At 51.5% G+C, this 230,686-nt stretch carries 207 protein-coding genes, 1 rRNA gene and 3 pseudogenes (1 of these 211 cut by a window edge); 108 read left to right on the top strand and 103 right to left on the bottom strand.

The features are described 5' to 3' along the window. The 3 genes in view from ctaD to J6J28_RS08420 are tightly spaced (at most 32 nt apart) and all read right to left on the bottom strand, a layout consistent with a single transcriptional unit that may run on beyond the window. A protein-coding gene (gene ctaD / locus J6J28_RS08430; protein WP_301721068.1) for a cytochrome c oxidase subunit I crosses the window boundary here: on the bottom strand, positions 1 to 696 show its start. Its footprint begins 1,806 nt before the window's first position; the window shows 696 of its 2,502 coding nt (coding positions 1-696); it begins with the start codon at positions 694 to 696; its stop codon lies off the left edge, out of view. After that, positions 689 to 1,363: a cytochrome c oxidase subunit II gene (gene coxB, locus J6J28_RS08425; RefSeq protein WP_301721067.1), complete on the bottom strand. Its 675-nt coding sequence runs from the start codon at positions 1,361 to 1,363 to the stop codon at positions 689 to 691. The genes ctaD and coxB overlap by 8 nt, the downstream gene beginning before the upstream one ends. Positions 1,364 to 1,395: 32 nt before the next feature. Beyond that, positions 1,396 to 1,839: a CopD family protein gene (locus J6J28_RS08420; protein WP_301721066.1), complete on the bottom strand. Its 444-nt coding sequence runs from the start codon at positions 1,837 to 1,839 to the stop codon at positions 1,396 to 1,398. A gap of 257 nt (positions 1,840 to 2,096) precedes the next feature. Here J6J28_RS08420 and J6J28_RS08415 point away from each other — a divergent pair, with 257 nt between their 5' ends. The 4 genes from J6J28_RS08415 (at position 2,097) to egtD (ending at position 8,014) form a co-directional block, all read left to right on the top strand. Further along, positions 2,097 to 3,371: a sensor domain-containing diguanylate cyclase gene (locus J6J28_RS08415; protein ID WP_301721065.1), complete on the top strand. Its 1,275-nt coding sequence runs from the start codon at positions 2,097 to 2,099 to the stop codon at positions 3,369 to 3,371. 200 nt (positions 3,372 to 3,571) lie between these two features. Next, a complete protein-coding gene (katG, locus tag J6J28_RS08410; RefSeq protein ID WP_418055176.1) occupies positions 3,572 to 5,716 on the top strand; it encodes a catalase/peroxidase HPI in 2,145 nt (714 codons plus the stop codon). A 62-nt stretch (positions 5,717 to 5,778) separates the two neighbouring features. Beyond that, positions 5,779 to 7,050, top strand: coding sequence for an ergothioneine biosynthesis protein EgtB (gene egtB / locus J6J28_RS08405; RefSeq protein ID WP_301721062.1), 1,272 nt, complete (start codon positions 5,779 to 5,781; stop codon positions 7,048 to 7,050). A gap of 22 nt (positions 7,051 to 7,072) precedes the next feature. Next, entirely contained in the window at positions 7,073 to 8,014 is a 942-nt protein-coding gene (egtD, locus tag J6J28_RS08400) for an L-histidine N(alpha)-methyltransferase (RefSeq protein ID WP_301721061.1), read from the top strand. Between the two features lies 1 nt (position 8,015). Here the strand turns inward: egtD and J6J28_RS08395 are convergent, their stop codons facing one another. The 8 genes from J6J28_RS08395 to J6J28_RS08360 form a co-directional block, all read right to left on the bottom strand. Then, the gene (locus J6J28_RS08395; RefSeq protein WP_301721059.1) at positions 8,016 to 9,770 is read right to left on the bottom strand and encodes a sensor domain-containing phosphodiesterase; all 1,755 of its coding nucleotides are present in this window, start codon (positions 9,768 to 9,770) and stop codon (positions 8,016 to 8,018) included. 156 nt (positions 9,771 to 9,926) lie between these two features. Next, positions 9,927 to 12,932 (bottom strand): ligand-binding sensor domain-containing diguanylate cyclase, encoded by a 3,006-nt coding sequence (locus tag J6J28_RS08390; protein WP_301721057.1) that lies wholly within the window; start codon positions 12,930 to 12,932, stop codon positions 9,927 to 9,929. 87 nt (positions 12,933 to 13,019) lie between these two features. After that, positions 13,020 to 14,120 carry a DUF2891 domain-containing protein gene (locus J6J28_RS08385; protein WP_301721056.1) on the bottom strand — a complete coding sequence of 367 codons (1,101 nt, stop codon included), beginning with the start codon at positions 14,118 to 14,120 and terminating at the stop codon, positions 13,020 to 13,022. A 12-nt stretch (positions 14,121 to 14,132) separates the two neighbouring features. Then, a complete protein-coding gene (locus J6J28_RS08380) occupies positions 14,133 to 14,453 on the bottom strand; it encodes an antibiotic biosynthesis monooxygenase family protein (RefSeq protein ID WP_301721055.1) in 321 nt (106 codons plus the stop codon). A gap of 37 nt (positions 14,454 to 14,490) precedes the next feature. Continuing rightward, positions 14,491 to 16,044: a phospholipase D family protein gene (locus J6J28_RS08375; protein WP_301721053.1), complete on the bottom strand. Its 1,554-nt coding sequence runs from the start codon at positions 16,042 to 16,044 to the stop codon at positions 14,491 to 14,493. A 155-nt stretch (positions 16,045 to 16,199) separates the two neighbouring features. Further along, a complete protein-coding gene (locus J6J28_RS08370; protein ID WP_301721052.1) occupies positions 16,200 to 17,792 on the bottom strand; it encodes an ABC-F family ATPase in 1,593 nt (530 codons plus the stop codon). A 115-nt stretch (positions 17,793 to 17,907) separates the two neighbouring features. Beyond that, the gene (locus J6J28_RS08365; protein WP_301721051.1) at positions 17,908 to 18,105 is read right to left on the bottom strand and encodes a hypothetical protein; all 198 of its coding nucleotides are present in this window, start codon (positions 18,103 to 18,105) and stop codon (positions 17,908 to 17,910) included. Positions 18,106 to 18,199: 94 nt separating this feature from the next. Continuing rightward, positions 18,200 to 18,790 carry a hypothetical protein gene (locus J6J28_RS08360; RefSeq protein ID WP_301721050.1) on the bottom strand — a complete coding sequence of 197 codons (591 nt, stop codon included), beginning with the start codon at positions 18,788 to 18,790 and terminating at the stop codon, positions 18,200 to 18,202. Between the two features lie 174 nt (positions 18,791 to 18,964). Here J6J28_RS08360 and J6J28_RS08355 point away from each other — a divergent pair, with 174 nt between their 5' ends. From J6J28_RS08355 to J6J28_RS08325, 7 genes are all read left to right on the top strand, one after another. Then, positions 18,965 to 19,309 carry a zinc ribbon domain-containing protein gene (locus tag J6J28_RS08355; RefSeq protein ID WP_301721048.1) on the top strand — a complete coding sequence of 115 codons (345 nt, stop codon included), beginning with the start codon at positions 18,965 to 18,967 and terminating at the stop codon, positions 19,307 to 19,309. A 149-nt stretch (positions 19,310 to 19,458) separates the two neighbouring features. Continuing rightward, positions 19,459 to 19,881 carry a CBS domain-containing protein gene (locus J6J28_RS08350; protein WP_301721047.1) on the top strand — a complete coding sequence of 141 codons (423 nt, stop codon included), beginning with the start codon at positions 19,459 to 19,461 and terminating at the stop codon, positions 19,879 to 19,881. A 93-nt stretch (positions 19,882 to 19,974) separates the two neighbouring features. Then, positions 19,975 to 20,592, top strand: a complete 618-nt coding sequence (locus J6J28_RS08345) for a DNA polymerase ligase N-terminal domain-containing protein (RefSeq protein WP_301721046.1) — start codon at positions 19,975 to 19,977, stop codon at positions 20,590 to 20,592. Beyond that, a complete protein-coding gene (ligD, locus tag J6J28_RS08340; RefSeq protein ID WP_301721045.1) occupies positions 20,585 to 21,610 on the top strand; it encodes a non-homologous end-joining DNA ligase in 1,026 nt (341 codons plus the stop codon). The genes J6J28_RS08345 and ligD (J6J28_RS08340) overlap by 8 nt, the downstream gene beginning before the upstream one ends. Positions 21,611 to 21,625: 15 nt before the next feature. Continuing rightward, entirely contained in the window at positions 21,626 to 22,549 is a 924-nt protein-coding gene (gene ligD / locus J6J28_RS08335; protein ID WP_301721044.1) for a non-homologous end-joining DNA ligase, read from the top strand. Between the two features lie 14 nt (positions 22,550 to 22,563). Further along, entirely contained in the window at positions 22,564 to 24,558 is a 1,995-nt protein-coding gene (locus J6J28_RS08330) for an acetyl-CoA hydrolase/transferase C-terminal domain-containing protein (protein WP_301721043.1), read from the top strand. A gap of 75 nt (positions 24,559 to 24,633) precedes the next feature. Further along, the gene (locus J6J28_RS08325) at positions 24,634 to 24,921 is read left to right on the top strand and encodes a sll1863 family stress response protein (protein WP_301721041.1); all 288 of its coding nucleotides are present in this window, start codon (positions 24,634 to 24,636) and stop codon (positions 24,919 to 24,921) included. Between the two features lie 8 nt (positions 24,922 to 24,929). On the opposite strand, the gene J6J28_RS08320 is transcribed toward J6J28_RS08325, so the two are convergent. Continuing rightward, on the bottom strand, positions 24,930 to 25,673 hold the full coding sequence (locus J6J28_RS08320) for a hypothetical protein (RefSeq protein ID WP_301721039.1): 744 nt from the start codon (positions 25,671 to 25,673) through the stop codon (positions 24,930 to 24,932). A 149-nt stretch (positions 25,674 to 25,822) separates the two neighbouring features. Here J6J28_RS08320 and J6J28_RS08315 point away from each other — a divergent pair, with 149 nt between their 5' ends. Together J6J28_RS08315 and J6J28_RS08310 are read left to right on the top strand one after the other, a co-directional pair. Then, entirely contained in the window at positions 25,823 to 26,965 is a 1,143-nt protein-coding gene (locus J6J28_RS08315; RefSeq protein ID WP_301721038.1) for a sensor histidine kinase, read from the top strand. Then, complete coding sequence (locus J6J28_RS08310) at positions 26,962 to 27,615, top strand: response regulator (RefSeq protein WP_301721037.1); 654 nt, start codon at positions 26,962 to 26,964, stop codon at positions 27,613 to 27,615. The genes J6J28_RS08315 and J6J28_RS08310 overlap by 4 nt, the downstream gene beginning before the upstream one ends. On the opposite strand, the gene J6J28_RS08305 is transcribed toward J6J28_RS08310, so the two are convergent. From J6J28_RS08305 to J6J28_RS08295, 3 genes are all read right to left on the bottom strand, one after another. After that, positions 27,616 to 29,862, bottom strand: a complete 2,247-nt coding sequence (locus tag J6J28_RS08305; protein ID WP_301721036.1) for a glycosyltransferase — start codon at positions 29,860 to 29,862, stop codon at positions 27,616 to 27,618. Continuing rightward, positions 29,859 to 30,944: a lysylphosphatidylglycerol synthase transmembrane domain-containing protein gene (locus tag J6J28_RS08300; RefSeq protein ID WP_301721035.1), complete on the bottom strand. Its 1,086-nt coding sequence runs from the start codon at positions 30,942 to 30,944 to the stop codon at positions 29,859 to 29,861. Before J6J28_RS08300 ends, J6J28_RS08305 begins: the two co-directional genes overlap by 4 nt. A gap of 94 nt (positions 30,945 to 31,038) precedes the next feature. Then, on the bottom strand, positions 31,039 to 32,094 hold the full coding sequence (locus J6J28_RS08295; RefSeq protein ID WP_301721034.1) for a threonine aldolase family protein: 1,056 nt from the start codon (positions 32,092 to 32,094) through the stop codon (positions 31,039 to 31,041). Between the two features lie 116 nt (positions 32,095 to 32,210). Here J6J28_RS08295 and J6J28_RS08290 point away from each other — a divergent pair, with 116 nt between their 5' ends. Continuing rightward, complete coding sequence (locus tag J6J28_RS08290; protein ID WP_301721032.1) at positions 32,211 to 33,296, top strand: mechanosensitive ion channel family protein; 1,086 nt, start codon at positions 32,211 to 32,213, stop codon at positions 33,294 to 33,296. Positions 33,297 to 33,310: 14 nt separating this feature from the next. On the opposite strand, the gene J6J28_RS08285 is transcribed toward J6J28_RS08290, so the two are convergent. After that, a complete protein-coding gene (locus tag J6J28_RS08285) occupies positions 33,311 to 35,116 on the bottom strand; it encodes a diguanylate cyclase (protein ID WP_301721031.1) in 1,806 nt (601 codons plus the stop codon). A 200-nt stretch (positions 35,117 to 35,316) separates the two neighbouring features. On the opposite strand from J6J28_RS08285, the gene J6J28_RS08280 reads away from it, so the two are divergent. Next, positions 35,317 to 36,315, top strand: a complete 999-nt coding sequence (locus J6J28_RS08280; protein WP_301721030.1) for a branched-chain amino acid aminotransferase — start codon at positions 35,317 to 35,319, stop codon at positions 36,313 to 36,315. A 2-nt stretch (positions 36,316 to 36,317) separates the two neighbouring features. On the opposite strand, the gene J6J28_RS08275 is transcribed toward J6J28_RS08280, so the two are convergent. The 9 genes from J6J28_RS08275 to J6J28_RS08235 form a co-directional block, all read right to left on the bottom strand. Beyond that, positions 36,318 to 37,121, bottom strand: a complete 804-nt coding sequence (locus J6J28_RS08275; RefSeq protein WP_301721028.1) for an SDR family oxidoreductase — start codon at positions 37,119 to 37,121, stop codon at positions 36,318 to 36,320. A gap of 101 nt (positions 37,122 to 37,222) precedes the next feature. Then, a complete protein-coding gene (locus J6J28_RS08270; protein WP_301721027.1) occupies positions 37,223 to 38,152 on the bottom strand; it encodes a sodium-dependent bicarbonate transport family permease in 930 nt (309 codons plus the stop codon). Positions 38,153 to 38,333: 181 nt separating this feature from the next. Then, the gene (locus J6J28_RS08265) at positions 38,334 to 39,530 is read right to left on the bottom strand and encodes an alginate export family protein (RefSeq protein ID WP_301721026.1); all 1,197 of its coding nucleotides are present in this window, start codon (positions 39,528 to 39,530) and stop codon (positions 38,334 to 38,336) included. Positions 39,531 to 39,654: 124 nt separating this feature from the next. Beyond that, the gene (locus J6J28_RS08260) at positions 39,655 to 41,019 is read right to left on the bottom strand and encodes a permease prefix domain 1-containing protein (protein ID WP_301721025.1); all 1,365 of its coding nucleotides are present in this window, start codon (positions 41,017 to 41,019) and stop codon (positions 39,655 to 39,657) included. After that, positions 41,000 to 41,377 (bottom strand): PadR family transcriptional regulator, encoded by a 378-nt coding sequence (locus tag J6J28_RS08255; protein ID WP_301721024.1) that lies wholly within the window; start codon positions 41,375 to 41,377, stop codon positions 41,000 to 41,002. The genes J6J28_RS08260 and J6J28_RS08255 overlap by 20 nt, the downstream gene beginning before the upstream one ends. A 102-nt stretch (positions 41,378 to 41,479) precedes the next feature. After that, positions 41,480 to 42,088, bottom strand: a complete 609-nt coding sequence (locus tag J6J28_RS08250) for a 4'-phosphopantetheinyl transferase family protein (protein WP_301721022.1) — start codon at positions 42,086 to 42,088, stop codon at positions 41,480 to 41,482. After that, the gene (locus J6J28_RS08245) at positions 42,085 to 43,458 is read right to left on the bottom strand and encodes a M23 family metallopeptidase (RefSeq protein ID WP_301721021.1); all 1,374 of its coding nucleotides are present in this window, start codon (positions 43,456 to 43,458) and stop codon (positions 42,085 to 42,087) included. The genes J6J28_RS08250 and J6J28_RS08245 overlap by 4 nt, the downstream gene beginning before the upstream one ends. A 67-nt stretch (positions 43,459 to 43,525) precedes the next feature. After that, positions 43,526 to 44,011 (bottom strand): protein disulfide oxidoreductase, encoded by a 486-nt coding sequence (locus J6J28_RS08240; RefSeq protein WP_301721019.1) that lies wholly within the window; start codon positions 44,009 to 44,011, stop codon positions 43,526 to 43,528. Further along, positions 44,012 to 44,746, bottom strand: a complete 735-nt coding sequence (locus J6J28_RS08235) for an SGNH/GDSL hydrolase family protein (RefSeq protein ID WP_301721018.1) — start codon at positions 44,744 to 44,746, stop codon at positions 44,012 to 44,014. A 70-nt stretch (positions 44,747 to 44,816) separates the two neighbouring features. Here J6J28_RS08235 and J6J28_RS08230 point away from each other — a divergent pair, with 70 nt between their 5' ends. Together J6J28_RS08230 and J6J28_RS08225 are read left to right on the top strand one after the other, a co-directional pair. Continuing rightward, entirely contained in the window at positions 44,817 to 45,260 is a 444-nt protein-coding gene (locus tag J6J28_RS08230) for a YaiI/YqxD family protein (RefSeq protein WP_301721017.1), read from the top strand. Positions 45,261 to 45,296: 36 nt separating this feature from the next. Next, positions 45,297 to 45,929: a DUF3047 domain-containing protein gene (locus tag J6J28_RS08225; RefSeq protein ID WP_301721015.1), complete on the top strand. Its 633-nt coding sequence runs from the start codon at positions 45,297 to 45,299 to the stop codon at positions 45,927 to 45,929. Between the two features lie 58 nt (positions 45,930 to 45,987). On the opposite strand, the gene J6J28_RS08220 is transcribed toward J6J28_RS08225, so the two are convergent. Then, positions 45,988 to 48,417 (bottom strand): S9 family peptidase, encoded by a 2,430-nt coding sequence (locus J6J28_RS08220; RefSeq protein WP_301721014.1) that lies wholly within the window; start codon positions 48,415 to 48,417, stop codon positions 45,988 to 45,990. A gap of 176 nt (positions 48,418 to 48,593) precedes the next feature. Between J6J28_RS08220 and J6J28_RS08215 the strand changes: the two genes are divergently transcribed. After that, positions 48,594 to 50,054, top strand: coding sequence for an amidase (locus J6J28_RS08215; protein WP_301721013.1), 1,461 nt, complete (start codon positions 48,594 to 48,596; stop codon positions 50,052 to 50,054). Between the two features lie 119 nt (positions 50,055 to 50,173). Beyond that, positions 50,174 to 50,854 carry an SDR family oxidoreductase gene (locus J6J28_RS08210; RefSeq protein ID WP_301721011.1) on the top strand — a complete coding sequence of 227 codons (681 nt, stop codon included), beginning with the start codon at positions 50,174 to 50,176 and terminating at the stop codon, positions 50,852 to 50,854. Here the strand turns inward: J6J28_RS08210 and J6J28_RS08205 are convergent. The 4 genes from J6J28_RS08205 to J6J28_RS08190 form a co-directional block, all read right to left on the bottom strand. Then, entirely contained in the window at positions 50,851 to 51,537 is a 687-nt protein-coding gene (locus tag J6J28_RS08205) for a dUTPase (RefSeq protein ID WP_301721009.1), read from the bottom strand. The two genes, J6J28_RS08210 and J6J28_RS08205, sit on opposite strands and share 4 nt — an antisense overlap. A gap of 52 nt (positions 51,538 to 51,589) precedes the next feature. Then, complete coding sequence (locus J6J28_RS08200; RefSeq protein ID WP_301721008.1) at positions 51,590 to 52,252, bottom strand: cupin domain-containing protein; 663 nt, start codon at positions 52,250 to 52,252, stop codon at positions 51,590 to 51,592. 23 nt (positions 52,253 to 52,275) lie between these two features. Further along, the gene (locus tag J6J28_RS08195; protein ID WP_301721007.1) at positions 52,276 to 52,467 is read right to left on the bottom strand and encodes a YgaP family membrane protein; all 192 of its coding nucleotides are present in this window, start codon (positions 52,465 to 52,467) and stop codon (positions 52,276 to 52,278) included. A gap of 109 nt (positions 52,468 to 52,576) precedes the next feature. Continuing rightward, positions 52,577 to 53,290 (bottom strand): thioredoxin domain-containing protein, encoded by a 714-nt coding sequence (locus tag J6J28_RS08190; RefSeq protein WP_301721004.1) that lies wholly within the window; start codon positions 53,288 to 53,290, stop codon positions 52,577 to 52,579. A gap of 135 nt (positions 53,291 to 53,425) precedes the next feature. Between J6J28_RS08190 and J6J28_RS08185 the strand changes: the two genes are divergently transcribed. Together J6J28_RS08185 and J6J28_RS08180 are read left to right on the top strand one after the other, a co-directional pair. Continuing rightward, complete coding sequence (locus J6J28_RS08185; RefSeq protein ID WP_301721002.1) at positions 53,426 to 54,379, top strand: META domain-containing protein; 954 nt, start codon at positions 53,426 to 53,428, stop codon at positions 54,377 to 54,379. 9 nt (positions 54,380 to 54,388) lie between these two features. Continuing rightward, on the top strand, positions 54,389 to 55,006 hold the full coding sequence (locus tag J6J28_RS08180; protein ID WP_301721000.1) for a glutathione S-transferase family protein: 618 nt from the start codon (positions 54,389 to 54,391) through the stop codon (positions 55,004 to 55,006). Here the strand turns inward: J6J28_RS08180 and J6J28_RS08175 are convergent. From J6J28_RS08175 to J6J28_RS08150, 6 genes are all read right to left on the bottom strand, one after another. Beyond that, on the bottom strand, positions 55,003 to 55,872 hold the full coding sequence (locus J6J28_RS08175) for a DUF4434 domain-containing protein (protein ID WP_301720999.1): 870 nt from the start codon (positions 55,870 to 55,872) through the stop codon (positions 55,003 to 55,005). The two genes, J6J28_RS08180 and J6J28_RS08175, sit on opposite strands and share 4 nt — an antisense overlap. A gap of 29 nt (positions 55,873 to 55,901) precedes the next feature. Continuing rightward, positions 55,902 to 58,922 carry an NfrA family protein gene (locus J6J28_RS08170; protein WP_301720998.1) on the bottom strand — a complete coding sequence of 1,007 codons (3,021 nt, stop codon included), beginning with the start codon at positions 58,920 to 58,922 and terminating at the stop codon, positions 55,902 to 55,904. After that, positions 58,910 to 61,123 carry a glycosyl transferase family protein gene (locus J6J28_RS08165; protein ID WP_301720997.1) on the bottom strand — a complete coding sequence of 738 codons (2,214 nt, stop codon included), beginning with the start codon at positions 61,121 to 61,123 and terminating at the stop codon, positions 58,910 to 58,912. Before J6J28_RS08165 ends, J6J28_RS08170 begins: the two co-directional genes overlap by 13 nt. Positions 61,124 to 61,353: 230 nt before the next feature. Next, positions 61,354 to 62,121 carry an EAL domain-containing protein gene (locus tag J6J28_RS08160; RefSeq protein ID WP_301720996.1) on the bottom strand — a complete coding sequence of 256 codons (768 nt, stop codon included), beginning with the start codon at positions 62,119 to 62,121 and terminating at the stop codon, positions 61,354 to 61,356. Between the two features lie 19 nt (positions 62,122 to 62,140). Continuing rightward, entirely contained in the window at positions 62,141 to 63,082 is a 942-nt protein-coding gene (locus J6J28_RS08155) for a YeiH family protein (protein ID WP_301720995.1), read from the bottom strand. Beyond that, positions 63,082 to 63,957, bottom strand: a complete 876-nt coding sequence (locus tag J6J28_RS08150) for an MBL fold metallo-hydrolase (RefSeq protein ID WP_301720994.1) — start codon at positions 63,955 to 63,957, stop codon at positions 63,082 to 63,084. The genes J6J28_RS08155 and J6J28_RS08150 overlap by 1 nt, the downstream gene beginning before the upstream one ends. Before the next feature lie 126 nt (positions 63,958 to 64,083). Between J6J28_RS08150 and J6J28_RS08145 the strand changes: the two genes are divergently transcribed. Continuing rightward, positions 64,084 to 64,803, top strand: coding sequence for a YebC/PmpR family DNA-binding transcriptional regulator (locus J6J28_RS08145; RefSeq protein ID WP_301720992.1), 720 nt, complete (start codon positions 64,084 to 64,086; stop codon positions 64,801 to 64,803). Between the two features lie 16 nt (positions 64,804 to 64,819). Here the strand turns inward: J6J28_RS08145 and J6J28_RS08140 are convergent, their stop codons facing one another. After that, positions 64,820 to 66,979 carry a S9 family peptidase gene (locus J6J28_RS08140; protein WP_301720990.1) on the bottom strand — a complete coding sequence of 720 codons (2,160 nt, stop codon included), beginning with the start codon at positions 66,977 to 66,979 and terminating at the stop codon, positions 64,820 to 64,822. A gap of 207 nt (positions 66,980 to 67,186) precedes the next feature. Here J6J28_RS08140 and J6J28_RS08135 point away from each other — a divergent pair, with 207 nt between their 5' ends. Further along, entirely contained in the window at positions 67,187 to 69,277 is a 2,091-nt protein-coding gene (locus J6J28_RS08135) for a tetratricopeptide repeat-containing diguanylate cyclase (protein ID WP_301720989.1), read from the top strand. 76 nt (positions 69,278 to 69,353) lie between these two features. Beyond that, positions 69,354 to 70,853 (top strand): winged helix-turn-helix domain-containing protein, encoded by a 1,500-nt coding sequence (locus J6J28_RS08130; RefSeq protein ID WP_301720987.1) that lies wholly within the window; start codon positions 69,354 to 69,356, stop codon positions 70,851 to 70,853. Here the strand turns inward: J6J28_RS08130 and J6J28_RS08125 are convergent. The 5 genes from J6J28_RS08125 to J6J28_RS08105 form a co-directional block, all read right to left on the bottom strand. After that, positions 70,850 to 72,106 (bottom strand): amidohydrolase family protein, encoded by a 1,257-nt coding sequence (locus J6J28_RS08125; protein ID WP_301720986.1) that lies wholly within the window; start codon positions 72,104 to 72,106, stop codon positions 70,850 to 70,852. The genes J6J28_RS08130 and J6J28_RS08125 overlap by 4 nt on opposite strands. A gap of 10 nt (positions 72,107 to 72,116) precedes the next feature. Next, the gene (locus J6J28_RS08120) at positions 72,117 to 73,199 is read right to left on the bottom strand and encodes an efflux RND transporter periplasmic adaptor subunit (RefSeq protein WP_301720985.1); all 1,083 of its coding nucleotides are present in this window, start codon (positions 73,197 to 73,199) and stop codon (positions 72,117 to 72,119) included. Further along, positions 73,186 to 76,251 carry an efflux RND transporter permease subunit gene (locus J6J28_RS08115; RefSeq protein WP_301720983.1) on the bottom strand — a complete coding sequence of 1,022 codons (3,066 nt, stop codon included), beginning with the start codon at positions 76,249 to 76,251 and terminating at the stop codon, positions 73,186 to 73,188. Before J6J28_RS08115 ends, J6J28_RS08120 begins: the two co-directional genes overlap by 14 nt. A gap of 177 nt (positions 76,252 to 76,428) precedes the next feature. After that, a complete protein-coding gene (locus tag J6J28_RS08110; RefSeq protein ID WP_301720982.1) occupies positions 76,429 to 78,594 on the bottom strand; it encodes a prolyl oligopeptidase family serine peptidase in 2,166 nt (721 codons plus the stop codon). Positions 78,595 to 78,618: 24 nt separating this feature from the next. Further along, on the bottom strand, positions 78,619 to 79,179 hold the full coding sequence (locus tag J6J28_RS08105; RefSeq protein WP_301720981.1) for a glutathione S-transferase: 561 nt from the start codon (positions 79,177 to 79,179) through the stop codon (positions 78,619 to 78,621). 51 nt (positions 79,180 to 79,230) lie between these two features. Between J6J28_RS08105 and J6J28_RS08100 the strand changes: the two genes are divergently transcribed. Both J6J28_RS08100 and J6J28_RS08095 read left to right on the top strand, forming a co-directional pair. Further along, the gene (locus tag J6J28_RS08100; protein WP_301720979.1) at positions 79,231 to 79,836 is read left to right on the top strand and encodes a DUF502 domain-containing protein; all 606 of its coding nucleotides are present in this window, start codon (positions 79,231 to 79,233) and stop codon (positions 79,834 to 79,836) included. Between the two features lie 3 nt (positions 79,837 to 79,839). Continuing rightward, positions 79,840 to 80,499 (top strand): alpha/beta hydrolase, encoded by a 660-nt coding sequence (locus tag J6J28_RS08095; RefSeq protein ID WP_301720978.1) that lies wholly within the window; start codon positions 79,840 to 79,842, stop codon positions 80,497 to 80,499. Between the two features lie 3 nt (positions 80,500 to 80,502). Here the strand turns inward: J6J28_RS08095 and J6J28_RS08090 are convergent, their stop codons facing one another. Genes J6J28_RS08090 through J6J28_RS08075 form a run of 4 tightly spaced genes read right to left on the bottom strand, consistent with a single transcriptional unit; the run spans position 80,503 to position 84,255 of the window. Next, on the bottom strand, positions 80,503 to 81,588 hold the full coding sequence (locus J6J28_RS08090; RefSeq protein ID WP_301720977.1) for an ATP-grasp domain-containing protein: 1,086 nt from the start codon (positions 81,586 to 81,588) through the stop codon (positions 80,503 to 80,505). Continuing rightward, positions 81,585 to 82,079 (bottom strand): 5-(carboxyamino)imidazole ribonucleotide mutase, encoded by a 495-nt coding sequence (gene purE, locus J6J28_RS08085; protein ID WP_301720975.1) that lies wholly within the window; start codon positions 82,077 to 82,079, stop codon positions 81,585 to 81,587. Before purE ends, J6J28_RS08090 begins: the two co-directional genes overlap by 4 nt. A gap of 57 nt (positions 82,080 to 82,136) precedes the next feature. Beyond that, a complete protein-coding gene (locus tag J6J28_RS08080; protein ID WP_301720974.1) occupies positions 82,137 to 83,150 on the bottom strand; it encodes a GGDEF domain-containing protein in 1,014 nt (337 codons plus the stop codon). A gap of 58 nt (positions 83,151 to 83,208) precedes the next feature. Beyond that, a complete protein-coding gene (locus J6J28_RS08075; protein WP_301720973.1) occupies positions 83,209 to 84,255 on the bottom strand; it encodes a GGDEF domain-containing protein in 1,047 nt (348 codons plus the stop codon). A gap of 108 nt (positions 84,256 to 84,363) precedes the next feature. On the opposite strand from J6J28_RS08075, the gene J6J28_RS08070 reads away from it, so the two are divergent. Continuing rightward, positions 84,364 to 84,912 (top strand): hydrolase, encoded by a 549-nt coding sequence (locus J6J28_RS08070; RefSeq protein ID WP_301720972.1) that lies wholly within the window; start codon positions 84,364 to 84,366, stop codon positions 84,910 to 84,912. A gap of 198 nt (positions 84,913 to 85,110) precedes the next feature. Beyond that, a complete protein-coding gene (locus J6J28_RS08065; protein WP_034733468.1) occupies positions 85,111 to 85,317 on the top strand; it encodes a cold-shock protein in 207 nt (68 codons plus the stop codon). 106 nt (positions 85,318 to 85,423) lie between these two features. On the opposite strand, the gene J6J28_RS08060 is transcribed toward J6J28_RS08065, so the two are convergent. Continuing rightward, complete coding sequence (locus J6J28_RS08060) at positions 85,424 to 86,614, bottom strand: tetratricopeptide repeat protein (RefSeq protein ID WP_301720971.1); 1,191 nt, start codon at positions 86,612 to 86,614, stop codon at positions 85,424 to 85,426. Between the two features lie 34 nt (positions 86,615 to 86,648). Beyond that, entirely contained in the window at positions 86,649 to 87,473 is an 825-nt protein-coding gene (gene cysE, locus J6J28_RS08055) for a serine O-acetyltransferase (protein WP_301720969.1), read from the bottom strand. A gap of 176 nt (positions 87,474 to 87,649) precedes the next feature. Between cysE and J6J28_RS08050 the strand changes: the two genes are divergently transcribed. Then, positions 87,650 to 88,948: a metal-dependent hydrolase family protein gene (locus tag J6J28_RS08050; protein ID WP_301721094.1), complete on the top strand. Its 1,299-nt coding sequence runs from the start codon at positions 87,650 to 87,652 to the stop codon at positions 88,946 to 88,948. On the opposite strand, the gene J6J28_RS08045 is transcribed toward J6J28_RS08050, so the two are convergent. The 3 genes from J6J28_RS08045 to J6J28_RS08035 form a co-directional block, all read right to left on the bottom strand. After that, positions 88,941 to 89,399 carry a DUF2489 domain-containing protein gene (locus J6J28_RS08045; protein ID WP_301720968.1) on the bottom strand — a complete coding sequence of 153 codons (459 nt, stop codon included), beginning with the start codon at positions 89,397 to 89,399 and terminating at the stop codon, positions 88,941 to 88,943. The two genes, J6J28_RS08050 and J6J28_RS08045, sit on opposite strands and share 8 nt — an antisense overlap. Next, the gene (gene yihI, locus J6J28_RS08040; RefSeq protein WP_301720967.1) at positions 89,392 to 89,862 is read right to left on the bottom strand and encodes a Der GTPase-activating protein YihI; all 471 of its coding nucleotides are present in this window, start codon (positions 89,860 to 89,862) and stop codon (positions 89,392 to 89,394) included. The genes J6J28_RS08045 and yihI overlap by 8 nt, the downstream gene beginning before the upstream one ends. A gap of 532 nt (positions 89,863 to 90,394) precedes the next feature. Beyond that, positions 90,395 to 91,021, bottom strand: coding sequence for a c-type cytochrome (locus tag J6J28_RS08035; protein WP_301720966.1), 627 nt, complete (start codon positions 91,019 to 91,021; stop codon positions 90,395 to 90,397). Between the two features lie 113 nt (positions 91,022 to 91,134). Here J6J28_RS08035 and yihA point away from each other — a divergent pair, with 113 nt between their 5' ends. Both yihA and J6J28_RS08025 read left to right on the top strand, forming a co-directional pair. Then, on the top strand, positions 91,135 to 91,785 hold the full coding sequence (gene yihA, locus J6J28_RS08030; protein WP_301720965.1) for a ribosome biogenesis GTP-binding protein YihA/YsxC: 651 nt from the start codon (positions 91,135 to 91,137) through the stop codon (positions 91,783 to 91,785). Then, positions 91,775 to 92,677, top strand: coding sequence for a DMT family transporter (locus J6J28_RS08025; protein ID WP_301720964.1), 903 nt, complete (start codon positions 91,775 to 91,777; stop codon positions 92,675 to 92,677). The genes yihA and J6J28_RS08025 overlap by 11 nt, the downstream gene beginning before the upstream one ends. Before the next feature lie 193 nt (positions 92,678 to 92,870). Here J6J28_RS08025 and polA read toward each other — a convergent pair whose 3' ends face one another. Then, the gene (gene polA / locus J6J28_RS08020) at positions 92,871 to 95,648 is read right to left on the bottom strand and encodes a DNA polymerase I (RefSeq protein WP_301720962.1); all 2,778 of its coding nucleotides are present in this window, start codon (positions 95,646 to 95,648) and stop codon (positions 92,871 to 92,873) included. 570 nt (positions 95,649 to 96,218) lie between these two features. On the opposite strand from polA, the gene J6J28_RS08015 reads away from it, so the two are divergent. Continuing rightward, complete coding sequence (locus J6J28_RS08015) at positions 96,219 to 96,470, top strand: hypothetical protein (RefSeq protein ID WP_301720961.1); 252 nt, start codon at positions 96,219 to 96,221, stop codon at positions 96,468 to 96,470. A 17-nt stretch (positions 96,471 to 96,487) separates the two neighbouring features. Here J6J28_RS08015 and aroE read toward each other — a convergent pair whose 3' ends face one another. After that, positions 96,488 to 97,321 carry a shikimate dehydrogenase gene (aroE, locus tag J6J28_RS08010; RefSeq protein WP_301720960.1) on the bottom strand — a complete coding sequence of 278 codons (834 nt, stop codon included), beginning with the start codon at positions 97,319 to 97,321 and terminating at the stop codon, positions 96,488 to 96,490. Between aroE and J6J28_RS08005 the strand changes: the two genes are divergently transcribed. Beyond that, a complete protein-coding gene (locus J6J28_RS08005) occupies positions 97,320 to 97,736 on the top strand; it encodes a group II truncated hemoglobin (protein ID WP_301720959.1) in 417 nt (138 codons plus the stop codon). The two genes, aroE and J6J28_RS08005, sit on opposite strands and share 2 nt — an antisense overlap. Here J6J28_RS08005 and hemF read toward each other — a convergent pair. The 6 genes from hemF to J6J28_RS07975 are packed head-to-tail and all read right to left on the bottom strand — an operon-like array spanning position 97,733 to position 102,266. After that, positions 97,733 to 98,650, bottom strand: coding sequence for an oxygen-dependent coproporphyrinogen oxidase (gene hemF, locus J6J28_RS08000; protein WP_301720957.1), 918 nt, complete (start codon positions 98,648 to 98,650; stop codon positions 97,733 to 97,735). The genes J6J28_RS08005 and hemF overlap by 4 nt on opposite strands. A 1-nt stretch (position 98,651) precedes the next feature. Continuing rightward, positions 98,652 to 99,203 carry an L-threonylcarbamoyladenylate synthase type 1 TsaC gene (gene tsaC, locus J6J28_RS07995; protein ID WP_301720956.1) on the bottom strand — a complete coding sequence of 184 codons (552 nt, stop codon included), beginning with the start codon at positions 99,201 to 99,203 and terminating at the stop codon, positions 98,652 to 98,654. Positions 99,204 to 99,221: 18 nt separating this feature from the next. Then, complete coding sequence (locus J6J28_RS07990; RefSeq protein ID WP_301720955.1) at positions 99,222 to 99,617, bottom strand: DNA topoisomerase family protein; 396 nt, start codon at positions 99,615 to 99,617, stop codon at positions 99,222 to 99,224. Further along, the gene (locus J6J28_RS07985; RefSeq protein ID WP_301720953.1) at positions 99,618 to 100,091 is read right to left on the bottom strand and encodes a DUF494 family protein; all 474 of its coding nucleotides are present in this window, start codon (positions 100,089 to 100,091) and stop codon (positions 99,618 to 99,620) included. 2 nt (positions 100,092 to 100,093) lie between these two features. Then, entirely contained in the window at positions 100,094 to 101,122 is a 1,029-nt protein-coding gene (gene dprA / locus J6J28_RS07980) for a DNA-processing protein DprA (protein ID WP_301720952.1), read from the bottom strand. 31 nt (positions 101,123 to 101,153) lie between these two features. Next, positions 101,154 to 102,266 carry a LysM peptidoglycan-binding domain-containing protein gene (locus tag J6J28_RS07975; protein WP_301720951.1) on the bottom strand — a complete coding sequence of 371 codons (1,113 nt, stop codon included), beginning with the start codon at positions 102,264 to 102,266 and terminating at the stop codon, positions 101,154 to 101,156. 81 nt (positions 102,267 to 102,347) lie between these two features. Between J6J28_RS07975 and def the strand changes: the two genes are divergently transcribed. The 4 genes from def to trkA are packed head-to-tail and all read left to right on the top strand — an operon-like array spanning position 102,348 to position 106,477. Then, positions 102,348 to 102,854: a peptide deformylase gene (def, locus tag J6J28_RS07970; protein ID WP_301720950.1), complete on the top strand. Its 507-nt coding sequence runs from the start codon at positions 102,348 to 102,350 to the stop codon at positions 102,852 to 102,854. Continuing rightward, positions 102,854 to 103,807: a methionyl-tRNA formyltransferase gene (gene fmt / locus J6J28_RS07965; protein WP_301720949.1), complete on the top strand. Its 954-nt coding sequence runs from the start codon at positions 102,854 to 102,856 to the stop codon at positions 103,805 to 103,807. The genes def and fmt overlap by 1 nt, the downstream gene beginning before the upstream one ends. Beyond that, positions 103,800 to 105,104 carry a 16S rRNA (cytosine(967)-C(5))-methyltransferase RsmB gene (gene rsmB, locus J6J28_RS07960; protein WP_301720948.1) on the top strand — a complete coding sequence of 435 codons (1,305 nt, stop codon included), beginning with the start codon at positions 103,800 to 103,802 and terminating at the stop codon, positions 105,102 to 105,104. The genes fmt and rsmB overlap by 8 nt, the downstream gene beginning before the upstream one ends. Then, a complete protein-coding gene (trkA, locus tag J6J28_RS07955; protein ID WP_301720947.1) occupies positions 105,101 to 106,477 on the top strand; it encodes a Trk system potassium transporter TrkA in 1,377 nt (458 codons plus the stop codon). The genes rsmB and trkA overlap by 4 nt, the downstream gene beginning before the upstream one ends. Here the strand turns inward: trkA and J6J28_RS07950 are convergent. The 3 genes from J6J28_RS07950 to J6J28_RS07940 are packed head-to-tail and all read right to left on the bottom strand — an operon-like array spanning position 106,474 to position 110,539. Then, positions 106,474 to 107,925: a TrkH family potassium uptake protein gene (locus J6J28_RS07950; protein WP_301720946.1), complete on the bottom strand. Its 1,452-nt coding sequence runs from the start codon at positions 107,923 to 107,925 to the stop codon at positions 106,474 to 106,476. The two genes, trkA and J6J28_RS07950, sit on opposite strands and share 4 nt — an antisense overlap. Further along, positions 107,916 to 108,548, bottom strand: a complete 633-nt coding sequence (locus J6J28_RS07945) for a YigZ family protein (RefSeq protein WP_301720945.1) — start codon at positions 108,546 to 108,548, stop codon at positions 107,916 to 107,918. Before J6J28_RS07945 ends, J6J28_RS07950 begins: the two co-directional genes overlap by 10 nt. Positions 108,549 to 108,553: 5 nt before the next feature. Further along, positions 108,554 to 110,539, bottom strand: a complete 1,986-nt coding sequence (locus J6J28_RS07940; protein ID WP_301720944.1) for a transglycosylase SLT domain-containing protein — start codon at positions 110,537 to 110,539, stop codon at positions 108,554 to 108,556. Positions 110,540 to 110,706: 167 nt separating this feature from the next. On the opposite strand from J6J28_RS07940, the gene fadB reads away from it, so the two are divergent. The 3 genes from fadB to tusA all read left to right on the top strand — a co-directional run bounded on the left by fadB (position 110,707) and on the right by tusA (position 114,368). Continuing rightward, positions 110,707 to 112,848: a fatty acid oxidation complex subunit alpha FadB gene (gene fadB / locus J6J28_RS07935; RefSeq protein WP_301720943.1), complete on the top strand. Its 2,142-nt coding sequence runs from the start codon at positions 110,707 to 110,709 to the stop codon at positions 112,846 to 112,848. A gap of 11 nt (positions 112,849 to 112,859) precedes the next feature. After that, entirely contained in the window at positions 112,860 to 114,026 is a 1,167-nt protein-coding gene (fadA, locus tag J6J28_RS07930) for an acetyl-CoA C-acyltransferase FadA (protein ID WP_301720942.1), read from the top strand. 105 nt (positions 114,027 to 114,131) lie between these two features. After that, positions 114,132 to 114,368, top strand: a complete 237-nt coding sequence (tusA, locus tag J6J28_RS07925; RefSeq protein ID WP_301720940.1) for a sulfurtransferase TusA — start codon at positions 114,132 to 114,134, stop codon at positions 114,366 to 114,368. Between the two features lie 251 nt (positions 114,369 to 114,619). On the opposite strand, the gene J6J28_RS07920 is transcribed toward tusA, so the two are convergent. Further along, positions 114,620 to 115,099, bottom strand: a complete 480-nt coding sequence (locus tag J6J28_RS07920; RefSeq protein WP_301720939.1) for a GNAT family N-acetyltransferase — start codon at positions 115,097 to 115,099, stop codon at positions 114,620 to 114,622. After that, positions 115,092 to 115,706, bottom strand: a complete 615-nt coding sequence (locus tag J6J28_RS07915) for a DNA-3-methyladenine glycosylase I (RefSeq protein WP_301720938.1) — start codon at positions 115,704 to 115,706, stop codon at positions 115,092 to 115,094. The genes J6J28_RS07920 and J6J28_RS07915 overlap by 8 nt, the downstream gene beginning before the upstream one ends. Before the next feature lie 84 nt (positions 115,707 to 115,790). Here J6J28_RS07915 and glyQ point away from each other — a divergent pair, with 84 nt between their 5' ends. Then, positions 115,791 to 116,696, top strand: coding sequence for a glycine--tRNA ligase subunit alpha (gene glyQ, locus J6J28_RS07910; protein WP_301720937.1), 906 nt, complete (start codon positions 115,791 to 115,793; stop codon positions 116,694 to 116,696). Between the two features lie 3 nt (positions 116,697 to 116,699). Further along, positions 116,700 to 118,766 (top strand): glycine--tRNA ligase subunit beta, encoded by a 2,067-nt coding sequence (glyS, locus tag J6J28_RS07905; protein ID WP_301720936.1) that lies wholly within the window; start codon positions 116,700 to 116,702, stop codon positions 118,764 to 118,766. A 92-nt stretch (positions 118,767 to 118,858) separates the two neighbouring features. Here the strand turns inward: glyS and gyrB are convergent, their stop codons facing one another. From gyrB to dnaA, 4 genes are read right to left on the bottom strand one after another with little or no spacing between them, the layout of a single operon-like run. Beyond that, complete coding sequence (gyrB, locus tag J6J28_RS07900; protein WP_301720935.1) at positions 118,859 to 121,279, bottom strand: DNA topoisomerase (ATP-hydrolyzing) subunit B; 2,421 nt, start codon at positions 121,277 to 121,279, stop codon at positions 118,859 to 118,861. Between the two features lie 10 nt (positions 121,280 to 121,289). After that, positions 121,290 to 122,372 (bottom strand): DNA replication/repair protein RecF, encoded by a 1,083-nt coding sequence (gene recF, locus J6J28_RS07895; protein WP_301720934.1) that lies wholly within the window; start codon positions 122,370 to 122,372, stop codon positions 121,290 to 121,292. Between the two features lie 22 nt (positions 122,373 to 122,394). Beyond that, the gene (dnaN, locus tag J6J28_RS07890) at positions 122,395 to 123,495 is read right to left on the bottom strand and encodes a DNA polymerase III subunit beta (protein ID WP_301720933.1); all 1,101 of its coding nucleotides are present in this window, start codon (positions 123,493 to 123,495) and stop codon (positions 122,395 to 122,397) included. Positions 123,496 to 123,551: 56 nt separating this feature from the next. Then, the gene (gene dnaA / locus J6J28_RS07885; RefSeq protein ID WP_301720932.1) at positions 123,552 to 124,943 is read right to left on the bottom strand and encodes a chromosomal replication initiator protein DnaA; all 1,392 of its coding nucleotides are present in this window, start codon (positions 124,941 to 124,943) and stop codon (positions 123,552 to 123,554) included. 311 nt (positions 124,944 to 125,254) lie between these two features. On the opposite strand from dnaA, the gene rpmH reads away from it, so the two are divergent. The 5 genes from rpmH to mnmE are packed head-to-tail and all read left to right on the top strand — an operon-like array spanning position 125,255 to position 129,043. After that, positions 125,255 to 125,389 (top strand): 50S ribosomal protein L34, encoded by a 135-nt coding sequence (rpmH, locus tag J6J28_RS07880; RefSeq protein ID WP_082863315.1) that lies wholly within the window; start codon positions 125,255 to 125,257, stop codon positions 125,387 to 125,389. Beyond that, positions 125,390 to 125,785, top strand: coding sequence for a ribonuclease P protein component (gene rnpA, locus J6J28_RS07875; RefSeq protein ID WP_301720931.1), 396 nt, complete (start codon positions 125,390 to 125,392; stop codon positions 125,783 to 125,785). After that, positions 125,716 to 126,000, top strand: coding sequence for a membrane protein insertion efficiency factor YidD (gene yidD / locus J6J28_RS07870; RefSeq protein WP_301720930.1), 285 nt, complete (start codon positions 125,716 to 125,718; stop codon positions 125,998 to 126,000). Before rnpA ends, yidD begins: the two co-directional genes overlap by 70 nt. Further along, positions 125,997 to 127,673 (top strand): membrane protein insertase YidC, encoded by a 1,677-nt coding sequence (yidC, locus tag J6J28_RS07865; RefSeq protein WP_301720928.1) that lies wholly within the window; start codon positions 125,997 to 125,999, stop codon positions 127,671 to 127,673. The genes yidD and yidC overlap by 4 nt, the downstream gene beginning before the upstream one ends. Then, on the top strand, positions 127,670 to 129,043 hold the full coding sequence (gene mnmE / locus J6J28_RS07860) for a tRNA uridine-5-carboxymethylaminomethyl(34) synthesis GTPase MnmE (protein WP_301720927.1): 1,374 nt from the start codon (positions 127,670 to 127,672) through the stop codon (positions 129,041 to 129,043). Before yidC ends, mnmE begins: the two co-directional genes overlap by 4 nt. Before the next feature lie 147 nt (positions 129,044 to 129,190). On the opposite strand, the gene J6J28_RS07855 is transcribed toward mnmE, so the two are convergent. From J6J28_RS07855 to J6J28_RS07845, 3 genes are all read right to left on the bottom strand, one after another. Continuing rightward, positions 129,191 to 129,535, bottom strand: a complete 345-nt coding sequence (locus J6J28_RS07855; RefSeq protein ID WP_301720926.1) for a HigA family addiction module antitoxin — start codon at positions 129,533 to 129,535, stop codon at positions 129,191 to 129,193. Between the two features lie 14 nt (positions 129,536 to 129,549). Next, positions 129,550 to 129,843 (bottom strand): type II toxin-antitoxin system RelE/ParE family toxin, encoded by a 294-nt coding sequence (locus tag J6J28_RS07850; protein ID WP_301720924.1) that lies wholly within the window; start codon positions 129,841 to 129,843, stop codon positions 129,550 to 129,552. A gap of 376 nt (positions 129,844 to 130,219) precedes the next feature. Further along, positions 130,220 to 131,395 (bottom strand): hypothetical protein, encoded by a 1,176-nt coding sequence (locus J6J28_RS07845; protein WP_301720923.1) that lies wholly within the window; start codon positions 131,393 to 131,395, stop codon positions 130,220 to 130,222. 451 nt (positions 131,396 to 131,846) lie between these two features. Between J6J28_RS07845 and J6J28_RS07840 the strand changes: the two genes are divergently transcribed. The 9 genes and pseudogenes from J6J28_RS07840 to J6J28_RS07800 all read left to right on the top strand — a co-directional run bounded on the left by J6J28_RS07840 (position 131,847) and on the right by J6J28_RS07800 (position 143,044). Further along, a complete protein-coding gene (locus J6J28_RS07840) occupies positions 131,847 to 132,332 on the top strand; it encodes an RHS repeat domain-containing protein (protein WP_301720921.1) in 486 nt (161 codons plus the stop codon). Positions 132,333 to 132,386: 54 nt separating this feature from the next. Beyond that, positions 132,387 to 136,373 (top strand): RHS repeat domain-containing protein, encoded by a 3,987-nt coding sequence (locus tag J6J28_RS07835; RefSeq protein WP_301720919.1) that lies wholly within the window; start codon positions 132,387 to 132,389, stop codon positions 136,371 to 136,373. Positions 136,374 to 136,834: 461 nt separating this feature from the next. Continuing rightward, positions 136,835 to 137,722, top strand: a pseudogene (locus J6J28_RS07830) (RHS repeat-associated core domain-containing protein); the annotation flags it as partial. Positions 137,723 to 137,748: 26 nt separating this feature from the next. Next, a complete protein-coding gene (locus J6J28_RS07825) occupies positions 137,749 to 138,117 on the top strand; it encodes a hypothetical protein (protein ID WP_301720915.1) in 369 nt (122 codons plus the stop codon). A gap of 35 nt (positions 138,118 to 138,152) precedes the next feature. Next, positions 138,153 to 138,287, top strand: coding sequence for a hypothetical protein (locus J6J28_RS07820; RefSeq protein WP_301720914.1), 135 nt, complete (start codon positions 138,153 to 138,155; stop codon positions 138,285 to 138,287). A gap of 56 nt (positions 138,288 to 138,343) precedes the next feature. Next, complete coding sequence (locus J6J28_RS07815; protein ID WP_470383462.1) at positions 138,344 to 139,171, top strand: RHS repeat-associated core domain-containing protein; 828 nt, start codon at positions 138,344 to 138,346, stop codon at positions 139,169 to 139,171. 243 nt (positions 139,172 to 139,414) lie between these two features. Further along, positions 139,415 to 140,029, top strand: coding sequence for a hypothetical protein (locus J6J28_RS07810; protein WP_301720912.1), 615 nt, complete (start codon positions 139,415 to 139,417; stop codon positions 140,027 to 140,029). Positions 140,030 to 140,214: 185 nt separating this feature from the next. Continuing rightward, complete coding sequence (locus J6J28_RS07805; RefSeq protein ID WP_301720910.1) at positions 140,215 to 141,357, top strand: dicarboxylate/amino acid:cation symporter; 1,143 nt, start codon at positions 140,215 to 140,217, stop codon at positions 141,355 to 141,357. Next, positions 141,338 to 143,044: an FUSC family protein gene (locus J6J28_RS07800; protein WP_301720909.1), complete on the top strand. Its 1,707-nt coding sequence runs from the start codon at positions 141,338 to 141,340 to the stop codon at positions 143,042 to 143,044. Before J6J28_RS07805 ends, J6J28_RS07800 begins: the two co-directional genes overlap by 20 nt. A gap of 59 nt (positions 143,045 to 143,103) precedes the next feature. On the opposite strand, the gene J6J28_RS07795 is transcribed toward J6J28_RS07800, so the two are convergent. From J6J28_RS07795 to J6J28_RS07775, 5 genes are all read right to left on the bottom strand, one after another. Further along, complete coding sequence (locus J6J28_RS07795) at positions 143,104 to 143,736, bottom strand: YiaD family glycine zipper/OmpA-like lipoprotein (protein WP_301720908.1); 633 nt, start codon at positions 143,734 to 143,736, stop codon at positions 143,104 to 143,106. Between the two features lie 136 nt (positions 143,737 to 143,872). Continuing rightward, complete coding sequence (locus J6J28_RS07790) at positions 143,873 to 145,093, bottom strand: PQQ-dependent sugar dehydrogenase (RefSeq protein WP_301720907.1); 1,221 nt, start codon at positions 145,091 to 145,093, stop codon at positions 143,873 to 143,875. Then, positions 145,090 to 145,548 carry a hypothetical protein gene (locus J6J28_RS07785; RefSeq protein ID WP_301720906.1) on the bottom strand — a complete coding sequence of 153 codons (459 nt, stop codon included), beginning with the start codon at positions 145,546 to 145,548 and terminating at the stop codon, positions 145,090 to 145,092. Before J6J28_RS07785 ends, J6J28_RS07790 begins: the two co-directional genes overlap by 4 nt. 20 nt (positions 145,549 to 145,568) lie before the next feature. After that, on the bottom strand, positions 145,569 to 146,069 hold the full coding sequence (locus J6J28_RS07780; RefSeq protein WP_301720905.1) for a DUF6702 family protein: 501 nt from the start codon (positions 146,067 to 146,069) through the stop codon (positions 145,569 to 145,571). Next, positions 146,059 to 148,512: a M1 family metallopeptidase gene (locus J6J28_RS07775; RefSeq protein ID WP_301720903.1), complete on the bottom strand. Its 2,454-nt coding sequence runs from the start codon at positions 148,510 to 148,512 to the stop codon at positions 146,059 to 146,061. Before J6J28_RS07775 ends, J6J28_RS07780 begins: the two co-directional genes overlap by 11 nt. Before the next feature lie 138 nt (positions 148,513 to 148,650). Here J6J28_RS07775 and J6J28_RS07770 point away from each other — a divergent pair, with 138 nt between their 5' ends. The 16 genes from J6J28_RS07770 (at position 148,651) to J6J28_RS07695 (ending at position 164,593) form a co-directional block, all read left to right on the top strand. After that, positions 148,651 to 150,093: a GGDEF domain-containing protein gene (locus tag J6J28_RS07770; protein WP_301720902.1), complete on the top strand. Its 1,443-nt coding sequence runs from the start codon at positions 148,651 to 148,653 to the stop codon at positions 150,091 to 150,093. 35 nt (positions 150,094 to 150,128) lie between these two features. Further along, complete coding sequence (locus J6J28_RS07765) at positions 150,129 to 150,590, top strand: flavodoxin domain-containing protein (protein WP_301720901.1); 462 nt, start codon at positions 150,129 to 150,131, stop codon at positions 150,588 to 150,590. Positions 150,591 to 150,933: 343 nt separating this feature from the next. Beyond that, positions 150,934 to 152,835 (top strand): tRNA uridine-5-carboxymethylaminomethyl(34) synthesis enzyme MnmG, encoded by a 1,902-nt coding sequence (gene mnmG, locus J6J28_RS07760; protein WP_301720899.1) that lies wholly within the window; start codon positions 150,934 to 150,936, stop codon positions 152,833 to 152,835. 5 nt (positions 152,836 to 152,840) lie between these two features. Next, positions 152,841 to 153,461: a 16S rRNA (guanine(527)-N(7))-methyltransferase RsmG gene (gene rsmG, locus J6J28_RS07755; RefSeq protein ID WP_301720898.1), complete on the top strand. Its 621-nt coding sequence runs from the start codon at positions 152,841 to 152,843 to the stop codon at positions 153,459 to 153,461. Positions 153,462 to 153,467: 6 nt separating this feature from the next. Next, positions 153,468 to 154,265, top strand: a complete 798-nt coding sequence (locus tag J6J28_RS07750) for a ParA family protein (protein ID WP_301720897.1) — start codon at positions 153,468 to 153,470, stop codon at positions 154,263 to 154,265. A gap of 14 nt (positions 154,266 to 154,279) precedes the next feature. Beyond that, positions 154,280 to 155,179, top strand: a complete 900-nt coding sequence (locus J6J28_RS07745) for a ParB/RepB/Spo0J family partition protein (RefSeq protein ID WP_301720896.1) — start codon at positions 154,280 to 154,282, stop codon at positions 155,177 to 155,179. Between the two features lie 85 nt (positions 155,180 to 155,264). Then, positions 155,265 to 155,651 (top strand): ATP synthase subunit I, encoded by a 387-nt coding sequence (locus J6J28_RS07740; protein ID WP_301720895.1) that lies wholly within the window; start codon positions 155,265 to 155,267, stop codon positions 155,649 to 155,651. 16 nt (positions 155,652 to 155,667) lie between these two features. Continuing rightward, positions 155,668 to 156,525, top strand: coding sequence for a F0F1 ATP synthase subunit A (atpB, locus tag J6J28_RS07735; protein ID WP_301720894.1), 858 nt, complete (start codon positions 155,668 to 155,670; stop codon positions 156,523 to 156,525). 61 nt (positions 156,526 to 156,586) lie between these two features. After that, positions 156,587 to 156,820, top strand: a complete 234-nt coding sequence (gene atpE, locus J6J28_RS07730; protein ID WP_034733567.1) for a F0F1 ATP synthase subunit C — start codon at positions 156,587 to 156,589, stop codon at positions 156,818 to 156,820. Between the two features lie 48 nt (positions 156,821 to 156,868). Then, positions 156,869 to 157,339 carry a F0F1 ATP synthase subunit B gene (atpF, locus tag J6J28_RS07725; RefSeq protein ID WP_301720891.1) on the top strand — a complete coding sequence of 157 codons (471 nt, stop codon included), beginning with the start codon at positions 156,869 to 156,871 and terminating at the stop codon, positions 157,337 to 157,339. A gap of 18 nt (positions 157,340 to 157,357) precedes the next feature. Beyond that, positions 157,358 to 157,891, top strand: coding sequence for a F0F1 ATP synthase subunit delta (gene atpH, locus J6J28_RS07720; RefSeq protein ID WP_301720890.1), 534 nt, complete (start codon positions 157,358 to 157,360; stop codon positions 157,889 to 157,891). Between the two features lie 14 nt (positions 157,892 to 157,905). Then, on the top strand, positions 157,906 to 159,447 hold the full coding sequence (gene atpA, locus J6J28_RS07715; protein ID WP_301720889.1) for a F0F1 ATP synthase subunit alpha: 1,542 nt from the start codon (positions 157,906 to 157,908) through the stop codon (positions 159,445 to 159,447). 57 nt (positions 159,448 to 159,504) lie between these two features. Next, positions 159,505 to 160,377 carry a F0F1 ATP synthase subunit gamma gene (atpG, locus tag J6J28_RS07710; RefSeq protein ID WP_301720888.1) on the top strand — a complete coding sequence of 291 codons (873 nt, stop codon included), beginning with the start codon at positions 159,505 to 159,507 and terminating at the stop codon, positions 160,375 to 160,377. A gap of 39 nt (positions 160,378 to 160,416) precedes the next feature. Continuing rightward, positions 160,417 to 161,802 carry a F0F1 ATP synthase subunit beta gene (atpD, locus tag J6J28_RS07705; RefSeq protein WP_301720887.1) on the top strand — a complete coding sequence of 462 codons (1,386 nt, stop codon included), beginning with the start codon at positions 160,417 to 160,419 and terminating at the stop codon, positions 161,800 to 161,802. Positions 161,803 to 161,818: 16 nt separating this feature from the next. Next, entirely contained in the window at positions 161,819 to 162,235 is a 417-nt protein-coding gene (locus J6J28_RS07700) for a F0F1 ATP synthase subunit epsilon (protein WP_126772413.1), read from the top strand. Between the two features lie 288 nt (positions 162,236 to 162,523). Continuing rightward, positions 162,524 to 164,593 carry an RHS repeat-associated core domain-containing protein gene (locus J6J28_RS07695; RefSeq protein WP_301720886.1) on the top strand — a complete coding sequence of 690 codons (2,070 nt, stop codon included), beginning with the start codon at positions 162,524 to 162,526 and terminating at the stop codon, positions 164,591 to 164,593. A 322-nt stretch (positions 164,594 to 164,915) separates the two neighbouring features. Here the strand turns inward: J6J28_RS07695 and J6J28_RS07690 are convergent, their stop codons facing one another. After that, complete coding sequence (locus tag J6J28_RS07690; protein WP_301720885.1) at positions 164,916 to 165,131, bottom strand: hypothetical protein; 216 nt, start codon at positions 165,129 to 165,131, stop codon at positions 164,916 to 164,918. Further along, positions 165,128 to 165,445, bottom strand: coding sequence for a hypothetical protein (locus J6J28_RS07685; RefSeq protein WP_301720884.1), 318 nt, complete (start codon positions 165,443 to 165,445; stop codon positions 165,128 to 165,130). Before J6J28_RS07685 ends, J6J28_RS07690 begins: the two co-directional genes overlap by 4 nt. Before the next feature lie 119 nt (positions 165,446 to 165,564). Between J6J28_RS07685 and J6J28_RS07680 the strand changes: the two are divergent. The 13 genes and pseudogenes from J6J28_RS07680 to J6J28_RS07620 form a co-directional block, all read left to right on the top strand. Continuing rightward, positions 165,565 to 165,672 (top strand): annotated as a pseudogene (locus J6J28_RS07680) (transposase); the annotation flags it as partial. 133 nt (positions 165,673 to 165,805) lie between these two features. Continuing rightward, positions 165,806 to 167,170, top strand: coding sequence for a bifunctional UDP-N-acetylglucosamine diphosphorylase/glucosamine-1-phosphate N-acetyltransferase GlmU (glmU, locus tag J6J28_RS07675; protein ID WP_301720883.1), 1,365 nt, complete (start codon positions 165,806 to 165,808; stop codon positions 167,168 to 167,170). Between the two features lie 5 nt (positions 167,171 to 167,175). Continuing rightward, a complete protein-coding gene (glmS, locus tag J6J28_RS07670) occupies positions 167,176 to 169,008 on the top strand; it encodes a glutamine--fructose-6-phosphate transaminase (isomerizing) (RefSeq protein WP_301720882.1) in 1,833 nt (610 codons plus the stop codon). A 250-nt stretch (positions 169,009 to 169,258) separates the two neighbouring features. Next, positions 169,259 to 170,089 (top strand): alpha/beta fold hydrolase, encoded by an 831-nt coding sequence (locus J6J28_RS07665; RefSeq protein WP_301720881.1) that lies wholly within the window; start codon positions 169,259 to 169,261, stop codon positions 170,087 to 170,089. A 67-nt stretch (positions 170,090 to 170,156) separates the two neighbouring features. After that, positions 170,157 to 171,185, top strand: a complete 1,029-nt coding sequence (locus tag J6J28_RS07660) for a DUF2157 domain-containing protein (RefSeq protein ID WP_301720880.1) — start codon at positions 170,157 to 170,159, stop codon at positions 171,183 to 171,185. Positions 171,186 to 171,235: 50 nt separating this feature from the next. After that, on the top strand, positions 171,236 to 172,222 hold the full coding sequence (locus J6J28_RS07655; RefSeq protein WP_301720879.1) for a sensor domain-containing diguanylate cyclase: 987 nt from the start codon (positions 171,236 to 171,238) through the stop codon (positions 172,220 to 172,222). Positions 172,223 to 172,263: 41 nt separating this feature from the next. Further along, on the top strand, positions 172,264 to 172,629 hold the full coding sequence (locus J6J28_RS07650; protein WP_301720878.1) for a cupin domain-containing protein: 366 nt from the start codon (positions 172,264 to 172,266) through the stop codon (positions 172,627 to 172,629). A gap of 111 nt (positions 172,630 to 172,740) precedes the next feature. Further along, positions 172,741 to 173,385, top strand: coding sequence for a cation diffusion facilitator family transporter (locus J6J28_RS07645; protein ID WP_301720876.1), 645 nt, complete (start codon positions 172,741 to 172,743; stop codon positions 173,383 to 173,385). A 126-nt stretch (positions 173,386 to 173,511) separates the two neighbouring features. Next, positions 173,512 to 174,495 carry a hypothetical protein gene (locus tag J6J28_RS07640; protein ID WP_301720875.1) on the top strand — a complete coding sequence of 328 codons (984 nt, stop codon included), beginning with the start codon at positions 173,512 to 173,514 and terminating at the stop codon, positions 174,493 to 174,495. Positions 174,496 to 174,603: 108 nt separating this feature from the next. Next, a complete protein-coding gene (locus J6J28_RS07635) occupies positions 174,604 to 174,849 on the top strand; it encodes a GlsB/YeaQ/YmgE family stress response membrane protein (protein WP_301720874.1) in 246 nt (81 codons plus the stop codon). A gap of 70 nt (positions 174,850 to 174,919) precedes the next feature. Next, the gene (locus J6J28_RS07630; protein WP_301720873.1) at positions 174,920 to 175,171 is read left to right on the top strand and encodes a hypothetical protein; all 252 of its coding nucleotides are present in this window, start codon (positions 174,920 to 174,922) and stop codon (positions 175,169 to 175,171) included. Positions 175,172 to 175,206: 35 nt separating this feature from the next. After that, positions 175,207 to 175,707 (top strand): DUF3015 family protein, encoded by a 501-nt coding sequence (locus tag J6J28_RS07625; protein WP_301720872.1) that lies wholly within the window; start codon positions 175,207 to 175,209, stop codon positions 175,705 to 175,707. A 75-nt stretch (positions 175,708 to 175,782) separates the two neighbouring features. Beyond that, the gene (locus J6J28_RS07620; RefSeq protein WP_301720870.1) at positions 175,783 to 177,615 is read left to right on the top strand and encodes an Lnb N-terminal periplasmic domain-containing protein; all 1,833 of its coding nucleotides are present in this window, start codon (positions 175,783 to 175,785) and stop codon (positions 177,613 to 177,615) included. Here J6J28_RS07620 and J6J28_RS07615 read toward each other — a convergent pair. The 3 genes from J6J28_RS07615 to J6J28_RS07605 are packed head-to-tail and all read right to left on the bottom strand — an operon-like array spanning position 177,580 to position 182,688. Next, entirely contained in the window at positions 177,580 to 178,209 is a 630-nt protein-coding gene (locus J6J28_RS07615) for a uracil-DNA glycosylase family protein (protein ID WP_301720869.1), read from the bottom strand. The two genes, J6J28_RS07620 and J6J28_RS07615, sit on opposite strands and share 36 nt — an antisense overlap. 5 nt (positions 178,210 to 178,214) lie before the next feature. Next, positions 178,215 to 180,356: an FAD-dependent oxidoreductase gene (locus J6J28_RS07610; protein ID WP_301720868.1), complete on the bottom strand. Its 2,142-nt coding sequence runs from the start codon at positions 180,354 to 180,356 to the stop codon at positions 178,215 to 178,217. A 16-nt stretch (positions 180,357 to 180,372) separates the two neighbouring features. Further along, positions 180,373 to 182,688 carry a TonB-dependent receptor gene (locus J6J28_RS07605; protein ID WP_301720867.1) on the bottom strand — a complete coding sequence of 772 codons (2,316 nt, stop codon included), beginning with the start codon at positions 182,686 to 182,688 and terminating at the stop codon, positions 180,373 to 180,375. Positions 182,689 to 182,795: 107 nt separating this feature from the next. Between J6J28_RS07605 and J6J28_RS07600 the strand changes: the two genes are divergently transcribed. The 3 genes from J6J28_RS07600 to J6J28_RS07590 all read left to right on the top strand — a co-directional run bounded on the left by J6J28_RS07600 (position 182,796) and on the right by J6J28_RS07590 (position 184,814). Continuing rightward, entirely contained in the window at positions 182,796 to 183,713 is a 918-nt protein-coding gene (locus J6J28_RS07600) for an AraC family transcriptional regulator (RefSeq protein ID WP_301720866.1), read from the top strand. Positions 183,714 to 183,829: 116 nt separating this feature from the next. Beyond that, positions 183,830 to 184,369 (top strand): carboxymuconolactone decarboxylase family protein, encoded by a 540-nt coding sequence (locus J6J28_RS07595; protein WP_301720865.1) that lies wholly within the window; start codon positions 183,830 to 183,832, stop codon positions 184,367 to 184,369. A gap of 7 nt (positions 184,370 to 184,376) precedes the next feature. After that, positions 184,377 to 184,814 (top strand): hypothetical protein, encoded by a 438-nt coding sequence (locus tag J6J28_RS07590; protein ID WP_301720863.1) that lies wholly within the window; start codon positions 184,377 to 184,379, stop codon positions 184,812 to 184,814. Positions 184,815 to 184,817: 3 nt separating this feature from the next. On the opposite strand, the gene J6J28_RS07585 is transcribed toward J6J28_RS07590, so the two are convergent. From J6J28_RS07585 to J6J28_RS07575, 3 genes are all read right to left on the bottom strand, one after another. Then, entirely contained in the window at positions 184,818 to 185,558 is a 741-nt protein-coding gene (locus tag J6J28_RS07585) for an SAM-dependent methyltransferase (RefSeq protein WP_301720862.1), read from the bottom strand. Positions 185,559 to 185,569: 11 nt separating this feature from the next. Continuing rightward, on the bottom strand, positions 185,570 to 186,415 hold the full coding sequence (yghU, locus tag J6J28_RS07580; RefSeq protein WP_301720860.1) for a glutathione-dependent disulfide-bond oxidoreductase: 846 nt from the start codon (positions 186,413 to 186,415) through the stop codon (positions 185,570 to 185,572). Positions 186,416 to 186,500: 85 nt separating this feature from the next. Beyond that, positions 186,501 to 186,953: a BON domain-containing protein gene (locus tag J6J28_RS07575; protein ID WP_301720859.1), complete on the bottom strand. Its 453-nt coding sequence runs from the start codon at positions 186,951 to 186,953 to the stop codon at positions 186,501 to 186,503. Between the two features lie 147 nt (positions 186,954 to 187,100). Between J6J28_RS07575 and J6J28_RS07570 the strand changes: the two genes are divergently transcribed. Genes J6J28_RS07570 through J6J28_RS07555 form a run of 4 tightly spaced genes read left to right on the top strand, consistent with a single transcriptional unit; the run spans position 187,101 to position 190,086 of the window. Beyond that, on the top strand, positions 187,101 to 187,559 hold the full coding sequence (locus tag J6J28_RS07570) for a YccF domain-containing protein (RefSeq protein WP_301720858.1): 459 nt from the start codon (positions 187,101 to 187,103) through the stop codon (positions 187,557 to 187,559). Positions 187,560 to 187,608: 49 nt separating this feature from the next. Beyond that, entirely contained in the window at positions 187,609 to 188,640 is a 1,032-nt protein-coding gene (locus J6J28_RS07565; RefSeq protein ID WP_301720857.1) for a saccharopine dehydrogenase family protein, read from the top strand. Positions 188,641 to 188,679: 39 nt separating this feature from the next. Further along, complete coding sequence (locus tag J6J28_RS07560) at positions 188,680 to 189,606, top strand: phospholipase A (RefSeq protein WP_301720856.1); 927 nt, start codon at positions 188,680 to 188,682, stop codon at positions 189,604 to 189,606. A 9-nt stretch (positions 189,607 to 189,615) separates the two neighbouring features. After that, positions 189,616 to 190,086: a hotdog fold domain-containing protein gene (locus J6J28_RS07555; protein WP_301720854.1), complete on the top strand. Its 471-nt coding sequence runs from the start codon at positions 189,616 to 189,618 to the stop codon at positions 190,084 to 190,086. A gap of 60 nt (positions 190,087 to 190,146) precedes the next feature. Here J6J28_RS07555 and J6J28_RS07550 read toward each other — a convergent pair whose 3' ends face one another. Continuing rightward, positions 190,147 to 190,716 carry a gamma-glutamylcyclotransferase gene (locus J6J28_RS07550; protein ID WP_301720853.1) on the bottom strand — a complete coding sequence of 190 codons (570 nt, stop codon included), beginning with the start codon at positions 190,714 to 190,716 and terminating at the stop codon, positions 190,147 to 190,149. Between the two features lie 31 nt (positions 190,717 to 190,747). Here J6J28_RS07550 and J6J28_RS07545 point away from each other — a divergent pair, with 31 nt between their 5' ends. Continuing rightward, positions 190,748 to 191,200 (top strand): methyltransferase family protein, encoded by a 453-nt coding sequence (locus tag J6J28_RS07545; RefSeq protein ID WP_301720852.1) that lies wholly within the window; start codon positions 190,748 to 190,750, stop codon positions 191,198 to 191,200. Between the two features lie 62 nt (positions 191,201 to 191,262). After that, positions 191,263 to 193,857, top strand: a complete 2,595-nt coding sequence (locus tag J6J28_RS07540; protein ID WP_301720851.1) for an EAL domain-containing protein — start codon at positions 191,263 to 191,265, stop codon at positions 193,855 to 193,857. On the opposite strand, the gene J6J28_RS07535 is transcribed toward J6J28_RS07540, so the two are convergent. From J6J28_RS07535 to J6J28_RS07525, 3 genes are all read right to left on the bottom strand, one after another. After that, entirely contained in the window at positions 193,858 to 194,856 is a 999-nt protein-coding gene (locus J6J28_RS07535; protein ID WP_301720849.1) for a hypothetical protein, read from the bottom strand. Positions 194,857 to 194,959: 103 nt separating this feature from the next. Then, a complete protein-coding gene (locus tag J6J28_RS07530) occupies positions 194,960 to 196,474 on the bottom strand; it encodes a PH domain-containing protein (RefSeq protein ID WP_301720848.1) in 1,515 nt (504 codons plus the stop codon). Next, positions 196,467 to 196,964, bottom strand: a complete 498-nt coding sequence (locus tag J6J28_RS07525; RefSeq protein WP_301720847.1) for a PH domain-containing protein — start codon at positions 196,962 to 196,964, stop codon at positions 196,467 to 196,469. Before J6J28_RS07525 ends, J6J28_RS07530 begins: the two co-directional genes overlap by 8 nt. An 80-nt stretch (positions 196,965 to 197,044) precedes the next feature. Here J6J28_RS07525 and J6J28_RS07520 point away from each other — a divergent pair, with 80 nt between their 5' ends. Further along, complete coding sequence (locus tag J6J28_RS07520; RefSeq protein WP_301720846.1) at positions 197,045 to 197,728, top strand: type 1 glutamine amidotransferase domain-containing protein; 684 nt, start codon at positions 197,045 to 197,047, stop codon at positions 197,726 to 197,728. 109 nt (positions 197,729 to 197,837) lie between these two features. Here the strand turns inward: J6J28_RS07520 and J6J28_RS07515 are convergent, their stop codons facing one another. Then, the gene (locus tag J6J28_RS07515) at positions 197,838 to 198,215 is read right to left on the bottom strand and encodes a DUF4168 domain-containing protein (RefSeq protein ID WP_301720845.1); all 378 of its coding nucleotides are present in this window, start codon (positions 198,213 to 198,215) and stop codon (positions 197,838 to 197,840) included. A gap of 175 nt (positions 198,216 to 198,390) precedes the next feature. On the opposite strand from J6J28_RS07515, the gene J6J28_RS07510 reads away from it, so the two are divergent. Continuing rightward, positions 198,391 to 199,710: a sensor histidine kinase gene (locus J6J28_RS07510; protein ID WP_301720843.1), complete on the top strand. Its 1,320-nt coding sequence runs from the start codon at positions 198,391 to 198,393 to the stop codon at positions 199,708 to 199,710. Beyond that, the gene (locus J6J28_RS07505; protein ID WP_301720842.1) at positions 199,710 to 201,059 is read left to right on the top strand and encodes a sigma-54-dependent transcriptional regulator; all 1,350 of its coding nucleotides are present in this window, start codon (positions 199,710 to 199,712) and stop codon (positions 201,057 to 201,059) included. The genes J6J28_RS07510 and J6J28_RS07505 overlap by 1 nt, the downstream gene beginning before the upstream one ends. Here the strand turns inward: J6J28_RS07505 and J6J28_RS07500 are convergent. The 3 genes from J6J28_RS07500 to J6J28_RS07490 form a co-directional block, all read right to left on the bottom strand. Further along, positions 201,043 to 203,070, bottom strand: coding sequence for a TonB-dependent receptor family protein (locus tag J6J28_RS07500; protein ID WP_301720841.1), 2,028 nt, complete (start codon positions 203,068 to 203,070; stop codon positions 201,043 to 201,045). The two genes, J6J28_RS07505 and J6J28_RS07500, sit on opposite strands and share 17 nt — an antisense overlap. A 15-nt stretch (positions 203,071 to 203,085) precedes the next feature. Next, a complete protein-coding gene (locus tag J6J28_RS07495) occupies positions 203,086 to 204,243 on the bottom strand; it encodes a PQQ-dependent sugar dehydrogenase (RefSeq protein ID WP_335342725.1) in 1,158 nt (385 codons plus the stop codon). Positions 204,244 to 204,318: 75 nt separating this feature from the next. Beyond that, a complete protein-coding gene (locus tag J6J28_RS07490; RefSeq protein ID WP_301720839.1) occupies positions 204,319 to 205,233 on the bottom strand; it encodes a hydrogen peroxide-inducible genes activator in 915 nt (304 codons plus the stop codon). Between the two features lie 177 nt (positions 205,234 to 205,410). Between J6J28_RS07490 and J6J28_RS07485 the strand changes: the two genes are divergently transcribed. Further along, on the top strand, positions 205,411 to 205,956 hold the full coding sequence (locus tag J6J28_RS07485; protein WP_301720838.1) for a peroxiredoxin: 546 nt from the start codon (positions 205,411 to 205,413) through the stop codon (positions 205,954 to 205,956). Positions 205,957 to 206,034: 78 nt separating this feature from the next. Next, the gene (locus J6J28_RS07480; protein WP_301720837.1) at positions 206,035 to 206,562 is read left to right on the top strand and encodes a carboxymuconolactone decarboxylase family protein; all 528 of its coding nucleotides are present in this window, start codon (positions 206,035 to 206,037) and stop codon (positions 206,560 to 206,562) included. 140 nt (positions 206,563 to 206,702) lie between these two features. Here the strand turns inward: J6J28_RS07480 and J6J28_RS07475 are convergent, their stop codons facing one another. Further along, positions 206,703 to 207,314, bottom strand: a complete 612-nt coding sequence (locus J6J28_RS07475) for an outer membrane beta-barrel protein (RefSeq protein ID WP_301720836.1) — start codon at positions 207,312 to 207,314, stop codon at positions 206,703 to 206,705. A 156-nt stretch (positions 207,315 to 207,470) separates the two neighbouring features. Here J6J28_RS07475 and J6J28_RS07470 point away from each other — a divergent pair, with 156 nt between their 5' ends. After that, positions 207,471 to 208,700: a Zn-dependent hydrolase gene (locus tag J6J28_RS07470; protein ID WP_301720835.1), complete on the top strand. Its 1,230-nt coding sequence runs from the start codon at positions 207,471 to 207,473 to the stop codon at positions 208,698 to 208,700. On the opposite strand, the gene J6J28_RS07465 is transcribed toward J6J28_RS07470, so the two are convergent. The 6 genes from J6J28_RS07465 to J6J28_RS07440 form a co-directional block, all read right to left on the bottom strand. Further along, positions 208,697 to 209,320 carry a response regulator gene (locus J6J28_RS07465; RefSeq protein ID WP_301720834.1) on the bottom strand — a complete coding sequence of 208 codons (624 nt, stop codon included), beginning with the start codon at positions 209,318 to 209,320 and terminating at the stop codon, positions 208,697 to 208,699. The genes J6J28_RS07470 and J6J28_RS07465 overlap by 4 nt on opposite strands. Next, positions 209,317 to 210,069, bottom strand: a complete 753-nt coding sequence (locus tag J6J28_RS07460) for a sensor histidine kinase (protein WP_301720833.1) — start codon at positions 210,067 to 210,069, stop codon at positions 209,317 to 209,319. The genes J6J28_RS07465 and J6J28_RS07460 overlap by 4 nt, the downstream gene beginning before the upstream one ends. Continuing rightward, the gene (locus J6J28_RS07455; protein WP_301720832.1) at positions 210,026 to 213,037 is read right to left on the bottom strand and encodes a protein kinase domain-containing protein; all 3,012 of its coding nucleotides are present in this window, start codon (positions 213,035 to 213,037) and stop codon (positions 210,026 to 210,028) included. Before J6J28_RS07455 ends, J6J28_RS07460 begins: the two co-directional genes overlap by 44 nt. Positions 213,038 to 213,110: 73 nt before the next feature. After that, positions 213,111 to 213,962, bottom strand: coding sequence for an FHA domain-containing protein (locus J6J28_RS07450; RefSeq protein WP_301720831.1), 852 nt, complete (start codon positions 213,960 to 213,962; stop codon positions 213,111 to 213,113). A 10-nt stretch (positions 213,963 to 213,972) separates the two neighbouring features. Further along, positions 213,973 to 214,818: a DUF6689 family protein gene (locus tag J6J28_RS07445; protein WP_301720830.1), complete on the bottom strand. Its 846-nt coding sequence runs from the start codon at positions 214,816 to 214,818 to the stop codon at positions 213,973 to 213,975. A 130-nt stretch (positions 214,819 to 214,948) separates the two neighbouring features. After that, a complete protein-coding gene (locus J6J28_RS07440) occupies positions 214,949 to 217,429 on the bottom strand; it encodes a S8 family peptidase (protein WP_301720829.1) in 2,481 nt (826 codons plus the stop codon). A 225-nt stretch (positions 217,430 to 217,654) separates the two neighbouring features. Between J6J28_RS07440 and ccoG the strand changes: the two genes are divergently transcribed. Genes ccoG through J6J28_RS07425 form a run of 3 tightly spaced genes read left to right on the top strand, consistent with a single transcriptional unit; the run spans position 217,655 to position 220,704 of the window. Next, positions 217,655 to 219,070 carry a cytochrome c oxidase accessory protein CcoG gene (ccoG, locus tag J6J28_RS07435; RefSeq protein ID WP_301720828.1) on the top strand — a complete coding sequence of 472 codons (1,416 nt, stop codon included), beginning with the start codon at positions 217,655 to 217,657 and terminating at the stop codon, positions 219,068 to 219,070. Then, the gene (locus J6J28_RS07430; protein WP_301720827.1) at positions 219,063 to 220,076 is read left to right on the top strand and encodes a serine/threonine protein kinase; all 1,014 of its coding nucleotides are present in this window, start codon (positions 219,063 to 219,065) and stop codon (positions 220,074 to 220,076) included. Before ccoG ends, J6J28_RS07430 begins: the two co-directional genes overlap by 8 nt. 22 nt (positions 220,077 to 220,098) lie before the next feature. Next, positions 220,099 to 220,704 carry a thiol:disulfide interchange protein DsbA/DsbL gene (locus tag J6J28_RS07425; protein WP_301720825.1) on the top strand — a complete coding sequence of 202 codons (606 nt, stop codon included), beginning with the start codon at positions 220,099 to 220,101 and terminating at the stop codon, positions 220,702 to 220,704. Here the strand turns inward: J6J28_RS07425 and J6J28_RS07420 are convergent. From J6J28_RS07420 to J6J28_RS07410, 3 genes are all read right to left on the bottom strand, one after another. After that, positions 220,670 to 221,584 (bottom strand): acyltransferase, encoded by a 915-nt coding sequence (locus tag J6J28_RS07420; RefSeq protein ID WP_301720824.1) that lies wholly within the window; start codon positions 221,582 to 221,584, stop codon positions 220,670 to 220,672. The two genes, J6J28_RS07425 and J6J28_RS07420, sit on opposite strands and share 35 nt — an antisense overlap. A 220-nt stretch (positions 221,585 to 221,804) precedes the next feature. Then, the gene (locus J6J28_RS07415; protein WP_301720823.1) at positions 221,805 to 222,731 is read right to left on the bottom strand and encodes a nucleotidyl transferase AbiEii/AbiGii toxin family protein; all 927 of its coding nucleotides are present in this window, start codon (positions 222,729 to 222,731) and stop codon (positions 221,805 to 221,807) included. A gap of 6 nt (positions 222,732 to 222,737) precedes the next feature. Continuing rightward, entirely contained in the window at positions 222,738 to 223,511 is a 774-nt protein-coding gene (locus J6J28_RS07410) for a type IV toxin-antitoxin system AbiEi family antitoxin (RefSeq protein ID WP_301720822.1), read from the bottom strand. Positions 223,512 to 223,767: 256 nt separating this feature from the next. Between J6J28_RS07410 and J6J28_RS07405 the strand changes: the two are divergent. From J6J28_RS07405 to J6J28_RS07390, 4 genes and pseudogenes are all read left to right on the top strand, one after another. Continuing rightward, positions 223,768 to 223,938 (top strand): annotated as a pseudogene (locus J6J28_RS07405) (IS3 family transposase); the annotation flags it as partial. A 210-nt stretch (positions 223,939 to 224,148) separates the two neighbouring features. Then, complete coding sequence (locus tag J6J28_RS07400) at positions 224,149 to 224,790, top strand: hypothetical protein (protein WP_301720821.1); 642 nt, start codon at positions 224,149 to 224,151, stop codon at positions 224,788 to 224,790. Then, positions 224,787 to 226,244, top strand: a complete 1,458-nt coding sequence (locus tag J6J28_RS07395) for a Y-family DNA polymerase (RefSeq protein WP_301720820.1) — start codon at positions 224,787 to 224,789, stop codon at positions 226,242 to 226,244. The genes J6J28_RS07400 and J6J28_RS07395 overlap by 4 nt, the downstream gene beginning before the upstream one ends. Continuing rightward, positions 226,228 to 229,359, top strand: a complete 3,132-nt coding sequence (locus tag J6J28_RS07390) for an error-prone DNA polymerase (RefSeq protein ID WP_301720819.1) — start codon at positions 226,228 to 226,230, stop codon at positions 229,357 to 229,359. The genes J6J28_RS07395 and J6J28_RS07390 overlap by 17 nt, the downstream gene beginning before the upstream one ends. Positions 229,360 to 229,366: 7 nt before the next feature. On the opposite strand, the gene J6J28_RS07385 is transcribed toward J6J28_RS07390, so the two are convergent. Next, on the bottom strand, positions 229,367 to 229,915 hold the full coding sequence (locus J6J28_RS07385; protein ID WP_301720818.1) for a gamma carbonic anhydrase family protein: 549 nt from the start codon (positions 229,913 to 229,915) through the stop codon (positions 229,367 to 229,369). A 523-nt stretch (positions 229,916 to 230,438) separates the two neighbouring features. On the opposite strand from J6J28_RS07385, the gene J6J28_RS07380 reads away from it, so the two are divergent. Then, positions 230,439 to 230,686, top strand: a 16S ribosomal RNA gene (locus J6J28_RS07380); the annotation flags it as partial.

The raw sequence follows: 230,686 nt of genomic DNA, 5'->3' as shown, positions 1-230,686 counted from the left end.
GCCCGCAGCACGTTCCAGCTCCAGTAGAATGCTGGCAAGAATTAATGGTGGGAAACCGAAGACAATCATCAGCGCCGTCACCAGAATATACCAACAGAAAATTGGCATCTTACTGAGTGTCATTCCCGGCGTGCGCGAGCGGAGTATAGCAACGACCAGTTCAATACCTGCAGACACAGACGATATTTCTACAAAGGTGATACCCAATAACCAAAAGTCCGAGCCGGGCCCCGGCGAAAATTCAGTGCTACTTAGCGGTGTATACATAAACCAGCCGGAACTTGGCGCCATGCCCAGCAGCAGACTCGAAATAACAATGATGCCGCCAAATAAATAACAGTAATACCCGAGGGCGCCAAGGCGCGGAAATATCAGGTCCCGGGCACCTATCATTTTCGGGATCAGGTAAATGGCCGCCCCTTCCAGGATAGGAATAGCAAACAGGAACATCATTACGGTGCCATGCATCGTAAACACCTGACTGTAGACATCAGGATTTAAGAACTCCTGGCCGGGCAACGCGAGCTGCATGCGGATAAGGAGTGCCAGCAGCCCACCTATCAGAAAGAAGATTGCGCCTGTTAGCATAAATCGGCGCCCGACCGACGTATGGTTAACTGCTGCTAAGGAGCCCCAACCCGGGAGGTTGCGCCAGACTTTATTAAACCGCTGATGTAAAGCTTCCTGTTCAGTCATTCTTATCAGAGTCCTCCTGCTGTAGTAACCACTCCTCAAAGTCTTCAGCACTATGCGCAATCACTTTAAATTGCATCGCGGTGTGCCCCTGACCACAGTACTCTGTGCATAGCCCCCGGTATTCACCGACCTCATCCGCCTCAAGCCGGACCACGTTAGTGCGGCCGGGAATCGCATCGATTTTGCCCCCCAGACGCGGCGCCCAGAACGAATGAATAACGTCTTCGCTGGTAATATGGAAGTCGACAGGGGTATTCACCGGAATGTGGATTTCATCGGTCAATTCGATCTTGCGCTCCGGGTAAGAAACACGCCAGAACCACTGTCGGGCTTTAACATCGACGCGCATCACCTCCCCTTCCTGAAAAGGTAAGGGCAACAGGCTGTGGCCAATCGGAATGCCAAAGGCGAGCAGTGTCGTGATCGCCACGGTGGGTAAGGCAATGCCACCGGCGATAATCCAGCGGTTCTGCAGCCGCTGAACTTCGGCGTCGCTGATATCCTTGCTATTACGACGCACCGCAAACACGCACAGCACAATGAGACCGACGAACACCGCCAGCGCGACAATGATCATGGCCAAGGTCAGTGGCAGCACCGATCCTGCTGCCGGCCCTGCCGGGTCAAGGGTAGAAAATGCTCCGCTGCAGCCACTTAAAAGCAGCACGGTAGCAGCTCCAGTAACTTTTGCTATGCTCTTTATGTCCACGGCATCATCTCCGACAGTTGCGGCTTGGCTAACGCCAACCAGATAACAGTCGTCATTAACAGCATTAGCACTACAGAAGCCAGTGCGCTCATAAGCCGTAAGTGCTTATATTGCTTACGCTCGGCCCGACGAATTAAAACCCACAGCAATACATGAATCAGCGCCACACTACTGACCAGTGTCAGCTTCGCGATGAACCAGAATTCGCTGGTTTGATTGAACAGGAAAGCCATGGCGCCCGAGACGATAGCAACCAGCGCCGCCGGGGTGGCTATATAGGTAAAGACGAAACGTGCGGCCGAATCATGACTGCCAGAGCTGCTCTCAAACTCATCGTCTGCTCTACTCGCTCCGGCCAGCATCACAGGAATATATAAAATTCCTGCCCCCCACATTAATAAAGCGATGATATGAAGTAATAAGAGCCATATCACGTGTTAGCACTCCCTTCGCGCTGGCGTTGTCCCCAAACTTTAAACGATTCGACTTTTTAATTTTTTTTCATACAAAACAGTACTTAGCTTTGCAGGCAAAACCTATTTTTGCAAGTTGACACCTTGGTGCTAAGCTGACTCTCCTTGCCCCCTGCAGGCGTCTCACATCGGACGAAAAATGAAGGCTCCACATATAGTTATCCATTCAGACGAGCGCGTGATAAAGTTAATCCTTTCAAGCTTAGGGAGTGCAATAGATGGATTCTCAGGTAAATCAAGAATTGTTCGAGCTTGCCGTAGAGCAGGCCTACGATTCTGTTTTGATCACCACCGCAGAGCTTGATCTTCCCGGTCCCCAAATTATTTACGCCAACGATGCTTTTTGTAAAAAGACCGGCTACAGCCGGGAAGAGCTGATCGGCAAAACTCCCCGCATTCTGCAAGGCCCGCTAACGGATCGCGGCGTTCTGCAGCGGCTTCGGCAGAATCTGGAAAACGGCACCAGGTTTGAAGATTCAACGGTGAACTACCGTAAAGATGGCTCGACCTATGTGGTTCATTGGAGCATTAGCCCAATGCGCGACAACGAGGGCAAAATTACTCATTTTGTCTCGGTGCAACGAGATGTGACGCAGACAGTGCAGCTGGAACACTTTAACCAACGCTTATTGGAGCATCTGGCTGAGGGAGTTATTGGCATCAATCACGAAGGTCAATGTACGTTCGTAAATCCGTCCGCGATAAGGATCCTCGGTTTTCCTGATGAAGACACACTCATTGGCCGTTGCAGTCACGACGTCATTCACCATTCCCATGCTGATGGCAGCGCGTACCCTAAATCTGAATGTCCGATCCATCAAATGCTGCACGACGGCGTAGCACCCGAACCCTGGCGTGACTATTTCTGGTCCTATTCTGACAAACCTGTCCCCGTCGAAGTCTCTGCCACGCCCATGCGCTACAGTAGTGACCCGGTGTTTGGTGGGGTTTTTATCTTCCGTGATATTTCCGAACAATTGGAGCTTGAGCAGCAACTGCATAAAGCCGCAAGTCACGATCAGTTAACAGGCACTTATAACCGCCGCTTCGGCGACCATGTGCTGGGCAAAGAGTATGCCCGAGTAGAGCGGGAGGAAAGCCAGGTCGCGGTGATTCTCGCTGACATTGATCACTTCAAAGACATTAATGACACATTTGGCCACCTGGTTGGCGATCAGATTCTAAAGCAATTCACCGAAGTCCTGCAGTCGCGCTTACGTGCTATGGATTCCCTGATACGCTGGGGCGGCGAGGAATTTTTAATCGTGCTGCCCGATACCGATCTCAAAGGTGCACAGACACTTGCTGAAGATCTCTGTCAGGCGATTGAAAAAAACCATTTCGAGGCCGATGTTGACCGGCTAACAGCTTCATTTGGCGTGAGTTTATTGCGCGCAGCGGGTTCTATCGAAGCCTCCATTAAACAAGCCGATCAGGCACTTTATGCAGCCAAACAAAGTGGTCGTAACTGCGTTATTGCTGAATCGTCATAATGCCTTTTTTTCACTTTGGACGTGCCGGCTTCCTCTTTGCAACCATGGGATTGGATACCGAGTTGATCTCTGGCTATAGTTAGACTCGTATAGTCTGTTAGTAGACAGACAACTCGATTTTTAAAGTCCAAGTCAAGGAGGTACATGTGTCTGACCAGGAGCCAAAACGACAAGAGTGGGGTGCGCGCACCACGCCCCGTTTGCAAGGCAACGAACATTGGTGGCCCGACCAACTCAATCTAAATATTTTGCATCAAAAACATCCCGACTCCAGCCCTTTTGGTCCTGATTTCAGCTACGCCGACGCTTTCGCAGAAATAGACGTCGACCAACTCAGTGCCGATGTCGATGCCTTAATGACCGACTCCCAGGACTGGTGGCCGGCCGACTGGGGCCACTACGGTCCTTTCTTTATTCGCATGTCCTGGCACGCCGCAGGTACCTATCGCTCCGTAGACGGCCGCGGTGGCGGCGGCACTGGGGCACAACGTTTTGCCCCCCTCAACAGCTGGCCTGACAATGGCAATCTCGACAAAGCAAGGCGCTTACTCTGGCCGATCAAACAAAAATACGGTGAGAAAATCTCCTGGGCCGACTTGATGGTTTTCGCCGGTAACCGCGCTTTGGAAACCATGGGCTTTCGTACCTTTGGTTTCGGCTTCGGTCGCGCTGATATCTGGGCGCCGGAAGACGATATTTACTGGGGACCCGAGACCGAGTGGCTGGCGACCCAAGACGAGCGCTACACCGGCAGTTTCGAAGACGGTAACCGAGTTCTCGATAACCCTCTCGCAGCGGTTCAGATGGGCCTGATTTACGTGAACCCAGAAGGTCCTAACGGTGTCCCTGACGCGCTGAAATCCGCTCAGGATGTGCGTGAAACATTTGCTCGTATGGGTATGAATGATCGCGAAACCGTCGCACTTACCGTTGGGGGTCATACTTTCGGCAAAATGCATGGCCGCGGCAAAGAAGAGATGGTAGGTGAAGCTCCCGAAGCCGCCAAGATCCATCAGCAAGGTTTTGGCTGGGCCAACAAGAATGAAACTGGTCTGGGAGAATACACTGTCACCTCAGGCCTTGAAGGCGCATGGACACCGACGCCAACCAAGTGGGATAACTCCTACCTGGAGACCATTTTTGCGCACCAGTGGGAAGTGAAGAAATCACCCGCCGGCGCCAATCAGTGGGAACCTGTTGAAGTGAAAGAGGGTTACTGGGTGCCCGATGCTCATGTTGAAGGCCGCAAAAATCCACCTGTCATGACCACCGCTGATATGGCCATGATCACTGACCCTGACTATCTCGAAATTTCAAAAGAGTTTCATGCCAATCCTGATGTACTCGCCGATGAGTTTGCCCGCGCCTGGTACAAGCTACTCCATCGTGACATGGGTCCACGCGACCGCTACCTCGGCTCGCAGGTTCCTGACGAAGTTCTGATCTGGCAGGACCCTGTTCCTGAACATGAGGGGCCGCTGGTGAACGATGAGCAGATCGCAAGCCTGAAGCAGAACATTGCCGACTCGGGTCTTACCGCGAAGGAACTGGTAACCACTGCCTGGGCGTCAGCCTGCACCTATCGTCAGACCGACCATCGTGGTGGTGCGAATGGCGCGCGCATCCGACTTGCGCCGCAGGTCAGCTGGGACATTAATAAGCAATCCGGTGTCACCGATGTCATCGACCGTCTGGAGCAACTAAAAGACGCCAGTGATGCCAATATTTCGCTGGCAGACATGATTGTGCTCGGCGGTAGTGTGGGAGTCGAAATGGCTGCCAAGGCCGCTGGACACAGTATTGAGGTGCCCTTTACCCCGGGTCGCACCGATGCCAGTCAGGATATGACCGAGGTCGATACGCATGCGTACCTGGAGCCTCGCCATGATGCGTTCCGCAATTACTTGCAGAAGCAAGCAAGCTCAATCCCCGCCGAACACCTGATGGTTGATCGGGCATTTTTGCTCAATCTCAGCGTTCCGCAGATGACCGCACTGCTCGGCGGTATGCGCGCCATCGGCGCCAATGCCGGTGACAATCAGGACGGCATTCTTACCGATCGCGAGGGTCAACTGAGCAACGATTTCTTTGTGAACCTGGTCGACATGGGTACCGTCTGGGAGCCGATCGATGATAATGAAGAACGCTTTGAAGGTCGGATCCGTGCCAGCGGCGAAGCAAAGTGGACGGCGACACGGGTTGATCTCATTTATGGTTCAAACTCACAGTTGCGCGCCATCGCCGAAGAGTTTGCTGCGCATGGCGGCGAGCAGAAAATGCTGGATCACTTCGTCAAAGGCTGGGTAAAGGTCATGGAGAATGACCGCTTCGACCTGCATCGTTAATTGGTGCACAAGAAAATTATGCAGACTTAGCGAATCCACTTGCAGTACAGGAGGTTTAGCCGATGCCAAATGTTGCAGCATCCTTTGCTTCGGACGGCGCGCCCGATGAGGCAATTTTGGCGCAGTACGAGCGTGTCCGTGCGCAAAGTATGGGCCTGATCAAGGGACTCAGTGCAGAAGACATGATGTTGCAGTCTATGCCCGACGCGAGCCCGACCAAATGGCATCTTGCGCATACCTCCTGGTTTTTTGAAACCTTCTTACTGCAGCCCCACCTGACTGGCTATCAGTCCTTTGACGATGCCTATCAGTATTTATTTAATTCCTACTATGACACGGTCGGCGAGCGCCATCCGCGGCCTCAACGTGGTTTGCTGTCGCGCCCGTCATTAGAGGAGGTCATCGCTTATCGGCATCATGTCGATGAGGCCATGCAGCAGTTACTTCAAACAACCGATGCCGAGATTGAGTCCGCTGTGACCATTGGCTTGCACCATGAAATGCAGCATCAGGAACTGCTGCAAACTGACATTAAACATGCGTTATCGCTGAATCCCTACGCGTTACCCACGTCCAATACTACTCGTGCGCCTTCGCGAACCCCGGACAGTGCTGACTTCGTTGAGTTTGAAGGCGGTTTGTCCTGGCTGGGCACTAACGCAGAGTCGAGTTTTGCCTACGATTGCGAACAGCCCCGCCACCAGGTGTTTGTCCCTGATTTCAGCCTTTGTGAACGGCTGGTGACCAATGCCGAATGGCTGGAGTTCATGGCCGACAATGGCTATCAACGGCCCAAGCTCTGGCTCTCCGATGGCTGGGCAACTGCGCAACAAGAGAACTGGCAAGCCCCATTGTACTGGCACCGGCAGGATAGCCAGTGGTGGACCATAGCCGGACAGCAACGACGCCCATTGGATCCGAACGCACCGGTCTGTCATATTAGCTATTATGAAGCCGACGCATTTGCGCGCTGGCGTGGTTGCCGCTTACCCACCGAGTTCGAATGGGAACATGCCGCCCGTGCTATGGATTTAAAGGGGCATTTTTTAGAATCCGGCCATTCACTACCCCAGCCACCGACTAGCGAAGCTAAGGGTCTTAAGCAAATGTTTGGCGATGCCTGGGAGTGGACGCAAAGTCCGTTTACTCCCTATCCAGGCTTCAAGACGCCGGAGGGCGCGCTGGCTGAATACAATGGCAAGTTTATGGCCAATCAGTGGGTCCTGCGGGGCGGTTCATGCGCCACCGCAGCGCAGCAGATGCGGCTGACCTACAGAAACTTCTTCTATGCGCATCAGCGCTGGCAGTTTACCAGCCTGCGTTTAGCAAAATAACAACAAAGAGCCAGGATAAGTTATGGACCACGTGTTTTTACAGGATGTTTTGGCGGGCTTACGACTGCCGCAAAAAGCGCTGCCGCCTAAATACTTTTATGACCAGCAAGGGTCAGCTTATTTTGATCAAATTTGTCAGCTCGATGAATATTATCCCTACCGTACCGAGCTGGGCTTATTGCCAGAAGTGGCGCGCGAACTAAAGCACTATTTTGAGCGTGCCTCAGTGAGCAGTCTTCAACTGGTCGAATTCGGCGCCGGCTCGCTGCATAAAGTTAAGCCCGTGCTGGAAGAGCTCAGCATGGTAGACGAATTTGTTGCGCTGGATATTTCCGGAGAGCATTTAAAAGAAGCCTCATCGGATCTAGCTGAGGCTTTTCCACAGCTGACCATCAAGGTTGTACAGGGTGACTTTACCCAACCGATGCAGATGGAGCTGTCATCCGCGACACCCATGGGGTTTTTCCCGGGTTCGACCATCGGTAATTTCGAACCAGAGGAAGCCGTTGAGTTTCTGCGCAACGCGGGGACAACCCTCGGTGAAGAAAGCTATCTACTGCTCGGTGTAGATACCAAAAAAGATCGCGCCATCCTTGAGCCTGCCTACAATGACAGTAAAGGCGTAACAGCGCTGTTCAACAAAAATATTTTAACCCGTATCAACCGTGAACTTGATGGCAATTTCGATTTAGATCAGTTTGAGCATACTGCCATTTATAATCAGCAGCTTGGCCGTATTGAAATGCATTTACGCAGCCTCACCAAGCAGGAAGTCTCCATCGCTGGCGAGCGATTTCAGTTTGCCGAAGGCGAAACTATTCATACAGAGAACTCCTATAAATACCATCCGGAAGAATTCGAACGGCTGGCCAGCCGCGCAGGCTGGTCGCCTGAGTCTGTCTGGCTCGCTGCGGACGGTATCTTCGCAATTATGTTGCTACGTCGCTCAGCTGCAGGGCGTTGATTTAGGCGAGGGTTCCATGATGCCAGCGTCCAAAGTCGTCGGCCGACATAGGCTTGGCAAAGAAATAGCCCTGTACTTCGTCACATCCGAGTGATTTCAGAAACTCATGGGCAGCTTCAGTCTCCACGCCTTCAGCAACCACGCGATAACCGAGATCCCGGGTCATGGCCACCATGGCCCTGACCAGTGCCTGGTTCCGAGGTTTGCTCTCAATCTCATCGACGAAGCTGCGGTCAATTTTCACCACCCGCGCTGGAATCGTCTGCAAGTACGACAAACTACTATATCCCGTACCAAAGTCGTCAATAGCCAATGAAAGACCACTGTCGGCGATACACTGTAACTGCTGACTGGCCTTATGATTATTGTTCATTAAACTGCTCTCGGTCAGCTCCAGCTCAATCGCTGAACGCTCCAGCCCGGCGTCATTCAGGTAGGTCAACAGGCGTTCACAAAAGCTATCTTCTTCCAGGTTGGCCGCTGCAATATTGATCGAGAGCTGCAGAGTATGGCCTTCGTTATGCCAGTGCTGCGCCTGTTGGATGGCATTGCGTAAGACCCAGTCGGTAAGTTCTTTTGCCAGAGGCGTCTTTTCAATCAAAGGCACAAACTCTGCGGGCCCAATATTACCGAGCGTAGGATGCTGCCAGCGCAGCAATGCTTCTGCGCCGACACATTTCCCCGAGGCATTATCCAGCCGCGGTTGATACACCAGATAAAGTTCATTCGGCGCTTTTAGCGCATCAGCAAAGTTCGCGATCAACCCGAACCGCCGTTGATGCGACTGATCCGATTCTTCATTGTACCAACCGACAGCAACTTCCTCGCTACGCGCGTCACGCGAAGCGCTGTGCGCTATTCGCAAAATATTACCTGGCGGATTCACGCCCACCTGAAATGGCGCCACACCTATCACCGGGCGCAACATAAAGGGAGAAGCGTCATTTAAACGAATCGCCAACAGTGTCTCATAAAGGTCATTCGCCTGCTGCGCAATGTGCTGTTTTGAACCGCTGTCAACAAACGCAAACTGACCGGGGCCAATATGATAGATGCGCGCTTTGGCGCCCAGCATTTCTTGTAGGACTTCACTACCAGCAATGGACAAGTTTTCAAGATAAGACGGCCCCATTACCCGTTGCAATGCGCTTGCTTCACTTAAGTCAATGAGCTCTACACTCATAGCGTAATAAGTTTGCTTTGGATTGTCCCGTGCCAGATCTTCCAGATCTTCGACAAACTGCAGATAGTTAGGTAAACCCGTGCCCGAGTCCACTCGCCCAACCGCGTGCTGCAGCTCAATCTGCGACATCACCATTTTTGACAAATCGTGCAGAGCGCTAAGCTCTTGCTCTGTGACGTCGCGCGGCTCGGTGCCGAGCACACACATCGCACCCAGCGAAAAGCCATCACGGGTCATTAATGGAGCACCGGCATAAAAGCGGATACCGGAATCCGCCAAAACGCTGTCTTTGTAGAAGTCCGACTCAAGTAAGTCATTCACGACGACTACATCTGCAGTATCTGCAACTTCGCCGCAGCAGGCTTTTTCCCGGGGGATCTCCCAGTGCTCAACGCCCACTCGTGACTTGAACCACTGCCGGTCTTCATCGGTAAGTGATACAGCGGCAATAGGCAGATCAAAAATCTGGCTCGCCATGCGGGTAATACGATCGAAACTTTCGTTCGTGGGTGTGTCCAATAAGTCCAGACCACGTAACCGTTTCAAGCGCTCTTTTTCATACTCAGTTGTCATAATTCGCCATCCCTCAGCTGACTAACCAGACTAAAAGTATAGTCAATCCATCGCTGAATGCTATTTCAGATAGTGCGCATCATAGTCATAACTGGCTTCGACTCAACTGATAAAAAACGAACACCCTAAATTGTTTTACCGATTAGAATGGCCAGTTCATGAACCGCTCAGCACAGCATCAACTTGCGCTGCCACGACCTGATTACGGCCATCCGCTTTGCCTTGGTAAAGCGCAGCATCGGCCTGCTTAAGGCAATCAACGAGTGTCGCCGCAACATCATCGGTTGCGGTCACGCCGAAGGTGGCAGTGACTTGCACATGATGTCCTTCTGCAGCTGTCACCAGACTCGCAATGCCCTCGCGCAGGGCTTCACAGACGCCAGTCGCACTGGTTAAATCCGTATTGGGTAGCATCACGATGAATTCCTCTCCGCCCCAACGTCCGGCAATGTCCTGTTTTCGCAACCTTTCACCAAGTACTCCGGCTATTTGCTTAAGTACCTGATCGCCGACATCGTGACCGAGCTGGTCATTCACTTGTTTGAAATGATCGACGTCCAGCAACACCAGCGCCAGCGGCTGCTGGAGACGCCGGAAGCGCTCGCTGAAGCCGCGGCGGTTCAGCAAGCCTGTCAAGGGATCCGTCTCGGACTGGGTCCGCAGCTGCGCATTAGCTAGCTCCAGTTCACGGGTACGCGCCTGAACTTCGTCATCCAGCCTCTTGTTCGCAGCTTCAAGAGCACGAAAACGCAGCCGCAGCAGCACATACAGACTTAATGCCAGTAGTGCCAGTGCCAGCCCTATCGCCCATGAAGTTTGCCACCAGGGCTTTAATACCCGGATTTTTAATTCTGCTGGCAGCCCGGAGACAATACCTTGGCTATTACGCCCTTCTATTTGCAGCACATAATCCCCTGGCGCTAAGCTAGCGAACGAAATTTCGCGGCTCAAGCTCCATTCGCTCCACTCATCACTTGCACCAAGTAAGCGGAAACGCCCGCTATTACGCGCAGTATCGTGAAAATCCATCACACTGTAGTGCACCGTAAAACTTCGGTCTTCTGGTGCCAGAGTCATTGCATAGTTGCTAAAACCCAGCAGGGATGTACTGTCCTGACCACTTATCATAAGTTTTGTCAGTGCAACCTGTGGCGGTTGTGTATTCAGGGTCAACTCCGCAGGTGTGTAGCTAAAAGCACCTTGCACCGAGCCCACCGTCATTTCGCCCGCTGGACTTTGGCTTACAGCCTGGCGCAGCATCGCCTCGGAGGGTAAACCATCGTTGAGGCCAAAGTTAATGATGCTATCCGCCGCTTCATCATATCGGGCAAAGCCAAGGCTGGTAAGCAACCAGGTGTAACCCTGTTGATCACTATAAATGCCGACCACGCGATCCGATGGCAATCCATCAGCCATACTGATCAGGGTACGACTGCGATCAGCCAGATTGATGCGCCAGGCACCTTCACTGCTGCACAACCATAGTGTTGCCGGTGGTTCTGCATAGGCGCATAGATAATCATCGCCGCCATTTTCTTTTATCTTATAGGACTGCCACTGCTGGCTATCTGGCGAGCGCTGAAATACACCCGAGTAGCGGGTCACCATAAATTGCCCGTACTGGGGCAAATGCACCAGGTCATAGACTTGATTACCGCGCAGTCCCTGTAACTCACGAAATTGCCATTCTGCTTGTTGCTGCACCGGATTATAGGTCGCAATCCCCTGTCCCCAAAAGCCGAGCAGCAGTTGGTTTTGGTCGGTTTCAAGAATAGCATTGACGGCCTGATCACTGAGTTCGAGCTGGTCGTGGATATGCGTCACCCGTCTCAGTTGTTCGGGTTTGTCTACATGCGTCCGGTATAAGCGGGTATTGGTCGCCACCCAGAGGTTGCCATGGGAATCTGAGTAGATGGTTTCGACTTGGTTCACAGACTCGTCGTCAGGGAAGGATAATAAACGCCAGTTCTGGCTCTGCGCATCGCGATGTGCGACTCCAGCAGTTGTACCGAGCCATAGGTCATTGTTGGCGCTGTAATGAACAGCATAGGTTGCACGCTGCTCTGCCAATCCGAGCTGGCTGAGGTGAGCAGCACTGAGCGTCTCTGTAAAGTCCTGACGATCGCGGCGGCCAACAAAAATACCCTGGTCGCGCGCGCCTACCCACATATCACTGACACTATCGAAAGCAATCGCGCGCACGTCTACGCCCTTGAGTTTACCCCACTCCTGATCAAGCCTGACGTACTCTCTGCGTTGCCGGTCAATCAAATGCAGACCATCGGACCCTCCGGACCAGAAGGTATTGGCGTCCGTTGCAAATGGATCCTGGGCCAGCACATTAGAGCGAACCTGCCCTAGATTTTCGTAACCTTGTGGATAACGAACAGGAACGAACTCTTCGTGCTGTTGATCAAAGAAGAACACTCCGAAATCGGTGCCAACCCAGACTTCACTATCGAAAACCGCCAAGGTACGGATTTCATTTCGACGATTCGGCCCCTGTTCAGCCGGATTGAGCAGATAGTGCTGCCACTCCTTCAAATCAGGGGTTAAACGGTACAAGCCCTGAGAGGTGGCCACCCATAGATAATCACTCGACTCTGTCAGCCACCAGATACGTTCTGTGCGCAAGGGATGCCCTGCCGGCAACCCACGCGTTTGCCACTTTGCTTTGTCGGTCATTACCAGGTAGCTGAGCCCATTCAGGGTGCCGACCCAGAGCCGTTCTTTTGCATCGTAATAAAGGGTCTGCACCCGATCGTCGCGCAGCGAGGAGGGATCCTCCGGACGGAGTGAAAAACTCCCGGCGGCGCTCGCAGCAACATGCCAGTTGGCGAGACCATGGCCCCATGTCGCCGCCCATAAAGTATCGTCTGGGGTGATGAGCAGGGATGAATAGCTGACACGTTCACCGCTGGGAATGAGTTGCGACGACCAGGACACATAATCGTAGCCATCGTAACGCAGGACGCCATCGGTATCTGATGCGAACCAGAGGAAATCATTGGCGCCACGATAGATAGCGTAAACAGAGGATTGACGACCGCCGAGTTGCTCTGAGAGTCGGTGGAACTCGTCAAATTCGCTGGCTTGCGCTGTGGTCAGCAGCGATAGCCAGCTTAACGCCGTCAGGAAAAGTGTATAAATCGATGTTCGCATTCTGTCCCGCCGGCATCTGACAAACTAACGTCAAAACAATCAAAAAAGATGCCGTATTGTGACTAATTTATAACACTTTTCCCACCCTTATTTCGAGTCTTTCCGATGCTGCGCCTGATTCAGTGCCTGAATCGCAAAGCTTCCCAGCCAGTGCCCGCCTTCATAACTGTCGCCAATCAGGTTCGGGTACGAATAGGCAAAATGCGCATCTGCTACGTCTCGTAAATGACTGTATTGCGGGTATTCATTGGCAAGTGCATACAGGTTCCACGCCCGACTAAAATTCAGACCGTCCAGATGAACCAGTTTGCCGTCGGTACGGTCACTGACGCGTCCAACCTCGAGACTGTAATCCTCATCAGCAAGTTGTGGCATAAAATCAGCCAGCCATGGCAGAAACTCTTCTTTGCTCAGCACACGTTGCATCAGCCCAATCTCTTCCAGGCAAGGTGAGATGAAATCATAACCACTTGGCTCCCAACTTATCGGGCAATTTTTGTCGTCAATAAAGTAGGTTTTGGCGCGCTGTCTGATGAGCTCCTGCAGATCCGTCAAATTCTGGTTTACCGCATAGTCATAAGCAAAGCTTAAGCCAAAGGCTGTATTGCTGTGCTCCCCCACCCGGACCGGGTACAGCAGTTGTGGTAAAAAGCTCTGATAGCGGTCAACAATGACATCTGCCAGTGGCTGCAGGTTTTTCGCAAGCTCCTGGCCCAGTGGATCCTGCCAGGCGTGTAACTCGTCAGATAATTTCAGTAACCATGCCCAACCGTAGGTACGCTCAAACGATTTGTGGATCTCTTTACTAAAAAACTCCGCTTCATGCGCTACATTTTCCGCGGTTAAATTACGCTTCAGAATGGCCCGGGCTTCATCTGCATGCTCCATGTCCGGAAACTGTCGTAACAAGGTGACTAATGACCAGTAGCCGTGGACTGCACTATGCCAGTCAAAACAACCATAAAACACTGGATGATGCTCTCTTGGCTCCTTTACATCCTCTGCACCGCCCAAAACAAAGCCGGTTTTATAAGGGTAAGGGGTTTCAACACAATGCAGCGGTAGTGCTACCAACTTATCGGCTTCTGCCTGCGTGAGTCGGTGAGTGGTATCAGTGGCGGCCTGAGCCTGGCCAAACCAGCCGCACGAAAGGAGGATGGCGGTGCTGAACACGGCGTATTTATTCATAGTTTTAGCCCTTTATTTATCAGGTTCAGGTGGCATCACCACCCAGTCAGGATCGGCGAACTCACCAATGGGACGAATCTCGCAGAAGTCCGCCGCACTGCGGATAATTTCTGCGACTTCCGGATTATCTTTCGACTCCATGCTATCGCGAGCGGCTTTACTATCCCAGCTTGCAATAGCGATAAGCACCTTGGGATCATCAAGTTTGCGGTGCAGTTCGGTGCCCCTGGCTCCTGGCGCCCGCTGGATAATCTCGCTGGCGCGAACCCAGGCCTGCGCATAATCCTCTGCGCTATGCTCGCCTTTAATGTGTACTTCAAAAATATACTTCATTATCCCTCCTCAAACGAGCAGTGACGCGACCAGCACTTCATAAAAAGTAATCAATTGGGAGCAGTGACATGAACCAGACATAGCTGCGCCGGCACCAGCTGGTTTCGGGGTCCTTGTTATAGGTCAGCACTTGCTCCTGCTGGTGCTCAATCCAGACCAGATCGCCCTGCTCGTCAAGTGTCAGCCGATAGGCCCGTTTACGCACCCTTGAGTCAAACAGCTGGCCTAAATCTCGCGCCAGTTCAGGGCTTTCAATCATAAAACCCAGTTCGGTATTAAGGTTCGCCGAACGCGGATCAAAGTTAAACGAGCCAATAAACAGCTTCTGACCGTCAATTGCCACTGCTTTGGCGTGCAAACTGGATCCTGGTGATAGGCTAAAGCTGCCGGCCGGCTCCTGCTCCTCATCAAGTTGCGCATCCGTTGGACGTAACTCGTAAAGCTTGATACCCGCCTCGAGTAATTCTTGCCGCCATTTACCATAACCCGCGTAAACAATGGCTAGATCTGTCGCCGCCAGTGAGTTGGTCAGGATGCTTATATCAACATCCCGCGCCGCCAATGTCTTCAGAATTTCAACTCCGGAAGCGGTGGGAATTAAGTAGGGTGTCACCAGATAAAGACTTTGTTGTGCTTCGCTAATGGCCTGTTCCAGCTGCGGATAGAGTTGCGCACTGTCACGCGCCTTTCCAAGTCCTTTGCGCGGGTCATCACTTAGCATGCGCGTCGAGGCCCAGGTCAACTGCAGCTCGTTTTTTACTAACTTTTCGAGAAAACGAGACTCAGTTGCGGCCGCTTTATACTTACCTGCATGCTCATTGTTGCTGCGGCTACGAACGATAGCCGAAACGGGCTCTGAGCCTGCCAAAGGATCATCCGGCGTATAGATTAAGTCGATGGGGTAAACGGACTTACTATTCCAGTAAGCATCGAACTCCTGCTGCACATCGTCAACCACTGGACCAATGGCCAGCACATCCAGGTCGGAAAAAATAAATTCGTCGGTGGCACCAAAATAGGCATCGGCAATATTTCGGCCACCGGTAATGGTGACACTGCTGTCGACGGTAAATGTTTTACCATGCATGCGCCGGTTTGCACGGTCGAGATCAGTAATAAAGCCAAACCATTTCTGCGAGCGCATCACAAAGGGGTTAAACAACCGTACTTCGATATTGGCATGCTGATGCAGTCGGCTAAGTTGCGCATCCATACCTGTTGTTTCAAAGTCGTCCAATAGCAAGCGTACCCGGACACCGCGATCAGCAGCCTTCACCAGCTCATTCGTCAGCAGGCTTCCGGTATTATCGAAACGCCAGATATAGTACTGCAAATCAATAGATTGCTCAGCTCCTTGCACGAGCTGGATGCGCGAGGCGAAAGCTTGCTGGGAATCGGCGAGAATGTGAACCCCGGACTGGCCCGGGTGCTGAGCAGTTTGTTCAGCAACTGCGCTTCCTAATGTGGTTGCCTTGGTGATTGAGGTGGGAAGGGCGTAGCTTTCTTCGATACTCGCGCGCGGTGGCAGTTGGCATGCCGTCAAGAATAACGTGGCCATTACTGACAGCACTATGCGCAGTCGTTTTTCCATTGTCATCCCTTGCAACGTCTTGACTAGCTTAGAAAGTTTACTCTTTCTAGTATAGACCCATTACGCTGAGATAAAACCGTGTCCAACAATGGCATAAATGATCTGCGCACGCTGCCAGAGTCATCCGACCGTGCAGCGCGGTCAGATGCTACTGGTCAGGACTGCATCTGCTGCCGCAGATAGTCGTCGTAGCTACCTGAAAAGTCGCGCATACCTTTATCGGTTAACTCGATAATACGGGAGGCCAGTGAAGAGACAAATTCGCGGTCGTGACTGACAAACAGCAGGGTTCCGTCGTAATGTTCCAACGCCAGGTTCAAGGCCTCAATGGATTCCATGTCCAGGTGGTTGGTTGGCTCATCCATGATCAGGACGTTGGGCCGCTGCATGATGAGTTTGCCAAAAATCATCCGGCCTTTTTCACCACCTGACAAAATGGTGACAGGCTTTTTGATGTCGTCCTGGGAAAACAGCATGCGTCCAAGCACGCCGCGGATGGCCTGCTCGTCATGGTGTGGCTGTTTCCACTGGCTCATCCAGTCAAACACGCTGATCTTGTCTTTGAACCAGTCCGCGTGATCCTGCGCGTAATAACCAATAGTGACGTTTTCCGACCACTTAATCAGTCCATCTTCAGGTGTGTGCTGTCCAACCAGCGACTTCAACAATGTCGTTTTACCGATACCGTTGGCACCAAGAATCGCAACTTTTTCGCCGACTTCGATCATTGCACTGACGTTCTTTAACACGTGTAAGTCATCAAACGACTTGTTCACGTTTTCCAGTTCCAGGGCTAAGCGGTAGAGCTTCTTCTCTTGTTCGAAGCGAATGAAAGGGCTGACCCGACTCGACGCTTTGACTTCGGCCAATTGAATTTTTTCGATTTGCTTGGCGCGTGACGTTGCCTGTTTTGCCTTAGAGGCATTCGCAGAGAAGCGGCTGACAAACTGCTGCAGCTCGGCAATTTTCTCTTTCTTGCGGGCATTGTCGTTCAATAGCTGCTCACGCGCCTGAGTTGCGGCAAACATGTACTGGTCGTAGTTGCCAGGATAAACACGTAGTTCGCCATAATCGATATCTGCCATGTGCGTGCAAACGCTATTTAAAAAGTGACGATCGTGCGAAATGATGATCATGGTCGCCTGACGTTCATTCAACACCGTTTCCAGCCAGCGTATGGTATTAATATCGAGGTTGTTGGTCGGCTCATCGAGCAGCATAATGTCAGGCTCAGAAAACAATACCTGCGCCAGCAGCACCCTTAATTTCAGACCCGGAGCGATGTCGCTCATCAAACCGTAATGCGCTTCCAGTGGTATCCCGACGCCTAACAACAGTTCTCCGGCACGTGATTCTGCGGTGTAGCCATCCATCTCAGCGAATGCCACTTCGAGGTCAGCCACGCGCATGCCATCTTCTTCACTCATCTCCGCTAAGCCATAAATGCGATCACGCTCAGCTTTGACCTGCCAAAGTTCCTCGTGACCCATAATGACCGTATCAACCACGCTGTATTGCTCGTAGGCAAACTGATCCTGGCGCAGCTTCCCCACACGCATGTTTGGCTCAATCGAGATATTTCCCGCAGAAGGTTCCTGCTCACCGCTCAGAATGCGCATGAATGTTGATTTACCGCAGCCATTTGCGCCGATCAAACCGTACCGGTTGCCGTCGCCAAATTTAACAGAGATATTTTCGAAAAGAGGTTTTGCACCAAATTGCATGGTGATGTTTGCAGCAGAAATCACGATTACGCACCCGACTAAAAAATAGGCGCGTAATCTACGTGTTTTAGCGGTAAATTACAAAGGAAGTTTGCAGTAATTGACAGTTTGAGTAAGGTTCCTGTCAATTACCAAAGCGTTAGCGGTCGTCTTGTCCACGTTGTTCTGGAGCAATCTGCTTGTCTTTCTGCGAGTGATTGCCGTGCGTCGAATCTGGCCGACTGTGATCTTCGCGACTTTGATTCTCTTTATCCTGCTCCGATTGCAGTTTCCGCTTTTCTTCTTCCGTCAGATCCTGCTCGTTCTTTTTAACTTTAGGATTCATTGGCCCAGTCATAAAGCCTCCTTAATCATTAAAATGTAAGTGCGTTTTGATCTTGTTTTCATGACTCAGTATAGCAAAGGATTGCCAATTCCTTAAGCCGAAGCCGCTAACGAGGTGCGAACAGCCGCTTAAAAATAAAGTGCGAGGGCGTATATATAAGAAGGATAAAGCCCGCCAACAGCAGGGTGAGATAAAGAAGTGGCGGCAAATCCGTACGCTGCTCACCCAGCCCATACACCCAGTTGATGTTGTCCTCCGGCTCGGTCAGCAGGTAACTTAGAGGAACAACGACGAGCGCGATCAGAATCTGTAATGGATAAGCCCGTTTATCATAACCCAGCTTGATCAGCATAAAGATAAGCACAGGCGGCAGTGCCAGATGAAAAATCCCCGATAATACTCGCACCGGCCAGGAGGTTTCGCCGCTAAACATGTAGAGCGCGACTTGTGTCAGCTGGCCGGCAGCAAGAAAGTCGGCCGTCCAGGATAACTCCAGTAACAACACCGCCACGGCCATCGTGCTGGCCAGCAAACGATTTTCCCACCACAGAGCGGGTACCAGCACAATCAGGGCAATATCCGAGAACCAAAGAAAATTCGTAGGCCCCAGCGTATGCCAGTAAACCGGTACGATGATGGCCACCATGATCGTATAAGCCACTTTTAGCCAAAGCGGAATTAGCTGTTGCGTGCGCATAGCGTCGCTCCCTGCAGGCGTCGTTTATTTCACAGCTCTGAATTAAAGGTGTCACTCAGTGATGAAAAAATCAACTTTTCCAGTTGCGCCTGACAACACACCCGGATTTTGATGAAAAATCAGCTATTTCTTCTACACTTACTATTAAGTTCTCAACAACGGATAGGTGGGCTGATGCCAATTGAAAAATGTCCTAAATGCGAAGATCAGGTTCTGGACAGCAAGTACAGTTGTCCAGGTTGTGGCTATGTGAAACGTGATGAACCGGAACAGCAAAAGCACCCCAAACGTGAAATAACCACCAAGAACACCGCTAAACACCTGCAAATTCAGGGGGTCATTGCGCTGTTTTTGCTTATCGCTGGGTTGCTCTGGTTTTACCTGACCGCAGATGCGTATGAAGCCCGCGATCAGTTAAATGTCGTCGCCCTGCTGATGTTTGTTGTCGGCTTTTTTTGGTACGCAGTGATCCGCTTTAGAATCTGGCATCAGCACGATGACAAAGACCCCAGAGATTAAGCTGGTAACTCAACAGCTTCGGGCTGAATTTGAAGTTTTCGCCATCGTTCCTATACTTAACAGGTGCAGGGAAATGAACTTGAACTGCACATTCAACTGCAGTTTTAGCCTTAATTTTGTACTTTAAAGCAAAGAAGGGAGGCGTAATCATGCAAGTTAAAAATGTAATGACAACTCAACCGCAGTATCTGAAAGATAACGTAACCATTCGCGAAGCTGCGCTTACCATGCGCAACAATAAGAGCGGCTTTGAACCGCTCACCGATGCCAACAAAGTGACCGGCGTCATTACCGACCGCGACGTTACTGTTCGCGCTGTAGCTGAAGGCAAAAGCCTTGATGACAAGGCCAGCAGTATCGCTACTGAACGCGTCTTGTATACGTATCAGGACGAAGATATTGAGTCAGTTGTGCAAAATATGGTTGAGCAAAAGGTTCAGCGATTATTAGTGCTTAACGACCGCGAGAACAAGGATTTGGTCGGTGTTGTCACTTTAGGCGATATCGCCAATCACTGTGAAACACCACAGCTGGCTGAAAAAATCGTCAAAGCTTCGCGTACTTACAGTTAAGCGATGTAAAGAGCTTTCAAGATGAACTAATTTAAGCCAGCCATTGTGCTGGCTTTTTTCTGCACCAGCCGCAACCGACGGGAGGGAGCAGCCATGGCATCCTCAGACACTGACAGCTACAGTGACAAAAGAGACTTCCGCAAAACATCTGAGCCAAAAGCCGATGATGTCAGCTTTGACTGGGCGGAAAGCCGTCCGGTGTTTGTTATACAAAAACATGATGCGTCCAATCTGCATTATGACTTTCGCATTGAAGTGGATGGCGTCCTTAAATCCTGGGCGGTCCCCAAAGGCCCTTCCACCGATCCCTCCGAACAACGTCTGGCGTTGCCCACGGAAGATCATCCGCTGACCTATGCCGACTTTGAGGGCACCATCCCTGAGGACGAATACGGGGGCGGCACTGTGATGGTCTGGGACAGAGGCTATTATCGCAACCATAAAGACGCAAGCAATGGCGATGAGCCTAAGTCAGTTGCCGAGCAACTTGCCGATGGTCATGCCACGATCTGGCTGGAGGGCGAGAAACTGACCGGAGGCTACGCTCTGATTCGCACAGATAGCGGCGATGATGAGCGCTGGCTGCTAGTGAAGATGGACGATGAAGAAGCCGATGCGCGCCGTAATCCGGTCTCTACGCAAAGCAATTCAGTAAAGACCCAGCGCAGTTTGTCTGAGATCGCTGATGAGGAAGCCTCAGCTGATGACTGATTTTATCCAGCACCTGGATGAGGATGATCGCGAACAAGCAAATGAGCAGGCCATGCCCGATTGGCTAGCTCCAATGCTGGCCAAACTGACCCATGACCATTTTGCCGACGATGCGTGGGTGTATGAGCGTAAACTTGATGGTGAACGAATTCTTGCTTATGTCGACACTCAGGGCCAGGTAAAGCTGTGCTCGCGCAACAAGAAATGCCTCAACACAAGCTATCCGGAACTGGTCGAAGCCTTGCAGCAACAGGCACCGCGCGGGGCCATTTTTGACGGCGAAGTGGTTGCGCTCAATGCTGAGGGAGTCAGTGACTTTCAACAACTGCAGGGGCGCATGAATGTCAGTTCAGAAGAGGAAGCCCGGAACAGTGACGTGCGGGTCTATTATTACCTGTTCGACTGCCTGTATCTGGACGGCCATAACCTTACCAAATGTAGTTTGCGCGGGCGGAAGAAGTTACTCCGCAGTGCATTGCAATGGGACGACCCTCTGCGCTTTACCGCGCATCGCAATGGCGACGGTATCAACTACTATAAAGAAGCCTGTGAGCGCGGCTGGGAGGGCCTCATCGCCAAGCTGGCAAGCAGCCGCTATGTGCATAGTCGTTCGCCCCACTGGCTGAAATTTAAATGTTTAATGCAACAAGAGTTTGTGATTTGCGGTTTCACCGCGCCAAGTGGGGAGCGGATTGGCTTTGGTGCCTTACTGCTGGGCTTCTATCGCGATGACAAGCTGGTTTATGCCGGTGATGTCGGCACGGGGTTCGATGATGAAACCTTAACGCGGCTCCATGAAAAACTGCAGTCGTTGAGCCGCAAAACATCACCCTACGATGAAAACTCACCAACAGGCGAGGCGATCACCTTTGTTCGCCCAGAGCTCGTCTGTGAAGTTGCCTTTAGTGAATGGACCGCAGACGATAAGCTACGCCACCCGCGTTTTCAGGGGTTGCGCCGGGACAAGCACGCTACCGACGTGCACAAAGAAGATACCGAGCAAGTGGCGGACCTTTAGGGGGAGTAAACGTTTATGAAAGTCGACGGACATCAGATTGACCTATCGAAACGCGATAAAATGTTCTTTCCTGACGCGGGTCTCAGTAAGGGTGATTTAATCGATTACTACGAGAAAGTCGCGGACATCATGGTGCCGCATATGCAGCATTATGGCGTCAGCATGGAGCGTTTTCCCGACGGTGTGCAGGGTGATAGCTTTTTTAATAAAGACACCCCTGATTATTTTCCTGACTGGATCACCAGGGTGGCTATCGAGAAACGTGAAGGTGGGCAGTTTCATGCGCCGGTGGTCGACAGTGCCGCCGCATTAATTTATCTGGCCAACCAGGCGGTCATTACCCCTCACCTTTACTTAGCACGTACCGACGACCTCGAGCATCCTGACAAGCTGGTCTTTGATCTGGACCCGCCCAGTACCGGCGACCCCGCAGCAGCACTGCGCCAGGCGTCACTGCGCGTACGCGAGTTGATGGCAGAAGTGGACATGCAAACCTGGATCCAGACCTCAGGTGCAAATGGTTTTCACCTTATTGTGCCGCTGGATCGTAGCGCCGACTTTGAACAGGTTCGTGAATTCGCCAAGGACTGCGCGCGGGTCCTGGTGAACCGACACCCCGACGACTATACCCTTGAGCAGCGTAAGGATAAACGAGACGGGAAAATCTTTCTGGATATGCTGCGTAATGCATACGGGGCGACGTCTGTCGCACCCTACGCCGTTCGCGCGCAGCCGACTGCTTCAGTGGCTACGCCGATAGAATGGCAGGAGCTCGAAGATGGAGCCGGCCCGCAAAGCTGGACCATCGAGACGATTCCGCACCGTTTGGCGCAGAAGAACGACCCCTGGCAAGGCATGATGCGGCACAGCTATAAACTGGGCTCTCACGAACAAAAGTTACGAGAGCTGCTAGCCGCAGAAGGGGTTGACGATGACTGATCAGGAACTTTGCTATGCGTCATGACCGTCCGCGCCATCTTGCAACTGCCGATGACTGTGTTGAACAGCTCATCGAGCGCGTTGGCAAGAAAATCATTTTAGGGCTGCCCCTTGGTTTAGGAAAGCCGGTTCATTTTACTAACGCTTTGTATCAACGCGCTAAAGCAGACGCTTCGATTGAGCTGCATATTGTCACCGCATTATCCTTGGTGCCTCCTGCACCTGGAAGTGGTTTAAAAGCAAGGTTCATGACCCCCATCATTGAACGTCTTTACGGCGGTGTCCCTGAATTGGATTTTGCCCGGGACGTGCTCAAGCAAAGGTTGCCCGATAACGTAAAGGTCTCCGAGTTTTTCTTTCAAACGGGTGCCTTTCTCAAGCACGATGAACAACAGCGGCGCTATATTTGTACCAATTATACCCACGCTATCCGTGATCTACGGGCGCTTGGCATCAATGCCGTTGCCCAACTGGTTGCTGCCGACAACAAAGCCACGCCAGAGCACATCAGTCTCAGCTGTAACCCTGACTTATCGCTTGACCTGTTTCAGCAGTTACGTGCTGCTGAAACACAAGAGAAGCCCATCGCCTTAATTGCCGAGTGTAATCAGAATCTCCCATTTTTTGCTCTGGATGCTGCTATTCCGGCGAGTACTTTTGATTTCATCTTGCAAAATGACAGCACGGATTATCCACTGTTCCCGGTACCGCAAAGCCGCATCAATGCGGTCGATCACATGATTGGTTTTTACGCCAGCAGTTTGCTAAAAGACGGGGGTACATTGCAGGTCGGCATCGGCTCGTTAGGTTCAGCCGTTGTTTATAGTACCTGTTTGCGCCATCAGAAAAACACCGACTGGAACAAGCTTCATCGCTCGCTGAAGCTCGCAGAACAATTCCCGGTAACAGCCAAAGAAGGAGGTACAGGTCCGTTCAAGCAAGGGTTATATGGCTGCAGTGAAATGATGGTAGAGGGTTTTTTACATTTACTGGAAGCAGGTATTCTGACTCGCAACGTCTACCCCGACGCAGAACTACAAGAACAGATCAACCAAGGGGCGGTCGACCCTCAACACGGGGATGATGCGCGGTTAAAACATGGCGTGGTGATGCATGGCGGATTCTTCCTTGGACCCAATGCATTTTACCAGAATTTGCAGCGTCTCCCCGAAGACCAGCGCGAACGTATCTGCATGACGAGCGTCAATTATATTAACAACCTCACCAATCATCGATTCGGTGATCAGCGACTTAAAGTCGCACAACGCATAAACGGGCGCTTCATCAATTCGGCCATCAAGTGCACCTTAAATGGCGCTTTAGTTTCTGACGGACTGGAAGACGGACGGGTTCTAAGTGGCGTGGGTGGGCAGTATAACTTCGTCGCCATGGCGCACGAGCTGCCAGACGCGCGTTCCATCATAACCCTGCGCAGCACACGAACGTCAAAGGGGAAAACAGATTCAACGATTGTCTTTTCCTATGGTCACTGCACAATCCCCCGCCACCTCCGCGATATTGTTGTGACTGAGTATGGTATCGCCGACCTCAGAGGGAAAAAGGATGAAGAGATCTATCTTGCGCTCATCCGCATCGCCGACGCCAGATTTCAGCCTGAGCTGCTAAAACAGGCCAAAGATGCTGGTAAAGTCGCGCCTGATTTTCAGCTCCCGAGCGCCTGGCAACGTAATACTCCTGCCGCTATCGAAGCGGCACTTAAACCCTTTCAGGATGCCAGCTTATTTCCGCCATTTCCATTCGGCACCGAACTCACCGACGAGGAACTCCAGTTGCAGCAAGCTTTGCAGTACCTCAATCAGAACACAGCAACATTAGCAGGAAAAATTCGCACCTTTGCTCAAGCGCTGGTCTTCGGCTTTAGTGGTGACCAACATGCCAAACTTACAAAACGGATGAAGTTGAACAAAATCGATAGTTTCAGCTCCTGGTACCAGCGGCGATTGCTAATATTGGGTCTAAAGCGAGCGCGTATTCCATCACAACCTTGATTGTTTTAACTTTATTGCCCATCTTTTAAGTGAGTTCAGACGTTTTTGTGTAATTCCTAAATGAGGAGAGCAGCTATGGCTAGTAAAGAAGCGCTTGAGAAAAAACATGAAGCTCAAATTGAAGAAATGAAAGCCGAAATGGATCGTCTCAGAGCCAAAGCAAAACAAAAGGAAGCGGATTCCGAAATCAAATATAAGGAAAAAATGATGGAGCTTGAGGCCCTCAAAGACGAAGCCGAAAGTAAACTCAACGACTTTAAAAAGTCAGGCAAAGATGCCTGGACTGAACTCGGCACAGGTCTTGAGGCAGCCACCCAGTCGTTATCAACGGCGATTAAATCTGCCAAACAAAAGTTCGAATAAGATTTTCCTCACGACCGCTGTGCGCGCGTTGGCGCGACATAGCGGCGTGTCGCCCAGAAAATAACGAAAGTGCCAACAAGCCCAGGCACCAGCCATGCGAGCAACTGCCAGTCACCCAGAAAGTTAAACCACTGCCGAGCACCAAAGGCGAAAAACGCTGTATATACGGCGATCCCGGAGCCAATAGTTGAGCTGATATGCTCCGCCAACCAACGCTTTGGCGTTGCGTTTTTTTCAAACGCAAAACGTCTCATTTGCACACCGGAAATCAGCCCGATCCCGCCAAAAATGTAATGCAGAATTAAGCGGTCATCGCTGATGACTGCCATGCTAATCAGACTGACTCCACCCAAGAACATAATGGCCGGCATCCACAGATAGCTCCAGTGCCGAAATACTTGGGTATTGCGTTTATGTTTGAGTACCAACATTGCTTGGCGCACGCTGACAAAGGTCAATAACGACAAAAACAGTAACAGGCTCCAGAAATAGTAGATTTGTCGCAACATATCCTTGGCCGACGTAGCGTCCTGCAATAGCCCGGCTTTGAAAAACGCCGGATGAACCAACACCATCAATGACATCAAAATGCCCGAGGTGGCGACAAGGTACATACTCCAGACATAAATTTTGCCAAATAACACATGGTTGCTGCCGCCTTTGCGCGCCGCAATAGGAACCCAGAAGACCACTAAGGCAACACTACCGAGGATGATATGTAAATACAGCATAGCCTGATGAAGAACTAACATGGTGTTTCTCCTTGTCTAACCGGAACCTACTGGTTGTAGTTGCAACAAGCTTACTCAACATCAGTCCTTAGCACAGGTGCTGTTGGTCATGATTTAAAACATGACTTATGGGCTATTGTCCGGGGCGAACGCTGTGCCATACTCAAGTCATGAAAAAACTCTCGACACTCATTTCAGTAGAACTGTTCTCCGCGCTGATGACCATGCTCCTCGTCGCGGGCTCAACGATCTATTTCACGGTGTTGAGTGAACGCCCGCAGCCAGTTTGGATCCTTCCGCTACTATGCTTTTTATTCATTAGTTTTGCCGTACTGTTTTTGCTGAGTACCCGCGACAAACCTTTTCAACATGAACCCCATACACGAGTTCTGTTGATTGCAATGCAGTACCTGCTGGTGGTCGCAATGTATTTTGTAACACCCTTCACCTACGTTGCCATTTTCGGCACTATTTGGTCGGCGCAACTGCCCTACTTCATGTCGACGCGAAACGCTTTTCTGCTGTCGCCTTTATTTGCGCTACCGATCTGGCTGGTGTTTGGCTGGTACTGGGGAATCGAGAACACCTGGATCTCGGCACTGCTGTTTTGGGCCTTTAACTTGTTCGCCACCATGATGTCTGCAGCACAGTTACGCGAGGCGCGAGCCCGACGCGTAGCAGAACACAGTAATCGTGAACTGAAAGCCACTCAGGCACTGTTAACTTCAGCCACCGAGCAAGCCGAGCGCACCCGCATCGCCCGCAATATTCATGACTTGCTTGGCCATCACCTGACCGCTCTGACCATCCAGTTACAAGTTGCCGCGCGTAAAGCTAATGCCGAAGCCCGCGAGTCCATTGATCGCAGCCACGCTCTGGCAAAACTATTGCTGGCTGATGTTCGTGAGGCTGTTGCCGATATTCGGGATCATGACCACATTGATATTCATCAGGCATTACAGCAGTTGGCCAGCGCCTCGCCCTCAGTAGCCATCAAGGTGGAGACTGACGAGACTATTCTTATCAATGCCATTCAAGTTGCTGACACTATGCTCCGTTGCGCTCAGGAGTCCATCACCAATTCGCTGCGCCATGGCCAGGCAACCCGTATTCATGTCACTTTGGCTCAAGCCAACAGGGCATGGCAGTTGGTCATTCAAGACAACGGCAAAGCGCGCCAAGCGTGGCAGCCGGGAAACGGCCTGAAAGGGATGCAGGAAAGAGCTAAACACATTGCCGCAGAGCTTAACTGGAGCGTCACTCCAGAAGGCTTTCGCACGACGTTAACAGTGCCACAACAGGACCCGCTATGATCAAGGTCTATCTGGTTGATGATCAAACGCTGGTGCGGCAAGGCATTCGCAGCTTGCTGGAGCTTTCTGATCAGGTCGCCGTCATTGGTGAAGCTGCCAGCGGTCAGCAGGCATTAACGGAACTAAAAGATAACGAACCAGCCAATGCACCCCAGGTCATTTTAATGGATATTCGCATGCCCGGCCTAAGCGGTATTGATACCCTAACCGAGTTGCGTGATGCAGGCGTAAACGTGCCGGTTATGATGCTCACGACCTTCGATGATCATGAATCGGTGATGGCCGCCTTGCATCAGGGGGCCAGTGGTTATGTGCTGAAAGACGTTGCGCTGGAAACTTTGGTTGAGGCCATTACCTGTGTGGCCAATGGCGAACGCTGGATTCAACCCGCGGTAACCGAACGCATGCTGCAAGGCCTGAGCCAGATCCAGCCAGCGTTTGCCAGCGCTGAGCAGCCCGAGCCTTTGTCTGATAAAGAGCTGGCGGTCTTGCGGCTGATGGCTAGCGGTCTGAGCAATCGCGAGATTGCCAGCGCCCTGTTTAAATCAGAAGGTACGGTTAAGAACCAGGTCTCCACCATCATGGCAAAACTGGGCGTACGCGATCGCACCCGGGCGGTCCTGAAAGCACTGGAAACAGGTTGGATTTGATTATGATTGGTTCCGTTTCTGCCCTTTGTTTCGCTTTTGCTCGAACCGGGCCAGGGTCTCAGCATAAACAGTGCGAACTTCCGCAGTAAAATTTTCAATGGAATGAGACGCAGCACAGTCGATTGCCTGCTGCGCCATCTTCTCTCGTGTTGCCGGGTCTTCCAGCAACACAGTGACTTTATCCAACCATAGCGATTGCCGTGCCGGAGTTTTAAAGCCATTGGCGCCTTCTTTGATCACGTCATCAATACCGCTCGCTCGCACCGCCACCACCGGCAGACCTGCAGCCATTGCTTCCAGGATCACCATACCCTGAGTTTCTGACTGCGAGGCAAATAAGAACACATCGCCCAACTGGTACCAGCTTGGCATCGCCTCAGGGGAAACCGAGCCCACCAGAGTCACCTGCTGTTGTAACCCTAAGCTGTCGACTTTTTCCTGCAACCGCTGCCGCTGTGGACCATCGCCAATCAGTAAAAAGCGAAAAGCTTTCTCTGAACGCTGTTTCAGAGCTGCCAAAGCCTCGATCATAAAATCGATGTTCTTCTCGTTTGATAATCGCGCCACGCTGACAAACACCGTTTCATCAGTTACCTGTAGCTCTGCTTTAAGCTTGGCCACGGCCTGCTCGTCGACACTATGGAAACGCTCAAACTCGATCCCGGTCGGCTGCACATAGATGTCGCCCTTAACACCGATCATGCGCAAGTACTCTTCCGTTGAGTGTGTCGGCACAATCACGCTATCGCATTTATTGGCGAACCGGCGTACCAGAGCGTGTACGATGATATTATTGAACAGGCTGCCGGGAATAATCACGTTGTGAGAGTAATGCTCAAGCCGCGTGTGATAGGTATAGACCACCGGTATCTTCAGCCGCCTGGCCATATAAACGCCAAGTGAGCCAATCCAGAATGGATGATGAGAGTGAATCAAGTCGGGCTTAAATTGCTTCACCTTTTTTCGTACCGCAGCGGAAAAAATATTGGCGAACCTAAATTCGCTTTTGGCGCCAAATGAAAACAGCGAGGGTGTGCGCACCACATCCTCTTCGTCTTCCGCTTTCTCCCGATAGCGTGGTGCAACGATCAGAACCTTATCCTTGCTGGCCATCAGACCCCGTCGTAGCCGGTCTATGGAAATAGGAACACCGCCAATAAAGGGCAAATAGTTGTTGGTGAACATGGCAACTTGCAGTGATTTCTTAAGCCACGGCGTGGCATCAATATCGTAGTCCGGGTAATAGGACTTACCGACAAAGACGGCGTTGTAGAGTTTAATACTGATAGCTAAGAATAAACTTACCAGCAGGATAAAATTCAGATAACCCACATAAAAAAGTGAGTGGATAAAAAACCAGAAGCTTTCTAGTTGTTTCAGAATCGGGTGCTGACCTACAGGAAGGTCAATGACCCGATGCTCGACACCGTGCTCTGCACTGACCATGACTTCCACATAGTGGTAGAAGCTTTCATCCTGGTTCAAGACCAGGCCGCCCGCGCCACCGGTGGTGATAAACGGAATTCCATGGTGCTGCTGCTCAGCGTACATCGCGACATTCGCAGAGAACACACGGTCCACCGGGTACTCGCTTAGGGTTGCCAACAGTTCCTGGCGAAATGCCTCAGGCTGCAGATAATCGTCGGCCTCAGCTAACAGAAAGTCTTCCTCAGGGCGTAGTAACGGGTGACCAATAAAAACAAAACGATGGCGCGAGGTATCGGCCTGCAAAAGATCTTTCAGCCAACGCGCTTGCCAGCGCCAGGGGGTCTTTTCGGTGCTGTCGAGGAAGATAAAGCGGCTATCCCCGGCGGTGAAGGTAAAGAAGTGCGGGCCATAATGATCATAAAAGCGAAAACTGCCAAACTCTTCATACTCATGCTGGCCAAAGGTCAGCAAATAGGGTTTTTCCAGATGTGACAAGGTGCCGTTTAGTGCGCGGTATTTATCTTCACCGCCGCTGCTTACCGCGTTGCCAGCAGAAATGACAAAATCCAGCTCGCTGGCATTCAGCCGAGGAATAATTCGCCGTTCGAAGATACCGATGGAATTATTGATGTTACCCACGACCGCAAAACTGTAATCCTGCTTTGCTTCGATGGTTTTATTTATTGCCACTAGCTGTTCGTTATGAACACCGAAAAACTCCGGGGTGACCACATTCAGATAAACTTTATAGGACACTAACGCCGTCACAATAACGACATTCAGGTAAAACAGAATTTTCAGCCAACGCTTCTTACTCACGATGCGGCCTCACCGTTGCATTGGCTACGTGTAATCAAATAGCGCTGCAAAATAAACAGCCCCAAAATCATACCGAGATAAATCGTTAAAAAGCGCCAGCTAAACGTCACCAGCAGCAAGTGCTCATGCGCCAGTAAGTCATTAAAAAAGCTGCCAAACACCCCTTCTGAAATTCCTGATGCCCCCGGCGTCGGAGAAAAATACATGATAAAGGTTGTCACCACCAATAAGCCGACAGAGGTCAGATATGGCACATCGTAGCCAAGACCCCACATGAGTAGGGCAGGAAAACTAAATAGGCATAGTAAAAAAACACCCGTCGCCAGCACGGACAAAGCAATGGCTGCTTTTGGCCCTTTGCAATACACCGAAAAACTTCGTGCGAACCGCAACACCTCACGCATCACTTTAAAGTACCAAAGCCTGGCTTTGTGCTCGGAGATTAAGCCCCAAACCTGAAGGCGCTGGATGATGAGCGTCACCGGCGTTATCAGCCACTGCGCGCGCAGCAACACAACGGCAAAGAAGGTAAAGTACAGGATCGCAACGACTAGCAGTGCTGTGCCAATGTCGCTGCTCAGCGAAGATGCGCCAAGAGTCGGTAATAAAAATAACAGTACAGGTGTTAGCGAAAAAATAAATAAAATCGCCAGTACAGTCCGAATCGTCGTTGCGGCGGTTGCTCTTCCTACTGAAATACCGTGATCGTGTAAGAACCACACCTGGGCAAAACCACCGCCGGTGGCCATCGGCGTAATATTGGAAAAGAAAATATTAATAAAGACCAGTTTCGCCATCGCTGTGGCCGGTATGCGTGCACCCAGGGCAACCAAAGTGTAATAGAGTCGCAGACCATCGGCCGTAAAATACACCAGCAACAACACCAGCGTCGCCAGAATCACCCCGGGCTGCAAAAGCCGGGTATCGAAGCTAAACGTTCGTCCCGAGAAGTGATCGAAGACGGCATAAAAGCCAGCCAGCGTGAACGCGGTAAAGAGCGCGGCAAAGACGGCCAGACGCTGCCACGAAAATTTCGGTGTGTGGTGCTCTGATTGGCGTTCTTCTTCCATGGATCTGCTCATTAAGGACTCACATCACTAGCCGATGTCTTTGATTATGTGGCGCCTGCAGCGGGATGTCAAAACCTCGGAGGCGACATGTTTCTTCTGTTTAACGTCAGCTTGTAGCTGTTAAACATGCAGCCAGATGCTTGCGCCAGAACTCGGGTGGGTGCGCCATGGTGCTGCGTCCGACACTTATTTCACAGATAGCTCTGCCTTCAGAATCTATGCCCCGGGGCTTCGGTAGCGTGATGATTTCATGCTGTTCCGCATAGTCCGCAATGACGTTAGCGAGTTCGTTCGCATCGCGCTCAATGTGCAGGTGAAACATGGCCGCCTGCGGTTGTGGTGGGTTCACCTGAACACCACAAACCGTTGCCAACAAAGGGCCGAGCTGCTGAGCATAAAGCACTGCGTCAGTGATACTCGCAAGGTTTTCCTCCAGCCCCTGCTCCGCGGCAAGAATATAAGGGTAAAAGGAAATCAGATTACCACCGGCGCGCCGACTCCAGATCTTTGCCTGCGCAATAAAGTCGTCTTCCCCGGCCAGCACAGCTCCGGCAATGCCACCGATATCTTTGTATAAACTGACGTAAACCGAATCCGCCAGAGCACTTATTTCCGCTAAGCTTTTGTCGTAATAGGCTGGGCAGTGCCATAGCCTTGCCCCATCAAAGTGTACCGCAAGATTGTGCCGTCGGGCCCAGTCAACTTGCGCCAGCAAGTCCTGCCACTGCGGCAGCTGCCCACCGATTTCCCGCATCGGTAACTCCAGCACCAGCGCAGCCAGCGCTGCTGGATTCAGTTGTTCGATGTCTGCCAAGGTAAGCACTTTGTTACGCTGCCCTACCAACTTTCCTTGCAACCCCCATAGCTGCTGGTAACCGTCTTGCTCATGCAGGACCAGATGTGAGCTTGGATGCAGCGCCACACCTCGCTGGTTGCGCTGGTCACTATGTATACGCAGCGCCAGCGGCTGCGCCAGGGTTCCACTGGGTAAAAAAAGCGCAGCTGGCTTACCCAGCATTGTGGCTAACCGCTGCTCAAAATTCTCGATCAGTGCACCACTGCCATAGACATCGGCGGCCGCGACACTCTCGGCGCGCGCTGCCAGTTTGCGCAGGGTCGTCGCCATGGATTCAGTGGGATGACGTAAAATAGATGCCTTCACTGCAGTTACACCCTTTCAATAAAGCCGTGCCCCCCTTATAACCCAGCCCAGCTTCACCAACAACCGGAAAAACCAGCTACACTAAGAATAAGTTCTGCAATTACAGAGGCTTTTTCATGATCAAATTGCCGTCGATGGCCGCGCTTTTACTCACCACAACGCCACCCCCTGAGGTCGATGAAGAGCCGACCGTCAGTGGTCAGCTACAGTCGGTCACAGATAAATTTCAGGAGCTGGGGGCAACCGCTTTAGACATGCTCCCGCTGTTTGTCATTGCCATTATCGTGGTTGTACTGTTCTGGTTTCTCGGTGGCTGGCTTAGCCGCCGCACTGGCTGGATGAAACGGGTTGGAATGTCTGAGCTGGCGACACTACTGGGCAAGCGCGTGGTCCGGCTGCTCGTCACCGCGGTAGGAGTCATTATCGGCCTGGAGTTATTGAACGCAACGGCTCTGTTTAGCGCGGTTTTAGGTGTCGCAGGGGTGTTTGGTATTGCCGTCGGTTTTGCCTTTCGAAATATCGTTGAAAACTATCTGGCTGGCATCTTGTTAAGCGCCCGCAACCCCTTTCGGATTGGTGATGTCATTCAAATTGGTGAATTTACCGGTAACGTGGTGCGCCTTACCTCCCGCGATACCGTGCTCATGACATTGGACGGCAATCATTTGCGCATTCCCAACAGTGTCATCATCACCTCGTCGATGACCAACTTCACCCTTAATCCGTTACGGCGCGTGGATTTTTACGTGGATATCACCCCCGATGCTGACCTTGCCGATGCGCGGCAGCTCTGCGTCAGTATTTTACATCAGATGAAAGGTATTCTTGATGAACCGGCACCCCAGTGCCTGATTCATGAACTCGGTGCCAGCACTGTCGTCCTGCGGGTACTGGGCTGGGTCGACCAGCGGCAGACCGATGTACTGAAAATTCGCAGTGAGGCCATTCGCTTCGTCAAACAAGGCTTCGATGAAGCCGCCATCGAGATGCCCGAACCCACTTATCGCTTACGCTTTGAAACCGAGTTACCAGACACCTCAAAACCTGTTGCGGTGACAGCAACGAAGCCGAAAAGCAAAACCGCTGAGAAAGGCTCTCTGGCTGAACTGACTCAGTCAGATGTGAGTGCCGATCGCACCATTGATAAACAAGTGACCGAGGAGCTACGCAATTCAGACGAGCAAAACCTGCTCAAGAGTTAAGCAAGAATAAGCTACTAGGAAGAGCCATCTTTGCTGTACACAGCGATTTGGTTGCGGCCAGCATTTTTTGCCTCGTACAGAGCGTTATCAGCAAACCGGATGAGCTCTTCTTTTTTAAGCGTATGAACCGGATAGGTCGCGACGCCCAGAGAGATGGTAACCGTCCCCAGTGAGGTTCCGCCATAACTGAGTTGTAATGACTCTATCCGGCGGCGCATATCTTCAGCTCTGACGCTGGCAAGCTCGACGCCCACTTCGGGTAGAATCAACATAAACTCTTCGCCTCCGAAGCGACAGGCAACATCGCCCGGACGCGACAGAGCTGTCATGACCGTCGCCAGTTCTTCTAAAACACGATCGCCCGCTTCATGACCAAAGGAATCATTAAACCGCTTAAAGTGATCGACATCCAGAGTGATAATAGACAAAGGTTTGCCAGCGCGCGCGACACGCTGAATCTCGCGTTCCAGCGTCTCTTCCAGGTACCGGCGGTTGAATAGCCCGGTCAGCGGATCACGCACGGACTCGCGGCGTAATCTCTCCGTCAACCGTAGGTTGCTCAACGCCAGTGACAATCTTTCAGCAACGGTTTGCGCTAATGCGATTTGGTGCTTACTCATGCCATCATCGCCGTTGGAGACATGTGCAAGAAATAGCGTACCCATGACTTCATCGCGCGTGACCAGCGGAATGCAGAGTGTAAACTGGGGATGTTTTGACGCTGCATGTGCACAGAAAATTTCGGCGCTTTCCTCTGTTGCCACATAGGTGCGGCCAAGCCGCAGTGCCCGACAGTCTTCCGGGTGGAAGCGCGCAGTAGGTTTCTCAGCAAAGCCCCAGCTGGTGGCTAATTCAGCGAAGTCGCGTGAAGGCGCAATCAAATAAAGTGCACCGCTCAACTCAGGGAATAGCTTCGATAACGCGCGTGCAGCAGCTCCATAGGCCTCATCTTCATCATTAGAGGACACCAGCATCGACTGGAATCCCGCTAACACCGTGCTTTCTCGCTGGGCAAGCTCAAGCTGATCCACCATGCGGTTGAAATCTCTGGCAAGGATGCCAAGTTCATCGGAGCGGTTATCATGAACGCGCGCAGAGAGGTCGCCTTTTTCGACGTCACGTGCAGTTTTACGTAAGCGGTCAATACTGGAAATGACCCCCATCTGCATCAGTAACAAAATTGCTAAGCCCAGGCCAACGCCTATGACCGGCAATAGCACGGCCATGCGCTCGACTAATCTCATGCGATCAATAAGTTCGGCGTTGACACCACTGAGTACTGTCTGCTTTTCGGCAATCGTACTGCGGATGATCTCGCGCATATCATCCACTAATTGTTTGCCGCGTCCCGATGCCACAAGCGCCTGACTTACACTCTCCAACTCAGCGCCATTATCTGCCATTGGCTGCTTAGCCCGGGCGGTAATCGCAGGCTTGGCAATTTCATTCAGCCAGCGCTGGAACAATTGCTCCATCTGCATAAGCTGCGCCTTGTCGTCAGCAGCTGTTGAAAGGCTGCGCCATTGCGAAGCGAGACCGGCAAATTTCGACTGCGCACGTTCAAACGGCTCAAGAAATTGTTCGTCACCGGTGATGATGAAGCCACGCTCACCTGTTTCAGCATTGATGACTTCTTGCAGCATTCTGTTGCGGACAGAGATTTCCTGCACCAGACGATCGGATCTATCCGAGAGCTGTCTGACATTTTCCATGGTGACAGAAACGATCCACGACAGCCCAGCCACCAGAATTATCGGTACTAAAAATGCTGCTAACGTTTGCGCCCTCAACGAGATATGGCGCCAAAAGGAATACTCCACAGTAGCGATTACCTGCTCCTATTTTCCGTTAGTTGTCCAACTAAGCCAAAGGTTATATTGCATGTATTCTAACCGATCAGATAACAAAAATCAGCCGGCGGCGGGCTTCGACCTATCCTGAGCCGGCGTTTGCAGTTAGCCCGCAAGCCCAGTAGACTTCTGTTAGTCTTTTACAGCTCGTTCAATTTTAGGAAATTTTCATGGCAGCCTTTGGTACTCGTTTTATGCCCGAAATGGCACTTAGCACCTTCGACGGCGACGGTTGGAGTCAACCTGTACAGGTTGCGGCCGATCAGATCAGTCTGCATCCAGCCGCCCATGTTTTGCATTATTCCAGCACCTGCTTTGAAGGCCTGAAAGCGTTTCGTCATGACGATGGCTCGGTCAATATCTTTCGAATGGAAGCTAATATTGCGCGACTCATTCAGAGCAGCCAGCTCCTCGCGCTACCTAAGGTGACACCAGAGCTGCTCGAAGAGATGATTGTAAATATCGTGAAAAAGTACGTAACTGACGTGCCAGAACCACCAGGTTCAATGTACATCCGGCCAACTCATATCGGTACCGAACCTAGTATTGGCAAAGCAGCAAGTCCAAGTCTTACTTCCATGCTGTATGTCCTGCTTTCCCCTGTCGGTGATTACTTCAGCGGCGGCATCCGTCCCCTGCGTTTGTTGTTAGAGGAGCACGGCTCACGCTGTGCCGCCCATATGGGCATGGTAAAAAGTGGCGGCAACTACGCCAGCGCCTTGCAACCCATCATGCAGGCGCGCGCGAGCGTCAATGCGGATCAGGTGCTGTTTTGTCCAGGCGGTGATGTGCAGGAGACTGGCGCAGCGAACTTCCTCCTGATTGATGGCGACGAGATGATTACCAAAGCTCTCGACAGCTCGTTTTTACATGGCATTACCCGCGACTCCATTTTGACTATCGCGCGGGACATGGGAATGAAGGTCAGTGAGCGGGAGTTAAGTGTGGATGAGTTAATCGAGCGGGCGTCGAAACCTGAAACTGAAGCGGCATTGTCCGGTACCGCAGCCGTGCTCACGCCCGTCGGTACACTGATCCGTGATGGCAAAGATTATCGCGTTGGCAGTGGCACGCAGGGACCCACCACCGAGAAGCTACGTAAGGCTTTAAACGCTATCCAGTGGGGCCAGACCGCAGATAAACACGGCTGGCTTACCAAGGTTTCTTAGTCTTAGTCAGACTGTACTTTAAAGCTGCCTGCCAAGACGCCGCCGTCGATGGTCAGCTCGGAGGCATTCATGTAGTTGGCTTCGTCTGAGGCCAACAATACGCATACCGCAGCCACTTCGCTCACCTCGCCAAACCTGTGCATGGGGCAACTAGCGATAATGGCCTGCATATTTTGTTCGCGCTGCTCGCCTTCACCTAACATTGGCTCCCAAATAGGAGTCATGATCGCAGCCGGGTGAATTGAATTACAGCGGATCGGTAAATTCTGCTGTGCGCAATAGAGCGCAACGGTTTTGGTGTGATTGCGAATGGCTGCTTTTGACGACGCATAGGCGGCTGCACCTGGGATCCCAACCAGCCCTGAGCGCGACGACATGTTAATAATACTGCCGTTACTCTTGGTCTTGCGCATCAGCTGAATGGCATATTTACAACCAAGAAAGGTACCGTCCAGATTGACCGCATGCACCCGATGCCAGTCTTCCAGCGAGACGTGCTCCGGATCATGGGGCCCTGAATGGGTCTCAAGGCCGGTAATACCAGCGTTATTCACCAGACCGTGTAAACCATTAAACGTTGTATACAGCCAATCGCTCATATCCTGCCATTGGCGTTCCTGACTGACATCAAGCTCGTAAAAGTATGCCTGCTCGCCCAACTCAGCAGCAAGGGCCTTGCCTTCGTCTACCAGAATGTCGGTGATAATCACCGTGGCCCCCTCTTCATGAAACGCGCGGGCGACGCCTTCACCAATTCCCCGGGCTGCACCGGTAATCACAATAACTTTGTCTTTTAATCGTGCCATAAGATTTCTCTTTTTTGAGTCCCTGTTTTGATTAAAAGCTGTTTTTGGCTAAGTTTCCAGATTGATATCTAATTATCTTTGGCTGAGTCAGCGCTTTGGACCTAAAGAGATGCTGCCACGAACGGAATATAGACAATCACATTTAACGGGAAGGTTACCCCCAGAGAGGCCAGCATCGCCTTACTGATGTTGGCATCTGGAATAGCTGCGCGGATCGCCGCGGGCGCTGCTATGTAGGATGCACTTGCCGTCAGGGCGCCTAAAATCAGCACGCTTCCCGCTGGCAACTCAAAGTACCAGCCTAGCAGTAAACCTGGCCAGAGTAGAATTAACGGCGCGAACGCCGCAAACAGCACCAATCGCCAATGAGCAAGGGGCAGTGGCCGGCAAATACGGGCGGTGGTTAACCCCATCTCCAGCAAGAACAGCGCCAGCAGAATTTTAAAACCATCGACCACTAACCCGGCGATAGAATCCAGACCAGCCGGGCCGTAGAGCCACCCGATGGCAACACCACCCATTAACAGGATCACGCCGCGACTGGTAAAAGCTTCGTGCCAAATAGACAGCATGTTCTGCTCGCCACTGGTTTTACCCTGGCTCCAATGGTAGTAACCAAGCATTAAGATGATCGCCGGCAACTCAAGAATGACCAGATATAGCGTTGCATCCGCGGAAATCGTCAGGCCGTTGCTTTCTGCTAATGCCCAGGCTACGGCAAAAGTACCGGCACTCACCGAGCCATAATGTGCAGCGATACTGATTGCGTCGGCATTCGGTAAACGCACCAGTTTACGCAGTAGCGGTAACACAAGAACTGGAATCAAAAGCCCAAGCAGCGCAATCCCAAGCAGCGTGGACCAGACCACAGCATCTTGATCCGTATGTAAGGCAAGTCCACCTTTAATACCTATACTTAGCATCAACAGAATCGATAAAATCTCATAAATCTGCCCGGGCATTTTTAAATCTGATTTAACAACGCCGGCAACGATTCCAAGAATAAAAAATGCAATTACGATATCAGGCATGACTGTTCCTCTGCGTACATGTGCAAACTAGTATGAGGATTTTTATTCATTAATAAAGATGAATAATTACAAAGACAATTAGTGAGCTTAGCTCATCGCCAGAGATTTTGATCTTACGACGACTGGAAGTCTTTACTCAACTTTTCAAATGACAATGTATTTCCGCCAAACGCACCTTGCCTTATCCGCCGGATGACAGGCTGTAGCTCAACATCAGCCAGAGTTTGGTGGTATCGACGCCATGGGCATCGCCCTGATAGCCTGCGGCTTTAAAAATTCCCGACCAACGTGGTGACAGTCTGTAGGCACCAACCAGATCCAATTCCTGACCGTAATTCAGCGCACCTGCGTCTGACTGGAAGTCATGCCAGCTGAGCTGCCAGTTACCGCCAAATGCCTGTGTACCAACGCCGACCCAGTTATCGCGCAGGCCTGCTGCAGGAGTCGTCAGGAAGACATCAGCGAAGCCCGAGAAGGCGTGTAGTGTTGCTAAAGGCGTTTGGAAAGCACTGGTGCCATCGCCGGCCAAACGTTCCTGGCCCAAGCTGAACTTGAGTCGGTTTGGCTGCCAGTCCAGTACTATGCGGTGGTAATGATGGGTCGAATTATCCGGTGCGCTATGTGCATCGTTTTGCGCTGCTAGTGTCACGTGCAGCCGCAGATCGCGTTGGCCCCAGAGATCGCTCTGGTAATCTACCCCGTAAGTGCGACTGCTGCGAACCTGCCAGTCATCAAATTCGAAGTCATACCCGAACAGTGCCAGCTGCTGATTCGGCTGCAACTGCCAGTTTACCAGCGCTGTCACAAAACTGCCGTTTTGATCAGCGTCAGCACCATCAGGCCCAAAAATTCGATTCACATTATGATAATAACCTATATCCAGCGTCCACGAATCGCGCCACTGCGACTGCACACGGTAGCCATCAAAGGTCTGCTCATTTTGGCGCCAGCCAACCCCGCCGATAAACCGCTGATTAAGCTGATTCACCCGCTGGCGTCCCGCTGTATAAGCGGTTCCCGTTGTGCTTTCATAACGTACAAAGGCTTGATTGATATCCGTTCCCGTTGGATCCGCGACCACACTATAGGACGACTTGCCGTTGTCGGTACTGTTATAAGTGTCTCCGCCGACCGCACTGACGTGGTCAAGCTCAGCGACCAGACTCCATCCCGATTGCGGTTGGGCTGTTAGAGTCACCCGACTGCGTAAGGTCGACGCCAGTGCATCCTCAAGGGCATTGTCCTGAGCGACCGACTCAAGCCGGTAACGAAAATCAACTTTCGCATCGACTTCCGTTGCCGCAGCAACTCCAACTCCCGCCAGGCTAAGCAGCAGAAACGAACTAACAGAACAAAGACAAGTGTGACGTAGGATCATGGCGGACTCCGCTGAATGAATTGACCACCACAGTTTATCCGCCTGCGCGACAAAACAGCATTCCAACAAGGAGTTACCTAATAAGGGCAGCCCTTACAGTGGAAGGGCTGCCCTTTCTTGGTAGTTAGAAGATGAGGGGGAAGGCGATGACGACGAGCAGGGCCCAGGCGACGTAGACAGGGATGTAATTGGTCTGCCAGCGCTCGAGGTTGGTGAAGCCCGCTTTACCTTTGATAAACGTCGAATAGTGGTAGGCGTAGCCGCTGAGACTGACCAACAGTATCAAGTTCTCACCAAGCGCTGCCACGCGATTTGCGGTGACCCCCATGTCAAAAATACGACCAGCAATTGCGCCCAGCGCCAGCACATCGACCAGTAACGCGGTGACAACCAGCACCAGCTGCAGTTTATCAAACAAGGATACGGGTTTGCTCGGATCCCGCGAGGATACCGCATAGAGGACCAAACCTAGTACTACTACTAACATCAGATCCAGGCCAATGAGGACTTCGCGCTGAATATCAAACCCACGCCCGGTCACCAGCATGGTCACCAAAAAGCTACTCAGCATCAACGTAAACATTGGCGTAAAGACACGCGCCAGCACGGGGGCCATATTTTCAATCGCGCCCTGCTTGCCCTCGACCAGCCAGCCTGAGATCACCACTGCGCCCATCGCGCCACAGGGAATAATCCAGCTCTGTACCGCCCACTCGATATCGATACCAATGAAACTGAACATGCCAAGGGTAAACGCCGTTAAGACGCCTCCACCGATTGCGATTAACACGTAGTAAATGACAAACTCACCTGAAAATCTTACAAAATCCATTCTTTTCGCGTGTGATCGCCACCAATCACCACTGTATACGATACCGACCATAAACCAGATAATAATCGGTAGATGAATCATTGCCAGAGTCATGGTCGTTGTCGAGGCAAAACTGGCGTAGCCATTTATCAGAATCGCTGCGGCCACAACAGCGCTGGCAACAAAGCCCCACCCGGCGCGCCCAAGTTGGCGGTCAAGTGCGAAGTACAGCGCTAAGAACGGCAGACTGAACAAGGTAATATTGCGTGCGTAGAACCAGTCTGCACCCTCAGCATCAAAATGCATGCCAAACAAGGCCGGCAATTTGATTGCAATTGCCGCGCAAACTGCAAACACCAGAGCTGTAAACAAATTGCGTTGCTTCAAGCTGTCACTGGAGTCACCGAACACCAGGTTTTGCCAGAGCCGTCCAGAGTGGACCTCGGCGTACTCGCGTGTGACATCGTCCAGGTCGCCCACGCGCCTGGCCGCAATCAGAAAAGCTTCGTCATCTCGCAGGCCCTGCTCTTGCAGTGCTTCCATCTGGTCGCGAAGATGGGATTCCAACTCGTCAATATCGTGCTCATTCAATGCGGCATGGCGCATCAGGTGAGCGCGCCATTCGTTAACTTTTGACTCGGTATCAACTACCTGTGAATTAAGCGGGTTGGCAACCATTATCGTCACTCCGTTGTGGATTTAAGGTCATGTCATGCCAGATTCGGTTCAGCGCGGCGTTTATCAGCTGCCATTGCTGCTGTTGTTCCTGCAATGTTCTGCGTCCAAGCTCAGTAATCGCGTAGTACTTGCGTTTGCGTCCGGTATCACTGGCAACCCGCCAGCGCGATTCCAGTACGCCCTGCTGTTCAAGACGATGCAACAGCGGATAGAGCATTCCGTCAGTCCAGTTAAGGGCGCCGCCGGACAGCTGCTCGACCCGTTTTACAATTTCATAGCCGTAGGTCTCGCCGTCGGCAATGATGCCCAACACCAACGGAGTCGAGGATGCGGCCATTAGATCTTTTGAGAGATTCATGATGATTTCACTCGCATGCAATTTAATACCTAGTACATCTAGGTATTAAATCTATACCTAGAACTACAAGGTATGCAAGTTATTTTTTGCACAGAGATGCGTTTAGGGGGGGCTGAACTGCTGGATGGTGCAGGATTCGCCGGGCGAGTAACAGCACAACAGATAATCGCTGTGCTGCTGAAAACAGGCATGCGGAAGATAAGTTTCTGAAGATCGTTTGAGCACTTCCAACAGCAGCCCTTGTTCGGCTTTGGTCACCGCTTCCGCGAGTGTCCAACGCTGAAAAAAACTGACCAAATGCTCAGAATCGACGCCAGCCATAAAAGGTGTTCGCAATAAGCGAACCAGCTGTTTACGGGGCGCAATACGCTCGACGTCAACTCCAATCGGTGCGGCAGCCGGGCTAACAGCTACTATGGCGTGGTTGTGGCTATGGCTAATCGAGCACTGCCACTGCTGACCCTGCACCAGCAACAGCGGTGCGCCGTTTTCCTGCCGGGTGATGATGCTATCTTCAGCGGCCATCTGCCAGTACCTGTGCAACAGCCAACGCACCAGTCCACGCCCTGCCAGGTACTGCAGGCGCCGCTGTGGCTGTCGGTACTGCTGGCTTTGCTCACGGTCTGCTGCACTCAGCCAGGCATTTAATGCGGGAACTGTGGCTTCAACATCGGTGATAAAGGTACAGTGGACGCCGGTGCGCGCTTTCATTGCACTTCCGCAGTGAGACCTTCGGCGTAGGTCGAGCTCGCGCCGCCAGCCAGATCCGCCAGACGCAGGGTGCGCTCTTCTAAACTGGCCACATGCTCAATAAATTGCGCCAACTGTTCACCACTAAGACGTTCAGTAGAAAGTTTCTTCAAATTCAGGGGGTTGACGATTTTTCCGTGGCGATAAACTTCATAATGAAGGTGGCGCGCCTGGGAGAGGCCTGTATTACCTAAATAACCAATCACCTCCCCCTGTTTGACCCGCTGACCGGGCTCAATGTCGTTGGCAAACCCCTGCAGATGCGCATACAAGGTCTCATAACCATCAGCATGCGCAATAACGACCGCGTTACCGTAGGAGCCATACCAGTCGGCCCGCTTGATCGTGCCATTACCGGCTGCCATGATCGGTGTACCCTCAGGCGCACCGAAATCGATACCTTTGTGCATCCGCGTATAACCGAGTACCGGATGCTTACGTTGCCCATAGTGCGACGACAAGCGCGCGCCGTTAAGGGGGGTTTTCAGCAGAAAACTTTCCGCTAACCGACCATCTTCGAGATAAAACGACTGCTCGTAACGGTACAAGCGGAAATCATCTTCGTCATTTTTGAAGCGCAGGTAGGTGGGTTGCAATGGTGTTTGCTGATGAGCAAACAACAGTTCATCCTGCGTCACTAAAGTGCGCTCGAAGACCACTTCAAAACGATTGCCCTGATACACCTGACGCTGAAAGTCGATGAAGTGTGAAAGCGCCAGCAGCGCCGAATTAATAACGTCACCCGGTACATCCGCTTCGGCCGCATTACCGTACAGGCTATGATTAATTTGCACCGCGTGTTCAGACACCTCTATGCGGGTCGGTACCTGATGCTTGCTGACGTTCCAGACACCGTCCTCATAATAAGCATCAATCCGCTCGGCATACTCAGCCGCGAGACTGATCTGGGCAGTATCTTTCTGTTTATTGATAGCAATCGCGGCACCGGCCTGCAGTTTGTCTAAATTGACATAACCATCTAACGCTTCCGCCAGTTGGTAAACATCACGTGCTTTAAAACCGTATTTGCTCAGTAAACCGGTCACCGTCTGACCACGTTTCAGCACTGCGAAACTCACGTCTGTCAGCGGGTCTGCGATAGTGGTTGCGGCAAGTTCGACGGGCCTGATTTTCTTCGTCCCTGAAGTCACCGGCGGCGTCACCGGCAACTCGAACGCAGCCGCCGCGTCGTCCCGCTCCAACTCTAATGGTTGCAGCTGGAGTTGCTGTTCCGCGGGTGATTCCGCAACCTCTTCCGGTTGTGGTTCTGCGCACGCGACAAGTAACATTGCCATAGCTACGCTACTGATTTTTAAAGCTATTAATTTCACTAATGCAGGTTCCTAACTTCCAGTTTCAGCACCATTCTACCGCAATCTTGACCGCAAACTACCGCTTTTACCTAAAACTAGCCCATAGCCAACGGGCGTATAGACCTAACGGTGACGTGGCTCCTGCGGTGAATGAGTCAATCTTACCATCTTTGATCACGGCAAATGCAGGCGTGACAGGTACGCCCCACTGATTAGAGATCTCGGCCTCAGGATCGTTCACCACCTTAAACTGATAATCGTTATCCACCAGGTAGCGGCGGACCTTGGCATCACTGCCCGAGGTCATGGCGACACTAACCACCGGCACGTACTGCGCTAACCAATCCACGCTCGGTGTAAGCACGTGACAAACAGGACACCAGGATCCCCAGAAATAAACAATCACGGGCTCGCCATAGCTTTGTTCAACCAGATCCACATGCTCGTATTGAAGCGTCTGCCAGGTGCTTTGACTCAGCTGACCAGGCGGTAAATCCTGCGCGCGCCAGACATCCATCACCGTCACTACGGTGAGCGCGACGACAAAGAATAGGAGTATCTTTTTTATCATCTATTTGTTTTCCTCAGAATAAGCTTCAGCGGCGGTCCGCGCCCAGAGCTCTGCTGCCGCGGTCGAGGGATGGTATCCGTCGGCGGCAATAAATTGAGCTTCATAGGGTACCTCAAAATTGAGGTAATGGGTGTAGTTATGTCGCTGGCAGTGCTGCGCAAGGTATTGATTTAACAGCTTAGCTCGCTGCCCCAGTATCCAGCGTAAGGGCTGAGGCAAGGCCGGAAACTTGTGCATGGGGGGCAGCGCCGTATAGAGAATACGGCTTACCCCCAGGTGCTCGTTCAGGTAACGGCTCATAGCCTCAAGATCTGCCTGCCACTGGCTCGTTGAAGTTCGCCGTGTGACATCATTAACACCGACCGAAACCAGCACCACATCAAACCGCGACTCGGTAAGTTGGGTTTCTTTTAATAGTGTCAGTACCTGGGCACAGGTTAGGCTGGATTTCGCCACCAGTTGCCAGCTAACGGGGGTGGTTTGACTCAACTGCGCGACCCACTGACCGGTGACCGCCTGCTGCTGTGTGTCGCAACCTACCCCGGCAGCCGCAGAATCGCCAAGGATCAAGACCCGCAGCTCCTTTCCTGATGCAGGACGCGTGCGCTCCGAGCCAGCCTGTCCTTGCCGGGCGCCCTCTGCTTCTGGCAGGTGCGGCGTGCGGGCGCGCACCAGCTTCCCCTGCAGCAGCAACAAAGGTGCGAGTACCGGAAGCAAAATTTTATGTAATAACATAGCGTTCCATTATGTTGCGGGTTTCACCGTGCTAAGCTTATCACTGCCAACGGCTAATGAAGAACTACCCATGAAAATCTATGTAGATGCGGACGCTTGTCCTATCGTTATAAAAGATATTCTGTATCGCGCCGCCGAGCGCAAACAGTTGCAACTGATTCTGATCGCGAACCAGCCCTTGCGGGTGCCACCTTCACGATTTATTTCCGCACGCACGGTGGCCAGTGGTTTTGATGTCGCCGATGACGAGATTGTACGGCTGTGCGAGCGCGGTGATCTGGTGATTACCGCTGATATTCCACTCGCTGCCGAAGTCATCGAAAAAGGTGGCCAGGCACTGAGCCCGCGCGGCGAACTCTTCACTGTGGAAAATATTCGCAGCCGGCTGAATATTCGTGATTTTATGGACACCATGCGCGCCAGCGGTGTGCAAAGTGGCGGCCCGCCGCCGCTGAATCAAAAAGATCGTATGGCGTTTGCCAATCACCTGGATCGGATCCTGGCGCGCGCTTAAACGTCCGCATCAACAGTTCCGTAGCCTGGAGGTTTTATGCTTAAACACTACAGCCTGACCGCTTTGCTTAGCGCAGCCGTCCTGAGTCCTCAAGCCCTTGCAGTAGAGGACAGCAATTTCGCGCCAGCCAGCATTATTGAATGGCCGGTTCGCGAATTCGAAGCTCCCTCAAGCTACCAGGTTACGGACGGCGTTCTCAACGCGACCTGCAAGAGCGGGCAAGCCTCAGCGCTTTATTTAGAGCGGGAACTAGAACTCACCGAAAAGCCCTATCTGAATTGGCGCTGGCGAGTAATGCAACCGCCTTTGGCGCTGGATGAAGAACGGGTAAAAGCGGGAGATGACTTCTCAGCCCGTATCTATGCGGTCGCAGAACGTGGCTTATTTGGTCTGAGCTCAAAAGCAGTCAACTTCGTCTGGACCTATGACCAGCCCATCGGTGCAAGCTGGCCAAATCCATTTACTGAGCAGGCGATGATGGTCGCCATGCGTAATCAGTCAAGTCCCATCGGCGAGTGGGTCACCGAAACAGTGCATCTACCTGAACATTTTCAACGCCATTTCGGCGTGCAAGTTGAGACTATTGATGGCTTAGCGCTGATGGTGGATTGCGATAATGCCGGCGGCGAACGTCGATTCCAACTGCAGCGCATTTGGTTTAGCGATTAACCAAAAAAAAGCCCGCATGAGGCGGGCTTTCGACAATCAGCTGCTAACAGCTCAGCTCTTAGTCCTGATCTTTCAGATAGAGATCAAGCCAGCGCGTTTGTTCCCAGAGCATGTGCAGCACGGACTCGCGTGCACGATACCCGTGCGACTCGTGCGGCAGCATCACCAGGCGCGAGGTACCACCAAGACCTTTGATGGCCTGGTAAAGACGCTCAGACTGCATCGGGAAGGTGCCTGAATTGTTGTCATTGGCGCCGTGAATCATCAATAGCGGTTCATTGATTTTATGCGCATGGAAAAACGGCGACATGCCAATGTACAAATCAGCATCATCCCAGACGGTGCGCTCTTCGCGTTGGAAACCAAAGGGCGTCAAACTACGATTATAGGCTCCACTACGGGCAATACCTGTTTTAAATAAGTCACTGTGGGCAAGCATATTGGCCGTCATAAACGCACCATAAGAGTGTCCGCCTAAGGCAACACGCTCAGGATCTGTCACACCAAGGTCAGCGCCAGCTTTAATCGCTGCCTTACCGTTCATGACCAACTGTTCAATAAAGGTGTCATTGGGGCGCGCGTCGCCTTCCCCCACAATCGGCATGGTCGCACTATCAAGTACCGCATAGCCCTGAGTCGCCAGGTACTGAGGCGCCCAATAACTGATACGGACAAACTCGTAGGGTGAACCACTGATTTGCGCCGCTGCCGCAGAACTTTTGTATTCGCGCGGATAGGCCCAAACCACCGTTGGTAAAGGTCCATCGCGTTCTTTATCATAACCCGCGGGCAGGTAAAGCTCTGCCGACATCGCCAGGCCGTCTTCGCGTGTGTAAGTGATAAGTTCACGGCTGATCCCTTGCGTGTGCGGCATCGGGTGAGGCGTTTCCGTCAAAGCGGTCAAGGTGTTATCGTCCAGATCCCGGACAAAGAAGTCCGCCGGGTCGTTGACCCCTTCACGTTGCATCAAAAAGCTCAGCTGGTCGGCATTAATTAGCCCACGAGGACGCTCAAAGTAAGGTGCCTGGCTACGCCATAAACGCTCACTGTCCTTCGTGTTAAGGTTGTAGCGATCAATAAATGGGCGATCCCCCTCGGCGGATGCGCCGGTGCCGGTTAAGAGAATTTTGCGGTCATTCAGGTACAGCAAGCTGCGGCCATTTTCCTGCACGGTAAAAGGTTGTCCCGGGTCGTTGTAACGATCTTCCCAGGAGCGCTCCCACACCAGTTTAGGTTCGTGCTCCCCCGTTGCATCGACTAACCACAGTTTTTCATCACGATCTGCCCACCAGCGTTCCCAGACCAGAATATGCTCCTCGTCTGCCGCCAGCATACGGCCATAGCGCTTACTGAGGTCCACCAGTTTCTGTGGTTCTGCGGTAAAAGGTGCTGGCTGTTGAAACACCTGATCACGCGTTTCTGCGTCCACCGCCGGATCGCCCATATCAGTGGCCTGCGCCCAGACCAGGGTCGCGTCTGCATCGTTACGCCAGCTGATCGAACGACGTCCCTGCACCACCGCGTCAAAGGCTATCGGCAAATCGTCTGCCAGAGGCTGTTGCGCCACGGTATAGTCAGTTTCACCCGCGGTGTTCCAGACCATGGTGGTTTCCGGGAAACGGTAGTATGGCACCGCATAGGAATACGGACGCTTAATTTCACTTACCAGTAAGTAGCTGTCGTCCGGAGAAACACTGACCCCGTTATACAGCGCCTGCGGACCAATGTCCTGCTCTTCACCGGTCACCGGGAAGAACGTAATCTGACTGGTAAAGTAATAATCAAACAGCGCTTCGTCTTGTTTGTTTTGTAGTAAATCCTGATAGGTTCGCCCAGGTGCTGTGCGCCCTGCACTCTCGGTGATGACCGGACCGGTCGGAACCGTGGTTAAGGCAGGCTTAGTAAGACCCTCTGCCAGCGTATAGGAGTACAAACCACTGCTATCATGGCGCCATTCCAGTCGCGGTCCCCACACCGCATTCAGCGCTGTACCTGACCATAGTTTGGCTTGCGCTGAGTTCACATCGACCAGCCATAGCTGAACCGTTGCCTCAGTTTGCTGCGCCACTGCAATGAAATCGCCGTTTGGCGACCAACTCGCCCCCAATGCTTTGAGGTCACTGGGAAGTCCATCAATTTCTATTTTTTCGCCACTGGCAATATCGAGCAGTTCAATTGCGCTGATATAGCGAGCCTGACTGACGGTGTAATTCGCTGGATTAATGCGGCGTCCAGCGAGCTTCAGTTGGTCTGCAGCAACATCGGTGATATCTGGCAGTGCCGGATAATTTGAGATCAGCAGCATATCGCCATCAGGGCTTAAACTGCCACCTGGCGACGGTGCGGCATCAACGATGTCGACGATTTCCTGTACCGGCTCCTGATAATCTATCTTCACTGGATTCGCCTGAACAGCGAATCCTCCTGTAAGCGCCGCACTTGCAGTCAGCGTAAGCGCAATCGTATTGAGTCTTAACCCCTGGAACATGCTTAGTTACCTTTGTTGCTTCGAGAAGCTCACTGTTTTAATGTTAAAGAAAGCGTTCATTAAACTAACACAAATGCGAGTAGAACCAGCAAAATGTTCACTGGCATAAGTCGCATGGGCATGTGTGTTCAACGCAAGTTGTCTATGTTTTAAGCTGGTCAAATGGAAATGAAGCTATGAAATACATGTCAGCAACGACTATCGCGAGCCAAACAGCCTCGGGCGAGTTAAGTTCGACCGCAATCACCGACTATTACCTCGGTCGCATCGACAACTACAATCCGCAACTGAATGCCTTTGTCGACATTTTTGCAGAACAGGCGCGCTATACCGCAAAGCTTCGCGACCAACAGCAACGCGAAGACAAACCTGTGGGGGTTTTGCACGGGGTGCCGGTCTCGGTCAAAGAGTGCTATCAGATTAAAGACACCAAAACGACGCTGAATTATCAGGGCTTACGAAACTACGTTTCTGATTCGACATCGTTATTGGTGCAACGTCTGGTCGATGCCGGCGCAGTCGTGCTTGGCAAAACCAATGTGCCCAGCCTGCTCGCCGATGCCCAGACATTCGGCCCGATTTATCCGACCTGCAATAACCCCTACGCACTGGATCGAACCCCAGGCGGCAGCACCGGTGGCGGCGCCGCGGCGTTAGCTGCTGATTTATGTGCGCTGGAAATTGGCAGTGATATCGGCGGTTCCATCCGTAATCCTGCCCATAACTGTGGCTTGTTTGGTTTCAAGCCAACGGAAAATGGCCATCATCTTGACGGCCATATTCCCCCTCTACCGCACCTCGATCTCGGTCTTTCGGTCATGAACTGTACCGGTCCATTAGCAAGATCCGCTGTCGATCTGGAGTTAGCCTATAATGTCCTTTTTGCCCCGGACTGGGAACAACGCCTCTATCTGCCCATCGCCCGGGAGCAAAAAACGCCCGACGACCTCTCTGGCTACAGCTTTGGCTTTGTGGATAACATGGCCGGCGTGCAGCCCGGTAGCGAAGTGCGTAACGCCATGCAGCGAACCAGAGATAAGCTTATTGCTGCTGGCGCGGAAGTAAATGATATCCGCATCGACCAAGAACTGGCGCGCGAGGCGCTGGTGCTGTGGGTCGAGCTATTTGGTTACGCCATGGGACAAACCCTCAGACTGCCCGTACGAAAATTACTTTACTGGCAATACCGGCATCTTTTTAAGCGTTCAAGTCTGCCAGCAGACCAAGCCCTGAAAGCCCTAAGTTCAGGCCTTAGTCTCAACTTTAAAGCGTTTAGCCGGGCCCTGAAAAGACGCCAGGAGATCGTCACCGAAGCGCTGCGCCAACAAAAGTCCGTAGACATCATCGTCAGTCCAACCACACTGGGCCCGGCGTTTCCGCACAATAAGGATCATAAAGCCGTGATGTTGGACGGCGAAAAAATCCCTTATGTCGATTTTTGCTTCCCGTTCGTTAACTTTTTCAGCCTCACCGGCCAGCCCGTAGTTACCGTACCGACAGGGCTGACCGAGAGTGGACTGCCAGTTGGCTTATGCTTCGCCGCTGCTCATCACCAGGACCAGACCCTGCTGCATTTGGCACAACTCATGGAAAAGCAAGGCTTTACCTTCCAGCCGCCTGATTTTGGCAAGGACTAATGCGATAAGAGTTACCGCCTACCGGTCACCTTGAGGTCGTTAGCGATGTGCTAAACTGGAGCCATGCATACAATGAATTTCACCAACGCCCCACAAAAGTCGTGGGAAAAGGAGTAAACATGGCAAAAGTTCTACTCATCACCGGTGCCTCAAGCGGTATCGGTAAAACCACCGCCTTGGCTGCTGCGAAGGCTGGTCACAAAGTGATTGTGACCGCCCGTCGTGAGAAATTACTGGATGAGCTGGTGGCGGAGATTGGTGCCGATCAGGCACTGGGTGTGGCCGCCGACGCCAGTAACTTTGACGCCCTGAAAACCGTCGTTGACAAAGGCCTGGAAAAGTTCGGTCAGCTGGACGCAGTATTTGCTAACGCTGGCACTGGCGTTTCTACCGGAGGCACTGAAGAAGGCGACCCGGACGAATGGAAAACCATGATTGATGTGAACATCAATGCCTTGCTCTACACGGCTAAGTTAACGCTTCCCCACCTTCGTAAAACCACTGGGCATTTTTTAATGACCGGCTCGGCCGCGGGTCGTAATACCATCAAAGGTTCCGTTTACGGCGCCACCAAATGGTTCGTGCACGGCTTTGCCCAGAATTTGGCAGAAGAGATGAAAGAGTGGGATGGTCGCTGTACGACCATCGCGCCGGGTATGGTGAATACGCCGTTTTTTGATGAGCCGAAGCCTGACAAGCTCGACCCTCAGGATGTCGCGGATGCAGTCTTATTCGCGATCGATGCGCACCCGCGTAACTGCGTTCGCGAGATCTATCTGATGCCAGGATACCGCAGTTAGGCCTGCGCAACCTGTTTGTCATAGTGGTCGAGTAACAAGGTCTGCGCCTGTAGCAGCGGTTGCTCGGCCGCCACAATGCTCTGCTGGTGCTCCCCCAACAAGCGCATCATCACTTCATTATCCTCTTCGCCTTGCCACATTTTGATGTAAGTACCTTGCTTATAACCACGCTGTTGACGCAGGTTGTTCAAAGCGTTTTTACCAATATAGGTCAAATACACCGTATCGGCGTCGCCATAGGCGTCCACTAACATGGTCAGTAACTTGTCAAAAAACTGCTCGCCGCACACCAGCGGATAATCTTTAGACCCATCAGCGGCCAGAGCGGCCACCAATTCTTTACCGTCTTGCACAGCGGCATCATTGGCAAAGCTCTTCAGCATCAGTTGCGCGACGTACTCGAGCGCTGCTTCGGTGTTTTTGCCCTGGCGGCAGGCATGTTCAACGGCATCGGAAATGGCGAAGTGCAGAATATCGATAAGCTCCATATTTGCCTGCGCCCAATCTGCACTTTGCTTTTTCCACCACTTATACGCGGTGTGTTCAAAGTACTCGCCCAGTTCGACCAGAATAGCTTTGACATCATCGCGCTTCACTTTAGGCGCCGCGGGGTAATCCGGATCGATAACCTGGTTAAACGCAATTTGCATAGCGACTAACTGGCGGGCTTGGGCTGGCGTCATCTTGGGGGTCCTCTTCAACAGGCTGAAATGAATATCCCCAAAAATACCACACTTAGGCCGTGTTCAGCACCGGCAGATGACCAGTTTTTACATAAATGATGGTTTCTTCTTCAACACGTGGTGTGTGTTTACTGCCGTGCGGACTGCGCAGCCAGCTTGCCGCTGGATAACGACCATGCTCATCAATGAACTCACCGCTGAGCACAAAAATTTCTTCGCCGGCATAATGCCGGTGTGGCTTAAAAAGCTCGCCGGCGGGCCACTTCACCAAGGCAGTATGTTCGGTTTCAAAGCTATGCAAAGGCATCACCTGTAAACCTCCCTGGCCCTGCAACCAAGGTTCTTTTAGGGTATTCAGCCGCACCACTTCCTTATCAGCGCGAGAAAACTGATGGAGCTTGACCAGCAAGATACAGCCTTGTTCGCTGAAAGGTGCATGCTGAGAGCCCGGCGGGTTACGCAAGTAAGTTCCAGCGGGATAGTCGCCCGTTTCATCAGAGAACGTGCCCTCAAGAACTAATATTTCTTCGCCAAAGGGGTGCTGATGCGTTGCAAATCTTGATCCCGGTGCGTAGCGCACGACGCTGGTCGCGCGCCCGCATTCGGCTTCTTCTCGTTCCAGCAGCTTCCGCTCGATGCCCTTTGCCGGGCTTGGCTGCCACTGTTGCTCTGCCGTGTTCACCACGACGCGTTGTGAGAAATCCATATTCAACATGGAACTGCTATCTCCTGACTCGTCTAACTGGGTGACTTCTTCGCGCAGGTTGAGATTCCAAGCACTTTATATAGACCACAGAACTTGAAGATCGCTGTGGCTAACAGAACAGCCCCCAGAATCCACCAGTAATTTTCAGCGGTTATCCCATAATAGACCAAGGCGACCCCAATAATCGCGCGAACAACTCTATCTACTGTTCCTACGTTTGCCATGTTTAGCCCCTTATGATTTAGCATTCTCTAAATAACTACTCTTAAATTTAGTCAAGAGATCGCTAAAATGAAAGAACTTTCACCGGCAAAGGTCCTCCCCTACAGTGATTTAGTCCATGGCCAGCAAATGATCTAACAGGGCAAAGTAGCGTTGTGACTCGTCCTGTGAGTGCGGAGCTGGCGCGGTGACCACGTACTGCCCATTCACCACCAGGGTTGGGACGCTGGAAATATCTGCCGCCATCATATCCTCGAGCACAACGCGTAATTTATCAGTGACACTGGTGTCTTCGTAGGCGCGCTGAAAGGCTTCAGGATCCACAGCATGTTCTGCCAAGAAGGCATTGATATCATCCTGATCGGGCAGCCGGTTGTGATTTTCCCGAATGGTTTCGTAATAACCAATCAATTCATCATCCAGGCTATAGCCAAGATCGCGCAACGCGTAAAATACTCTGGCATCGAGTGCCCAGCGCTCATTCGCCGGTGCCGCTCGCTTAATGATGGTGACGGATGGACGTTCCAATTCGTAAGCGATCACCGTTGGATTAAAGTGCTGGCAATGGGGACACCCCGGCCATAAAAACTCAGTGATGTAACCGCCTTCCCCCGCAGCCGGCTCGAACGCTGCAATTTCAACGGGCTGTTCCAGCACACGATAGTCTTTGCCTTCAGTAAAGCTCCATTGCTCTTCCTGCGCGGGCGCGTTGCCGGTAAGTTCAGCCGCAACCTCGCTGCTGACTTCGGTTTGTTGCGGCTCTTCACTCGCGGGCTGGCAGCCCACCATCAACAGTAACGTAAAAATTAGTGCTAGCTGACGCATAATCATTCCTTGTTGGATCGGGTTGCTATTAAGTCGCTGCCATTTCACCGCAGAATCGTGCAAAAGTCACGCGGTGCTGTAAATGCTATGGCAAACAAGCAATAATGGTTCACATGAATGACGAAGGAGGTTGTCATGTTCATTACCCGAGTAGGCTATTTTATTTTGCCCTGGTCTGGTCTTATGCTGCTTAGCGGTTGCTCGCCGCAAGAGCCGGCCTATCCCAGTGAAGCAGCGGTTCAGACGTATCAATGTGGAGCACTTCAGGTGACCACCAAGAGACAAGACGAACGCCTGCAGTTACGCTTTGGTGAACAGGAATTCCTGCTGACCCCTGCTCCGAGTGCGTCCGGCAGCCGCTATGTCAGCGCAGAGTATGGCGCTGAGTTCTGGAGTAAAGGTAATGAAGCCCAATTCTCTACCGACAAATTCTCTTTGCCCCTTTGCGTGCAACAGGGCACCTTACCGCAACAGTTGAACGCCCGTGGCAATGAACCGTTCTGGCTGGTGAATGTGAACCAGGACCAGGCTCTGTTACGCACGCCCGGGGACGAACAGCTGTTCGCTCCCATTTCCCGTCAAACCCTCAATGACGCAGCGCCCTATTCTTACGCAATAGAACTGGCGGCAACACAACAACTATTGCTGGACGAGGCCATTTGTTATGACTCGATGACCGGGCAAAGCTTCCCTTACACTGCTCGCTTTAAAAATGCGGAGAAGCTTTGGCGCGGATGCGCGGGTGATCCACAGCGTCTGCTTACAGGGGTAAGCTGGAAAGACAGCCGCGCGACGGAGCATGTCGCGACGCTCACATTTTCATCCGACTCGAGGGTGACCGGCTTTGCCGGCTGCAACTATTTTACCGGAAGTTATACCCTGAGTGCGGAAGGCTTATCTTTCTCTCCACTGGCGGTAACGAAACGTATGTGTCCACCAGCAGCGATGGATTATGAAAATCGCCTGCTGCAGCAGTTAACGCAGGTGAACAATGTGAAAGTGTTTGCTGACGGGACCTTGCATTTGCGGTTAGGTAACGGCGACTATCTGCAATTTTCCAGCTACCCGCTCGACTTATTAGCTAACTGAGGTGATTCAATGAAACTTTACGAAACTAAAACTGCTCCGAACCCACGCCGGGTGCGCATGTTTCTGGCTGAGAAAGGCTTGCTCGACGAAGTCGAATGCATCGAAATTGATCTGCAAAAAGGTGAGAACCTGACGCCTGAGTTTGCCGCAAAAAATCCGATGAAAAAGGTTCCTGTACTTGAATTAGATAACGGTACCTGTATCGCTGAAACCATGGCAATTTGTCGTTACTTCGAAATCGCCTATCCCGATACCGTGAATTTGCTGGGCCAGTCGGCACTTGAGCAGGCTGAAATTGAACAGTGGCTGCGCTGGCTTGATTACTACTTTTTTATCCCTTGTGGTATGGGCTTTCAACACACCAGCGGCTTCTTTAAAGACCGTATGACGCCGGTTCCTGAATGGGGTGAGTTATGTGTTAAAGACGTACACAAATTTATGCTGTTTTTAAACGAGCACCTTGAGGGCAAAGACTTCATTTGCTGCGACCGCTTCACGGCTGCAGATATTACCGCATTCGCCGTTGCTGCCTTCGCCCGGGTTATCAAGATTCGTGTCGACGATAGCCTGCCACATCTGCTGAAATGGTATAAAGCAATGCAGTCCCGCCCCTCCGCCGAGGTTTAGTCCTTGCCTGGCGGATGGGTGATCAGATCAGATAAATACAGCAACCCTGCCGCTTCCGGCAAGTAGCGTAACGAAAATAAGATACGCGGGTGGCAGTCTGGCTGGCGAGCCTGGGCTTTGGCCAGCTCTGCCGGGGTTGCCGGACGGGCGCGAAAGGGCTGTTGCGAGGTCTGGATGAAGGCTTCATTAATCAGCCCTACGTCGCAGTTGAGGTGCGCAAAATAAGCTTCGCGCTGCGTCGCCGTCAACGCTTGTGTGCCTGCACCGTCCTGCAACCATACCTGATAGCCGAGATCCTGTATTTGCTGCAGCCAGGCGCCGAATTCACTGGCTGGCAACTCAGCGCTCATAAAGACACTTATCGCAAGCGGCGACCGGCCTAGTCGCTGTTTCAACTGCCTGAGAAAGTCATGCAATTGCCGACGCTCAGCGGCAGTGGCGAAGTACGCATCGCTTAACTCAAGGGGAATATACCAACCTAGAAACTGCGCTTGATGTTGCTGTATCCATCCTTGCCAACGCGCAGCCGTGCCATTTACTTTACGTAAATAAGTGGTAAAAAACTCTTGCTGCGCAGCCTTCCCCTCCGCCATTTTTGTGAAGTAGTCATGCTCAGTGTGCAAGCCCAGCCATAAAGGCATATGCCGCTGCCAGGTGCTCAACGCAGTTGCCAGCCAGGGGGTGGGCTGGCTGAAGGAATCAGCACCGTACTGAACCCATTGCACCACACCAAACTCGATCGGCGTGCGGGCGATCGACTGGAAGAGATAGTTCCAGCCGTAAGGACCCATCTCAGCGTCCCGGTTGAGCGGCTGATACATGACACCGAGTGCAGGTGAGTCAGTGTCCTGTGGCGATGTCGACATGCTCGGTAAGGGTAGGGTTAATACCAGCCCTAAAAGTACAGCTCGAAGCGAACGAGTAGCGCATTGTCGCCATCGTCCGCAAAATCGCTGGAAACCACGTGCTGCCATTCGACACCTAACTCCATTCGCAGGTTATAACTGTTGTAATCGGACGCAAACCATTCTGACATCCAGCCGACGCCGAGGCCGGCGCGGGTATCATCTGCGTCGCCAAGTGCAGCCACATCGTGCGAGGTGTCACCCTGCAGGAACCCGTATACACGCAGTGTCTGAAGGTGCGAAGGCGTCAGCTCAAAAACTGGTCCAGACTCGATCCGGCTAAAGAATGCGGACTGGTCATCTTCGGGGAAATAAATCCCGTCGACAAAGAAAGTGCTGTACCAGAGACGCTCCATCTGTGGCTCCCACCACTTCCCTTCGCTCCAGGGACTAAGTAAATCGATGGACGCTCGCACGTAAGGCTTAAACTCTTCATCGCCATCCAATTGCTTACGAAAACCCAAACCAAGTACCGAGTTGATCGTTTTAGTAGGCTTCCAGGTTAAGCCAACATCGAGCTCCTGACTCTCAAAAAAGTCCTGCTCACCACCTTGTAGCAGACTGATTTGTGCCCCTAAGCCACCTATAGATGCTTGCGACTCGGTGAATTCATAGGCAGCTTTTAACTGCATAAAGTAGTCGCCCTGGATATCTATGCCCTGTCCGGTGCTTGCGCGGCTGCTATCGCCTGCCCAGCCGGCAAGGGTAAATGACCACTGACTATCAACCTCGCGATGCAAACGCTGGGCTTTAAGCAACTGCTGTGCATCCGCTTGCGGGTTATCGAGCATTTTGTCGATGGCGGCCCTGGCATAGTGGGCTGTCTTTTCATTGTTACCGGCATAGTTGAAGGCAAATGCGGCTTGGTGCAGATGTTTCACTTGCGCATTTTGCTCATTGCCCGCTAGAGCTGTGTCAAAGTAGGAGGCCGACTCAATAGGATCGCGTTCGTAAATCGTAAAGGCCAGTTCGGCCTGAAAGTGACGGTTCTGCGGATAACTTTCTACAGCGTCACGATAGAGCGCTTCCAGGGCTTCAAAATCATCTCTTTGGCGATAAATATGAGCTCGCTCTTCAACCAATAAAGGGGAGTCAAAGCGCGCATCGGCACGTTCTAGCAGCAACAGAGTTTTATCGTCATCCTCTTGCGCCTGTGCAATATTGACGCCCAGCAACCACCAGTCCAGCTCATGTTCTTGTCGGGACGCCTGCCAGGCGGCTTCTGCAGCGATCAAATCGCCTTGCGCGAGTGTCAATCGCGCAATGGTCAGCTCATCAGAGGAAACGCGCTCAGCTGCGGGAATCTGTCGCAGGTAGCCCAACGCTGCCGAATTATCTCCGACTCGCTCAGCAAGCGAAGCTAACGAACGCAGATCTCCCGCTGACGGCGTGTCTCCTATTGCCATTCGTAACGCGTCATAGGCAGCTTCCGGATCACGATCGATCAGACATTCTGCACGGGTGCGAATGCCACGCTCTTTGCTGATTTCAGCCAAAGTCGCCAAGGCTGCGTCGCAGTTGCCACGCAGGCGCCAGAGCTCAGCTACGTCGACAGGGTCCGCATTGCTTCGCGCCAGCATTTCAATACGCGTCGCATCAATCTGCTCTGGTGCTCCATAGAGAATATTGACGTAGCGCGACAGCAGCACCTTACCCGGAGCGCTAGCTAAATTCACGTCGTTGAAGCCGTCCTCTAGAAGCGCGAGCGTTTCGTCGGTTTCGCCGCGTTGCCACATTAAGTACGTGGTTTTCTCCAATGCAGCTGGGTCACGGAAGCGTTCCCAGATAAGGCGCCAGGTGCGCTCTGCACTCTTGGTATCGCCGAGTTTCTCATAGGCCATTGCCAGGTAAGTCAGTTCTGCTTCGTTCTCTGCAGCGCCCTGTAATAATTGCACCTGGCGCTGCCACGCTTGCTGGTTATGGTAGTAATTCATCAATAACCGGCGTCGCTGCGCCTGCAAGGCATTGTCGGTAAACTGAACGCGCTGCACTGCTTCGTAGTGCTCAAGACGTTCCGCCAGGTTCAACCATAGGGCCGGATTTTCATGTACAGAACAGTTCACAAACTGTTGTCGGGCGGCGCTGTCTTTGTCCAGTTTTACCAGCAACTGGACCTGCTCTAAACAGCTGGTCTGGGCAGCGTCGGCAAGTGCCATGGCCGCTTCCAGTTGCCCATCTTGTTCTAGCAAAAAGTAATACTGCTTTGCATCGGCAGCCGAGAGCAGGTCACGTTCCTGCAGCCAGGCAAAATACTTCATGGCGCTGCTGCTATCAGCGCGCCCCAGGGCCTGATAGGCCAATTCCCGAATCACGCCACCGGCCGCTTTCGGGTAGCGTTGTGCAAGAGCAAACGCGCCTTTCGTGTCATTTGCTTCGATCAGCAGGTAACCATATTCAGCGATTTGCGCTGGGGCCAACTCAACCTGCGTGGAGAACTTACCGAAGTGATGCGCCGCTGCGCTAAACTGTCCTACATCCGCAGCCACTCTTGCAGCAATCAGATGTAATTCATGGGTCCATAGCGACTCAGGCAAGGCATTTAACCAGGCCCAGGCAGTCTCTTTGGACTCACGTTGTTCCAATTGATAAAGCCCTTGCTGGATCAATTCCAGACGCTGGTCGGCATCGACCCCTGCTAAAAAATCCGCCATGGCAGCGGCAGAAGGGACATTTTCTGACATTTGCGTGCGTAATAACCGCTGTTTAAGCTCAACCCGTCGCTGCGCCGGGATCGCCGCCAGATACGTCTGCGCTCGTGTCGTATCGTCACTAAGCATGGCCAGCTCAAATGCGTACTCGTAGAACGCTGTATGCTCCGGCGCAATCGCAATGGCCCGATCAAGCTCGTTCAACGCGGCCAGATACTTCTCGTCTTGCTGCAGCCGATAGGCTTTATCCACATAAGGATAGGTCCGAAACTCTTGGTAGTCGGATAAGCCCACGAAGATCGTGTCACCTATGGTCTGTGGCGCTAGCGCCGATAAAGTAGCGATTAAACCTAAAACACGCATGTGATTCCCGGTTGACCCGCAACCGCCTCAGCTAGTAGTTCTTTCATTTCAATTTGATGCCGCTTCTGATAGGCCAGTGCTTCATCGCGCTCCTCGTCCGAAATAATTCCCTCGCTCACCAAAAAGTCACCCAGCCGGCTTTCACTTTTCCGCGCATAGGCCATCATGACTTGTCCCATCACCGCGGGATCTAGCACTCCTGACTGAATAAGGGCTGAACCAAAAGGTATCTGACGGATGAAGTATGCGTCGCGTAAGAGTTGAACCGAGGCATCGGACAGGTTGCTTTTTTCCCTGGCTTGCGCAAGAAATTCACGCGGATCCGCCTCCTCATCGTTCATGTACCAATAACGCAGCCCCAAGGTCACGGCGCCTTGTGTCGTAACACAGCCGCGCACAGGTCGTTTTAATTTACGACTTATGGCCGCTTCTGCTACCGGACTCAGAGCGGATTCACGGCCAACAATCAAGGTTTTCCCCTCTTCAACAAGGGGGATAATAGAGTATTTGAAGGCAATATCCGCCGGCAGTTTTTTAATCAACTCTGGATCCAACTCAAAAGGGTCGCAGGCCTGAAATGAACTGTATTCTTGTACCGCAATAGCTTCACTCAGATCGTCAAGGCTGACAAAGCCCGCGGTGACCAGATAAACGCCTAAACGAATCCCTTTCGGCCGTTCAAGCAGCGCGCGCTCAAGTTCGGCTTCGGTCAACTTCCCGTTACGGATTAGAATCGCGCCAATAGGCTGTTTGCGTGGCGGTGCCACGATGGGAAATACATGAGAGGTTTTATCCCAGGCAACTTTGCGCGGATCACCATGCTGCAAAACCTGTTTGATGGCTCGCAGACTGGCCGTGAAATTTATGATCGTACCCCAGAAGATTCGAACCAGGGACATAAATCCCTGAAACCAACCGTAGTACTGTTTGGCAAAATAGAAACGTTGAAATAAGCGATTGGCCAGGAAAAATAAGTTCGCATACAGCAGGAAAATCACCACAGGCTGATCTTCGAAAATAGAGAGGACCCGATAGGAGCTGGGCACAAATTGCTCAATAATCCATATGACCAGCAACTGAATAAACACCGCCATAGCAAAGAAACTCACGATATTGGCGATGGCTCCGCGACGGTCGCGCCACAGGAAGTAATTGATCGGCCAGCTGCGGGTCCATTTGAGTTTACGTGAGCCCTGAAAAATAATCCCGATGATCCACCGGGTCTTTTGCCGCACGGAAGTTGAAAACGTGGTTGGAAAGTATTCGCGCACACAGACCACATTGCCATCGCGCTCGTCAACACCAGCATGCTTCTCACGCAGTTGCGCTTGCTCTAGCTTGACTGGATAACGCACGAAGATCTCGTCCATACCCCAGCTTTTTAAACGAAAACCAATATCATAGTCTTCGGTCAGGGAGCGCACATCAAAGGGCAGCCCGTCACCTTCTTTCAACAGCCTTAAAATAGCCCGACGGCTGAAACACGTGCCTACACCAGCACTTGGCACCTGCCCGGCGAGCGACTCACGCACCACAATATCTTTACCATGCAACTCCGCAAACTCATCCAGATAATGGGCAGCAGTGAACTCATACCAATGTTGTGGAAAAGGATAAACGGGCAACTGAATCATGTCTTTGCGGGCGACAAGATAATTAAATAATCTCAGCTCCATACTTGAGATAACATCTTCGGCGTCGTGCAGAATATAGCCGGAGAACTCGATTTTGGTCTTCTTCTCGAACTCAATAATCGAAGCGATAATGTTATTTAGACAATCCGCTTTGCTGGTAGGCCCGGGCTCAGCGCAAATAACTTTGTGAACATTGGGGTAATGCTCGACGACGTGATCAACTTCAGCCTGGGTTTCCGGGTCGTTGGGATAGGTGCCGACGAAAATCTGGTAGTTTTCATAATCCAGCGATGCCGCTGCTTTGGCGACCATCTTGTCGACTACGCCGACTTCCTGCCAGGCTGGAATCATAATGGCGAGCGGTTTTTCCGGCTCGGCAAGTAACTTGTCAGGATCCGAATAATCGTATTTACGGTAAACCGTGAGCTTACGGTAGAGATGCCGGATCCAGTAATACGTATCGATAAACAGATCATCTAAACCGAAGATGAACAGAATCACCATCACGGCTATCGCCAGCCACTTTAAACCATAGAGGTAAAAAACAAAGACATCGAACCACGTCATACGAAATGCTCCCGTCCATGACGGTGAAATAAACTATTTGCAACTAATGTGTTTAATTAGTTGACCGCAAGGGTTCTGTCAACACATCTGATTTCATGTTTAATTCTAGTACGGGCAGCAGATTAAGCCATTTATCCGGCGAAAAAGCTGAAAATGGCTCTATAACATTGTTAATGTTTTTTCTGGAAGGGGAAAAATAAGTTAACAGGCTAGCGTTTTGCGTGAACTCTCTAACAGAGGGGAGAAAAATCAACTTCCGGCAGGCTTTCAAAGCCCGGCTTCGCGAAGTAGTACCCCTGCATAAAGCGTATACCCAGCTTCGTCAGCACATTGAGTTCAGCTTCGGTTTCAACACCTTCAGCAAGCACTTTGGTTCCCTGCAGCTCACATTGCTGAATCACCTCTTTTACCTGCTTTTGCTTTTCCGGGGATTGATCGATGTCCTGTATCAGGCTTCGATCCAGTTTTAGAATGTGCGGTCTTATCTCGACCAGCCAGCTCAGGCTGGTGTAGCCTGCACCGTAATCATCAATTGCCGTCTGAAAGCCGCGTGCGGAGTAGCTACTGAAAATACGCTGCAAGTGAGACTTATCAACGATCTCTTCACCTTCAGTGACTTCGAAAACCAGCTTGGTCAAATCAAAACCGTATAAATCAGCAGCTTCAATGGTTGCCCGAATGCAGGTTTCGGGACTGTAGACAGCATTGGGTAAAAAGTTAATGTGCAAGTAGCAATCGATGCCAAGGCGAGCTGCGGTTTCAATCGCTTTTACGCGACAGGCCTGATCGAAATAATAGCGGTTGTCGTGGTTAATTTGCTCAAACACCCAGCCGGCGCCCTGACCTTCTGTACCTCGAACCAGTGCCTCGTAACCACAAATACGTTGCTCCTGACAGTCGATAATTGGCTGAAAAGCCATGGTGATTTCGAAACCTAAATCCTTCCCTGCCAGGCAATCTTTGCACGTCTGCTGACGTATCGATGCGGGTATCGTCATGGAAGCTCCGTTTTTTCCTTTAGACATTTGTAGTTAACCAAACGAGACTCCCAACGGCAATGATCAACCAGAGCATGACTGCTAATAATAATGGCTTTAACCCCGCTGCACGAATTCGTTGAAGTGTTAAGCTTAGCCCAATTAGAAACAAACAAAAAACAAGCAGTTGTTTACCCATCGCAAAAAGCAGGCTGAACAACGCTTCCTGTTCAGGCCAATAGGATGCGATCCCAGCGCTCGCGATGAAGCCGCCGATAAACCATGGCACCACCATCTTGGTTGTGCTTTTGTGTTTCTGCGAGCGCGCGAATACCCAGGCCGAAACAAGTGCCACGGGTACAATCCACAGCGCCCGCGCCAGCTTGGCTGTCGTCGCTACCACCAAAGCTTCATCGCCATAAGCCTCAGCTGCGCCGACCACCGATGACGTGTCGTGAATAGCGATAGCAGACCAAAGCCCAAAGGTCACCTGATCAAGCTCAAGCAAACGACCTATGATGGGAAATACAAGTAATGCTATGGCGTTGAGAATAAACACCACTGCCAACGCCAGCGCCATCTGATCACTGCGCGCCCGTATCGCTGGCCCCACAGCAGCGATCGCGCTGCCGCCGCAAATCGCCGTTCCCGAACCAATAAGGTGCGCTGTAGCGGTTTCCAGGCCAAGCCATTTGCCCAACAGCAGCCCGAGCACCAGGGTTAGCACAATGGAGACCACGATGAGTCCCAGGGCGTCACCGGTAATGGCAAGGGCAACGTCCAGCTGGATACCAAACCCTAATAAGACAATCGCCACCGCCAGTAAACGTTTGGCGAGTTGGCCGGGGTTAAGCTGCCGTGGAACCAACCCGAAGCCAGCCAGAATAAAGCCAAGTACCAGCGCCAGCGGCGAAGAGATGAAGCCGGCCAGTGCCAGTCCGCCGCCGATTAAGAAGGCAAGGTAAGGAAGCACAGTCGCCATCAAAGCTGGTTAATGGGTAATTTTAAGTAGACCTTACCCTGTGCATCTGCCGGGGGCATTTCTCCCGCCCGGATATTCACCTGAATCGAGGGCAGGATGAGCCGCGGCATTGCCAAACTGGCGTCACGCTGTTCGCGCATGGTTACAAACTCAGCTTCGCTGACGCCGTCGTGAACGTGTTTGCTGTGAGCTCGCTGGTCTGCAACGGTGGTTCGACACTCATGTGAGCGGCCGGCGGGTGGGTAGTCATGGCAAATATAGATGTCCGTTGCTGCTGGTAGCGCCAGCAGTTTTTTAATCGACTGATACAGAGTAGCCGCACTGCCGCCGGGGAAGTCACATCGTGCCGTGCCAACGTCCGGCATAAAAAGTGTGTCACCGACAAATGCCATTTGTTCGTTAATAATATAGGCAACGTCAGCCGGGGTGTGACCGGGGGTATGCAGCACACGAAATTCCATACTGCCTACCGAGAAGGTATCACCGTCACTGAACAATTGGTCGAATTGGGCACCATTGGGCAAAAACTCTTTTTCCAGGTCAAAGACCTCTTTAAACAGTTTCTGTACATCGCGAATGTGCTCGCCAATCGCAATTTTGCCGCCCAAAGCGTCCTTAATATAGGGCGCCGCTGAAAGATGATCAGCATGAGCGTGCGTTTCTAGTACCCACTCAAGTTCCAGCTCGTGAGCGCGGACGTAGTCCACCAGACGCTGGGCACCTTCTGTGCTGGTGCGCCCTGATTTATAGTCGAAATCAAGAACAGGGTCGATGATAACCGCTTTCTTACTTGTTGGATCACAGACCACATAGCTGAAGGTTTCGCTATCACTATCCAAAAATGCTTCAACATGAGGTTTCGCTGCCTGACTCATGACCACTTGCTCCTAATTCCATTCGCTCCTTTTAAACTACTTCATTCTGGCAAAGGTTTAAACTGGATCAGACGTCAATGTATGTATAAAATTGCGCCTTTCGTACAAAACAAGTGAGAACTTACTATGGGTCGCGCCTTCCAGAACCGCAAAGAGTCGATCGCGAAAACCGCGGCGGCGAAGAGCAAAGTTTACAGTAAATACGGCCGCGAAATTTACGTCGTGGCCAAACAAGGTGGTGTCGAACCCGATGCCAATCTGCAACTTCGTGGTCTGATCGATCGAGCTAAGAAGGACCAGGTTCCCGCACATGTCATCGAAAAAGCCATTGAAAAGGCCAAGGGTGGCGCCGGCGAAGACTACGCGCCTGCGGTTTACGAGGGCTTTGGTCCTGGCAACTGTATGGTGATGGTGGAGTGTCTGACCGACAATCCGGCCCGCACCTTTGGCGAGGTTCGTAACTGTTTCACTAAAACAAAATCGAAAATCGGTGCCCCCGGCAGCGTGTCTCACATGTTCGACCACTGCATGATTCTCGCCTTTGCTGGCGATGACGAAGACGCTGTGCTGGAAGCCTTGATGATGGCTGACGTTGATGTCACTGACATTGAAGCTGAAGACGGGAAAATCACGGTTTTTGCTCCCCATACCGAGTGGCATAAAGCAAAAACCGCGCTACAGGACGCATTCCCTGACATCGATTTTGACGTTGATGAAGTTCAATACCTGCCGCAAGTCATGACCACCATCAGTGGCGATGATGATATTGCCATGATGGAAAAATTCCTCGACATGCTGAACGACTGTGACGACGTGCAAAACGTCTACCACAACTCTGACGCCTGAGCGACAGCCCGCAGAGTTACTGCGGGCGCGCTTCTTCTCCAAGTAAGTTCAGGATAAAGGCATACTCCTCTGCGGTTTGTTTCAGCCGCGCGAAACGACCTGAGGAACCACCATGGCCTGCTTCCATATCAGTTTTAAACAACAATGGATTATCGTCCGTTTTAAGATGGCGTAATTTTGCCACCCACTTCGCTGGCTCAAAGTATTGGACCTGCGAATCATGTAGCCCCGTCGTCACCAACATGGCCGGATAGGCCTGTTTCATCACCTGATCATAAGGCGAATACGACAACATATAATCGTAGTAAGGCTGATCCTGCGGATTCCCCCATTCATCAAACTCATTGGTGGTTAACGGAATGGTTTCATCCAGCATAGTGGTAACCACATCGACAAAGGGCACGTGTGCCACCAGCCCCCGATACTTTGCGGGAGCCATGTTCGCCACAGCGCCCATTAGCAAGCCCCCGGCACTGCCGCCCATACCAAAGACTTTACCCGGGTGTGCGTACTCTTCTGCGACCAGGTGTTCCGTCACATCGATATAATCGGTAAAGGTATTCTTTTTATTTTCAAGTTTACCCTGCTCATACCAGTGTCGACCCATTTCCTGTCCACCGCGAATATGGGCGATAGCATAGACGAAACCGCGATCAACCAGTGAAAACACGGATTGACGGAACCAGGGTTCGGAGGTTGCACCGTAGGAGCCGTAGGCATACTGATACAGAGGAGCGCTACCGTCTTGTTGGAAATCGTTGCTATAGAGCAAAGAGACCGGGATACGAGTACCGTCATCTGCGGTTGCCCAGGTGCGCTCAGTGGCATAGTTGGAGGCATCATAATTGGGCACCTCAGTAGCTTTTAACACCTCGCTCTCTCGGGTTGCCATATTGTACGCGTAGGTCACTGTGGGCGTGACAAGCGAGGTGTAGTTGTAACGCACCACGGCAGTGTCTTGTTCAACGTTGGTTTCAAAAGTCATGACATAGGTTGGCTCGTCAGCACTGATCACGTGGCTTTGGCTTGGATCACTCCAGGGCACAACACGGACCTGACGCAGACCATCCCGACGCTCATTCAAGGCCAGATGGTTGCTGAAAACCGCAATATCATGAATAAACACTTGCTCGTCGTGAGGCACCACCGGTCGCCAGCTCGCCTTGTCGCCAAGGTTATCTGCCGTGACCTCCATGACCTGGAAATTGGGGGCATTGTAGTCGGTCAGGATAATCCAGCGCCCGTCAATATGGTCTGCTGAATACTGCAGGTCCCGCTCCCGCGGCGCAATCACCTGTAGTGCGGCATCCGGGGTCTCGGCGTCGAGCACATGCATTTCGTTGGAGACCGTCGACTGCAGGGTAATCACCACATACTCGCGATCCGTGGTATTACTCACCCACATGTAGAAGCTTTCATCTTGCTCTTCGTAGATGACTTCGGCGGTTTCAACGGGTGCTCCTGTTCGATATTTCAACACCCGTTTGGATAACAAGGTTTGAGGATCCTTTTCGACCAGAAACAATGTCTCATTGTCCTGTGCCCAGGCAAGCGCAGCTGAGAGTCCGTTGAGCCCCGTCGCAGTTGTGGTTGCGGAGGTCAGGTCTTTCACGTGCAGCTCGTACTGGCGACGGCCGATCGCATCCACCATATAAGCCAGCTTGGTCTGATCGGGGCTGACCTGAAGATTTGAAACCTGCATAAAGGCTTCGCCTTCGGCAAGCTCGTTCACATCGAGCAGGATTTCTTTTTGACCGCTTTCAATGTGCGTGCGCGTGTAAATCGCATACTCTTGCCCTTCCTCGTACTCGGTCTGATAAGTGTAATCTCCGCGCTGATAGGGCACGCTTTCATCGTCCTGCTTTACCCGGGCCATGAGTTCTGACTCGATTTTGTCTGTCAGCTGCTGATAATCCGCACGGTAACTATCGTAGTAGGTATTTTCTGCGTTTAAATAGCCAAGCACTTCCGGATCTTGGCGTTCATCGTCGCGCAGCCAGTAATAGTAATCGACGCGCTCTCCATGCGGCGAAACTATAGTGTAGGGCTCACGCTTAGCTACCGGAGCATCCGACTCCTTACTCTCTGCCGGTGTCGATTGCGGCTGACAGGCTGTCAGTAGAAGCAAAGCCGTCAACGACAAGGTACTGCGAACGCCTGAAGCAAAACTCAACATGGGGTGTCCTTTTCTGATAGGGTCGACTAGGTCTGTACGACTTTTAGTCATTTTAGGTACCGAGTCAAGGGTACAGAAACCACATTAAACTTATTGTAACTTTTAAACTAGTCAACGCTTATATACGTATTTTATCGCTTATTAGTTGAACTCGTCCGACCAGACAGTGTAAATTATGCGACTAATTTTTCATCAGCAGGGGTTTTCGTGCAGACCACTCAAGCAAACAAAGCTTTGTCGTCTTACCTGATGCAGGTGGTCATGGCCTGCGCGCTCGTGTTTGCCATGGCTGTTGCGCAGGCGCAAGAGACTGTTGCGCCGCCGCCCATGGCCCCTGCTGTTGAGCAGCAACTTGATGACATGCTCAACAGCAATTTGAGCGAAGCCGAAATGGGCAAGCAACTGCTTGCACTCGTCGAGACGCTGCCTGCTGATACCCCGGATATGACACAAATTCGGATAAAATCCTATCTGGCGATGTCCTACGGCTATGAGGGCGATTTTACAAAAGCTTATGATTTGTTAGATGAAATCGAACAGCAAGCGCTAAAAAGTGGCTTCCCGGACGCCATCACCGAAGCAGCCGCCACCCGGGTTTTACTCAAGACCCTCGAAGGCAAAATCACCGAAGCTTACAGTTTGATTAATGCGGTCATTGTGCCTGCAGAAAAAGCTAGTTTGCCGCGCGTTCGCTACTTTGCCCATAACCTGGTTGCCAGCATTTACATGCAGAAGAATCAGACGGAGCGGGCCTTAGAGCACCTGATTTATGCTTCAGACGCGGTCAACGAAACAGATTCTGAGCGTACTCCCGTGCGCCGTATCTATTTAAAGCTTCGTATCGCCGAAATCTACAGTCAACAAACTCAGTATGAGCAGGCGTTACTGCAACTTAACGAGGCTGAGGATACGGTCCAGTCCAATGGATTGGAGTCAACTTTCGCTCCGGAAATCCAATTTCAGCGGGCTTACATCGCCACTGAAATGGAAAATTTCGACGCGGCTTTTGACATTTATGAGGAACTTGAAGACCAGATTAAAGACGACCCGCAGTGGGTCGCGATGCAACCCACTGTTTTAAATAACCTTGGCGACCTCGCTATTCGCACCAAGCGCTTCGAATCTGGTATTGCGACGCTAGAAGAAGCATTGGCCATTGCGCAACAGCAAAACGCTACCATCACCGAGCAAATCATCCGCTTTAATCTAGGCTTCATCCAGGTCCACCTTGGTAATCACGACAGGGGCCTGGAGGCTATGAAGGCTATCGTCGAAGAGGTCCGGGGCGAGTGGATCAGTAGTGAATTCGAAGGCTTGCTTGGTGAGTATGCGCAAGCTCTGAGCATGACTGGCCGCTATCAGGAAGCAAATGAGGTCCTACTGGAGCAACGTGAGCTTCGAGCCGAAGTTTTTAACACGGAAATGCAAAAGAACGTTACCGAATTGCAGAACCTTTATGAATCGAAAGACAAGGCCCAGCAGATTGAACTGCTCGAACAGCAAAACGGCCTCAACGAACAAATGCTCAAAAACGAGCGCCAGCATCAACTGATACTGGCATTAGGAATTATTGTCGCCCTCTTGTTCTCTATTTTAGCGCTCTATCTCTATCGCGCCGCACGTCGATCGAACTTAGCGCTAAAAGATGCTAATGCCAAGTTGGCCGACCAGTCCGTGCGCGATCCTTTAACCGGTTTACTTAACCGTCGTGCCATGCAGCAAGAGCTGCAGCGTCAGCAGCGCGAAGGCTCCGCACACAATGATGCGATGGTGCTGCTGGATATCGATCATTTTAAACGCATCAACGATAAGCATGGACACGCCGCCGGTGATGATGTGATTTGTGAGGTGGCCAGGCGCTTGGTCGCCATTTGCCGCGAAAATGACAAGGTGATCCGCTGGGGGGGTGAAGAGTTCCTGATTTACCTCTCTAATGCCGATGCCGATGCACTTCCGCGTTTTGTGCGCCGACTCTTGCAGACCATCGCTGAACAACCGATTACCACCAAGTGTTCAGGCGACATCGCGATTACCGCCACAGCTGGTTTCATCAGTTACCCCTTTGCCGGGTTGGACGAGCAACAGATGGATTGGGAAGCGACGCTACAGCTCATCGATAATGCACTCTATGCAGGTAAGGTCCATGGTCGCAATCAGGCATGGGGAATTACCCAACTCAATGTCCCCCTCGATAAAGCCAGAGCAGCTCTTGATAGCGACCTTGTTGAAGCGATCGAACAGAAAGTTGTCACGGCAATAACACTGCACGGGCCCAAATCAGAAGGGTTATCTGACTAATCAGCCAAGGTCTTCCGCGTTTACATAGCTAGCTTAACTCGCTAAGCTTAAGCGATTGTGTTTTGGAGAACCTGACATGGCTGTACGCATCTATTGCTTCAGTGGTTACGAATTCGACCCCGTGCATGCGTTACTGCGCTCGCCTACCGATGAAATTAGCCTTGAGCACCGAATTGCTTCTTTGCTGGATTATTTTTGTCAGCATCCGCAGCAAGCGCTTACCAAAGAAGCGCTCCTGGATGCCGTTTGGGCCGGGCGCATTGTTAACGAAGACAGTCTTTCCGTTGCCGTCAGCAAACTACGAAAACTCCTGCACGACAGTCGCGGTGAACCCCAATTTATTAAAACTATTCCTGGCGTTGGCTATTACTGGCTACCTGACACCACGCTAAAAGCATCCTCCACCCCCGCAGCTGCACAAAATGTTGACACTCAACGCGTGTCGGCCAGCACGGTGCAAAGGCGCGATCGCTATCGCTGGGGATTGCTTAGCGCGGTACTACTCATTCTTGTTGCTGTCATTTACTTGCTGCAGAGTCAGGGTTACCTACATCCTGCGGCAGAGCCCTCCAGCACAGCCAGCGACCAGCCCGCGGCGGCAGCTTTGCTGACCGCGCCAGCACAAGCTAAATTCCAGGAAGCGCAAAAACTCATCGCGCCCGCCGTTTACTATGAGTCAACGCCAGCAAACTACCGCCGCGCGATTGAGCTATTCCGGGAGGTTTTGCAGGAGTACCCTGACTTTACCCCTGCTCACGTGGGTATTGCCGAAGCAAAATTTGAAATGAGCGGTCTGCGAGGGTATCGCGATTTGCAGCTCTACCTCGATGAGATTAATTCCATCGTCGCTCTTGCGCTCGCTCAGGATCCTGCCAATGGTGATGCGCTGGAGTTAAAGGCCAAGCTGGCATTTCTCGGCGAATGGGATCTCGAGACCGCAAAGATCTATTATGAAAAAGCCATCGAGGCAATGCCCAACGATCCCGGCGTTTACTTAGGCTATTCTGAACTCCTTTTAATTCGGGGACGTTATCAGGAAGCCGATAAACTCCTCAATCAGCTACGGGTAAAAAACCCGGATTTTTATCGCTACATGAACCTGTCTCTGGTTTATATGTTTAAAGGTGATTACCCGCGCGCTATCGCGGAAACTCAGCGTCTGATTAACTCCGAGGTGCCTTCGCGCCAGCATAACCATATTCTGACTCGCATCGGTGTCCTCACCCATGACGACGCGATGGCGATGGAACACCTTGAAGTTTTGATGCGTGAAGAAGGTTATAACGATCAGCGTATCGCAGCCTACCGAGAGCTCTTTGCTGAAGGCGGCATTGCTGCGGTATACGGTCAGCTGCTGGAGGAGCGCAACGAAGATAACCTGGGTCAATATATTCCACCGCTTTCGTGGGCCCGCTACGCTATTGTGATCGGTGAATACGACATTGCGCTGCGCCATATACAGGACGCGATAAAACGCAAACAACCGCAGGCACTGATATTACATAGTGATCCCCATTATGACCCGCTGCGACAATCTGAGGAATTCCAGCAGCTGCTGGCGCAGCTGCCGAACTAATCGCGCTGCTTTGCTAACGGGCGTAAGACTTCGCCCTGCTGCACCACTGCTATAGGTTTGCGTAATACCGCAAAATCCGCCAACGGATTACCCGGGTAAGCATTAAAACTAGCCTCAAAGCCGGGACCAAGCTCACCGACTTGGCGCTCGGGAAATAGCGCTTTAGGCGTCACCCGGGTCGCGGTATTAAGTAAAGCAACCGCATCAAGATGCATGTGTTCCCGTAAATAAATCAATTCATCGATAACAGAGCCCTGAAACTGGTCCGAACGACTTAGCAGTTCCACGCCGGCTGTACGCAAGAGCTCCAGGTTTTCCTTTTGCAGATTCTGCACCCGCTTTTTTTCAGCTGCTGAGACATTCTTGAACAGTTCAACAACGCCCGCGGTTGCCACCACTTTAATTCCTTTAGCCGCAGCAAGTCTGGCGGTAGCTTCCGCAATCCGATAATCCTCAGCTATCTTACCCTCGGCCCAATGGTACCCTGGCAGATGTCCGACCCAGTCAACTCCGGCAGCCACCGCTAAGGAAAAATCGGCCGCCGATTCGGTGTGGGCGACGACGCGCAATCCCCGTTCTTGTAGATAAGGAACCAGCGCCATGACGACCTTGACGGTCAGGCCATTCAGGCCAAAATACTCCGGCGCGCCGCGCCGTGTCTGATCTTCATGATGCACCAGGATGATTTTAACGAGATCCTCCGCTCCGGCAGCGATTAAGGGCCATTTGCGCTCGATGTCACCGACCGCATCGACCACGATGTAGCTGTGATCGTAAAGGCTAGCGGGTGCCGTTTCGGAACGCCCGCCACGCGACGCTAAAGCCATCGCTAACGGGTGGCCATCAGAGCTGGAAATGCACGCTCCTGCAACCTTTATCGAAGCAAGTCGAGCCCGTCGCAGACCCTCACGTGCCTCCCCTGCGTTGAGGTGACTGCCACATAGCATGGCACCGTATAAAATGCCTCTATCAATATAGCTACTGTGAAAATTGTCCACTAGCCAGGGGGTCTGGAGATTATGGTTGTGGGCATCAGCCAGCGGCGGCAACATGTAGGCACCTTCCAAGTCATAACTGTTGGAAACCTGCTTAACACGGTGCGCAGCAACAAATTTCCCAGCCTCGACAAATCGCGTGCCCTGAACAAACTCGCTACCGTTCCACCAGTAACCATTGCGATAAGCATCTGCGCCCTGCACCACTGCGCTAAACAGCAGCAGCAAGACACTTAAACCAACGCGCGATAACATCATGCTCTCCCTCCTAACTGCCCAATGTGGTCAACGGAAAATCCTCAGCACTGAGGACTTTAACCACTTGCCCGTTACGCAGTAAATCGGCACCGCGCACGACCACGGACTGTCCATTGTGAAGTTTGCCTTTGACGTTGACGTAATTGCCGGAGCCGCCGGCAATAGTCACCTTAATTTCCGTCGCTTTGCCTGCCTTATCGACCACAAAGACACGGGTTCCATTTTTACCGATCACCAGCGCATCTCTTGGCACCACGAAGTGCTCAGCCGGAAACGCTGCGGGAACCGCGATGGTCACCAGCTCACCGACGCGGAAATTACCGTATAACGCGGTTGGAATTGTCAGCAGACCGGTGAATGTTTGCGAGCGCGCGTCACTGACCGGGATCAGTTGGCGTAGCTGCATTTCACGAGTTCCGCCGGAGAAGAACACCTGGATGCTCTCAGCAGCGCGTGCAAACTCGCTATAAGCCAGTGGTCCGTGAAAACGGATCTCGAGGTTCTCAATGTCGACCAGCTCAATCAAAGGTGCAGTGCCGACGACGTCTTCACCACTGCGTTGCAGACGCTTAATCACAACGCCGCTATAAGGAGCCTTCACGGTAGTTTTATCGAGATCGTCCTGGGCCTGTTCAAGCTGTAACTGTAAGAGCTCGCGGTCAGACTTTAGTAAGCCAAGTTCTGCAGTTAAGTCATCGACATCACGAGTCGATACAGCCTGCTGGTGATGAAGCTCCTGTAACCGCGTCAGATCTTGCTCGGCACGCTTGATTTCAATCTCTTTGCGTTGAATTTGCGCCTGCAGTTGGCGCACCTGTAACTCGAAAGGCCGTTGGTCCAGCTGTACTAAAATGTCGCCGGCTGTAACCTGAGTGCCAGGCTCCGCAATCCAGGTGATTTTGCCAACCACGCCAGCACTTAATTCACTGCTGTGGCGACTTTGTACCTGCCCACTTACCATAACTGTCGGGCTTAGGGTTTTCATCGATACTGGCACGACCGAGACTGCCGGGGCTTGCTGTGCGTACCCGGCAAAGCTGATAAGTGCAAGGCTAAGTACAAACGAAGGTAGAATTAATTTAGTCAGAAACATGATCAGTCTCCTGTGAAGCTGGACGCGCTATTAAGCGCATTAAGGCAGGCATATAGATAAGCATGAAAATAGTACTCATCAGCATGCCGCCGACAATAACAACTGCAAGGCCGCGATAGATTTCACTACCAGCGCCAGGGATCAGAACAAGCGGCAACATACCGACCACCGAGGTCAGTGAGCTCATGTAGACCGGACGCACGCGTGTGGCAATGGCATATTGGGTTGCGGCCGCGATAGACATTCCCTCGGCTTGCGCTTTGCGCGTCTGATCAACCAGCAGAATGGCATTGTTCACCATCAGTCCAAGCAAGATGACAAAACCAATCATGGTCAATAAGTCGAGCGCCTGGAAGGTAAACATGTTCAGCACGGTAAGGCCAACAACACCCCCAGCCATAGCGACCGGAACGGTAGTGAGTACTAACAAACTATCGCGCATTGAGCGGAACACCGCAGCCATGATGAGGAACAAGATCACCACCGCGTAGATGAAATTCTCCTGCATCGTACCTATGGTATCCGCCAGGTCATCAGCGCCACCTGTCAGACTCATGTAGACACCCGGACTAAGCTCATTCCCAATCTCCTCCATGACAGTACGCGTGACTTCAATGGTCTCATCAAGGGTCACCGTGGGTGGCGGTGCAATCAACAAGGTCAATGTGCGTTTACCATTCAAGCGCTGCAGGCGAACGGGGCCGGTGATGCGTTTGGTTTCAGTCAGCTGGCCAATCGTCTGCACGCCACCGTTGTTGGTGTACATCGGCATGGCTTCGAGCTCTTCTGGGTTACGCCAGGGCGCGGACTTTACGATGATATCGCGCCGGTTATGCCCATCGAAGTACTCGCCGCTGTAGAGACCGCTGGTCACCGCTCGTACCATCTGTGCGACACTGGTGCGATCGATCCCTGCCTGAGCAAGTTTGTGATCTCGCGGCGTCACCAACAATTCTGGTTTAGCATCATAGATATTGGGGATAGCACGCACCGCAGTATTGGGTAAACGATCGCGCAACAGTTCGATGGTCCGCTCGATCACCAATCGTGAGGCATCGTCAAGCTCACCATTAAAGTTGAGTCGAATCGCACGATTGGTGCTACCCACACTGATATTTAACAGTGATGATTGTTGCGCATAAGCTTTGGTTTCCGGTAAGTCCACCAAAATCTTTTCGCGCAGTAAGGTCAGGACTTCCGTTGCACTGTCTGCCTCTTCAGGGTAGACAAAGAGAATCGACCCACCCGAGCTGGAGGCAATATTGTAGTCTTTGATTTGCGGTAACTGGTCACCTTCCACATAAGGTTCCAGGCGGCGCATAATGGTGCGCGCGATTTCATTTTCCAACACTGAATAGTTCGCGCCCGGTGGCACCATAAAGGCGACAAAAATCCCTTCCCACTTTGCCTCGGGGAGAAAGTCCGGACGTGGTAACAGCACCATCATGGCCACAATTGAAGCGCCCAGTAACGTCGTAACCCATAACGTGGCGCGGGTCGTTGTGCGGGTTGCACGACCATACCAATTCGCTAATTTGGACCACAGTGGCAACGGGTCATGTGCTGATGATTCTTGCTTCAGAACTTTAACAGCCACTACAGGGATCAGTAGCATCGCCGCCAGCATTGAGGCGATGACGGCCACCGACATAGTTACCGCCAGATCAAAGAACAGTTGGCCGGCCACACCTTCCATAAAAATCACGGGAGTGAAAATAGCAACGGTCGTTGCCGTTGATGCGAACAGAGCAGGCGCCACATCACTGGCTCCTTGCTTTGCCGCGGTCAGCAGTCCTAGCCCTTGCTGGCGCAGGCGTAAAAAGTTTTCCTGTACAACTATCGCCGCATCAAGCACCAGCCCCACCGCAAAGGCGAGCCCCGCCAGAGAAATGATATTCAGGCTACGGCCTAACATAGCCATCACCAAAAGCGCTGCGGCCAGGCTTATAGGAATCGTCAGGCCAATTAAAAGCGTTGCGCGAAAGCCGCGGATCATCCAGTACAACATACCAAGCGCCAGCAGAATACCAATGCCCAGACTGCTCTGCACCAGATCAATGGCACGTTTGATATGCACCGATGAATCGAAACTAAGCTCAATCTGTAAGCCATGCTTATTCAGCAGGCGCTCGTTGAGGTCCTCAGTCACACGCTTTAAGTTGTCCATGACCTCAACAGTGTTTGCATCGTTGGTGCCATTTAACGAAATGTAAAATGCCGGTCGGCCAGTGCGAAATGCGAAGCTACGACGTTCGGAGAAGCCGTTTTCGACTGTTGCAATTTCGCGCAAGTAGACCGGTCGACCATCATTGTAGGTGACAATCATGTCGCCAAAGGTCTCGGGCGTGTACTGGCCATTGTAGCGCACCGTGTACTCACGCCGCCCTACTTCAGCAAAACCGCCTGACATATTTGCCGAACGTTGAATGCTCTGAGTGACAGTACTCAGCTGCACGCCCAGCGCGGCCATCTTATACGGGTCGATCTCAACATGCAGCTGATGGCTTAACCCACTATTCAGATCAACCCGGGCGATGCCAGGAATTTTTTGCAGCTCGGGCTTTACGCTGGCTTCAATTAAATCCTGATAGGCCGTGAAATCGGCATCTTCACTGGCGTCGATCTTGGTAATCAGCAGTGAGGCAATGCTTTCCTCGAGTCCGCCCAGCATCACGGTCGGCTCGTTGGCTTCGCGTGGTCGTGCTGGCGCCTGGTTTAAGGCATTCACCACATTAATGAAAGCCTGTTGCATATCGGTACCGATCGAGAACTCCAGCATGGTGATGCTCATACCGGCCCGCACCGATGAGTACAGTCGCTCGACGCCGGCGATACCCGTCAAAATGTTTTCCTGGGGTTCAACGATTTCGGCTTCGATTTCCGCCGGAGCCGCCGCGCGCCAACTATTGATGATAGCAATTTGCGGACGATTGAGATTTGGCGTCAATTGCACAGGCATCTTGGTCATGCTGGCAAAGCCAATGATGGTAACAATCAAAAAAGCGATGACTGTCGCAAAGGGGTTATAGTGACTTAATTGAATCAAACGCATAGTTTTTCCTCCCGCTGCAACCTGCTGGTGGTTGCACGAGTAGCACTATGGTCGATCGTTTCTTAAAGCTCCTGAAGCTTTACTTAAGGCTTCTTAAGGAATATTAAATAGATGATTTAAAACAAAAAAAACCGGCGCATTTTTCTGCGCCGGCTTTCCCCGTTCAGCTAGAGCTGCTTATTGGATCTCGTTCAGCTCATCAATTCCCATGTTATACAGGGTGAATCCATAGATATCAGCGTACTGTTCGATGGTTTTTGAAACCGGCGTTCCGGCACCATGACCGGCATTGGTTTCAATGCGAATCAGCTGTGGATTTGGCCCTGTGTTTTTGGCCTGTAACTCGGCGGCAAACTTGAAAGAGTGCGCCGGAACTACGCGGTCATCGTGATCACCGGTGGTGATCAGCGTCGCCGGGTAGCTCTCACCTTCTTTGACGTTATGCACCGGTGAGTACGCGTAAAGATACTCGAACATTTCTTTGCTATCTTCAGCGGTACCGTAGTCATACGCCCAACCTGCGCCTGCAGTAAAGGTGTGGTAACGCAACATGTCCAACACACCCACAGCTGGCAACGCCACTTGCATTAAATCAGGACGTTGAGTCATCACCGCACCGACCAGCAAGCCGCCGTTGGAGCCACCGCGCACTGCGAGACGTTCATTCGAGGTGTAGCCTTCGCTGATCAGGTATTCACCTGCCGCGATGAAGTCATCAAATACGTTTTGCTTTTTCAGCTGCGTGCCGGCGTCATGCCATGCCTTACCATACTCACCCCCACCGCGCAGATTAGGCACCGCATACACACCACCTAACTCCAGCCAAAGCGCATTGGTGATGCTAAAAGATGGCGTCAAGCTAACGTTAAAGCCGCCATAGCCATAGAGCATGGTCGGGTTGCTACCATCAAGCTCCAGTCCTTTCTTGTGCGTGATAATCATAGGTACCTTGGTACCATCCTTGGAGGTATAGAACACCTGCTTGGATTCATAATTGTCACTATTGAAGTCGGCTTTTGATTTCTCGTAAACCGTAGACTCACCCGTTTCCGGAGTGTAGGCATAAATGGTGCCTGGCGTGTTGTAATTGGTGAAGGTGTAATACAAGGTATCTGCATCATCCTTGCCACTAAAACCGCCGATGCTGCCAACACCTGGCAGGCTCACGTCGCGCACCTTGTTGCCGTCATAATCGTACTGCTCGACTTTAGCAATGGCATCGACCATGTACTCAGCAAAAATGTAGCCCGCACCTGTACCTACGCTAAGAACATTTTCAGTTTCAGCAATAAAGTCCTGCCAATTCTCTGTTTGCGGAGCGCTTGCATCCACCGTGACCACGCGCTTATTTGGTGCATCAAGATCGGTAACCAGATAAAGCTTAGACCCCTTGTTATCTAATAGCGCAGTATCGGCATCAGTATGTCCCTGAATCGTCACCAGCTCACTATCTGGGTCGGTCAAATCTTTCATGAACAACTTATTGCCGGAAGTTGACACTGCTGCGCTGATAAACAGGTAATTGTTGTCTTCGGAAACCTGACCACCTACATAACGGTGTTTCTGCTCTTCAGTTGCACCAAAGACCACCGGGTCATTAGCTTGCGCTGTACCCAGTTCATGGTAATACAGCTTATGTTGATCGGTTTTGGCAGATAATTCGCTGCCGTCAGGTTTATCGTAGCTTGAGTAGTAGAAACCTTCGTTGCCGAACCATGAGATCCCGCTAAACTTGACGTCGACTAAAGCCGGCTCCAGTTGTTCTTTGGTTTCTGCGTCAATCACGATGATTTTGCGCCAGTCGCTACCGCCTTCGGAAATGGCGTAGGCAGCGAGCGAACCATCTTTAGAAAAGCTTAAGCTCGCCAACGAGGTTGTGCCATCTTCACTGAAGGTATTTGGGTCGAGGAAAACTTCCGTATTGCCGTCAGCGTCAGTGCGGTAAACGACGTACTGATTTTGGAGCCCGTCATTTTTATAGAAATAGGTATAGTCACCTTCTTTGAAAGGGGCGCTTACCTTTTCGTAGTTCCACATAGAACTTAAGCGATCTTCTAATTCCTGACGGTAAGGGATCTGCTCCAGATACGCAAAAGTCACCAGGTTTTGTGCTTTCACCCAGGCTTCCGTCTCTTCGCTGCGGTCATCTTCCAACCAGCGATAAGGGTCCGCGACCACGTTACCAAAATAGTTATCCGTGACGTTGCCACGGAACGTCATCGGATACGTGATCTGGGTATTCACAGTTGTCGTTTTCTCTGCCACGTCGTCTTTACCCGATTCTTGTTGTGGTGAGCATGCCGCTAACGCTGCTACGCTCAGCAAAGTAATCCACTGCTTCATAAAGTTGCTCCGTAATAGTAATACTTAACTTAATGCTGGATGCGTATTCGCAAACCACGCCTGTTGGTTCATGGACGCCAGGAAATTTTGTAACTCTGGCCATTGATGGATATCCAGACGTTCGCGGAACTGTGCCCAGCTGAGGAAACAAGCCAGGCGTAGGTGCGCATCGTTACCGGCATCGGCTACAGGCCACTCACGTTGATTGAGTTCGTCCAAAATACTCTGTACGCGGGCTTGCTGACGTTGCAGGTAAGGTACCTGGGCAGCCGTGACACCATCGCGTTCAAGTAAAAATAAATTCACCGCCGTGTCCAATGCGGTATTGACCAGACAATACAAGTCAAACTGCTCATCATCGGCACAGAAAGGCTCACCTGCCAACGTGCGAAGATAACGCAAAATAGAGGACGAATCATGTAATTGCAGACCGTTATGGCTAAAGAATGGCACGCGTTTAGCTGGTGAGTGCTGTGCGCTCTGCGCATAGTCCGTCGGCACAAATTCAAATTTCTGTTCATGCTGCGCCAGCACAATGCGGCAGTGGCGCACAAAAGGAGAGGTATAACTGCCAAATAATTTCATCTTGGTTCCTGAAAACGCTAAGCTAGGGCAAACTCACAAGAGAGTAGCATAATGAAAAACGCCATACAGTATTTACTTAAAGGTCTCGCAATATTGTTGCCGATCATCGTCACCATCGCGCTGGTACGCTGGTTGCTGGTCACAGTTGAGACTTGGTTAAGCCCGATCTGGCTGGCTGTTCTGGGCGAATCTTTTTATTTCCCGGGACTCGCCTTTATCAGCTTTCTTGGTATCGCCGTTTTTATCGGTTTCAGCGCGCGCTGGCGATTTATCAATAGGATCTGGACCTTGCCCGGAGTCATCATCAATAAGCTGCCATTACTTAGCAGCCTCTATGGCACGGTAAACGATGTATTTGAAATGATGTCGGGTAAGAACTTTGCCAGAGAGTCGGTGGTCATGGTGACTTTACCTGGCGGTGACGTAAAACTTATTGGCATTATTACCAAGAAAAGTGGTGAGCCCGGTGATCGCTTATCCGAATGTCTGGATGAGGACTACGTCGCAGTGTTTTTGCCAATGAGTTACAATGTCGGCGGCTACATGGTGATGGTGCCTCGTAGTTGTATTGAACACCTCGATATGAGTCCCGCTGACGCACTGCAATTGACCATCAGCGGCGGACTCGGTAAAAAAAGCTCGACCGCCAAGGAGTAGTAAATGGCTTACTTGCCCTGCGTTGAAATCGAACCTGAACAGTCCGCCAACCGCAGTGTCATCTGGTTGCATGGCCTGGGGGCTGATGGCAACGATTTCGCGCCTATCGTTCCTCATTTGCAAGCGCCCGAGGGCGCCTTTGTGCGCTATGTTTTTCCGCACGCTCCGCAGATTCCAGTCACCATCAATGGCGGCATGCGGATGCCGGCCTGGTACGACATTCTGTCCATGTCGATAGAGCGTCAGGTCGATAGTGAACAGTTACGGGCCTCTGCCAAAGCCGTTGGCGAGCTCATCCAGCGGGAGCTGGAACGCGGCGTTAAAGCAAAGCACATCGTCGTTGCCGGCTTTTCGCAAGGGGGGGCGGTCGCCTATGAAGCGGCACTTACCTCCCCGCAGCGGCTGGGAGGCTTACTGGCGTTGTCGACCTACCTTGCCACCCACGATAGCATCAAACTAAGCGCCGAGAATCGGCAGCTCCCCATCCTCATCCAACATGGCAGTCAGGATCCAGTGGTCCCCGAAGCGCTCGGTAAACTTGCCTACAATTGGTTATGTGATGCGGGATATGCAGCGGACTATCAGAGTTTTGCCATGCAACATCAGGTTTGCCCGGAACAAATTGTAGCCATTAATCAATGGCTACAACACGTGTTCCGTTAACCGTTAGCCTAAAAACTGTAGTTTTTCAGCCCACTGCTGGACCCAGGTCTGGGCCGTGTCAAGATTCGCAGTGCGAATGTTCACGTGGCCCACTTTGCGTCCGGGCCGCGGTTCTTTGTTGTACCAATGGCATTGGGCATCCTGGTGATGCCACAGTCCAACGGGGATCTGCTTGGCGCCGATCACGTTCAACATCAGCGTGGGTTCAATTCGCAGCTCCGGAAACGGCATGCCGGTCAGTGCGCGCATATGCAAATCGAATTGACTGCAATTTGCTCCGCTCATGCTCCAGTGCCCGGAGTTATGCACCCGCGGAGCGACTTCATTGATCAGTAACTGCGCCTGCTCACCTTCGCCTACCACAAAGAACTCGATGGCAAACACGCCGACATAGTTCAGGGCATCGGTCAGTCGATGAAAGGCTTCCTCAGCCTGGCGCTGCAAGGTGTCTGGCACAGCCTCAATGCCCGCCAGGCTGTAGCTCAAAATCCCCTGGGTATGGACATTGGTGATTAACGGATAACAACATACGCTGCCATCTTTTCCGCGGGCACCGACCATCGACACTTCTTTTTCAAAAGGAATCAAGTGTTCGGCGATCCCAGGCTCTTTGCCTGCTTCAGCAACGCAGTCTGCAATTGCATCACCCGGCCGAAAACGCCACTGGCCTTTACCGTCGTATCCGCCCCGCGCCGCTTTAATTACCAGCGGTTGAGTGGTCTGCTGCAGGATCTTTTCAAGCTCGGCAGGGGTACCGAAACTTTGCCAGGGAGAGGTTCCCACGCGGCAATCATCAAACAGTTTTTTCTCGGCTCGACGGTCCGTCAGGCTCTTGATGCGAGCCGGATCCATAAGAAACTTATCGTGAGCAGCGGCAATGATGTCGGCGGGAATCGCTTCATGCTCCCAACTCACCACGTCCGCCCAGCCAATAGCCTCGGCCAGCGTCCAGGACAAACTGACTTGCGCCGAGAGAGGCTTCACTTCGTGACTACGGGTACTGTATAGCAGGCATTCATGGCCGTGACTGATACCACTGGCGCCAAGCATCTGCCCGAGTTGACCATCACCGACAAACAACACCTTCATTCTTCGGATAGCTCCAGTTTTGGACCGTTCATAACTTTGTCACGCTGAGCAGCGCGGAACTCTTGCACACGTTTACGCACATCAGCATCAGTGGTACCGATAATTTGTGCTGCCAGCAAACCCGCATTGGCTGCCCCTGCCTGGCCAATCGCCAGGGTGCCCACGGCAACGCCTTTTGGCATTTGTACAATCGACAGCAGGCTATCTAAGCCTTTCAGTTGCTTGCTGGGAACCGGCACGCCCAACACTGGGATGGCGGTATACGCGGCGAGCATGCCAGGTAAATGTGCTGCGCCACCAGCGCCAGCAATAACTACAGGAATGCCTTCTTGCTCGGCATTTTCCATTGATGACTTTAAAAGATCGGGCGTTCGGTGGGCAGAGACAACCTCAGCACGCCACTCAACACCCAGATCTTTCAGCATCTTTGCGGCGTGTTGCATGACGGGCCAGTCGGACTGCGAGCCCATTAGAATGAGTACGGGTGCCATGAGCTGCTCCTTTTTGAAAGGGGCGAATTGTAGCTAGCTGAACCGCCGGGTGCAAATTTATTGTGCGACTTTTAGGCGGTTACGCCCCTGACTCTTCGCCTGATACAGTGCCGAGTCTGCAGCACCTAACCACTCACCCCAATGTTGTCCCTGCCCGTATTCCGCCAAACCGCCGCTGGCAGTAATGGTGACAGTGAGGGATTTTACCGAAAATGGGTCGTGTCGGATGCGATCCAGCATATGAGTGGCAAGATCAGCAGCCTCTTTGCGGTCGGTATTCGGGAAAATAACCACGAATTCAGCACCACTGGAGCGTATCACCGTATCTGACGGGCGCGCGACACTACGAATCCGCCGGGCCACCTCTTCTAATACCTTGTCGCCAAACAAGTAACCATAGCGGTCATTGACGCTTTGAAAAGAGTCCATATCAATTTGCACAAGAGCAAATGGTTGTTTTGATTTCGAGGCTTTATCCACGGCGTGTTGTACCATTTCGCTCAGGTATTCACGCTTAATGCACCCTGTTAAAGAGTCGGTCGCGGCCGCTGAATAGAGCTTGCGCTGCATGCTCGCCATCATCACCAGAAAGGCTGCGCCCACCCCGATGAGCACCAACATGGAAAGCGCCACACGCCAGGCGTAATCGAACGGAAGAACCTGATAAATTACCGCGGCAAATAGTGCATAAATCAGCATGATGACCAGTACAAAGATGGTCTTATCAAACATGAAAAACACCATCGCCAGGATCGGGTACATCCAGTAAACCCCAAGAATACCGGCAGATTTCATCGACACACTGACCAGGGTGCCAAGGCAGCAAATGACCAGAAAGTTAATCCATTGGGGGGCCAACTCGTTACGGTATAGATAACCGATTAAGACGAAGCCGAGGGCAACAAAGAACAACGCCGCACCCGCTGGCCAATTCCCTTGCACGGCGGAATAGATTGCTGCACCGGCAATCACGATTCCAGAACCGAAGTAAATCGTCCGCATTGCCAGCAATCGAAAATGCTGCCACAGATCAAATGTTCCGGAAAATTGCGTTGCTGTTGCTTGGTTCATAGTTCCACCTACTTTAGCTGTTAGTGCTACTTTACGCTGTTCTTTTCAAAGTGACCAGTCATGCCGGTTCAGCAGTACGTTCTGCTGGGGCCTCTGCGACTTGTACCTGATTGCGTCCTTTGCGCTTTGCTTCCATTAAGGCTGAGTCAGCAGCGTTCAGCCACTCGACCCAAGTCTGGTTTTCAGCATATTGCGCGACCCCTAAAGATAATGTGACATCGACGTTTGCATCTTTGCCATTAAAACTGTGCTCTGACACTAATGATCTTAGCTTCTCAGCAACCACCTGAGCTTCGGCATTTCCGGTCTCCGGCAACACCACCAGAAATTCTTCGCCACCGACACGGAACACCTGATCGTTACGGCGCAATACACTTTGCAACCGCTCTGCAACCTGTTTGAGGATCTGATCGCCAAACAGATGGCCATGGGTGTCATTGAGTTGCTTAAAGTGATCCAAGTCAGCCATCATGATGGTGGCCGGACGCTGATAGCGGCGAAAGCGATAAATTGCGTCCTCTAACACACCAGTGACCAGGTGCCGATTGTGTAAACCGGTTAACGTGTCTGTCACGACCAGCTTGCGCAGCAACTTTTGCAGCTCACTCAGTAACACCACAAATACCGAACCCAGCGCGCAGATAATCGCCAGCGTCGTGGCGATCCGCCAACCATCGTCAAGCGGCATGGCATAAATAGCCGTTATCCCAAAAATCAAGGTCAGCAGCGCTGCCGCAATAATCCCCAGGAAGCCACTAAACACAAAGAAGCACGCCACCAATAAGGGATAGGTCCAGTACACCCCAATAGTGCCGTTTTTATAGATCGAAATAACGGAAATGATGGTCAGCAAGCCAATAAACATGACTCGCACCAGTATGGGCACGCGTCTTCCCTGATAAAACCATGCGGCACCAGTAAAAAATACTCCCGCACATAAAATGGCCACAGCCTGCCCAGTATTACCCAGCAAAAACTGGGCGACAGATAAGATCAATTCAGTGATCCCGCCCGCCCAGATAATGTTGCCGGTGACTTTTATTTTGAAGGCCCGCAGTAAGTCATCTGCAGAACTATTCATGAATTTCTTTTGCGTCTGAGCCATGCTGAAATTTCCAGTCCTTTGTTTGCAAAGCTATAACCAACCTATAGGAATAGCAAGTGGTTTGCGGCACAATATCCCTACTTTTGATTATGAGCCGAGGCTAAACTTATGTTGCTAAATGCTGCCGATTCCCTTGTTGTCATCGTCGATGTACAGGAAAAATTAGCTCCCGTAATTCACCAACGTGACCAGTTAATCGCTCGCATGCGCTGGCTGGGCGAAATCGCTAATGAGCTCGACGTACCCATCGTGGTGACAGAACAATATTCCAAAGGTCTGGGGATCAGTGTAGACGATTTATCCGGGGTCATCGAAAATGCCCGGGTGATTGAGAAGCTGCATTTCAGTGCCTGGCAGGAACCCAATTTTGCCGACGTGGTTCAACAACAGAACAAACGGCAAGTGGTACTCATGGGAATGGAAGGTCATGTCTGTATCTTGCAAACCGCCAGCGATCTCAAAGAGGCCGGCTATGACGTGTTTGTGGTAGAAGACGCGGTGGGTTCGCGTCGTGATTCTGATAAGCAAAGTGCGCTGGCCCGCTTGCGACAGCTGGGTGTGCAAATCGTCACCAGTGAAATGGTCGCTTACGAATGGATGCATCGCAGCGGCACAGATACCTTCCGGCACATCACCAAAAACTGGATTCGCGGCTAGGTTTCTCAGTAGTTTACGAAAGTACATTTGACAAGGCTTAATATCGGCGTATACTAATCGTCGCTAGAAAAATTCGGCTGTCTAATTGTGGCCTGTTACGAAGTCTATTGCTGTACCTCGTTTTGTAAGTCCCAAGTATTACACGTATTTTTATTAGCAAGACCCTAGATTTTCACATGCACTACGAGGAATATCAGCATGTCAACAGTAACTGGTAAAGTAAAATTCTTTAACGAAGCTAAAGGTTTCGGTTTCATCGAGCAAGAACAAGGCGCAGACGTATTCGTACATTTCAGCGCTATCCAATCAGACGGTTTCAAAACCTTAGCTGAAGGTCAAACTGTTCAGTTCACTATCGCTCAAGGCCCTAAAGGTCCACAAGCTGAAAACGTTGTTCCTATGTAATGAGTTGCTCACGCAACTTGTACTAGCAAAACAAATTCTGAAAAGCCGCACTTAGTGCGGCTTTTTTTATGTCTGCTCTTCACTTCTACTATGCCAATGCTCGCGGTTAATGCCTGCTCCGGGTGTTTTCAAAACTGTACCAGCCTGCCTTAAAACTCTTCTTGGTCGCCGAACGTCGCGCTTCCTCAAGCCCTTGCCGTAATATCCGTTTAGCTGTTAGCGGACGCCCAAGCTCCAGGTAAAGCTTCGCCTGCCCCCAATAAACTTCATGCAAGTAAGGTGCATAGGATGCAGCTTTCTCATACATTGCGATGGCTCTGTCAATGTCGTCTTCGGCATAAGCGCGCTCAGCAAGTGCGATCCAGGTATAAGGGTTGTAGTCCGGTAGCGCGTCAATCTGGGCCTGTAGTTCGCTGATCAGCCCCTCTCGCTGTTGTTGTTTTGCTAGCTCAAGGTAATTATAAAGAACGTTCAGATTCGTGGTGTCCTGCGCCAGAACATAAGCATAAATCGCTTCAGCGGTCGCTTGGTCGCCCGCCCGGCGGTGCAACAACGCAATGATGTTCAACGTATCGCTAGCGTCGGGTTGATACCGGAGTGCCTCCTGCGCGTAGGCAAACGCGCTGTTTTCCTTGCCATCAAGCATAAGTTCAGCCGCTCGATTACGGTAGTACAATGCTAAAAATTCGTCCGTACCAATCAGGCCACTATTACGGCTTCCCCGGGATGGGAAATAATCGATGGTCACCCACGAGCGAGGTTCGCCGGGCAGGCCGGGCAGATAAAGCCGCGCCCGCACATGATCTGAGACCATGACGACATTGGCGGAGCGATCGTAAACGGGGGCGTTCGTGACGCGTTGAAATCGTAAATCGACGTCGACTAAGTCGGCCAGAGCCTTAGTGACAATTGCCAGAGCCATACAGTTACCAGCATTACGAGCCAGGGCTTCGCTTGCGGTGTAGGTTTGCTCTTTGTAGTTAAAACCGTAAGTAATGCCGTGCAAATATTCGGCAATACGCTCGTGGGCAGGACTTTGAGCTGAGCCTTGCTCAAAGTCCTGCAAAAAATCGTTTTTTTGTGCGTCGGTAAGCGCAAACAGCTGATTGACAGTGATCACCGGTATCTCCGCCGGGAACAGTGATGCGTTAAATGCCGGCCGTACGATCGGCGCTTGAGTTTGCGGCTGCTGTTCGATTTGCACTACTTGCGGGGCCTGCGGCGCTTGCACGGCACAGCTGATCAAAAACAACGTCAAAATTGGCGTAAGTAAGCTAAATTGTCGGCTGTACATCATTAAGGCCCTCGCGTTGGTTTACTTTACCGGTTGCTCAGTCCTTTGAGGTAGACTCCTCTTGCTGCGGTGCATCTTCCTGTTTGCGGCGTTGAGCAGCCTCCTGCTCAGCGCTGAGGAAATCCACGTCATCCACCTGCACTTCCGGGAGCTCCCCACAGACACTGCCGCCTAGTTGATTCACCGCACTACATAAATCACTGACTTTTTTATCCAGTACCTGAACATGATCAAGCATGCGGCCAATAGCGGTCGCGACCGGGTCTGGGTTATCCGCAGAAATAGCATATGCATCAAAGCCATATTGCTTGGCCATGGCCGCCCGCCGTTTGCTCACTTCAGCATTTTCCGGGGAGCGAGCGACTCGTGCGGGTATGCCCACCACTGTCGTTTCATCCGGAACGTCTTTAACTACGACCGCGTTTGAGCCAATTCGTGCGTTTTTTCCAACAGTGAGCGGACCCAAAAGTTTCGCGCCAGCACCAATCACAACACCATCGCGAAGGGTTGGATGCCGTTTGCCCTGCTCCCAGCTTGTGCCACCGAGCGTCACGCCATGGTAAATGGTCACATCATCGCCGATCTCAGCTGTTTCACCAATGACCACACCCATGCCATGATCGATGAAAAATCTGTGACCAATTTTTGCACCAGGGTGAATTTCTATCCCCGTGAACCAGCGCGCAAGGGTCGACAAAAAACGCGCCAGCCAGAAACAGCGCCATGTCCACAGCCGATGATTCATCCGATGCCACCAGATCGCATGTAAGCCGGGATAGGTCGTCAGGACCTCAAACCAGTTACGAGCCGCAGGGTCGCGGGTGTAGACGCTATTGATGTCTTCGCGTAAACGTTTAAACATGAAACTTCAATCCAGATTGATGCGTGTATCGTGACTAGTATATCAATTTCCCACGGCTTGCGTTAATTGCGCTGGTTTCTGCGACACCTGAGCCTGCTATTGCTTGATTTAGCAGCAATGCAGGGCGTAAGGTGGAGGTGTATCCAGACAACCAAGCAGAGGACCCTATGGCTCGAATAAAAAAATCCATGATAGTAACGACATTGAGTACCGGTATTTTGCTGGCAATGAGTGCAGCTCAGGCAGAAACACTGATTTATGCGGGTCAGCTTATTGACGGCACCGGCGCAGCGGCGCAGAGCAACAAAACCATCGTGGTCGATAACGGCCGCATTACTAGCATTGTGGACGGCTTCCAGAAGGCTGATAGCGACGATACGGTGATTGACCGCCGCAATGGTACCGTGATGCCCGGCTTTATTGACATGCATACGCACCTGACCTCACAGCTGGCCCCGGGTAGCTATATTCATAAATTTACCAAAAGCGCCCCAGATGTCACCCTCGATGCCGTAACCTTTGCCAATAAAACGCTCATGGCCGGTTTTACCACCGTGCGCGACCTGGGCGACTCTTATAATGCAAGTATTGCCTTACGCGACGCGATCGCGGCCGGTAAGGTTGCCGGTCCACGCGTGTTCACAGCAGGTAAATCGATCGCCACGACCGGCGGCCATGCTGACCCGACCAATGGTGCCAGAGAAGGCCTCTACCCCAGCCCAACTCCAGCTGACGGCGTTATTAATGGCCCCTATGAAGCTCGTGAAGCGGTTCGCGCACGTTATCAGGACGGTTCTGACCTGATTAAACTGACGGTCACCGGCGGTGTTCTTAGCGTGGCTAAAAGCGGTCAGAACCCACAGTTCATGATGGACGAAATTGAAGGTATCGTGGAAACGGCTCGTGATTACGGAATGAAAGTCACGGTGCACGCGCACGGTAAAGAAGGAATGCTTCGCGCTATTGCCGCAGGAGTCGATTCAATTGAGCATGGTACTTACATGGATGAAGAAGTGATGGACGCAATGAAAGCCAAAGGCGTCTATTACGTACCCACCATCACCGCTGGCAAGTCTGTTGCGGAACGTGCCGAAATACCCGGTTTTTTCCCAGCCTTGGTGCAGCCTAAAGCAAAAGCTATTGGTCCGAAGATCCAAAGCACCTTTGCCGCGGCTTACAAAGCAGGCGTCAATATTGCCTTTGGAACCGATGCCGGTGTCTTTGATCATGGCGAGAACTATCGCGAGTTCGGTTACATGGTAGAAGCTGGCATGCCACCACTGGAAGCCATCAAAGCCGCAACTCACGAAGCTGCGACCTTACTGGGTCAGATTGATGACTTTGGTACGCTGAGTGTAGGCAAGCGGGCCGACATCGTTGCCGTTCAGGGTGACCCGCTGGAAAACATTAATGTCCTTGCCGAAATTGACCTTGTCATAAAAGACGGAGTTGTGGTGAAGAACAGCCCTAACTAAAGTCTTTTAATAACTGGCGGACGTCAGCTAGGATGGCGTCTTCCAGTTCTTTCTCATAACCTTCCCGCTCGTCATCATATTTGCGAATCTCGGCCTTAGGGTACTTCTTCCGGGCTTCATGCGTCGGCATATGTTTAATCCGCTCATACATGGTGTGCAAGCCTTCGTAGCGTTCTGCGTAATCAGGCTTGCCTGGATCGACCCTTAAGTCCAACAATACCACTAAGCGCAGCGCGCCTTCTGATAACGGGCACTGACCCTGATCCATAGACTTGGCAATGGTAACAATGCTTTCGTACAACCGCTCATTACGCTTCTCAATGGCTTGGTCGCGACGCTTATTCTGCGCCTGTAAACGGCTCAACAAACGCCCGGCAACAAACGCCAGCACAGCCACAATAAGAACCGCTGCAATCAGAATTAGCCATGCCCACAGAGGTATATCACTCATTATCGTCCTCCCAATCCTCGTCATCATCCAAAGCAATGCCTAATTGCTCGGCAAGTTGCTCGAAACGCTCTGTGCGTTCGTCAACATAAGCTTCTTCGGCGACGGTCAGGTCTTCGCCTTGCTCCATACGCTCGAGTAACGACTGTAGTTTGGTATCTTGCTCGAGCGCTTGCAGTTCAGCGTGAGCCGCCGCGCTATCAAAGCTTGGTGTTGTGCTTACGGGGGTTGGCGCTTGCGAGTTCACAAGTTGAATAGGTTTTTTACTGCCGAGTCGCGGATCTGTTGCCGGAGCGGTCGAACCGCTGTGTCTGGCTTTGTCTTGAGCCACGTTAAATCGCGAACCAGGTTTCTGACCCTTGCCTTTGTGCTTGCTGGCCTCGTGGGCTTTGCGCTGTACGTCAGCCTTGGGCGTTTTTGCCGCAGCCAAAGGGCCAGTCTTACGAGTCTTCTTTTTGCGCGTCATAGCTTGAACTCAATTTCCATTAAGAGAGATGACGCTTAGTTTACCTGAGTATGGCGGGAAATAAAAAGGCGATGCCGAAGCATCGCCTAGTGTATTCTCTCTTTGTCACACAGCGCACGTGCGATTTATGAGAACGGTTGTCAAATTCATCCATGTTATCAATTATAACTTCCGTGAGTATTTTTATTATTATTGTTATTTTTTCGCGCAATAACCAAGCTTTGCTTTTATTATTATTTGCTAGGTTAGCAAGGCCTCCTGGCCTATTCTTATTCCCTGGATTAAATCGATAAGTTGATTTCTCAACCCCTTGGGTGTCGCTTCCGCAGCGGGTTCCCTTAATCTGGAATGGCATTCAGACTACTGAATCGAGATTTTTTATCAATGATTTTTATGATCTAAAAAACCGCTTTCTTATTCCCTTTGGTTTTATAGCTTGGTTTTTAAAGGCTTTCTCTGTATTTCCTATAACATAAAAATAAAAAAGCAGCGTTTGAACGCTGCTTTTTTCGCCATTCCGAAGTCTGTTTTTTTAATACAACCCGGAGATGTATTGCGACAGAAGCTCGATGTCTTCATCCGTCAGCTTACTTGCAACGTCGCGCATCATGCCGTTCATATCGTTGGCACGCTCACCACTGCGGAACATTTCCAGCTGCGTGATGAGATAAGCGGTATGTTGTCCGGAGATATCGGGAAAGGTCGCTAAGCCCATGCCATCACCGCGTGGACCATGACAGGCAACGCAAGCCGCAATCTTACGTTCTTCGTCACCACCCATGTAAAAAGCTTGACCGGCTTCGACAACGTCTTCTGGTGCGGTACCCTGCATCGGGTCCTGACTGGCGAAGTACGCCGCCAGATCGGCGATGTCCTGATCATTCAATGCCGCCACTTGTCCTTGCATAATGGCATTAGCGCGCCCTTCTTCACCGCCGGTTTCAGCAGCAAGTTTATAGTCGTGCAATTGCTTAGCGATATAGGATGCATGCTGGCCATTGAGCTTAGGGTACATATCAGATGGCGAGCTGCCTGTTGGACCGTGGCAGGCTGCACAGACTTGTGACTTCGCCTTACCGGCTTCAGCGTCGCCCGTGGCGGCGAAAGTAACGCCAGTTAACCCAAGGTACAACCCAACGAACAATGCGAGTTTTTTCATGATCGATTTCTCTGCTCTGGATGTAGTTACAGACGCTATTTTACACAAAACTTCTAAGGATTAAACGCCTAATCGTGATAGGATACGCATTCCTTCGAAGCATCAAAGACATCATGGAATCTACAACCCTTAACTTTCAGCCCACGGTGTTCATCACCAGCGCTCCAGATATTCGCCAGTTACCCGAAGACACGGGTGTCGAAATTGCGTTCGCCGGCCGCTCTAATGCCGGTAAGTCCAGTGCGCTTAATACCCTGACGCGACAGCGCAACCTTGCCCGCACGAGTAAGACTCCGGGCCGGACGCAGCTGATTAATGTGTTTGAGGTATTACCAGGGAAACGCTTAATCGACTTGCCTGGCTACGGCTATGCGAAAGTACCTCTGCCTGTAAAAGAAAAATGGCAACTGGCGCTCAGTGAGTATTTGCAAAAGCGCGAATCCCTCCGCGGGCTGGTGCTACTGATGGACATCCGTCATCCTTATCGCGATGTTGACCAGGATCTGCTGCATTGGGCAACAGACTGTGAGATCCCCGTGTTAGTGCTGCTTACCAAAGCCGATAAATTAAAGCCCGGTCCGCGTAAGTCGACACTATTAAAAGCGCGCGAAGCCGCGATGGTGTTTGGCGGCGACGTGACCGTAGAAATGTTTTCCTCATTAACCAAGATCGGTCTACCTGAAGCTGAAAAGAAGCTTACGGAGTGGTTGACCCGCGATACAGAGGAAGATATCGAGCAAGATACTGAGCAAGATGCAGACTGAGACGCCGCCCCTCAAAGCTTGGTTATTATTAGGTTTACTCGCACTGATTTGGGGCAGCTCGTTTTTGCTGATTAAAAAGGGATTGCTCGGCTTCAGCCCTGATCAACTCGCAGCGATCCGTATTGCTTCAGCAGGTTTTGTCCTGCTCCCGTTTATTCTGCGCCGTTTTAAAACTGTGCGTCCCCATCATTGGCTGAAACTCATCTGTGTGGGTCTGGTGGGGAGCTTCATCCCAGCCTTTTTGTTTGCCTTTGCACAAACGGAACTTCCTTCCGGAGTCACTGGTGTACTCAATACCTTTACCCCGTTAGCAACCTTAATCATCGGCGTACTGATCTTTCGCCAGCCCTCGCGCCTGCAACAATGGGTGGGCGTAGTGATTGGTTTACTGGGCACGATTTTATTGATCACCGCTTCCGCGTCTGGCGAGCTTGAGTTCAACCGCTATGCGTTGCTTATTATCGCTGCAACCATCTGCTACGGGCTGAATCTGAACCTTATCAAGCATCATATTCCCGATCTGGGTGCGCTTACTATTACCGGTGTCTCGCTGTTCTTGGTGGCGCCTCCTGCACTCACCTATTTAGTGCTGGCGACGCCCTTTGTCAGTCAGGTCGCAGAGCCTGAATTATGGTTTCCATTGAGTGCCATCCTGGTGCTGGGAATTGTCGGTACCGCCATGGCGCTGATTATTTTCAATACTGTGGTGAAACTCACCGATACTACCTTCACCAGTTCAGTCACTTACCTGATCCCTATTGTCGCTCTGATACTTGGCATCATTGATGGCGAACCCTTCTTCATCCAGCAGGGTATCGGTATGGCGGCAATTTTATCCGGTGTATGGATCGCCAACCGACGTAAGCGGCAACCGCTCAATTATCAGCGTTAGCGCCAGCAAGACTTGAGGCCAGAAAAGAAAAAACCCGGCACAAGGCCGGGTAAAAAACTTACAATCCAGGGAGAGAACATCTCTGAAAGGACTTCGCAAACGGAGCCATAATCTCTCGTTTAATGCGCCTTTCAATAATTCTGACTTACCCTTATTCAAATAGTTCAAAAAAAATTTTAATTGTCCTAATTTTTTAATGTGCCTCATCCCAATTGTCGCCAACACCTGCTTCGGCAATTAAAGGAACATCAAGCTTCACGGCATCTTCCATGATATTGACCAGCTCTTTCTGCAGCTGTTCAATATGGTCCTGATGAACTTCAAAGACCAGTTCATCGTGTACCTGCATGATCATCCACGCCTGCTTGTCTGAAACCTCACGCTGCATGTAATCAGCGACTTTGATCATCGCATACTTAATAATATCTGCGGCGGTGCCTTGCATCGGAGCATTGATTGCAGCGCGCTCTGCAGCCTTACGCCGGGCACCATTTTGTGCGCGAATCTCCGGCAGGTGCAGACGACGCCCAAACAAGGTTTCAACGTAGCCATCTCGTTTGGCTTGCTCGCGAGTCTCTTCCATGTACCTCTGTACTCCCGGGAAGCGCTCAAAATACTTGTCCATGTAGTCTTGTGCCTCGTGCCGCGGGATATCCAGCTGCCGCGCCAGGCCAAAGGCTGACATACCATAGATCAGGCCAAAGTTTACCGCTTTGGCACGGCGTCTTTGTTCACTGGAGACCTCTTCTAAAGACACACCAAAGACCTCAGATGCCGTTGCCTTGTGGATGTCGCGGCCTTTCGAGAACGCTTCGACAAGATTTTTATCCTGGGACAAGTGCGCCATTATGCGCAGCTCAATCTGGCTGTAATCGATAGCCATAATCCGATAACCCTCAGGTGCAGTGAAGGCTTTGCGAACACGTCGCCCCGCTTCAGTCCTGATCGGGATATTCTGCAGGTTGGGGTCACTTGAGGATAACCGCCCAGTGGCCGTAACGGCCTGATGATAGGACGTGTGAATACGATGGGTGCGCGGATTCACCATTTTCGGCAGCTTATCGGTGTAGGTTGACTTCAACTTACTAAGCCCGCGATGACGCATAATCACATCCGGCAGCGGGTAGTCCAGAGCCAGCTCCTGCAATACTTCTTCTGCAGTCGATGGGGCGCCCTTCGGAGTCTTTTTACGAATGGGTAATTCCAGCTTCTCAAACAAAATTGTTTGTAACTGCTTGGGCGAGCCAAGATTAAACTCTTCGCCAGCTATGATGTAAGCTTGTTCTTCCAGTTTGGCGAGCTCAAGCGCAATTTCGTTACTCTGTTTGGCCAGTAACTGTGCGTCAATTTGCACGCCGCGCTGCTCCATATCGACCAGGATGGGAACCAAAGGTAACTCGATCTCCGTTAACACCTTCAACAGCGACGGAACCTCGCCGACAGCAGCCCACAACTTATCATGCAAGCGCAAGGTCACATCGGCGTCTTCTGCTGCGTAAGGCGCTGCTTCTTCCAGACCGATCTGATTAAACGTGAGCTGTTTTGCGCCCTTCCCGGCGATATCCTGGAAGGCAACTGGGCGGTGGCCAAGATATTGCAGACTAAGGCTATCCATATCGTGGCGTGAAGCGACACTGTTATAGACATAAGAGGCAAGCATGGTGTCATCTTTTATACCGGCAAGCCGAATGTCGTAACGGCGGAGAATATGCGCATCGTATTTAAGGTTCTGTCCGATTTTACCGATCTTCTCGCTCTCTAATAGTGGCTTCAGGGCGCTAAGTACATGCTCACGCTCCAGCTGCTCTGGTGCCCCCGGGTAGTCATGGGCCACGGGCACGTAAGCCGCCTCACCGGCCGCTATCGCAAAGGAAACACCAACAAGCTCTGCTTCCATGTAGTTCAGACTGGTTGTTTCCGTATCAAACGCAAAAGCGTCGGCGTTCTTTAAGCGCTCAAGCCATTGCTCAAAGTCCTCAGCCGCGGTAATCACCTGGTAGTTATCCGCAGACAGCGCTGTTTCGGCGGCTGCCGGTGGTGCTTTTCCTGCCGCCTGCTCGGTGACAGCGCCCTCTTGCAGCACCTCGTCAAGCCAGCGCCGGAACTCACACTCTTTATAAAGACGAATGAGCTCTTCGCGATCCGCATCTTTAATTTCCAGCAGTTCAGGCTTAATACCGTCGAGGTCCACGTCTAATTTGATGGTCGCCAGCTCTTTGGAAAGCCGCAATATGTCCTCGTGCTCACGCAGTTTTGCAGGCATTGTTTTGGCGCCCCGAAAAGAAAGCTCTGCCAGGGCGTCCGGATCCTCGTACATAGCATCGATTGAGCCTACCCCCTGTAGCATTGCCAACGCGGTCTTCTCGCCAACTTTTGGCAGGCCCGGGATGTTGTCTGAGCTATCGCCCATCAACGCCAGATAATCGATGATTTGTTGCGGTTGTACGCCGTACTTCTCGACCACCCCTTCCTCGTTGAGTAAGCTATCCGTCATGGTGTTGATCAGCATCACATGTTCGTTGACCAGCTGTGCCATGTCCTTATCACCGGTGCTGATCAGGGTAAACCGCCCCTGATCGCCAGCCTGCTGCGCCAGGGTACCGATGACATCATCGGCTTCCACATTATCAATACACAAAAGCGGTAGTCCCAACGCCTTAACGATTGCGTGCAACGGCGCGATTTGAGTCCGTAAATCATCCGGCATCGGCGGACGGTTGGCTTTGTAGGCGTCGTACATATCGTTACGGAATGTCTTGCCCTTCGCATCAAACACCACCGCCATGTGCGAGGGCTGGTACTTTTTGATTAAGCTGCGCAGCATGTTGACCACGCCATAAATCGCACCCGTCGGTTCGCCGGCGGAATTGGTCAGGTGTGGAGGAGCATAAAAAGCACGAAAAAGATAAGACGAGCCATCCACCAGAATGAATGGATTCTCGGGGACTTGCGGTGGGTTAGTTGCTGCCATACTGTCGGTCACGCCGTCGTTTTGAATGATGTGCTAAGAATGCCACAGGGCGCGGAATCAAGCCAGCATCAGCACGGGCGGTCTATGTGGGTATGCTGTGGATAAGTCTGTTGACAATAATCTATCCTGCCACGGAAAGACACTTAGGCCCTGTAGCAACGGTAACGTAACACTTTGAAAAACAAGGAATTTAACTTCTCACCATTCCCTGACAGCTTTGTTTTTTTATGTTGTGTCAGTTGTGGAAACTGATCTGTATCTCTGATCCAGTTGCAAGAAGATTGCGTAGAAGAATCATGTGCCACTTACGTATCTGAGATAGGATTCGGTCAAATTTTCAACCGAGAAATAAGACTACCATAAAGTAATCTTATTACCAGCAGCGTATTCTTTTTTTTTAGATTCTTTTGAGTCGATCTCGGACGACCATTAGATCAATTGGTAATCAAAAAATAGTGGTTGATGTTTTCTATATAGATCGTCATATTAGGTTTTGTATAACCGACATCCATTGAACACTTGCACAGCCATTAAATAGCTATGGACACACAGACCATGAATATTAATGACATGAGTTCAGTAACAAAGCGGACGCCAGAACGTCGGCGCGGTGCTTTTGAGCCTACGCAGTGGTGGGAACGCCTCTCCATGGACCAAAAGTTCGGTGTCTATCAGCTGAGCAAGTTTGGTTTTGAGCTTGCCTTCATCCGCAACCTGGCTGACGCCGGTCCCCTCGCTGTTGTGCGACGCCAACGTGATTACGCGACCGTAAATCACGCCGGTGAAGTCAACATGAAACCGCAGATCACGATTCGCGACTAGGCGGTCGCTGCCGCTGCTTAGCGTAGTCCTTTTCTCAGTGCATCCAGCACCGGCTCTGTCGACGGTTGTAACCCATCGTGCCAAAGCGCAAAGGACAAAGCGGCCTGCTCCACTAACATCCCTAATCCATCAGCGACCTGTACTGCTCCACCTTTTCTTGCCTGTTGTAAAAATGGCGTCGTCTGCGCCGCATACATCATGTCGTAAACCAAATTCGCATTGGCAAACCAGTGCGGATGGATCGGTAGTTCCGCACCCTGTAACGATGCCGACGTCGCATTGATAACAAGCCACTGAGAACCTTTAAAGACGTCCGTCGGAGGTCGCTCAAGTTCGGCGAAATCAAGAATTTCCAAGCCTTCAAAAACCGTCGTTAGGGGTTGCACCCGGTCGCGGCTACGATTACTTATGACGACTTCACAACCAAGTTCCTGCAAGGGTTCTATCACGCTGCGCGCGGCCCCTCCGCCGCCAATAACCAGCACCCGGGCCGCAGGCGTTTTTTGTTGGGTTAGCCGTTGCAGATCACGGCAAAGACCCAGACCATCGGTGGTGTCGCCGGCTAGCTGGCCAAGACCAAGCGGGATAAGAGTATTGACCGAGGCTGCACGCTCCGCCCGCGGAGTAAGATGGGTCACCAGTGCCGCCGCGCTTTCTTTAAAAGGCACGGTGACGTTAGCGCCAGCTCCACCGTGGCGAAAAAACTTTGCCACTGCCGCGGCAAAAGTCGCAGACGATGATAAACTGCGGCTGTACGTCAGCGCTAACCCGAATTGCTCAGCAAAAAGCTGATGAATCTTCGGTGATACACTGTGCGCTATAGGATTTCCAAATACCGTGAACTGAGTCATGTTGTCTTTTCTTAAATCAAAAAGTAGCAATGAAACGCCGCCTTCCCTTTATCAGCAGCTTGGCGGAGAACAAGGCGTTCGGGCCATCGCCGAACGTTTTTATGATGTCATGGAAAGCGACCCGCGGGCAAAGGAATTGTTGGCCTTGCATGCCCAGCCGTTAACTGGGATTCGCCAAAAGTTTTTTGAATTCCTGAGCGGCTGGCTCGGTGGACCGCAATTGTTTACCGAAAAGTATGGTCATCCACGCTTGCGCGCCCGCCATTTACCTTTCAAGATTAACGTGCGCATGCGTGATCAATGGTTACTTTGCATGTATCAGGTGCTGGACGAGCAGGTTCATGACGAGCTGCTCCACATGCAGCTAAAGCAACGTTTCACGGCTTTAGCGCATCATATGATCAACACCGATTAAAGCTCGTTTAACCAGTCGCGCGGCCGCAAATAGTCACTGTACAGGCGCGCTTCAGGCGTACCGGGTTCGGGTTGATAACCGTACTCCCAACGTACTAACGGCGGCATCGACATCAAGATGGACTCGGTGCGCCCGCCGGTTTGCAGGCCAAACAAGGTGCCGCGGTCCCAAACCAGATTGAATTCCACGTAACGGCCCCGGCGGTACAGCTGAAACTCGCGCTCACGCTCGCCGTAAGGCGTGGTTTTACGTCGTTCGATAATCGGTAAGTACGCATCAAGGTAGGCGTCGCCAACGGCGCGCATAATCGCGAAGCTCTCCGCAAAGCTGCGGTCATTCAGATCGTCAAAGAATAGCCCGCCAACACCTCGCGTTTCATCACGGTGCTTGAGCCAAAAGTAGTCATCGCACCAGGCCTTAAACTTTGGATAAAGTTCTTTGCCAAAGGGATCTAACGCCGCTTTCGCCACCTGGTGCCAGTGTTTAATATCTTCGTCAAAGGGATAAAACGGCGTGAGGTCGAAACCTCCCCCAAACCACCAGACCGGGTCCGCGCCTTCTTTCTCAGCAATAAAAAACCGCACATTGGCATGGCTGGTCGGAATATAGGGATTTCGCGGATGCATCACCAGTGACACCCCGCAGGCATTAAAGTTACGTCCGGCAAGTTCCGGACGGTGCGCGGTCGCAGAAGCCGGCATTTGTTCACCAAAAACATGCGAGAAACCTACGCCACCCTGCTCCAGCACCTGGCCGTCGCGCAGCACCCGGGAGCGACCGCCACCGCCACCTTCCCGCTGCCATTCCTCTTCGGCAAACACCGCACCGCCATCGGCTTCTTCTAATGCCTCAGAAATACGGTCCTGCAATTGTTTCAGGTAATGAATAACTTCGTCTAAAGATTGATGACTCATACTAAGCTCGGAAAACCTCTTGGGTGAGTGGATCAATAATCTTTGATGGGCTGTCTGCGCGACCGACTTCGGCATCCATCACCCAGCCAAGCTGGTCACCAAAAGCAGCTTCTACTTCTGCTGCGCTGGTCAATGAGGGCTGTCCGGCGAGATTTGCGCTGGTCGATACAATGGCGCTGCCTAAGGCTTTGCATAGCTGCCGGGTCGGCTCATGAGCGGTAACCCGAACCGCGATCTGCGGGCGCCCGCCCGTCAGCCACTCAGGTGTTTCCGGGGCTGCCGGCAGTAATAAAGTGATATGACCGGGCCAGCTCGAAAATACCGTGAAACGTTTATCCTGAGGAATCTTAGAATCTGCGACAAAGCGTACGAGCTGGCTGTAATCAGCGGCGACCAGAATCAGTCCCTTATTCAGCGGGCGCTGCTTTAATGTCAGCAGCTTCTTCACTGCCGCTTCATTGCGGGGGTCGCAACCCAGTCCGAACACAGCCTCGGTCGGGTACGCGAGTAACTCACCTTGTGCAAAAGCATCTCGTGCTGCTTGCCAGTTCATGCCGGAATCCTCTGTCCATTAACGGATCTTTGATTTGTAGTCACACTCACTATTGCCACAAATATACCGCTCGCCTGCGGTCGTTTTCTTGCGCAGCAAGATCGGATATGCACAGTCTGGACAAGATTCTGCCACAGGTGGCAACGGAACGGAAAACTTACAATCAGGAAAATGGTCACAGGCATAAAAGGAATGACCAAAGCGGCTGGTTTTCTGAACAAGTTTGCCCGTGCCACACTCCGGACAGCTTACATCGGTGCCCGGATCGAAATCAGCGGAGGTCATATAATCACAATCGGGGTAGCCACTGCAGCCAACAAAGAGACCAAAACGCCCCTTTTTCAACTGCAGCTCTTTCTGGCATCGGGGGCAAGGTACGCCCAATGATTGCGGTTCAAGAAAGTTGTCGGTCATTTAATGCAGCAGACCTTCTGGTTCCTCGAACAATAACCCTTCCATCTGATTGTAGGCATCTTCACACCCAGGTACGTTAAACAGCACCATAAGTACAACCCACTTCAGATCATCGAGTGTTACTTCCGGCATATCGAGTTCCATAACGCGGTCCATGACCATTTCGCGAGTCGCGAAATCGAGCACGCCAAGATTCTCGAGATACATCAGAAAGCCGCGGCTCGCACAATCTAACCGTGCCGTTTCTTCCGCTGTGAACACCCGTGTCGTTCTTTCGTGAGAACGGTTCAGATAGGGCTTAGCCTGGCTGTCCTGGAGATCGGCCAAACGTTCAAGCCATGCCAGCGCCTTATGAATCTCTTGCTGGCGGAAACCCGCTCGCGTGAGTTCATCAGTGAGCTCGTCATGGTTTACCTCTACCTCAACATCCGAATGGATGAAGTTCTCGAACAGATACATGAGGATATCAAACATCTTTAGCGCCTCCCCACTTTTATGTAACCACCGGCGACTGAAGCCACTCGCCCCTCTAATTCTAATAACACCAACTGCTCGGAAACCACAGCGACCGGTAGTCCGCTGCGCGCTACGATAGTGTCTATCGATGTAGCCTCATTGCCCACATTAGCCAACAATCCGGGGTTTGCCAAGCTTCGCCCATATTTATTTTCCGGCTCATTTTCAGAAGTTGGGGCTTGTCGTTTAAAATTCAACTCGTTACAAACATCGTCTACGCACGTCACTAAGGCCGCGCCCTGTTGCAATATGCGCAGGTTACCGGTCATGCCCTCATCCCAAATCGAACCGGGAATCGCCATGAGGGACCGGTTTTGCTCGAGCGCAAGGCGCGCTGTGGATAAGGTCCCACTACGCAGCTGCGCTTCGATCACCAGCACGCCTTTTGCTAGGCCACTTAGGATACGGTTGCGCCTGGGAAAGTGATCACGCCGGGCGGTGGTGCCGGGAACAAATTCAGAGACCAGCACGCCGCCTTGCTCGATACGTTGTTGTAATTGCCGGTGCTGCCTTGGGAAAACCTTATCAGGTCCGGTGCCGAGCACGGCTAATGTGGGGCCGACCGATAGTGCTGCCTCGTGCGCAGCGCGGTCTATTCCTTGCGCCATGCCGCTACTGACCAGTAGCCCTGCGCGGGTTAAATGCTCAGCCAAAAACCGCGCCGTATGCTGCGCGGGAGGGCTGCCCTTTCTACTGCCGATCACCGCGACCTGCGGAGCATTCAGAAGTTGACTATTGCCAGCGCAAAACAGAACTAAAGGTGGCTGCGAGATACCCCGCAGCTGGTCTGGATAATCTGCTTCAAACCAATGGATGACGCGCCGCTGTCCTTGACTTAACCAGTGTTCGGTAAGCTCTAGCTCCTGGGTGCCTGCTTGCTTTACCAATAGTTTAGAAGCTGCAGAAAAACTGCTGCATTGTTGAGCCTGGCGTCGTGGGTGGCCGGTCAGCCGCGCCAGCGCCAGCACTTCTGTTAAAGAGGGTTGCATCGCACATCCTTGTGCCGGAATTAGGTGTTAACTATCGGTCAGAGGCCAGCTGTAGCGGCATAAAGTACACGCCCACTTCGAACCACTCATGCGCGTCCACTACGATGGCCATACTCATCTCCGAATAGGTCTTGATCACCAGCAGCTCTGAGGTCGCCCGCGGCGGCAACCGCTGCGTGTCGCGCCATTTGCGCGAAATATCATCATAAGGTTTGTAAAGGTTTGCGGCTTCTGGCTTCAGCCCCTCGGTGAAGACATCCACTCCCGGGCGTAGCGCCTGGAACATCTGACCGACAGCGACACCATGCATGCTGCCCTTATCAAGCACGACAATATCGTACTTACCATGTTTCTCTGCATCACCCAGCGAGCCAACCACAAAGCCGTCTACGGGTGCGCCTGAACTGGCAACGATAATCTCCGGCAGTTTGGTTTCCTGTGGCGGCAACACCACATCGCCCCGACGGATCTCCCGCTTGGGTTTAATTAAATCACCCTCAATTGTGTCTGCGTGCTGGTAGGTAACACGTACCCCCGCCACATCGCGCAGCAAGAAGGAGTTTCCGATCTCATCTACCGGCGTGAAGACGCGGTATTTTTCATTTAGCTCAACCGCGCCATCAATATAAACTGGCGCCATGCCATTGATCCGGGGAGCTCCGCGATTGTCGCCCAGAATGCGCGGCATGCCGGCGAGCTCAGTCGCACTGACAATATGATGACCATCAATAAAGGGCGCCAGCGCTGCTCGATCGAAAGTCGGTACCGGATTACCTTTTGCCGCTAACACGCCCTCCGGCGTTAGCGACTTGAATTCTTTTCGGCTCAGTTGAGGTCGGCCGTTCACCCAGGATAAATAAAGTCGGTCACCAGGATAAATGAGATGTGGGTTCTCAATATCATCATTCAAGCGCCAGAGTTCCGGCCAATGCCATGGATCGTTTAAAAACAGCGCAGAGATATCCCATAATGTGTCGCCTTTCTTCACAACATATTCGCGCGGTGCATCTTCACGCAATTGAATCACATCCCCGCTGGTCATCGAAGTCGCTGACGTCTCATTTTGCAGCGGCGCAGATGCCGTTGCTGAAGGGATAAGCAAAAAACCGATGACCGCAATCGCTTGGTATCGCCAGGTAGCCATGTGGAGCTCCATTGTAAACTCGTGTTTTCATCCCCAAATTACGTTAAAATTGGCAAAGATGAAACTAACGAATGACGAGTTATGACTAATTTAACTATTTTAAAATATCCAGACGAGCGTTTACGCACCGTCGCAGAACCCATTACTAGTGTAGATGATAGTTTGCGCGAAACAATCGACGCGATGTTCGAAACTATGTACGACTCTAATGGTGTAGGCCTTGCCGCGACACAAGTCAATGTTCATAAAAGACTTTTTATTTCGGATTGTAGTGAAGATCAGAATGAACCTCTGGTCTTTATCAATCCGGAGATTACAGAAAAAGATGGCTTGTTCGCAAATGAGGAGGGCTGCCTGTCCTTCCCTGGCGTGTACGCGAAGGTCGAACGTGCGGAAAAAATAACGGTGACTGCGCTCGATCGCAACGGTGAGACCTTTACCATGAACGCGGAAGGTTTGCTGGCGATCTGCATTCAACACGAGATTGATCATCTGAACGGCAAGCTGTTCGTTGATTACTTATCGCCGTTAAAGCGTGACCGTATTCGCAAGAAGCTTGAGAAAGAAGCACGCCTGGGCGCTGTTTAATGCGTATTATTTTTGCGGGGACCCCTGAGTTTGCGGCCGGCCATCTCACTGCTCTGCTCGACAGCAAGGCGCACGAGGTGGTGGCGGTTTATACTCAGCCTGACCGCCCTGCCGGTCGGGGTAAGAAGCTGCAAGCCAGTGCCGTCAAGCAAGTCGCCATGGCCCATAACATCCCTGTCGAGCAGCCGTTATCGCTGAAGGACCCGGATGCCCAGGCGCAGTTAGCCAGTTATCACGCAGACGTGATGGTGGTGGTCGCCTACGGCTTGATTTTACCTGCAGCGGTGTTGCGTATTCCGCAGTTTGGCTGCATCAATGTGCACGGCTCATTGCTGCCACGCTGGCGCGGTGCGGCGCCTATTCAACGTGCGCTCTGGGCTGGCGACAATCACACCGGTGTAGCCATCATGCAAATGGAAGCCGGTCTCGACACCGGCCCGGTTTTGCTCAGTAAAGAACTACCCATTACCGCAGATGACACCTCGGCATCGCTTTATCACAAGCTTGCCGAACTCGGACCTGAAGCTTTATTGGAAACCTTAAAAGATTTACCCGCTTGCTTAAGTAAAGCGCAAAATCAGGACGAAACTCAGGTCACCTATGCACATAAACTCAGTAAAGAAGAAGCGGAGCTGGACTGGCAGGTACCCGCAGTTGCGCTGGAACGCTGGATCCGGGCTTTTAATCCTTGGCCAATGGCTTGGTTTGCCACAGCTGGGGGACCGGTTAAGGTGTGGCAGGCACACGTCGTGAACGGCGACCCCAAGGCAGAACCCGGTACCGTGGTTGCAGCGGACAAACAAGGCATCGTCATTCAAACAGGTGAACAAGCGTTGGCAATTACCCAGTTGCAACCACCGGGCAAAAAAGCCATGGCGGCCGGCGACTTTTTAAATGGCCGGGCGGATTGGCTGCCACCCGGCGCTAAGCTGCAGGGATCCGCACATGAGTAAAGGTGCAAACTCGCGCGCCGCAGCCGCAAAAGTACTGGCACAGGTACTTGAACATGGGCGCTCAATGTCACAAGCGCTGCCCGAACATACTGGTAATCTCGAATCGCGAGACCGCGCCATGGTGCAATCATTGTGTTTTGGCGTACTCCGTAACCTGCCTCTTTTAAACGCAGCCCTCGCAAGATTTCTGGACAAGCCTTTAAAGAAAGACCTGTTCATTCTGCACTACCTGCTGTTAGTGGGCGCTTACCAACTTCTGTTTATGGGCACCTCGGATCACGCTGCCGTTTCAGCCACCGTTGACGCCACCGAGCTGCTGAAAAAACGCCGTCAGAAAGGACTCATCAACGCTGTCTTGCGTAATCTACAACGGCAACGGCAGTCCCTCTGGAACGCACTTAATGATGACCCGGAGTTACGACACGGTCACCCGCGCTGGCTTGCCGACACGATCCGGGCGGCTTACCCGGAGCAAGCTGAGGCGATCTTTGCGGCTAATAATGTTCAGGCGCCCATGTGGCTGAGGGTGAACACGCAACAAATCAGCGTCGCTGAATTCCGCCAGGCACTTGAGGATTATGACCCTGAGCTCCTGCAGCCGGAGTCCATACCTGCATTGCCCACAGCCTTAAAGTTACAAAAAGCGGTCGATGTTCGTCAGCTGCCCGGCTTTGCCGACGGCTGGTTTTCGGTGCAGGATTGCTCGGCCCAGTACGCTGCGTATTTGCTTGCTCCCCAGCCCGGACAACGAGTACTCGATTGCTGCGCTGCACCAGGCGGTAAAACGGCGCATATTCTCGAACAGTCACCCTCGGCTACCGTGCATGCCCTGGACGTAGATGCCGAGCGCCTGCAGCGGGTCGAAGAAAATCTGACGCGACTGCAGCACAGTGCGCAGATCCTTACCGGCGATGCGGCACGTCCCGAGCAATGGTGGGATGGTGAACTGTACGATCGAATCCTGCTCGATGCGCCCTGCTCAGCAACCGGCGTCATCCGCCGCCATCCGGATATTAAATGGTTACGCCGTGCCAAAGATATTAGTGCGCTGGCGCAGACTCAAGCGGCATTGCTCGATGCCCTCTGGCCATTATTACGCCCCGGTGGTAGGTTAGTTTATGCAACCTGCTCTATAGTATCTGAAGAAAATTCGGAGCAGGTGAAAGCTTTTTGTCAGCGCCAGCACGATGCCCTGCCAATTCCTACAGCGCCCGACGGGGCGACCAGCTGGCAGCGGCTGCCTGGGGAACAGGATGGCGACGGCTTCTTTTACGCAATTGTGGAAAAGCAACAATGAAAATAGTGATTCTGGGCGGTGGCCAAGTGGGTGGTACGCTCGCCGAAAACCTGGTCGGTGAAGACAATGACATTACCATTGTCGATACCGACATGGCTCGCTTAGGAGAACTCTCGGACCGCAACGACATTCGTACGGTACAAGGTCATGGTGCGCATCCAAGAGTTCTGCGCAACGCGGGCTGCGAAGACGCTGACATGCTCATCGCAGTTACGCCAAGTGACGAAACCAATATGATGGCATGCCAAATTGCCTATACCCTGTTCCGTACGCCGAAACGTATTGCCCGGATCCGTTCCGAAGAATACATCGATTTCAAAGACCAGCTGTTCCATAAAGATGATGTTCCCGTTGACCATACCATCTCTCCAGAGCAACAGGTAACGCACTACATAAAACGGCTGGTCGATTACCCTGGCGCCCTGCAGGTGATGGAGTTCGCCGGCGGCCGCGCCAGCCTGGTTGCGGTCAAAGCCTATTACGGCGGTAAGCTGGTGGGGCATGCGATTTCCTCACTGAAAGAACACATGCCGAACGTTGAAACCCGGGTGGCAGCTATTTTCCGTCAGGGCAAACCTATCCGTCCCATGGGGACCACCATTATTGAAGCCGGCGACGAAGTTTTCTTCATCACCGACACTCGTTACGTGCGCATGGTCATGGAAGAAATGCAGAAGCTTGAGCATCAGTATCGCCGCATCATGATTGCCGGCGGTGGTAATATTGGCGCAGGCCTGGCTCGACTGCTGGAAGACAACCACCACGTTAAACTCATCGAACGAAACCCGGCGCGTGGCGAAATTCTCAACGAGAGTCTGCGCCACACCACAATTCTTGAGGGCGACGCCTCAGAGAGCCGGCTGCTGAGTGACGAGCATATTGAAGACGTTGATGTCTTCATTGCCGTCACCAATGACGACGAAGCCAACATCATGTCCGCTATGCTGGCGAAAAAAATGGGTGCAAAGAAAACCATGGTGCTGATCCAGCGCCAGGCCTATGTGGATTTGGTGCAGGATGACGTTATTGATATCGCAATCTCGCCACAACGAGCCACAGTATCTGCGTTGCTGTCACTGATCCGCAAAGGCGATATCGTCAATGCCTACTCGCTGCGTAAAGGTGCCGCTGAGGCCATCGAAGCTATCGCTCATGGTGATGAGAAAACTTCAAAAGTGGTGGGTAAATCGATCAGTGAAATCAAGCTGCCGCCGGGCACAACCATTGGCGCGATTGTGCGTGGGCATGAGGTCATGATTGCCCATGATGACACGGTGTTGCACGCTGACGACCATGTCATTCTCTTTTTAGTGGATAAGAAATACGTGCGCGAAGTTGAGCGCCTGTTCCAGCCAAGCGCTCTGTTCTTCTAAGAGCGCCAGAAGGTCGGCGTGAGCAGCACCAGGATGGTAAAAATTTCAAGCCGGCCGAACAACATCGCGATCACCAGCAGCCATTTCGCAGCATCGGGAATGGTCGCGTAGTTTGCAGCAACATCCCCCAGGCCCGGACCCAGATTATTTAAACAGGCCGCCGTTGCCGAAAAGGCAGTAATATCATCCAATCCGGTCGCCAGTAAGCCCAGCATCACCACCACAAACACCAGAGCATACGCGGCAAAGAAGCCCCATACGGCCTCAACCACACGCTGTGGCAATATGCGGTTACCTAGCTTCACGGTGTAAACCCCCGCCGGATGCACCAGCCGGTTGAGTTCACGTACGCCTTGTCGGAACAGAAGCACAACCCGCACCACTTTCAAGCCACCTGCGGTTGAACTTGCGCAACCGCCTATGAAACTTGCAAAAACAAGCAGTAACGGCAGAAATAAAGGCCAGGCGGAGAAGTCTGTGGTGGCAAATCCTGCGGTGGTGCTTATCGATACCGACTGGAACATGGCCTGGTTGAAGGCTGTGCCAGTATCAGCAAACTCTTTATGGACCAGCACCGTAGCAAATACCACCAACAGCAACGCCAGCTGAATGCCAAGAAAGGCTTTCACTTCGGGGTCACGCACGTAACTCATGAGCGAGCGGCCGGTAATGGCCGCATAGTGAATGGCGAAGTTTACCGAGGACAACAACAAGAACACCACACAAATGGTGTTAATCGTGCTGCTATCGAAGTAGCCCATGCTGGCGTCATAGGTACTGAAGCCCCCCACTGCGATCGTTGAAAACGCATGGCCGATAGCATCAAACCAGTTCATCCCGGCCAAATGATAGGCCGTCGCGCAGGCCGCAGTCAGGGCGACATAGATGTACCACAGGTGCTTAGCGGTATCCGCGATACGCGGTGTCATTTTGGCATCTTTCTGCGGTCCGGGGATTTCGGCGCGGTAGAGCTGCATACCACCGATTCCAAGCATAGGCAGAATTGCCACCGCTAACACGATGATACCCATACCGCCGAGCCACTGCAGCTGTTGACGGTAGAATAAAATACTGTGTGGCAGCGTTTCCAGGCCCTGAATGACCGTCGCTCCGGTTGTGGTCAGCCCGGAGAAAGACTCAAATACCGCATCGGTAAATGACAGGGGTAACTCCTGCGCGAACCATAACGGCATCACCCCGACCATGCCCAACACCGTCCAGAACAGGACCGTGAGCAGGAAGCCATCGCGAACCTTCAGGTCAGCATGTTCGTTTCGGTTCGGGTACCAAACCAGAAAACCAATGATCAGGCTAATGGCAAACGCTAAAGTAAATGCGCTCCCCCCGCCATCGCCGTAGATCAGAGCAACAGCAGCTGGCGGCAGCAAGCTTAAGCTGAATACGCAAATTAACAGCCCCAGAACACGAAGAATTCCTCTTAGGCGCACGAATTATCCCCAGTTTGACGTTTTTTTAGTGCAACACGCCCTTGTGTTGCGTTTTTTAAGGCCGTAGCGAGATCTTCAAACAGCTGTTCAGGCAAAGCGACCTGCTGTTCGATAGTTGCCGCGAAATTGTGTTGTTCTGTTATGGCATCGTACTGCGCCAGACAATGCGTGACAACTTTTTGATCTGCATAATCGTAGTGTAAATAGGCAGTTTTGCGCACTATTTTCTGACTTTGCGACGTCATCTTCAATGCCTCCAGAGTCGCCTGCGTATAGGCGCGCTGGAGCCCACCTGTGCCTAACTTGATACCGCCAAAGTAACGCACTACGACCACCGACACCTCGCCCAGTCCACTGTTCAGTAACACTTGCAACATTGGCCGCCCGGCTGTACCGCTGGGCTCGCCATCGTCGCTCATGGCGTAACTCTGACTGTGGTCGGGAGCCGCATAGATAGCAGCACTGCAATAATGGTTCGCGCCCGGCCATTGCTGCTGACAAAAGCGAATATGCGCCTGATGCTGGCTCGCAGACGTTACCTGCTGGACCGAGGTAATGAAGCGACTGTGTTTAATCTCAATCTCGTGGGTGCATGGCGCCGCCGGAATCAAATACTGTGTCATAGCCCCTACAAGTCCAGCGCTGCTTTACTAATTTTCATATCCACCAGCTCAGCAAAGCGATTCCGTGTTTCCTTTGGTTGCTCAAGAAGCAGGTAGATTTGCTGGTAAGCAAGCACATTTTTTACATAGTCCCGGGTTTCCCGGTAAGGGATGGTCTCAATCCAACGATCAATCGCAATGGGACTGGTCGGAATCCAGTCAATAACCCGGTAGATGCCGCCATTATAAGCTGCGGTAGCCACAACCCAGTTGTCACCGAGACGCCGCTTTAGATCGGCGAGATAGCGCGTACCTAAACGAATGTTGACGCTGGTGTTTTGCAAATCATGGCGGCCATAATCGCGTCGTCCTACATAGCGCGCAGTGCTAGGTAACAGCTGCATCAGGCCGTGCGCTCCGGCGTGGGAATAAGCATCGAAACGAAACGCACTTTCGCGCCGTGAAATCGCAAAAGCCCAGTCCGCGGCAATACCTGCCGCCTCGGCATTCTCCCGATGCTCTTCTGCGTAAGCAAGAGGGAAGCGCTGTTCTATAGCACCGAATTCGCCAAGCTGACCCAGTGTATAAATAGCCTGATCATGCCAGCCCCACTGTGACGCCAGCACCGCCAACAGTTCTTGTCGGCGCGGCTCAGCGCCCTGCAACAACTGATACCACTCCCTGCGGGCATCGATATAACGCTCAAGCTGTAAGAACTCGTAAGCTCTTTGTACGGCCGGTAGCGCGCGTACCGCTTGTAATTCTTGTGGTAAGTAGCGGATATCCTCTTGCGCCAGTTGCAACGGCAGCTCAAGTTTACTCGCAGCTAAGAAACCGTAGTAACTGCGCTGGTCGGCGATTTGCGCAAAAAAGGTCGCCGCCTGTTGCTGGTCGCCCAGCTCTTCGTAGGCCCGTCCACGCCAGTAGAACCATTGGGCTTTTTCGGTGGCAAGTCCCACTTCTGCAGCAGGATCTTCAAGCAGCGCCTGCCAATCGCCTTCCCGCACCCACTCGGCCAGCTGCCACTGCAAAGTCGCCGCATTATGCTCACGCGGCTCCAGCCGGGCCAGCCAGTCATGGGCCTGGGAGTGATCTTTGGCGCTTAGGGCGACTGCGAAGTTTTGCTCAAGCTCGGTGCGTTGACTCTGGCTCAGAACGATTCCTTCGGGCAAATCTTCGAACGTACGAATAGCAACATCAGGGTCGCGCCAAATCAGCCGGCCCAGCGCATAGGTAACAATACTGGCAGCGCGCTCAGCTGCAGTGCCCTGCTGTCGCGCCAGCTCATCCATTTCACGCACAAGATTCGCCGGATTGCGGCGAACCTGACGGTAACTTTTAATCAATTCGCTGGTAGGCGCTTCCACCAGTCCTGCCAGATACGGTAACAAGGTATGCTTGCCATCTTCGGCCGCTAACTTAGCCCGTTGCCAAACCATGTCATCGGTGCGACGTCCGGCCTGGGCCCACGTCGCCAGCAACGGGTCACAGGCTTTCGGCAAGGATTCTCCGGTCAACCAAAGTTGATCGACGGCGCGCATAACAGCGTCGCGCGGTTGAGTTTCCTGACTCAGTGAGAAACGCCAGAAATAACAACGATGTTCGACCCGTCCCGGATAAATGAAGTCGCGTAAAAAACGTTGCTGTTCATTGTTTTGCGCCAGATAGTCAAGCCAGGGGTAGCGTAGCTGCCAGTCCAGCGGCGTGTTGCTCAGAACCTCAAAAAAGTCCAGCACCCGCTCTTCGTTGGCCACGTAGCCGACTTGCAGTAAGCGCTCCAACTCCAGATAAGGAGTTAATGGATAGTCGCGCAACTCGTCCAACAGCTGATTGTACTCATTCAGCCGCCCGCGTTTTGCCGCATATTCAGCCTTCACAAACAGCTGCCGTTGCTTTTCGCGTTGTTCGCCCCCATTTAGATCGGGATCATGAATTTTAGGCTCAGCTCGAGTGTCGGTGGAAAGAACCGCTGTAAACAGAAGCGCACATACTGTCGTTCGAATTAACCACATAATTTCAAACGCTCGTTTAAATAATCATTGAAAAATTGACCTAATCGGGCCAAACTCTTGTCACTAAACGCTTGTCACAAATTAATGTGTCATAACCTAGTGTCACATCATAGCTGACTACGAATCATACGCTAACCGAACGCAATCTGAAAATCAGGAGACCATATATGATTTATCAGGGTGATAGCATTCGGGTCGAATTTGTCTCTGACGGCATTGCCGAGCTGCAGTTTGCAGCCGCTGGTTCTGTCAACAAATTTGACCAGAAAACCTTGGAAGAATTCAGTCAGGCTTTAGCGAAACTCGCTGAAACCAAAGACCTCAGTGGCGTTATCGTCACCAGTAGCAAGCCTACGTTCATTGTAGGCGCAGACATCACTGAATTCCAAACTCTCTTCGCCGATGTCGAACACACCAAGCAGTGGGTGCATAAAGCATCGCGCGTTTTCGACCAGTTAGAAGACCTGCCCGTACCTACCGTTGCTGCAGTCACTGGCTTTGCTTTAGGTGGCGGGTGTGAAGCAACGCTTGCGTGTGACTACCGGGTTGCAGATACCACAGCCACCATTGGTCTTCCTGAAGTTAAACTGGGTCTGATTCCTGGCTTTGGCGGAACCATGCGCTTACCACGCATTATCGGGCCGGATAACGCCTTGGAGTGGATCACCACAGGTAAGAACAATTCTGCTGTAGATGCGCAGAAAGTTGGCTTGGTAGACGCCGTTGTTGCTCCTGAAAAATTGCGTGATGCGGCTCTGGACATGGTCCAACAAGCCATCGATGGCGATTTAGATTGGCGCGCCAAGCGCCAGCCAAAGCTGGATCCGTTACAAGCTAACGATACCGAGCTAACCATGACCATGGTCACGGCAAAAGGTATGGTTGCGGCCAAAGCAGGCAAACACTACCCTGCGCCACATGCGGCTATCAAGGCCATTGAAGACGGTGCCCGTAGCCATCGTGAAGAAGCTCTGAATGCAGAGAATGAAGCTTTCGTTGGCCTGACCCAAACCGACGCCTGTCATGCCCAGGTCGGTATTTTCATGGCGGACCAGTTTGTTAAAGGCAAGGCAAAGAAAGCCGCGAAACAGGCCTCTAAAGAGATTAAGACAGCAGCGGTTTTAGGTGCTGGCATCATGGGTGGCGGTATTGCCTATCAATCTGCCTACAAAGGCGTACCGGTCGTCATGAAAGACATTCGCCAGGAAGCGCTGGACCAAGGTATGGGCGAAGCGAGCAAGATCCTTGGCAAAATGGTCGAACGCGGCAAGATTGACCATAAGAAAATGGCTAAAGTTTTGTCCTCCATCACGCCAACTTTACTTGACGATGCCGTGAAAAATGTCGATATCGTCGTCGAGGCCGTGGTCGAGAACCCAGACGTGAAAGGCAAGGTTCTTGCGCAAATGGAGGATGTCGTCGCTGATGATGCGATTATCGTATCGAACACCTCAACCATTTCCATCGACCGACTGGCGAAAAACCTGAAAGATCCGTCACGCTTCTGCGGCATGCACTTCTTTAACCCGGTGCACAAAATGCCATTGGTAGAAGTTATTCGTGGTGAAAAGACCTCTGATGAAACCGTCGCTGCGGTCGTTGCCTACGCATCGCGTATGGGTAAAACGGCAATTGTCGTAAACGACTGCCCGGGCTTCCTCGTCAACCGAGTACTCTTCCCGTACCTGGCTGGTTTTGCTGGCATGGTCGATGAAGGCGCTGACTTTGCCGCCATCGATAAGGTGATGGAACGTCAATTCGGCTGGCCCATGGGTCCTGCTTACTTGTCCGATGTCGTTGGTATTGATACTGCCGACCATTGCACCGAAGTCATGGCTGATGGCTTCCCATCACGCATGCCTCGTGACACCAACAGCGCGATTGCCAGGCTTGCCGCCGCCGAGCGCTATGGCCAGAAGAACGGTAAAGGCTTCTACAACTACGGCGTCGACAAAAAAGGCCGCCCAAGCAAAGAAAAAGCCCCAGAGGTTTATGAAATGCTTGGTATTACAGGCAAAGAGTTTAGCGCCGATGAAATCATTCATCGCACTATGGTGCCAATGGTCAACGAGTGTGTACGTTGCCTGGAAGAAGGTATCGTCAGCTCAGCCGCCGAATGCGACATTTCGTTGCTTTACGGTCTTGGCTTCCCACCGTTCCGTGGAGGCCCGTTCCGTTACCTGGAAACATTGGGCTTAGCTAAGTTCGTCGAAATTGCTGATAAATACGCGCATCTGGGTGAGATGTATCAAGTCACCGATGGCCTGCGCGAAATGGCAAAAGCCAATAAATCGTACTTTGCGGGCTAACGGAGGAAATTATGAAAGACGTAGTTATAGTCGACTGTATTCGCACCCCTATGGGGCGCTCAAAAAACGGCGTGTTCCGTAACGTTCGCGCTGAAGACCTCTCTGCAGAACTTATGAAAGGCCTGTTGGAAAGAAATCCGCAGGTCGACGTAAACGAATTGGAAGATATTTACTGGGGCTGCGTACAGCAGACCCTGGAACAAGGCTTCAATATCGCACGGAACTCTGCGTTAATCGCAGGTATTCCGCACCACGTAGCTGGTGTTACCGTGAACCGCCTGTGTGGCTCATCCATGCAGGCCATCCACGATGCCACCCGTGCCATTATGGCCGGCGACGGTGAAATCTTTATCGCCGGCGGCGTTGAGCACATGGGGCACGTACCTATGACTCACGGCATCGATTTCCACCCCGGCATGAATAAGTCAGTTGCCCGCGCCTCTGGCTCCATGGGTATGACCGCTGAGTTGCTGGCGCGAAAATTTGAAGTGGACCGTGCTGCGCAAGACGCCTTTGGTGCCCGTTCGCACCAACGCGCTCATGCCGCGACTACTGAAGGCCGTTTTGCCAAGGAAATTCTTCCTATTCAAGGACATGATGCTGATGGCGTCCTGCGCTTGATCAGAACCGACGAGACCATTCGTCCGGAAACCTCCGTAGAAGGTCTCGCTCAGTTACGCCCGGTCTTTGATCCGGCTAACGGTACAGTGACCGCGGGTACCTCGTCGGCATTGTCCGACGGTGCTGCCGCGACCTTGATCATGTCTGCCGAGAAAGCCAAAGCCTTGGGCCTGACGCCACGAGTAAAAATTCGTGCCATGGCGGTCGCCGGCTGCGATCCGTCCATTATGGGCTTTGGCCCGGTTCCTGCGACCAAGAAAGCGCTGCAGCGTGCAGGCTTAAGCATTGATGATATCGACCTGTTCGAGCTCAACGAAGCTTTCGCTGCACAATCACTACCCGTGCTGAAAGGTCTTGGTTTGCTGGAGAAAATGGACGACAAAGTCAACTTAAACGGCGGTGCAATTGCACTGGGTCACCCGCTGGGCTGTTCTGGCGCGCGTATTTCGACCACGCTGATCAACCTGATGGAAGAGAAAGACGCGACCTTTGGTGTAGCCACCATGTGTATCGGGCTTGGCCAGGGCATCGCCACCGTATACGAGCGCATGAGCTAACCTGCGCTTTTTCCGCACGCGATTTTACCGTAAAATAAAAGCCGTAGCAGTGAACTGCTACGGCTTTTTTATTAGAAAGTAGTTGCCCTGCTAAAAGGAACCCGCGTGACACAAGCGATAACACAAACCCTCGACACCCTTGGGCTACGCTGCCCCGAGCCAGTGATGCTGATCCGCGCCACCATCCGTAAACTGGAACAGGGCGACTTACTCGAAGTCATCGCCGACGACCCCGCCACCACCCGCGACATCCCAAGCTTTTGCCGCTTCATGGATCATCAGCTCGTCATTGCTGAAACGACTTCAGCACCGTATCGGTATGTCATTCGCAAAGGGAGCTAAAGGCGCGCGCGTGGCGAGCGACGGCGCGGGTGGGTTGATGCTTCGTTGTCAAGGGTGTGCGCCGCTGGCCCTGCGTGTGTCTCCCGCCCTAAAGGTAAAGGTGTGCGCCGCTGGCGAAGGCCGTGTGCGAGGGTGGCGGGGGATTTCCAAGGGTGTCGGCCGCATGGATGCGGCCGCCAAGCCCCCAGGGAAGGGTTTACGGCGGCCCTTGGAGATACCCCGCCACCCTTGCACTGAAGGCCGAAGCCGAGCTAGATGTACTTTTGCCAGAACTCCGCTTTGCCGGTGGCTTCGTCGAGTTGGTAGGGCTTGAAACCGAATTTGTCGTACGCCAGCTTGGCTGGCTCGTTGCCTTCCAGCACCTCGAGCGTCAGTTTCACGCAGCCGCGGAATTGCGCCAGAGTTTCTACCTCCTGCAGCAAGCGTTTGGCAATGCCCTGACCGCGAAAATCTTTGATCACCGCGATATCGTGGATGTTCATCACCGGCTTCGCGGCAAAGGTTGAGAAACCTTCTACGCAGTTCGCCAAACCGACAGGCTCATCGTCAACGAAGGCCAATAACGAGAATACATAATCGCGTTTTGCCATTTCGTCGACCAAATTCTGCCGGGTCTCGTCAGGTAACGCCTCGCCACCACCCATCGGATCTTGCGCGTAATCATTTAACATAGCGACCACCGCCTGGCGATGCTTCGGATTTTGATAGTCAGCTAAAGTAATCTCAACCATGATGCTCTCGTGATGTTAAGGAAAAATTACGCATTTCCCGACAAACCTCATCATAACAATGACAGTCGACCACATGGTCGTTGACCATGCCGACAGCCTGCATGAATGCGTAACAAATCGTTGTGCCTACAAAGCTAAAGCCTGCTTTCTTCAGGGCTTTGGCCATAGTATCAGAAACTTCATCAGAGGTGGGGATGTCATCACCCTGTCGGGCGAAGATCCGCGGCGTTCCATCGCTAAACTGCCAGAGAAATTCAGCAAAGGGCTGCCCTTGCTCACGCAAGTCCACATAGGCCCGGGCGTTCTTGAAAATGGACTCAATTTTAAGCCGGTTGCGTACTATGCCCGCATTTTCCATCAATTCCGCTTTGTAGCTTTCTGGAAGTTGCAGGATTGCATCAGGATTAAAGTCACAAAAGGCAGCCTCGTAATTCGCTTGTTTTCGCAAAATCGTCAGCCAACTTAAACCTGCTTGCTGACCGTCCAGACACAGCTTTGCAAACAGCTCCTGACTGTCGGCCACCGGGCGCCCCCACACCTCATCGTGGTAGCGTACATAGTCTGGCGCAGTGCCACACCAACTGCATCGTTGCACAGATGTCTGCATTTTTAGCCGCGCTCCTGTAACCCTTGCTCAACAAAGGGTATAATTTACGCCACTTTTGATTAAAAATCAGCACGAGAAGAACACATGGCCAGCTACGATGTAAAAACCTTTCAAGGTCTCATCCTCGCGCTCCAGGATTACTGGGCGCAACAGGGGTGTGCGATTGTGCAACCCCTCGATATGGAAGTAGGCGCAGGCACTTTTCATCCAATGACGTTTTTACGCGCCGTTGGCCCTGAACCAGCCAACTTTGCCTATGTGCAGCCTTGTCGCCGTCCTACTGATGGCCGTTACGGCGAAAACCCCAACCGGCTACAGCACTATTATCAGTTTCAGGTTATTTTGAAGCCCTCTCCGAAGAATATTCAGGAACTTTATCTGGGTTCATTAGAGCTGCTTGGATTTGACCCCCTGGTTCACGATATTCGCTTCGTCGAAGACAACTGGGAATCCCCCACGCTTGGCGCCTGGGGCCTGGGCTGGGAAGTCTGGCTTAATGGTATGGAGGTGACCCAGTTCACCTACTTCCAGCAGGTCGGCGGCCTGGAGTGTCGGCCGGTTGCCGGTGAGATTACTTATGGTCTGGAGCGCCTGGCGATGTACATCCAGGGCGTTGATAGTATTTATGATCTGGTCTGGACCGATGGTCCGCGCGGTACGATTTTCTACCGTGACGTGTTCCACCAGAACGAAGTAGAACAGTCCACCTATAACTTCGAACATGCGGCGGTAGATGTCTTGTTTGACCGATTTGACGCCTGCGAGCGCGAGTGTAAGCACTTACTTGAGCATAATTTGCCGCTGCCGGCATACGAACAGGTGATGCGTGCCTCACACGCATTTAACCTGCTCGATGCCCGCCACGCAATATCGGTAACCGAACGTCAGCGGTATATCCTGCGTGTTCGTACCATGGCGAAAGGCTGCGCTGAAGCCTACTATGCGGCGCGTGAAGCGCTTGGTTTTCCACTGGCAGAGCAAGGAGCTTAAGACGTGCAATACGCTACTCTCTTAGTTGAAATCGGTACCGAAGAGTTACCTCCAAAAGCGCTGAAAGGCTTAAGCGAAACCTTTGCGCAGAACCTTGCCCAACAGCTTACGGATAACACGCTGAAGCATGGCGCCGTGCAGTGCTTCGCCACCCCGCGTCGGCTGGCGATTCAAATCCAGGATGTTGCGGCGCAACAAGAAGACCAAGTGGTTGAGAAGCGCGGCCCTTCAGTTGATGTAGCTTTCGATGGCGACGGTAACCCCACTAAGGCAGCCCAAGGCTGGGCACGCTCAAATGGCATTAGCGTCGACCAGGCCGAGCGCCTTAAAACAGACAAGGGCGAATGGTTACTCTACAAAGCTGAAGTCAAAGGGCAGCCCTTAAGCGCCCTGCTAGCAGATTTCGTGCAGCGGGCGCTTGAGCAGTTGCCTGTCGCAAAACCTATGCGCTGGGGTAATGGTAACGTTCACTTCATCCGCCCTGTTCACACAGTGACGCTGATGTATGGCGATGAACTCATTGCCGGTGAAGTATTAGGAATTGCCTCGGCAAATAAATTGCTGGGCCACCGATTCCATTGCCCGCAAGGCACGCAGCTGATGCATGCCGACGAATACGAGGAAACTCTGGAGTCGGCCTGGGTTATTGCCGACTTCGCAAAGCGCCGCGCTCGAATTGAAGATGGCATCCGTGTCCAGGCGCAGCAAGCCGGAGGTCAGGTCCGTGCTGACGAGGCGCTACTTGATGAGGTGACGGCTCTGGTTGAGTGGCCGGTCGCGCTGACAGCCAGCTTTGACAAAGGCTTTTTGGACGTACCTAAAGAGCCACTGATTGTCACCATGAAGGACGATCAGCGTTACTTCCCGTTGGAAGACCAGCAAGGCCAGCTACTGCCCCACTTCGTGTTCATTACCAACATCGATAGCAAAGATCCCGAACAGGTCATTTTGGGTAATGAGCGAGTCGTTCGCCCGCGCCTGGCAGATGCCCAATTTTTCTATGAAACAGACAAAAAGACCGCTCTCGAAGAGCGCGTCAATGCCCTTGATAATGTTCTGTTTCAGAAGAAGCTTGGCAGCATCAAGGACAAATCTGATCGCATTGCACAAGTCGCAGCTGGCATTGCAGATATGCTGGGTAGCGACAAAGAGATTGCGCAACGCGCAGGTTTCTTATGTAAAGCCGACCTGGTGTCACAGATGGTGCTGGAATTCCCCGAAACACAAGGTGTGATGGGGATGCATTATGCGCGCAATGATAATGAAGCTGAAGGCGTTGCTGAGGCCATTTACGAGCACTACCTGCCACGGTTTAGTGGTGATGCCCTGCCCCAGACCATTCCAGGCTGTGCGGTAGCTCTGGCTGACAAGCTGGACTCACTGGTAGGCATCTTTGGGATTGGCCAGGTTCCGAAAGGCGATCGCGATCCGTTTGCGCTGCGTCGCGCCGCCATAGGTTTACTGCGTATCATCGTCGAAAAAGACCTGCCGCTCGATCTGAACGATTTGGTGCAGCTGTCGCGGAAAAGCTTTGGCGACCTGCTAACCAGTGAGAGCGTTCACGACGATGTGGTGGAGTTTTTGCTAGGCCGCTTCCGTCCGTGGTATCAGGACCAGGGAATTAGTGTCGATGTGATTCAAGCGGTTCTCGCCCGTCGCCCAACGGCGCCGGTCGATTTCGACCAGCGGGTGCACGCTGTTGCAGCCTTCCGTAAGCTGGAAGAAGCCCAGGCCCTGGCCGCTGCCAACAAACGGGTAGCAAATATCTTAGCCAAGCTTGATAGCCCTGTTGCAACGAAAATCGACAGCGGGCTGTTAAGCGCCAGTGAAGAGATAGCACTGGTTAAGGCTCTGGAAGAGGCTGAGCTACGCGCAAACGATGCACTCAAGCACAACAACTATACTGGAGCTTTAAAGGCTCTGGCGGCCTTACAGAAGCCCGTAGATGCGTTCTTCGACAATGTCATGGTTAATGCAGAGGATGACGCCGTGCGCACTAACCGGCAGGCAATTTTACAAAGGCTACGCGAACTCTTTTTGCAGATCGCTGACATTTCAGTACTAAATTGATCTTCAGCACTTTAAGTAGCTAAAGCATTGATAAGAAATAAAAAAGGAGCCAAGTGGCTCCTTTTTTTTGCTTTGATAACTGCAACCCTTGGTTAAACGTCCAGGTTGGCCACTTTCAGTGCATTGGTTTCGATAAAGTCGCGACGCGGCTCTACATCATCGCCCATCAGTGTAGTAAATAACTGATCAGCAGCAATCGCATCTTCAATGGTAACTCGCAACATGCGGCGAGTTTCAGGATCCATCGTCGTTTCCCAAAGCTGCTCAGGGTTCATCTCACCAAGACCTTTGTAGCGCTGAATATAAACGCCCCGCTTGGACTCACTGATCAACCATTCAACAGCTTCAACAAAGTCATCAACAGGTTTCTCTTTGTCGCCGCGACGGACATAACCGCCCGGCTCTACCAAGCCATTAATCTTCTCACCGATACTGACCAACTGGTCATAGTCGCGAGACATTAAAAACTCGAAATTTAACGGATAGTTGGTATCGATACCATGCTGACGCACAATCACTACAGGCAAATGCAATTTACGCTCTTCGTCAAACTGGGTCGACATAGTGTACGTAGCTGAGTTGATTTCACGAGTGGTCAAATCGTTCTGCAGCGTTGCAATCCAGTTCTGCATACCGGACTCATCTTTCATCAGCTCTTCGGTTAACCGTGGCGCATAAACCAGACGTTGTAAAAACGTCTCAGGCATACGACGTGACAACCGTACTTTGATAGCGTTCTGCACTAGCTGGTAATCATTTACCAGACTCTCCAGGTGTGGACCAGAGATGCCTGGTGCGTCAGCGTTGACGTGCAAGGACGCGTTCTCTAGCGCCATACTGGTTAGATAGGCAATCAAACCCGGATCATCTTTGATATAGGTTTCTTGCTTGCCCTTCTTCACTTTGTACAATGGCGGCTGAGCAATATACATATAGCCACGTTCGATCAGTTCAGGCATTTGACGATAGAAAAAGGTCAACAGCAGCGTACGAATGTGCGAGCCGTCGACGTCAGCATCCGTCATAATGATGATACGGTGGTAACGTGTTTTGTCTGGATTGTATTCGTCTCGACCGATACCACAACCTAGGGCTGTGATCAGAGTTGCGACTTCTTGAGACGCGAGCATCTTATCGAAACGCGCTTTTTCGACGTTCAGGATTTTACCTTTCAGTGGCAAAATGGCTTGGAACTTACGATTCCGCCCTTGTTTTGCCGAACCGCCTGCAGAGTCACCCTCCACTATATAGAGTTCGGAAAGTGCTGGGTCTTTTTCCTGACAGTCCGCTAACTTACCCGGCAAGCCAGCTAAGTCAAGCGCGCCTTTACGGCGAGTCATGTCGCGAGCTTTACGCGCCGCTTCACGAGCACGTGCAGCATCGATAATCTTACCTACGATTATCTTTGCTTCGTTCGGTTGCTCAAGCAGGTAGTCCGCTAGCTGTGCATTCATCGACTGCTCGACTGCAGTTTTCACCTCAGATGAAACGAGCTTTTCCTTGGTTTGTGATGAAAATTTCGGGTCCGGTACTTTCACCGAGATCACTGCCGTTAGACCCTCTCGCGCATCATCACCCGTTGCATTGGTCTTGTATTTTTTATTCAGCCCCTCTTTTTCCATGTAGGAATTAAGGGTGCGCGTCAATGCAGCACGGAAGCCAGCTAAGTGTGTTCCGCCATCCCGTTGAGGAATGTTATTGGTGTAACAATAAATATTTTCCTGAAACGAATCATTCCATTGCATAGCCACTTCAACCGCAATACCGTCATCACGATCTAAGGTAAAGTGGAACACGCTCTGGTGTATTGGGGTTTTCTTATCGTTCAAATATTCGATGAATGCAGCAATACCACCTTCATATTTGAAGTGGTCTTTACGGTCGTTACGTTCGTCTTGCAAAATAATCGAAACGCCCGAGTTCAAGAACGAAAGCTCACGAAGTCTTTTCGCCAAGATATCGTAGTGAAATTCTACGTCAGCGAAGATCTTAGGGCTCGGCCAAAAACGTAGCTCGGTACCGCTCCGCTCTGTGTCGCCGATTTGTTTTAGTGGTTCAACCGGATCACCAAGTTTATAGAACTGCTCGTAAACGTGACCTTGGCGACGGATAGTTAATTGCAACGTATCGGATAGCGCGTTTACAACAGACACACCTACACCGTGTAAGCCGCCTGAAACCTTGTAAGAGTTATCATCGAATTTACCACCCGCATGCAATACGGTCATGATGACCTGAGCCGCGGAAACGCCCTCTTCCTCGTGCAAGTCGACAGGAATACCCCGTCCATCATCTTTAACCGAAACAGAGCCGTCGGAGTGAATCGTGACAACGATATCTTTACAGTGTCCAGCAAGTGCTTCGTCTATCGAGTTATCGACGACCTCAAACACCATGTGGTGCAAACCCGTGCCATCATCGGTGTCTCCGATGTACATGCCTGGGCGTTTACGAACGGCATCAAGTCCTTTTAAAACTTTAATACTGGACGAATCGTAGTTATTTTCTGCCATAACGGTTTCTCTATAGTTCCTTGACGGTTCCATGTTCCACGTGGAACATTCTGGTATCAGCGCTTCGAATTATCTCAGGCAGTTCGCCCTTATTAATCGCTGAAACGAATAACTGTGCTTTAGTCGCGACCAATGCCTCGCAGAACTTCTGCTGGCTACCGGCATCTAGTTCTGCCGTAATATCGTCGACCAAATAAATACATTGTACTCCTGTTTTCGCGAAGAGGTACTCGCCTTGCACCACTTTTATCGCTGCAACAAAGAGCTTAAGCTGACCTCGCGAGAGGATAGATTTCACGTCCTCCCCATTTGCCAACATTTTAAGCTCGGCTTTATGAGGTCCTACAATAGCATGACCGTAACGGTCTTCGGCGGATTTGTTTTTAGCCATAGCGTCCCGCAACGACAAATCGCCATCCCAACCCTGCTTTAAAATGATTTTAAAATCATATTCCGGCAAAAAGTGCTTCAGCCTATCAAGTAAGACCGGCTCAAAGCCCGACCAATACTTTTGCCGTTCAGCCGCCACTTGCTCGCCAAGTTCCGCAAACTTTGTATCCCAATAGTCCCCTTCCTGACCCACGCGGCGTTGCTTTAACAAGCTGTTACGTTGTTTCAGTACGTGATTGAAACTGGTAATTTCACCGATATAGCGATGTTCCACGTGGAACACTCCCCAATCGAGGAATTGTCGTCGGACTCTGGGACCACCTAAAACAAGCTCGACAGTCTCTGGTGTCATCAACTGAACTGGCACTAATTGGGCCATTTGCCCGAATCGCCGAACCAGCTCACCATCCACCCTTATCTTTACCAATCCCTCGCGATCGCGTTGGAATCCGAGAGCATGTTTATCGCCCTGCTCATCCGTACCTCGGGCAAAAATCGTAAAACTCGATTGCTCATGTCGGATAATCTGTTTATGGGTTCCAGGGCGGAACGAACGCCCCGACCCCAAACAATAGATCGACTCAAGTAAACTGGTTTTACCGCTGCCATTGTGACCAACGATTAAATTGATCTGACGCCCGGGTAAGAGTTTTGCCTCTTCGAAATTTCGAAAATCCGTGAGCGTCAGTGCGTCAATATGCATAACGGGCTACAACGGTCTCCACCTACAGACGCATCGGCATAACGACATAGAGCGACGAGTCGTCTTCGTTATCTTCAATTAATCCGCTCGCGTCCGGACCCGAAAGGGTCATTTTAATCTTCTCGCCATGAATGGTGTTCAGTACATCGATCAGATAACTGACGTTAAAACCGATCTCCAGGCTATCGCCCTCGTACTCGACTTCGATGACTTCTTCTGCGGTTTCCTGCTCAGGGTTGTTCGCGGTCAGGCACATTTCACCACTACTCAGGGTTACACGCACACCCCGGTATTTTTCATTGGACAAAATCGCTGCGCGCGAGCAGGCTTGCTTAAGCACATTACGATCAGCGACGACAAACTTATCACCACCTTGTGGAAGTACGCGACGGTAGTCCGGGAAGCGACCGTCTACCAGCTTACTGGTGAACGACATACCATTAGTTTCAACACGGATATGATTTGCACCAATGGCGACTTTCACTTCGTTATCAGCGTCATCCAACAAGCGCATCAACTCAGTGATGCCTTTGCGCGGTACGATCACCTGACGGCCTGTCAGGTTAGGCTGAGGGATTTCAACTGCACTCATCGCCAGGCGGTGACCATCCGTTGCGACCGTGCGCAATGTGTTCGCATCGGTCTCAAACAACATACCGTTGAGGTAGTAGCGCACATCCTGGTTCGCCATTGAGAAGTGAGTACGCTCCATCAGCTCGCGCAGGACACTCTGTGAGGTGACCAACTGGATATCACTATCCCAATCGTCAATATTGGGAAAATCTTCTGCAGGCAGCGTTGCTAAGGTGAACTTACTACGCCCTGAGCGAATCGTCGCCTTTTCGCCGCTGGCACTCACTTCAACTTGTGCGCCGTCGGGTAAGCTGCGGACGATATCCACCAGCTTTTTCGCTGGGACGGTCAGTTGCCCTTCTTCGCCACCTTCGATATCACATACAGAAACCAACTCGACTTCAAGGTCGGTTCCGGTCAGGCGTACATGGTCAGACGCGACCTGTATCAATACATTCGATAAAATTGGAATCGTATGACGCCGTTCAACAGCGCCACTGACCACTTGCAGCGGCTTTAAGAAAGCATCGCGATTGATGGTAAATTTCATCCCGTTAGTCCCCTGTAGTCGTATCCCTGCAGCACCGGCCTTTCTACCACCTTCTCTTAGGCTGATAACGTGCGGATTAAGTTTCTATAGTCTTCTTTTATATCATGTTGCGCGTCTTTTAATTCTTGAATTTTTCGACACCCATATAAAACAGTTGTGTGGTCACGGCCACCAAAGGCATCACCGATTTCCGGTAAGCTGTGGTTAGTTAGCTCTTTAGCTAAAGCCATGGCCAGCTGTCGTGGCCGCGCGACCGAGCGGCTGCGACGCTTCGACAGTAAATCCGACATTTTGATGTTGTAATATTCGGCCACAGTCTTTTGTATATTTTCTATGGTCACTAATTTTTCTTGCGCCGCAATCAAGTCGGACAGCGCCTCACGCACGAAATCAATAGTGATCTGCCGTCCGGTCAGATTTACATTGGCCGCCAGACGATTCAGCGAACCTTCGAGCTCGCGCACGTTTGAGCGCAACCGTTTTGCGATAAAAAACGCAACCTCATGGGGCAAACTAATTCCCCGTTCTTGCGCTTTACGAATTAAAATCGCAACCCGCGTTTCCAGCTCCGGGGGCTCAATAGCAATAGTAAGTCCCCAGCCAAATCGCGAACGCAAACGGTCCTCGACCCCTTGAATTTCTTTTGGGTAGAGATCACTGGTCATTATAATCTGCTGATTACCTTCAAGTAAGGCATTAAAAGTATGGAAAAACTCTTCTTGCGAGCCTTTCTTATTAGCAAAGAAATGGATGTCATCAATAAGCAATGCATCAACCGAACGGTAGTAACGCTTAAATTCATTAATTGAGTTATTTTTCAGTGCGTTAACCATGTCCTGGACAAAACGCTCGGCGCGCATATAGAACACTTTCGCGCCCTTTTTATTGGCCATGATGGCATTACCTACCGCATGCAGCAGGTGAGTTTTACCTAACCCGGTGCCACCGTACACAAACAAAGGGTTGTAGACGCCACCCGGGTTTTCAGCAACCTGTGATGCTGCCGCCCGTGCCAGTTGATTGGACTTACCTTCAACGAAGTTATCGAAGGTATATTCAGGATGGATATTGCATTCAAATGCAGGAGCCGGACCATCGTCATCCCAGGGGCTCTGGCGGCGACTTGGTCGCTCTGCGGCACGACGAGGTTCTGCTTTTTTAGCAGCCGGCGGTTCGCTGCCATTGGTTTTACGTTCGATACCACCCACGGCGAACGAGACATTGGGAGTGTCCCCACCTTTCTCTTTTGCGGCTTCACCCAAGTAGTCGTTGATCAGGTTAAGATATTTATCTTTTACCCAATCAACCACGTACATATTTGGCGCGTACAATGTCAGCGTTTGGTCTGCCAGGTCTGCTTGAAGAGGACGGATCCACGTATTGAAATGTTGCGTCGACAGCTCGCTCTGTAGGCGTTCAGTACATTGCTCCCACAGCGATTTATTCACACTCGACTCCCTGCATTTTTTATCGCGACGGCGATCCTCGCTGAGTGCCCCACTCTTGCACCACTTTGTCACCAAAGACGCGAAAATCGACCGCAAAATATTGTATAATTAGAATCCTTCGATTGTACTGAAGTCACGCTAAAATCGCCACCCTGAAAGGCCATTTATGCGACCAATTGCATTAAGGTTATCCACAATAATGATCGCTGTTTTTTCATGATTGTGGATAGCTTTTGTCGTTGACTTTGATCCTTTTTATCGATAGAATTCGCGCTCTAAATTTTTGGTAACCCGATTACGGAAGTAACGTCATGAAAAGAACATTTCAACCAAGCGTATTAAAGCGCAAGCGTAGCCACGGTTTCCGTGCTCGTATGGCAACTAAAAACGGCCGCCAGGTTTTGGCTCGTCGTCGTGCCAAGGGCCGCAAAGTCCTGTCTGCGTAATTGAAGCAGTATTCCTATGGCCGGGAGTTACGTCTGTTAACTCCCGCTCAATTTCAGCAAGTCTTTAATGCCCCCCCGGTGAAGGCCGTTACGGCTGAGCTCACCATGCTCGCAACTCCCAATCAGCTAAGCCATCCACGCATCGGCGTAACGATTTCTAAAAAACGTGCGAAACGCGCTGTTGATCGAAATCGAATAAAACGCAAGATTCGCGAGAATTTTAGGCTAAAACAGCATAAAATACCGGCATTCGACATCATCGTTATAGCGAAAAGCGGTATCGTCGATCTCGACAGTGATGCTTTGCAACAACGGCTCGATTATTTATGGCGAACATTAAGCAAGCGGTGCGTGCAATACCTATCGGCTGCATCCGATTCTACCAGTGGTTCATAAGCCCGCTGATTGGTCCGCGCTGTAGGTTCCAACCGACTTGCTCGCAATACGCCATCGAAGCGATTCAAAAGCATGGTATGATGCGGGGCTTCTGGCTTGCCAGTAAACGCATTAGTAAATGTCATCCCGGTCATCCGGGCGGCTACGACCCGGTGCCAGACGCAAAAGCATCGGAATCAACGAACGAAAGTACAAAAGAGACGAAGGACTTATGAATTCGCCACGTTCCATATTGTTTATTGCTTTTTTGGTAGTGAGCTTCTTCCTCTACCAGAACTGGGTAGTTGATACAGCGCCAGGCACACAAAAAGCAACGCAAACACAGACGCAAACCACACCGACTTCTACTACCGACGCGGGCGTACCAGAGGCAACTCCAAGTCTTGGCTCCGATGCCAGTGTTCCTACCGCAACTGGCGAAACACCTGCCACGGTAGCAAGCACCCAAGGCGCCCGGGTTAACGTAACGACGGACGTCCTGGACGTTGAGATCGCGTTGCGTGGTGGTGATGTCGTTAACGCTAAGCTGCGCGAGTTCGCTCGTACACAAGATTCAGAAGCGCGTTTTGAGCTCTTACACGACGACCCGAACCAACTTTACATCGCTCAATCAGGTTTAGTGGGTAAAGACGGAACGGATTCCGCCAGTGGCCGTCCAGTGTTCTACGTGGAACGTGATAGCTACACCATGACGGGGGATACCCTTCGTGTTCCTATGACCTACACCCTCGATGATGGCTCAAAGATCACCAAAACCTTCGTGTTCACGCAAGGTTCATACGCCATCGATGTGGTTTACACTATCGAGAACGCAGCAGGTCAGCATAAAGAAGTCCAATTCTACGCGCAGCTGAAGCAAATCATCTCTGATGCCGGTGGCAGCATGATGATGCCAACCTACAAAGGCGGTGCCTATTCATGGGACGAAGATCGTTACGAAAAATACGACTTCGACGACATGCGTGACAAGCCGTTAAGTATTGCTACCGAAGACGGCTGGATTGGCATGCTAGAGCACTACTTTGTCAGTGCCTGGATTCCTCGCAGCGAAGGTACCAAGCAGCTTTCTTCTAGTGTATTGAGCGGCAATCAGGCGTTGATGCGCGTGATTTATCCCACCGCAACAATCGCGCCTAACAGCCAGGCGGAAATCCGCTCGACCCTGTTTGTCGGTCCAAAAGACCAGGATGCTATGGCCGCTGTAGCGGAAAACCTCGATCTGACGGTCGATTATGGTTTCTTATGGTGGTTAGCACAGCCAATATTTAAATTACTACAGTTCCTGCAAAGCTTCCTGATCAACTGGGGTCTGTCGATTATTGCAGTTACCGTCATTATCAAAGCCTTGCTCTATCCGCTGACCAAAGCACAGTATGTGTCGATGGCGAAAATGCGGATGATCCAGCCAAAAATGAAGGCACTACGCGAGCGTCATGGCGACGACCGTCAGAAAATGTCTCAGGCGATGATGAAGCTGTATAAAGAAGAGAAAGTAAATCCGCTGGGTGGTTGTTTGCCTATGCTCCTGCAGCTTCCGATCTTCTTGTCGTTGTACTGGGTATTGCTGGAAAGTGTCGAACTTCGACACGCTCCGCTGTTCCTCTGGATTGAAGATTTGTCAGCGAAAGACCCGTATTACATCCTGCCATTACTGATGGGTGTATCGATGTGGTACATGCAGCGCTTGCAGCCAGCACCGGGTACCGATCCGATGCAGCAGAAGCTGATGCAGTACATGCCGGTGATCTTTACCGTATTCTTCCTGTGGTTCCCATCAGGTCTGGTGCTGTACTGGTTGAGTAACAACTTGATCACCATCGCCCAGATGCAGTGGATTTACCGCGGCTTAGAGAAAAAAGGCATGATGGAGCGCCGTAAGAAAAAATGAGCTTCGAGCTAAGTAACGATACCATCGTCGCACAGGCCACCCCGCCCGGCCGTGGTGGGGTTGGTATCGTTCGTGTCAGTGGTCCCGCAGCCAAAGCTATTGCTGAGACAATGTTGGGCCACTGTCCACCTCCACGTAAAGCCGAATACCTTCCCTTCAGAGACACACAAGGCCAGTTTCTCGATGAGGGTATAGCCTTATTCTTCGCTGGTCCCAACTCGTTTACCGGTGAAGACGTGCTTGAACTGCAAGGCCACGGCGGTCCAGTACTTATCGATATGATCGTCAAGGCGATCCTGGACTTACCCAATGTCCGCCCTGCGCGTCCCGGCGAGTTTAGTGAACGCGCGTTCCTCAACGATAAGCTTGATTTAACCCAGGCTGAAGCCATTGCCGACCTTATCGACACGACCTCAGAGCAAGCTGCCAAAGCCGCCTTACAGAGCTTACAGGGCGGCTTCTCGCACGAAATCGACCAGCTTGTTGATGCGGTGATTTCTCTGCGCATGTACGTTGAAGCCGCAATCGACTTTCCAGAAGAAGAAATTGATTTCCTTAGTGACGGCAAAGTCACCGCTGATCTGGAAGCCATCCTCGACCATATGCAGCAGGTGATGGTGCAAGCGAAACAGGGCTCCTTATTACGTGAAGGGATGAAGGTCGTTATCGCTGGCCGGCCAAACGCAGGTAAATCAAGCCTGTTGAACGCGCTCGCTGGCCGCGAGTCTGCCATTGTGACGGCCATTGCCGGCACTACCCGCGATGTCTTGCGCGAGCACATTCAGATTGACGGTATGCCACTACATATCATCGACACCGCTGGCTTACGCGAAAGCCCGGATGAAGTCGAAAGAATAGGCATTCAACGCGCCTGGGATGAAATCCGCGGTGCCGACCGGGTACTTTTCATGGTCGATGCCACCGAAACCAACGCCGTGCATCCTGCTGATATCTGGCCGGAGTTTTTCGAGCAGTTGCCTGCCGAATTACCTTTCACGGTAATACGCAACAAAGTTGATTTAAACGCTGAATCGGTAGAACTTGAAGATATCGGCGGCGTTCCTGTGTTACACCTGTCCGCAAAAACCGGAAGCGGCGTGGAGCTGCTACGTGAACACCTGAAACACTGCGTTGGCTACCAGGCCACCAGTGAAGGCAGCTTCATGGCACGACGCCGTCACCTCGATGCGCTGACCAAAGCACGTGAGCACTTACTTACTGGTCAGGACGCATTGGAGCAGCATGTTGCTGGCGAAATCCTCGCGGAAGAGCTGCGCCTTGCGCAGCAGCACCTGAACGAAATCACCGGAGAATTTACCTCCGATGATCTGCTTGGCAAGATTTTTAGTTCGTTTTGCATCGGCAAGTAAAACGGCCAAAAAGATCGAAAGGTACTAGCTAACTACAAACGAGCTATTCCGCAACGCCTGACCGCGTGGATGGCCACCAGAAATTATGTTTATGGTTGCGTGCTCGCCGCTACACGAAGCTCAGGCTATCGTCGTAACCGGGAAACATCAGTAAACTGAAATATTTTTCAGGCCTGCTTCAGAGGCAGCACCGTGGGGCTTTACGCGTCTCACGTTCTTAGCTTCTTGTTCATAAGCACGATGACGGACGTCCCATAACTCAACTGCATGCTGAATATTCAACCAGAACTCCGGCGTATTCCCCAAAGCCGCTGCAAGTTTGATTGCCATGGGTGCTGTCAGCGTGCCTTTGTCATGCGCAATCCGGCTGAGTGTATTTCTGTGCACACCCATTGCTTCGGCAAGTTCACTGATCGCTATGTTCATCGGCTCCAGAAACTCCGTGACCAGCATTTGGCCAACGGTCACTGGACGACGTTTTGTATTCCTCATTACCATAACCTCCTCTAGCCCTTGTAAACATGCGGATCTAGATACGTATCCAGGGCGATGCCGTCTTCCCAGCGAAAGATCAGGCGATACTGCTTATTAACCCGGATGGAACACCATCCAGACAGGTTTCCCTGCAAATGTTCAAAACGATTACCTGGTGGAATCCTCAAGTCTGACTCCTGCGTCGCGGCATCCAGAATCTGAATCTTCCTAAAGAGGGCGCTTTCAATAGTGCTGGGTATTTTCTTATGACTTTGGTCTTGTTCGTAAAAAACCTCTAGCCACGTATCCCTGAATTTAACCGCCATGATTGCCTGATCACTTTTTACTCATTTTATGCACAACAGCGTTGTGCGTCAAGTCCGTTCAAAATGCGAACGGATCCGTTTAGAAAACGATATTACTATAATTTGGTCTGACAGAAAGGGACTATCGAGCAACTTCAAGGCGCTGATTTCATAGAGATAAAATCGTATACAAGGCTCCCACTTATCCCAGTTTAAAATGGGTCGTCAGGAGCCGACGCAGAGGAAATTTGCCAATATTTACATTTTTTTCGCAAATTTCAGCACTCCAATGGTGCTCCGAGAATTTCATAACGATATGTTTTTAAATGATTTTATAGATTCTGTATCGGGAAGTAAAATCGCTAACCCTCCGAAATTTCCGGAGCGGTTCTCGGTGTTAAGGTTGCGACTCACATACATCCCAATGCGTTACGGTCGACACAATGCACTGGCGACTGCCATCCTCAAGGGTTGAGCAAGTCTCCGTTTCAGTCGTCGTTGCGCAACGGAAATATCCTAAATCCGGGCCAGCACCTTCGCCAGTATCCGCTGGGAACCACTGCGGCGAGCCTTGGCTAAGAGTTTCCGAAATTTCCGGGTCATCGAATAAGGTACTTAGACATCCGATATCATCCTCATCGAGAAGGCTAACGGGTCCTTGAAGTAATTGTTCTAAATTGACTCCCTCGATACGCGAACTTGGATAGACGAGATGAAATTCAAGATAGATTCTTTCGAGCTCAGGAGCAGTCGCGTCGCCTACATAATTTACGCGAAAGGCCAATCTGTCCTCCGTCGGGTCTCCATTAAACGACACAATATGATGCAAATTGTTCTGGTTATGCTCGACACTGAGAGAAATACCTCCCCTTCCCACAGAGAAGCCGGTCAAATCCGTGTCTCTAGTGACCGATTGGAACGATTGAGAACCTGCCGCATTCGCTAATACATCGGCCATAATATCCTCGAGCTCCGCTCGATAACTCGTACTCGTGAAATAACGTACTGGGCTTACACTACAGTCCTCTCCGCCACTGTTCGGGTCTGAACTCGATTTTTGTTCGTCAGCACTCAAGGCAACGGAAATATCATCGCTGCTAATATCCGTTACAGTAGGCGCAGCACGCATCATTTCGCGAAAATCCTGGTCGGTCTGATAAAACAGTTGCAGATCAGAAAGCTCATGGTCATTTATCGTCAACGTGGTAATGACCGGAGCAGAACGGTTACAAAAGGAACCGGTACACGGATAACTCACTCGAAATTTATAAGCTTCTTCAGAGATAGGGTTTGCAACGATAAAGGTGCTGAACACTGGGTCACAAACAACGTCATCTGGTGTCGGTGCTGAAGTGCCGGTATTAGTAGAGTAACAATTCGGCTCCGGGACATGTTGTGCTGCTACCCACTCTGCTTTTTGCGCATCACAAGTATCGCAGGAATAGATCTTATCGACAGCAAGAGCAGCACCCGAACAGGTTAAGCCAGCAGCAACAATGAGGGTCTTCAGAAGAGCAACAGACCGGCGCTTAGGAGGCGCTATGTGGTTAGTTTCCATGTGGTTAGTTTCCATGTGTGATCCACGGTTTGTAACGCTAACGAACCCACTCCACTATGTCAACATTTTATATACACCTGTAATGCTCAACCAAATCCGTGCTTTGTTGTAGTACAGCTCGGTGCCGGGGATGAGGATTTGTCCCGTAAAGCGAACGCAGGCGTCGCTACTGTTCTTCGGATTGCCTTAAGCATCGTAAGCATAGCGCCAGTTGCCAAACCCGGGCCATGCCATCGTAGCTCCCAAAGGATATTAAACACCCACACTTTATGTAGATATGTAATAAGCGGCAAGACTCAGACAAATACGATATTTTAATATCAAAATATTGTTGACTTGTCGTTTCATATGTTATTGAATCGGTGCCAACGAATTTTGGTCGGGTAGTAGCTCGTCTGGGATAATTATCGAGCTGTTAGTCGGTTGCATTGGTAGGTGCCTGACAGATCACAATGGAGTGTCAGGCATGAATCATCGTCAACAACTTTTAATTTTCATTTCTCTGTTATTCGTATCGCCCGCTGTCGTTGCGCAAACGACTTCATCCTCAATCTTTAACTACGACGCAAAAGGACGCCTCGTTGAGGTCGATAACGGCACCACGTTCATCGAGTACGCCTATGACAAGGCCGGCAATCGCATCGCTGTCGGGAATGAACGCCTGGATCAAATAATGGGTCCAGTCATTACTGAGTTCGAGGTGCCCATGATGGCATCTGGACTGGGCGACAATACTTATGTTACCTGGGCTTCCACGAACACCACATCCTGCGCCATAACGTTCGAGAATCAGGTGAACTCGTATCCTGATTTGCCGAGCTCGGGATACCTTTATATTCGCGTATTTGCATCCGGCGCTGTATTCCTGCAATGCGTGGATGGCAGCGAAAGTGCTGAATCCTCAAGCTACATATTTTATCAATCAGGGGGCGGAGGACCTATCGGAATTTAATCGCCGATGTCGTACCACACCAACCCTTACTGATTAAAATATAGGATCTTTGTTATGCACATTCGTACTCAGTTTTACACCGCAATCGTCATTGTTTGCGCGTTTTTCGCCGAGCCAGCAATCGCTCAGGAAGAGCAGTACAATATCAAGCCGCTGCAAGTGGCGCCTGACCCGAACAACGTTGACTTGTTAAGCGGTAAATTTAATCCGGACCTTCCCGTACTCGAGGTTCCTGCGGCGCCACGATTGACGCTAAGCACCTTGCAACAGTTCGACAGTAAAGTCGTCGGCCAGCTTTACAGCAATACGGGTGAGCGCAGTGAGAGCTTTTCCCTGACTTTTGGCGCTGAGGTTTCAGAGGCGTTCAAATGCACCTCCAATGGCTGTATGGCACAAAACAACACCGGCTCAACCTTCGACGGACAGGTCGGCAATAACATTTTCCGCTACGTGCAGGGTAAAACCGGTATTCGCGTAACCTACGCATCAAAAAGTTCCTATTTCGACTACAGCGGCGTTACGGGTTCCACGGTGCCTTCGCAAAGTACCTATTACGCCAGCCTCATTGACTACCCTGACGGTGAAACTGTTTCCATCACCTATGACAAAGCAACGCTACAGAACTCGGTCATTCTTCACCGGCCTGCGAAGATGGTTTCGAGCACGGGTTACGAAATGTCATTCAGTTATTTTTCCAATGACAGCGCCACAGGTGCGTCTGGCTGGTCGAAATTAAAGCGCGCTTCTATTGTGAAAACCTCCGCACCGACGGTGACCCTCGCAGAACTAGACTACCCAACCGACAGTAATGCGACCGATCTTGGCGGCAGAGACTGGCATTTTAGTGGCTTTACCAATGCGCTTGGTGCGAGTGAATCAGCAAAAACGTTCACCATGCGGGGGCCAGCGGATACCCAAGATCAACTTTCAATCTCAAGCGCGACGAGAAATTATGCAGGCAGTTATCATAACGATTTTGTGACCCGTGTGGTCAATGCCGGGCACGTTTATGATTACACCTATACCGGTCATGCCGAGGTGGGCTTCAGTACCGCACGACGCTTTTCACGTTTGGTTATCACAGGACCGGCGGGGTATCAGCGCACGTTAGAGTACTATCTGAAAGACACCCCCTACCCGCATCAGCTGATAAAAAGTGATACAGACTCAATTGGCAATACAACACACTACACCTACGTAGGCAATCGTATTGATACGGTCACCTTTCCCGAAGGAAATAAAGTCCAGTTTACCTATGACACCATGGGTAATATCACCAGCAAGCGCGCGATTGCAAAAGCTGGCTCAGGACTTGCCGACATCGTTGAGCGGGCAATTTACCCATCGGCGGCATCATGTACGGGGATCTTGTGTTACCGGCCACTTTACACCCTCGATGCGAAGGGCAATCGAACAGATTATACCTTTGATGCCGGGCATGGCGGCTTATTAACCCGCACGGAGCCTGCGGATGCCAGCGGCTTCCAGCGCCGTACCACACATTCCTATACCCTGATTGATGGCATTTATCGCCTCACCAGGACCACGGTATGCGCCATCGGCCAATGCGGTGGTTCACAGACCCAGATCACGACGTATACGTACTCGGGCTCGACAGGACTGATACAAACCAAAACACTTTCCAATGCCAGTGGTACATTGAGCCAAACCACGACCTACACCTATGATGCAGCGGGTCGGCCACTCATTGAAGACGGGCCGTTAAGCGGCAGTGATGATGCAACATCGTACCGTTATGATTTATCCGGCCGACCAACGTGGGAAATCGGTGCGCGCAACGCCGCCGGATTTTACCCGGCGCAGAAAACCACGTACCCAACGGTGAGTGCCCGCAGAACACTGGTACAAAGTGGCACCGTTGCCTCGCGCGGCAGTACCAGCCTGACAATGGATACGGTTCAGACAGACTATCTGGATGCGAACAACCGTGTCAGCAAATCGACAGTGGCGGCACCGTCGGCTTTAACGAAAGTGACGCAATTTACTTATGACACCAGAGGGCGGTTGTTGTGCGAAGCGACACGCATGAATGCTGCAAGTTTTGGTGCTTTGCCAGCTTCGGCATGTACCTTAGGCAGTGAAGGTAGTGCCGGACCTGACCGCATTACCAGCTATAGCTATGATGCGAACTCGAATCTTAAAAGTACCCTGACGGGGCTCGGTACCGCCGCTGAAGGTCTTGAGCAGTTCACGGTGTATACGGCGAACGGTGAGGTCAGCAGGCGTGAGGACGGTAATGGCAATAGTACAACGTACAGTTATGATGGGCATGACCGTCTGTACCGCACCACCTTCCCGGATGCGAGCTACGAGCAAAATGGTTATGACGCGAACGGTAATCTGACAGCGTTTCGCAAGCGTGATGGGGTGACGTTGATCCATAGCTACGATAGCCGGGATCAGCGTACAAGCTCGCTCATACCAAACGAAAACACCATTTACTTTAGCTATGACAGCCTGGGCCGTGAAACTCAGGTCACCCGTGGAGCACAAGTGGTGGCTTACGGTTATGATGGCCTGGGCCGACGTATCTCGGAACGTACGAACAATCGTACCCTGGTCTACAGTTACGATAGTGCAAGCCGTCGGACCCGCACGACCTTCCCGGATGGCTTCTTTGTGACCTACAGTCATGACGCGGGTGGGCGGCTGACGGATATTTTTGAAAATGGCACGACGGGCGTTATTGATTTTAGTTACGACCGCCCGGGTCGGGTCAGCCGCATTGAGCGTGCTGGCAGCACCATCACCACGTTCAGCTACGACGGCATGGGCCGGGTGCTTGATTTCGACCACCAGGGATTCAACGACAGCAGTTACAGCTATAATCCGGCCAGTCAGTTGCAGAGCAAAACGGTCAGCAACGCGGATTATCAAATTCAGGTGCCGACGCTAAGCACTGAATTTTACAGCGTGAATAACCTCAACCAGTATACGCAAGTCACTGTAGATGGTGCGCCGGAGTACGCGAACTACACCAGTGCGGGCAATCTGGCTGGTTTTGACGGTTGGAGCTATGTTTACGATGCCCATAATCGCCTGGTGGCAGCGAACGGTCCTGACGATACGGTAGCGCTTAGCTACGATGCCACGGGTCGCTTAACGCGTACGGTACACAACGGCGAAGTCATTGATTATCTGTACGACGGTGATGAACTGGTGGCGGAGTACAGCAGCTCAGGCACGCTGTTGCGGCGCTTTATTCATGGCCTTGGTAACGATGACCCGGTCATTCGTTATGAAGGTGCTGGCGTAAACGCCCGCCGTTATCTGCTGGCCGATGAGCGCGGCAGCATCATCGCCGAAATGACAAGCTCCGGTGCCCTGCTGCAAGCGCATCAGTACGATGCCTACGGCAACCCGAAGCACAGCAGCGATGCACGCTTTCGTTTTACCGGACAAATCCTCATCCCCGGCACCGAGCTGTACTACTACAAAGCACGGGTTTACCATCCGCGGCTGGGCCGGTTTATGCAAACCGACCCCATCGGCTACAAAGATGGCATGAACTGGTATGCTTATGTGAGGAATGACCCAATAAACTTAGCTGATCCAACTGGTAAAAACTCCGAAGAAGCGAACTTGTGGGCAAATATGCTTGGATTCAAATCTTCTTCTGAAGCTACTTCAAAGATAAATGATTCTATGGAGTCAGTTCGCCAGACAGTAGTCCACGCTTTGCCATCAAGGGAAACCGTTCATACGGTTGCAAACAGTGCGTCTCTTACGCTGGCGGTGGCTGCTGCAACAACACCGTGCACAGGTTTATGCGCGGGAGCATCGTTAGCTATTGATGCAGCTGTTGCCGTAGATCATTTAAGCCAAGGAGATATTAACAGTGCCGCTTTGACAATGTTACCGGGCGCAACTGGTGAAGCTGCTTCGGTAGCTCATAAAACTACTAAGGCAGTTGTTAATGTCGCAGAATCGGCCAAACGAGGTGCGGCTGCAAATGTATTAACAAATCAGGCTGTTAGTGGTACGCAAACGTATCAAGATAAGAAAGAAGAGGGTAATTAAGTTGAAGGCACTAGCGCTATTCTCATTCTCGTTGTTACTCTTCGTCTTGGCTGGCGTATATATAGCTGAAAGAGCGATGTTAGAAGACTGGCTCTGGGCAGGAATTTTGTTTTTGATTGGTTATCAATGGGTTCATTTATTTATCTTGAATAAAAACATGTACACTTTATATGTTGGTGAACCATTATATGCAAACAGCGGTAAGTACAAATATTTAAGAGTTTGGCACTTTTGTATAGGATTGGTTATTTGTATATCGTCTTCAATAGTTTGAATCAAAAACTACACTCGTGCGGGGCTTTTGTAGTGGCATACGAGTGTGTTCAACATTCTGTGTCAGCTACGACGACATGGGCTGGGTGCTTGATTGCGACTACCAGGGGATTTAACGACCGCAGTTACAGCTATAATCCGGCCAGTCAGTTGCAGCGAACGGCCCTGACGATACGGTAGCGCTTAGCTACGATGCTACCGGTCGCTTAACGCGCACGGTACACAACGGCGAAGTCATCGATTATCTGTACGACGGCGATGAGCTGGTGGCGGAGTATCACAGCAACGGCACGCTGTTACGCCGCTTTATTCATGGACTTGGCAACGATGACCCGGTCATTCGTTATGAAGGTGCTGGGGTCAACGCCCGCCGTTATCTGCTGGCCGATGAGCGTGGCAGCATCATCGCCGAAATGACAAGCTCCGGTGCCCTGCTGCAAGCGCATCAGTACGATGCCTACGGCAACCCGAAGCACAGCAGCGACGCACGCTTTCGTTTTACCGGACAAATCCTCATCCCCGGCACCGAGCTGTACTACTACAAAGCACGGGTTTACCATCCGCGGCTGGGCCGGTTTATGCAAACCGACCCCATCGGCTACAAAGATGGCATGAACTGGTACGCTTATGTTGGGAATGACCCGCTGAATGGGACGGACCCGACGGGGGAAATTGCTTTTGTTATACCTGCTATCCCTTGGGCTGCTGCTGCAATCAAAGCTGCGTTGTTTACTGGTAGCGCAGGGGTTGTGGCTTATGGCGCTTCAGAGGCCTACAATGAAATGTCTGATGACGATGGCTCAATTGACATCGAAGATGCGGCTGATCTTGTTGACGATTTGGCAGGTAAGGAGTTAATTGGTGAAATAGAAGCTGGCGAAGGAACAGTATTAGACGGTATGGGAGATCCAAAGTTTGATAAAGACACAGGAACGCATGATAAGGTAGTTAAAAATCGTCCAAATGCGGATGGTACTAAGACTGAATTACATACAGAACGACATAGAGAAACTCAAAGGGTCGATAGTGCTAAAATCAAGCAGGATGGTAGATTTAGTCGTAAAAACAATCAGTAACCGCATCTGCTATATGGAAAATAAAAATGATCGTTAAAAAATTAGCTAGCTCTTTATGTCAAGATGCGAACCTGTTGAAGGAAAGTAAAACGTACATTGTATACGCAATTTTATTTGACGAAGATGTTAAGTTTCTAGTTGAGGATGAAGATGTTTTTTCATTTCCATTTTTTGTATCAGCTAAAGAGGTGGAGATCATTGATAATAAGGTTTCAAGTTATTGGAAATATTCAAACCCTCTAACTAGAACCCCCAAATCCAGCTCTAGGTCTGCGATGCTTGCTTGTGAAGAAATGCTAGAACGCTTTTTTTATCAAACGCTAGTTGATGGGGAATTGAGTTCAAAAAGAAAGTGGGAATTGTTAAAGGAACGTTTAGATAAAGAGTTTGATTAACCAAGTGGTACTTGATAGCTGAGCGGATTGAATGAGTGTATTCAAGATTCTGTGTCAGCTACGACGACATGAGCCGGTTGCTTGATTGCGACTACCAGGAATTTAACGACCGCAGTTACAGCTATAGTCCGGTAAGTCAGTTGCAGCGAACGGCTCTGACGATGCGGTAGCGCTTAGCTACGATGCCACGGGTCGCTTAACGCGCACGGTACACAACGGCGAAAGCATCGATTATCTTTACGACGGCGATGAGCTGGTGGCGGAGTACAGCAGCTCAGGCACGCTGTTGCGGCGCTTTATTCATGGCCTTGGCAACGATGACCCGGTCATTCGTTATGAAGGTGCTGGCGTAAACGCCCGCCGTTATCTGCTGGCCGATGAGCGCGGCAGCATCATCGCCGAGATGACCGACAATGGCGCCCTGCTGCAAGCGCATCAGTACGATGCCTACGGCAACCCGAAGAACAGCAGCGATGCACGCTTTCGTTTCACCGGGCAAATCCTCATCCCCGGCACCGAGCTGTACTACTACAAAGCACGGGTTTACCATCCGCGGCTGGGCCGGTTTATGCAAACCGACCCCATCGGCTACAAAGATGGCATGAACTGGTATGCTTATGTGGGGAATAACCCGCTGAATGGGACGGATCCCACGGGTAAAGAATCCAAACTGGCTATTCAGCAAGATGCCAGCCTTAAAAAGTTCACTAGTGGCGAGAGCAGCAGGGAGGAAGCTACAAAAAACGTAGCAGAGCTTGCAGGTGGTGAGGTTGCAAAAACTATTATTGGAATCGCTACCCCTATGGGGATAGTTATGGATGTGGCGGAGGCGTTGGCTGACGGTGAGGTGCCAATAAACGAGGCTGCTGGTGAAGCGGGTGAGGCAGGTGCGGGCGGAATTACCGGGCAGATACAACGGGATATAGGTTCTGGTGGAAGTATTCGAGCAAGGGTGCTGAAATTCGGGATTGAACAAATTAGTGGAGAGGCGCTAAAAAAAGGCACTGAAAAGGTTGATGAATTAGTGAACGAAGAAATAGACCAAGCACTATGAACAGAAACAATCTATTACTGAAAATCGTTTTTTATCTTATTTGTGCATCATTTTGCGGGTATACATTTTACGATGGCCTTGTTTCAGATACGATTTATGTAAGAAGCAATGAAGTTCATATAAAGGATAATTTTGAAGCATATTACGTTCAGCTTAGCTTTTGGGCTCTCGGCGTTTTATTTTTTACTTACTTAATACTCGAAGCGCCGGTGAAGGCACTACTGAAAAAAATAAGGAAAGAGAATGAGTAAAGCTGCAACCATTTTGGCAATGTTGATGGTGTATTTGAGTGCTGATGTTTGTGCTAATGACTCTTTCGAAGGCGTTATCGAATATAAGATCCAAAGCAAAGCGTTAATACCGGAAATACCACAAGAACTTCTGGACTCAACCTATGGTAACTCGCAAACAATTTACTACGGAAAGGGTGGTCATTTCAGGATAGAAACTAACAGCACTGTCGGTAACTGGGAAATTTACCGAGCGGACGAAAACAAACAATATATTAAGACGAAACCGAACGCTGAAATAGAAGTTTTTGATGCATCAGAGGAAAACCGAGTCTTAAAGCATTTGACGGTTAAGGACGCGGAACTCAAAGTGCTCGGGCGCAATACGAAGTTAATTGAGATAGCTTATGAAGATGGAAGTATTTCAAGGTATTGGTACGCGCCAAGCCTGTATATCAACCCAGAGCCTTATGAAAATTTGAAATTCGCTTACTATGATAGGTATTGGGAAATTGCCAAGTCACCTTATCTTCAGCATGAGCGAATTCACGACACTTGGAAGGTCACCTACACCGCCGTTAATGTTGTTGAAAAAGAAGTTTCTGACGACTTGTTTCAGCCGCAATAAGTTGAATCTAAGAGGACGTTCAATATTCTGTCTCAGCCGCATCTCTCCATCAGCTAATTGCGACTTTCCCGCCGCCACATACACCTGGCAATCCACCGCCAAATCAGCAAGAATAGGCGCACTTTCCAGTATTTCCGCACTGTCAGCACAAGCTGACAGCAGCCCCAACAACGAGAGCAAAAAATATGGGACTCATTCTTAAACTGGTACTTGGTATTGTCTTCGGTACCTTGATTGGCTTGTACATGCCAGATTGGTTTACGCAGCTTTTGCTGACCTTTAAGGTTTTGTTCGGCGAGTTGCTGTTTTTTACCATTCCATTACTGATTCTGTTTTTCATCACCAGCGGTATTGCTGGCTTACCACAAAAATCAGGCAGACTACTCGGACGTACGCTGGTCATCGCCTATTTATCGACAATTTTGGCGGGCATCGCGGCGTATTTCATCGCCCGTCTGGTGGTGCCTTTATTGACCGCCGCAGGAACCGATGGCACCACTGCGACTGAAGTGCTGGAGCCCTTTATCACTGTCGATGTGCCGCCCGTGTTCGGCATTATGACGGCGCTCGTGTTGGCCTTTATTTTCGGCCTGGGAATAGCCGCAACCCAAGCGCTGCAGCTGAAACAGTTGTCGGACCAAGGTCGCGATATTATCGAACGCCTGTTGGCTAACGTTATTATTCCGTTGTTGCCGTTCTACATTGCTGGCGTGTTCGCTGGTATGGCACATGCAGGCACGGTTTTTCAAACCTTGCAAACCTTCGGTATCGTGTTGCTGATGGCGGTGGCGTTGCACTGGGTTTATCTGACGACCATGTATGTGCTTGCCGGACTGCGTCATGGTCGCAGCCCCTTTGGTCTATTGAAAACCATGTTGCCGGCCTACTTTACCGCGTTAGGTACGATGTCGAGCGCCGCTACTATCCCGGTCAGCTTACGCTGTGCGAAAGCGAACAAGGTTACGGATGACGTTGCCGACTTTGTCATTCCGTTGTGCGCTACCACACACCTTGCCGGCTCGACCATTACCATCGTCAGCTGTGCGCTGGCCGTGATGTTTTTACATGATTCACTGGCACTTCCCTCGTTTTTCACCATTTTGCCGTTTATCATGATGTTAGGCGTGGTGATGCTCGCTGCGCCAGGTGTACCAGGCGGCGCTGTGATGTCGGCGGTAGGTCTGTTAGGCTCAATGCTGGGCTTTGGTGAGACAGCGGTCGCTTTGATGATCGCGCTGTATATGGCGCAAGATAGTTTTGGCACCGCATGCAATGTTACAGGAGACGGCGCAATCGCGTTATTGGTGGATGAACGCAACAACAACTAAGTTCGCGCAATTTGGTTTTGATTACACCCGTTTCCGGTTCGGCTTACGGACCGGAAGCGCCGCCTGTCTGGCACTTTTTTTAGCCTGGGCGCTAGGCCTGGAACATCCTCAGTGGGCCGCCATGACCGTTTGGTCGGTATCCCAACCTACCCGCGGCTTGCTGCTGGAAAAAGCCGGCTTTCGGGCGCTGGGCACCATCATTGGCACCAGCGTCGGCATTTTGATCGTACTGATGACTCAGGACATCAACCTGCTTGCTGGCCTGATGCTGACCTTTTGGGTGGTGGCCTGTGTGTACGCCTCAACCCTCTTACACGGGCTTATCTCGTACGGCGCTGTACTGGCGGGTTACTCAGCCTCAATGGTGGTGTTGTTAACGCGTACCACGGACGCGCTGGTTTATATTGGTGTCGACCGCCTGGTAACCGTGATGCTGGGTATACTTACGGCCCTTATCATCGGCTGGTTGTTTACCTACAAACGCGCCGAGCAAACCCTGGTGAACAAAGTTCGCCGGCAGACCGCAGCCAACCTGCAGCTCCTGGCCAAGGCCTTCGACCAAGGCAGCATTGAGAAGCTGCCGGTCCATGATCACATCACTCAGCTCGCTCACCTTGAAACACAGCTGAACGACCACGGCAGCGGATCACCCTCGGCGCACCTGTCAGCGAAACTCTTTCGACGGCTCCTGAACGCCCAACTTGGTATTTTCGCGCAACTGGAAACCCTTCATTTCAGCGGCAAGAGCTTAACGCCCTACCCGGAATTAAGTGAGGCATTAAAGAGCTGTGCCCAGGCCATCATCGACAACGATACCAAACGTATGCGCGCCACCGTCATCGCGTTACGCCCCTTTGTGGCTAAAACTCCTATAGCTGATGCGTTTTTTGAGTTTGAGCAAGCTGCTACCGAGCGGCTCTCATTTCGCGAAAGTGGCGCGGTCGCGCAGTCCGTTCGTTCGCCCTCACTGTTGCTTCATCGCGACTGGCGCGGCGCCAAAGAGTCGGCCTTGCGTACCTTAGCGGTGATGGGGCTCATCAGTATACTCTGGGCCATCACCGGCTGGATGCCACTGGTCTTTCTATTGCTCGGTGCGTCCGTGATGCTGACCTTATTCTCAACCGCTGAAAACCCCGCAAAAACCATGTACTACGTATTCGTAGGGCAGGCCGCAGGCGCCTTTATCGCCGTCTCGATCCAAGCCTTTCTTTGGCCTCACACCGACAGCATTTTTACCATGTTGCTCTGCCTGGTACCCGTGGTGCTACTGGCGGGGATCCCGATGTCCCACAACCGCACTTCGCCGGGTTCTATGGACTTTGTCTTGGTATTTTTGCTACTCATGCAGCCGAACCTGCACTATCAGTTCGATGCGGTGCAATCGATTAGTATTGCGCTAGCGGTCACTGCCGCACCACTACTCGCTATGGCCAGCTACAAACTGGTATTCCCCACCAACCTGCGCAGCCGGCAGCGTCATTTGTTGCAGGCGCTGGAGCGTGAATTGCAGGATATCGAGCAACGTAAACTCACACTTCAGCAGCTCGAGCGTTATCGGGCGCGATTTTATCACCGCCTGTTTAAGCTCTATCAAATTGCCGACAAACTCGATTTCAACGCCAAGTTGACGGCCGCGCGGTGGTTATTAAGGGTGCAACAAGACTTAAATAAACACGAACCCAGTTAGCGGACACAAAAAAGCGAGCCGAAGCTCGCTTGGTTTGTTCTCCAACTAACTATTCGTGGCTATTGTGCACGATTTGGCACAATCCGCAGTTCAACCCGTCGGTTCATCTGACGACCACTTTCAGTGTCGTTGCTAGCCACTGGCTGCGACTCACCGAAACCTAACGCAGTAATACGACGCGAATCGACCCCATTCGAGTTGAGGTGATTGCTTACTGCTAATGCACGGCGCTCTGACAAGCGTTGATTGTATTCTTCAGAGCCAGTGCTGTCCGTATGTCCTTCAACCACCATAGTGGTCTTCTCGTACTTATTCAGCACACGTGCCACATCATTTAATACCGGATTAAAATTCGAAGCTATGACTGCGCTATCTGAGGCAAAGGTGATATTACTCGGCAACTGCAGACGAATCGTATCGCCGTCGCGGATCACCTCGACACCGCTGCCTTGCAATTCTTCGCGGAATTGCTGCTCCTGGCGGTCCATGTAGGCGCCAATTGCACTACCCGCCAGCGCGCCCACGGCGGCACCCCAGACATAACGGCTTTTATCGTGATCGCCCGTACCTTTACCCAGCAATGCCCCGGCAACTGCACCGATAGCAGCGCCTTTTTGAGTGTTACTCATCTGGCTTTGACAGCCCGCAACTGCGACGGCCGCAGCGACAACCAATGGAATCCATTTCTTCATAGGTAACCTCCCTAATTTTGGTGGACGTACTTACTTTGTTCGTCTTTACAAAGTAGCACATCGCTGCAAAATCGCGAGGTTGCTTTACACAAACTTTAGCTGCGTACTTTAGCTGTGTAGGAATCCTATTCTCAGCTCAGAAGGATGAATGGCCTGCCGGAGTGACTCTTAGCAACTGCCCTGAACTGCTATCGGTTAACACATAAATTGCGCCATCACTGGCAACGGTCACCGCGCGGATCCGCTGTTTATTCGGTTCCGCATCGGCTGCAGAATCGGTAAAGGATAACTCATGGGCAACCTGCCAACCGTTTTCACTAGTTTGCAGAACTTGCAGACGGCGCCCGGCTAACTGCGCGACCAGTAAAGCGCCTTCCCACTGCGAAAACAGGTCACCTTGATAGATCACCATATCGGCTGGTGCCAGGGAAGGCGTCCATTGATACTCGGGTGCCGTGACACCCGGCAAATCTTTATAAGGCGTGACCAGTGCACCGGTATAGTCGACGCCGTAGCTGGTCATGGGCCAGCCGTAATTCTTGCCTGCCTGCAAGCGGTTGAGTTCATCGCCACCGCGCGGACCATGCTCATGCTGCCAAATCACATTCTGTTCTGCATCATAAACCAATCCCTGACTGTTCCTATGGCCATAACTGAAAATATAGCCGCCAGCCTTATTCGGGAAAGGGTTCCCGGCAACCGCATCGCCGGTGGGACTCATGCGCACGATTTTGCCGATATGGTTATCAAGATTCTGTGCCTGCTCACGATAGTCAAAGCCATCGCCTAAGGTTAGCAGTAAGGTGCCATCGGGAAGCCATACCATGCGTCCACCGTAATGTGCAGCCCCCTCCCGAAGCGGTTGAGCAGTGAAGATCTTGGTCAGCCCAGTGACTTTTAGCGGCAAGCTACCACTTAACTTCCCTCGCACCACACAGGTCGAGTTTGCTGTTGCTGTGCCACAGGCGTAGCTGAAAAACACAGCTCTTGAGGTCGCAAAATCAGGTGCCAGACTCACCGCGAATAAGCCTGCCTGACCAGATACAAAGAGATCGGGAAGTACCAATGGGATGTCATCAATAAATCCCAACTCAGAAATACGCTTAAACCCGCCATCGCGCTCGGTCACCAAGAAATGAAGAGGGTGTCCGGGAAGTTCGACCAACGACCAGGGATGCTTGAGTTCATTCGCAATCACCATGACCCCAAACCCATTTGTCGGCTCCGCTTCCACATCTGGCACGTGTGACTGAGACGCTTGAGCCTGAGGAATAAGCAGCACAGCCGCCACCACGATGACCAACTCAAGACTCAGCCACAGCAGGATTTTTTTTACTTTCTTCCGCCAAGTACTCATACCACAGGCTCCTTAAGTTCTTGCTCGGTCGGATGCCACAGGCGATCAAACAACCACCCGGCTAAGGCGCCGGTTAACGACATACTGACAAGCCCCGGCCAACTGCGGGTTGCCGCTATAAGCGTGGGCATGGGTGCCAACTCGTTAACCACGTAGAAGCCAACCAGCAAGCCAACGAAACCCGCCAGCGTAAACCACCAACGTTCACCGTGGTCCAGCCAGCGTGAAATGGCATAGGCCACCGGCAGCGCAACGACCATTACCGCGGCAATAATTACTGCGAACGTCGGCGAAAAATGGAGAAGATCATGAATTATCGTAGAAATTCGGGTATCGAAGGAAATAGGAACGGAAAGCTCAACTAAGGCGGCAAGATTAAACTGTGTCTGGATGATACTACCCACTATCGCCGCAGCGACCATGGCCAGAACAAAGGCAATTATCATTCGAACCATACCGCCTCCAGTGGCAAAAATTAGTCGAACTGTACGGTCAGTCTATCGTCATTTGCATTAAATTGTAGACTCTTAATTTCACCTTTGCCTTCAATATTGACCAGGTTTTGCTGCTCCGACCATAACTCCTGTAATGCTTTGTGGCTGACCTCAAGACCGGTCACCTTCTTTGGCACAGGGGTTTCCTGATAAACCCAGAAATCACGGCCATCAACCTGATACCCCACACTCGATAACGGCAAGGGTTCGCCTTCCGCGGTCGCTAACTTAAACTTATCCAGCACATAGGCTGCAAACAGCGCACGGGTTTTTTCATCGGTGTGAATATCCACCTGCTGCTTTTGAAACAACTCTCCAACGGCGTGTTCAGCATCATGCAAATTGAAGCGGTGCATGATCTCGATATTACCGGTGCGTTCGTTAAAGAGAATCGTTGTAACAGCAGATTTTAGTTGGTGGGCAGCTACGCTACCCACCCACAAACAGGCCAGTAAACCAACGATCAACGACTTAGTTTTCATCGTTGTCGCTGTCCTCATCGCCTTTTAGCTTGCTCTTCGCTTCCTGCATCAGGTCACGACTGATATGGTCGGTGCCGCGCTCTGATTTATAGGCTTCGATACGTGAAGGGATGATTTTCCGCGGATAGTAGTTATTCTCGATATCCACATCTGCGGTTTCCCAGTTTGGATCTACTGCAAAACTCACCACTTCTTTGTCAGTAACAATCAACTTACTGACATCTTTCGTGTTGCGACGCCAGATTTCAGCAGGGATGCGATAATCTTCCGTCGTGCCATCTGCATAGGTCATCTGCAGTAAGATTGGCATCACCAGACCACCCAGATTGGAGAAATCCAAAACATAGTAGTTCTTATCTTCCGCAATGGCGCGATCGAATACCCGACGCTCCCATGGATCGAGCTTTTCAAGGAAACTTTGATAAGCGTTGCGTTGCTTGTTGGTCACGGTGAAGCGATCGTTTTCGTCATAAAAGTCGCGCACATCAGGGTTCATTTCGACCCACGTCTTACGACCTTCTATCTCATTGCGGCGTACGAAAAACGACACCGGCTTATCCGCTTGCTCCTGCCGACGGCGTTCCCAGTCGATGTCCGGATCTTGTGTATCCAAACGTAACTTGTAAACACGATCAAGGCTGATGTCGACATGATCGGTACTGTAGAACCAACCCCGCCAGAACCAGTCCAGATCAACACCTGACGCTTCTTCCATGGTCCGGAAGAAATCAGCGGGGGTCGGACGCTTGAACATCCAACGCTGCGCGTACTCACGGAAGGCAAAATCAAACAACTCACGGCCGAGAATAACTTCACGCAGAATATTCAGTGCGGCCGCAGGTTTACTGTAGGCGTTAGGGCCCAGGCGCAACACGCTATCTGACTGCGTCATGATAGGAACCTGCACCGATGACTTCATGTAATCAACGATACCACGTGGCTCAACGCCCCATGGAATCGAAGGATCCCACTCACGGCCGGCAACGCCGTCAAGGAAACTGTTCAGTCCCTCGTCCATCCAGGTCCACTGACGTTCGTCTGAGTTCACGATCATAGGAAAGTAGATGTGCCCAATCTCGTGAATCACAACACCAATTAAGAAGCGCTTCTCAGCTAGTGAATAGGTGCGTGTACCATCTTCCTGCAGCTCAGTACGCGGACCGTTGAAGGTAATCATTGGGTATTCCATGCCACCCACCGGACCGTTAACCGACTGTGAGGTCGGATACGGGTAATCAAACGAGAACCGGCTGTAAACTTCCATGGTGTGAATGACGGACTCAGTCGAGTATTTCTTCCACAAGTCGCCACCTTCTTTCGGGAAAAAGGACATGGCCATAACCAGCGGTTGTACGTCACCGCCTTGCTGGTAGCCTTTTGCATCCCACATGAACTTACGTGACGAAGCCCAGGCAAAATCGCGGACATTCTCTGCCGCAAAACGCCAAACTTTGCGCTTACTGGTGCCCTCTTTTTCGTTCTCAAGGGCTTCTTCTTCAGTCACCACAAATACGGGGCGATCAGCAGTTTTTGCCTTTTCCAGGCGACGCTGCTGTTCTTTGCTTAATACCTGCTTCGGGTTTTGCAAAACACCTGTTGCAGAGACAATATGATCCGCTGGTACATCAATATTGACTTCAAAATCACCAAATTCCATGGTGAACTCACCACGGCCTAGAAACTCTTTATTGGTCCAGGCTTCGTAATCGGTAAAAGCAGCAACCCGCGGATACCATTGCGCCAGTAAGAAGATATCATTACCACCTTCACGCGCATCGTCAGGGAAGTGCTCATAACCTGAGCGTGCACCCACTGCATCTTCTTCAACGATGTTAAAGCCAAAGTCTATGGCAAGTGAGGTACGTGCGCCTGGTGCCAATGGCTCTGCCAGGTCGACCCGCATGTTGGTGCCAACAATGGTGAAACTCAGTGATTGGCCTTCACCATTTTCGACATTGTTAATCGCAAAACCTAATTCGTTGTCAGTCATAAACTGCTGACGACGAAGCTCGCCCAGAGAGATACGCGCCGGCTTATCAATGCCGCGCAGGTCAGTGTCCGGATGACTACCGAAGGTTGCACTGCGCTCTGCTCTGGAATCGTTACGGAAAATGTTCTGGTCCAGCTGGATCCAGATGTATTTCAGGGTATATGGAGAGTTGTTCTGATAGCCGATGGTCTCTTTGGCATCGATACGACGCTTTTCTTCGTCTAAACGTACATTGATTTGATAGTCGGCTTGTTGCTGCCAATACTGCTCACCGGGTTCGCCAGCCGCACTGCGGTAAACGTTAGGGGTTGGCAATACTTCGTCTAACTGACGAAACTTATCTTCAAAGTCACCCTTGGTTTGCTTGATTGCCGAAGCAGATGCACTTCCATTTGCGCCAAAGCTCACCGCTGCAATGGCTGCAAAAGCAAGCCAAAAACTAGTACGTTGCATAGTCTTACTCATTGTTTCATAAAGGATCCGGAGACGTTACCAAAATTGGCCTGAATAGGCCATTTCACTGGTCGTAAAAAATTTCCATTTGTCGCATTAGATGCTTTACATTAGTCATTGTGTAACCGAAAGGACTTAATGTTGAACTCGCGAAGCCTAGAGAATCTATCCTTATCGTCATTCCGTTATCTGGCACTCATTAGCCTCTGGCTGCTGGTGTGGTGGGCGGCGATGCTGCTGGAATATCAACCGTATATCAGTCTCTGGTATCCGCCTGCAGGATTATCTCTCGCTGCATTTATCTTAATTGGCCGGCGAGCATTTTTGCCGGTTCTGGCTGCGGCAACTCTGGTCGGTTTCTGGATGTACTGGCAGGAGAATTCGCAACTCTCAATCTTGCAACAAGCTCAGCACTCATTACTACTCGGTAGCGCACACACCATTGCCTTTGCCCTAGGCGGGTTCTACTTTCGCCGTTTCGTCGGTTCCTGGGATATTCAGCATATCCCCCAGCGCGTTCTTTATTTTCTTATCATTATATTCCTGACCACTTTACTCGGTGCCTGGTTGGGACTCATCGCCTTCTATCTGATAGACACTATGACCCCAGCCGATGTTCTCAATAGCTGGTTAGCCTGGTGGATTGGCGATCTGGCGGGCGCACTCGTACTAACACCATTTTTCATGTTGGTATTAGGCCGTATATGGCAGCTGGACACCAGTTGGCTACGCCCATTAAACGTAAAAGTTTCTTCAGCGCCACTCTATCGACAGTTATGGAGCAAACGCCTCGTCCTCATGTTGGCGTTAGTGATGGTGGTGCTTGGTGCTGATTACCTATTTGGTCACCCTGCGATCGCCTATTTTATCTTCTTCCTGAGCGTTCCACAGTTATGGATCGTCTATACAGAGTCTATCGAAAGGTCATTGCTAAGCCTGGCCCTGACCAGCTTCTTTATCGCCGCCTGGTTCGGTTTTGTTGGCGTTGACGACCATGCCCTCACCTATCAGTTTGCACTTTGTGTCATTGCTGCCAATACCTATTTCGGGCTTTCGGTACCGTCGCTGTTACAACAGAACAAACAGCTTCACCAGCAGACTCAGATCGATAGCCTGACCCAGGTCGCGAGCCGCAATTACTTCCTCGCCTGTGCCGAACGTCAGCTGAGTGGGCGCCGGAGTCGAGACTTCCCCATCTCGCTGATGGTATTTGATCTGGATGAATTCAAAGCAATCAACGATGACTTCGGCCATCTGGTCGGCGATCAGGCCTTGATCATGGCCGCCCAGAGTATTCGGGCGCACATCCGACAATGCGATGTCATTGGTCGGTTCGGTGGCGATGAATTCCTACTGTTGCTACCCGACCAAAATCTCGAAGACGCCCATCGTACCGCCGAACGATTACGTTCCAAATTGCCGGCAATTCCTGTCGCAACTGGTATGATTCAGATTAAAGCAAGCTTTGGTATTGTTGAGATTAAAGCTGATGAGGATGTGAACGAAGCTCTGCAACGCGCTGACAAAGCCTTATTGAAAGCGAAGCGCAATGGCCGCGATCAGGTGGTATCATTTATCTAAACATTCTCTGAGTTTTGACTAGGGCACCACCAGTTATGCAAAGCACACGACCTACCATCGATATCCTTGTTGCCACCACTTCTGGAAACACGGAATATCTGGCCGATCAACTTAACGATCAACTCACAGAGCAGGGCTTCACCACGCGTATGCATTACGAACCTGATTACACAGAGCTGGTGAACGCTGTGACAACTGACACCTATTGGCTGGCGTGTATTGCCAGTCATGGCGCCGGTGAGTACGGCGACAGCATGCTCGCCTTTGCCGACGATCTGCACGCGAAGAAACCTCCACTAGATCCTCTTCATTACGCCGTTATTGCCGTTGGCGACAGTTGCTATGATACCTATTGCGAAGCGGGACGCGATTTTGATCGAACGCTCAAAGATCTTGGTGCAAAACGGCTTACTGAACGCCTCGAAATAGATATGTCGCGGGATGATCCGGAGAAAAAAGCATCAACATGGCTAGGATCTTTTACACAACTGCTGTGAGTAACGCTTGTATAAGATCCCCTGAGATCTGTATATACCCACTGTACAACTCTGTGTATAACTTGGCCTGTGGATAAGCACCCTAGTTATCCACCGGTTGATCAGAACAAGGATCATGCTCTGAACACATCTTTACAGATCGTTGTGATCCTTGATCCTTATGGGCTGCAAAGCCTTATCCACAGATTTTCCGATCCTAGTAGTAATAGTAATAAAAGATCAAAACAAAAGATCTTTAAATACTCTTAAGATCTTTAAAGCCTTTTTGAGCGAAATTTAACCGTTTCGATCCAGGCAAAAAACCGTTAAACTATTGGGCTACATTTTTTCTAGGATTACGTTTATGTCGAACACTTCAAACTACCATCAGCGTTATGACGTTATTGTCATTGGTGGTGGACATGCCGGTACTGAAGCAGCGCTTGCTGCAGCACGTATGGGATGTCAAACCCTCTTGTTGACGCATAACATCGAAACACTAGGACAAATGTCATGTAATCCGGCTATTGGCGGCATCGGTAAAGGACATTTGGTTAAAGAGATCGATGCGCTTGGCGGTGCTATGGCGCACGCAGCAGATCGCGCAGGTATCCAGTTCCGTACCCTAAATTCATCCAAAGGTCCCGCAGTACGTGCGACACGTGCTCAAGCCGATCGTGAACTCTACAAAGCTGCCATTCGCAGTACACTGGAAAACCAACCAAATTTGAGTTTATTTCAACAAGCCTGTGACGATCTGATCGTTGAAAATGATCGCGTTGTCGGTGTTGTGACCCAGATGGGCTTGAAGTTCGCTGCGAAAACAGTGGTGTTAACCGTAGGTACTTTTCTTGGTGGTCAGATCCATATTGGGTTAGAAAACTACCAGGGTGGCCGAGCTGGCGATCCACCGGCAAACGCATTAGCCAAACGCTTACGCGAACTGCCATTACGGGTTGATCGCCTGAAAACGGGTACACCACCACGTATTGATGCCAAAACGATCGATTTTTCAGTCATGCAGGAGCAACCTGGAGATAGCCCTACGCCGTTGTTCTCGTTTATGGGCAAAGCTGAAGATCATCCGCAGCAAATTAGCTGTTACATCACCCATACCAACGATCAAACCCATGAGGTAATTCGTGGTGGATTGGATCGTTCACCCATGTACTCAGGCGTCATCGAGGGTGTTGGACCACGCTACTGCCCGTCGATCGAAGACAAAGTGATGCGCTTTGCTGATAAAAATTCCCACCAGATCTTTGTCGAACCTGAGGGTTTGAACACCCATGAGGTGTATCCAAACGGCATTTCTACCAGTTTACCCTTTGATGTTCAGGTGCAATTGGTCCGGTCAATTAAGGGCTTCGAGAACGCGCATATCACGCGACCAGGCTATGCCATCGAATACGATTATTTTGATCCACGTGATCTGCAACAAACTTTGGAAACCAAATACATCCAGGGTCTATTCTTCGCTGGTCAGATTAACGGCACAACAGGCTATGAAGAAGCTGGTGCGCAAGGGCTGGTAGCTGGTCTTAACGCGGCTCGCCAAGCTCAGGACAAAGACGGCTGGGCGCCGCGCCGCGACAACTCCTACATGGGCGTGTTGATCGATGATCTGTCGACACTTGGCACCAAAGAACCCTATCGCATGTTCACTTCGCGCGCCGAATACCGCTTGTTATTACGCGAAGATAACGCTGACATGCGATTGACCGAAACAGGTCGCGAACTCGGGTTGGTGGACGATGCACGCTGGGCTCGTTTTAACGAAAAAATGGAAGCTATCGCGCAAGAGCAGCAGCGTTTACGCAGTACTTGGATCCACAAAGATCATCCGGCAGTAAATGCGGTGAATGAGCTGGTGAAAACGCCGATCACCAAAGAGGTTAGCGGTGAAGATCTCTTGCGTCGTCCGGAAATCACTTACAACGCGATGATGGCAATTCCTGAATTAGGCCCTGCGCTTGCTGATGCGCAAGCGGCTGAACAGGTTGAGATCCAAACCAAGTATGCCGGTTACATTGAGCGGCAAAAAGATGAGATTGCTAAGCAATTGCGGCACGAAAATACGTTGCTTCCGATGGGCTTTGATTATGCAGGCATCAAAGGATTATCGTACGAAGTCATTGCCAAATTGAATGAGCATCAACCGGAAACCGTTGGTAAAGCAGCGCGTATTTCGGGCGTGACCCCAGCGGCGATCTCCATGCTGCTGGTCCATCTGAAAAAACAAGGATTGCTGCGCAAAAGCGCATAGGTATTATGCAAACGAAACTTAATGGACTACTTACTGAAGCAGGGCTGACAATCCCTGTTTCGCAACAGCAACAACTGGTGCGTTTGGTAGAATTGCTGGCAAAATGGAATAAGGCTTACAATTTGACTTCTGTGCGCGACCCGGAGCAAATGCTCAGTCGCCATATTGTGGATAGTTTGGTAGTGTTACCTTTCCTCTCAGGTCATCGCTTTATTGACGTGGGTACCGGGCCTGGCCTACCAGGTTTACCGTTAGCCATTGTGCAGCCAGAGAAAGAGTTTGTGTTGTTGGACAGCTTAGGAAAACGGATTCGTTTTATTCGCCAGGTCTGCCATGAACTCGGCATCAACAATGTAAATGCTGTGCAAAGTCGGGTGGAGAACTATGATCCAGAAACTAAATTTGATGGTGTCATCAGTAGAGCCTTTGCGTCGCTTAATGATATGCTCAACTGGTGTCGGCACTTGCCAACAGCAGACGGACAGTTTTATGCCCTCAAGGGCGTTTATCCGCAAGCGGAACTAGACACTTTACCGGCGCACTATAACGTCGAGAAAGTAGTTGAACTCAAAGTTCCAGGGGTCGATGCAGAGCGGCATTTGGTCATCATCTCAACAAGAGGTTAGCTTCACGTGGGTAGAATAATAGCCATTGCAAATCAAAAAGGTGGGGTCGGTAAAACCACGACCGCAGTGAATTTGGCTGCTTCAATGGCCGCGACCCGACGTAAAGTCTTATTGATTGATCTCGATCCTCAAGGCAATGCGACCATGGGCAGTGGCATCGACAAATACGATGTTGAGAATACCGCCTACGAGCTCCTAGTGGATCAGAAACCTGCGCAAGAAGTGATTGTTACCGAAACCAACGGTAAGTATCACCTGGTGGCGGCAAACAGTGATGTGACCGCCGCAGATATCAAATTAATGGAAGCTTTTGCCCGCGAACAACGTCTGGCAAACGCCCTGCAGCCGGTGCGTGATAATTACGATTACATTTTTATCGACTGTCCTCCTTCGCTGAGCATGCTGACCGTTAATGCGATGGCGGCGGCTGACTCTGTTTTAGTCCCTATGCAGTGTGAATATTACGCCCTGGAGGGGTTAACCGCCTTGATGGATACCATCGAGCGGCTGGCTGAAGCAGTGAACCCTAAACTTGCGATTGAAGGTATTTTACGCACCATGTATGACCCGCGTAATCGCCTGGCTAATGATGTATCTGAGCAACTGAAAGCACATTTTGGTAGCAAAGTTTACCGTACGGTTATTCCCCGCAATGTACGACTTGCTGAAGCGCCAAGTTTTGGCGCACCTGCCATGTATTACGATAAATCCTCCACCGGCGCGAAAGCATATTTATCGCTTGCGGGTGAGCTGATTCGTCGTGCAGAACAACAAAAAAAAGCCGAAGCAGCGGCTGAAGCCTGAGGAACCTGAGCTTTATGTCTGTCAAGAAACGAGGACTAGGACGCGGTTTAGATGCGTTACTCACCACGAGCAAAAATGCCCGTGATCATGAACAACCCGAAAGTGAGCCAATGCATGACCTGAGCAAGGGAGAATTGCAAAAGCTCCCTATCGAGTTCTTACAGCCAGGTAAATATCAGCCACGCAAAGATATGTCACCAGAAGCGCTGGAAGATCTGGCTGCCTCGGTAAAAGCTCAGGGTATTATTCAGCCCATCGTGGTACGTGAAGTCGATACCGATCGCTACGAGATTATTGCCGGTGAGCGCCGCTGGCGTGCTGCGCAGATGGCGCGGCTCAGCGAAGTCCCTTGTCTGGTCAAAGACGTGCCAGATGAAGCAGCGGTTGCTATCGCGCTCATCGAAAACATTCAACGCGAAGATTTAAACTCCATGGAAGAAGCCACGGCGTTGCAACGCTTGTTGGACGAATTCCAGTTGACCCATCAGGAGGTGGCCGATGCCGTTGGTAAATCGCGGGCAACGGTGACCAACTTGTTACGTCTGAACAACCTCGAACAGGAATCCAAAACCTTGCTGGAACGAGGCGATATCGAACTTGGCCACGCGAAATTATTATTAGCCCTGCAGGGTGAACAACAAAGCGAAATTGCCCGTACTATTGCAGCAAAAGCTATGACGGTACGGGAAGCGGAAAAATTGGTTCGCAATGCGTTGGAACCGAAAAAAGAGTCCGCACCGAAGCAACCTGATGCTGATATTCAGCGGCTGGAGCAGCGTTTGAGCGAAAGTCTTGGTGCTGCAGTAGCTATTAATCATGGTCGCAAAGGCAAAGGAAAAGTGGTCATTAATTACAGTAGCTTAGACGAGCTCGACGGAATCCTTACGCATTTCCAACTCAGCGATGAGTCGTAAAGCTATGGCGTCGAGTTGCAATTTGTTTGCAATTAGGGCGCAAATCTTTATACTAGCGCGGGCTTTTTAACGAGGTTTTTAGCCCTTGAGTGAGACGTTAACACAGTCCGGAAAACAACTCGCAGCCAAACTGTTGCGGGTTCAGGCAGGCGCCATATTTTTACTGGCCTGCACGTTTTCGTTAGTGACATCGTACGAATACTTTTGGGGTGTTGTTGGTGGCGGAGTCGTCGTCATGATTCCAACAGCACTCTTTGCATGGCGCGCTTTTGCCCAAGGTGGCGCGCGCTCGGCGCAACAAGTCGTCAGTAATTTTTTTGCCGGTGAGGCGCTGAAAGTGAGCCTTACTGTAGTCCTTTTGGTCGCACTGTTGATGCTGACTTCGCTCCCGCTCGTAGCGGTTTGTAGCGGCTACATCACAGTGTTGTTCATCCAGTGGCTGGCACCAATTTTGTTTTTAAAATCAACTTAAAATTGTGGGAATTAAGATGGCTGCAGAAGAGTTAACGCTCCAGAGCCACATTCAGCACCACTTAACTAACGCCAAGATGTGCTCAACCGAAAATGGTTTTGCATTCAACAAAGCGTGTAGTGAAGCAGGGTTCTGGACGTGGCACATTGACACACTCGCCTGGTCGATCGGATTAGGCATTCTGTTCTTAATGATATTCCGTAGCGCGGCGAAAAAAGCGCATACGGGTATTCCCGGTAAGTTTCAGTGCTTTATCGAAATGATCGTTGAGTTCGTTTCTGATAACGTGCGCGATACCTTCCATGGTAAGAGCAAGCTCATAGCACCACTGGCGTTGACGATCTTCGTCTGGGTGTTCCTGATGAACTTGATGGATCTTATTCCTGTGGACTTCCTGCCGGCGTTTGCTGGCTATGTTGGCGAAACAGCCTTCGGCGTGGATTCTCATGATGTTTACATGAAGATCGTGCCAACGACCGATATCAACATGACCGCAGCCCTGGCGCTTGGCGTATTCCTGTTGATGATTGGTTACGGCATCCGCATGAAAGGCATCGTTGGCTTTATTAAAGAGCTGACTCTGCACCCATTTAATTCAAGCAACACAGTGGTTCAGATTATTCTGATTCCATTTAACCTGTTGCTCGAGACTATCGCACTTGTCGCGAAGCCGTTCTCACTTGCGTTACGTTTGTTCGGTAACCTGTATGCCGGTGAGCTAATCTTCATTCTGATTGGTGCGGTTGGCTTAATGCAGTTGCCGTTACACTTTGTGTGGGCTGTGTTCCACATCCTGGTTATCGTGCTGCAGGCGTTCGTGTTCATGATGCTGACCATTGTTTATCTGAGTATGGCCAGCTCTGAGAGTCACTAGTTTTTAGTATTAACTTTTTAATTTAACTTTAACTTCAACCTTTGAAATATCGGAGAAAACAATGGAACTAATGTTAGGTCTTAAGTATATCGCTGTAGCACTATTGATCGGTTTCGGTGCAATCGGTACTGCAGTCGGTTTCGGTAACATGGGTGGTAAATTCCTGGAAGCGTGTGCACGTCAGCCAGAATTAGCGCCTTCTCTGCAAGTTAAAATGTTCATCTTGGCGGGTCTGATCGATGCGGTAGCAATGATCGGTGTTGGTATCGCCATGGTTCTGTTGTTCGTTCTGTAAGGCTCGATTAACTTTCTCGAACAACTGAACGAATAGGAGGGTGGGTCTATGAGTTTAAATATGACCCTGATTGGTGAATTAATCGCGTTTATCGTCTTCGTGCTGTTCTGCATGAAGTTTGTTTGGCCGCCGCTGAACAATGCGATTGAAGCTCGTCAGAAAAAGATTGCCGATGGCCTTGCAGCAGGTGAAAAAGCTGAGAAGAGTCTTGAAGAAGCGCAAGCAAAAGTTGCTGACGAACTGAAAGACGCGAAAGCGCAGGCTGCTGAGATTATCGCCCAAGCGAAAAAACGTGCGGACGAAACCGTCGAAGACGGCAAAAAGCGTGGCGAGCAAGAGCGCGAGAAAATCGTTGCTGCTGGTCACTCTGAAGTCGAGGCTGAGCGCAACCGCTTACGCGAAGAATTGCGCAAGCAAGTAGCTGTATTGGCTGTTGCTGGTGCAAGTAAAATCATCGAGCGTGAAATTGATAAAGACGCTCACAGTGACATTGTTGAAAAACTGGTCGCTGAACTCTAACCAAAGGGGTTTGTGCAAATGTCAGAATTGACTACGGTTGCTCGCCCCTATGCAAAAGCAGCTTTTGATTTTGCACTAGAGAACGGCGCTATCGAAAAATGGCACGATATGATTGCTTTTGCGGCCGCTGTTGCGAACGACGAAGCGATGGCCACGTTTTTGAGTAGCGCTGAAACGCTAGAAAAGAAAGTAGATGTTTTCATTAATGTGTGCGGCGAACAACTGGACGAGAATGGCCAGAACTTCGTACGGCTTATGGCCGAAAATGGTCGTTTGAAAGCATTAACAGCTGTGGAAAAACTTTATAGTGGTTTCCGTTCAGAACATGAAAAAGAAATCACTGTCGATGTGACCTCAGCGGTCAAATTGACGAAGAAGCAGCAGGACAATCTAGCGCAAACGTTGGAGAAACGTTTTTCACGCAAAGTTAAGCTGAATTGCAGTGTCGATGCAGCGATTGTCAGCGGCCTATACATTAAAGCTGGTGACACCGTGATTGACGGTACTGTGCGAGGCAAGCTCGATCGGCTTGCCCATGCACTGCAATCCTAATTGGGGACTTGAGCATGCAACTGAATTCAAATGAAATCGCAGAACTGATCAAAAAACGAATTGAACAGTTCGAAGTGGTCAGTGAAGCTCGTAACGAAGGTACTATCATCTCTGTAACCGATGGTATCATCCGTATTCATGGCCTTGCTGACTGTATGCAAGGTGAGATGATTGAGCTTCCTGGCAATCGTTACGCAATCGCGTTGAACTTAGAACGTGATTCTGTCGGCGCCGTTGTTATGGGTCCGTACGCGGATCTGCAAGAAGGCGTTAAAGTAAAATCAACAGGCCGTATCCTGGAAGTTCCAGTAGGTAATAAACTGCTGGGCCGCGTAGTGAACACCTTAGGTGAACCTATCGACGGTAAAGGTCCTATCGAAGCTGACGGCTTTGAGCCTGTTGAAAAAATCGCACCTGGCGTTATCGAACGTCAATCAGTAGACCAGCCAGTACAAACGGGTTACAAGTCTATCGATGCGATGATTCCAATCGGTCGTGGCCAGCGTGAGCTGATCATCGGTGACCGCCAAACAGGTAAAACTGCATTGGCAGTTGATGCCGTCATCAACCAGAAAGACTCTGGTATTAAGTGTGTGTACGTAGCTATCGGTCAGAAATCTTCGACCATTGCTTCCGTGGTACGCAAACTTGAAGAACATGGCGCCTTGGAAAACACCATTGTTGTTGCAGCCTCTGCTTCTGAATCAGCAGCGTTGCAATACCTGGCAGCCTACTCAGGTTGTACCATGGGTGAATTCTTCCGTGACCGCGGTGAAGACGCTTTGATCGTGTACGATGACTTGTCGAAGCAGGCTGTAGCCTACCGTCAAATTTCATTGTTGTTACGTCGTCCGCCGGGTCGAGAAGCTTATCCTGGTGACGTATTCTACTTGCACTCACGCCTACTTGAGCGTGCAGCGCGAGTGAACGCCGACTACGTTGAAAAATACACGAATGGTGAAGTGAAAGGCAAAACCGGTTCATTGACCGCTCTGCCAATCATTGAAACTCAAGCCGGTGACGTATCCGCCTTCGTACCTACCAACGTGATTTCAATCACGGACGGTCAGATCTTCTTAGAAACTGACTTGTTCAACGCTGGTATCCGCCCTGCTGTTAACGCTGGTGTCTCGGTATCGCGTGTAGGTGGTTCAGCACAGACCAAGATCATCAAGAAGCTTGGTGGTGGTATTCGTCTGGCATTGGCGCAGTATCGTGAGCTTGCAGCGTTTGCACAGTTTGCTTCGGATCTTGATGAAGCAACGCGTTCGCAGTTGGAGCACGGTCAGCGTGTCACCGAACTAATGAAACAGAACCAATATGAGCCAATGAGCGTTGCAGAAATGGCTGTGTCCATTTTCTCAGCTGAAAAAGGCTACCTCAAAGATGTGGCGCAGGACAAAATCCTCGACTTTGAAAGTGCGTTAATTTCGTACATGAAGAGCGAGTACGCCGATCTGATGGCTGATATTGATAAAACTGGCAACTATAACGACGACATCGACGCCAAGCTGCACGAAGGTCTGAAGACCTTCAAAAAAACGCAGTCTTGGTAAGCAACGTGGCCACTTCCAAAGAGTGGCCACACGTCGTTGAGTTAACAGGAGATTATCATGGCCAGCGGTAAAGAGATAAAAACCAAGATCGGGAGTATTAACAATACTCAGAAGATCACTAGTGCGATGGAAATGGTGGCTGCGTCCAAAATGAAAAAGGCGCAGGAACGTATGGCTGCAAGCCGTCCGTATGCCGACAGCATTCGCAAAGTGATCGGCCATGTTGCCCATGCCAACCTCGAATACAAGCATCCGTACTTAGAAGAACGTGATGTTAAACGAGTTGGTTACATCGTGATTTCAACTGACCGTGGTCTGTGTGGCGGTTTGAACACCAATGAATTTAAGCAGGTGGTCAAGCACGCTAAAGCACAGCAAGACAACGGTGTTGAGGTTGATTTCGCTGCGATTGGCAGCAAGGCAACGGGTTTCTTTAAACGCTTTGGAGGCCGTTTACTGGCGCAAAAATCAGGCCTTGGCGATAAGCCAAGTGTGAGCGATGTGCTTGGAACCGTGCAAGTGATGCTCGATGCTTTCGACGAAGGCAAAATCGACCGCTTGTTCCTGGTGTACAACAAGTTTGTCAACACCATGACGCAGGAGCCAACGATAGCGCAGATGCTACCGTTGCCGAAGGCGGACGAAGAAGAGCGGGATCGTGTGCAATCAGGTAGCTGGGACTACTTGTATGAGCCTGAGCCACAATCAATCCTTGATATGTTGATTCGTCGTTTCGTTGAATCAACGGTATACCAAGGTGTGGTTGATAATATCGCGAGTGAACAGGCTGCGCGGATGGTGGCAATGAAAGCCGCTACCGACAACGCCGAAGACCTCATCGATCAGTTGCAGTTGGTGTACAACAAAGCACGCCAGGCAGCGATTACGCAGGAAATTTCGGAAATTGTATCGGGCGCCGAAGCGGTTTAAGGCGAAGCTTGCAAGAATTTTAGAGTTAGAGGAAATGTCATGAGTCAAGGTAAGGTCGTGCAAATAATTGGCGCGGTTGTGGATTTCGAATTTCCACAATCAAGCGTGCCAAAGGTCTACGACGCGCTGAAGGTGACCGACGGTGACCTCAAGGGTTTGACCCTCGAAGTGCAGCAGCAGCTTGGTGGTGGTATCGTGCGGACAATCGCAATGGGTACTACTGACGGCCTGCGTCGTGGAATTACAGCAGAAAATACAGGCGAACCAATCATGGTGCCAGTGGGTAAAAAGACCCTTGGCCGTATCATGAACGTATTGGGTGAGCCAATTGATGAAGCCGGTGACGTTGGCGCAGAAGAGCGCATGTCAATTCACCGTGCAGCACCTTCGTACGAAGAACAGTCAAGCTCTACCGAGCTTTTAGAAACTGGTATCAAAGTTATCGACTTGATTTGCCCGTTTGCTAAAGGTGGTAAAGTCGGTCTGTTCGGTGGTGCCGGTGTTGGTAAAACCGTCAACATGATGGAGCTTATCCGTAACATCGCAATCGAGCACAGCGGCTACTCAGTATTCGCTGGTGTTGGTGAGCGTACGCGTGAGGGTAATGACTTCTATCACGAGATGAAAGATTCAAACGTACTCGACAAAGTAGCCTTGGTCTACGGTCAGATGAACGAGCCTCCAGGTAACCGTTTGCGCGTTGCGTTAACCGGTTTGACCATGGCAGAGAAGTTCCGTGACGAAGGTCGTGACGTACTGTTCTTCGTTGATAACATCTATCGTTACACCCTGGCCGGTACCGAAGTATCAGCATTGTTGGGTCGTATGCCATCAGCGGTAGGTTATCAGCCTACACTTGCTGAAGAGATGGGTGTATTGCAGGAACGTATTACTTCAACCAAGACCGGTTCAATCACTTCAATCCAAGCGGTATACGTACCTGCGGATGACTTGACTGACCCATCACCAGCAACAACCTTCGCTCACTTGGATGCGACCGTTGTATTGTCACGTGATATCGCGTCTTTGGGTATCTACCCTGCAGTTGATCCATTGGATTCAACTTCACGTCAGCTTGACCCGCAAGTTATCGGTAAAGAGCACTATGACGTAGCACGTGGTGTGCAGTCAGTACTGCAACGCTACAAAGAACTGAAAGACATTATCGCAATCCTGGGTATGGACGAGTTGTCAGAAGAAGACAAGCAGACCGTATCTCGTGCCCGTAAGATTCAGCGCTTCTTGTCACAGCCGTTCTTCGTAGCAGAAGTATTCACCGGCGCGCCTGGTAAATACGTTGCATTGAAAGACACCATTGCTGGCTTTAAAGGCATCTTAGACGGTGATTACGACGACCTTCCAGAACAAGCGTTTTACATGGTTGGCAGCATCGAAGAAGCGGCCGAAAAAGCCAAGAAAATGTAAGAACCGGGAGGTTTAAATGGCAGCAAAAACTGTACACCTTGACGTGGTCAGCGCCGAAGATAGCTTATATAGCGGCGCCGTAGAGACCGTGCAAGTGACCGGTAGCGAAGGTGAGCTGGGTATTTACCCAGGTCACGCGCCACTTATCACGAAAATCAAACCAGGTATGGTTCGCGTCGTGAAAGAAGGCGGTGACGAAGAAATCATCTACGTTGCTGGTGGTGTGCTGGAAGTGCAGCCTCACAACGTCACGGTTCTGGCTGATACAGCCGTTCGCGGTGAAGAGCTTGATGAACAACAAGCTCTTGATGCGAAAAAACGCGCTGAAGAAGCAATCGCAGATTCTAGCTCTGACCTCAGCTACGCTGAAGCTGCAGCAGAGTTGTCGCGGGCGTTGGCACAATTGCAGATTATTCGTAAAATTCGCAAGTAATTTGCACCAGCCTACTGATTTAAAAGCCCAGCCTCGTGCTGGGCTTTTTTGTGCAAAAATTCTGCAAAGTCGTCCGATTGTCACCCGTTTTCGCTTAAGGGCTCGTGCCCATGCTCACCGCTAAGCTCTGCTACGGCCACACCGCTCTCGTTTCGGTGCCGAATCCCTAAGATCTTTGGTTATAGCAGTCGTGTCAGCAAATCGACAGTGGCGGCACCGTCGGCTTTAACGAAAGTGACGCAATATACTTACGACACCAGAGGGCGGTTGTTGTGCGAAGCGGCACGCATGAATGCTGCAAGTTTTGGTGCTTTGCCAGCTTCGGCATGTACCTTAGGCAGTGAAGGTAGTGCCGGACCTGACCGCATTACCAGCTATAGCTATGATGCGAACTCAAATCTTAAAAGTACCCTGACGGGGCTCGGTACCGCCGCCGAGGGTATTGAGCAGTTCACGGCCTATACCGCGAATGGCGAAGTCAGCAGGCGTGAGGACGGTAATGGCAATAGTACAACGTACAGTTACGATGGGCATGACCGTCTGTACCGCACGACCTTCCCGGATGTGAGCTATGAGCAAAATGGTTATGACGCGAACGGTAATCTGACATCGTTTCGCAAGCGTGATGGGGTGACGTTGATCCATAGCTACGATAGCCGGGATCAGCGTACAAGCTCAGTCATACCGAACGAAAACACCATTTACTTTAGCTATGACAGTCTGGGCCGTGAAACTCAGGTCACCCGTGGAGCGCAAGTGGTGGCTTACGTTTATGATGGCCTGGGCCGACGTATCTCGGAACGTACGAATAATCGTACCCTGCTCTACAGTTACGACAGCGCAAGCCGTCGGACCCGCACGACCTTCCCGGATGGCTTCTATGTGACCTACAGTCATGATGCGGGTGGGCGGCTGACGGATATTTTTGAAAATGGCACGACGGGCGTTATTGATTTTAGTTACGACCGCCCGGGTCGGGTTAGCCGCATTGAGCGTGCTGGCAGCACCATCACCACGTTCAGCTACGACGGTATGAGCCGGGTGCTTGATTTCGATCACCAGGGATTCAACGACAGCAGTTACAGCTATAATCCGGCCAGTCAGTTGCAGAGCAAAACGGTCAGCAACGCGGATTATCAAATTCAGGTGCCGACGCTAAGCACTGAATTTTACAGCGTGAATAACCTCAACCAGTATACGCAAGTTACGGTCGATGGCCTGCCAGAGTACGCGAACTACACCAGTGCGGGCAATCTGGCTGGTTTTGATGGGTGGAGTTATGTTTACGATGCCCATAATCGCCTGGTGGCAGCGAACGGTCCTGACGATACGGTCACCCTTAGCTACGATGCTACCGGTCGCTTATCGCGCACGGTACACAACGGCGAAAGCATCGATTATCTGTACGACGGCGATGAGCTGGTGGCGGAGTATCACAGCAACGGCACGCTGTTGCGGCGCTTTATTCATGGCCTTGGTAACGATGACCCGGTCATTCGCTACGAAGGTGCTGGGGTAAACGCCCGCCGTTATCTGCTGGCGGATGAGCGCGGTAGCATCATCGCCGAGATGACCGCCAATGGCGGCCTGCTGCAAGCGCATCAGTACGATGCCTACGGCAACCCGAAGCACAGCAGCGATGCACGCTTTCGTTTTACCGGGCAAATTCTCATCCCCGGCACCGAGCTGTACTACTACAAAGCACGGATTTATCATCCAAAGCTAGGTCGATTCCTGCAAACTGACCCTGTGGGTTATGAAGACCAGATGAATCTTTATGCTTATGTGGGGAATGATCCGGTTAATATGGTGGATCCGAGCGGTAAATGGATTGTTCAACTAGTCGCGACCGTTGGAGGCGCGGTTATTGGTGGAGCAGCGGAATATTTAACGAACGATAATGCAACTTTCTCCTCTGTTGCACGAGCATCAGTAGTAGGTGGTGCTGTTGGATTAGCTAGCTCACTTGGTGGCGGAGTTGTATCATCGGCTTTACTTGGAGGAGGTGCGAGTGCTGCTGGTGAAATGGCCAATCAGATAGCGACAGGAGATATTAATGGAGCAAAAGTTGCTACGGCAGGAGTGACGGGTTTAGTTGGTGGTGCGGCAGCTAAGCAGACCGCTAATATTGTAAAAGGTGTTCTTACCAAGGGGTTACCGAATAATAGTGTAAGTAATGCATCGCACAATATGACACAATCTAGCTCACAGAGGGTTTTAGCTGATTCCCAATCCTTGACTAAAGCAGCCAGCAAATCTTCTGCGGCGGAAGCCCAAGTCGGGACTGGCTACGCAGCGGGTGCCGCAGCAGGTACAGCCGCTGCGGGTAAGGTTTGCGAACAAAGTTCAGGTTGTTAATAATGAGGTCTATTAAGTTTTCTGATTCAGTATCGGAAAGAGGTAAAAAGCTTCGACTATGGATACATTTGATAAATGTATGTGTTGTTTCTTTTCTCTATGTACTGTTAGTTCATAAAGTCGGAGCGGAGCTTGGTATTGATGTTAATAGGCCACTAAGGGAATATGACAAGCTTACTGTCTTAAGCGGGTTTGGATTAATGCTTCTATCGTTTATCCTGTTATATGGATTATCCTTTAAGATTCTTAGCTGGCTATTTTTTAAATTTAAGATTTAACTCAGTTTTTGAATCCAAAGCCTCGCTCGTGCGGGGCTTTGTTTTTACAGGAGGCTGATGACGTGTTGAAATTCTCCATTGCGCCAATGGCCGAGGGATTTCTTGCCATCAGGCGTGATGCGTTCGAAGAAATCTGGGAACTCTATATTTTTTCCATAAAGCGTTTGTCCCTGAGCTAGCAAGTCATGGCTTAATTTCTCGGATCGGCTGTCATGAGCAACCGTTTCAGATAAGGTAAGCACATCAAATTGACTAGTCATATTCTGCTCCCATCGGTTCCTAGTTTGCTCGCCATTGTTAGTGATGAAGTAATGCCATGCTTGGCGGCAAAAGTCTGGAGTTTCCTATCGTAAAAGCCTGCATCGCGTTTGTAACGGCAAAAAAATCTGATGACCGTGTTGGATTCATCATAGATTGCCCGAATATCATTTTCTCCCGCATCAATGGAAAATGATCCGTCGTCTAGCCGATACGCTGCTTGTCCGCCGACGAAGCACTCTTGGGCAAACCTCGACAGCACGTTTTCAACTTGCTCGGGCTTTACTGTCTGAAATAAAGTGTGGCAATAAGGCATATCTCTGGCTCTTGAGTTGCTGAGCCATAAGTATAGCAAATGCAGTTATGTAATCCCCCCGAAAAATCGCAGCAGTTATAAGTAGAAAACTCCGTCGAACTAAAACGAAGGAATTTTCTATGCGCAAATCACGGTACACAAACAGTCAGGTCGTAGCGATTCTGAAACAAAACGAGACCGGTGTTCCCGTTCCAGAGCTATGCCGTGAACCCGGTATGAGCTCCGCAAGGAAGCACTTGTGCAAAAATTCTGCAAAGTAGCTAAGCGCGTGCCCTACAAAACAATTTTCCACCTGTTAATTTCCTGTAATCTAGCTAGAATAGGGCTTTCAGATTAACCAACCGACAAATGGAAGGATTCATGGCATTGAGTGTAGTGGTTCTTGCCGCTGGTAAGGGCACCCGCATGCGTTCAGCATTGCCAAAGGTGCTTCATCCAGTTGCCCATAAAGCTATGGTGCAACATGTGATCGACAGTGCACGGCAATTAGATACGGACGCCATTCATGTGATTTACGGCCACGGTGCTGAGACGTTACTTGAACGTCTTGGTGGGCAACAGTTAAATTTTGTAGAACAGGCAGAGCAGCTTGGTACCGGACATGCGGTTCAGCAAATCGTGCCACACATAAACGACGACGAGCACGTACTCATTTTATACGGCGATGTGCCTTTGACCCGCGTTGAAACCCTGCAGGATCTGGTGAGAGCCGGCAGTGGAACCGACCTTGCACTACTGACGGTTACCCTTCCCGATCCGACCGGCTACGGCCGTATTATGCGTGACACTAACGGGCATGTGACGGGCATTGTCGAGCAAAAAGATGCTACTCCGGAGCAGCTGGCTGTCACTGAAGCTAACACCGGAATGATGCTGGTTCACGGCAAAGCCCTGAAGCGCTGGCTCGGACAGCTTTCCAATGACAACGCCCAGGGTGAATACTATCTGACGGACATCGTCGCCATGGCCGCCCAGGAAGGCGTTGCTATCGCATCGACCCAGCCGCGGGACATTCACGAAGTTGAAGGTGCCAATAACCGCGTCCAACTCGCAGCACTTGAACGGGCCTATCAACAACGTCAGGCGGAGCAGCTGATGCTCGACGGCGCCACCCTGCTCGATCCGGCACGGGTGGATGTGCGTGGTACGGTGCGTATTGCCAACGATGTGGTGGTGGACGTGAATGTCATTTTCGAGGGCCAGGTTGAGCTTGGCGAAGGTGTCGTGATTGAAAGCAACTGCATTTTGCGCAACTGTAGCATTGCGGCAGGTGCCCGCATAAAGTCGCACAGTATCGTCGAAGACGCTCAGGTAGGCGAAGATTGTGAGGTAGGACCTTACGCTCGATTGCGGCCGGGCTCGGTGCTTGAGCAAGGCGCCAAAGTCGGCAACTTCGTCGAGATGAAAAAGACCCGCTTAGGCAAAGGCTCGAAAGCCAACCACCTGACCTACTTAGGCGATGCAGTGATCGGTGACGGTGTTAATATTGGCGCGGGAACCATCACCTGCAACTACGACGGCGTCAACAAATTTACCACAGAGATCGACGACGGTGCCTTTATTGGCTCCAACAGTTCGTTGGTGGCACCGGTGCGCATTGGTAAACAGGCAACTGTCGGTGCGGGCTCAACCGTCACCAAAACCATTGAAGACGGCGAGCTTGGGATAGCTCGCGGTAAACAACGCAACATTACGGGCTGGCAACGGCCCCAGAAAAAGGGATAAGCAGTATGTGCGGTATTGTTGGCGCGACTTCAGAGCGCCGTATTAGCGAAATTTTGCTCGAGGGCTTAAAGCGCCTTGAGTACCGTGGTTATGATTCAGCGGGTTTGGCGGTGATGTCCGAGAATGGCCAGATTGAAAGCCTACGGCGCACCGGCAAGGTGCAGGAACTGAAAGATGCGGTCGGCGAGCATCCGCTTGGCGGCACCACTGGTATTGCGCATACCCGCTGGGCAACGCATGGCGGCGTCACGGAAGCCAATGCGCACCCCCATATTTCTAACGACTGCATCGCAGTTGTGCATAACGGCATTATCGAAAATCATTCGAAACTGCGGGAAAAGCTGCGTGAACTCGGCTATGAGTTTCGTTCAGACACCGATACCGAAGTGATTTGTCACTTGGTGCATCATGAGAAGCAGCAGCACGCTGACCTTTTCGATGCGGTACAGGCTGCAGTAAAGCAGCTTGATGGCGCTTATGGCACTGTGGTCATGGATTGTCAGGATCCCGGCCGCTTGGTGGTGGCTCGCTCCGGCAGTCCGCTGGTGATTGGACTGGGCATCGGCGAAAACTTTATTGCATCGGACCAGCTCGCATTATTGCCGGTCACCCGCAAATTCATGTACCTCGAAGAAGGCGACATGGCCGATATCACCCGCACCGAGGTGAAGGTATACGACAATTCGGGAAGCCGCATTGAGCGCGCCATCCACGAATCAGACGGTCAGTACGACGCGGGCGGGAAAGGTAACTACCGTCACTTTATGTTGAAAGAAATTCATGAACAGCCAAGTGCAGTGCGTAATGCGCTGGAAGGACGTCTGGTCGACGGCAAAGTCTCCGGTAACGCCTTTGGAGAAGGCTCAATGGACGTACTGAAAGACATAGAGCACGTACAGATTGTGGCCTGTGGTACCTCTTACCACGCCGGTATGGTCGCGCGTTACTGGCTCGAAGCCCTCGCCGGCGTGTCTTGCAATGTCGAGATTGCCTCAGAGTTCCGCTATCGGCAGTCGCATGTGCATCCGAACAGCTTGCTGGTGACTATTTCACAGTCCGGTGAAACTGCGGATACCCTTGCTGCATTGCGTCTGTCTAAAGAGCTTGGTTATAAAGGCTCGCTGACCATCTGTAACGTTTCGACCTCTTCGATGGTGCGTGAGTCGGATCTGGCTTATATGACCCGTGCGGGGACAGAAATAGGTGTGGCGTCAACCAAAGCGTTCACCACGCAGCTCGTTGGCCTGATGATGCTGGTGCTGGCCTTAGGTCAGTCACGCGGCCTGTCGGGTGACAAGCAGCAGCACATTGTCGGTGCCCTGAAAGCGTTACCGGCGAAACTGGAAGAAGCGCTGTTATTAAGTGATGAAATTGAAGCCCTGGCCCCGGAGTTTGCCGACAAGTTTCACAGTCTGTTCTTAGGCCGCGGTTCGCAATATCCGATTGCGATGGAAGGCGCGCTGAAGCTGAAAGAAATCTCGTACATTCACGCGGAAGCCTACGCCGCTGGCGAGCTTAAACATGGCCCGCTAGCGCTGATTGACGCGGAAATGCCCGTGATCGTGGTCGCGCCGAATGACGAGTTGCTCGAGAAGCTGAAGTCGAATGTTGAAGAAGTTCGTGCCCGTGGCGGCATCATGTACGTGTTCGCTGACAAAGACGCCCACTTCCAGGGCGACGCCAGCATGCGCGTGATCAACGTCAGCCACTGCGACGAACTCATCGCGCCTATCGTCTACACCATCCCGCTTCAACTGTTGTCGTACTTCGTTGCCATCATCAAAGGCACCGACGTTGACCAGCCACGGAACTTGGCGAAATCGGTGACGGTTGAGTAAGGGTTAGCTGGTTTTAGAAAAAGGGCTCTTCGGAGCCCTTTTTTTGTGGCTGTCTCTTAAAATGAACCTCTCGAAACAAGCAGCTAGCTCCTCACAATAGCATCTAAGTTGCTCTTGCCCCGCCGATAATATTAACTTATCTTGTATTACATAATTCAAACATCTTAGGTGTTGTTGTCGATTATCGCTATAGTCGGTAACAGCTGGATCCTACCAAGTTAATTTATAGCTGACGGCGAAGGAATCATCATTGGGAATCCGCAACTATTGGCCGCGAATTCGACGTATTTGGATAACAGTCGGCATCAGCGTGACGGTGGTCTTCGTGGGCTGGTCGCTTATCGCGTACCGAGCAGACGCCGAGGCTGAAGCGGCAACGATTTCCGATGACGTCGTCGCCGTCAGCGCTACCCAGGGTATCTGGCAGTTTAGTCCTACCAGACCTTCGAAATCGGCAACCTTGATATTCTTTCCCGGCGCGCTAGTAGATCCCATTGCCTACGCACCCCTCGCACGTTCCGTAGCAGCGGCAGGCTATCCTGTGCTGTTGGTCGAACTCCCTTATCGCGGTGCGTTCGGTGGTGCAGAGTCAGCTGAGCTTTGGGCTCGGATTTCGTCCGCGCTTGCGTTAATACCCAGTGACCATGCGGTGGTCGTTGGCGGTCACTCACGGGGTGGCGTGGTGGCTTCGACGTTAGCAGCGCAGGCTCCGGAACCGGACGGGCTGATTCTTATCGGCACCTCTCACCCTCGCGATGTAGACCTCAGTAAGCTTGAGGTACCCGTGACAAAGATCGTGGGTACGCGCGATGGACTCGCTTCGCCGGAAGAAGTGGAACAAAACGCTTTTCTCCTGCCCGACAGAACGCGCTGGGTTTGGGTGGAAGGCGGAAATCATTCGCAGTTTGGCTGGTATGGCTTTCAGCCGCTGGATCTATGGGCAAAAGTGGCAGCTGCTGAACAGCGAAGAATCATGACGGAAAAAGTTCTTCAGCTGCTTCAGACAGTCGAATCAAACAAGACGAGCAGTCTTTATTGCCTGAATAATTGCAAGCCAAAGCGGCTCAGCTCAAATTCATGAGCACTGTCCAAACGGCAATGCAGTGGGCATTCTGTGACAGCAGGTTAACCAAATACAGAGAACCATCATGGATGTGACAAAGAAGAAATTAGCCGAAGCAGCGGATAAGAATATTATTTCTAATCAGCAAGCGGAAAGGCTTTACGAGTTTCTAGCTGCTCAGTCGCAAGACGTACCGAGATTTACTTTCACGCATGTTCTTTATTACCTGGGTGGCCTTATCGCTATTGGCGCGATGACCGTATTTATGAATTTAGGCTGGGAGTCATTCGGCGGTCCCGGAATCGTAGCAATCGCTATTGTTTATGCGGTTATTGGCTTAAAAGTAACGAACTCCTTCGCGGCAAAAAATCTGGTTATTCCAGCAGGCATTTGCGCAGCGTTTGTCGTTTGCTTAACGCCATTGGCGATTTATGGTTTCCAGCAGTGGCTCGGCGTCTGGCCGGATGAAAGCGTTTATAGGGATTACCACAGATATATAAAGTGGCATTGGCTATATATGGAGTTGGGCACCTTAGCAGTGGGAATCATTATTGCCTGGAAGTACAAATACCCGTTTTTGATCATGCCTATCGCGGTGACGCTTTGGTATATGACAATGGATATTACAGCTATGATTTCAGGAGGAGACGTCTCCTGGGAGCTGAGAAAGCTTGTGTCCTTGTTCTCCGGACTGTTAATGATCGGATTAGCCTTTTGGGTTGATATCCGATCACATAAAAAAGCCGATTATGCCTTCTGGATTTATATTTTTGGGGTACTCGCGTTCTGGGGCGGTCTATCATTACAGTACTCTGACAGTGAGTTATCTAAGTTCATCTATTTCTGTATTAACCTGTTGATGATAGGCGTGGGTGCCTTATTGGTTCGTAGGGTTTTTGTGGTATTTGGCGCTATTGGTAGTGCTTGTTATCTTGGTTATTTAGCCTTTGATGTGTTTGAAGATAGCTGGCTGTTCCCCATTGCATTAACTGCCGTTGGACTCGGGATTATTTATCTTGGTATTCTTTGGCAAAAGCACGAAAAAACGATTACCAAGAAATCACGCTTATTACTTCCTGCGCCATTACGCGAAATGTTGGAAGCGAAATCGTGAAGTTGTAACAACAATAAGGGCGTTGCTCAGAGCGCGCACAAGGAGTGTCGATGCCGTCGCAGCAACAGTTGCTGAAAGTCATCAAAATCCAGGCCGAAATCGCTAAGCAAGGCATGGATCTGAATGGAGTGATGCAGTGTATCGTAGATGAAACGCTGGCACTCGTGGACGCGGATGCCGCGGTCATTGAACTCGCTGACGGTGACGAACTGGTTTATCGGGCCGTTTCGGGAACGGCCGCGCCTTATCTTGGCCTGCGCGTGCGTCTCGATAGCAGCCTGTCTGGCTTATGTGTCACCAGCGGCGAAATTTTGATTTGTGCTGACTCAGAGACGGATCCGCGGGTCGACCGTGTTGCCTGCAGGAAGATCGGGTTACGCTCTATGATTGTCATCCCCATTAAGCACGACAATGAAATTGTCGGTGTTCTCAAAGCCATGTCGAACAAACAGGACAACTTTCAGCAGCACGACAGCGCTCTGTTAGGCATGCTTTCAAATGTGGTCGCAGCAACTATGCATTTTTCCGCCGAGTATGGTGGTGACAGACTGTTCTACAGGGCGACCCACGATAGTATGACGGGCCTGGCGAACCGTAAGCTATTCATGGACCGCTTGAAAAGCAATGTCGCGCGAATAGAACGTAACAGAAAAGATTTCGTCGGCGTATTGATGATCGATATGGACGGCCTAAAACAAATTAATGATACTCACGGCCACCGGGTGGGAGACGCATTGATCATTGAATTGGCCAACCGGTTAACGAAAACGATCCGCGAGACCGACACCCTGGCGCGCTTGGGCGGCGACGAATTTGGTGTCATTTTGACGTCGCCGGAGACTCCGCAAGCGTTGACGACCTTGATTTCCAGAATTCACTCAGAACTTGAACCCATCTTTACCTTTAACGGCGAAAGCTATCAGTTGAAAGCCAGTATCGGTAGCGCAATTTTGCCTGAGGATGGCACCGAAGCTCATGAGGTGCTGGAAGTAGCGGATCAACGCATGTATGCCGTAAAACATTCACGCAAGAACTAGCAATTTTCCATCATAGCGCGTTTCATAAAAAGTGAGTTCCCATGACCTATAAGGCAATAAACTTTAACGACAAGCTTGGCCTCTTTGACGAGCAGTGGTCGCCAAAAGTCATCGCTGAGATGAACGACTACCAGTTTAAGGTGGTTAAGCTGGAGGGCGAGTTTGTCTGGCATGAGCACAAAGACACCGACGAAACCTTTATTGTTCTCGAGGGGCATCTCAGAATTGACTTCCGCGATGGGCATGTGGATTTGGCGGCAGGCGAAATGTACGTGGTCCCCAAAGGCGTGGAGCACAAGCCCTATGCGGAATCTGAAGTAAAGGTTTTGCTGATAGAACCGCGTGGTGTGGTAAATACCGGTGAGGCAGGAAGCAGCCAAACCGCTCCAAACGATGTTTGGATCTGATCGCCCGGTTGATCTTAAGCTGGAACCCCCTGAGAGACTCCAGGACAGGTGAGAGTTCCCCCATAATTTGTTAGTATGCCGCTCTTAGTTTACCTACCTGAAGGAAGTAGAATGTCCTCCTGCTGTGGCAGCTCATGCAGCACCGACCAAGACGACATCGATAAGGCACAACGACGACTCCTGTGGACTGTGCTGGTGCTTAACGGAATCATGTTTTTCGTGGAGTTTATCGCTGGCTGGCTGGCGGAATCCAGCGGTCTTATTGCCGATTCACTCGACATGCTGGCCGATACTTTGGTTTATGGTGTAAGCCTTTACGCGGTGGGTAAAGCCATCAAGTACAAGGCAAATGCCGCAATCTTCAACGGCACATTACAAACACTGTTAGCGTTATTGGTATTGGCAGACGTAGCGCAACGCTTGGTCTTTGGCAGTCAGCCTGATGCGGGCATGATGTTGTGGATCGCCGGTTTAGCGCTTGTGGTAAATATCGCGTGTTTTGCACTTCTCTACAGTTCTCGAAATGGCGATATTAATATCCGCGCCAGTTGGATCTGTTCCCGTAATGACATGCTGATGAATATCGGTGTCATTGGCTCTGCGTTGTTGGTCGCGCAACTGGGTATGGCATGGCCAGACTTAGTGATAGCGACGGTAATTGCATTAGTTGTTCTGCGCTCAGCAATGCGCATCATCCGTGATGCTCGCGCGGTAAAAGCCGGTGAGAAAACCGATATCTCTGGGTGCTGTGGATAAAGTTTTCAACACCTGCGGTTTTTAACCCGATGTCCGGCTGCAGCGTAACGTGTCGGGTTTGACAGGCGCTGTTTAAATCAGTAAAAAGGTTGATTATTACATAAAAGTAACAGCAAGGAGTCCCAGATGAAATCTCTCTACCTCGGCATTTCGCTGCTGGGGTTAGCAGTCCTATTTTTCGTCTTTCTGGGGTATCAGTACACGCAGGCAGACTCTCCGGCACCTGAATTTCGCGCGCTGGAAAGCGATAGCTTAGCAGATCACGCATCCCCCCTAACGGCTGTCACAGCCGCTGCCAAGCCTTCCCACACTGAGATATCATCAGCTGAGAGTTCCGAGGGTGGCTCACATGCGCTATCAGCAGACCAGCAACGTATCGCGGTGGCGATGGAAAAGTTTAAAGAGTTACGTGGTCGAGCGCTGATCAATGCCTTATCACAAGATCCGCTGGCGGAAGGGATTCAGTCCAGGATTCTGCTGGCAATGGTGGAGGCTGGTTATCTGGATATCAACGGCTCGATTGCGAACCGTGCAGGTCTTGAGTTTTTCTCGCCATTATTTTTGGCCGTTGCCGCAGAATGGGACGTCACCGCTGAGGTATTCTCTCGTTTTCTGGCATTAGGCGCGCGGGTTGATAGCAGCGATAACTGGCAGCGAATGATGTCGAATGTAACCGACGCAGAGGTGTTGGACCTCTGGTATGATGCGGCTGGCCTTGGCCCGGAACGGCACCAGGAGTTATTCAACGAAGGCCTGCGTACAGGTAATATGGCGTTTGTTGATTTTATCCTTGAAAATAAGAACGGTAAGTTCGATCAACTCACCTTTACCGGCGCTATGACAACGAATATCCAGCGCCAGATCTTGACCCAGCAAAGCATCAGCGATGAGCGCATGAGTGAGCTTTACGAGCAAACGCAACCAGAAGAACGTGCCCGCGTGCAACATATGCTCACTCTCATGCATGAGCGCCGCGCACGTCAAATTGAGCTATTACTCACCTATGCGGACCTCAGTGAAGAGGACCGGAAAAAAATGACCGAGCTGCGTGCTACCCTTGAAGAAGATATCCAACGTGTCGCTGATTATTTTGCGCAACAACCCGACTAACCCTTAACTGGTGTAACTCCTACCAAAATCTCAGTTCTTTGCTATGGTTAAGAGTGGTTTATGTCACGCTTTACTTTACTAAGGCAAAATGAAAAGAAGGAGTTTTCAATGAGCTTTCTATGGTTTTTATTGGTAGGTTTGATTGCCGGCTGGTTAGCCGGAACCTTGGTGAAAGGTGGTGGTTTTGGCCTGTTAGGCAACATTGTTATCGGTATCATTGGCGCAATGCTGGGTGGTTTTTTATTTGGTTTGCTCGGCTTATCAAGTGACGGCGGCCTGATTGGCAGTATTATCGTCGCTACCATAGGTGCCATTGTTCTGTTAATCATTGTCAGAGCATTGAAGCGCGCCTGACGCGAAGGTTTACATTTAAATTTTAATAGGATCATTGCATTCGCCATGCCACTCAGTAACATGATGTGGCATGGCTAAACCTCGAAAAAAACAGCCGCTCCGAACGGTCCAGATCAGTTGCAGCAAATGTCGCACTCCACTTTACAAGTATCGTAAAGGCGGCAAGGGCGCGCTGGTAAAATGTTTCGTCGAGCGAATTGTGGAAGATCACACCGAAGCTGTTGGTATTTGCCCGAATTGTGGGCAGGAGTTTGCGCGGGAAACCATGATGCGCGGTACTCCAGCTTACAAAATGGTCGGTGGTAAGGTCATGGTTAAATAACAAAGATGTTAAAAACAAAAAAAAGGAACAACGCGATGGCACGTAAATTTGTTTTAGCAGCGGCAGGAACTCTGCTGGCTGCAAATATGGTGGCTGCTCCTGCAGCAAAAGCAGAAGCGTTCAATGGTTTGAACCCATGGCAGCAGTGCGGTATCGGCGCCATGATCTTCCCTAATCACGGTTTAGCAGCGGCAATTTCTAACATTATCTGGGACTTAGGTACCACAGCGGTAACCTCTGCGACAGTATCGGCCGAAGCTTGTGAAGGCTCAGGCACGTTTACTGCGATTTTCGTCACTGAATCTTATGCGCAGATCGAAGAGCAACTGGCCTATGGTGAAGGTGAGCATCTGAATGCCATGCTGCATCTGATGGGTTGTGCTGCGGAACAGCGTCCGGCGGTTATTGCAAAACTGCGCGCAGATTATGCCGAAAATATGGCTGCGGTAGATTTCAATGACAAGGATCAGGCGCAAAAAGCAGAAGCTCTGTACTACACAGCAGCTGACGCTGTAGCGAACTGCTCAGCGAGCTAAGTAACGAAGTAGAACGTGAGCCCCGCTTTCCATAGCGGGGTTTTTTTATGGCATTTTTAATGAGTTAAAAATTCGATGGTGCTTCGCTGTTTAATCCTCTTTGTCGGCTGGGCCAGTTTTAGTGCGCACGGCGCCAACCTAGACGCTCTTGCCGGCCATAAAGATTGGCGTGCATTGTTGCACATGCCTGCTGGTAGCGAGCAAAGCGAAATCGAAACCCCCGCGTTTTTCCTCGCCGAAAACGGAGCCGGCAACCCTGCCGCTGAACTGCGGGCTACCCTTAATGCATTTACCGCTCAACCAGAACTTATGTGCCGCTATCCCGCCAGAGCCGCCTGGCTAGCGCAACAGCAGCAACTGAGCAATTTTGACCCGCAACAATGTACTGCATTACAAGAGTGGTTAGCAGGACAAGCGGCGGATCAGGTCAGCGTCATTTTTGCCGATGGCTTTTTAGATAATCCGGCGAGCTTTTACGGGCACATGCTGATACGCGTCGGCGATCGCAATGCCGATGACGCGCAGAAATTATTGGCAACCAGTTTTAATTTTGGCGCGCGCGTGCCTGACGATGAAAATCCCGTGGTTTACATTACCAAAGGAATTTTCGGCGGGTACACAGCGGCCTATTCCACCAGTCACTTCTATCGCTACGACATAAATTATGCCGAGGCCGAGTTACGTGATTTGTGGAGTTATGAGCTGGCGACAGATGCTGCGCAAAGTCGGCTGTTGATTTGGCACTTGTGGGAGTTGCTGGAAACCGATTACACCTATTTTTTTACCAGCCGCAATTGTGCCTACCATATGGCACGTGCCCTTGAGCTAGTGACGGACGGGGAACTGGTTGAGCGAGGCGACCCCTTTGTGTTGCCTGCAGATATTATCCAACGCCTTACGCAAGCTACCATCAACGGCCAGCCTGCGGTCAAAAGCCGTAGTTTACATCCGTCACGGTTACATCGCTTTCAGCAAAAATGGCAGCAACTCAGTGCCAGTGAAATCATACTTGCGCGCGCCTGGCTTGCTCGTCCACAACCTGCGACGCTAACCTCGGCATCTGCAGAACAGCAACGGCGCGTCATTGCGGTACTGGCGGATTTTTACGCCTATCGTCTCAGCCAGGAGCATGACAACGATGCGTTAAAACATCAGCTTGAGCAGGAAAGAACTACATTATTGCGCAGCCGCATGCTGCTGCCCATGGGCTCGAATCCCGACTGGCTTGAACACGAAAGCTCGGCGCCTGAATCGGGTCAGGATCCCAGCATGTTGCGGCTCGGCTGGCATCACAGCAGCACCGGGCAGCGCCATGAGAACGCGCTCGCGGTGGCTTTTCGTCCTGCCTACTATGATGTCTTGCAACCCCAGCAAGGGCGCTTAGCAAATGCGACATTGACCATGGGCGAGCTGGGTATTCATGTGCTGGAGCAGGAGCTGCAGCTGGAACAGCTCTGGTTATTGCGCTTACACACCTTGAACTACAGTGCCTCGGGTATGCCCGGCGATGGGGGCGCTTCCTGGGGGCTCGATGTCGGCTGGCAACGGGATCATCTGCGGCAATCCACTGACGTCCTCAGTCCGCAATTACGTGGTAGCTACGGTCAGGCCTATCAATTAAATCCGCGGCAATGGTTTGATGTCGCCATACGGGCGGAGCTACGTGACCCGTCAGCAGAGCTTGGCGCCATGGTAGTAAGTCCGCAATTGACCTGGCTCGCCGACTGGCGCGGCAGCCGCAGTCAGTGCCAGACACGTTACGAGTACGACCTCAGCGAGCGTCTTGAAAAGCCCTGGTTCATAGGCTGTGAGATTGCTTTTCATGTTGCTGACGATCAGGATATTCGCGTGAGTCTCGCCCACCAACAGGCGTCAATTGTCGCGCTCAAGTGGTCCTGGTACTGGTGATTTAAGCTTAAGCAAGGCTCTTACGCGCCTCTGTAGCTGCGGGACAACCTCCTGCTCAAACCAGGGATGACGTTTTAGCCAGATGTTATTTCTGGGGCTTGGATGCGGCATAGGTAAGACTGCGGGCCAGTATTCCTCCCAGTTGGCAACGGTTTCTGTGAGGTTCTTGTAACGCGGCACGCTCTCGAGCTGAGCAAGGTGCCAGTCGATGGCGTACTTGCCAATGGCCAACGTCAGCCTTAGATTCGGTAGCTCGTTCAGTAAAGGTTGCCGCCACAACGGAGCGCACTCTTTACGCGGTGGTAAATCACCGCTTTTGCCGGTGCCCGGATAGCAAAACCCCATTGGCGCGATGGCAAAATACTGCGCATCATAGAAGGTCTCACGATCCACCCCTAACCAGCTGCGCAAGCGGTCACCGCTGGGATCATCGAAGGGTAAGCCAGACGCATGCACGCGCCGGCCAGGTGCTTGTCCGGCAATCAGGATCGGCGCTGTGGTAGATGCCTGCACGACTGGTCGGGCGCCACAGGGCAAATCCGGCTCGCACTCGTGGCAAGACCGGATTTGTTTAAGTAACAGATCGAGCGCCATAAAGTTTACCCGCGGCGCCAGCGATGAAACTTCTGCACCCAGCCAAGCAGCTTCTCTGGCGCGTTCGCACGCTTCCAGTTGCCCGCAACATATTTGTTGGCCTCAGCCATGGTCGGATAGCTATGAATCGTGCCCAGAATTTTATTCAGACCAATGCCCTGCTTCATTGCCAGCACATATTCAGCCAGCAGCTCACCGGCTTGTGCACTGACAATGTTGACCCCAAGAATCTTATCCTTACCAGGTACGGTCAGAACTTTAATACGACCATAAGCTTGCTGATCAGCAATAGCACGGTCCAGATCACTGATGTCGTACTCAGTGACTTCGTAGTCGACACCTCGCTCTGCCGCTGTTTGCTCGGTTAAGCCGACGTTGGCAACTTCAGGGGTGGTATAGGTGACCCAAGGGATCACACTGTAATCGACACGAAAGTTTTTATAGGGATCAAACAGGGCGTTTACTGCTGCGTACCAGGCCTGATGGGAAGCTACATGAGTGAACTGATACGGCCCTGCAACATCGCCACAGGCGTAGATATTCGGGAAGTTGGTTTGCAGCAACTCGTTCAGTTTTAGCGTTTTACCCGCTTCAATCCCCAGCTCTTGCAGACCAAAACCTTCCAGGTTGGCTTGCCGGCCAAGGGCAATCAGCACGCGGTCAAACGGCAGCGCGACGGTTTCGTCCTCGTGCTCGGCCAGCAACACCCGCTCGCCATCACGCTCGGTAAATTCGATAGCTTTGTGGTTCAGGCGAAGTTCCAGACCATCGTCACGTAACTGCTTTTGTACCAGCGCAGCTGCATCAGTATCGTCATTGCTCAGCAAGCGCGGGCCCATTTCCACAACGGTGACCTGGCTGCCAAGCAGCTGAAACGCCTGTGCCAGCTCACAGCCGATCGGGCCACCGCCAAGCACCAATAAGCGCCGCGGCAGCTCACGCAGCTGCCAGAGGTTGTCTGAGGTCAGATAGTCGACCTCGCTGAGTCCGGGAAAATCCGGAACCATCGGGCGCGCCCCTGTGGCGATGACGATGCTGCGAGTGGTGATGGTCTTTTGCTCTTCACCATTTTGCACCTGCACCTCCCAGGGAGAGACAATAGTGGCATCACCGCACTCGACGTCGACACCAAGTTCCGTATAGCGCTCGACTGAATCATGCGGGGCTATCCGGGCGATGACGTCCTGAACGCTGTCCATGATCTTGGCGAAATCTATAGTCTCAATGGTGCTTTTCACGCCCAGACGCTCGGCGTCGCGGGTCTGACGAATGCTCTTGGCGACATGCAGCAACGCTTTAGACGGCACACAGCCGGTATTCAGACAGTCACCCCCCATTTTATGCTTTTCGATTAAGGTGACTTTTGCCTTTACAGCGGCCGCAATGTAAGCACTCACCAACCCAGCGGAGCCCGCACCAATGACCACAAGATTGTTATCGAACGACTTGGGTTTGGTGTAACTACCGTAAGCTCGGCGGCGCTTGAGAAAACTGAGAATGAATTTCGCCAGAATAGGCACCAAGCCGAGTAACACCAACGCACTAAGTAAATCAAACGACAGCACATCGCCCAAACTGGTGATCTCGGCCAGTTGTGTGCCGGCATTGACGTAGACCGCGGTGGCCAGCAGCATGCCGACCTGACTGACCCAGTAGTAGGTCCAGGCCTTAATTTTTGTCAGTCCCATGACCAGGTTGATAACGAAAAACGGGAACAGTGGCACTAAACGTAAGCTCAGTAGGTAAAACGCGCCATCACGCTCAATACCAGCATTGATGGCTTTGAGCCGGTTACCAAATTTCTTCTGCACCCAGTCATGCAATAGCCATCGGGCACTAAGAAAAGCTAGCAATGCGCCAACAGAGCTGGCAAAGGAAGCTAACAATAAGCCCCAACCCAATCCAAAAATCGCGCCAGCGCCGATGGTCAGCACGGTCGCACCTGGAATCGACAGCGCGGCACTGATCACGTAGATAAGGAAATATAGACCAAACAAGAACAAAGGCCGTTCGGCAAACAGCTGATTCAGCGCTTGTTGCTGCTGTTTTAGCTGCTCGAGCGTCAGGTATTGGGTCAGGTCAAACGCAAAAACACTGCCCACCAGCACAATGATTAAGGTGATGAACAGTAGTTTTTTATACGACATGGAGACTCCACATAGTTTAGAAGTTGTAACTGAAGCTCAGTTGCGCGTGGCGAGGCAGCGAAGGAAACGCCAATGTTGCACCGAAATAGCCGCCTTCGAATACCGGTGACCAATTATCCTGATCGGTGACATTTATTACATCCAGACGTGCCCGCAGGCGATCATTGAAACGGTACTCGGTATAGAGGTTCAACTGATGTTGATCACGAATAAAGACCGTCTGCAGATAATCCAGTGGATAGGCTTTGGTGTAGCTAAGGTCACCGCCGAGGGTCCACTGCTCGTCAATGCGCCAGCCAACCACGCCCGAAGCCTGTACCTCGGGAACGCCTTGCAACTGCTGGTAAGACGGTGGAAAAGCAGCAAAGTTAGGTGCGCCAACACCGGTACCCTCGATGATATCCGGGCGCGAGTCATCAAAAGCATCTGCCACCTGGCGGGTTCCCTGGAAGGCTGCGGAATTATCGTAATAAGCGTCAATGTAGCTGGCCGCGACAGTCGCCCAGAAGCCATTGCCATGGTCATAATGCCATTGCGCTTCGAACCCTTCAGTGCGAATGCCACTGTTGGAACCATCGCGGTTGCGCAGGCTGCGTTGTTGATCAAATAGCACCGCATCAGCAAACCAACGGGAACCAGCTGGTGCATATTTCACGCCAAGCTCATATAACCGATTTTCGGTGGCAAAATTTTGCGGGTCAATTTCCTGATTGGCATTGAGTACAGTGCCGCCAGCCATGGAATTTGACGTTGAGTCACTGGCATAAGCAGTGGCGTACAGCATCAGTTCATTGTTGATGTCATACTGCAGGGCAAAACTGGCGGCGCTTAGCCATTCGTTATGAGTGTCACGACCTGGAGTCACTCCAACTGGTGGAATCGGGTCACGCGCCTCCACATCGTAGTAGTCAGCACGGGCGCCGAAGGTTGCCAGCAAACGCTCGGTAACTTGCCATTTATGCTGGGCAAAGATGCCCCACTGATAGCTGGTCGAGTCCGTGGTATCAGAAAGATTAAAGTCACCGGAACCATCATTGTTGCGGTCGTATTGAGTACCCGGGGAAACCCACACCCCTGGGCGCAGTTCAACCAGCCTTGCCCGTTGCGCTGCAGTCAGCGGAATACGGCGCTGCTCAAGGCTGCCAGTTAAATCGATGGGTAGATCAGCTTCGGTGGTGAACTGGCTGTAGCCGAGCACATCGTTGTAGCGCACATTGACCCCGACCACCGACTGGTCGGTGTAATGCAGTTCCAAACGGTGCTCAAAGGTCTGCGCACCGTCAATGATTTCGACGAAACTGTTCTGATTGATACCTTCGCGGTCAAGGTGTTGGTAATAACTGCGATTGACCATCAACCACTCATTGTTGAGCTGATATTCAAGACTTGAATGCAACAATAAGGTCTCGGCGGTGTTGGTATCTAATGGGTCGGTCAGCACCCGGCCGCGGTCTATTTCAACCTGGCCGGTTGGGCTGATGACTGCAAAAGCTCCGGGCACAAACGAACCGTTGGGTTGCTGCCCTTGCCCGGTGATGTAGAGGTTATCGTCAATCAGCGCCTGGGTAGGCCGGTTGATACCAGCGTTATCTGTCCACGACACATCATAGTATTCAACGCCAAGTGACCAGCGTGTTGCCTTATTGGGTTGCCACTCGTAAGCAACAAACAGATCGTTGCTGCGGTGCTGGGTATAATCATAAAAACTGTCTTCGTCGATGACTTCGGCACTGACACGCAATGCTGCGGTATCCTCATCCAGCACCTGATTGTGGTCGACCTGCAAGCGGTACTGTTGCCACTCACCGATACGTCCACGTACCAGGGTCCCCGAGGCATCAAGTTTTGCGCGCTTCGGCTGCAGGTGCACAAAACCACCGACGCGTTGGGTCGTGCCCAGCATCACAGGTGGTGCGCCTTTGACGACGGCAATGGATTCGATGGCATTCAATGTAAGCGGCACGCCAAGGCCATTGTTACCCGCCTGGCGGCGCATACCGCCCTCAAACAATTCACCGAGTTGCCCGCGTAAACTTGGTAGTGAAGGATTGCCAAAGCCCGCAGCAGCGTGGCTGTTTGGAGCAAAGCGGGCAATATCATGGAGGTCATCGATGTTCGCCGATTGCATCAGCGACTCGGTAATCACAGTGGCAGCGCGTGGGATCTCGCGCAAGGTGTCGGAGGCGCCAAAAATACCTTCTATCGGTTCCTCGCTCGGCAATACCAGTTCTTGCTCGGAGCCGTGAACCAGAATGATTTCATCGGGTTCAATTTTATCCTGTGCTAAAACGATGCTCACGGGCATCAGCGCTACTAGGGTCAAAATCTTCAAAAGGTGTTACTCCCTCACATAAATAAGATCAAACACTTACGCGCCTAATTGCGATTTGGTTTACTATACTATACCTCTAGTATGGTTGGTTTAAGGGTAGTTAGTAAATGACAAAAACGCCGAAGCAGACAACCAAAACAACGGATTCACTTGAAAATCTGCTCATTACCGTAGCTCAGGGTACAGAATTGCACTTTGAGTCCGGACTATGCGGCGACTGGTCACTCTTAGCTGATCAGCCGCAAAAAGTAGGCTTTCATATTGTGACGAGTGGTGAGTGTTGGCTTGGCTTTCCTGATAATCAGCAAATGACCCAGCGGCTTAAGGCGGGGGATGCGGTGTTCGTTAATCGAGGCGTGTCACATTTCCTTAGTCGGCGACAGGTGCCTGCTCAGATCAGCCTTTCCGAGCTGGAGAACTATTGCACTCCTGAGCATAGTGAGAACGGCATAGTTTGCTATGAACTTGACGAAGTTAACTCAGCCTCTACTTTAGTGTTTTCCTTGCTGCCACCTTGGCTGGTACTTCGAAATGCTGAGCAAACCCAGCAGTTAGGCAGCATACTGGCAATGATCCGCAGTGAGGTTTTAGCCCATCACCCCGGTTATCGGACGGTCATACAGCGCCTCAGTGATGTCTTAACGTTGCATTTGCTACGCCAGCTACTCGTTAATCAGGATGAATTGACTGGTGTCTTCGCAGCGCTGCATGACAGCGCGTTGACAACTGTGCTGAATGATCTGATCGAGGCACCGGAACAGGATTGGACAGTCGAACAAATGGCAAATCTGGCCTGCTTGTCCACCAGTGCGTTTGCGGATCGTTGTCTGCGCAAAACCGGTCTAACGCCGAAAAAGTTACTTGATCAGTTGCGTTTCCACCGCGCCAAATATTTACTCTCGACGTCGAGTCTTCCGGTTGAAGTCATCGCATCGCGCATCGGCTATCAGTCGGCGACAGCTTTCGGTCGTTTCTTTAAAAAATATGCTGATCAATCTGCACAAGAGTTTCGCAGCTCTTGCTGACATTCAAAACAACGTATCTCTCCATCAAAACACCGGTTCTCTGCTGCTGCAATCGTCTTTTCTCTTCAGGTTGCTATAGTTAAAGGTAACTTTTATAAGCAACCGAGGAGTAAGCTATGGCGAAATTTACACTTCATTCAATTGATTCTGCGCCTGAAGGAAGTCAGGAGCGACTGAAAAGTGCTAAAGAAGAAATGGGTATGGTGCCGAACCTTTTTGCCGTGATGGCAGAATCGCCGGAACTGCTTGAAGCTTACCAAACCCTTGATGGGCTGTTTCAGAAATCCGGTTTTAACAAAAACGAGATCACCACAGTATGGCAAACCATTAACGTCTTCCATGACTGCCATTATTGCATACCGGCACACACAGCCATCGCCAAAAATATGGGCGCTGACGATGAGATTACCAAGTCGATCAAAGCCGGCGATGATCTCGCGGACGACAAACTTCAGGCCTTGCATCAGTTTACCAAAGCCATGCTGAAGCAGCGCGGCGGAGTTGATGATGACACCGTAAGTAAGTTTCTAGAGGCCGGTTATGAACACCGTCATGTACTTGCAGTGGTGCTTGGCATTGCTCACAAGACCATGAGTAATTACACCAATCATCTGGCCGAAACACCGGTGGATGATCCCTTCAAAAAATTCGAGTGAGGATCCAATGACTCAAGCCACAACTGCACCAGCTAAGTTAGAGAAAAAACTCGCGTGGAGCCTGCTGGCTTTGCGCCTTGGTATTTTTATCGTGATGTTTATCTGGGCCCTCGATAAGTTTGTGAATCCCGCTCACACCGCTGCGGTCTTTGAGGGCTTTTACGGTATTGGTGGCTTATCTGCAACCTTTGCCGCGATCCTGGGTGGATTGCAGGTGGCGTTGTGTCTGATATTCGTTGCGGGGCTCTGGAAATTCTTTAGCTATGGCCTCATTTTCATCTTACACGGGGTGTCGACGCTATCGTCTTTTCCGCAGTATCTGGATGCCTTTAACAACATGCTGTTTTTTGCTGCCTGGCCTATGTGGGCGGCGTGTTTTGCGCTGTTCTACCTGCGCGAGTACGATACTTGTACGCTTTCTGCCCTGATGAACAAAAGTGATTAGGATTTAATCATCGTCTGTTAATGGGCCCTTGCAAAGAGTGCAGTCGCCATCGGAATTGGCAGAGCCTTCGACATAACGAAGCTTATGCGAGGCTTTGCCGCGATTGGCGGTAAACTGAAAGCGCTGCGAACGAGTTGTCGGTTTGCGGGCGATAAACTGGCAAACGGCACCGACGCCGTTGTGCCGCTCACCTTCCTGGATGTTGCGCTCAACCTCCTGGCTAACCTGTACCTCATATCCCTTAAAGGCCCGTTTTAGCTCCTCTAAGCTCACCATAAGTCCCTCGTCGCTGGGACCGCCGGTCGCGTAATTGAGCTGTGCCACGGTATAAGCCTCGAGTAAAAAGAAACCGCCAGGTTTCAAGCTGGCATCGATTTCTTCATACAGATGTGCACGACCTGCGCTGGGTAAATGACAGAAAATGGCTACGATGCCCTCGTAATGAGCTTTGGGCAATTGAGCTTCTGTCAGATCGACCTGCTCGGTCTGAACGCTAACACCACGAGTGGCCGCTAGCTTTTGTGCCTTATCCAGGCCAACTTGCGAGATGTCCATCGCGCAAACCTCAGCTCCGAGCTCGGCCAGATAGACTGAGTTGCGGCCCTCACCATCAGCGAGGCACAGCACGTGCGGCTGCTCATAAGTCGCCAGCAGATCGGCAGCATGCTCGAGTAAGAAGTCGTTAGGCGCAGTGCCATAAACATACTCCTCAGTACTGTAACGTTCGTCCCAGCCGGTGCTCATACACTACTCTCTTATAGTTTTCCTTCAAAGTCATCGGCGCTATGTCGCTCTCTGACCTGCTCGTCTTCGTCGCCCCAGGCCCGATTGACCACGCGCCCGCGCCGCACTGCGGCTCGTTGGCCTACCTGTTCAACCCAGCGAACAACATGCTCATATTCTTGAACTTGCAGAAACTCGGCAGCATCATAGGCTTCGTTATTTACCACCGCGCTGTACCAAGGCCAAATCGCCATATCGGCAATGGTATATTCGTCACCGGCAATAAAGCTGTGCTCAGCGAGCTGGCGGTTAAGTACGTCAAACTGGCGCTTCACTTCCATAGTGTAACGGTTGATTGGGTATTCATATTTTTCCGGGGCATAAGCGTAGAAATGGCCAAAGCCACCGCCGAGAAATGGACCTGCTCCCATTTGCCAGAATAGCCAGTTCAAGGTCTCCGTTCGCGCCCCATGGTTGCTTGGCAAGAACGCGTTAAACTTTTCCGCAAGGTAGAGCAAAATCGAACCCGATTCGAAAACTCGGGTCGGCGGGGTCGTGCTGTGATCCACTAAGGCTGGAATTTTGGAGTTAGGATTAATATCTACAAAGCCACTGCCGAACTGGTCACCCTCACTGATATCGATAAGAAACGCATCGTATTCAGCCCCTTTATGGCCTGCTGCCAATAGCTCTTCCAGCATGATGGTCACTTTGACACCGTTTGGTGTGGCAAGGGAATACAACTGCAAGGGATGCTCGCCCTTGGGCAGCTCTTGTTTATGGGTGGCGCCGGCGACTGGGCGATTAATCTTGGCAAATTTACCGCCGCTTTCCTGGTCCCACTGCCAAACTTTTGGTGGGGTATAGTCTGACGACATAACAGATTCTCCGCACAGTGATGAGTGTAAAAAACCACAAAGGTGGCACATGGCCACCTTTGTATCCTAGCTTCATTACGAGTAACTAGTAACTTTGGACTTCAATATCGTTTTCAACCGAACTGACACCTTCAATACCTTCAGCGAGCTGTTCGGCAAGATCCGCCATGTCTGCTGTTGGCACCACGCCGCTTAACACCACCTGACCATCGATCGTCTCGACGTTAATGGCCATGGCATCCACCTGACCGGCTTCAACAAAAGCGGCTTTGACGCGCGCGGTGATGGCTGCATCGCTTAAGAAGTCACTAGCTTCAGCTGACTTATCTTCGGCATAGGCCATAGCTTCATTAGCGGCTTCTTTGGTTTCTTCAGCAGCTTCTTCCATTGCATTACCGGCGTCATTCGCAGCTTCATCAGCTTGTTGCATGGCTTCCTGACTCTGATCTTCTGCCTGCTCCTGCTCGGCTTGACTGCATGCAGCAAGTGATAAGGACGAAAGCAACGCGATGATCGCCAAACGATTCGTAGTATTCATAGATTAACCCCCTGTTTTTACAATTATCTTCCGCCATTAAGCTTAGCTTTAAATTGTAAATTTGCGAGACTGTTTACAGGAGTTTTGCGTAATAACGGATCTGTGCCAAAGTATTAAGCGGTTAGACTGAACAAAATAGGGGACGCTATGGCGCTTTTAGGGAATATTATTTGGTTTATTTTCGGCGGCTTTGTGATGGGGCTGGGATGGTGGCTGGCGGGTATCATCGCCTTTATAAGTATCATCGGGATTCCATGGGCGAAGTCCTGCTTTGTTATTGGCCGCTTTGCATTTCTGCCATTTGGTTACGAAGCGATAAATCGTCGGGAACTGCAGCAGAAAGACGACATTGGCACCAGTGCTTTTGGTACACTCGGTAATATCTTGTGGCTCATCTTCTTTGGCTGGTGGCTGGCGTTGGGTCATCTGATCTCGGCAATCGCCTTTTTTATTATTATTATCGGCATCCCCTTTGGTATTCAGCACCTGAAACTTGCCGCGATTGCGTTAATGCCCATTGGTCAGACAGTCGTGCCTAAAGAGGTGGCGCGCGCTGCGCGGGAAAAGAACGCACATGACCACGTGGATAAGTTACGTAACAAGTAGTGCTTCAAGTAGTGCTTAAAATGAGACAACAACAGATGGAGTGTTCAGCATGACGTGGATGATATATGGAGCTTATGGCTATACCGGAGAGTTGGTCGCCAACTATGCGAAAAGCCAGGGCCTGAAGCCGGTTCTTGCTGGACGTAATGAGAAAAAGCTAATAGCCGTAGCGGAACGTTTGGAGCTTCCCTACGAAGTTGTGAATCTCGACGATACCGTGGCCTTGCGGCAAGCATTGGGTGAAATGGATCTGGTTGTGCACTGTGCCGGCCCCTTCGAAGTCACCGCAGAACCCATGATCGATAGCTGTATTGCAACGCGAACGCACTACCTTGATATTACCGGTGAGCTCGCAGTTTTCGAATATGCGCACAGCAAAGATGAAGAAGCTAAACGGGCCGGTATTGTTATCTGCCCAGGGGTTGGTTTTGATGTGATCCCGACGGACTGTATCGCTGCGCAACTTAAGCAGCAACTACCTGATGCAAACCATCTCACTCTCGGATTTGATTCCGCGTCGCGGATGAGTCGCGGCACAGCAAAGACCAGCGTACGACGTTTAGGTGAAGGCGGTGCGGTGCGCCGTGAAGGTAAGATTGAAACCGTGCCCTTGGCCTACAAAACCCGCGAAATTGATTTCGGCAATGGTGAGAAGTTTGCCATGACCATTCCCTGGGGCGACGTTTCGACGGCGTATTACACCACCGGCATTCCGTCGATCGAAGTCTTTATCCCTGCCTCCCCGAACCTGGTGAAAAAGTTGCAGCGATTGAACAAGTTTCGCTGGCTACTGCGCTTTGAGTGGGTGAAAAAATGGCTCGAGAAAAAGATCGAGGAACAGCCTGCAGGACCTGACGAGAAACAACTGGAAGAAGCTTTCACCTATGTCTGGGGTGAAGCAAAAAATGCGCAAGGCGATGTCGTGACGCTACGTGAGAAGGTTATGAACGGTTATAAGTTGACCAGCCAGGGCGCAGTAGATATCGCTCAGCATGTATTAGCGGAAAAGCCCGAGGGCGGTTATTATACGCCAGCGAAATTATGTGGCGCTGATTTGATCGAGCGTTATCGAGTAAGTTAAAGCGAGCGCCCATGGGCGCCGAATAGTTAGGAATTGAATATGTGGCGTGCCCGGACAGTTGCAACCGTGTTGGCGGGGAGTTTTTTCTTCACCCCAGCACAGGCGGATAGCGACGGCTTAAGCTCAAGAGAGTTTTTGGAAGAAGATCTCATTGGTCGCTTCTGGGAGTTAGATGAAGAGCAGAAACGTGGTGTTTTCCAACTGCGCACCTATCATCCCAATTTCGTGCTGCCGGTCCACCATAGTTCCGATATTAATACCCAGCCGCAATCCCCGTCGCGCGGACCATCGGCGCCACTGGAAAGCTACAAACCGAACGAGGTGAAACTTCAAATCTCGTTGCGCACTAAGCTGTTTGAAGACTTACTGCTGCCCAACGGCGATCTCTGGGTGTCCTACACCCAGGTGTCTTTATGGCAGGCGTGGAATTCTGATGATTCCTCGCCTTTTCGCAGCACCAACTACAATCCTGATGTGTTTTACGTTTTGCCGTGGGCCGAGGAGTTCGATTTTATCCCCGGTGATGCTCGTGTGCGCTTTGCCAAGGTCGGCTTTGCCCACGAATCCAATGGCCAGACCAAGCCAGATTCACGCAGCTGGAACTATTTCCACTTCGGTGGCGCGGTTGAGTGGGGCGACGTTTACTGGGAGACCACCTGGAAACAGCGCGTGAACGAAGTGGGCGATGAGGACGATAATCCTGATCTGGTGCGTTTCCGGGGGAATTTTGAAAACCAGATCTCGTGGCGCAACGATCTCAGTACCTATAGCCTGACCAGAATCACCCGCGAATTATCCTGGGATCGTGGCTCCTGGCAGTTTGATTTTACTCACCCGATCAACTCGCAGAAACCTGATGGCTTAAGATTTTATATTCAGTTTTTTTCGGGCTATGGCGAAACCTTAATTGATTACAATCATCGCCAGAACCGCATCGGTTTTGGTTTCTTGCTACTCAATATTTAAGTGCGCAACATGGCTGATAACTACCTGCTTAAGCTTTACTCGAAATGTCTGCGGCTGCCTTTTGGCCGACAGCTTTTTTCCGCCGTTTTTGCCCGCAAGGCACCCTACTTCAAAACCATCAAGCCGCGCATTCAGCAACTGCAGCCTAATTTTTGTGAATTAACCTTTGCCAAGCGTAAAGCTGTTCAGAATCATATAGGTACAGTCCATGCCATAGCACTCTGCAATGGTCTGGAGATGGCGATGGGGGCGCTCGCGGAAGCCACTATTCCGAAGCACTTACGCTGGATTCCAAAAGGCATGACAGTGAACTACACGGCAAAAGCCAACAGTGATATCCGTATTACCGCACAGACGCCAGCAGATGCCTGGCAACCCGGCGATTTGGATGTTCAGGTGCAAGGCTTTCGTAACGATGGCACTGTCGTGATTGAAGGCACTATTACGATTTATATTTCCGCGAAACCCGATAGGAACTAGTTGTATGAGTCAGTTACCTGCTTGTCCGAAGTGCCAGTCGCCGTAGTTTGTGAAAAAGGCTTAAGCGAGCATTCTTTTCAGTTCGGTTTCGATGGCGAATACATGTTCGTCTTGTTCACCAAGCTCGCGTAGGGCTTCTGCAAGGCGCATTAGATACTCACTGTTTGGGCCACTAGGCCCATGCGAAGCCGCAATCTGCTCGGCAATAGCCAGCGGTGATGCTTCACCAAGGAAGGCATCGTTATCAGGGCCTGCAATATACACCAGCCCCTCGACCTGACCACTGCCATCGAGCCAGTCAAAGGTGGTAAAGATGCGCAGGTAGCCATTTTTCTCGCGATGGTCGAGATGAGCAAAAACATCAGGTGTGACTTCATAAGCCATACCATCACAGCTGTGTTCGGGCGCCGCAATCAAAGTAGCGACCCGGCCCGGCGCTTCAGGAGTGCCGCGGTGGTCGTGAGAGCCCTGCCAGAACCGTCGCTGCCAACCATGAATTCGTGCCGGACGACGTTGCAGGTAAGGAAAGTCTGCTTTATAGATGAGGGAGCCATAGCCGAACAGCCAGACCGACTCAAGGTGGTCCAGCGGCTGTTGTTGTTGATTAATGGCAATGGTGTTGTGTGACATAACCGTAGTGTATCAAAAAACGGATAAAAACATGAATCGACTTGAACTAAAGATTCCGCCCGTCGTCGTTGTTTTGCTTATCACATTGGCGATGTATCTGACCGATAAGCTGGTGCAATGGCCACTGGTTTCTTACCCGCAATTCGCTACCGCATTATCTGTAATAGGGCTTGCGGTTGCGGTACTTGGTGTCTGGCAGTTCCGTCGGGCGCACACCACAGTTGATCCGCGTGCACCGCAGGCGAGTTCACAGTTGGTCACCGGTGGCATTTATCGGTGGACGCGTAACCCGATGTACCTTGGCTTTTTATTGGTACTGGCGGGCTTTGCGACAAAGTGGGGCAACCTGGCCGTCGTCCCCTGGCTGATCGTCTATGTGCTGTACATGAATCGTTTTCAGATTGTGCCCGAAGAACGCATCCTGAGCGCCAAATTTGGTACACCGTACAAAAAGTATTTAAAACAGGTACGTCGCTGGTTTTAATACGCAAAAATCACTCGATCTGCTATACCTAGGGTAGTCAGGGATTCAGTTATGGACATTAAATGTTAATAAACTCGAAGGCGCTTCGCGCAGGCTTGATCGGCATCTTTTGCTGGTTCGGGTTGAGTGTGGGCGCACACGCGCAAACAACGACGGTCAGAGTTGGCGCATACGAGAACACTCCTAAAGTCCAAATCGGCGAAAATGGTAAAATTTCCGGTATTTTCGGTGATCTCCTCTATGAAATCGCCGAAAGAGAAGGCTGGGAGATCCAAGTTGTTCCCTGTCGCTGGAGTGATTGCCTAACCTTGCTGGCCGCTGGCCAGATCGATCTGATGCCCGATGTCGCACTCACCGAGTCGCGTAACCAGGAGCTGGTGTTTAACGAGTTGCCGGTGCTGTATAGCTGGTCGCAACTTTACTCCAAAGACGCTAAGGTACTGAAAACCTTACTCGAGCTAGATGGCCTGCGGGTTGCCGTGCTGCGTGACTCAGTGCAGGAAAACTATTTAAATACTATTGCTCTTAACTTTGGTATCCACGTTGAGCTCGTGCCCGTTGGGACCTTCGATGAAGGCTTTGCGGCGGTGCTGGGGAAACGCGCTGATGTCGTCGCAGTGAACCATTTTTACGGCGACAAGCGTTCCAGAGAGCTTGGCTTTGAGGCCACACCAGTGATGTTTCAGCCGAGTCGCTTGTTTTTTGCCGCAGCACCTAACCCAGAAGCGGCACAACTGGTGGGTCGCATCGATCGCTGGCTGGCAGACTGGCGGGAGGCGAGCGACTCGCCCTATCAAGAAGTCATGAAAAACTGGGGCGTTTACGCCCCGGATCAGGAAGAAGCACTTTCCAAGTGGCTGCTGCCAGGACTATTAGCCGTCCTGTTGTTAGCCATACTGAGTGTTGCTGCGCTGCGGCATCAGGTGAAAAAGAAATCCCGTGCGCTGCTGGAAAGTGAACAGCGGTCCAATACGATTTTGAACTCTGTCGAAGCTTTTATTTTCATTAAAGACGAGCAACTGAAGTACCGCTATGCCAATAAGAAGGTGTGTGAACTGGTCGGAGAAACAGAGCAATCAATTATCGGCAAGTCAGACTTCGACGTCTTTGAGACGAAGACCGCAGAGCATCTCCGCGAACGTGACCTGCGCGTCATAAAATTTGGCGAGCGGGTTGTTGATGAAGAATCCAGCCGCACCATAAAGGGTGAACAACGGCAGTTTCTTTCGGTCAAAATACCGCTGCGCGACGCCGACGAACGCATTTATGGCTTGTGCGGTATTGCCACCGATATTACCGAGCACATTGAAATACAGGAGCAGCTGAATCAGCTGGCTTATTATGACAGTGTGACGGGGCTGGCAAATCGTAAACTGGTGATGCAACAGCTTGAGCATGCCGTCGCCAGCTATCGCCGCACGGGTTATGAGGGCGCGGTGCTCGCCATCGATCTGATTGACTTCACCCTAATCAACGATACTTTAGGGCACGCTTTTGGCGATAAGTTATTAGCGACGATTGCCGAACGGCTGGAAGCCATTATTGATGAAACCGACTGTGCGGCGCGACTTGGTTCGGATGATTTTGTGCTGGTGCTCGAAGATCTGGGGCCGGATCGAAATGAAGCTATTCTATCGGCGCGCAGGCTGGCCACCGAGGTGGTTCGCCTGATTGAACAGCCTGTCGATTTGGGGTCTCGTTTTCATACGACTGCGGCCTGTATAGGTATCAGTATGTTTTCTGATAGCGACAATGGCGCGGCGGAGTTAATCAAAAACGCCGATTTGGCATTGACAGAGGCCAAGGCGCTGGGCAGTGGCTCTGTTCGTTTGTTCAACCCGGAGATGCAGCAAAGCATCAGCCGCAGACTGCATCTGGAAGACGCTTTACGCTCCGCCATCGAGGAGTCTGCCTTGCAGCTTTATCTGCAGCCTCAGGTGGATGTCAACGGCGTGGTGACGGGTGGGGAGTTATTGTTGCGCTGGCAGGATGAGGAATTTGGTCAGGTGCCGCCGGCAGAGTTCATCCCAGTCGCGGAAAGCAGCGGTCTCATCGTTCCCCTTGGTAACTGGGTTATAGAGCAAGCCTGCCAGCTGTTGCAAAAGTGGTCGGCTGATGGGCAGCTGAGTAAGCTGCAACTGGCCATCAATATCAGTCCGCGCCAGTTTCGCCAGGCTACTTTTGTTGAATATGTGGAGTCCTGCATGGCCAGACATCAGGTGCCCCATGGCAAACTGGAACTCGAAATTACCGAGAATATGCTCATTGATAACATCGATATGACCGTCAAGCGCATGTCTAAGCTGGGGGAAATTGGCGTCAGGTTCTCGCTGGATGACTTTGGCACGGGCTATGCGTCCCTCGCCTATCTTAAACGTCTGCCGATTTACCAGTTAAAAATTGATCAGTCATTTGTCCGCGATGTACTCACTGATATGAATGATGCGGTGATTATTGAAACCATTGTCGGACTCGGCCAAAGCCTGAGACTTGAAGTCGTTGCTGAAGGTGTAGAAACCGCAGCCCAGGCGGAAGCATTGCGCGACTTAGGCTGCGAAAAATTCCAGGGCTTTTACTTTGGCCGACCACAACCCGTTGACTATTGGGTCGACCAACTAAGTACGTCTCTGCAAGTTGCGAAAAGCACCGATGAATGATTATGCAGGCAGCTGCTGGGCTATGCCCTGCGGGATAAACTTCATCAGTGCGCCTCGCAATGGATGCCAAAACACCGACATCAGCAATAACCCGCTACCAATCACTAATCCGATAACAGCGGTGCTGATATCAACTAGCCCGACGCTATCGAGTAATGCACTGAAGACGTAAATCACATAGGACAAAGCTGATACCATAAGTGCGCGGCGGTCGATAATGAGGGATACCAGAGCCAGAACAACATATAGCACAATCGTTAGACCGGCCTGAGTTAGGCCCACACTAAAGTCCCCTTGGGCAAGGGTGACAAAAATTGGGTGTACAATAAGTGGCGCTGCCAATAAATGCAGCCAGAACGCGACATCTGAGCGACGGGTCTGGCGTTTACGATCACTGCGATCCCAGCTTAAAGCCAATGAGAATACCGCCAGTCCGGACACTAAAGTGATGATTTTAGTGGCAACCTCGGAGAAGTCGAATGCCCACATGCCAAGCATAATTACGCTTCCAATACCGGCCGCGGCTAACGCCGTCAATGTGATGGGGACTCGAAACCGGAACCAATGAAGGGTCGCGACAACAGCCGTTAGCAGGCAAGCGACTATCGGAACTATAGCCACATCGCCCCAGGTTTCTAGTCCGGTCACTAAAACTCCGGCGAAGACGCCCGTCAGACAACTGAGAAGTAGAACGATGGAAGGCAGCGCCATGTGTCGATTGCGAGTGAAATATTCAGCAAGTAACCAACTGGCCACAGCGACCAATGCGCCGCCGAACCATGGAGCAACAATGTTGCCGAGAGTCCATAGCGCAGCTAACGCTAAAACTGCAGCGATAACCACGAAAATGTCGTTGAAGCCGTTGACCAGACGAAAGTGTTCTTCGTCCTGAAACTGAGTGCTGCGCTGTTTTTGCATATAATTTCGAAATGCGGTTACATCTTGTTCTTGCAACACACCGTCGTTGACGGCTGAGTTTAAGTCTTCATCACTGTACATGAGGATATCCTCAAATTGGGGTCTGTTGCTAAACGTTGACCGAGGTAAAGTTTGGCAAATTTAGAGTATATGTGCACTTTTTAAGCGTTACAAACTGTTTCGTCTACATCCACCTGTGTGAATTTTTGGCGATTTCGTCGACCCACTGCTGTTGCAGAGACTGCGCGTTTTCACTTGGCAGATAACGAAGTGTTTCGCTACCCGCCGCAGTGTGCAAAATCAAATGCGAAAAACCTAGTAAACGTAACCAGGGCCCTTGCTGGACATCAATCTGTTGTACTTTACGGCGTGGGTACCAGTTTTCATTACGACTGAAGATCCCGCGTCTGACCACAAACCATTGTTCAGCTGGCGTGGTGGTGCGACTAACGAAGCTATAACCGTAATTGCGCCAGCTTAGTACTACCATTGTCTGCATTAAAATCCATCCGGCCAAGGTAGCAGCGATGCCCGGCCAGCCGCTTTCGGCTGCGAAGAACAACAGGGTGGCAATAACAGGAGCGAGCAAGGCGAGCCACAGGCTCGAGCCGAGTAGCGCCAGCGGCGAAAGTCGTTGCCAGTTGACCTCGGCGGCGGGCGGCAGTCGCAGTTGCTCGCGAAACTCAGCAAAAAACGCTGCATCCACCACGGGTAAGGTAAATTGCTGAGCGGCTGGGTTGCCGCCCTGTGCCGCGCGGGGTTGTAACTGACTTACCGTGACGACACTGCGCTGCAGCAGGCGGGCACGTAAATTACGGCGAACATACACGGCCTGCAGCTTCGGGTAGCGAAAGCTCAAGGTGCGAATCGATAATGCGCCGGATTTCGCCTGGAAACGCTCACCTTCGATGGTTAGGGTTAAATCGTGGTAGGTCAGCAGACTGACGGCAATAGCAGCCAGAAAAAGCACCGCCAGACTGCCTACGGCAATCCCTGCGCCAATGATCCATGCCGACTCTGAGTTGAACCAGGCAAGATGTTGTTGCACCCAGGGCACCACATAGTCTTCCAGTAAATCGAGCTGGCTGATGGGGTAAATCAGTACGGCGAGCAACACAAATAATTTGTTATCGATGATACCGGCGCGGATGATCTCTGCCACTGGGAAATGTTTGGTGATTCGGGCTGCATCTTCTTTGGTGTCTGCAGCTGCACTCTCTTGTCGTTGGCCGGAGGGGCTGACGCTCTCCGCCAGCATGCGTTGGCGTAAGTCTTGCGCCAGCTCCATTTTGAGCCCCGGGATTTGCACTTCCTTACCTGCCGAACCCGCGCTGTCGACACTTAACACCGTCAGCTTAAAGGGTCTGAAGTACCAGACCTGATGAATCTCGGCTTGTTGTATGCGCTCGTAGTTGAGGGTGAGGTGTTTACGGTTAAAAATCCCTGTTCGCAAATGCACCGCATCATCGGCGATGGCATACAGGAAGAAGCGCTGAGTAAGAACCGCGCTAATGATGACATACAGTAAGTAAGCGCCAGCTAAGCCAAACAGAACCCACACCGAATCCTTACCAATGACGAAAATTGCAGCAAAAGCCGGAATTAAATTCGAAATATTGGTCACCAGCTGCTTCAATTGTTTAAAGAGGAAGAACGCAATGGTGATCAGCGGGGTGCGTTGCCAGGTTAACTCACTCATGATTGCTTTCGCCTTTATCTGGCTCGTTAGCGATAGTGGTCAGCAGTTCGGTTTTGAGTTGCATGGCGGTATCCGGCAATAGGCCTGGAATAGTTAAATCAGCACCGCCACTGCCGGCAGTGTACATAGCCAGACGCGCAATGCCGAATAGCCGCTCGAGGAACGACTGCTTGTACTCAACGTGCTGAATACGGTTCAGGGGTACGGCGCGAATTCGACGAAACAGCGCACCCTGTTTCAGGTGCACACCTTCGTTGGTGCGCGCATAAGCGGTAAATAGAAAACGACGCGAGGCGAAGAACAGGCTAAAAAACAGGGTTAGCAAGGTCCATGCCAGGCCTGCGATCCAGAGGGGCACCACGTTTTTAGGATAAACCCCGGTAAAGTAACTTGTGATCAGAATAGCTGCGATGATCAGCATGGAGATAAGCGACCGTACCTGTAAGTACGAACGATAAGAAGGTTCTGGAGCGAGCCACGCAATCGACATCTGATGACACCTTTGGTTGAATTGGTGATGAATGATCCCCATTAAACTAGATACATTCGAAAAAAGACAGGAGTAAGCCCATGAAAATTTTAATGGTTTTGACCTCACATGATGAACTTGGTGAAAGTGGTCAGAAAACCGGCTTCTGGGCAGAGGAGTTTGCTGCGCCCTACTACTTCTTCAAAGATAGTGGTGCCGAGGTAGCAATTGCCACACCAAATGGTGGTCAGCCTCCGATCGATCCCAATAGCGAACAGGCTGACGCGCAAACGCCGGCAACGATTCGGTTGTTTGATGACCGCGATGCAAAGGATCAGCTGGCAACCTCACTGAAGCTTTCTGAAGTCAAAGCAGAGGATTACGACGCTGTTTTTTATCCGGGCGGTCATGGACCGATGTTTGACCTGGTCAATGACGAATTATCATTACAGCTGATTGAGCGATTCTGGCGTCAGGGTAAGCCGGTGGCTGCCGTGTGCCACGCACCAGCAGTGCTGGTCAATGCGAAAGATCAGCATGGCGAGAGCCTGGTTAAAGGCCGTAAAGTGAGCGGTTTTACCAATAGCGAAGAAGCCGCGGTGGGCTTAACTGAAGTGGTGCCTTTCTTACTTGAAGACAAGCTGATTGAGTTAGGCGCAGACTTTCAAAAAGCCGGTGACTGGGAACCCTTTGTGGTGACCGATGGGCAACTGATCACCGGTCAGAATCCCGCTTCGTCCGAAGCCGTTGCGCGCGCACTGGTGAAAAGAATTAACGCCAGTTAAGCGCTGGATAACGTCTGACCCTAACCGGTCAACCTCGATCAAAAACGCCGGCAATTGCCGGCGTTTTCTTTGTAACACGTGCTGCAAGTGTTGAAGTATTCACAACGTGTTACTGCGTCATTTCCTGTAAACGCTTCTGCAACTGCGGATCTTGCTGTACTTGCTGAATCACCGCATTGTACTCATCTGGGCTGAGGCCCGCAGCGTTCACTGCCGCAATCATCTCTTCCTGAGCTTTTTGCTGAATCGCTTGCGCTTCTTCTGCATTCTCAGCGTTCTGGAATTGCTGCGAGTACTTCTGGCTGACTTGTTGTACGTCGCTCATAGCCGCCAAAAATTTCTCCAACAGCGCATCGGTCATTTCGATTTGTGCTTGTTGCTGCATGGCTGGACCTTGTTGTGCGCTTTGCTGTTGCATTGGCGCTGCGGTCACTGCCGTGGTGGCAAAGATTGCACTGGCAATTAACGTGGGTAGTAATGTTTTCATAATCAGCTCCTTGTTGATTCGGATGAACTTATATTTTTTGCTCAGTAGTAAGGGAGCAAGAGCTATGCCAACTTTGATTGATTTATAAGGCTATGAAAATTAGTGTTTTTATCGTCCATTAGAGATCCGGCACATGAAACTGTATACTTATGTCACGTTTACTTGAGGTAGCACTGTGACAAAAAGATACATATTACAGCGTGTTGCCAGTCCCAGCTGGCAGCGTGCCTTTCTGTTTTATTTGGTGTTGCCCCTGCTGGCATTGTCGGGGGCTGCTATAGGTGTGGCTCTTGAACAGGCGCGCGAGTTTCAGGATGAGCGCCTGCGCGACGATCTGGAGTTGGTAGGGCGCGCCATTCGATTGCCGTTGAGCGATGCTCTGTTAAGCGACGATATTGCGAGGGTACAGGCACATCTTGACGCGGTGTTTGAAATTGGTCGAGTGTATGGGGCTTCGGTTTACGATACTAACGGTGAGCTGGTCGCCGCCGCGGGCGTTACCGAACGGGATTTATCTGAGAGCCTGTTGGCCGAGCAGGTGGTGCTGACCGGTGAGCAGCGCGATAGTTACCGTGAGGTGGCCGGGCGTGATGTGTTCTCACAGTTTATCCCGGTCAATGATCGCGCCGGTCGGCTGATCGGTTTTATGCAGCTGAACCGCCGCGCCGAAGATTTCGAGCAAAGTTTTTCGCAACTGGAGCGCATCGCCTGGGTCTCCTGGAGTATTGTCGCGCTGGCGCTGGTATCGATTCTTGGGCTGGGTTACTACCGCACCCGGCGACAGCAGCAACTGGAAATCAGTACTCGCTTACGCGAGCACGAAAAAATGGCAGCGATAGGTCAGCTTTCGCGAGGGGTGGCGCACGAGCTCGGTGCGCCATTAACGGTCATTGCTGGTCGCGCCAAACGCTTACAGGAGCGCCATACTGATGCTGAGAGTCAGCGTCAGCTGAGCGCCATTCGCGGACAGGTTGAGCGTTTGACCAAGCTGGTACAGCAGCTGCTCGATTTTAGCCGAACGCCCATCAGCCAGCCGCAGCCGGTGTCGCTTGCGGCACTGATACAGCAGGCGGCCAACGCCGTGCAGCATGAACAAACGGACCGCGCGCCAGACCTTATCCTGGACTTACCCACGCCAGAATTGCGGGTGCATGCTGATGGTTCACGGTTGGAGCTGGCGCTGGTGAATTTATTGCGAAATGCGCTACAGGCGGCAGCTGCTCAAGTCCGCGTCGATGTGAAAACAACGGGCTCTGATCGTTGTGTCATTGTCGTCAGTGACGACGGTCCGGGCTTACCTCGGTCGAGCACAACTGAACAGTTGGTCGAGCCCTTTACTACCACTAAACCTATCGGTGAGGGCACTGGCCTGGGGCTGGCCATCGTTGCCCATATTATTGATGCCCATGCCGGGCGTTTTACCCTGCAAAACCGCCCTGAGGGTGGCTGCGAAGCACGGGTGCTGCTGCCCTGTGAAATCACCAAGGAGAGCTAATGGCTGTTATCACTATTGCCGTGGTTGAAGATGACCCGGGGCTCAGAGAATTATTGCAAGAAGAGCTCGAAAGCGCAGGCTATCGGGTCTCCGCTTTTGACTCAGCGGAAGACTATCTGACCACAGCTGAGCTTGAGCCGCAACTGGTGATCAGTGACATCCGCCTGCCTGGGTGCTCAGGAATGGAGTTGCTGGAACGGTTGAAAACACGTACCCATCCTCCAGCCTTTATTCTCATTACCGCGTTTGGCACGGTCGCACAAGCAGTGGACGCACTGAAACGTGGTGCCGATGACTTTCTCACCAAGCCACTCGACCTTGAGCATTTGTTGGTAAGTGTTGCGCGCGTCCTGGACTACCACCAACTGCAACGCGAGGTCGAACATTACCGCTCGTCGCAGGAGGCCACCTCGGGGCCTGGTGGACTGACGGGCGCGAGCACGGCCATGCAGCGGTTGTTTCAGAGCATTAAGCAAATCTCGCAGGCGGACGGTGCGGTGCTGATTCAGGGCGAGAGCGGCACTGGCAAAGAGCTAGTGGCGCGAGCGCTGCATCAGCAGAGTAAGCGCGCCGCGGGCCCCTTCCTCGCGGTTAACTGTGCAGGAATTCCGGCGGAGCTGATGGAGAGTGAATTCTTTGGTCACGCCGCTGGCGCCTTTACCGGGGCCAGAGGAGCCCGGCCGGGCTTGTTAAAAGAAGCTGATGGCGGCACTTTATTGCTGGATGAAATTGGTGAGATGCCGATGGCACTGCAAGCCAAGTTGCTGCGGGTATTGCAGGAAGGTACCTTGCGTCCGGTGGGTAGTGATGCCGAAGTGGTCGTCAATGTACGTATCATTGCTGCCACCCATCAGGATCTCGAAGAGCGGGTCCGCCATCAGCAGTTTCGCGAGGATTTATTCTATCGGCTTGAGACTTTTCGTCTTGAGGTGCCGCCACTAAGAGCGCGGGAGCAGGACGTGCTGCTCCTTGCACAGCAGTTTCTGGGTGAGCAACGTAGCCATAATGACAAGCCCATTCTTGGTTTCTCGGCCGAGGCGAAAGCGCTTCTGCAACAGTATGATTTCCCGGGCAATGTTCGCGAGCTGAGAAACGCTGTCGAACGCGCCTACACCTTTTGCGAAGGGGAGTGGATCCTGCCCGAACATTTTCCTGCACGGTTGCGCGAGCGCGGACCAGTTGTTGCAGCTGCTCCGGCTGAGGGCGAAGCCTGGCCCAGCTTACAAGAGGTGCAGGAGCGTTATGTGCGTCAGGTTCTGGCGGAGACTGAAGGTAATAAACAGCGTGCGGCAAAAATCCTTGGCGTCACCCGCCGCACGCTGTACCGCTGGCTTACCAGCGATAGTTAAAGCGCAGACCCGCCTGTACTTCACGGCCAATACCGGGTTCGAACGCGCGACCGCTGCCCTGGTTCACCACCACTGAGCCGACGTAGTCACGATCGGTCAGGTTATGCACTTTCAGCCAGGGTTGCAGTTTCAGGTCCTGCCACAGCCACTGGGTTTGTACTGCGACATGCCACAAGGTGTGTGCCGGGGCAAACACAGTGTTGCCATCGTTCGCCGCCACTTCACCCCGGTAGTCGCCTACCAGCTGCACCTGAGTATCAGCCCCGGGCTGCCAGCGCAGCTGCCAATAGGCCTGTTGCCTTGCTACGCCGGGCAAGCGGGCACCATTACTGTACTTAGCGTCAGTGTAAGTGGCACTTGCTCGGGTTGACCAGGTGCGACTCAGATCCGCGGCAAAGCTCAACTCGAGCCCTTCCCGCTGCGTCTGTTCCGCATTGGTGTAGGTGGTACGACCGTCATTGCTCTGGTCGACGACAATCTCGTTGGCCGTCGCAATATGGAACCAGGTGATTGCAGCTTCTAAGGCATCTGAGCGCCACTTACTGCCGACTTCCCATTGCTGGTTTGTCGATGGCCCAAGTTGGGTATTTAAGCCGGTACCATTATTCCGATAGGCGAGTTCGGTCAGGGTGGGTGTCTCAAAGCCATTGCCGCGGCTGACAAACACCGACCACTGCTCCGACACCGCATAGTTTGCTCCGAGCATCCAGCTGAGCTGTTGCATGGAAGCCGAACCGCTGTCATCGGGATTTTCGGGAATAATAAAATAATCGTCGACGGCAAAATCAACCGCGTTGTACCGCACACCACTCATCAGTTGCCAGGCTGACAGCGGTTGCCATTGCAGCAGGGCATAGGCGGATTGCGTGCTGACCTCACCATCATCATTACGGCGAACTTCACCACGTTCACCAAAGTTGTTTACATAGCCGTAGCGACGGTCGTTTTGCTCAGCCAGCTGCACGCCGGTGCTCAGTTGCCACTGTGGCAGTGCCGGTAAACGCAGGTGGTAGTTCGCATCAACGCCAGTGAAGTCACGGCGCAGATCAATCACGGCACCGTCGCCATTCAGGTCGCTGCCGGGAAACGGCAGGTATTGTTCCACATTGCGCCAGCCGCGCCAGGCAGAAATGTCGGCGGCCTGTGATTGGGTTTCATGCTCAACCGTGACAGAGGCTTGCTGGTGATGAATACGTTTGCGCGTATTAAAAGTGAACGCCCGGCCGACGGTTTGCGTCGGGTCCTCGCGCCAGGCAGCAGGCGTGAGCGAGCTTGGATCCTGTAAAAACGGCGCATTGTTGTTATCCAGGCGCACCACTACCCGTGTATTCTCGTCAAGGTCCTGGTACCAGCGGGCCGCCACCTGATGTCGTTCGGCACGGTTGTGCGGACGCGGACCATCGGTGGTAAAGGTTGCGCCAGCCAGGCGTAAAGCCTTGTCTTCATTGACCCAGTCGTGCTGCACGAACGCCCGTTGGGCATCATTGCCGCCTGCCATGAGATCAACCTGGGTGGCAGTTGTGCGGGGCGAACGGCTGCGCCAATGGATGACACCTCCTGCAGCATTACCGTAAATTGCGGCCAGAGGACCACGAATCACCTGCACGTTGTCAGGCTCATCAAGCAAAATACTTGAGGTCTGGGCCTGACCATCAGGCATACTTAAGGGGACGCCGTCCAGCCGCAGCAAGACGCCGCGCACACCAAAAGCTGAGCGGGCACCAAAGCCGCGCAGCGTGATGCGCGTATCTTGTGCATAATTGGCTCGCGAATCGCTCTGCACACCTGCGATGCCGCCCAGCAGCTCGGCAGCATCAATACGCATGCCGGGAAGCTGTTCTGAGGTTGCCAGGTTCGTCACTGCCGCTGGTGTGGTCTGCGCGCTCACCCGCTGGGTAGCGGTAATTTCAATACGCTCGACCTGTTCTTGTGCGTGGGTGGTTCCGCTAAGGCAAAAGCCCATACTGGCACTGGCTGCGAGAGCCAGTGCCAACTTCGATGGTTGAAACATAAGGGTTGTCCGAATTTAGTCGTCTGCGTTAGTGATGCGAAGTAACTTACCGTTACGGTCGTCGGTGATCAGATAAATCGCACCGTCGGGACCTTGTTCGATATCACGAATCCGTTGCTCAACAACATCTCCAAACAGGGCTTCCTCGTGCATCATGCGGCCGTCCTGTAGATCCAGACGAGCAACCTTGGACGCTTTCAACGCCGAAACCAGCAGGTCTCCCTGCCATGCCGGGAATTCGCTACCGGTGTAGAAAATTGCGTTTGAGGTCGCGATGGATGGCACCCAGTAGTAGAACGGCTGCAGCGTACCTTCAACATGAGTCTTTTCGCTGATAATGCTGCCGTCGTAGTCGACGCCATAGGTCGCGACCGGCCAACCATAATTACCGCCAGCCACAGGGATGTTCACTTCATCACCGCCTTTAGGACCATGCTCGATGGTCCACAGCTCATCGGTCATGGGGTTCATTGCGGCGCCCTGAACATTACGGTGACCATAGGACCAGATCTCCGGCAAGGCCCCTTCTGTGTTCACAAAAGGATTATCTTCGGGTATCGCGCCATCGGGCCAGATACGGACGATTTTGCCGTGATGGTTATCCAGGGTCTGTGCGTCATCCATAGCGGAATAGCGGTCACCAAGGGTGATGAACAAGTAACCGTCGGCAGAAAATGCCAGGCGTGAACCGAAGTGCGCGTTGCTTTTGTACTTGGGTGCGCCGCGGAAAATCACTTCGACATCCTGTAAGTTATTGCCGAAAAGCTTGCCCCGCGCAACTGCGGTACTGTTACCCTCACCGCCTTCGGGATCGGCTTCTGAGTAGCTGAGATAGACCCAGCTGTTATCGGCAAAGTCAGGATCTAATGCCACATCAAGCAGGCCGCCCTGACTTTTGTAAACGACATCGGGAACACCTGTGATCGGCTCACTGATGACGCCATTAAGTCCGACGCGACGTAATGAACCGGATTTTTCAGTGATGAGTGCTTCGCCGTTGGGCAAAAAAGCGATGCCCCAGGGAAAGCTTAGCCCCTCAGCAACGGTGGTCACCTCAAACTTATGCCGCTCGCTCTGGCCTTCAGCCGCATAAGAAGTGGTCACCAGAGTGCTGCAAAGTGCAGCAGTGCTAATAAGTGCTAGTGTCGAGGTCTTAAAAATCTTCTGCAACATCATGTGCTCCTTTTAGTTTCGACTCTCTTTACTATAGACGAAGTTCGAAATTGGATTGCTAGGTTTGCGATTTTCTCACCGTAAAGTGCGTTCAGGTAACAAATCAGCGATGATTTCCGCTAATTTTCGGAACGTTTGCCGACGATTGGTCGTCGAGCGATAGATCAGGCCAATGTCCCGCGACGCTTGCTGACCTTTGGGCTGGAGTGCGATTAAATCAGTGCCGTTTAAAATGCCCCGGTCAATCGCCATTTGCGGGATGAAAGTGGCACCGAAGCCAGCATCGGCCATTTGTACCAAGCTGTGCAGGCTGGTCGCGGTAAACGGATTAATCTTGCTGGAATCAGCGAGTTCACAGGCGGCTACCGCGTGGCCGGTAAGACAATGTTCTTTCTCCAGTAAAAAAATCGACGCATCAGGCAGCTGATTGTAAGCGACGGGTTCTTCGATTTTTTCTGCCAACGACTTGTGCATGACCAGTTTAAACGGGTCCCGGCCCAGCATGTAACTCTGGTTACCCTGAATATCCATCGGCAAAGCCAAAATCAACACATCAAGCTCACCATTACGCAGCAGCTGCAATAAATTATGCGTGGTGTCCTCACGAATGTTCAGCTGCAAGGCCGGATGATGCTGATGCACAAATTTGCTTAAGTCGCCTAGCAGGAAAGGTGCAATGGTTGGAATACAACCCAATCGCAAAGGCCCTTCCATGGTTTTGCCCTGACTCTGAGCGAACAGCAGCAGCTCTTCCGTTTCGGTAATGATCTTGCGTGCCTGATCAACGATTTCTTCGCCCATACCGGTAAACAGAAAAGACTTGTGATCGCGTTCAATGAGCTGACAGCCCAGTTGTTCCTCAAGATTTTGAATACCACTGCTCAAGGTGGACTGACTGACATGGCAGGCCTGTGCAGCTCGGTTAAAATTCTGATGCTGGTGCAGGGCAAGCAGGTAGCTGAGATTTTTTAAACTAGGAAGCTTACTCATTGGGTGTCCCTTAAAAAGGTTTAATCATGTTTTCCGATTATCATAATCCCTTTTATTCGTTTTAACAAATCAGCCATCCCCCCTATTATTCTCCCCGTACCGAGGCGGCAGCCGATTTTGCAACCTCGAAGACTTTCTAAATCCGTTTTTAAATGAAGAACCCAGGAGACATTCAATATGTTAACAGTAGGCGATAAATTACCAGAATTTTCAGTTGTAGCAGCAAAGCCAGGCTTCAACATGCCGGAAGAAAACGGCGAGAGCGCATTTGAAACCATTACCAACGATAGCTTTGAAGGTAAGTGGAAGATCATCTTCTTCTATCCGAAAGATTTCACTTTCGTTTGCCCAACAGAAATCGTTGAATTCGCCAAATTAGGCGAAGATTTTGCTGACCGTGACGCGGTGGTATTAGGCGGTAGCACTGACAACGAATTCGTGAAATTGGCATGGCGCCGTGAGCACCCGGATCTGAAGAGCCTGAACCAATACTCGTTTGCCGATAACGGTTCATTAGTTGATGGTCTTGGCGTACGTGACCAGGTTGAAAATGTAGCCCTGCGCGCCACTTTCATTGTTGACCCACATAACGTGATTCAGCACGTGTCGGTAAACAACCTGAACGTCGGCCGTAACCCAGCTGAAATCGTGCGTATCCTTGATGGCCTGCAGACTGACGAGCTGTGCCCATGTAACCGCGCACTTGGCGGTGACACCCTGTAAGCGGCATCACTCCCCCCACATTGAGTGATGTCCTGTTAAGTGCCGCTTCGGCGGCACTCTTTTTAAAGAGGAAGATTTATGAGCATTGCAGATTACAAACAAGGCTTGGGCGAGCACGGTAAAGATACCAAACTGAATTTGTCGAATATCTTCGGCAATGTCGATACCTCTGGCATGACCCCGACCCAATTCTATGGCACCGCCCTATCGTTAGCTTATACGATTGGCGATGACGCGCTGACCGCCGCTGTTGAAGCTGAAGCGGAAGGCAAAATCGAAGCCAACGTAGTCGGCGCGGCGAAATTAGCGGCGACCTTGATGGCGATGAACAATATTTACTATCGCTTCTTGCATTTAAGCAGCGATAAGCAGTTCAGCAAAATGCCAGCAGGTCTGCGCATGAATGGCATGGCAAACCCTGGTGTTGATAAAGCAGATTTCGAGTTGTACTCGCTGGCCGTTTCTGCACTAAACGGCTGTGGTATGTGTATTGATTCCCACGTTGGCGTGCTGTTGAAGCATGATATTTCAGCGCAGGTGATTCAAAACTCGATTAAAATGGCGGCAGTATTGAACGCCGCTACAACAGCGCGCCGGGTCGCTTAAAAATTATTCGGCAGTTGTCACATGTTTGTCATGATGGCTAGCTAAAGTAGCCATCGAATTCCCTGAGATCTGGTTGTTATAACCCTTTTAGCCCGGCCCCACGCCGGGCTTTTTTTTACGTTGCTTATGGTACCGCTGGATTAGAATCGGAAACTTACGCCAGCTTTGAAGAGTTTTCCGTCAGAGTTGGCCTCCGCAGCAAGAATGCCATGTACTGAGTCGCTAAACAGAATACGGCCTTCTGCGCCATAACTGTTGGTATGTGCATCCATCACGCTAACGTGGCGCAGAAACCCTTTCAAATGGAAAGCCGTGTTGAACACATGAGTAAAGCCGATCCTGGCGGCAAATCCCGTATCATCTTCAGAGTCACCGTTGAAGTTGTCATCCACGTACACGATGGAAGGCTCAAAAAACACATCGGATACCCGTGATGTGCTGTGCTTGAAGCCGACACCAGCCATGAGAACCGAGGTATCCCCACTGAATACGAAGTTGCCAATTTCATAATCGCCGCTGATGTCATCGTAACTGGCGATAACGTACATAAAATCATTAAGTTGCTTGGAAAATTCCAACCCGAACCCGTCTGGTTCGGCGTCTATACCCGTTTCGGTTTCATCGAAGTCGAGCAGTTGATAGTAGCCGGAAACATAGTTATAAACGGGCCGCTCAGACGCTGAAGCAGTAGCTGAGTTGCAAGCACCGAAAAGCAGCAATAAAGCGGCAAGTGGAATAGTCACGTAGTTCATAAGATCCTCCAGAGAAGCGGTTTACAGCGCAAGGGACAGCATTAGCAGTCAAGTCGAGATTTAGGGAACTGTCAATAAAATGCCACGCTACGCTGATTTGCCCTATTCCGGCACAGTATCTAAGCTTTAATGATAAAACAGCGAATAAGGAGTCTCATGCAGATCAACTGCGAACGACTAAAAGCGAACCTACTCGAACTCTCAAGAATCGGCTATAACGAAGACGACCGCGGGGTGTACCGGCCGGGCTTTAGTGATGCCGATATGCAAGCCCGTTCCTGGCTGCAGGACAAAGCCAAAGCAGCCGGTTATGAAACCTACATGGACGGTGCGGGAAACGTCTTCTTTGGCCGTGGTGATCGCAACAAACCGACGGTGCTGATGGGGTCGCACATCGACTCCGTGCCCGCCGGCGGTATCTTCGACGGCACCCTCGGGGTTATCGCAGCGCTAGAGGTCATGCAGACACTGGATGAAAACGATGTACAGTCGGAGACCCCCATCTGGGCTGTCGCCACCGCAGAAGAAGAAGGCCGCTTCGGCGGCATGTTTGGTGCGCAGGCGATTGCGGGAAAGCTTAATCCTGACTGGGTGCTGTCAGCCCATGATGCTGATGAAGTGTATTTGAAAGATGCTATGTCCGCCCAGGGGCTGGATGCTATGGCTGCGCTTGATGCTGCCTGGCGGCCAGAGCAGCTAAAAGCCTTCCTTGAATTGCATATTGAGCAGGGCCCCGTGCTCTTTCAGGATAACCTGCAAATTGGTGTGGTCGATGGTATTTCCGGGGTCTTTAAATGGATTGTGCACCTCAAAGGTAAAGCCGATCATGCTGGCACCGCACCCATGGATAAGCGCAGTGACGCCTTTATGGGGCTGGCAGATTTTGCCCATGAAATTGACCGTATCATCGCCGAAAACGGCACCGATAAAACGCGGATTACCGTCGGTAAAGTCGAGTTAAAACCGGGCAACCCGCACACTGTGCCAGGCGAGGCAGTGTTCACTATTGTTGGCCGGGACATGGATGAAGAGGTCATGAAAGAGCTTGCTAACGCCTGTAATAAAACCCTCTCGGCAATTGCCCGCAGACATCACTTGCGCTTTGAGTATGAGCAATCGAGCTGGCTGGGGCCAAAACCTTGCTCGAAACCCATCAGCGACCTCATCGAGAAGCAGGTTAAAAAACGCGGTTACAGCTTCACGCGGATGCCAAGCGGTGCCGGACATGACACGCAGTTTTTGTCGGAAATTACTGAAGCAGGCTTAATTTTCATCCCCTCAGTCAACGGCGTCAGCCACGCTCCGGACGAATGGTCCCATTGGCATGATGTAGAAGCGGGTACTAATGTGCTGCTGGATACTGTGCAAGAATTATTGGACGACTAAGCTTCAAGCAGGCCGTGTTTTGCCGCGAAATGGATGAGTTCAACGGTGTTTTTAACGTGCAGTTTCTTGAATAACCGGCCGCGGTGATTTTCTGCGGTTTTGGCGGACATCGCGAGCAGTTGTGCGACTTCTTTATTTGAGCGCCCGGCAACCACCAGATGAAAGACTTCCTTTTCGCGGCGGGTCAAATTTGCTAACGGCTGCGTGGGCGTTGCGCGCGATTCACCGTCACTGGCAACATCAGGAAAACACTGCTTTCCTTGCATGACACGTTCAATTGCCTGCAAAAGCTGGTCGGTGGCAGCATCTTTGAAGACGTAGCCACAAGCTCCGGCAAGTCGAATGGCTTCGATGTATTCAGGCTCGTCATGCATGCTGAGTGCGATAACCCGGGTCTGGGGACGGTGGTGCAGTATCTTCTCCAGCGCAGTAAAGCCGTTCATTTTGGGCATCGAGATATCCATCAAAACGACATCCGCTTGCTGGCGTAACACAGCGTCCACCAGCTCCAGCCCATCAGCGCATTGCGCGACCACGTCAACATTCCCCTGCGCGGTTAAGGTTGCCGCTATCGCTTGCCGAACCATGGTGTGATCGTCTGCAAGAATCAGGCGTATCATGGCTCCTCCGGAGTGATTGCCTGGTGTAAAGGAAGTTGGATCTGAATTTCACAACCTTTGCCGGGGGCGCTGCGCAGCGTGAACTCAGCACCGAACGCCGAGGCTCTGTCTTGCATACCTTGTAAACCGACCCCAGCTTCAACCTGCTCGCTGTCAAAGCCCTGACCGTTATCGCGCGCTATCAATAGCAAAGCACTTTGTGAGCGTTCTAACAAAAGCTCAAAGCGGTCGGCTTGCGCGTAATTTACCGTATTCACCATCGCTTCCTGCACAATCCTGAACAAGAACAGTTCAGCATCGGTATCCAGTCGCGAACTCAGCCCATAATCAAGTTCAAGAGTGATTCCGGCAGGTTGCAACAACTGGCGGTTCAACCACTGGATCCCGGCCTGTAAACCTAAGTCATGCACCAGTGTCGGGTGCATCAGACGTGCCAGTGTACGCGTGCTCGCGATCGCATGTTTCACCTGCTGGTGGAGTTCACGGCACAAGGGGTTGTCGTCGGCTGCGGCTAACTGAGTGGCGATACCGGTCAATTGCTGCCCCAGGTCGTCATGCAAATCCCGGGCGAAGCGCGCACGATCGTGCTCTTGCTGCAGCCACAGGCGTTTGGCAAGCTGTTGCAGGTTCGTCTGCTCGCTTCTGAGTTGCTGCTGTAGGCTATGCTGTTGTTCGCGTAATTGCTGTAACAGTGTCAGCAGTTCATCAAAGTTGAGCGAATCGTTGATAGGCTTCTCGTTGCGCTTCATTCATTTTATCTAATAGTTGCTCTAAGGCTTCTTGTGCGTGTTGTTTAGCACTATCTGATGATAGTACCCGATAGAGCTCAAAGTTTCGCCAGTAATCAGGAAAACGTTGCAGTCTCGACTGTAACTGCTGCTGTGCAGTTGGGGTGTCCTGTGCGGCCAGATAGAGAAGGTGCGAGGCATAAATGGTTTCATTATTAAGCTCGTCCAGGCGTTGCCAAATGGGATGCGAGGATGAAAAATCACCATAAAATGCCACTTCCGTCAGTATTTTGGCCTCTAATAACTGTGACCAGTTCTGCGCAAGAACAGTGTCGGCAAGCGTGGTAAAGTCGTTATTCTGAGTCAGGCGGTAGCGCAGCATTTCCTGCAGCCAGTGGAACGTCAGAGCTTGCTCACGGTTAAAGGACTCGCTGAGTTTACTTAACCGTTCAAGGTTATTTTCCAGAGCCTGCGTCTGATGCAGGTGAAACGCAATCTCCGCCTCCCATAGCAAACTTTCAGTTAACCCCCGGGTATCGCCAATCTCATCGGCGATACGGATGGCTTCATCGATACTCTCTGCTGCCGCTGCCATGCGGCTTTGCGCGAAATTCAGCCGACTTGCTTGTATGTGCGCGGCCATACTGGCTTCCGGACTGATGTCTGCGGCGGTAAATAGCTCTGCCAGCAGTTGCTCAGCCTGTCTGAACTGTCCTTGCAGGCCAAGCAGGTGTGCCAGACTCACCTGGATGCTATGCAAGGTCGATGTTTCATTCAGCTCGGTGACAATTTGCAGCGCTTGCCGCCAGTACACTTCGGCAAGGCTGTAGTCCCCGAGCAGGAAATTAATGAAAGCGACGTTGTTTATGCTTTGACTTTGCACATAGGGGGAGCCTTCTCTGAGGCGCAGATCCAGTGCCCGTTTATAATGCACCAGAGCCTGCTGGTAAAAGCCCTGTTCTTCATTGAGCAGACCTCGCTCGTTTTCAATGTGAGCAACCGCCAGCGGGTCATCCTGAGCTTTAGCCAGAGTGGTCGCTTCTTTTAGTGCCGCGTCAGCCGCCGCGAAATCGCGCAAGATTGCAGCCACAGTCGCATAGTTGCCCAAGGTGGTAATGCGATCTTGAGGATACTTCTCCGCGCTTCGATACTCCAGCGCTTGCGAAAAGTAACGTAGTGCTTGTTGGTATTGCGCTAAGCGCAAGTGACCCACGCCAAAAGCATTCAGCACCAGGCCTTGGCCCGCATCGCTCTCGCGCTGTCCAAAAATGATGAGGGCCTGTGTCAGCTCTTGCTGCAAGGCTGATTGTGTCTCCCCCTGAATAATTTTCAGTCGCGCCAGCTCAAACCACCAATAAGGTTGCTGTGGATCCAATGCCAGAGCTTTTTGATAGTATTCCCGCGCCGTCTCCAGGTGACCGAGCTGACTCGCAACCTGCGCGCGTTGTGCAGCAATATCGGCGCGCTGTGGATAACGCACGAGCAGTTCATCGAGGATCTCTGCAGCGGCCTCAAACTGTTGATCGAGTTGTGCCAGTTCCGCCCGCGCCTGTAGCTTCCAGTAGCCACTGACATCGGCATCGACAATCGACTGCAGTTGCGCATACAGCGCGTCCGGGTCGTCTTGCGAGCGCGCCGCTTGCAGTTGCTCCAGTAATGCGAGTTCGCTCGTAGAGGTTGTGGTTGAGCTCGAACGTTCCGCCGTCAGCAAATAGTCTTTAACCTGGCTACTGACTTGCGTAGCGAGCTGCTGTGCGGTCTGATCGGAGACCGTATAGGTCGAGCTCATGAGCACTTGCTCACCGGGATAGACCGTCAACAAGGCGTGCAATTGTGACGCTGTACCTACTGTTTTGTTACTCAGCGTCAGTAAGTAGTCGGCCTCAGTGATTTGTGCCAGGCGCGAGCGCTCACGCTCAGCGCGTTCAGGTTGAATACCTAAGCGCTCCACCAGACGTTGAATGGTACTCGGCTCAATGGAATAAAGGTCGGGCTCGGTCTGCAGGGTAAGATGAACCAGTTGCGCAATAGCGACATAGTCCTCGTTACTGTATATACCAAGGGTTGCGATAGGTGCATCCGGCGCGGTGGTGGCATCGACCGCCGGGGGCGCAGCACGCCATAGCCAGAATCCGATGACCGCAGCAATAAGTAACAGCAATGCGGCAGGCATAATAAAGCGCCGGGGTGACTGTGGTTCGAGCGTAGCCAAACAAGTGGCCAGAGAAGGTCGCCGTCCAGGCTCATCTGCCTGCAAGGCCGCAGCCAGTTGCTGCAGTGCCCGACGTTTTACCGTGACATTTTGCCAGCTTTTTGGTGTGATTGCGGCAAGCAGCTGTTCTAACACCTTGCCAAGCGCGTAGCGGTCGCCTGCTGTCGTAGGTACGTGTGAGCGTGCGACTTCAGGTGCGGTATAACCCTCTGAAAAATGATGAGTGATAGCGTCTCTGGTGGTGGTGCCAATACCAAAATCGACAATTTTAACTTCATTATCATCGGTAACGACGATGTTTGCGGGTTTGATATCGCCATGAATAATGCCATTTTCATGGCAGCTTTGCAGCGCGGACACTAAAGCTTTAAACCAGCCCAGACATTGTTCCGCAGAAAGCTGCTGTTCCAGCACTTCCTGCAGGGATTTGCCTTCAATCAACGACATCGTGAAAAAGACAAAGTCGTCCGTCGCATAAAACTCGTGGACGCGAACGATGTTTGGATGTTGCAGCTGCCGCGCCAGAATAACTTCGTTGCGCAACTGTTCAATGGATTCTGCGGTAACAGGGGCGTCGGCCGCTAACAGTTTGACCGCGCACTCTTCTTCAAGCACGGTGTCAAAAGCTTGATAAACACTTGCCTGTCCACCCCGACCGAGTAACTTGACGATCTTAAAGCGATGGGCAAGCTCTTGCCCGGGCACAAGCAAGTGTTGCGAAGCGCGCTTGGTCTCCGCCGGGTCGTTTGGCTGGTCTGGCTCTGTTACATCAGTCATGCAGGTCGACTATAGGCTGCTAAGGTCTACCTCAACTTATCACAGAATTGGTAAAGGTCTAATACTGGATTCTTTATCCGGCGAGTTGGCTGAGTTGCTGTTCGGCGAAATTAATCTGAGAATCAATGGTCGCCAGGCTCAGCTCCATTGCCCACATCTTGGTGAAGCTTTCAATTAAGGCAATATCCTGTTCGGTAAAATAATGGTGATGTTCTGTGCTGTCGGCGTACAGCACTGCACTGACGACTTGATTGACGACAATAGGAAAAGCCATGGCAGCTTTGATATTAGCCCGTTGCACACTGGCTGCTGCGCCGAGTTGCTGATGCAAAATAGCGTTGTTCGCTATCGCCGGTTTTTGTGTCTCTACGGCCTGCCGGATTAAAGTAGTGGTGCCGGTGAAGCCTGCAGGTTCCTGCCATTGCGGATAGCCGCGACAAGCACTGAGCTGGCCGCGGGCATCGAGCAGGACTAATGCGGTGCGGTCGCTGTTTAAGAGTTGCGCCACGCTTTCTTGCAGCATCGGTAGCAAGGTGTCGATGGTGTGCGTTTGCTGCCAGGCACTCTGCAGCGAGGCAAAAACTTGCTTAGCCCAGGTTTTGCGATTCAGGCTAATGGCCAGTTGGTGTGCTGATTTTGGCGCAAAGACCAGGTTCAAATGCCCCACCTGCAGCACCGTCTCAGCGGTTAAGGCACTGGATGAACACCGCTGGTTATTTACGGACAGGCCGTTGGTGCTGTTTAGATCTCTGACCTGCCACTGTTCATTCTGAAAGTGAAGTAAACAATGGCGGCGCGATACCGTCGGGTGGTCAACCTGGATATCGCAGCTGGCGCTGCGGCCGACCACGTAGGATTGCGCCTCAAACAGTTGGTGCTGAGGCGCGAAACGGTCCTGGTAAACGATATCGACAATCGCTGGCATCGTTAATGTCCTATAGCGTCCGCAAGCTGTAGCGTAAGGTGGTCGCCATACCTAACATGCGGCCTTGCACGTTCACTAAGTCACCCGCTGAGCGCCAGACGTTTGGAAACAACGTGCCATCGTCCGCTTCAAGTAGGTTAATAAGCTGCTGTGTCTCAGCTAATGCCTGCCCGGTCTGGTTGGCGTTTAAGGCGGTTTCGATCGCGTTTAGAGCGGTAGCCAATGCATTCAGCGCGGAATAATCTAAGTTGCTTTGTTGCGCACTGACGAAATTTTGCATGCGCGCGAATTTGGTCGCAATAACACTGCTCTTGCTGCGCAGGTCAGCCAGGATAACGAAGTCAGAGAACTGGCCGCCATTGCCGCGAACACGCATGCTGCCAGCACCAGTCATGGTGGTCATGTCTTCAAAAGTACCATTGGCATGCGAGTGGAATAAGCGCAACGGTGAGCCTTCTGTGTAATGCAGCGATTTTGTGTAAATCTCGATTTCATACGCACCACTAAAGGAAAAGCCTTTATTGGGATCCGGGGTAATCGAAATCTGCACCGGAAACGCAGTAGGCAGCGCGGTCAGTAAATTATCGGGTAAACGTGAAACGAGCGACGGGTCGGTCACACTCAGTAGCTGGGCGTCGACGGTAAAATTTTCCGCCGAAAGGCCCACGGCATTATCAAATTTAATCTTCAGATCGAAGCTAACAAGCTGAGTCAACTCGACACTGGTTTCAATCGTGTTGGCACGATGATTGATGTCCAAAGTCAGTGGATCGGCTTGACTTGCAGGCACGCTAAACAAAAGCAAAGCTGCTGCAGCCACCGAAGAAAACTTACTGAAACAGTTGCTTATCAACATAGGTGGTACCTCTCTTGTTACAATTTGTTACAGTTAACAAATTAAATGTACTCCTTCTTTCTGATTTTGTCATCCCGAATAAAAAAAGGGGGCTCGAACCGAGCCCCAAACAGTCAGGGTGACTCAACGCTTAAAAGAGTTCGTAATAGTTGCTGTATAAGCGACCGGTCAGCAACGCATAGTGTGCGCGGGTAATGTTGGTCGCCGGCGCAAAATGCGCGGTCAGCTGGGGTTCGAGATCGAAAGGTCCCTGTTCGATACCAAACTGTACATTCAGCAAGCCATAGTTGATGGCGGTCTGTACGTAGCCTTTCATTTGCGCAGGGATGCTATCCTGATCAGAAAGCACTACAGTCTGTCCGCGATAATCCACCAGAATATCCTGGCTGCTATCGAAGGCTTTAGCCGTAGCTTCCAGGCCAAGTACCTGAACCAGAGTGTAAGCCAGGTCGAGTTTGCTGACCTCTCCTCTTGGGTCAAAATTACCGTTGTTGGAAAGCATGACCGGAGCTTGTACCTGGTCGCTGTCTTTCAATGCTGCACCGGTAACAGATACGGCTTCCGCGTAGGCGACAAAATCACCATTCACATTGTTTAGGTTTGGCTGCGGCTCGTTGAGTAAATCACGATACTGACGAATCGCACCACCCATGACTAAGTACTGGGCAAGATCCTTACGCTCCAGGTTGCGGTCAGGTCGGAATTTACCGTTGGTGAAGCCATCGACGAGGCGTTCAGAAACCGCAAATTCAATCGCATTTTGCTGTGGATGACTTTCAATATCATCGACACCGTCGTAGCCGCCGTTAAGCTCAAAGGTCACCGTGCCTGAAATCACCTCAGGGACGCCAGGACCGTTGGTCACATCAAGCGGATCAGGGTCAACACCAGATAGTGAGGTTAAGCCATACACATAGACCTGCCACGTGCCCGCCTGACCTGGCGCAGAAACTCGCATACCTGTCTCCAGTACGGGCAGCGTGAGATTACCGAAGTATTCGGTACCATCGGGTGCTACAAGGACCAGCTTGGTGGTATTGGCTAGAGTATCAGCGCTGGCTTTGACCCAGGCGACATCTTCCCCCACCTGGAAACTGTGGGTTTCCGGCTCACCGACCGGTGCGTATAACACTTCAAATGGCTCAACACGGTCACTGGTCGTGATCAGTGCATTGGCATTGAACGTATTGAGGTTGTTGACACTTGCTACGTAATCCAAATCATAATCAAGTGCAGCAGAAACCGCGGCTTTGGCATTCACATAACCGGCGCCGACTTCCCATTTTTGGTAACCTGGCATGTTGGTCGCGGTTTCTTGCAGGAGGCGTTTGATGTCAAGTAGCGACAAGCTCGGATTTGCTTCCATCATCAAAGCGATAATGCCTGAAACATGTGGCGTCGCCATAGAGGTGCCAGAGATCATGGTATAAAAAGGTACGTACTCGGTTTCAATTGCGTCAAGGTCAGCATCGCCGCCATTAGAAACCAGATTGGTACTGGCACGGGTGGAGATAATATCAACGCCTGGTGCAACGATGGTCACTTCGTTGTTATAGGTCCAGGTGCTGTTGTCGGGCATTTGGAATGTATCCGACTCACCTTTTAAACCGCGTGATGAAAATCCTGCCAAGTGGCCGAATTTATCGCCCGCACCCACGGAAATACCCCACGGAATTTGCGCGTAAGGGTTATGGCTGTCTTCGCCAGGGCCTGAGTTACCGGCCGCAAATACGGAAAGGATACCAAGCTTGTAAGCTTTATAAGAAGCGATACTTACCGGGCTGTCAGGGCTGAATTTACCGCTTGAACCCCACGAGTTACTCATGATGCGAATCGGCGAATTAAAGGCGTAGACATTATTGATGGCGTAGTCATAACCACCGACGGCATCGAGAATTGATACCCCGGCACCAGAACCATAACCCACCAGGTCCGCGTCCGGCGCTGCGCCCATGTACTTGCCATCAGACATGACGCCAGAGCCGGCGATAGTGCCTGCACAATGGGTGCCGTGACCGACGTTCAAGTCAGTATTAATCTGTCCTTCCAGCACAAAGCCGTCGGTGGGAGCCACCAGGCTGATGGCTTCGGCACTGGTAATGGCTTGCACATTTTCAACCACCGTATCGCCGTAGAGGAGATCCTGATGCGCGGCATCGATGCCTGAATCGTTGACCATAATGGTCACACCTTTACCAGTGAACGAGGTGTTGTTGCGTTGGATAAACTCGTTGCTTTGCAGCTGTTCAACGCCGGTTATTTTGCGTTGGTCAGCATTGAAGTACTGCAGTTGACGGTTCAGCCAGATTGAGCGGACGTCCGATTGTTGCGCCAGGCTCTCGATTTGCTGACGGGTGGCAAGTACGCCAATGATCGGCAGTGACGAGAATTGCACGCCTTGGGCTAAGCCAAGATCCAATAATTGCTGGATCTGTGATTCGGTCACGGGCTCGAGTTGATCGTAAGTAACCACAGCCATGATTTGTTCAGAAGCGCTAAGTACCGGAAGCTTCGCTTTCAGCTGGTCGCCGATAACGGCCTCGGCCATGGCCTGGCCTGGCGCGGCGGCAAGGGTTAATGCCGCAATAGTGGTGAGAGCAAATTTCTTCATCGTTTCATTCCTCTGGTTGTTCTGTTGATTTTTTCTGCACAACTATCGTGGTCGAGGGGGAGCTGAAGTGATATAGGGGTAATCCCCCTATTTGTGGGCTAGCGGTGTCAATTTTTTAAACCAACAAGCGAAATGTATTTTTTAAGGTTTAGCCTGAAAATTAGTGACAAATAAGCGTATAATCCCTTCAGATCTTGTGGAAATAGCTGAGGGTGGCGTACGGTTATGGAGCAGAAAGTGAAAGTAATGGCGGCGGATCAAGTGAAGATCCAGCGTCCTGACCCCGATAAGCGCAGCAACGATTACTCGCCGCGCAGCCGAATTTACGTGCGCGACGTGAAAGGGAAGCTGGAATGGTTCCGCCGCGGCTTCGGCTTTTTACTGTTGTTCGTCTTTGCCCTCATCCCCTGGCTGCAGTGGAACGGTGACCAGGCCGTACTGCTGGATATTGCCAACCAACGCTTTCGTATTTTTGGTATGACCCTGTGGCCGCAGGATCTGACGATTTTGGCCTGGGTGTCGATTGTGGCTGCATTTGCCCTGTTCTTTGTGACCACCTTGTACGGGCGAGTGTGGTGCGGCTTTATGTGTCCGCAAACCACCTGGACCTTTATTTTCATGTGGTTCGAGAAAAAGATCGAGGGTCCGCGCAACAAGCGTATTGCGCTGGATCGGCGTCCCTGGGATTTCGATAAGCTTTGGCGAAAGACCGCCAAGCATGCCTCCTGGCTTCTCGTAGCATTACTCACGGCAATGATATTTGTCGGTTACTTCACCAATGTTCGGGAATTATTTACCGACTTTTGGACGTTCGACACCGGCTTCTGGGCCACTTTCTCGGTCTTGTTCTTTACCTTTTGTACCTACGGTAACGCAGGTTGGATGCGTGAAATCATGTGTACCCACATGTGTCCTTATGCGCGCTTCCAATCAGCCATGTTCGATAAAGATACGGTGACCGTATCTTACGATCCGAATATGGGTGAGCCGCGGGGGCCACGCTCCAAACGTACGGATTACAAAGCCAAAGGCCTAGGCACCTGTATTGACTGTAATATGTGTGTGCAGGTTTGTCCTACAGGTATCGATATCCGCAACGGCTTGCAGTACGAGTGCATTAACTGCGGTGCGTGCGTGGACGCCTGTAACGATGTCATGGATAAAATGAACTACCCACGCGGCCTCATTCGCTTTACCACTGAGCGCAATCTGGAAGGCGGAAGAACCCGGAAAACACGCTTCAAAGCGGTGGGCTATTTTGTTGTGATGGTGATTATGGCGACCTTGCTGGTATGGGATATCTCCACCCGCAAGCCCCTTGAAGTCGACATTCTGCGCGATCGCAACCAGCTGTACAGTATCAGCATGGAAGGTTGGGTACAGAACGTGTATACCCTGAAAATACTGAATAAGTCACAGTTGCCGCAAACCTTTACTATCGAGGCGCAAGGCTTTGAGCGAACGCAGTTACTCGGTACCACCGAGGTCACCATTGACGGCGGCTCAATTGCCACAGTGCCAGTGACCCTCGCCGTGCATCCGGACGAAGTCACCGAGCGGGTACAGGACATTTACTTCGTTGTGACCAGCACCGATGGTACAGTGACGGAACAACACCAAACGAGTTTTCTTTATGAGTAATGCCACGGACGCGGCAACGGATTTTAGCTTTACCGGTTTAACGCCGGATGTGATTGCCAATGCTCTGGCCAGTGTGGGCGTAGACCCGCGCTCCGGTCTACTGGCACTCAACAGCTATGAAAACCGTGTTTACCAGTTTATTGCCGATGATGACAAACGCTACGTGGCGAAATTTTATCGTCCGGCGCGCTGGCGCGACGAACAAATTCTGGAAGAGCATGCCTTCACTGCAGAGTTGCTGGCCGAAGATGTACCGGCGGTAGCGCCGCTGGAGTTAGACGGGGCAACGCTGCACTACTTTGAAGGCTATCGCTTTAGCGTCTTTCCAAGTGTGGGTGGACGCGCGGTCGAACCCGGCGACATGAATGAGCTGGAGCGCATTGGCCGCCAAATTGGACGCTTGCACGCGGTGGCGCGGCAAGGTGAGTTTAAGCACCGCGGCACCATCAACGCCGACTATTTTGTCACGCAGTCGTTGCAGACCTTGCGACAAACCGAGCTTATTCCGGACGGTTTACAAAACGCCTTTTGGGCGATTGCTGAACCCTTGGCCGAGCAGTTGCTGAAAACAGATTTAGCTGCCTATGATCAGCAACGTTTGCATGGTGATTGCCACCTTGGCAATATGCTGTTGCGTGAGGACGAGCTGACTTTCGTTGACTTTGATGATGCATTAACTGGCCCTGCCATCCAGGATTTGTGGATGATGCTGGCCGGTGATGATCGCCAGGAACGCTGGATGCAGCTGGATGCGCTGGTCAGCGGCTACGAAGAATTCTGTGATTTTGACGCGCGCGAGACCGCATTGATTGAACCCTTACGCGGTTTTCGCATCATACACTACATGGCTTGGCTGGCACGACGCTGGCAAGATACAGCATTTCAACGGGCGTTTCCGTGGTTTGCTGAGCAGCGTTATTGGGAGCAGCAGGTGCTGGCGATGAAAGAACAGCTTGCAGCCTTGCAGGAAGCTCCGTTAGAGTTACGTCCGAATTTTAATTGTTAATTGGAACCAACAGGAATCCACCATGAAAAAGATGTTGTTTGCCGTACTGGCGTTGATGATGTTTCCCGCAGCTGCGCAGCAGTTCGAAGAAGGCGTACACTATGAAGTGATCGCTGAACAGGGTACGGAAAAGCCAGAGATTAAAGAATTCTTCTCGTTTTTCTGCGGCGCTTGCTATCGTTTTGAGCCTATTGCGCAAGCAATGTCAGCTGAATATCCAGAAGCCTTTGAGAAATCTCATGTTTCGTTCATCAATTACAAAGGTCAGGGCATGATGATGAATCAAGCCTGGGCACTGGCTGAGCAGCTCGATAAAGATAAAGAAATTGCGGCGGCGATTTTCCAGCGCAACTTCGTGCAAAATAACATGATCGGTAGCATGGAAGACTTCGAAGCGGTCTTCGCCACCAATGGCGTCAGCAAAGAAGACTTCAATAAGATGATCAACAGCTTTGCGGTGCGTGGCATGGCCAACAAAATGGATCGTGAAGCCGCGAACTATGGCGTGAACTCAACCCCTACCTTTATCGTCAACGGTAAGTATCGTCTGCTGCCACAAGGCTTCAGCGAAAGCGAAAATTTCGCCGATGACTTTATTGCTGCGGCGGGTTATCTGCTCGAGAAGTAAGCTTCTCAATGACTTCATCTTTACGTTTCCAGCGCTGGTTTAGCCAGCGTTGGAAGCGTTCTTTAAATGCCTCATCGTTAAAATAATCACCGATCAAATCCTCCCGCATCGGTAATGTCTCGACATTCACATAGATATCCCGAAGTTGCCCACTAAGCAGCAGCCAAACCGCTGGGCGCTTATGCGATGGGTAGACGATGGTGATATCCAGTATCGCATCGAATTGCTTACCCATCGTTTGCAGCGTGAACGCCGTGCCACCGGCTTTTGGCGGTAACAGGTGACGATAGGGACTGCGTTTTTGTTGATGCTTTTCCGGCGTAAAACGGGTGCCTTCACAAAAGTTAATAACGGTGGTTGGAATATGCCGGAATTTGCCGCACTTCTTTCGCGTAGTGGTGATATCTTTGCCCTTTAAATGAGGCTTGCGGGCGATTTGCGCGCGACTGTACCGCTTCATAAAAGGCATATCGAGTGTCCAGCACCCCAGCCCAATAATCGGTACCCAAAACAATTGCTGTTTCAGGAAAAATCGCGGCATCGGCATATTGCGCGACGCCAGATGCATCAACACCAGAATATCCACCCAGCTGCGATGATTACACAGAATCATGTACCAGCGGTCACGGTGCAATTCAGCGTCACCATGAATATGCCAGTGCATGGGCTGCGTCAGCCGAAACATCATCGACATCGCATAGCCCCAGACCCGGAACAGCGCGTTTGCCAGCGTCGACAGTCCACGCTGCACTGCAGGGATCGGCAATAGCAATTTAGGCAAACCGAGGATGATAATCAGTGCGCCAATAATCGCCGTCACCACCGCACCGAAAGTGAAATTAATGAGTACGCGAAAAGGAGTCAGTAGCAACGTTAGCATAAGCACGCCCGAGTCAATCTACAGTTATCCCATCATACGTAAATAATTAAGCCTTGCTCAACTTTAATCACTAAGGCTTTAATGGTCTTGGCCTCCGGAGTCTAGGGCCACGAAAAGTTGCTAAGTAGTACCCATACCTACGAAAGTGGTGTTATCAGGTGTGCCGCGGCTTAAGGAAGGGGATACGGGGTAAAGAGGTTTGGGAAGAACACGACACGCGTTATGAATTGAGAGCTTCCTTAAGTTTGTTATAAGCTATCCGATGCCTTTCCTCACTCATTTTTTCAAGGTTATTCAGTTTCCAACGAACAGCGGGCAATTGCTCAATATTCGCAATTCCGAGTAATGACCAATCCGGTTTGCGTGACTTAAACGTCAAAAGAAACGACCTCTCCTCGTCAGTAAATGTTGCATGCATACGTTTTACAATTTCCTCACGCGCAGCCATAAGCTCCACTAGCGGGACATCAATGTCCGCCATCGACTTAAATTCCCCCTCATAAAGGGCAGTAATATCTTTGAAATTGGGTCGTAATAATTCCGATATAGTACGCGGGTGGCTGATCATATAAACAATTAACGCTTTACGAATATCATCAGTGAGGCCTTCATTATCCAAGAGTAGTTTGACGTCAAACAAGTCCCTAGGGTGTTGCCGATCGAGTGCGGCGCAAATTTTACCAGCATAGAGGTCGGCAAAACTGACCACTGAAATTTCCGCGAATCCGAATTCATTTTCAACCGCTTCAGTAACACTCAAAGCCTTTGATTCGTAGACCGTTCCTCGAAGAACAGGTGACAGTTCTATCTTTATCTGAACCTTTCTACCGCCAACATCACGCTCCACCAATAAACGGAGCGCGTCCTTTTTAACTTCAAATGAGCGTATGACAGTCACATCTTGCAGCGCTGCGGTAAGATTCTTTGCTATTTGCTCTAGGTGACTTGTGATCGTTTGAAGTGCCTCACCCCGATCCATCATAGGTAAAAAGACGAGGTCAATATCAACCGACAGCCTTGGAAAATCTCTGACAAATAGGTTAATCGCTGTACCGCCTTTGAGCGCAAAACAGTCATGAGCCGCAACAAATGGTAGCACCTGCATAAGCAACTGAACCTGGCGATAATCAATACTATTTCTATCCATGATAATTTACATCTCCTTGGGAACCGTAATTTGCCATTTGCTTTCCAGGCGACCATTTACCGCGATAGCTCTTTTACCTGAGCCTAGATCGTAGTCTGTTGGCACTAAACGTTTAAACCAGGGCTGTTGATTGCGCTCCGCTAGCCAAAAGAATAACCGTTTTACTTTTACATTAAGGCAGTTCTTTAGCAGCGTATCTAATTTCCGGGGTGATAAGTTATGCAACCCCTGAAGCAGCGCATCAGCATGCTCAAAACTGATATGTTTAGGTACATCGTTGAGCACTTCCAGATAAGCTTTTTCAACACAAGAATACGTTATTTCAGGCAAACCTTTTTTCCATTCATAATGGCGGAACACACTTTGGTCGAGCAGCAATGACTCAGGCCACAGGCGCTTCGTGCCATGCCATGCAAAAGTAGCTCCCACATCTATCTTATTAACCCATACAGGGAGCTTTTGAGGCGAATAAAGAGCAACTATAGGGTTTCTACTTTGGTTTATGTAGTGGCTTACATCATTTAATTCCAGCGCGGTTAGACTGCCCACATGGATCGGGAGCGTCGCCATTCGCTGCAGGGAAGCGACCACGCCCTGCCAAGTCGGGTGAGATTCTTCTCGATAGTAAACACCGGGAGCGGCTACGACTAAGGCCCCCCTTCGGACGGAGTTGTCGATGTAGTGCAAACTCAACCCTTGCTCTTGTAGCCAACGTTTCGTCGCTATCATACCAAGCGGAAGTTTTTGCTTTAGCGTTTTGCCTGCTTCGTGATTTAGCATGTGATGCTCTTTTTAGTTTACTAGATTAGCTATATACGTTAATTATTGACGTGTATTTAATATTAATCAAACTCAACTGGTTTGATAAAAAGATTAAACACGTCGATAATCGACGTATATTTGTTACTTATCAAACTGTTTAAGCTCAATAACATCGTGCAACTACCATGAATGCAAGTACGCGCTGGAAATTTTTGGCACAGACTTGTCACGCCGGTGTCACAGGAAGAATTTGGTAAGTAAGTACTATCCTGGAAAGTCTGAACGGATGCCAGCGACTGGCTACCGTTCAGCAATTGAAGCAAAGCGCGATGTGAGTTATTTCCTGATGAACTATTACAACTGGGAACGACCGCATCAATTTAACGATGGACTGCCCCCGGCAAAAGCCGAGAAATTAACTAAAAAGGTGTCAGGATTTTGTTGACCACTACACTTACAGAATTAGTGGTACTGACGTTACGCTTACAATTATTCTGCCCAGCCACCTTGATGCAGCCATCAGCTTTTGAATTCAAAGCTAAGGCATCGATTCGTGCGTGTATCCTAGCAACGGAATTTGCGAGTTGCGTATTGCAGGAGACGAAAAAAACAGCTAAAGTTGTACTGTATAAATATACAGTATTGCGAGGTTGTTATGGCACATCCATTACAAGAGCTGGTACATAAGGGATGGGTCTGGCAGGGGCATGATGCGGCGGAACAGTTGGCCAGTGATCAGCTGGTTGATACCGGCTGGCCTGAGCTTAACCGTCGCCTTGGTGGCGGTTGGCTGCGCGGCGCATTGCATGAGCTGCAAGTGCAGCACAACTTCCAGGGCGAACTGGCATTTTTAATGCCGGTACTCAGTGCTCAGCAGAAGCCTTGCTTATGGATAAACCCTCCGGCTCAGCCTTATTGGCCTGGACTGCATTATCAGCAGTTGCAGCAGGCGCCGTTATGGTTGCAGGAAAGCGAGCCTAAGCGCGCCCTTTGGGCATTTGAACAAGCATTACAAAGTGCAAGTTTAGGGGTGATTGTCGCCTGGTTTCCGACGGTTGATGCGAGTGCAGTGCGACGTTTGCAGCAAGCGGCCTCCCGCCATCAACAACTGGCATTTATTTTGACCCCCTGGCAGCAGCAACAGGAAGCTCGTGCTTACGTGAATCGTTTGCAACTGCAGTGGCAACAACAGCAATTGCAGGTGGCGGTAGTAAAGCGGCGAGCCGGCTGGCCATTACCTCCGTTTCCTTGCCCGGTGACAGGGCATCTGCCGGAGCGGCGTCGGCGGTTAGCATGAGTCGCGACAAACTTTGGTGGTATTTAGCGCTGCCGCAGTTGCTGCTGGATGAGCAGTTAAGCCTGCAGAGCGAAATCCAGCGGCAACAGCCGCAAGTGCTGTGCCGTAGCGATGGGCAGCGCGCGCGAACTGTCGTGCAAGCCAATACTGCGGCTCGTCATGCTGGGGTCAAACTCGGCATGGCTGAAGTTACCGCCAGTACATTAGTGCCTGAACTGCAGCAGCGAACCTATGATGAACAACGTGAAGAGCAGGTATTGCAACGGCTCGCTCAGTGGCTGCATCAGGACATTGCGCAAATTGCGCTATATCCACCGCAAGGCTTACTACTTGAAGTCGATGATTTGCAACGGTTGTATGGCGACTATGCTGGTGTGCAGCGTCAATTAGCGCGGCGCTTAGCCCGGGTTGCGGTAGGCTACCAAATCGCTGCGGGGTACAGTCCTTTAGTTGCCCGCATTTTGGCGCAGGTCCCGCAGCTCCGCTTTGAACCTATGCGCGCTGCAAAAAGCGAGCTACTAGAAAAGCTGCGACAGGTTCCTTTGCGGTTTGCTTTGCTCCCTGCTGCGCAACAGCAGCAACTTGAGAATGTCGGCATTCAGTGTCTGGGCGATCTGTTGCAGCTGCCGGTGGGCGAATTAGGTGCACGGTTTGGCCGCGCCATGGTGGCCTATGTGGCAGAGTTGCAGGGCGAACTGTTGCCCCCGCAGCGTTACTACCGGCCACCACTGAAGTTCTCCGAGCGTCTCGATTTAATGACCGAGGTAGCGTCCTGGCAACAGTTGTTATTCCCGTTGCGACGGTTGCTACAGCAATTAGAAGCTTTTTTGCAAAGCCGTCAATTGAGTGTGAGCTGTTTTACTTTGCTGGCACACCATCGGGATCAAAGTCAGACCCCGGTACGCATTGCCTTTGCCTTACCTTTATGGCGTCAGCGTGAGATGCAGCAGTTGGTGCAGTTGCAGTTAGAGCGTCAGCAACTCGCCACGCCAGCGCTGGAATTAAGTTTGCGGGCCGATGCGTTTCAGGCACGTGAAGTCACAGCGACGAGTTGGTTACCCGCACAGCAAGATGCGACGGCGCAGCGGGCTGAGCAACAGCAATTGCAAGCTTTGTTAGGCAAGTTGCAGGCGCGTTTAGGCACCGCTGCAGTGCAGCAGGCGCAGGCGCAAAATGACTGGCGCCCGGAAGCTGCACAACAATGGCAAACCGACTTACAGACCGCGAAGGGGCCGAGTCAGGGATTACCCCGCCCGCTTTGGCTGCTGCCTGAACCTGAGGCCATTGCCGTTCACGAATGGCAGTTGCAATGGGGCCCGGAGCGGATCCAAACCGGCTGGTGGGATGGGGAAGGCGTGCTCCGCGATTACTTTATTGCGGTGGATGCACTTGACCGGCAAGGCTGGATATTTCGTAGTCATGAGGAGTGGTACTTACATGGCTGGTTCAGCTGAGAAAAGCCTCCCGGACTGGCGCCCTATTGCGCTGAACTGTGTCAGTAATTACAGCTTTTTATATGGCGCTGCGCATCCTCATGAGTATGTCGAACGGGCATTGACGCTGGGCTACCAGGCCATTGCCATCACCGATGAATGTTCAGTTGCCGGCGTGGTGCGTGCTTATGTAGCGCAAAAAGATGTCGCCGCATCATTGCAGTTGTTGATTGGCAGCTTTTTTCAGGTTGAACAGCTGGGCGTGCTGATTGTTCTGGCGCGAAACCGGCAAGGTTACGGTCAGCTCTGCCGGTTGATTAGTCGTGGCCGGGAGCGCTGTGAAAAAGGCAGTTATCAGGTGTTTGCGGACGATTTCCTTAGCGGGCTGGATGATTGCCTGTTGCTGTGGCGCCCGCTTAACGACCTTGCCTTTAGTGCTTATCACCAGGCGCTGGGCGAAGCTTTTCCTGAGCGTCTCTGGCTGGCGTTCTCGCGTCATTTTTGCGTTGATGATGCCAGCCAGTACCGCCGCTATAACAACTATCACCAGCAAAGTCGGTTGCCGGTGGTCGCTGCTGACGAGGTACTCTACCCTGAGCCCGGACGGCAGCCGTTACATGATGTCGTCACTGCCATTCGCTTGCGACAAAGGGTCACGGAAGTGCGCACGCAACTGCGGCCAAATGCGGAGCATTATTTACGTGATGCGGCACAATTACAGCGCAGTTATCCACAGGACTGGCTTGCCGCTACTCAACAGGTCGCGCAGCAGTGCAGCTTTCAGCTCAGTGAATTGAGTTATGAGTATCCGGCGGAGCTGGTGCCGGCCGGGCTAACCGCCACCGCCTATTTACGGCAACTCGCTTATGCCGGAGCCAAAGAGCGCTTTCCGAATGGTTTACGGGCTGATGTGCAGGCCAAGCTGGAAAAAGAGCTCGCGTTAATTGCCGAGCTTCGCTACGAGTATTTCTTTTTAACCATCCACGACATTGTGCAATTTGCTCAGCAGCGCGACATTCTTTACCAGGGGCGCGGTTCCGCTGCAAACTCGGTGGTTTGCTATTGCCTGCAGATCACCGCAGTGAACCCGGATCAAATTGATGTACTCTTTGAGCGCTTTATTTCCAAAGAGCGCGATGAGCCGCCAGACATTGATGTAGATTTTGAGCATCAACGTCGTGAAGAGGTGATTCAGTACATTTACCAGAAGTACGGCCGTAAGCGCGCCGCATTAGCGGCAACCGTTATCCGCTACCGGTTGCGTAGTGCGTTTCGTGATGTTGGCAAGGTGCTGGGATTCAGCGAGCAGGAACTGGCGCATTATCTGCGCCAGATCGACCGCCGGGATCAGGATACCCCCTGGCAGCAACAGTTAGTGCAGTTGCAGTCGGGCCTGGCGACTACGGAGCGTGGCCGTTGGTTAGTGTCACTGACGGAGCAACTGCTGAAGTTTCCGCGGCATTTGTCGCAGCATGTCGGCGGCTTCGTTATTGCGGCTGGGGAGTTAGCCGATTTAGTGCCCGTTGAACATGCCAGTATGGCGGACCGGACCGTTATCCAATGGGACAAAGATGATCTCGAAACCCTTAAGCTGATCAAAGTGGATGTGCTGGCGTTGGGCATGCTGAGCGCGTTGCAGAAAATGCTGCAACTGGTGTGCAAACATTATCAGCGCCCGCTTGATCTGGCGAGCATTCCCACCGAAGACGCTAAAGTTTATGCGATGCTGCAGCGTGCAGACTCCGTTGGTGTGTTTCAAATCGAATCACGTGCGCAGATGAGTATGTTACCCCGCCTGCGCCCTGCTACGTTTTATGATTTGGTGGTGCAGATTGCTATCGTGCGGCCCGGGCCTATTCAGGGCGACATGGTGCATCCCTATTTACGCCGGCGTGCCGGTGAAGAAGCGGTGACCTATCCAAGTGAAGCGGTACGGCAAGTCACCGAGCGTACCCTGGGGGTACCGATCTTTCAGGAGCAAGTGATCAAGCTGGCGATGGTTGCCGCTGGCTTTAGCGGTGGTGAAGCCGATCAGCTGCGGCGCGCTATGGCGAACTGGCGCAGTACCGGTGAGTTACAGCAGTTTGAGACGAAGCTGATTAGCGGTATGCGCGAGCGCGGTTACAGTTTAGATTTTGCCCAGCGCATCTATCAGCAAATTTGTGGTTTTGGCGAGTACGGCTTCCCTGAGTCCCATTCGGCCAGTTTTGCTAACTTAGCCTATGCCTCGGCGTGGTTTAAGTACCATTACCCGGCGGCCTTTTACTGTGCATTACTGAATAGCTTACCTATGGGTTTTTACTCAGCTGAACAATTGTTGCAAGATGCCCGGCGCCATCATCTGACGGTGCTTCCTGTAGATATTCAAACCAGTACCTGGGCACATCAGTTGGTTGCCATGCAAAATGGTTATGCGATCCGCTTAGGTTTACGTTTGATCAAAGGGCTGGCCGCACAACACGTCGAGGCGCTGCTTGCCCGCCGGCCGCAACAGGGCTTTGCCTCGCTGCAGGAGCTGCGCCAACTCGGTGCCTCCCCTGCTCTTTTGCAGCGCCTGGCCGCCGCCGATGCATTACATAAAGTCAGCGGCCATCGTTTTCAAAGTCAGTGGCAGGCATTGGCGGTAAAGGCTGAGCAGCTACCCTTGTTTAGCACCATCGACGATACCGGCTCAGACCGCGCAACCTTAGCGCAATTGCCAACACCTACAGAGGTAAGTGATATAGCAGCGGATTATCGTAGTTTAGGCGCTTCAGTGCGGCGTCACCCGCTTGCCTTATTACGTGAGCGGCGATTGTTACGCGGTGTGCGTACGGCTGCGGAGCTCGCCGGCTGTCGTCATCAGCAGGTGGTTTGCGTGGCGGGGCTGGTCACCTGCCGGCAACGGCCTGGCACCGCAGGTGGGGTTACTTTTATTACTCTTGAAGATGAAACCGGTATGGTGAACGTGGTGGTCTGGCAAGCGACAGCACGGGCCCAACGCGAAGCCTACCTTACGGCGCAACTCCTAAAAGTGTATGGCAAAGTTGAAATTCACGGCGATGTGATTCATGTGATTGCCGGGCGTTTAGAAGACGGCGCGCCGTTATTGGCCGAGCTTGAGCTACAGGCCAACCGTTCGCGCGACTTTCACTAAGTTCTGTTTACACCGAGTGTACGTTCAAGGCGTATTCGTCTTTGAGCATCACGTAGTTCGCTGCGGACTCTGGCAAAAAGGCCAACTCTTCTTCATTAAGCTTACGTTGCTCTTGCACTGGGCTGCCGACATATAAATAGCCACTGCGCAGTACTTTACCTGGCGGAACCAGGCTCCCTGCACCAATGATAACGTCGTCTTCGACCACGACACCGTCCATGATCACCGCCGACATTCCTATTAATACGCGGGCACCGATGGTGCACCCATGTAGCATAACGTGATGACCGACGGTAACGTCCTCACCAATAATAAGCGGATGGCCGTCAGGGTTACGATTACTTTTGCGGCTTACATGCAACACACAGTTGTCCTGTATATTCGTGCGCGCACCGATACTAATGAAGTTCACATCACCACGGGCGGAAACGAACGGCCAGATGCTACTGTTTTCGCCTAAGGTTACGTCACCGACAATCACGGCACTCTGGTCAATGTAGACGTGTTCGCCGATAGTGGGTTCGACACCCTGATAACTACGAATATCTCCATTCATGCTTCTTACCTCTCAAATTGTTATCTTTTTGATCTAAGCGCTACTGCTTTAGACTAGCAGAAACCCTTATAAGGCGCGAGTTGATACAAAAAAGCAGCGATCTGAACAACAAACCAGCAGTCAGCATAAAAACATGCAAAAACTTGATTTAGGCGCTTGACGTGGCGACTTAAATCTCTAAAATGCGCTCCACGCTTGAGGCAGGCAACGAAGCCGCCGAAAGTAGCAGTTTAGAGTCTTAAAAAATTTAGCCGAAAGGCTTGACACTAAACGCCGAGGCTGTAGAATACGCCGCCTTGCTTGCTGCAACGCAAGCCTGCTTTTTAGGAAAGCAGAACGTTCTTTAACAATATACCAAGCCAAGCAAACTGTGTGGGCACTTACCGGATTCAGGCAGAGAAAAGCATCTTCGGATGCGAGTATTCTTTCGTATAACGAAGAGAATACACCTGACTGATTGGAAAAGTGCTTAACAAATTAAGATTTATTAAGTCATTGATTCAATGGGTCGATTAAACACTTTAAACTGAAGAGTTTGATCATGGCTCAGATTGAACGCTGGCGGCAGGCCTAACACATGCAAGTCGAGCGGTAACAGGAAGAAGCTTGCTTCTTTGCTGACGAGCGGCGGACGGGTGAGTAAAACTTGGGAACTTGCCTTTAGGCGGGGGACAACCACGGGAAACTGTGGCTAATACCGCATAATGTCTACGGACCAAAGTGGGGGATCTTCGGACCTCACGCCTAAAGATGGGCCCAAGTGAGATTAGC

Origin of the sequence: Pseudidiomarina terrestris, from assembly GCF_030466375.1 — a bacterium.
In the GTDB taxonomy this organism is placed as follows: domain Bacteria; phylum Pseudomonadota; class Gammaproteobacteria; order Enterobacterales; family Alteromonadaceae; genus Pseudidiomarina; species Pseudidiomarina terrestris.
Note: the sequence above shows the minus strand (reverse complement) of the source record. Positions and strands in the feature narration are given on the sequence as shown.

Excerpts from the sequence above, each read along its gene's own strand:
- J6J28_RS07945 (WP_301720945.1), bottom strand. The coding sequence starts at position 108,548 with ATGACACAGTATTTGATTCCGGCGGCGCCATGCACCCACGAGATTGAG.
- yihA (WP_301720965.1), top strand. The coding sequence starts at position 91,135 with ATGGAATCTACAACCCTTAACTTTCAGCCCACGGTGTTCATCACCAGC.
- J6J28_RS07530 (WP_301720848.1), bottom strand. The coding sequence starts at position 196,474 with ATGAGTGAGTTAACCTGGCAACGCACCCCGCTGATCACCATTGCGTTC.
- J6J28_RS08105 (WP_301720981.1), bottom strand. The coding sequence starts at position 79,179 with ATGAAATTATTTGGCAGTTATACCTCTCCTTTTGTGCGCCACTGCCGC.
- J6J28_RS08355 (WP_301721048.1), top strand. The coding sequence starts at position 18,965 with ATGCCAATTGAAAAATGTCCTAAATGCGAAGATCAGGTTCTGGACAGC.
- J6J28_RS08320 (WP_301721039.1), bottom strand. The coding sequence starts at position 25,673 with ATGTTAGTTCTTCATCAGGCTATGCTGTATTTACATATCATCCTCGGT.
- yidD (WP_301720930.1), top strand. The coding sequence starts at position 125,716 with ATGGCGAACATTAAGCAAGCGGTGCGTGCAATACCTATCGGCTGCATC.
- J6J28_RS07595 (WP_301720865.1), top strand. The coding sequence starts at position 183,830 with ATGGCGAAATTTACACTTCATTCAATTGATTCTGCGCCTGAAGGAAGT.
- J6J28_RS08090 (WP_301720977.1), bottom strand. The coding sequence starts at position 81,588 with ATGAAGGTGTTGTTTGTCGGTGATGGTCAACTCGGGCAGATGCTTGGC.
- J6J28_RS07440 (WP_301720829.1), bottom strand. The coding sequence starts at position 217,429 with ATGAAGAAATTTGCTCTCACCACTATTGCGGCATTAACCCTTGCCGCC.
- J6J28_RS08240 (WP_301721019.1), bottom strand. The coding sequence starts at position 44,011 with ATGATAAAAAAGATACTCCTATTCTTTGTCGTCGCGCTCACCGTAGTG.
- J6J28_RS07425 (WP_301720825.1), top strand. The coding sequence starts at position 220,099 with ATGAAAAAGATGTTGTTTGCCGTACTGGCGTTGATGATGTTTCCCGCA.
- tsaC (WP_301720956.1), bottom strand. The coding sequence starts at position 99,203 with ATGAACTGGCAAGCAGCACGAGATGCTTTTGCACAAGGTGAGTTACTC.
- J6J28_RS07555 (WP_301720854.1), top strand. The coding sequence starts at position 189,616 with ATGGCTGATAACTACCTGCTTAAGCTTTACTCGAAATGTCTGCGGCTG.
- J6J28_RS07395 (WP_301720820.1), top strand. The coding sequence starts at position 224,787 with ATGAGTCGCGACAAACTTTGGTGGTATTTAGCGCTGCCGCAGTTGCTG.
- J6J28_RS07835 (WP_301720919.1), top strand. The coding sequence starts at position 132,387 with ATGCACATTCGTACTCAGTTTTACACCGCAATCGTCATTGTTTGCGCG.
- J6J28_RS07590 (WP_301720863.1), top strand. The coding sequence starts at position 184,377 with ATGACTCAAGCCACAACTGCACCAGCTAAGTTAGAGAAAAAACTCGCG.
- J6J28_RS08025 (WP_301720964.1), top strand. The coding sequence starts at position 91,775 with ATGCAGACTGAGACGCCGCCCCTCAAAGCTTGGTTATTATTAGGTTTA.
- J6J28_RS07850 (WP_301720924.1), bottom strand. The coding sequence starts at position 129,843 with ATGGCGGTTAAATTCAGGGATACGTGGCTAGAGGTTTTTTACGAACAA.
- J6J28_RS07655 (WP_301720879.1), top strand. The coding sequence starts at position 171,236 with ATGCCGTCGCAGCAACAGTTGCTGAAAGTCATCAAAATCCAGGCCGAA.
- J6J28_RS07450 (WP_301720831.1), bottom strand. The coding sequence starts at position 213,962 with ATGCCAGCGATTGTCGATATCGTTTACCAGGACCGTTTCGCGCCTCAG.
- J6J28_RS07470 (WP_301720835.1), top strand. The coding sequence starts at position 207,471 with ATGCAGATCAACTGCGAACGACTAAAAGCGAACCTACTCGAACTCTCA.
- J6J28_RS08035 (WP_301720966.1), bottom strand. The coding sequence starts at position 91,021 with ATGAAAAAACTCGCATTGTTCGTTGGGTTGTACCTTGGGTTAACTGGC.
- J6J28_RS07610 (WP_301720868.1), bottom strand. The coding sequence starts at position 180,356 with ATGTCGTATAAAAAACTACTGTTCATCACCTTAATCATTGTGCTGGTG.
- J6J28_RS08045 (WP_301720968.1), bottom strand. The coding sequence starts at position 89,399 with ATGAGTGATATACCTCTGTGGGCATGGCTAATTCTGATTGCAGCGGTT.
- J6J28_RS07505 (WP_301720842.1), top strand. The coding sequence starts at position 199,710 with ATGGCTGTTATCACTATTGCCGTGGTTGAAGATGACCCGGGGCTCAGA.
- fadB (WP_301720943.1), top strand. The coding sequence starts at position 110,707 with ATGATTTATCAGGGTGATAGCATTCGGGTCGAATTTGTCTCTGACGGC.
- purE (WP_301720975.1), bottom strand. The coding sequence starts at position 82,079 with ATGGCACCCGTACTCATTCTAATGGGCTCGCAGTCCGACTGGCCCGTC.
- J6J28_RS08330 (WP_301721043.1), top strand. The coding sequence starts at position 22,564 with ATGCGTCATGACCGTCCGCGCCATCTTGCAACTGCCGATGACTGTGTT.
- J6J28_RS08290 (WP_301721032.1), top strand. The coding sequence starts at position 32,211 with ATGATCAAATTGCCGTCGATGGCCGCGCTTTTACTCACCACAACGCCA.
- recF (WP_301720934.1), bottom strand. The coding sequence starts at position 122,372 with ATGCATATTGACGCACTGACGCTCACGGATTTTCGAAATTTCGAAGAG.
- J6J28_RS08125 (WP_301720986.1), bottom strand. The coding sequence starts at position 72,106 with ATGATGTTATCGCGCGTTGGTTTAAGTGTCTTGCTGCTGCTGTTTAGC.
- J6J28_RS08165 (WP_301720997.1), bottom strand. The coding sequence starts at position 61,123 with ATGACGTGGTTCGATGTCTTTGTTTTTTACCTCTATGGTTTAAAGTGG.
- J6J28_RS07795 (WP_301720908.1), bottom strand. The coding sequence starts at position 143,736 with ATGAAGAAATGGATTCCATTGGTTGTCGCTGCGGCCGTCGCAGTTGCG.
- cysE (WP_301720969.1), bottom strand. The coding sequence starts at position 87,473 with ATGTTTAAACGTTTACGCGAAGACATCAATAGCGTCTACACCCGCGAC.
- J6J28_RS08205 (WP_301721009.1), bottom strand. The coding sequence starts at position 51,537 with ATGACGCCAGCCCAAGCCCGCCAGTTAGTCGCTATGCAAATTGCGTTT.
- J6J28_RS08145 (WP_301720992.1), top strand. The coding sequence starts at position 64,084 with ATGGGTCGCGCCTTCCAGAACCGCAAAGAGTCGATCGCGAAAACCGCG.
- J6J28_RS07570 (WP_301720858.1), top strand. The coding sequence starts at position 187,101 with ATGGCGCTTTTAGGGAATATTATTTGGTTTATTTTCGGCGGCTTTGTG.
- J6J28_RS07550 (WP_301720853.1), bottom strand. The coding sequence starts at position 190,716 with ATGTCACACAACACCATTGCCATTAATCAACAACAACAGCCGCTGGAC.
- J6J28_RS08195 (WP_301721007.1), bottom strand. The coding sequence starts at position 52,467 with ATGGCAAACGTAGGAACAGTAGATAGAGTTGTTCGCGCGATTATTGGG.
- J6J28_RS07975 (WP_301720951.1), bottom strand. The coding sequence starts at position 102,266 with ATGGCTACCTGGCGATACCAAGCGATTGCGGTCATCGGTTTTTTGCTT.
- J6J28_RS07770 (WP_301720902.1), top strand. The coding sequence starts at position 148,651 with ATGTTGAACTCGCGAAGCCTAGAGAATCTATCCTTATCGTCATTCCGT.
- J6J28_RS08360 (WP_301721050.1), bottom strand. The coding sequence starts at position 18,790 with ATGCGCACGCAACAGCTAATTCCGCTTTGGCTAAAAGTGGCTTATACG.
- J6J28_RS08130 (WP_301720987.1), top strand. The coding sequence starts at position 69,354 with ATGGCTGTACGCATCTATTGCTTCAGTGGTTACGAATTCGACCCCGTG.
- J6J28_RS07480 (WP_301720837.1), top strand. The coding sequence starts at position 206,035 with ATGAGCATTGCAGATTACAAACAAGGCTTGGGCGAGCACGGTAAAGAT.
- fadA (WP_301720942.1), top strand. The coding sequence starts at position 112,860 with ATGAAAGACGTAGTTATAGTCGACTGTATTCGCACCCCTATGGGGCGC.
- J6J28_RS07535 (WP_301720849.1), bottom strand. The coding sequence starts at position 194,856 with ATGTACAGTGATGAAGACTTAAACTCAGCCGTCAACGACGGTGTGTTG.
- J6J28_RS07625 (WP_301720872.1), top strand. The coding sequence starts at position 175,207 with ATGGCACGTAAATTTGTTTTAGCAGCGGCAGGAACTCTGCTGGCTGCA.
- def (WP_301720950.1), top strand. The coding sequence starts at position 102,348 with ATGACTAATTTAACTATTTTAAAATATCCAGACGAGCGTTTACGCACC.
- rpmH (WP_082863315.1), top strand. The coding sequence starts at position 125,255 with ATGAAAAGAACATTTCAACCAAGCGTATTAAAGCGCAAGCGTAGCCAC.
- aroE (WP_301720960.1), bottom strand. The coding sequence starts at position 97,321 with ATGACTCAGTTCACGGTATTTGGAAATCCTATAGCGCACAGTGTATCA.
- hemF (WP_301720957.1), bottom strand. The coding sequence starts at position 98,650 with ATGAGTCATCAATCTTTAGACGAAGTTATTCATTACCTGAAACAATTG.
- J6J28_RS07700 (WP_126772413.1), top strand. The coding sequence starts at position 161,819 with ATGGCAGCAAAAACTGTACACCTTGACGTGGTCAGCGCCGAAGATAGC.
- J6J28_RS07560 (WP_301720856.1), top strand. The coding sequence starts at position 188,680 with ATGTGGCGTGCCCGGACAGTTGCAACCGTGTTGGCGGGGAGTTTTTTC.
- J6J28_RS07685 (WP_301720884.1), bottom strand. The coding sequence starts at position 165,445 with ATGCCTTATTGCCACACTTTATTTCAGACAGTAAAGCCCGAGCAAGTT.
- J6J28_RS07845 (WP_301720923.1), bottom strand. The coding sequence starts at position 131,395 with ATGGAAACTAACCACATGGAAACTAACCACATAGCGCCTCCTAAGCGC.
- J6J28_RS08230 (WP_301721017.1), top strand. The coding sequence starts at position 44,817 with ATGAAAATCTATGTAGATGCGGACGCTTGTCCTATCGTTATAAAAGAT.
- J6J28_RS07840 (WP_301720921.1), top strand. The coding sequence starts at position 131,847 with ATGAATCATCGTCAACAACTTTTAATTTTCATTTCTCTGTTATTCGTA.
- J6J28_RS07775 (WP_301720903.1), bottom strand. The coding sequence starts at position 148,512 with ATGCAACGTACTAGTTTTTGGCTTGCTTTTGCAGCCATTGCAGCGGTG.
- J6J28_RS08235 (WP_301721018.1), bottom strand. The coding sequence starts at position 44,746 with ATGTTATTACATAAAATTTTGCTTCCGGTACTCGCACCTTTGTTGCTG.
- J6J28_RS07785 (WP_301720906.1), bottom strand. The coding sequence starts at position 145,548 with ATGGTTCGAATGATAATTGCCTTTGTTCTGGCCATGGTCGCTGCGGCG.
- J6J28_RS08365 (WP_301721051.1), bottom strand. The coding sequence starts at position 18,105 with ATGACTGGGCCAATGAATCCTAAAGTTAAAAAGAACGAGCAGGATCTG.
- J6J28_RS07940 (WP_301720944.1), bottom strand. The coding sequence starts at position 110,539 with ATGTGGTTAATTCGAACGACAGTATGTGCGCTTCTGTTTACAGCGGTT.
- J6J28_RS08065 (WP_034733468.1), top strand. The coding sequence starts at position 85,111 with ATGTCAACAGTAACTGGTAAAGTAAAATTCTTTAACGAAGCTAAAGGT.
- J6J28_RS08175 (WP_301720999.1), bottom strand. The coding sequence starts at position 55,872 with ATGTCGACATCGCCACAGGACACTGACTCACCTGCACTCGGTGTCATG.
- J6J28_RS08060 (WP_301720971.1), bottom strand. The coding sequence starts at position 86,614 with ATGATGTACAGCCGACAATTTAGCTTACTTACGCCAATTTTGACGTTG.
- J6J28_RS08155 (WP_301720995.1), bottom strand. The coding sequence starts at position 63,082 with ATGGCGACTGTGCTTCCTTACCTTGCCTTCTTAATCGGCGGCGGACTG.
- J6J28_RS07490 (WP_301720839.1), bottom strand. The coding sequence starts at position 205,233 with ATGAGTAAGCTTCCTAGTTTAAAAAATCTCAGCTACCTGCTTGCCCTG.
- J6J28_RS08160 (WP_301720996.1), bottom strand. The coding sequence starts at position 62,121 with ATGACGATACCCGCATCGATACGTCAGCAGACGTGCAAAGATTGCCTG.
- J6J28_RS07920 (WP_301720939.1), bottom strand. The coding sequence starts at position 115,099 with ATGGTTGAGATTACTTTAGCTGACTATCAAAATCCGAAGCATCGCCAG.
- J6J28_RS08220 (WP_301721014.1), bottom strand. The coding sequence starts at position 48,417 with ATGTTCCAGGGGTTAAGACTCAATACGATTGCGCTTACGCTGACTGCA.
- J6J28_RS07445 (WP_301720830.1), bottom strand. The coding sequence starts at position 214,818 with ATGTTGATAAGCAACTGTTTCAGTAAGTTTTCTTCGGTGGCTGCAGCA.
- J6J28_RS08390 (WP_301721057.1), bottom strand. The coding sequence starts at position 12,932 with ATGCGAACATCGATTTATACACTTTTCCTGACGGCGTTAAGCTGGCTA.
- J6J28_RS08265 (WP_301721026.1), bottom strand. The coding sequence starts at position 39,530 with ATGATCCTACGTCACACTTGTCTTTGTTCTGTTAGTTCGTTTCTGCTG.
- yidC (WP_301720928.1), top strand. The coding sequence starts at position 125,997 with ATGAATTCGCCACGTTCCATATTGTTTATTGCTTTTTTGGTAGTGAGC.
- J6J28_RS07500 (WP_301720841.1), bottom strand. The coding sequence starts at position 203,070 with ATGTTTCAACCATCGAAGTTGGCACTGGCTCTCGCAGCCAGTGCCAGT.
- J6J28_RS07400 (WP_301720821.1), top strand. The coding sequence starts at position 224,149 with ATGGCACATCCATTACAAGAGCTGGTACATAAGGGATGGGTCTGGCAG.
- J6J28_RS07765 (WP_301720901.1), top strand. The coding sequence starts at position 150,129 with ATGCAAAGCACACGACCTACCATCGATATCCTTGTTGCCACCACTTCT.
- J6J28_RS07690 (WP_301720885.1), bottom strand. The coding sequence starts at position 165,131 with ATGACTAGTCAATTTGATGTGCTTACCTTATCTGAAACGGTTGCTCAT.
- J6J28_RS07485 (WP_301720838.1), top strand. The coding sequence starts at position 205,411 with ATGTTAACAGTAGGCGATAAATTACCAGAATTTTCAGTTGTAGCAGCA.
- trkA (WP_301720947.1), top strand. The coding sequence starts at position 105,101 with ATGAAAATAGTGATTCTGGGCGGTGGCCAAGTGGGTGGTACGCTCGCC.
- J6J28_RS08310 (WP_301721037.1), top strand. The coding sequence starts at position 26,962 with ATGATCAAGGTCTATCTGGTTGATGATCAAACGCTGGTGCGGCAAGGC.
- J6J28_RS07615 (WP_301720869.1), bottom strand. The coding sequence starts at position 178,209 with ATGGCGCTCGATCTGTTACTTAAACAAATCCGGTCTTGCCACGAGTGC.
- J6J28_RS08260 (WP_301721025.1), bottom strand. The coding sequence starts at position 41,019 with ATGGTTGCCAACCCGCTTAATTCACAGGTAGTTGATACCGAGTCAAAA.
- J6J28_RS08395 (WP_301721059.1), bottom strand. The coding sequence starts at position 9,770 with ATGACAACTGAGTATGAAAAAGAGCGCTTGAAACGGTTACGTGGTCTG.
- J6J28_RS08075 (WP_301720973.1), bottom strand. The coding sequence starts at position 84,255 with ATGGCTCAGACGCAAAAGAAATTCATGAATAGTTCTGCAGATGACTTA.
- J6J28_RS07650 (WP_301720878.1), top strand. The coding sequence starts at position 172,264 with ATGACCTATAAGGCAATAAACTTTAACGACAAGCTTGGCCTCTTTGAC.
- J6J28_RS07475 (WP_301720836.1), bottom strand. The coding sequence starts at position 207,314 with ATGAACTACGTGACTATTCCACTTGCCGCTTTATTGCTGCTTTTCGGT.
- J6J28_RS08070 (WP_301720972.1), top strand. The coding sequence starts at position 84,364 with ATGTTGCTAAATGCTGCCGATTCCCTTGTTGTCATCGTCGATGTACAG.
- J6J28_RS08015 (WP_301720961.1), top strand. The coding sequence starts at position 96,219 with ATGAGTTCAGTAACAAAGCGGACGCCAGAACGTCGGCGCGGTGCTTTT.
- J6J28_RS08115 (WP_301720983.1), bottom strand. The coding sequence starts at position 76,251 with ATGCGTTTGATTCAATTAAGTCACTATAACCCCTTTGCGACAGTCATC.
- J6J28_RS08325 (WP_301721041.1), top strand. The coding sequence starts at position 24,634 with ATGGCTAGTAAAGAAGCGCTTGAGAAAAAACATGAAGCTCAAATTGAA.
- J6J28_RS08005 (WP_301720959.1), top strand. The coding sequence starts at position 97,320 with ATGTTGTCTTTTCTTAAATCAAAAAGTAGCAATGAAACGCCGCCTTCC.
- J6J28_RS08345 (WP_301721046.1), top strand. The coding sequence starts at position 19,975 with ATGGCATCCTCAGACACTGACAGCTACAGTGACAAAAGAGACTTCCGC.
- J6J28_RS08200 (WP_301721008.1), bottom strand. The coding sequence starts at position 52,252 with ATGTTGAATATGGATTTCTCACAACGCGTCGTGGTGAACACGGCAGAG.
- J6J28_RS07455 (WP_301720832.1), bottom strand. The coding sequence starts at position 213,037 with ATGACTGATGTAACAGAGCCAGACCAGCCAAACGACCCGGCGGAGACC.
- J6J28_RS08095 (WP_301720978.1), top strand. The coding sequence starts at position 79,840 with ATGGCTTACTTGCCCTGCGTTGAAATCGAACCTGAACAGTCCGCCAAC.
- J6J28_RS07585 (WP_301720862.1), bottom strand. The coding sequence starts at position 185,558 with ATGAGCACCGGCTGGGACGAACGTTACAGTACTGAGGAGTATGTTTAT.
- J6J28_RS07645 (WP_301720876.1), top strand. The coding sequence starts at position 172,741 with ATGTCCTCCTGCTGTGGCAGCTCATGCAGCACCGACCAAGACGACATC.
- J6J28_RS08100 (WP_301720979.1), top strand. The coding sequence starts at position 79,231 with ATGAAAAACGCCATACAGTATTTACTTAAAGGTCTCGCAATATTGTTG.
- atpE (WP_034733567.1), top strand. The coding sequence starts at position 156,587 with ATGGAACTAATGTTAGGTCTTAAGTATATCGCTGTAGCACTATTGATC.
- J6J28_RS08350 (WP_301721047.1), top strand. The coding sequence starts at position 19,459 with ATGCAAGTTAAAAATGTAATGACAACTCAACCGCAGTATCTGAAAGAT.
- J6J28_RS08185 (WP_301721002.1), top strand. The coding sequence starts at position 53,426 with ATGTTCATTACCCGAGTAGGCTATTTTATTTTGCCCTGGTCTGGTCTT.
- atpB (WP_301720894.1), top strand. The coding sequence starts at position 155,668 with ATGGCTGCAGAAGAGTTAACGCTCCAGAGCCACATTCAGCACCACTTA.
- J6J28_RS07545 (WP_301720852.1), top strand. The coding sequence starts at position 190,748 with ATGAATCGACTTGAACTAAAGATTCCGCCCGTCGTCGTTGTTTTGCTT.
- J6J28_RS08385 (WP_301721056.1), bottom strand. The coding sequence starts at position 14,120 with ATGAATAAATACGCCGTGTTCAGCACCGCCATCCTCCTTTCGTGCGGC.
- J6J28_RS08080 (WP_301720974.1), bottom strand. The coding sequence starts at position 83,150 with ATGAACCAAGCAACAGCAACGCAATTTTCCGGAACATTTGATCTGTGG.
- J6J28_RS07620 (WP_301720870.1), top strand. The coding sequence starts at position 175,783 with ATGGTGCTTCGCTGTTTAATCCTCTTTGTCGGCTGGGCCAGTTTTAGT.
- J6J28_RS08275 (WP_301721028.1), bottom strand. The coding sequence starts at position 37,121 with ATGGCACGATTAAAAGACAAAGTTATTGTGATTACCGGTGCAGCCCGG.
- J6J28_RS07640 (WP_301720875.1), top strand. The coding sequence starts at position 173,512 with ATGAAATCTCTCTACCTCGGCATTTCGCTGCTGGGGTTAGCAGTCCTA.
- J6J28_RS08215 (WP_301721013.1), top strand. The coding sequence starts at position 48,594 with ATGAAATACATGTCAGCAACGACTATCGCGAGCCAAACAGCCTCGGGC.
- J6J28_RS07410 (WP_301720822.1), bottom strand. The coding sequence starts at position 223,511 with ATGCTAAATCACGAAGCAGGCAAAACGCTAAAGCAAAAACTTCCGCTT.
- J6J28_RS08140 (WP_301720990.1), bottom strand. The coding sequence starts at position 66,979 with ATGTTGAGTTTTGCTTCAGGCGTTCGCAGTACCTTGTCGTTGACGGCT.
- J6J28_RS07630 (WP_301720873.1), top strand. The coding sequence starts at position 174,920 with ATGGCTAAACCTCGAAAAAAACAGCCGCTCCGAACGGTCCAGATCAGT.
- atpF (WP_301720891.1), top strand. The coding sequence starts at position 156,869 with ATGAGTTTAAATATGACCCTGATTGGTGAATTAATCGCGTTTATCGTC.
- gyrB (WP_301720935.1), bottom strand. The coding sequence starts at position 121,279 with ATGGCAGAAAATAACTACGATTCGTCCAGTATTAAAGTTTTAAAAGGA.
- J6J28_RS08110 (WP_301720982.1), bottom strand. The coding sequence starts at position 78,594 with ATGAAGCAGTGGATTACTTTGCTGAGCGTAGCAGCGTTAGCGGCATGC.
- J6J28_RS07660 (WP_301720880.1), top strand. The coding sequence starts at position 170,157 with ATGGATGTGACAAAGAAGAAATTAGCCGAAGCAGCGGATAAGAATATT.
- J6J28_RS07420 (WP_301720824.1), bottom strand. The coding sequence starts at position 221,584 with ATGCTAACGTTGCTACTGACTCCTTTTCGCGTACTCATTAATTTCACT.
- J6J28_RS07525 (WP_301720847.1), bottom strand. The coding sequence starts at position 196,964 with ATGTCGATTGCGTGGCTCGCTCCAGAACCTTCTTATCGTTCGTACTTA.
- rsmG (WP_301720898.1), top strand. The coding sequence starts at position 152,841 with ATGCAAACGAAACTTAATGGACTACTTACTGAAGCAGGGCTGACAATC.
- J6J28_RS08375 (WP_301721053.1), bottom strand. The coding sequence starts at position 16,044 with ATGGAAAAACGACTGCGCATAGTGCTGTCAGTAATGGCCACGTTATTC.
- yghU (WP_301720860.1), bottom strand. The coding sequence starts at position 186,415 with ATGTCGTCAGACTATACCCCACCAAAAGTTTGGCAGTGGGACCAGGAA.
- J6J28_RS07495 (WP_335342725.1), bottom strand. The coding sequence starts at position 204,243 with ATGTTGCAGAAGATTTTTAAGACCTCGACACTAGCACTTATTAGCACT.
- J6J28_RS08315 (WP_301721038.1), top strand. The coding sequence starts at position 25,823 with ATGAAAAAACTCTCGACACTCATTTCAGTAGAACTGTTCTCCGCGCTG.
- J6J28_RS08190 (WP_301721004.1), bottom strand. The coding sequence starts at position 53,290 with ATGCGTCAGCTAGCACTAATTTTTACGTTACTGTTGATGGTGGGCTGC.
- J6J28_RS07515 (WP_301720845.1), bottom strand. The coding sequence starts at position 198,215 with ATGAAAACATTACTACCCACGTTAATTGCCAGTGCAATCTTTGCCACC.
- J6J28_RS07810 (WP_301720912.1), top strand. The coding sequence starts at position 139,415 with ATGAGTAAAGCTGCAACCATTTTGGCAATGTTGATGGTGTATTTGAGT.
- J6J28_RS08300 (WP_301721035.1), bottom strand. The coding sequence starts at position 30,944 with ATGAGCAGATCCATGGAAGAAGAACGCCAATCAGAGCACCACACACCG.
- J6J28_RS08380 (WP_301721055.1), bottom strand. The coding sequence starts at position 14,453 with ATGAAGTATATTTTTGAAGTACACATTAAAGGCGAGCATAGCGCAGAG.
- J6J28_RS07540 (WP_301720851.1), top strand. The coding sequence starts at position 191,263 with ATGTTAATAAACTCGAAGGCGCTTCGCGCAGGCTTGATCGGCATCTTT.
- yihI (WP_301720967.1), bottom strand. The coding sequence starts at position 89,862 with ATGACGCGCAAAAAGAAGACTCGTAAGACTGGCCCTTTGGCTGCGGCA.
- J6J28_RS07520 (WP_301720846.1), top strand. The coding sequence starts at position 197,045 with ATGAAAATTTTAATGGTTTTGACCTCACATGATGAACTTGGTGAAAGT.
- ccoG (WP_301720828.1), top strand. The coding sequence starts at position 217,655 with ATGGAGCAGAAAGTGAAAGTAATGGCGGCGGATCAAGTGAAGATCCAG.
- J6J28_RS08250 (WP_301721022.1), bottom strand. The coding sequence starts at position 42,088 with ATGAAAGCGCGCACCGGCGTCCACTGTACCTTTATCACCGATGTTGAA.
- atpG (WP_301720888.1), top strand. The coding sequence starts at position 159,505 with ATGGCCAGCGGTAAAGAGATAAAAACCAAGATCGGGAGTATTAACAAT.
- J6J28_RS07825 (WP_301720915.1), top strand. The coding sequence starts at position 137,749 with ATGATCGTTAAAAAATTAGCTAGCTCTTTATGTCAAGATGCGAACCTG.
- J6J28_RS08170 (WP_301720998.1), bottom strand. The coding sequence starts at position 58,922 with ATGCGTGTTTTAGGTTTAATCGCTACTTTATCGGCGCTAGCGCCACAG.
- dprA (WP_301720952.1), bottom strand. The coding sequence starts at position 101,122 with ATGCAACCCTCTTTAACAGAAGTGCTGGCGCTGGCGCGGCTGACCGGC.
- glmS (WP_301720882.1), top strand. The coding sequence starts at position 167,176 with ATGTGCGGTATTGTTGGCGCGACTTCAGAGCGCCGTATTAGCGAAATT.
- egtB (WP_301721062.1), top strand. The coding sequence starts at position 5,779 with ATGCCAAATGTTGCAGCATCCTTTGCTTCGGACGGCGCGCCCGATGAG.
- J6J28_RS07635 (WP_301720874.1), top strand. The coding sequence starts at position 174,604 with ATGAGCTTTCTATGGTTTTTATTGGTAGGTTTGATTGCCGGCTGGTTA.
- J6J28_RS07790 (WP_301720907.1), bottom strand. The coding sequence starts at position 145,093 with ATGAGTACTTGGCGGAAGAAAGTAAAAAAAATCCTGCTGTGGCTGAGT.
- J6J28_RS07990 (WP_301720955.1), bottom strand. The coding sequence starts at position 99,617 with ATGACCGACAACTTTCTTGAACCGCAATCATTGGGCGTACCTTGCCCC.
- J6J28_RS08180 (WP_301721000.1), top strand. The coding sequence starts at position 54,389 with ATGAAACTTTACGAAACTAAAACTGCTCCGAACCCACGCCGGGTGCGC.
- J6J28_RS08150 (WP_301720994.1), bottom strand. The coding sequence starts at position 63,957 with ATGAGTCAGGCAGCGAAACCTCATGTTGAAGCATTTTTGGATAGTGAT.
- J6J28_RS07805 (WP_301720910.1), top strand. The coding sequence starts at position 140,215 with ATGGGACTCATTCTTAAACTGGTACTTGGTATTGTCTTCGGTACCTTG.
- J6J28_RS07780 (WP_301720905.1), bottom strand. The coding sequence starts at position 146,069 with ATGAAAACTAAGTCGTTGATCGTTGGTTTACTGGCCTGTTTGTGGGTG.
- glmU (WP_301720883.1), top strand. The coding sequence starts at position 165,806 with ATGGCATTGAGTGTAGTGGTTCTTGCCGCTGGTAAGGGCACCCGCATG.
- J6J28_RS08210 (WP_301721011.1), top strand. The coding sequence starts at position 50,174 with ATGGCAAAAGTTCTACTCATCACCGGTGCCTCAAGCGGTATCGGTAAA.
- ligD (WP_301721045.1), top strand. The coding sequence starts at position 20,585 with ATGACTGATTTTATCCAGCACCTGGATGAGGATGATCGCGAACAAGCA.
- J6J28_RS07575 (WP_301720859.1), bottom strand. The coding sequence starts at position 186,953 with ATGAATACTACGAATCGTTTGGCGATCATCGCGTTGCTTTCGTCCTTA.
- glyQ (WP_301720937.1), top strand. The coding sequence starts at position 115,791 with ATGGCCAGCTACGATGTAAAAACCTTTCAAGGTCTCATCCTCGCGCTC.
- J6J28_RS07855 (WP_301720926.1), bottom strand. The coding sequence starts at position 129,535 with ATGAGGAATACAAAACGTCGTCCAGTGACCGTTGGCCAAATGCTGGTC.
- dnaN (WP_301720933.1), bottom strand. The coding sequence starts at position 123,495 with ATGAAATTTACCATCAATCGCGATGCTTTCTTAAAGCCGCTGCAAGTG.
- J6J28_RS07600 (WP_301720866.1), top strand. The coding sequence starts at position 182,796 with ATGACAAAAACGCCGAAGCAGACAACCAAAACAACGGATTCACTTGAA.
- J6J28_RS08280 (WP_301721030.1), top strand. The coding sequence starts at position 35,317 with ATGGCAGCCTTTGGTACTCGTTTTATGCCCGAAATGGCACTTAGCACC.
- J6J28_RS07385 (WP_301720818.1), bottom strand. The coding sequence starts at position 229,915 with ATGAATGGAGATATTCGTAGTTATCAGGGTGTCGAACCCACTATCGGC.
- atpD (WP_301720887.1), top strand. The coding sequence starts at position 160,417 with ATGAGTCAAGGTAAGGTCGTGCAAATAATTGGCGCGGTTGTGGATTTC.
- J6J28_RS08225 (WP_301721015.1), top strand. The coding sequence starts at position 45,297 with ATGCTTAAACACTACAGCCTGACCGCTTTGCTTAGCGCAGCCGTCCTG.
- J6J28_RS07695 (WP_301720886.1), top strand. The coding sequence starts at position 162,524 with ATGAATGCTGCAAGTTTTGGTGCTTTGCCAGCTTCGGCATGTACCTTA.
- fmt (WP_301720949.1), top strand. The coding sequence starts at position 102,854 with ATGCGTATTATTTTTGCGGGGACCCCTGAGTTTGCGGCCGGCCATCTC.
- J6J28_RS08255 (WP_301721024.1), bottom strand. The coding sequence starts at position 41,377 with ATGAATCTCTCAAAAGATCTAATGGCCGCATCCTCGACTCCGTTGGTG.
- mnmE (WP_301720927.1), top strand. The coding sequence starts at position 127,670 with ATGAGCTTCGAGCTAAGTAACGATACCATCGTCGCACAGGCCACCCCG.
- J6J28_RS08270 (WP_301721027.1), bottom strand. The coding sequence starts at position 38,152 with ATGCCTGATATCGTAATTGCATTTTTTATTCTTGGAATCGTTGCCGGC.
- J6J28_RS07415 (WP_301720823.1), bottom strand. The coding sequence starts at position 222,731 with ATGGATAGAAATAGTATTGATTATCGCCAGGTTCAGTTGCTTATGCAG.
- J6J28_RS07565 (WP_301720857.1), top strand. The coding sequence starts at position 187,609 with ATGACGTGGATGATATATGGAGCTTATGGCTATACCGGAGAGTTGGTC.
- J6J28_RS07430 (WP_301720827.1), top strand. The coding sequence starts at position 219,063 with ATGAGTAATGCCACGGACGCGGCAACGGATTTTAGCTTTACCGGTTTA.
- J6J28_RS07460 (WP_301720833.1), bottom strand. The coding sequence starts at position 210,069 with ATGAAGCGCAACGAGAAGCCTATCAACGATTCGCTCAACTTTGATGAA.
- J6J28_RS07915 (WP_301720938.1), bottom strand. The coding sequence starts at position 115,706 with ATGCAGACATCTGTGCAACGATGCAGTTGGTGTGGCACTGCGCCAGAC.
- atpH (WP_301720890.1), top strand. The coding sequence starts at position 157,358 with ATGTCAGAATTGACTACGGTTGCTCGCCCCTATGCAAAAGCAGCTTTT.
- mnmG (WP_301720899.1), top strand. The coding sequence starts at position 150,934 with ATGTCGAACACTTCAAACTACCATCAGCGTTATGACGTTATTGTCATT.
- egtD (WP_301721061.1), top strand. The coding sequence starts at position 7,073 with ATGGACCACGTGTTTTTACAGGATGTTTTGGCGGGCTTACGACTGCCG.
- J6J28_RS07800 (WP_301720909.1), top strand. The coding sequence starts at position 141,338 with ATGAACGCAACAACAACTAAGTTCGCGCAATTTGGTTTTGATTACACC.
- atpA (WP_301720889.1), top strand. The coding sequence starts at position 157,906 with ATGCAACTGAATTCAAATGAAATCGCAGAACTGATCAAAAAACGAATT.
- J6J28_RS08120 (WP_301720985.1), bottom strand. The coding sequence starts at position 73,199 with ATGTTTCTGACTAAATTAATTCTACCTTCGTTTGTACTTAGCCTTGCA.
- J6J28_RS07465 (WP_301720834.1), bottom strand. The coding sequence starts at position 209,320 with ATGATACGCCTGATTCTTGCAGACGATCACACCATGGTTCGGCAAGCG.
- rsmB (WP_301720948.1), top strand. The coding sequence starts at position 103,800 with ATGAGTAAAGGTGCAAACTCGCGCGCCGCAGCCGCAAAAGTACTGGCA.
- J6J28_RS08415 (WP_301721065.1), top strand. The coding sequence starts at position 2,097 with ATGGATTCTCAGGTAAATCAAGAATTGTTCGAGCTTGCCGTAGAGCAG.
- J6J28_RS07985 (WP_301720953.1), bottom strand. The coding sequence starts at position 100,091 with ATGTTTGATATCCTCATGTATCTGTTCGAGAACTTCATCCATTCGGAT.
- J6J28_RS07745 (WP_301720896.1), top strand. The coding sequence starts at position 154,280 with ATGTCTGTCAAGAAACGAGGACTAGGACGCGGTTTAGATGCGTTACTC.
- J6J28_RS07390 (WP_301720819.1), top strand. The coding sequence starts at position 226,228 with ATGGCTGGTTCAGCTGAGAAAAGCCTCCCGGACTGGCGCCCTATTGCG.
- polA (WP_301720962.1), bottom strand. The coding sequence starts at position 95,648 with ATGGCAGCAACTAACCCACCGCAAGTCCCCGAGAATCCATTCATTCTG.
- ligD (WP_301721044.1), top strand. The coding sequence starts at position 21,626 with ATGAAAGTCGACGGACATCAGATTGACCTATCGAAACGCGATAAAATG.